At 31.0% G+C, this 230,686-nt stretch carries 223 protein-coding genes, 1 tRNA gene, 3 rRNA genes, 1 riboswitch and 1 other annotated feature (2 of these 229 only partly in view); of the genes, 147 read left to right on the top strand and 80 right to left on the bottom strand.

All coding sequences use genetic code 11. The features are described 5' to 3' along the window. The 3 genes in view from MOO46_RS05305 to MOO46_RS05295 are tightly spaced (at most 23 nt apart) and all read left to right on the top strand, a layout consistent with a single transcriptional unit that may run on beyond the window. Positions 1 to 387 carry the final stretch of an ABC transporter ATP-binding protein gene (locus MOO46_RS05305; RefSeq protein ID WP_249511710.1) on the top strand. It extends 510 nt beyond the left edge of the window, so the window shows 387 of its 897 coding nt (coding positions 511-897); its start codon lies beyond the left edge, outside the window; the stop codon is at positions 385 to 387. Further along, positions 380 to 1,621 carry an ABC transporter permease gene (locus MOO46_RS05300; RefSeq protein WP_249510651.1) on the top strand — a complete coding sequence of 414 codons (1,242 nt, stop codon included), beginning with the start codon at positions 380 to 382 and terminating at the stop codon, positions 1,619 to 1,621. Before MOO46_RS05305 ends, MOO46_RS05300 begins: the two co-directional genes overlap by 8 nt. 23 nt (positions 1,622 to 1,644) lie before the next feature. Beyond that, a complete protein-coding gene (locus tag MOO46_RS05295) occupies positions 1,645 to 2,202 on the top strand; it encodes a sugar O-acetyltransferase (RefSeq protein ID WP_249510650.1) in 558 nt (185 codons plus the stop codon). A 49-nt stretch (positions 2,203 to 2,251) separates the two neighbouring features. Here MOO46_RS05295 and MOO46_RS05290 read toward each other — a convergent pair whose 3' ends face one another. The 8 genes from MOO46_RS05290 to nrdD all read right to left on the bottom strand — a co-directional run bounded on the left by MOO46_RS05290 (position 2,252) and on the right by nrdD (position 10,789). Beyond that, positions 2,252 to 2,959 (bottom strand): hypothetical protein, encoded by a 708-nt coding sequence (locus MOO46_RS05290; RefSeq protein WP_249510649.1) that lies wholly within the window; start codon positions 2,957 to 2,959, stop codon positions 2,252 to 2,254. Positions 2,960 to 3,116: 157 nt separating this feature from the next. Continuing rightward, entirely contained in the window at positions 3,117 to 4,526 is a 1,410-nt protein-coding gene (gene sufB / locus MOO46_RS05285) for a Fe-S cluster assembly protein SufB (protein WP_249510648.1), read from the bottom strand. Then, the gene (gene sufU / locus MOO46_RS05280) at positions 4,510 to 4,935 is read right to left on the bottom strand and encodes a Fe-S cluster assembly sulfur transfer protein SufU (protein WP_249510647.1); all 426 of its coding nucleotides are present in this window, start codon (positions 4,933 to 4,935) and stop codon (positions 4,510 to 4,512) included. The genes sufB and sufU overlap by 17 nt, the downstream gene beginning before the upstream one ends. After that, the gene (locus MOO46_RS05275; RefSeq protein ID WP_249510646.1) at positions 4,925 to 6,136 is read right to left on the bottom strand and encodes an aminotransferase class V-fold PLP-dependent enzyme; all 1,212 of its coding nucleotides are present in this window, start codon (positions 6,134 to 6,136) and stop codon (positions 4,925 to 4,927) included. The genes sufU and MOO46_RS05275 overlap by 11 nt, the downstream gene beginning before the upstream one ends. Beyond that, a complete protein-coding gene (locus tag MOO46_RS05270; RefSeq protein WP_249510645.1) occupies positions 6,129 to 7,286 on the bottom strand; it encodes a SufD family Fe-S cluster assembly protein in 1,158 nt (385 codons plus the stop codon). The genes MOO46_RS05275 and MOO46_RS05270 overlap by 8 nt, the downstream gene beginning before the upstream one ends. Continuing rightward, the gene (gene sufC, locus MOO46_RS05265; protein WP_396121396.1) at positions 7,286 to 8,059 is read right to left on the bottom strand and encodes a Fe-S cluster assembly ATPase SufC; all 774 of its coding nucleotides are present in this window, start codon (positions 8,057 to 8,059) and stop codon (positions 7,286 to 7,288) included. The genes MOO46_RS05270 and sufC overlap by 1 nt, the downstream gene beginning before the upstream one ends. Positions 8,060 to 8,073: 14 nt before the next feature. Beyond that, a complete protein-coding gene (gene nrdG, locus MOO46_RS05260) occupies positions 8,074 to 8,655 on the bottom strand; it encodes an anaerobic ribonucleoside-triphosphate reductase activating protein (protein ID WP_249510643.1) in 582 nt (193 codons plus the stop codon). Beyond that, positions 8,615 to 10,789, bottom strand: a complete 2,175-nt coding sequence (nrdD, locus tag MOO46_RS05255; protein ID WP_249510642.1) for an anaerobic ribonucleoside-triphosphate reductase — start codon at positions 10,787 to 10,789, stop codon at positions 8,615 to 8,617. Before nrdD ends, nrdG begins: the two co-directional genes overlap by 41 nt. Before the next feature lie 375 nt (positions 10,790 to 11,164). Between nrdD and MOO46_RS05250 the strand changes: the two genes are divergently transcribed. Then, a complete protein-coding gene (locus MOO46_RS05250) occupies positions 11,165 to 11,704 on the top strand; it encodes a helix-turn-helix domain-containing protein (protein WP_249510641.1) in 540 nt (179 codons plus the stop codon). A 44-nt stretch (positions 11,705 to 11,748) separates the two neighbouring features. On the opposite strand, the gene MOO46_RS05245 is transcribed toward MOO46_RS05250, so the two are convergent. The 3 genes from MOO46_RS05245 to MOO46_RS05235 all read right to left on the bottom strand — a co-directional run bounded on the left by MOO46_RS05245 (position 11,749) and on the right by MOO46_RS05235 (position 13,264). After that, positions 11,749 to 12,153 (bottom strand): hypothetical protein, encoded by a 405-nt coding sequence (locus MOO46_RS05245; protein WP_249510640.1) that lies wholly within the window; start codon positions 12,151 to 12,153, stop codon positions 11,749 to 11,751. A 94-nt stretch (positions 12,154 to 12,247) separates the two neighbouring features. After that, complete coding sequence (locus MOO46_RS05240) at positions 12,248 to 12,802, bottom strand: hypothetical protein (protein ID WP_249510639.1); 555 nt, start codon at positions 12,800 to 12,802, stop codon at positions 12,248 to 12,250. 69 nt (positions 12,803 to 12,871) lie between these two features. After that, the gene (locus MOO46_RS05235) at positions 12,872 to 13,264 is read right to left on the bottom strand and encodes a hypothetical protein (RefSeq protein WP_249510638.1); all 393 of its coding nucleotides are present in this window, start codon (positions 13,262 to 13,264) and stop codon (positions 12,872 to 12,874) included. A 342-nt stretch (positions 13,265 to 13,606) separates the two neighbouring features. Between MOO46_RS05235 and MOO46_RS05230 the strand changes: the two genes are divergently transcribed. Together MOO46_RS05230 and MOO46_RS05225 are read left to right on the top strand one after the other, a co-directional pair. Continuing rightward, the gene (locus MOO46_RS05230) at positions 13,607 to 14,293 is read left to right on the top strand and encodes a C39 family peptidase (protein ID WP_249510637.1); all 687 of its coding nucleotides are present in this window, start codon (positions 13,607 to 13,609) and stop codon (positions 14,291 to 14,293) included. A gap of 150 nt (positions 14,294 to 14,443) precedes the next feature. Continuing rightward, entirely contained in the window at positions 14,444 to 15,124 is a 681-nt protein-coding gene (locus MOO46_RS05225; RefSeq protein ID WP_249510636.1) for a C39 family peptidase, read from the top strand. 99 nt (positions 15,125 to 15,223) lie between these two features. Here the strand turns inward: MOO46_RS05225 and MOO46_RS05220 are convergent, their stop codons facing one another. Continuing rightward, on the bottom strand, positions 15,224 to 15,580 hold the full coding sequence (locus MOO46_RS05220; protein ID WP_249510635.1) for a DUF1304 domain-containing protein: 357 nt from the start codon (positions 15,578 to 15,580) through the stop codon (positions 15,224 to 15,226). A gap of 107 nt (positions 15,581 to 15,687) precedes the next feature. Between MOO46_RS05220 and MOO46_RS05215 the strand changes: the two genes are divergently transcribed. The 4 genes from MOO46_RS05215 to MOO46_RS05200 all read left to right on the top strand — a co-directional run bounded on the left by MOO46_RS05215 (position 15,688) and on the right by MOO46_RS05200 (position 19,308). Further along, on the top strand, positions 15,688 to 16,980 hold the full coding sequence (locus MOO46_RS05215) for an MFS transporter (RefSeq protein ID WP_249510634.1): 1,293 nt from the start codon (positions 15,688 to 15,690) through the stop codon (positions 16,978 to 16,980). A gap of 118 nt (positions 16,981 to 17,098) precedes the next feature. After that, a complete protein-coding gene (locus MOO46_RS05210; RefSeq protein ID WP_249510633.1) occupies positions 17,099 to 17,581 on the top strand; it encodes a hypothetical protein in 483 nt (160 codons plus the stop codon). A 121-nt stretch (positions 17,582 to 17,702) separates the two neighbouring features. Next, positions 17,703 to 18,686: an ADP-ribosyltransferase gene (locus tag MOO46_RS05205; protein ID WP_249510632.1), complete on the top strand. Its 984-nt coding sequence runs from the start codon at positions 17,703 to 17,705 to the stop codon at positions 18,684 to 18,686. Positions 18,687 to 18,798: 112 nt separating this feature from the next. Further along, positions 18,799 to 19,308 (top strand): YbhB/YbcL family Raf kinase inhibitor-like protein, encoded by a 510-nt coding sequence (locus tag MOO46_RS05200; RefSeq protein WP_249510631.1) that lies wholly within the window; start codon positions 18,799 to 18,801, stop codon positions 19,306 to 19,308. Positions 19,309 to 19,389: 81 nt separating this feature from the next. Here the strand turns inward: MOO46_RS05200 and MOO46_RS05195 are convergent, their stop codons facing one another. Next, on the bottom strand, positions 19,390 to 20,196 hold the full coding sequence (locus MOO46_RS05195; RefSeq protein ID WP_249510630.1) for a manganese catalase family protein: 807 nt from the start codon (positions 20,194 to 20,196) through the stop codon (positions 19,390 to 19,392). A 258-nt stretch (positions 20,197 to 20,454) separates the two neighbouring features. After that, complete coding sequence (locus tag MOO46_RS05190) at positions 20,455 to 21,795, bottom strand: IS3 family transposase (RefSeq protein WP_249510559.1); 1,341 nt, start codon at positions 21,793 to 21,795, stop codon at positions 20,455 to 20,457. Positions 21,796 to 22,024: 229 nt separating this feature from the next. Here MOO46_RS05190 and MOO46_RS05185 point away from each other — a divergent pair, with 229 nt between their 5' ends. After that, positions 22,025 to 22,573: a hypothetical protein gene (locus MOO46_RS05185; RefSeq protein ID WP_249510629.1), complete on the top strand. Its 549-nt coding sequence runs from the start codon at positions 22,025 to 22,027 to the stop codon at positions 22,571 to 22,573. A 117-nt stretch (positions 22,574 to 22,690) separates the two neighbouring features. Here MOO46_RS05185 and MOO46_RS05180 read toward each other — a convergent pair whose 3' ends face one another. The 3 genes from MOO46_RS05180 to MOO46_RS05170 all read right to left on the bottom strand — a co-directional run bounded on the left by MOO46_RS05180 (position 22,691) and on the right by MOO46_RS05170 (position 25,139). Beyond that, complete coding sequence (locus MOO46_RS05180; protein ID WP_249510628.1) at positions 22,691 to 23,227, bottom strand: hypothetical protein; 537 nt, start codon at positions 23,225 to 23,227, stop codon at positions 22,691 to 22,693. Positions 23,228 to 23,843: 616 nt separating this feature from the next. Then, a complete protein-coding gene (locus tag MOO46_RS05175; protein WP_249510627.1) occupies positions 23,844 to 24,437 on the bottom strand; it encodes a hypothetical protein in 594 nt (197 codons plus the stop codon). An 87-nt stretch (positions 24,438 to 24,524) separates the two neighbouring features. Beyond that, the gene (locus MOO46_RS05170) at positions 24,525 to 25,139 is read right to left on the bottom strand and encodes a hypothetical protein (RefSeq protein ID WP_249510626.1); all 615 of its coding nucleotides are present in this window, start codon (positions 25,137 to 25,139) and stop codon (positions 24,525 to 24,527) included. A gap of 129 nt (positions 25,140 to 25,268) precedes the next feature. On the opposite strand from MOO46_RS05170, the gene MOO46_RS05165 reads away from it, so the two are divergent. The 4 genes from MOO46_RS05165 to MOO46_RS05150 all read left to right on the top strand — a co-directional run bounded on the left by MOO46_RS05165 (position 25,269) and on the right by MOO46_RS05150 (position 28,928). After that, complete coding sequence (locus MOO46_RS05165; protein ID WP_249510625.1) at positions 25,269 to 25,574, top strand: transposase; 306 nt, start codon at positions 25,269 to 25,271, stop codon at positions 25,572 to 25,574. Beyond that, positions 25,568 to 26,419, top strand: coding sequence for an IS3 family transposase (locus MOO46_RS05160; protein WP_249510624.1), 852 nt, complete (start codon positions 25,568 to 25,570; stop codon positions 26,417 to 26,419). Before MOO46_RS05165 ends, MOO46_RS05160 begins: the two co-directional genes overlap by 7 nt. A gap of 1,143 nt (positions 26,420 to 27,562) precedes the next feature. Continuing rightward, the gene (locus MOO46_RS05155) at positions 27,563 to 28,180 is read left to right on the top strand and encodes a nucleotidyltransferase family protein (protein WP_249510623.1); all 618 of its coding nucleotides are present in this window, start codon (positions 27,563 to 27,565) and stop codon (positions 28,178 to 28,180) included. Positions 28,181 to 28,229: 49 nt separating this feature from the next. Beyond that, a complete protein-coding gene (locus MOO46_RS05150) occupies positions 28,230 to 28,928 on the top strand; it encodes a Panacea domain-containing protein (protein ID WP_249510622.1) in 699 nt (232 codons plus the stop codon). 1,868 nt (positions 28,929 to 30,796) lie between these two features. Here MOO46_RS05150 and MOO46_RS05145 read toward each other — a convergent pair. Further along, positions 30,797 to 30,869, bottom strand: a tRNA-Lys gene (locus MOO46_RS05145). A gap of 260 nt (positions 30,870 to 31,129) precedes the next feature. On the opposite strand from MOO46_RS05145, the gene yycF reads away from it, so the two are divergent. The 10 genes from yycF (at position 31,130) to MOO46_RS05095 (ending at position 40,946) form a co-directional block, all read left to right on the top strand. Beyond that, entirely contained in the window at positions 31,130 to 31,837 is a 708-nt protein-coding gene (gene yycF, locus MOO46_RS05140) for a response regulator YycF (RefSeq protein WP_317619364.1), read from the top strand. Between the two features lie 32 nt (positions 31,838 to 31,869). Beyond that, positions 31,870 to 33,720, top strand: a complete 1,851-nt coding sequence (gene walK, locus MOO46_RS05135) for a cell wall metabolism sensor histidine kinase WalK (RefSeq protein WP_249510621.1) — start codon at positions 31,870 to 31,872, stop codon at positions 33,718 to 33,720. Then, the gene (gene yycH, locus MOO46_RS05130; protein WP_249510620.1) at positions 33,710 to 35,014 is read left to right on the top strand and encodes a two-component system activity regulator YycH; all 1,305 of its coding nucleotides are present in this window, start codon (positions 33,710 to 33,712) and stop codon (positions 35,012 to 35,014) included. Before walK ends, yycH begins: the two co-directional genes overlap by 11 nt. Before the next feature lie 19 nt (positions 35,015 to 35,033). Next, positions 35,034 to 35,870, top strand: a complete 837-nt coding sequence (locus tag MOO46_RS05125) for a two-component system regulatory protein YycI (protein WP_249510619.1) — start codon at positions 35,034 to 35,036, stop codon at positions 35,868 to 35,870. Between the two features lie 29 nt (positions 35,871 to 35,899). After that, a complete protein-coding gene (locus tag MOO46_RS05120) occupies positions 35,900 to 36,712 on the top strand; it encodes an MBL fold metallo-hydrolase (RefSeq protein ID WP_249510618.1) in 813 nt (270 codons plus the stop codon). Between the two features lie 75 nt (positions 36,713 to 36,787). Continuing rightward, positions 36,788 to 38,029: a S1C family serine protease gene (locus MOO46_RS05115; protein ID WP_249510617.1), complete on the top strand. Its 1,242-nt coding sequence runs from the start codon at positions 36,788 to 36,790 to the stop codon at positions 38,027 to 38,029. Between the two features lie 158 nt (positions 38,030 to 38,187). Continuing rightward, positions 38,188 to 38,994 (top strand): sulfite exporter TauE/SafE family protein, encoded by an 807-nt coding sequence (locus MOO46_RS05110; protein WP_249510616.1) that lies wholly within the window; start codon positions 38,188 to 38,190, stop codon positions 38,992 to 38,994. A 165-nt stretch (positions 38,995 to 39,159) separates the two neighbouring features. After that, positions 39,160 to 39,963 carry a sulfite exporter TauE/SafE family protein gene (locus tag MOO46_RS05105; protein WP_249510615.1) on the top strand — a complete coding sequence of 268 codons (804 nt, stop codon included), beginning with the start codon at positions 39,160 to 39,162 and terminating at the stop codon, positions 39,961 to 39,963. A gap of 85 nt (positions 39,964 to 40,048) precedes the next feature. Continuing rightward, positions 40,049 to 40,357, top strand: a complete 309-nt coding sequence (locus tag MOO46_RS05100) for an ArsR/SmtB family transcription factor (RefSeq protein ID WP_317619363.1) — start codon at positions 40,049 to 40,051, stop codon at positions 40,355 to 40,357. Beyond that, the gene (locus MOO46_RS05095) at positions 40,347 to 40,946 is read left to right on the top strand and encodes a cation transporter (RefSeq protein ID WP_249510613.1); all 600 of its coding nucleotides are present in this window, start codon (positions 40,347 to 40,349) and stop codon (positions 40,944 to 40,946) included. Before MOO46_RS05100 ends, MOO46_RS05095 begins: the two co-directional genes overlap by 11 nt. A gap of 31 nt (positions 40,947 to 40,977) precedes the next feature. Here MOO46_RS05095 and ade read toward each other — a convergent pair whose 3' ends face one another. Beyond that, positions 40,978 to 42,651, bottom strand: coding sequence for an adenine deaminase (ade, locus tag MOO46_RS05090; protein WP_249510612.1), 1,674 nt, complete (start codon positions 42,649 to 42,651; stop codon positions 40,978 to 40,980). A gap of 269 nt (positions 42,652 to 42,920) precedes the next feature. Here ade and MOO46_RS05085 point away from each other — a divergent pair, with 269 nt between their 5' ends. Together MOO46_RS05085 and MOO46_RS05080 are read left to right on the top strand one after the other, a co-directional pair. Beyond that, on the top strand, positions 42,921 to 44,480 hold the full coding sequence (locus MOO46_RS05085; RefSeq protein WP_249510611.1) for an Nramp family divalent metal transporter: 1,560 nt from the start codon (positions 42,921 to 42,923) through the stop codon (positions 44,478 to 44,480). A 45-nt stretch (positions 44,481 to 44,525) separates the two neighbouring features. Continuing rightward, complete coding sequence (locus tag MOO46_RS05080; protein WP_249511708.1) at positions 44,526 to 44,957, top strand: universal stress protein; 432 nt, start codon at positions 44,526 to 44,528, stop codon at positions 44,955 to 44,957. A 65-nt stretch (positions 44,958 to 45,022) separates the two neighbouring features. On the opposite strand, the gene MOO46_RS05075 is transcribed toward MOO46_RS05080, so the two are convergent. From MOO46_RS05075 to MOO46_RS05065, 3 genes are all read right to left on the bottom strand, one after another. Then, positions 45,023 to 45,685, bottom strand: coding sequence for a DUF975 family protein (locus MOO46_RS05075; RefSeq protein WP_249510610.1), 663 nt, complete (start codon positions 45,683 to 45,685; stop codon positions 45,023 to 45,025). Positions 45,686 to 45,774: 89 nt separating this feature from the next. Then, a complete protein-coding gene (locus tag MOO46_RS05070; RefSeq protein WP_249510609.1) occupies positions 45,775 to 47,115 on the bottom strand; it encodes a dihydrolipoyl dehydrogenase family protein in 1,341 nt (446 codons plus the stop codon). A gap of 144 nt (positions 47,116 to 47,259) precedes the next feature. Next, entirely contained in the window at positions 47,260 to 48,594 is a 1,335-nt protein-coding gene (locus MOO46_RS05065) for a dihydrolipoyl dehydrogenase family protein (protein WP_249510608.1), read from the bottom strand. A gap of 713 nt (positions 48,595 to 49,307) precedes the next feature. Between MOO46_RS05065 and MOO46_RS05060 the strand changes: the two genes are divergently transcribed. Both MOO46_RS05060 and MOO46_RS05055 read left to right on the top strand, forming a co-directional pair. Further along, the gene (locus MOO46_RS05060; RefSeq protein ID WP_249510607.1) at positions 49,308 to 50,282 is read left to right on the top strand and encodes an AEC family transporter; all 975 of its coding nucleotides are present in this window, start codon (positions 49,308 to 49,310) and stop codon (positions 50,280 to 50,282) included. Positions 50,283 to 50,553: 271 nt separating this feature from the next. Continuing rightward, the gene (locus MOO46_RS05055) at positions 50,554 to 51,108 is read left to right on the top strand and encodes a L,D-transpeptidase (protein WP_396121421.1); all 555 of its coding nucleotides are present in this window, start codon (positions 50,554 to 50,556) and stop codon (positions 51,106 to 51,108) included. A gap of 34 nt (positions 51,109 to 51,142) precedes the next feature. Here the strand turns inward: MOO46_RS05055 and MOO46_RS05050 are convergent, their stop codons facing one another. The 3 genes from MOO46_RS05050 to MOO46_RS05040 all read right to left on the bottom strand — a co-directional run bounded on the left by MOO46_RS05050 (position 51,143) and on the right by MOO46_RS05040 (position 53,208). Beyond that, complete coding sequence (locus MOO46_RS05050) at positions 51,143 to 51,334, bottom strand: hypothetical protein (RefSeq protein WP_249510605.1); 192 nt, start codon at positions 51,332 to 51,334, stop codon at positions 51,143 to 51,145. A 16-nt stretch (positions 51,335 to 51,350) separates the two neighbouring features. Next, positions 51,351 to 51,884 (bottom strand): GNAT family N-acetyltransferase, encoded by a 534-nt coding sequence (locus MOO46_RS05045; protein WP_249510604.1) that lies wholly within the window; start codon positions 51,882 to 51,884, stop codon positions 51,351 to 51,353. 145 nt (positions 51,885 to 52,029) lie between these two features. After that, complete coding sequence (locus MOO46_RS05040) at positions 52,030 to 53,208, bottom strand: thiolase family protein (RefSeq protein ID WP_249510603.1); 1,179 nt, start codon at positions 53,206 to 53,208, stop codon at positions 52,030 to 52,032. Positions 53,209 to 53,754: 546 nt separating this feature from the next. Between MOO46_RS05040 and MOO46_RS05035 the strand changes: the two genes are divergently transcribed. The 4 genes from MOO46_RS05035 (at position 53,755) to MOO46_RS05020 (ending at position 60,023) form a co-directional block, all read left to right on the top strand. After that, a 16S ribosomal RNA gene (locus tag MOO46_RS05035) occupies positions 53,755 to 55,327 on the top strand. A 227-nt stretch (positions 55,328 to 55,554) separates the two neighbouring features. Beyond that, positions 55,555 to 58,473 (top strand): 23S ribosomal RNA (locus tag MOO46_RS05030). Positions 58,474 to 58,542: 69 nt separating this feature from the next. Beyond that, positions 58,543 to 58,659, top strand: a 5S ribosomal RNA gene (rrf, locus tag MOO46_RS05025). Together the 16S, 23S and 5S rRNA genes form the textbook arrangement of a ribosomal RNA operon. Positions 58,660 to 58,760: 101 nt before the next feature. Then, positions 58,761 to 60,023 (top strand): cation:dicarboxylate symporter family transporter, encoded by a 1,263-nt coding sequence (locus MOO46_RS05020; RefSeq protein WP_249510602.1) that lies wholly within the window; start codon positions 58,761 to 58,763, stop codon positions 60,021 to 60,023. A gap of 568 nt (positions 60,024 to 60,591) precedes the next feature. On the opposite strand, the gene MOO46_RS05015 is transcribed toward MOO46_RS05020, so the two are convergent. The 3 genes from MOO46_RS05015 to zwf form a co-directional block, all read right to left on the bottom strand. Then, positions 60,592 to 62,130, bottom strand: coding sequence for a multicopper oxidase family protein (locus MOO46_RS05015; RefSeq protein ID WP_249510601.1), 1,539 nt, complete (start codon positions 62,128 to 62,130; stop codon positions 60,592 to 60,594). Between the two features lie 131 nt (positions 62,131 to 62,261). Next, a complete protein-coding gene (gene gndA / locus MOO46_RS05010; protein ID WP_249510600.1) occupies positions 62,262 to 63,701 on the bottom strand; it encodes an NADP-dependent phosphogluconate dehydrogenase in 1,440 nt (479 codons plus the stop codon). Between the two features lie 82 nt (positions 63,702 to 63,783). Beyond that, entirely contained in the window at positions 63,784 to 65,256 is a 1,473-nt protein-coding gene (gene zwf / locus MOO46_RS05005; RefSeq protein ID WP_249510599.1) for a glucose-6-phosphate dehydrogenase, read from the bottom strand. Between the two features lie 240 nt (positions 65,257 to 65,496). Here zwf and MOO46_RS05000 point away from each other — a divergent pair, with 240 nt between their 5' ends. Beyond that, the gene (locus MOO46_RS05000) at positions 65,497 to 66,663 is read left to right on the top strand and encodes an MFS transporter (protein WP_249510598.1); all 1,167 of its coding nucleotides are present in this window, start codon (positions 65,497 to 65,499) and stop codon (positions 66,661 to 66,663) included. Between the two features lie 30 nt (positions 66,664 to 66,693). Here the strand turns inward: MOO46_RS05000 and MOO46_RS04995 are convergent, their stop codons facing one another. The 3 genes from MOO46_RS04995 to MOO46_RS04985 all read right to left on the bottom strand — a co-directional run bounded on the left by MOO46_RS04995 (position 66,694) and on the right by MOO46_RS04985 (position 69,381). Further along, the gene (locus MOO46_RS04995) at positions 66,694 to 67,443 is read right to left on the bottom strand and encodes a nitroreductase family protein (protein ID WP_249510597.1); all 750 of its coding nucleotides are present in this window, start codon (positions 67,441 to 67,443) and stop codon (positions 66,694 to 66,696) included. A gap of 38 nt (positions 67,444 to 67,481) precedes the next feature. Beyond that, positions 67,482 to 67,949, bottom strand: a complete 468-nt coding sequence (nrdI, locus tag MOO46_RS04990) for a class Ib ribonucleoside-diphosphate reductase assembly flavoprotein NrdI (protein WP_249510596.1) — start codon at positions 67,947 to 67,949, stop codon at positions 67,482 to 67,484. 70 nt (positions 67,950 to 68,019) lie between these two features. Then, positions 68,020 to 69,381: a hemolysin family protein gene (locus MOO46_RS04985; RefSeq protein ID WP_249510595.1), complete on the bottom strand. Its 1,362-nt coding sequence runs from the start codon at positions 69,379 to 69,381 to the stop codon at positions 68,020 to 68,022. Between the two features lie 203 nt (positions 69,382 to 69,584). Between MOO46_RS04985 and MOO46_RS04980 the strand changes: the two genes are divergently transcribed. Beyond that, complete coding sequence (locus MOO46_RS04980; RefSeq protein WP_249510594.1) at positions 69,585 to 70,544, top strand: ketopantoate reductase family protein; 960 nt, start codon at positions 69,585 to 69,587, stop codon at positions 70,542 to 70,544. Positions 70,545 to 70,642: 98 nt separating this feature from the next. On the opposite strand, the gene MOO46_RS04975 is transcribed toward MOO46_RS04980, so the two are convergent. From MOO46_RS04975 to MOO46_RS04960, 4 genes are all read right to left on the bottom strand, one after another. Further along, positions 70,643 to 71,572, bottom strand: a complete 930-nt coding sequence (locus MOO46_RS04975; RefSeq protein ID WP_249510593.1) for a restriction endonuclease — start codon at positions 71,570 to 71,572, stop codon at positions 70,643 to 70,645. A gap of 116 nt (positions 71,573 to 71,688) precedes the next feature. Then, entirely contained in the window at positions 71,689 to 72,660 is a 972-nt protein-coding gene (locus tag MOO46_RS04970; protein ID WP_249510592.1) for a glycosyltransferase family 2 protein, read from the bottom strand. Between the two features lie 20 nt (positions 72,661 to 72,680). Beyond that, positions 72,681 to 74,747 carry a glycosyltransferase family 39 protein gene (locus MOO46_RS04965; protein WP_249510591.1) on the bottom strand — a complete coding sequence of 689 codons (2,067 nt, stop codon included), beginning with the start codon at positions 74,745 to 74,747 and terminating at the stop codon, positions 72,681 to 72,683. Next, a complete protein-coding gene (locus MOO46_RS04960; protein WP_249510590.1) occupies positions 74,747 to 75,139 on the bottom strand; it encodes a GtrA family protein in 393 nt (130 codons plus the stop codon). Before MOO46_RS04960 ends, MOO46_RS04965 begins: the two co-directional genes overlap by 1 nt. A gap of 102 nt (positions 75,140 to 75,241) precedes the next feature. On the opposite strand from MOO46_RS04960, the gene MOO46_RS04955 reads away from it, so the two are divergent. The 10 genes from MOO46_RS04955 to MOO46_RS04910 all read left to right on the top strand — a co-directional run bounded on the left by MOO46_RS04955 (position 75,242) and on the right by MOO46_RS04910 (position 83,053). Further along, on the top strand, positions 75,242 to 75,928 hold the full coding sequence (locus tag MOO46_RS04955) for a response regulator transcription factor (RefSeq protein ID WP_249510589.1): 687 nt from the start codon (positions 75,242 to 75,244) through the stop codon (positions 75,926 to 75,928). Next, positions 75,928 to 77,229: a sensor histidine kinase gene (locus MOO46_RS04950; protein WP_249510588.1), complete on the top strand. Its 1,302-nt coding sequence runs from the start codon at positions 75,928 to 75,930 to the stop codon at positions 77,227 to 77,229. Before MOO46_RS04955 ends, MOO46_RS04950 begins: the two co-directional genes overlap by 1 nt. 131 nt (positions 77,230 to 77,360) lie before the next feature. After that, on the top strand, positions 77,361 to 78,794 hold the full coding sequence (locus MOO46_RS04945) for a GH25 family lysozyme (RefSeq protein ID WP_249510587.1): 1,434 nt from the start codon (positions 77,361 to 77,363) through the stop codon (positions 78,792 to 78,794). A gap of 180 nt (positions 78,795 to 78,974) precedes the next feature. Beyond that, positions 78,975 to 79,382, top strand: a complete 408-nt coding sequence (locus MOO46_RS04940) for an Hsp20 family protein (RefSeq protein ID WP_249510586.1) — start codon at positions 78,975 to 78,977, stop codon at positions 79,380 to 79,382. A 41-nt stretch (positions 79,383 to 79,423) separates the two neighbouring features. Next, complete coding sequence (locus MOO46_RS04935) at positions 79,424 to 79,840, top strand: Hsp20/alpha crystallin family protein (RefSeq protein WP_249510585.1); 417 nt, start codon at positions 79,424 to 79,426, stop codon at positions 79,838 to 79,840. 79 nt (positions 79,841 to 79,919) lie between these two features. Then, on the top strand, positions 79,920 to 81,260 hold the full coding sequence (locus tag MOO46_RS04930) for an IS3 family transposase (RefSeq protein ID WP_249510559.1): 1,341 nt from the start codon (positions 79,920 to 79,922) through the stop codon (positions 81,258 to 81,260). Between the two features lie 234 nt (positions 81,261 to 81,494). After that, entirely contained in the window at positions 81,495 to 81,917 is a 423-nt protein-coding gene (locus MOO46_RS04925) for a hypothetical protein (protein WP_249510584.1), read from the top strand. After that, complete coding sequence (locus MOO46_RS04920; protein WP_249510583.1) at positions 81,868 to 82,674, top strand: hypothetical protein; 807 nt, start codon at positions 81,868 to 81,870, stop codon at positions 82,672 to 82,674. The genes MOO46_RS04925 and MOO46_RS04920 overlap by 50 nt, the downstream gene beginning before the upstream one ends. Next, positions 82,646 to 82,804: a hypothetical protein gene (locus MOO46_RS04915; protein WP_249510582.1), complete on the top strand. Its 159-nt coding sequence runs from the start codon at positions 82,646 to 82,648 to the stop codon at positions 82,802 to 82,804. The genes MOO46_RS04920 and MOO46_RS04915 overlap by 29 nt, the downstream gene beginning before the upstream one ends. Positions 82,805 to 82,876: 72 nt before the next feature. After that, positions 82,877 to 83,053: a hypothetical protein gene (locus MOO46_RS04910; RefSeq protein ID WP_249510581.1), complete on the top strand. Its 177-nt coding sequence runs from the start codon at positions 82,877 to 82,879 to the stop codon at positions 83,051 to 83,053. A 45-nt stretch (positions 83,054 to 83,098) separates the two neighbouring features. On the opposite strand, the gene MOO46_RS04905 is transcribed toward MOO46_RS04910, so the two are convergent. Further along, complete coding sequence (locus MOO46_RS04905; protein WP_249510580.1) at positions 83,099 to 83,419, bottom strand: hypothetical protein; 321 nt, start codon at positions 83,417 to 83,419, stop codon at positions 83,099 to 83,101. Between the two features lie 442 nt (positions 83,420 to 83,861). Between MOO46_RS04905 and MOO46_RS04900 the strand changes: the two genes are divergently transcribed. The 5 genes from MOO46_RS04900 (at position 83,862) to MOO46_RS04880 (ending at position 88,912) form a co-directional block, all read left to right on the top strand. Next, entirely contained in the window at positions 83,862 to 84,536 is a 675-nt protein-coding gene (locus MOO46_RS04900; RefSeq protein WP_249510579.1) for a response regulator transcription factor, read from the top strand. Then, positions 84,529 to 85,497, top strand: coding sequence for a sensor histidine kinase (locus MOO46_RS04895; protein ID WP_249510578.1), 969 nt, complete (start codon positions 84,529 to 84,531; stop codon positions 85,495 to 85,497). The genes MOO46_RS04900 and MOO46_RS04895 overlap by 8 nt, the downstream gene beginning before the upstream one ends. A 79-nt stretch (positions 85,498 to 85,576) precedes the next feature. Continuing rightward, positions 85,577 to 86,332, top strand: coding sequence for an ABC transporter ATP-binding protein (locus MOO46_RS04890; protein WP_249510577.1), 756 nt, complete (start codon positions 85,577 to 85,579; stop codon positions 86,330 to 86,332). 2 nt (positions 86,333 to 86,334) lie between these two features. Further along, positions 86,335 to 88,242 (top strand): FtsX-like permease family protein, encoded by a 1,908-nt coding sequence (locus MOO46_RS04885; RefSeq protein ID WP_249510576.1) that lies wholly within the window; start codon positions 86,335 to 86,337, stop codon positions 88,240 to 88,242. 472 nt (positions 88,243 to 88,714) lie between these two features. After that, a complete protein-coding gene (locus MOO46_RS04880; RefSeq protein ID WP_249510575.1) occupies positions 88,715 to 88,912 on the top strand; it encodes a hypothetical protein in 198 nt (65 codons plus the stop codon). Positions 88,913 to 89,183: 271 nt separating this feature from the next. Here the strand turns inward: MOO46_RS04880 and MOO46_RS04875 are convergent, their stop codons facing one another. Continuing rightward, positions 89,184 to 89,495 carry a MazG-like family protein gene (locus MOO46_RS04875; protein ID WP_249510574.1) on the bottom strand — a complete coding sequence of 104 codons (312 nt, stop codon included), beginning with the start codon at positions 89,493 to 89,495 and terminating at the stop codon, positions 89,184 to 89,186. Between the two features lie 38 nt (positions 89,496 to 89,533). Here MOO46_RS04875 and MOO46_RS04870 point away from each other — a divergent pair, with 38 nt between their 5' ends. After that, complete coding sequence (locus MOO46_RS04870; protein ID WP_249510573.1) at positions 89,534 to 91,276, top strand: DUF2075 domain-containing protein; 1,743 nt, start codon at positions 89,534 to 89,536, stop codon at positions 91,274 to 91,276. A gap of 43 nt (positions 91,277 to 91,319) precedes the next feature. On the opposite strand, the gene MOO46_RS04865 is transcribed toward MOO46_RS04870, so the two are convergent. Then, positions 91,320 to 92,447 carry a DUF805 domain-containing protein gene (locus MOO46_RS04865; RefSeq protein ID WP_249510572.1) on the bottom strand — a complete coding sequence of 376 codons (1,128 nt, stop codon included), beginning with the start codon at positions 92,445 to 92,447 and terminating at the stop codon, positions 91,320 to 91,322. A 243-nt stretch (positions 92,448 to 92,690) separates the two neighbouring features. Between MOO46_RS04865 and MOO46_RS04860 the strand changes: the two genes are divergently transcribed. Continuing rightward, positions 92,691 to 93,809, top strand: coding sequence for a YdcF family protein (locus tag MOO46_RS04860; RefSeq protein WP_249510571.1), 1,119 nt, complete (start codon positions 92,691 to 92,693; stop codon positions 93,807 to 93,809). Positions 93,810 to 93,824: 15 nt separating this feature from the next. On the opposite strand, the gene MOO46_RS04855 is transcribed toward MOO46_RS04860, so the two are convergent. Further along, positions 93,825 to 94,415 carry a helix-turn-helix domain-containing protein gene (locus MOO46_RS04855; protein ID WP_249510570.1) on the bottom strand — a complete coding sequence of 197 codons (591 nt, stop codon included), beginning with the start codon at positions 94,413 to 94,415 and terminating at the stop codon, positions 93,825 to 93,827. A gap of 116 nt (positions 94,416 to 94,531) precedes the next feature. On the opposite strand from MOO46_RS04855, the gene MOO46_RS04850 reads away from it, so the two are divergent. Continuing rightward, entirely contained in the window at positions 94,532 to 94,819 is a 288-nt protein-coding gene (locus MOO46_RS04850) for a hypothetical protein (RefSeq protein ID WP_249510569.1), read from the top strand. A 30-nt stretch (positions 94,820 to 94,849) separates the two neighbouring features. On the opposite strand, the gene MOO46_RS04845 is transcribed toward MOO46_RS04850, so the two are convergent. Next, positions 94,850 to 95,425: a helix-turn-helix domain-containing protein gene (locus tag MOO46_RS04845; RefSeq protein WP_249510568.1), complete on the bottom strand. Its 576-nt coding sequence runs from the start codon at positions 95,423 to 95,425 to the stop codon at positions 94,850 to 94,852. Between the two features lie 203 nt (positions 95,426 to 95,628). Here MOO46_RS04845 and MOO46_RS04840 point away from each other — a divergent pair, with 203 nt between their 5' ends. Next, a complete protein-coding gene (locus tag MOO46_RS04840) occupies positions 95,629 to 96,669 on the top strand; it encodes a zinc-binding dehydrogenase (protein WP_249510567.1) in 1,041 nt (346 codons plus the stop codon). A gap of 44 nt (positions 96,670 to 96,713) precedes the next feature. On the opposite strand, the gene MOO46_RS04835 is transcribed toward MOO46_RS04840, so the two are convergent. Beyond that, positions 96,714 to 97,358, bottom strand: coding sequence for a helix-turn-helix domain-containing protein (locus tag MOO46_RS04835; protein ID WP_249510566.1), 645 nt, complete (start codon positions 97,356 to 97,358; stop codon positions 96,714 to 96,716). A gap of 145 nt (positions 97,359 to 97,503) precedes the next feature. Between MOO46_RS04835 and MOO46_RS04830 the strand changes: the two genes are divergently transcribed. Beyond that, a complete protein-coding gene (locus MOO46_RS04830; protein ID WP_249510565.1) occupies positions 97,504 to 98,454 on the top strand; it encodes a biotin--[acetyl-CoA-carboxylase] ligase in 951 nt (316 codons plus the stop codon). Between the two features lie 100 nt (positions 98,455 to 98,554). After that, positions 98,555 to 99,097: a biotin transporter BioY gene (locus tag MOO46_RS04825; protein WP_249510564.1), complete on the top strand. Its 543-nt coding sequence runs from the start codon at positions 98,555 to 98,557 to the stop codon at positions 99,095 to 99,097. Between the two features lie 31 nt (positions 99,098 to 99,128). On the opposite strand, the gene MOO46_RS04820 is transcribed toward MOO46_RS04825, so the two are convergent. Beyond that, positions 99,129 to 99,485 (bottom strand): winged helix DNA-binding protein, encoded by a 357-nt coding sequence (locus tag MOO46_RS04820; protein WP_260525461.1) that lies wholly within the window; start codon positions 99,483 to 99,485, stop codon positions 99,129 to 99,131. Positions 99,486 to 99,655: 170 nt separating this feature from the next. Here MOO46_RS04820 and MOO46_RS04815 point away from each other — a divergent pair, with 170 nt between their 5' ends. Then, a complete protein-coding gene (locus MOO46_RS04815) occupies positions 99,656 to 101,314 on the top strand; it encodes an alpha-keto acid decarboxylase family protein (RefSeq protein WP_249510562.1) in 1,659 nt (552 codons plus the stop codon). 27 nt (positions 101,315 to 101,341) lie between these two features. On the opposite strand, the gene MOO46_RS04810 is transcribed toward MOO46_RS04815, so the two are convergent. Further along, a complete protein-coding gene (locus MOO46_RS04810; RefSeq protein WP_249510561.1) occupies positions 101,342 to 102,022 on the bottom strand; it encodes a type 1 glutamine amidotransferase domain-containing protein in 681 nt (226 codons plus the stop codon). An 85-nt stretch (positions 102,023 to 102,107) separates the two neighbouring features. Here MOO46_RS04810 and MOO46_RS04805 point away from each other — a divergent pair, with 85 nt between their 5' ends. Beyond that, on the top strand, positions 102,108 to 102,791 hold the full coding sequence (locus MOO46_RS04805) for a glycerophosphodiester phosphodiesterase family protein (RefSeq protein ID WP_249510560.1): 684 nt from the start codon (positions 102,108 to 102,110) through the stop codon (positions 102,789 to 102,791). A gap of 52 nt (positions 102,792 to 102,843) precedes the next feature. On the opposite strand, the gene MOO46_RS04800 is transcribed toward MOO46_RS04805, so the two are convergent. Then, the gene (locus MOO46_RS04800; RefSeq protein WP_249510559.1) at positions 102,844 to 104,184 is read right to left on the bottom strand and encodes an IS3 family transposase; all 1,341 of its coding nucleotides are present in this window, start codon (positions 104,182 to 104,184) and stop codon (positions 102,844 to 102,846) included. Between the two features lie 55 nt (positions 104,185 to 104,239). Beyond that, positions 104,240 to 104,800 (bottom strand): hypothetical protein, encoded by a 561-nt coding sequence (locus tag MOO46_RS04795; RefSeq protein WP_249510558.1) that lies wholly within the window; start codon positions 104,798 to 104,800, stop codon positions 104,240 to 104,242. 157 nt (positions 104,801 to 104,957) lie between these two features. On the opposite strand from MOO46_RS04795, the gene MOO46_RS04790 reads away from it, so the two are divergent. The 3 genes from MOO46_RS04790 to MOO46_RS04780 all read left to right on the top strand — a co-directional run bounded on the left by MOO46_RS04790 (position 104,958) and on the right by MOO46_RS04780 (position 105,847). Next, positions 104,958 to 105,122, top strand: a complete 165-nt coding sequence (locus MOO46_RS04790; RefSeq protein WP_249510557.1) for a hypothetical protein — start codon at positions 104,958 to 104,960, stop codon at positions 105,120 to 105,122. 79 nt (positions 105,123 to 105,201) lie between these two features. Then, positions 105,202 to 105,402 carry an SAP domain-containing protein gene (locus tag MOO46_RS04785; protein ID WP_249510556.1) on the top strand — a complete coding sequence of 67 codons (201 nt, stop codon included), beginning with the start codon at positions 105,202 to 105,204 and terminating at the stop codon, positions 105,400 to 105,402. Continuing rightward, entirely contained in the window at positions 105,359 to 105,847 is a 489-nt protein-coding gene (locus tag MOO46_RS04780) for a hypothetical protein (protein ID WP_249511729.1), read from the top strand. The genes MOO46_RS04785 and MOO46_RS04780 overlap by 44 nt, the downstream gene beginning before the upstream one ends. Here the strand turns inward: MOO46_RS04780 and MOO46_RS04775 are convergent, their stop codons facing one another. The 4 genes from MOO46_RS04775 to MOO46_RS04760 form a co-directional block, all read right to left on the bottom strand. Continuing rightward, positions 105,848 to 106,225, bottom strand: a complete 378-nt coding sequence (locus MOO46_RS04775; RefSeq protein WP_249510555.1) for a MerR family transcriptional regulator — start codon at positions 106,223 to 106,225, stop codon at positions 105,848 to 105,850. Then, positions 106,225 to 106,968, bottom strand: coding sequence for an SDR family oxidoreductase (locus tag MOO46_RS04770; RefSeq protein WP_249510554.1), 744 nt, complete (start codon positions 106,966 to 106,968; stop codon positions 106,225 to 106,227). The genes MOO46_RS04775 and MOO46_RS04770 overlap by 1 nt, the downstream gene beginning before the upstream one ends. A gap of 491 nt (positions 106,969 to 107,459) precedes the next feature. Then, a complete protein-coding gene (yjeM, locus tag MOO46_RS04765) occupies positions 107,460 to 108,959 on the bottom strand; it encodes a glutamate/gamma-aminobutyrate family transporter YjeM (RefSeq protein ID WP_317619362.1) in 1,500 nt (499 codons plus the stop codon). 166 nt (positions 108,960 to 109,125) lie between these two features. After that, positions 109,126 to 109,307: riboswitch (Lysine riboswitch) on the bottom strand. 57 nt (positions 109,308 to 109,364) lie between these two features. Further along, entirely contained in the window at positions 109,365 to 110,219 is an 855-nt protein-coding gene (locus MOO46_RS04760; RefSeq protein ID WP_249510553.1) for an aldo/keto reductase, read from the bottom strand. An 87-nt stretch (positions 110,220 to 110,306) separates the two neighbouring features. Here MOO46_RS04760 and MOO46_RS04755 point away from each other — a divergent pair, with 87 nt between their 5' ends. The 3 genes from MOO46_RS04755 to MOO46_RS04745 are packed head-to-tail and all read left to right on the top strand — an operon-like array spanning position 110,307 to position 113,880. Further along, on the top strand, positions 110,307 to 112,661 hold the full coding sequence (locus MOO46_RS04755; RefSeq protein WP_249510552.1) for an HAD-IC family P-type ATPase: 2,355 nt from the start codon (positions 110,307 to 110,309) through the stop codon (positions 112,659 to 112,661). A 53-nt stretch (positions 112,662 to 112,714) separates the two neighbouring features. Further along, the gene (locus tag MOO46_RS04750; RefSeq protein WP_249510551.1) at positions 112,715 to 113,215 is read left to right on the top strand and encodes a DUF1836 domain-containing protein; all 501 of its coding nucleotides are present in this window, start codon (positions 112,715 to 112,717) and stop codon (positions 113,213 to 113,215) included. Between the two features lie 41 nt (positions 113,216 to 113,256). After that, positions 113,257 to 113,880, top strand: a complete 624-nt coding sequence (locus MOO46_RS04745) for an HD domain-containing protein (RefSeq protein ID WP_249510550.1) — start codon at positions 113,257 to 113,259, stop codon at positions 113,878 to 113,880. A gap of 2 nt (positions 113,881 to 113,882) precedes the next feature. On the opposite strand, the gene ybaK is transcribed toward MOO46_RS04745, so the two are convergent. Then, positions 113,883 to 114,386 (bottom strand): Cys-tRNA(Pro) deacylase, encoded by a 504-nt coding sequence (ybaK, locus tag MOO46_RS04740; RefSeq protein ID WP_249510549.1) that lies wholly within the window; start codon positions 114,384 to 114,386, stop codon positions 113,883 to 113,885. Between the two features lie 98 nt (positions 114,387 to 114,484). Between ybaK and MOO46_RS04735 the strand changes: the two genes are divergently transcribed. Both MOO46_RS04735 and MOO46_RS04730 read left to right on the top strand, forming a co-directional pair. After that, positions 114,485 to 115,213 carry a GntR family transcriptional regulator gene (locus MOO46_RS04735; RefSeq protein WP_249510548.1) on the top strand — a complete coding sequence of 243 codons (729 nt, stop codon included), beginning with the start codon at positions 114,485 to 114,487 and terminating at the stop codon, positions 115,211 to 115,213. Positions 115,214 to 115,457: 244 nt separating this feature from the next. Then, positions 115,458 to 117,848: a phosphoketolase family protein gene (locus tag MOO46_RS04730; protein WP_249510547.1), complete on the top strand. Its 2,391-nt coding sequence runs from the start codon at positions 115,458 to 115,460 to the stop codon at positions 117,846 to 117,848. Positions 117,849 to 117,914: 66 nt separating this feature from the next. Here MOO46_RS04730 and MOO46_RS04725 read toward each other — a convergent pair whose 3' ends face one another. Next, positions 117,915 to 118,802, bottom strand: coding sequence for an RluA family pseudouridine synthase (locus MOO46_RS04725; RefSeq protein ID WP_249510546.1), 888 nt, complete (start codon positions 118,800 to 118,802; stop codon positions 117,915 to 117,917). 84 nt (positions 118,803 to 118,886) lie between these two features. Between MOO46_RS04725 and MOO46_RS04720 the strand changes: the two genes are divergently transcribed. Together MOO46_RS04720 and MOO46_RS04715 are read left to right on the top strand one after the other, a co-directional pair. After that, the gene (locus tag MOO46_RS04720) at positions 118,887 to 119,276 is read left to right on the top strand and encodes a hypothetical protein (RefSeq protein WP_249510545.1); all 390 of its coding nucleotides are present in this window, start codon (positions 118,887 to 118,889) and stop codon (positions 119,274 to 119,276) included. Positions 119,277 to 119,285: 9 nt separating this feature from the next. Beyond that, positions 119,286 to 119,804 carry a hypothetical protein gene (locus MOO46_RS04715; protein WP_249510544.1) on the top strand — a complete coding sequence of 173 codons (519 nt, stop codon included), beginning with the start codon at positions 119,286 to 119,288 and terminating at the stop codon, positions 119,802 to 119,804. Positions 119,805 to 120,025: 221 nt separating this feature from the next. On the opposite strand, the gene MOO46_RS04710 is transcribed toward MOO46_RS04715, so the two are convergent. After that, positions 120,026 to 120,865 carry an SAM-dependent methyltransferase gene (locus tag MOO46_RS04710; RefSeq protein WP_249510543.1) on the bottom strand — a complete coding sequence of 280 codons (840 nt, stop codon included), beginning with the start codon at positions 120,863 to 120,865 and terminating at the stop codon, positions 120,026 to 120,028. 125 nt (positions 120,866 to 120,990) lie between these two features. On the opposite strand from MOO46_RS04710, the gene MOO46_RS04705 reads away from it, so the two are divergent. Further along, positions 120,991 to 122,319 carry an ammonium transporter gene (locus MOO46_RS04705; protein WP_249510542.1) on the top strand — a complete coding sequence of 443 codons (1,329 nt, stop codon included), beginning with the start codon at positions 120,991 to 120,993 and terminating at the stop codon, positions 122,317 to 122,319. Between the two features lie 51 nt (positions 122,320 to 122,370). Here the strand turns inward: MOO46_RS04705 and MOO46_RS04700 are convergent, their stop codons facing one another. After that, positions 122,371 to 123,702, bottom strand: coding sequence for an IS3 family transposase (locus MOO46_RS04700; RefSeq protein ID WP_249510541.1), 1,332 nt, complete (start codon positions 123,700 to 123,702; stop codon positions 122,371 to 122,373). A gap of 79 nt (positions 123,703 to 123,781) precedes the next feature. Next, entirely contained in the window at positions 123,782 to 124,204 is a 423-nt protein-coding gene (locus MOO46_RS04695) for a helix-turn-helix domain-containing protein (RefSeq protein WP_249510540.1), read from the bottom strand. Between the two features lie 91 nt (positions 124,205 to 124,295). Between MOO46_RS04695 and MOO46_RS04690 the strand changes: the two genes are divergently transcribed. The 3 genes from MOO46_RS04690 (at position 124,296) to MOO46_RS04680 (ending at position 128,417) form a co-directional block, all read left to right on the top strand. Next, positions 124,296 to 125,264, top strand: coding sequence for an alpha/beta hydrolase (locus MOO46_RS04690; RefSeq protein ID WP_249510539.1), 969 nt, complete (start codon positions 124,296 to 124,298; stop codon positions 125,262 to 125,264). Positions 125,265 to 125,444: 180 nt separating this feature from the next. After that, positions 125,445 to 127,019, top strand: coding sequence for a ribonuclease Y (gene rny, locus MOO46_RS04685; protein ID WP_249510538.1), 1,575 nt, complete (start codon positions 125,445 to 125,447; stop codon positions 127,017 to 127,019). A gap of 57 nt (positions 127,020 to 127,076) precedes the next feature. Further along, positions 127,077 to 128,417, top strand: coding sequence for an IS3 family transposase (locus MOO46_RS04680; RefSeq protein ID WP_249510537.1), 1,341 nt, complete (start codon positions 127,077 to 127,079; stop codon positions 128,415 to 128,417). Between the two features lie 49 nt (positions 128,418 to 128,466). Here the strand turns inward: MOO46_RS04680 and MOO46_RS04675 are convergent, their stop codons facing one another. Next, positions 128,467 to 130,023, bottom strand: coding sequence for a bifunctional metallophosphatase/5'-nucleotidase (locus tag MOO46_RS04675; protein WP_249510536.1), 1,557 nt, complete (start codon positions 130,021 to 130,023; stop codon positions 128,467 to 128,469). 230 nt (positions 130,024 to 130,253) lie between these two features. On the opposite strand from MOO46_RS04675, the gene spx reads away from it, so the two are divergent. Both spx and MOO46_RS04665 read left to right on the top strand, forming a co-directional pair. Further along, on the top strand, positions 130,254 to 130,652 hold the full coding sequence (spx, locus tag MOO46_RS04670; RefSeq protein ID WP_249510535.1) for a transcriptional regulator Spx: 399 nt from the start codon (positions 130,254 to 130,256) through the stop codon (positions 130,650 to 130,652). An 85-nt stretch (positions 130,653 to 130,737) separates the two neighbouring features. Beyond that, on the top strand, positions 130,738 to 131,541 hold the full coding sequence (locus tag MOO46_RS04665) for a Cof-type HAD-IIB family hydrolase (protein WP_249510534.1): 804 nt from the start codon (positions 130,738 to 130,740) through the stop codon (positions 131,539 to 131,541). A gap of 36 nt (positions 131,542 to 131,577) precedes the next feature. Here MOO46_RS04665 and MOO46_RS04660 read toward each other — a convergent pair whose 3' ends face one another. Both MOO46_RS04660 and MOO46_RS04655 read right to left on the bottom strand, forming a co-directional pair. Further along, complete coding sequence (locus tag MOO46_RS04660) at positions 131,578 to 132,540, bottom strand: nucleoside hydrolase (protein WP_249510533.1); 963 nt, start codon at positions 132,538 to 132,540, stop codon at positions 131,578 to 131,580. Between the two features lie 191 nt (positions 132,541 to 132,731). Beyond that, the gene (locus tag MOO46_RS04655) at positions 132,732 to 133,523 is read right to left on the bottom strand and encodes an alpha/beta hydrolase (protein WP_249510532.1); all 792 of its coding nucleotides are present in this window, start codon (positions 133,521 to 133,523) and stop codon (positions 132,732 to 132,734) included. A gap of 81 nt (positions 133,524 to 133,604) precedes the next feature. Between MOO46_RS04655 and MOO46_RS04650 the strand changes: the two genes are divergently transcribed. Further along, the gene (locus tag MOO46_RS04650) at positions 133,605 to 134,597 is read left to right on the top strand and encodes an NAD(P)/FAD-dependent oxidoreductase (RefSeq protein WP_249510531.1); all 993 of its coding nucleotides are present in this window, start codon (positions 133,605 to 133,607) and stop codon (positions 134,595 to 134,597) included. Here MOO46_RS04650 and MOO46_RS04645 read toward each other — a convergent pair. Both MOO46_RS04645 and MOO46_RS04640 read right to left on the bottom strand, forming a co-directional pair. Next, on the bottom strand, positions 134,594 to 135,361 hold the full coding sequence (locus tag MOO46_RS04645; protein ID WP_249510530.1) for an ion channel: 768 nt from the start codon (positions 135,359 to 135,361) through the stop codon (positions 134,594 to 134,596). The two genes, MOO46_RS04650 and MOO46_RS04645, sit on opposite strands and share 4 nt — an antisense overlap. Before the next feature lie 109 nt (positions 135,362 to 135,470). Then, positions 135,471 to 137,591 carry an LTA synthase family protein gene (locus MOO46_RS04640; RefSeq protein ID WP_396121420.1) on the bottom strand — a complete coding sequence of 707 codons (2,121 nt, stop codon included), beginning with the start codon at positions 137,589 to 137,591 and terminating at the stop codon, positions 135,471 to 135,473. A gap of 206 nt (positions 137,592 to 137,797) precedes the next feature. On the opposite strand from MOO46_RS04640, the gene MOO46_RS04635 reads away from it, so the two are divergent. Further along, entirely contained in the window at positions 137,798 to 138,058 is a 261-nt protein-coding gene (locus MOO46_RS04635; RefSeq protein ID WP_249510528.1) for a hypothetical protein, read from the top strand. Between the two features lie 60 nt (positions 138,059 to 138,118). On the opposite strand, the gene MOO46_RS04630 is transcribed toward MOO46_RS04635, so the two are convergent. Next, positions 138,119 to 138,589, bottom strand: a complete 471-nt coding sequence (locus MOO46_RS04630) for a C40 family peptidase (RefSeq protein WP_396121395.1) — start codon at positions 138,587 to 138,589, stop codon at positions 138,119 to 138,121. 213 nt (positions 138,590 to 138,802) lie between these two features. Here MOO46_RS04630 and MOO46_RS04625 point away from each other — a divergent pair, with 213 nt between their 5' ends. The 13 genes from MOO46_RS04625 to MOO46_RS04565 all read left to right on the top strand — a co-directional run bounded on the left by MOO46_RS04625 (position 138,803) and on the right by MOO46_RS04565 (position 153,413). Then, positions 138,803 to 139,243: a MerR family transcriptional regulator gene (locus tag MOO46_RS04625; RefSeq protein WP_249510527.1), complete on the top strand. Its 441-nt coding sequence runs from the start codon at positions 138,803 to 138,805 to the stop codon at positions 139,241 to 139,243. A gap of 26 nt (positions 139,244 to 139,269) precedes the next feature. After that, entirely contained in the window at positions 139,270 to 139,935 is a 666-nt protein-coding gene (locus MOO46_RS04620) for a glycoside hydrolase family 73 protein (protein WP_249510526.1), read from the top strand. A gap of 126 nt (positions 139,936 to 140,061) precedes the next feature. Next, positions 140,062 to 140,739, top strand: a complete 678-nt coding sequence (locus tag MOO46_RS04615; RefSeq protein ID WP_249511705.1) for a TerC family protein — start codon at positions 140,062 to 140,064, stop codon at positions 140,737 to 140,739. Positions 140,740 to 140,755: 16 nt separating this feature from the next. Then, on the top strand, positions 140,756 to 141,076 hold the full coding sequence (gene trxA, locus MOO46_RS04610) for a thioredoxin (protein WP_249511704.1): 321 nt from the start codon (positions 140,756 to 140,758) through the stop codon (positions 141,074 to 141,076). A 402-nt stretch (positions 141,077 to 141,478) separates the two neighbouring features. After that, complete coding sequence (nhaC, locus tag MOO46_RS04605) at positions 141,479 to 142,858, top strand: Na+/H+ antiporter NhaC (RefSeq protein WP_249510525.1); 1,380 nt, start codon at positions 141,479 to 141,481, stop codon at positions 142,856 to 142,858. A gap of 299 nt (positions 142,859 to 143,157) precedes the next feature. Then, positions 143,158 to 143,781: an aggregation-promoting factor C-terminal-like domain-containing protein gene (locus MOO46_RS04600; protein ID WP_249510524.1), complete on the top strand. Its 624-nt coding sequence runs from the start codon at positions 143,158 to 143,160 to the stop codon at positions 143,779 to 143,781. Positions 143,782 to 144,049: 268 nt separating this feature from the next. Continuing rightward, positions 144,050 to 144,691, top strand: coding sequence for an aggregation-promoting factor (apf, locus tag MOO46_RS04595; protein WP_317619379.1), 642 nt, complete (start codon positions 144,050 to 144,052; stop codon positions 144,689 to 144,691). 364 nt (positions 144,692 to 145,055) lie between these two features. After that, entirely contained in the window at positions 145,056 to 145,637 is a 582-nt protein-coding gene (gene apf, locus MOO46_RS04590; RefSeq protein WP_249510523.1) for an aggregation-promoting factor, read from the top strand. 365 nt (positions 145,638 to 146,002) lie between these two features. After that, positions 146,003 to 146,941 carry an aspartate carbamoyltransferase catalytic subunit gene (locus MOO46_RS04585; protein WP_249510522.1) on the top strand — a complete coding sequence of 313 codons (939 nt, stop codon included), beginning with the start codon at positions 146,003 to 146,005 and terminating at the stop codon, positions 146,939 to 146,941. Then, on the top strand, positions 146,929 to 148,197 hold the full coding sequence (locus MOO46_RS04580; RefSeq protein WP_249510521.1) for a dihydroorotase: 1,269 nt from the start codon (positions 146,929 to 146,931) through the stop codon (positions 148,195 to 148,197). Before MOO46_RS04585 ends, MOO46_RS04580 begins: the two co-directional genes overlap by 13 nt. Continuing rightward, the gene (locus tag MOO46_RS04575) at positions 148,197 to 149,276 is read left to right on the top strand and encodes a carbamoyl phosphate synthase small subunit (protein WP_249510520.1); all 1,080 of its coding nucleotides are present in this window, start codon (positions 148,197 to 148,199) and stop codon (positions 149,274 to 149,276) included. Before MOO46_RS04580 ends, MOO46_RS04575 begins: the two co-directional genes overlap by 1 nt. After that, positions 149,276 to 152,452, top strand: coding sequence for a carbamoyl-phosphate synthase large subunit (gene carB / locus MOO46_RS04570; RefSeq protein WP_249510519.1), 3,177 nt, complete (start codon positions 149,276 to 149,278; stop codon positions 152,450 to 152,452). Before MOO46_RS04575 ends, carB begins: the two co-directional genes overlap by 1 nt. Positions 152,453 to 152,477: 25 nt before the next feature. Continuing rightward, positions 152,478 to 153,413 (top strand): dihydroorotate oxidase, encoded by a 936-nt coding sequence (locus MOO46_RS04565; protein WP_249511702.1) that lies wholly within the window; start codon positions 152,478 to 152,480, stop codon positions 153,411 to 153,413. A gap of 57 nt (positions 153,414 to 153,470) precedes the next feature. On the opposite strand, the gene MOO46_RS04560 is transcribed toward MOO46_RS04565, so the two are convergent. The 3 genes from MOO46_RS04560 to MOO46_RS04550 all read right to left on the bottom strand — a co-directional run bounded on the left by MOO46_RS04560 (position 153,471) and on the right by MOO46_RS04550 (position 156,128). Continuing rightward, complete coding sequence (locus MOO46_RS04560) at positions 153,471 to 153,662, bottom strand: hypothetical protein (protein ID WP_249510518.1); 192 nt, start codon at positions 153,660 to 153,662, stop codon at positions 153,471 to 153,473. Positions 153,663 to 153,849: 187 nt separating this feature from the next. Next, positions 153,850 to 154,812 (bottom strand): GMP reductase, encoded by a 963-nt coding sequence (locus MOO46_RS04555; protein WP_249510517.1) that lies wholly within the window; start codon positions 154,810 to 154,812, stop codon positions 153,850 to 153,852. A gap of 17 nt (positions 154,813 to 154,829) precedes the next feature. Then, positions 154,830 to 156,128, bottom strand: coding sequence for an adenylosuccinate synthase (locus MOO46_RS04550; RefSeq protein ID WP_249510516.1), 1,299 nt, complete (start codon positions 156,126 to 156,128; stop codon positions 154,830 to 154,832). A gap of 261 nt (positions 156,129 to 156,389) precedes the next feature. On the opposite strand from MOO46_RS04550, the gene purB reads away from it, so the two are divergent. Continuing rightward, a complete protein-coding gene (gene purB / locus MOO46_RS04545; protein WP_249510515.1) occupies positions 156,390 to 157,688 on the top strand; it encodes an adenylosuccinate lyase in 1,299 nt (432 codons plus the stop codon). A 38-nt stretch (positions 157,689 to 157,726) separates the two neighbouring features. Here purB and MOO46_RS04540 read toward each other — a convergent pair whose 3' ends face one another. Together MOO46_RS04540 and MOO46_RS04535 are read right to left on the bottom strand one after the other, a co-directional pair. Continuing rightward, a complete protein-coding gene (locus tag MOO46_RS04540) occupies positions 157,727 to 158,662 on the bottom strand; it encodes an alpha/beta hydrolase (RefSeq protein WP_249510514.1) in 936 nt (311 codons plus the stop codon). Positions 158,663 to 158,683: 21 nt separating this feature from the next. Next, positions 158,684 to 159,469 (bottom strand): tyrosine-protein phosphatase, encoded by a 786-nt coding sequence (locus tag MOO46_RS04535; protein ID WP_249510513.1) that lies wholly within the window; start codon positions 159,467 to 159,469, stop codon positions 158,684 to 158,686. 146 nt (positions 159,470 to 159,615) lie between these two features. Here MOO46_RS04535 and MOO46_RS04530 point away from each other — a divergent pair, with 146 nt between their 5' ends. Both MOO46_RS04530 and MOO46_RS04525 read left to right on the top strand, forming a co-directional pair. Then, positions 159,616 to 160,179, top strand: coding sequence for a hypothetical protein (locus MOO46_RS04530; RefSeq protein ID WP_249510512.1), 564 nt, complete (start codon positions 159,616 to 159,618; stop codon positions 160,177 to 160,179). A 96-nt stretch (positions 160,180 to 160,275) separates the two neighbouring features. Then, complete coding sequence (locus MOO46_RS04525; protein ID WP_249510511.1) at positions 160,276 to 161,244, top strand: NAD(P)-dependent oxidoreductase; 969 nt, start codon at positions 160,276 to 160,278, stop codon at positions 161,242 to 161,244. Positions 161,245 to 161,289: 45 nt separating this feature from the next. On the opposite strand, the gene brnQ is transcribed toward MOO46_RS04525, so the two are convergent. Further along, the gene (brnQ, locus tag MOO46_RS04520) at positions 161,290 to 162,672 is read right to left on the bottom strand and encodes a branched-chain amino acid transport system II carrier protein (RefSeq protein ID WP_249510510.1); all 1,383 of its coding nucleotides are present in this window, start codon (positions 162,670 to 162,672) and stop codon (positions 161,290 to 161,292) included. A gap of 153 nt (positions 162,673 to 162,825) precedes the next feature. Further along, positions 162,826 to 163,061, bottom strand: a binding site (T-box leader). 190 nt (positions 163,062 to 163,251) lie between these two features. On the opposite strand from brnQ, the gene MOO46_RS04515 reads away from it, so the two are divergent. The 7 genes from MOO46_RS04515 to MOO46_RS04485 all read left to right on the top strand — a co-directional run bounded on the left by MOO46_RS04515 (position 163,252) and on the right by MOO46_RS04485 (position 170,774). Further along, the gene (locus tag MOO46_RS04515; protein WP_249510509.1) at positions 163,252 to 163,566 is read left to right on the top strand and encodes an SWEET family sugar transporter; all 315 of its coding nucleotides are present in this window, start codon (positions 163,252 to 163,254) and stop codon (positions 163,564 to 163,566) included. Positions 163,567 to 163,678: 112 nt separating this feature from the next. After that, positions 163,679 to 165,061 (top strand): hypothetical protein, encoded by a 1,383-nt coding sequence (locus tag MOO46_RS04510; RefSeq protein ID WP_249510508.1) that lies wholly within the window; start codon positions 163,679 to 163,681, stop codon positions 165,059 to 165,061. A 123-nt stretch (positions 165,062 to 165,184) separates the two neighbouring features. Then, positions 165,185 to 166,408, top strand: coding sequence for an MFS transporter (locus tag MOO46_RS04505; RefSeq protein WP_249510507.1), 1,224 nt, complete (start codon positions 165,185 to 165,187; stop codon positions 166,406 to 166,408). Positions 166,409 to 166,423: 15 nt separating this feature from the next. Continuing rightward, complete coding sequence (locus tag MOO46_RS04500) at positions 166,424 to 166,813, top strand: hypothetical protein (protein WP_249510506.1); 390 nt, start codon at positions 166,424 to 166,426, stop codon at positions 166,811 to 166,813. 111 nt (positions 166,814 to 166,924) lie between these two features. Beyond that, a complete protein-coding gene (locus MOO46_RS04495; RefSeq protein WP_249510505.1) occupies positions 166,925 to 168,145 on the top strand; it encodes an MFS transporter in 1,221 nt (406 codons plus the stop codon). A gap of 232 nt (positions 168,146 to 168,377) precedes the next feature. Continuing rightward, positions 168,378 to 169,337 (top strand): Abi family protein, encoded by a 960-nt coding sequence (locus MOO46_RS04490; RefSeq protein ID WP_249510504.1) that lies wholly within the window; start codon positions 168,378 to 168,380, stop codon positions 169,335 to 169,337. 99 nt (positions 169,338 to 169,436) lie between these two features. After that, positions 169,437 to 170,774, top strand: a complete 1,338-nt coding sequence (locus MOO46_RS04485) for an FAD-dependent oxidoreductase (protein ID WP_249510503.1) — start codon at positions 169,437 to 169,439, stop codon at positions 170,772 to 170,774. Between the two features lie 50 nt (positions 170,775 to 170,824). On the opposite strand, the gene MOO46_RS04480 is transcribed toward MOO46_RS04485, so the two are convergent. From MOO46_RS04480 to MOO46_RS04450, 7 genes are all read right to left on the bottom strand, one after another. After that, positions 170,825 to 172,303, bottom strand: coding sequence for an APC family permease (locus tag MOO46_RS04480; RefSeq protein ID WP_249510502.1), 1,479 nt, complete (start codon positions 172,301 to 172,303; stop codon positions 170,825 to 170,827). A 173-nt stretch (positions 172,304 to 172,476) separates the two neighbouring features. Then, positions 172,477 to 173,799 (bottom strand): amino acid permease, encoded by a 1,323-nt coding sequence (locus MOO46_RS04475; RefSeq protein ID WP_249511701.1) that lies wholly within the window; start codon positions 173,797 to 173,799, stop codon positions 172,477 to 172,479. Positions 173,800 to 174,141: 342 nt separating this feature from the next. Further along, a complete protein-coding gene (locus tag MOO46_RS04470; protein WP_249510501.1) occupies positions 174,142 to 175,515 on the bottom strand; it encodes an amino acid permease in 1,374 nt (457 codons plus the stop codon). A 338-nt stretch (positions 175,516 to 175,853) separates the two neighbouring features. Beyond that, the gene (locus tag MOO46_RS04465) at positions 175,854 to 176,300 is read right to left on the bottom strand and encodes a MarR family winged helix-turn-helix transcriptional regulator (protein ID WP_249510500.1); all 447 of its coding nucleotides are present in this window, start codon (positions 176,298 to 176,300) and stop codon (positions 175,854 to 175,856) included. A gap of 149 nt (positions 176,301 to 176,449) precedes the next feature. Then, positions 176,450 to 177,244 carry a hypothetical protein gene (locus tag MOO46_RS04460; RefSeq protein WP_249510499.1) on the bottom strand — a complete coding sequence of 265 codons (795 nt, stop codon included), beginning with the start codon at positions 177,242 to 177,244 and terminating at the stop codon, positions 176,450 to 176,452. Positions 177,245 to 177,362: 118 nt separating this feature from the next. After that, positions 177,363 to 178,100, bottom strand: a complete 738-nt coding sequence (locus tag MOO46_RS04455) for an ABC transporter permease (RefSeq protein ID WP_249510498.1) — start codon at positions 178,098 to 178,100, stop codon at positions 177,363 to 177,365. After that, positions 178,100 to 179,011 carry an ABC transporter ATP-binding protein gene (locus MOO46_RS04450; RefSeq protein WP_249510497.1) on the bottom strand — a complete coding sequence of 304 codons (912 nt, stop codon included), beginning with the start codon at positions 179,009 to 179,011 and terminating at the stop codon, positions 178,100 to 178,102. Before MOO46_RS04450 ends, MOO46_RS04455 begins: the two co-directional genes overlap by 1 nt. Positions 179,012 to 179,255: 244 nt before the next feature. Between MOO46_RS04450 and MOO46_RS04445 the strand changes: the two genes are divergently transcribed. The 3 genes from MOO46_RS04445 (at position 179,256) to MOO46_RS04435 (ending at position 181,089) form a co-directional block, all read left to right on the top strand. Then, positions 179,256 to 179,621, top strand: a complete 366-nt coding sequence (locus MOO46_RS04445; protein ID WP_249510496.1) for an aggregation-promoting factor C-terminal-like domain-containing protein — start codon at positions 179,256 to 179,258, stop codon at positions 179,619 to 179,621. A gap of 115 nt (positions 179,622 to 179,736) precedes the next feature. After that, complete coding sequence (gene trhA, locus MOO46_RS04440; RefSeq protein WP_249510495.1) at positions 179,737 to 180,402, top strand: PAQR family membrane homeostasis protein TrhA; 666 nt, start codon at positions 179,737 to 179,739, stop codon at positions 180,400 to 180,402. An 84-nt stretch (positions 180,403 to 180,486) separates the two neighbouring features. Continuing rightward, positions 180,487 to 181,089 (top strand): nitroreductase family protein, encoded by a 603-nt coding sequence (locus tag MOO46_RS04435; RefSeq protein WP_249510494.1) that lies wholly within the window; start codon positions 180,487 to 180,489, stop codon positions 181,087 to 181,089. A gap of 56 nt (positions 181,090 to 181,145) precedes the next feature. On the opposite strand, the gene MOO46_RS04430 is transcribed toward MOO46_RS04435, so the two are convergent. Beyond that, complete coding sequence (locus tag MOO46_RS04430; RefSeq protein ID WP_249510493.1) at positions 181,146 to 182,453, bottom strand: DUF3290 family protein; 1,308 nt, start codon at positions 182,451 to 182,453, stop codon at positions 181,146 to 181,148. A gap of 206 nt (positions 182,454 to 182,659) precedes the next feature. Here MOO46_RS04430 and MOO46_RS04425 point away from each other — a divergent pair, with 206 nt between their 5' ends. From MOO46_RS04425 to MOO46_RS04385, 9 genes are all read left to right on the top strand, one after another. Continuing rightward, on the top strand, positions 182,660 to 183,142 hold the full coding sequence (locus MOO46_RS04425) for a C40 family peptidase (RefSeq protein ID WP_249510492.1): 483 nt from the start codon (positions 182,660 to 182,662) through the stop codon (positions 183,140 to 183,142). A gap of 112 nt (positions 183,143 to 183,254) precedes the next feature. After that, positions 183,255 to 183,740: an MGMT family protein gene (locus MOO46_RS04420; protein WP_249510491.1), complete on the top strand. Its 486-nt coding sequence runs from the start codon at positions 183,255 to 183,257 to the stop codon at positions 183,738 to 183,740. A gap of 2 nt (positions 183,741 to 183,742) precedes the next feature. Continuing rightward, the gene (locus tag MOO46_RS04415; protein WP_249510490.1) at positions 183,743 to 184,204 is read left to right on the top strand and encodes a PH domain-containing protein; all 462 of its coding nucleotides are present in this window, start codon (positions 183,743 to 183,745) and stop codon (positions 184,202 to 184,204) included. Next, complete coding sequence (locus MOO46_RS04410) at positions 184,194 to 185,621, top strand: PH domain-containing protein (protein ID WP_249510489.1); 1,428 nt, start codon at positions 184,194 to 184,196, stop codon at positions 185,619 to 185,621. Before MOO46_RS04415 ends, MOO46_RS04410 begins: the two co-directional genes overlap by 11 nt. A gap of 81 nt (positions 185,622 to 185,702) precedes the next feature. Then, complete coding sequence (locus tag MOO46_RS04405; protein ID WP_249510488.1) at positions 185,703 to 186,053, top strand: iron-sulfur cluster biosynthesis family protein; 351 nt, start codon at positions 185,703 to 185,705, stop codon at positions 186,051 to 186,053. Positions 186,054 to 186,207: 154 nt separating this feature from the next. Further along, the gene (locus MOO46_RS04400) at positions 186,208 to 186,858 is read left to right on the top strand and encodes an SDR family oxidoreductase (RefSeq protein WP_249510487.1); all 651 of its coding nucleotides are present in this window, start codon (positions 186,208 to 186,210) and stop codon (positions 186,856 to 186,858) included. Positions 186,859 to 186,994: 136 nt separating this feature from the next. Continuing rightward, positions 186,995 to 188,620 carry an ABC-F family ATP-binding cassette domain-containing protein gene (locus tag MOO46_RS04395; RefSeq protein WP_249510486.1) on the top strand — a complete coding sequence of 542 codons (1,626 nt, stop codon included), beginning with the start codon at positions 186,995 to 186,997 and terminating at the stop codon, positions 188,618 to 188,620. A 160-nt stretch (positions 188,621 to 188,780) separates the two neighbouring features. Further along, positions 188,781 to 189,782, top strand: coding sequence for a C39 family peptidase (locus tag MOO46_RS04390; protein WP_249510485.1), 1,002 nt, complete (start codon positions 188,781 to 188,783; stop codon positions 189,780 to 189,782). A 354-nt stretch (positions 189,783 to 190,136) separates the two neighbouring features. After that, positions 190,137 to 190,304: a hypothetical protein gene (locus MOO46_RS04385; protein ID WP_249510484.1), complete on the top strand. Its 168-nt coding sequence runs from the start codon at positions 190,137 to 190,139 to the stop codon at positions 190,302 to 190,304. Positions 190,305 to 190,325: 21 nt separating this feature from the next. Here MOO46_RS04385 and MOO46_RS04380 read toward each other — a convergent pair whose 3' ends face one another. The 3 genes from MOO46_RS04380 to MOO46_RS04370 all read right to left on the bottom strand — a co-directional run bounded on the left by MOO46_RS04380 (position 190,326) and on the right by MOO46_RS04370 (position 194,130). Continuing rightward, entirely contained in the window at positions 190,326 to 191,534 is a 1,209-nt protein-coding gene (locus MOO46_RS04380) for a DUF2075 domain-containing protein (RefSeq protein WP_249510483.1), read from the bottom strand. Further along, positions 191,534 to 192,328, bottom strand: a complete 795-nt coding sequence (locus tag MOO46_RS04375; RefSeq protein WP_249510482.1) for a methylenetetrahydrofolate reductase — start codon at positions 192,326 to 192,328, stop codon at positions 191,534 to 191,536. Before MOO46_RS04375 ends, MOO46_RS04380 begins: the two co-directional genes overlap by 1 nt. A 65-nt stretch (positions 192,329 to 192,393) precedes the next feature. Then, positions 192,394 to 194,130, bottom strand: a complete 1,737-nt coding sequence (locus MOO46_RS04370; RefSeq protein ID WP_249510481.1) for a phospho-sugar mutase — start codon at positions 194,128 to 194,130, stop codon at positions 192,394 to 192,396. 159 nt (positions 194,131 to 194,289) lie between these two features. Between MOO46_RS04370 and MOO46_RS04365 the strand changes: the two genes are divergently transcribed. The 25 genes from MOO46_RS04365 to MOO46_RS04245 all read left to right on the top strand — a co-directional run bounded on the left by MOO46_RS04365 (position 194,290) and on the right by MOO46_RS04245 (position 219,392). Continuing rightward, positions 194,290 to 194,946 carry an NAD(P)H-dependent oxidoreductase gene (locus MOO46_RS04365; RefSeq protein WP_249510480.1) on the top strand — a complete coding sequence of 219 codons (657 nt, stop codon included), beginning with the start codon at positions 194,290 to 194,292 and terminating at the stop codon, positions 194,944 to 194,946. Positions 194,947 to 195,038: 92 nt separating this feature from the next. Further along, the gene (locus tag MOO46_RS04360; protein WP_249510479.1) at positions 195,039 to 195,908 is read left to right on the top strand and encodes a GRP family sugar transporter; all 870 of its coding nucleotides are present in this window, start codon (positions 195,039 to 195,041) and stop codon (positions 195,906 to 195,908) included. Positions 195,909 to 196,136: 228 nt separating this feature from the next. Next, positions 196,137 to 197,108 (top strand): beta-ketoacyl-ACP synthase III, encoded by a 972-nt coding sequence (locus MOO46_RS04355; protein WP_249510478.1) that lies wholly within the window; start codon positions 196,137 to 196,139, stop codon positions 197,106 to 197,108. Positions 197,109 to 197,138: 30 nt separating this feature from the next. After that, a complete protein-coding gene (locus MOO46_RS04350; RefSeq protein ID WP_249510477.1) occupies positions 197,139 to 197,384 on the top strand; it encodes an acyl carrier protein in 246 nt (81 codons plus the stop codon). A 31-nt stretch (positions 197,385 to 197,415) separates the two neighbouring features. Beyond that, entirely contained in the window at positions 197,416 to 198,315 is a 900-nt protein-coding gene (fabD, locus tag MOO46_RS04345; RefSeq protein WP_249510476.1) for an ACP S-malonyltransferase, read from the top strand. A gap of 2 nt (positions 198,316 to 198,317) precedes the next feature. Then, on the top strand, positions 198,318 to 199,058 hold the full coding sequence (fabG, locus tag MOO46_RS04340; protein ID WP_249510475.1) for a 3-oxoacyl-ACP reductase FabG: 741 nt from the start codon (positions 198,318 to 198,320) through the stop codon (positions 199,056 to 199,058). A gap of 47 nt (positions 199,059 to 199,105) precedes the next feature. Beyond that, a complete protein-coding gene (locus MOO46_RS04335; RefSeq protein WP_249510474.1) occupies positions 199,106 to 199,546 on the top strand; it encodes an acetyl-CoA carboxylase biotin carboxyl carrier protein in 441 nt (146 codons plus the stop codon). Positions 199,547 to 199,596: 50 nt separating this feature from the next. After that, complete coding sequence (locus tag MOO46_RS04330) at positions 199,597 to 199,965, top strand: 3-hydroxyacyl-ACP dehydratase FabZ family protein (protein WP_396121419.1); 369 nt, start codon at positions 199,597 to 199,599, stop codon at positions 199,963 to 199,965. A 23-nt stretch (positions 199,966 to 199,988) separates the two neighbouring features. Beyond that, complete coding sequence (locus tag MOO46_RS04325) at positions 199,989 to 201,362, top strand: acetyl-CoA carboxylase biotin carboxylase subunit (RefSeq protein ID WP_249510472.1); 1,374 nt, start codon at positions 199,989 to 199,991, stop codon at positions 201,360 to 201,362. Beyond that, positions 201,349 to 202,155, top strand: coding sequence for an acetyl-CoA carboxylase carboxyltransferase subunit beta (locus MOO46_RS04320; RefSeq protein WP_249510471.1), 807 nt, complete (start codon positions 201,349 to 201,351; stop codon positions 202,153 to 202,155). The genes MOO46_RS04325 and MOO46_RS04320 overlap by 14 nt, the downstream gene beginning before the upstream one ends. A gap of 10 nt (positions 202,156 to 202,165) precedes the next feature. Continuing rightward, positions 202,166 to 202,933, top strand: coding sequence for a carboxyltransferase subunit alpha (gene accA, locus MOO46_RS04315; protein WP_249510470.1), 768 nt, complete (start codon positions 202,166 to 202,168; stop codon positions 202,931 to 202,933). Between the two features lie 46 nt (positions 202,934 to 202,979). Next, a complete protein-coding gene (fabI, locus tag MOO46_RS04310) occupies positions 202,980 to 203,741 on the top strand; it encodes an enoyl-ACP reductase FabI (RefSeq protein WP_249510469.1) in 762 nt (253 codons plus the stop codon). Next, positions 203,734 to 204,324: a 4'-phosphopantetheinyl transferase family protein gene (locus MOO46_RS04305; RefSeq protein ID WP_249510468.1), complete on the top strand. Its 591-nt coding sequence runs from the start codon at positions 203,734 to 203,736 to the stop codon at positions 204,322 to 204,324. The genes fabI and MOO46_RS04305 overlap by 8 nt, the downstream gene beginning before the upstream one ends. Before the next feature lie 205 nt (positions 204,325 to 204,529). Next, positions 204,530 to 204,973, top strand: coding sequence for a 3-hydroxyacyl-ACP dehydratase FabZ (gene fabZ, locus MOO46_RS04300; RefSeq protein WP_249510467.1), 444 nt, complete (start codon positions 204,530 to 204,532; stop codon positions 204,971 to 204,973). Positions 204,974 to 204,985: 12 nt separating this feature from the next. Then, entirely contained in the window at positions 204,986 to 206,224 is a 1,239-nt protein-coding gene (fabF, locus tag MOO46_RS04295) for a beta-ketoacyl-ACP synthase II (protein WP_249510466.1), read from the top strand. A 100-nt stretch (positions 206,225 to 206,324) separates the two neighbouring features. Continuing rightward, complete coding sequence (gene galE / locus MOO46_RS04290) at positions 206,325 to 207,314, top strand: UDP-glucose 4-epimerase GalE (RefSeq protein WP_249510465.1); 990 nt, start codon at positions 206,325 to 206,327, stop codon at positions 207,312 to 207,314. A gap of 90 nt (positions 207,315 to 207,404) precedes the next feature. Next, on the top strand, positions 207,405 to 208,316 hold the full coding sequence (locus MOO46_RS04285; RefSeq protein WP_249510464.1) for an aldo/keto reductase: 912 nt from the start codon (positions 207,405 to 207,407) through the stop codon (positions 208,314 to 208,316). 106 nt (positions 208,317 to 208,422) lie between these two features. After that, positions 208,423 to 209,328 carry a DMT family transporter gene (locus MOO46_RS04280; protein ID WP_249510463.1) on the top strand — a complete coding sequence of 302 codons (906 nt, stop codon included), beginning with the start codon at positions 208,423 to 208,425 and terminating at the stop codon, positions 209,326 to 209,328. 87 nt (positions 209,329 to 209,415) lie between these two features. Further along, entirely contained in the window at positions 209,416 to 210,036 is a 621-nt protein-coding gene (locus MOO46_RS04275) for a TetR/AcrR family transcriptional regulator (RefSeq protein ID WP_249510462.1), read from the top strand. Further along, positions 210,036 to 212,744, top strand: coding sequence for an MMPL family transporter (locus tag MOO46_RS04270; RefSeq protein ID WP_249510461.1), 2,709 nt, complete (start codon positions 210,036 to 210,038; stop codon positions 212,742 to 212,744). Before MOO46_RS04275 ends, MOO46_RS04270 begins: the two co-directional genes overlap by 1 nt. Positions 212,745 to 212,902: 158 nt before the next feature. Beyond that, the gene (locus tag MOO46_RS04265; RefSeq protein ID WP_249510460.1) at positions 212,903 to 213,832 is read left to right on the top strand and encodes a YczE/YyaS/YitT family protein; all 930 of its coding nucleotides are present in this window, start codon (positions 212,903 to 212,905) and stop codon (positions 213,830 to 213,832) included. A gap of 304 nt (positions 213,833 to 214,136) precedes the next feature. Next, positions 214,137 to 215,534: an APC family permease gene (locus MOO46_RS04260; RefSeq protein WP_249510459.1), complete on the top strand. Its 1,398-nt coding sequence runs from the start codon at positions 214,137 to 214,139 to the stop codon at positions 215,532 to 215,534. A gap of 34 nt (positions 215,535 to 215,568) precedes the next feature. Then, on the top strand, positions 215,569 to 216,507 hold the full coding sequence (locus MOO46_RS04255) for a DMT family transporter (RefSeq protein WP_249510458.1): 939 nt from the start codon (positions 215,569 to 215,571) through the stop codon (positions 216,505 to 216,507). Positions 216,508 to 216,636: 129 nt separating this feature from the next. Continuing rightward, positions 216,637 to 217,575 carry a DMT family transporter gene (locus MOO46_RS04250; protein WP_249510457.1) on the top strand — a complete coding sequence of 313 codons (939 nt, stop codon included), beginning with the start codon at positions 216,637 to 216,639 and terminating at the stop codon, positions 217,573 to 217,575. 98 nt (positions 217,576 to 217,673) lie between these two features. Beyond that, positions 217,674 to 219,392 (top strand): glycosyltransferase family protein, encoded by a 1,719-nt coding sequence (locus MOO46_RS04245; protein ID WP_249510456.1) that lies wholly within the window; start codon positions 217,674 to 217,676, stop codon positions 219,390 to 219,392. 16 nt (positions 219,393 to 219,408) lie between these two features. Here MOO46_RS04245 and MOO46_RS04240 read toward each other — a convergent pair whose 3' ends face one another. Continuing rightward, entirely contained in the window at positions 219,409 to 220,068 is a 660-nt protein-coding gene (locus MOO46_RS04240; protein ID WP_249510455.1) for a hypothetical protein, read from the bottom strand. Positions 220,069 to 220,183: 115 nt separating this feature from the next. Between MOO46_RS04240 and MOO46_RS04235 the strand changes: the two genes are divergently transcribed. Then, a complete protein-coding gene (locus MOO46_RS04235; RefSeq protein WP_249510454.1) occupies positions 220,184 to 220,498 on the top strand; it encodes a DUF7671 family protein in 315 nt (104 codons plus the stop codon). A 93-nt stretch (positions 220,499 to 220,591) separates the two neighbouring features. Here MOO46_RS04235 and MOO46_RS04230 read toward each other — a convergent pair whose 3' ends face one another. Then, complete coding sequence (locus tag MOO46_RS04230) at positions 220,592 to 220,825, bottom strand: P8 family protein (protein ID WP_249510453.1); 234 nt, start codon at positions 220,823 to 220,825, stop codon at positions 220,592 to 220,594. Positions 220,826 to 221,004: 179 nt separating this feature from the next. Here MOO46_RS04230 and MOO46_RS04225 point away from each other — a divergent pair, with 179 nt between their 5' ends. After that, positions 221,005 to 221,529, top strand: coding sequence for a TetR/AcrR family transcriptional regulator (locus MOO46_RS04225; RefSeq protein ID WP_249510452.1), 525 nt, complete (start codon positions 221,005 to 221,007; stop codon positions 221,527 to 221,529). Positions 221,530 to 221,592: 63 nt separating this feature from the next. On the opposite strand, the gene MOO46_RS04220 is transcribed toward MOO46_RS04225, so the two are convergent. Then, complete coding sequence (locus MOO46_RS04220; protein ID WP_249511700.1) at positions 221,593 to 221,796, bottom strand: cold-shock protein; 204 nt, start codon at positions 221,794 to 221,796, stop codon at positions 221,593 to 221,595. A 365-nt stretch (positions 221,797 to 222,161) separates the two neighbouring features. Here MOO46_RS04220 and MOO46_RS04215 point away from each other — a divergent pair, with 365 nt between their 5' ends. The 9 genes from MOO46_RS04215 to MOO46_RS04175 form a co-directional block, all read left to right on the top strand. Next, entirely contained in the window at positions 222,162 to 223,175 is a 1,014-nt protein-coding gene (locus tag MOO46_RS04215) for an ABC transporter ATP-binding protein (protein WP_249510451.1), read from the top strand. A gap of 2 nt (positions 223,176 to 223,177) precedes the next feature. Continuing rightward, entirely contained in the window at positions 223,178 to 224,161 is a 984-nt protein-coding gene (locus tag MOO46_RS04210; RefSeq protein WP_249510450.1) for an ATP-binding cassette domain-containing protein, read from the top strand. Beyond that, positions 224,142 to 225,101 carry an ABC transporter permease gene (locus MOO46_RS04205; protein WP_249510449.1) on the top strand — a complete coding sequence of 320 codons (960 nt, stop codon included), beginning with the start codon at positions 224,142 to 224,144 and terminating at the stop codon, positions 225,099 to 225,101. Before MOO46_RS04210 ends, MOO46_RS04205 begins: the two co-directional genes overlap by 20 nt. Positions 225,102 to 225,116: 15 nt before the next feature. Continuing rightward, positions 225,117 to 226,049 (top strand): ABC transporter permease, encoded by a 933-nt coding sequence (locus MOO46_RS04200; protein ID WP_317619357.1) that lies wholly within the window; start codon positions 225,117 to 225,119, stop codon positions 226,047 to 226,049. A gap of 81 nt (positions 226,050 to 226,130) precedes the next feature. Continuing rightward, a complete protein-coding gene (locus tag MOO46_RS04195) occupies positions 226,131 to 227,924 on the top strand; it encodes an ABC transporter substrate-binding protein (RefSeq protein WP_249510448.1) in 1,794 nt (597 codons plus the stop codon). Positions 227,925 to 228,079: 155 nt separating this feature from the next. After that, positions 228,080 to 228,784: an NAD(P)H-dependent oxidoreductase gene (locus MOO46_RS04190; RefSeq protein WP_249510447.1), complete on the top strand. Its 705-nt coding sequence runs from the start codon at positions 228,080 to 228,082 to the stop codon at positions 228,782 to 228,784. Beyond that, positions 228,784 to 228,960 (top strand): hypothetical protein, encoded by a 177-nt coding sequence (locus tag MOO46_RS04185; RefSeq protein ID WP_317619356.1) that lies wholly within the window; start codon positions 228,784 to 228,786, stop codon positions 228,958 to 228,960. Before MOO46_RS04190 ends, MOO46_RS04185 begins: the two co-directional genes overlap by 1 nt. A 114-nt stretch (positions 228,961 to 229,074) precedes the next feature. Further along, positions 229,075 to 229,719, top strand: coding sequence for a hypothetical protein (locus MOO46_RS04180; protein WP_249510446.1), 645 nt, complete (start codon positions 229,075 to 229,077; stop codon positions 229,717 to 229,719). Then, positions 229,720 to 230,686, top strand: the 5' portion of a protein-coding gene (locus tag MOO46_RS04175; protein WP_249510445.1) for an ABC transporter ATP-binding protein. It continues 809 nt past the right edge of the window; 967 of the gene's 1,776 nt are visible here — the first part of the coding sequence; its start codon is at positions 229,720 to 229,722; its stop codon lies off the right edge, out of view.

Below are 230,686 nucleotides of genomic sequence, written 5' to 3'. Positions count from 1 at the left end.
ATTTTGGAAGCTAAAGCTAAAGGTGCCACAATTATTTTTTCAAGTCATAACATGAATAATGTTGAAGAAATTTGTGATGATTTAGTAATGCTTAGAAATGGTAAAGTTGTTTTGAATGGTTCAGTACAAAATGTTAGAAACCAATTTGGTAAAAATGAACTATACGTTACCACACCGATGAAACAATCAGAACTGGAACAATTAGCTGAGGTTAAGTCGTTATATGTTCGTGGCGAAAACAAATATAAAATTATTTTAAATCATCCCGAAGATGGAGTTAAATTATTTAATTTAATTAGTAATGGAAAATATATTGAAGAATTTAGTCAACAACCACCATCATTAGATGAAATCTTTAGAGAAAAGGTTGGTGAAGACCATGCGTAAATTTATGACAATTGTTGAAGATACATATTTAAAACAAGTAAAAAGTAAAAGTTTTATTTTTTTGGTGTTATTACCAATCATTGGAATTTTATTTACTCTAGGAATTGGATATTTCGCAGCCAATAATGCATCCTCTTCTGACAATCAAGATAAAATTGCCTTATTGGGAAATTCTGATGTCAAAAAATCATTAATTAAATTGGATAATGATTCAATCAATCATTCCATTAATGATGAAAGTAAAGCTAAAAGTAGTGTAAAGTCAGGTGATATTTATGGATATGTAAAAATTACTAATAAAAATGGTAAACTAGTTGCTAACTACGTAGGAAATTCAGATATTGATGATGATGTTAAAACGGATCTAATACAGGTTTTAAAAAATAGTCAATCTAAAATGAATTTAAAAAACAGTCAATTATCAGCTGAACAAATTAAAAATTTGTCAGTTCAACCAGTATTTAGTAGTAAAGTTAAGGCTAATAAAGTTGCGGATGATAAAAATAATTCTAATACTGCTAAAGTGGGCTCCTTAACAACACTAATATATGTTATGTACTTCTTTTTACTTATGTATTCAGGGGTAACTGCCAGTGTAATTGCTCAAGAAAAAGGTTCCAAAATCATAGAAGTTATTTTTAGTAGTACAACTGCTTCGAAATATTTTGTTGGTAAAATTATTGGCATTATTCTAACGCTTTTAACCCAAGTTTTATGTTATGCAATTTTGTTAACAATTGGATATCAAGTTTTAGCTAATATGAATTCAATGAAATCAGTATTTAATGAAATTCAACCGGTATTACATGATGTTTTTACTAATTTTATGAATTTTAACTTAATATTCATTATTTTAGGATTAGCTTTAGGTATTATTTTATCAGCTGTTTCTGGAGCATTAGTATCTAGAAAAGAAGATGCTGGTAAAGCTGCTCAACCAATTGTTCTTTTAACGCTTATTATGTTTTTGGCCTCAAATGCATTACAGAATAACAGTAATGGGATTATTTCTAAAGTGTTATCATATTTCCCATTATCATCAATGTATTTTATGCCAATTAGAGCTATTAACGGTCAAGTAGGCATATTAGAACAACTAATTTCATTGATTATTTTAATCGCGTTCATTGTTGGATTAACTTATTGGATTTCGAAAGTCTATAAGGGATTAATGTTAAGAAGTGATGATTCTGGTTGGATTCGTAGTTTTATGAATGGAATTAAATATCGTTAGTCATTTAAAGGAGACGATTATTTATGTCTGAACTTGAAAAAATGAGAAAGGGCGAACTGTTTTTCCTTGGCGACAAAGTCTTCACTGAAAGAAAGAAGCATTATAAGGACTTATGTCTTGAATATGATGCAATTCCTAAATCAGATGAAGAATCCAGAAATAACAAGATGAAAGAAATGTTAGGTGGATATGGTGAACATGTTTCTGTGGAACCACCATTTAATTTTGATCATGGGCAAAACATTTATGTAGGATCTCGTTTTTTCGCTAACTATAATTTAACAATTTTGGACATCAATGATGTCGTTATCGGTAATAACGTTATGATTGGCCCGGATGTTGGCATCTATACGATTAATCATCCAATCAGTGCCAAACAGCGTAATCAAGGAATGGGTCAGGCATTACCAGTCCATATTGGTAGTGATGTTTGGATTGGTGGTCATGTAACCATCCTGCCAGGAGTCACAATTGGCAATAATGTTGTGATTGCTGCTGGTGCTGTTGTAACCAAAGATGTTCCTGATGATTCTATTTTTGGTGGCGTTCCTGCTAAATTAATTAAAAAAATTGAAGATTAATGCAAAAAAATAGGAAACTGAAATGATATTTTCAGTTTCCTATTTTTTATTACATCCGACCAACTAATAATGCTGGAAGATTTTTAATATCACTATTTTTAGCGAATACTTTAGCTTCTTTAATTGATTTATCAGCTAATTTTTTGTTGTTACCGGTTAATTTGTTAGCTTCTGTTTGTGCTTGTTTTAAATCATTATTAATTGAAGCTTTAGCTTTATTAATTTTATTTTCATGTATTTTCTTACCTTCATATTGGTAAAAGGTTACATCTTCTGCTTTATCGGCAATTCGATTTTCAATTTTAATAAGTGGTTTCAATGATTTATTAGCTTGTTCTTTATTATATAGACTATTGTATTGAATCCATCCACTAACCTTACCGGATTGTGAAACGACATTGGCTTCTAAACCATTTTTGTAGCTCCAAATATGATTTACACGAAAATTCATGTTACTATCAGCAAACTTTTCAACATCTTTTAAGCTATAGTTAGAAGGCTTTTTGCGGTTTAAATTACGAGTAAATTCACCACTAAAAGAATCCATTTGGTGTTTTTGAATTCTAAAAGTATAACCATGCTTATTTAAACGATCAGCCCAATTTTGATTTTTAGTAATGGTTTTAGCACTAGTTTCGGCTTTATCAAAATGATTATATTTTTTAGTATTAGCATTTGCGTTGATTGAGCCGATGGCTGTTGTAACAGTAAATGTAGCTATTAATGAGTATAAAATTGTTTTAATATTTTTGTTCATAATTATACCTTCTCTTCTTTACTGTAATCTCTATGTAATATATCCATAAACTTCCTGTAACATTTCTACAAGTACACTTTACCACTATACGTATAATTTTCAATAAATATGAGACAAAAAAATCATAATGTTTCACATGAAACATTATGATTTATAACTAACCCACTGAATCTTCCATTTGATAATCGATTAGTTTATTTAGTTCTACAGCGTATTCCATTGGTAATTGATTGGAGAAGGGTTCAATAAATCCCATAATTATCATTTTAGTAGCTTCAGTTTCTGACAATCCGCGGCTCATTAAATAATATAAGTCAGTTTCAGAAATCTTGGAAACTTTGGCTTCATGTTCAACTTCAGAATCGCCATTATTAATTTCATTATGCGGAATTGTGTCACTAGCAGATTCATCGTCCATAATAATCGTGTCACATTCAATATGTGATTTCGAATAATGGGCTTCTTTATTCATCCGAATGGTTCCGCGATAATTACAAATTCCACCAGATTTGCAAATTGATTTAGAAACCACATTAGAAGAAGTATGTGGAGCATGATGACGCATGATGCATCCAGTATCTTGATAAATTTCATTGTTAGCAAAAGCAATTGATAGCATGGTACCAGTTGCATTAGGACCATTTAAATCAATACTAGGATATTTCATGGTTACTTTTGATCCTAAATTTCCATCAACCCATTCCATCGTTGCATTTTCATCAGCAGATGCTCGTTTTGTTTCTAAACTATAAACATTATCCGACCAGTTTTGAATGGTTGTATAACGGCAAAAAGCATTCTTTTTGACAAAAACCTCGACATTGGCAGCATGTAAACTGTCTTCTGAGTAACTAGGCGCAGTGCATCCTTCAACATAATTCACACTGGCATCTTCATCCACAATAATTAAAGTTCTTTCAAATTGACCAGTCCGACCAGCATTAATTCTAAAGAAAGCTTGAATTGGAATCTTAGCGTGAACACCTTTAGGTACATATAAAAAGACGCCACCAGACCAAACAGCGGTATTTAAAGCTGCGAATTTATTCATTTGTGGGGTTACTAATTTACCAAAATAGGCTTTAACTAAATCAGGATGTTCTTTTAAAGCGGTATCGGTATCACTAAAAATAATGCCCATTTCTTTAAACTCTTTTTTAATATTTGCATAGACCGCTTCTGATTCATATTGGGCTTCGGCACCAGCTAAATATTTTCTTTCTGCTTCTGGAACGCCAATTTTTTCAAAAGTGTTTTTGATTTGGTCGGGAACATCATCCCAGTCTCTTGAAACATGATCAGCAGCTTTTTGAAAATACCTAATTTTACTTAAATCTAAATCAGATAAATCCGGTCCAAAATCAGGCATGGGTAATTTTTGATAAATTTTAAATGCCTTTAATCTAATATCCAATATCCACGTTGGTTCATTTTTGTGGGCAGAAATTGCTCGAATGATATCTTCGTTTAATCCATCGCCAGTTGAATAGAGTGGATTAAAATCATCCTTAAATCCATATTGATAATCATCATTTAAATGTTTAATTGAATCATCGATTACTATCATCTCCATTTACTAGTTGATAAATTGCTTTGAAGGGAAGCATTGCACATTTAATTCGCATGGGTAATTGGCTAACTGATTGTAAAACGAAGGCATCACCCAATATATTTTTGTCAGCATTTTGATTATTAGTCATAAATTCAGAAAAAGTTAAAACAATTTGTTCGATTTCTGATTTAGATTTATTCATGCAAAGTGATTTTATAAAGCTAGTTGCGGCCTTAAAAATAATACAGCCATCTGCTTTGATTTTCATATCAGTTAAAATATTATGCTCATATTCACCACTAATTAAAATATCATCACCACAAGTGGGGTTATGTAGATGAATAGAATCATTTTCGACTTGGTCATTAGGACAGTTTTTAGCATTTTCCCAAATTACCCGTTGATATAAATCTTTAATTTCCATTGAAAAATGACCTCATTTCAATAACCTGATTAACTAATTGATCGCATTCAGCTTGATTATTATAAAAATATATACTAGCACGTAACGTAGCATTCACCCCTAATTTTTTTGTTAGTGGTTCGGCACAATGTTGACCAGCACGCACTGCAATATTATTAAAATCTAGATAAGTTGCAGCATCATGAGGATGAATATTCTTTATATTGAAAGCGACAATTCCAGTTTGACGAATTTTTGGTCCATAGACATTTACATCAGTAATTTTGGATAGTTGATCATATAGATATTGACCTAAGCTTTTACAATAATTTTGGATATTCATCATACCAATATTATTTAGATAATCGACCGCCTTTGATAATCCAATGACACCTTCAACGTTGGGGGTACCAGCTTCTAAGCGATATGGAATCTCCTTAGTGGAAAAATTGTTTTTTTCGACATGCTCAATCATTTCACCACCTAATTGAGTCGGCTTCATTGTTTCTAACAAATTTTTCTTACCATACAATATACCAATCCCAGTAGGTGCTAGCATTTTATGACCAGAAAAGGCAAGCCATTCTACATCTATCTTTTGTACATTGATTGGAATTTCGGGTGCGGCTTGTGCAGCATCTATCAATACATCAGTATTATTTTGGTGTGCAATTTTAATTAATGTATTTAAGTTATTAATGTTGCCTAAAACATTAGATACTGCGGTAATTGCTATCAGTTTAGTTTTAGGTGTAATTATCTTTTTGGCAGATTCTAGATTTAAAGTTCCATCATTGTTGATATCAATATATTTTAATTTGGCATTTTTTTCTTTAGCAAGATTTTGCCAGGGTAATAAATTACTGTGGTGTTCAGCAATGGAGACAACAATTTCATCACCACGACTTAAATTATATTTATAATAACCATTTGCGACTTGATTAATTCCTTGGGTTGTTCCAGCAGTAAAAACAATTGATTGATTGGTTTTAGCATTGATAAATTTAGCTACTTTATTACGACATTCTTCAAACATTTGGGTGGTTTTTTCAGCCGCTGAATAAACACTGCGATGGACATTGAAATTATCATTTTCATAATAATCAGTCACTGCTTTAATTACTGAAAGTGGTTTTTGGGTTGTTGCAGCGTTATCAAAATATATAAATTTGGGATGTTTAACTAACATTGGAAAATCTGTTCTAATCTTTTGATTATCCATTGATTCGCTCCTCTAAATTAACAATCATTTTTTGTCGAATATCTTCATCAGGAAATTTGTTTATTAATGGAGTTAAAAATCCACGAGTTAGTAATAAACGAGCTTCTTTTGCTGGAATGCCACGAGTTTTTAAATAATATAATTGGTCAGCATTTACGCGTCCCACACTAGCAGCGTGTCCAGCAACAACATCATGATTATCAATTAGTAAAATTGGGTCAATTTTACCTTTACTAGTTGATGATAATGTTAATAAGCGACTGCTTTGATCAGAATAACTATTAGGAGCATTTTGTTTGATTTGCCCCGTTGTATCACAAATCGTTCTAGCATCATCGGCAACAATGCCGCGTTCAGTGATGATGCCACTAGTATGTTCACTTTGATTAGTAATTTTGGTTTTAATAAATTGTTTTTGTTGCTTATCAGCTAGACTAATTAAATTAATATTTGCTGAACTGCCAATCCCATCTAAATCAATATTACTATCATACCGACTATTAAAATGATTAAACAATCCAACATAAGTATTTAATTCAGCATTTTGTGCTAAATAAGCATTTAAAACTCGATGTGAATTTTTAGCTTTCGATAAAGCAGCATCATAAAAATTAACTTTAGCGTGGTCACCTAATAGTACTTCAATCATTATTCGATCATTATTAGAATTATTTGTTTCATCTTCAAAAATAAGGTTAGCTTTTGAACCAGCAGCTGCAATAATTAATAAATGTTTTTCTTGATCGTGATGTTTAACTAGTCTGCTGACGTTAATGGGTGTTTTAATGTCTTTATTATCAGGTATAAATACAAATCCACCAGATTGTAAATAAGCCAAATGGTTAGCGTTCAATTGGTTTTCACGCCATGGGATTGCTTTTTCCATTAAGTTTTCTTGGATTAATTCAGGATATTTGCTGGCAGCTACAAATAAATCCATAGCAATGACTCGATCATTTTTATGAATTAAATTGGCTTGGTTATTAGTGTTAAGTTCCGAGTAATTTAATTCTGGCTGATTAAAATTGAATGATCGTTGCTGGTTTTCAATGGAAAGAGTTGGAGCGATTTTAGCTGCTACCATTCTTTTAACTGATAACCATTGTGGTTCGTTATTTTGTTGTGTAAATTCTTGAATCGAAAGACTCATTAGTCATCCACCAACTTTGCATCAATTCCTAATTTATCACGTAATGTTGCATATCCCCCAGCTTCTAATTGCTCAGCTAAATGATAATTACCACTGGTAACAACCCGACCATCCATCATAACGTGAACTACGTCGGGTCGAACATATTTTAAAATCCGATCATAATGCGTGATAATTAATGAACTGAACTGATTATCACGCATTTTATTAATTCCCTTTGAAACGACTTTTAATGCATCGATATCTAAGCCTGAATCGATTTCATCAAGAATTGCTAAATTGGGTTGAATCATCATCATCTGAAGAATTTCATTGCGCTTTTTTTCACCACCAGAAAAGCCTTCATTTAAGTAACGATTGGTATAGTCTTCTGGAATATCTAAAAATTCCATTACCTGATCTAAACGTTGCATAAATTCTAAAACACTAACTTTTTCATCATCCGGTTTAATTGCATTCATAGCTGCATGAATAAAATCAACATTTTTAATTCCACTAATTTCAGTTGGATATTGCATTCCAATAAATAAACCTAATCGAGCGCGTTCATCAGTGGCCAATTCATTTAATTCGGTCCCATTAAAATAGATTTCACCACTGGTGATCCTATATTTGGGGGACCCCATGATTGTTTGTGAAAGGGTGGATTTACCAGTTCCATTAGGTCCCATAATCACATGGACTTCACCATCTGGAATTATTAGGTTCAATCCCTTGATAACTTCTTTACCATTTTCGTTAATTTTAACGTGCAAATTTTTAATTTCTAACAAAGTAGGGCCTCCTTCTAATGAACTAGTTTGTCCCAAATCACAACTTTATCTTGTTCTAATGATTTTGGTACATTAATAATTCGTTGGTTAGAACTACCGCGAAATTGCAAAGTTAAATCTTTTTTATCTTCCATAAAACGCCCATCAACTAAAATATCGATCATCGATAATAATTTTAATTTATCATAAGATTCCTTCATTAATTCTTCCCAGCGGTAACCTGACCATGACCAAATATCCTTGTTATTGCCAAATTCTTTCCGAACTCGTTTGCATAATTGTAAACAAACTTGGGTATTCAAGAAGGGTTCACCACCTAAAAGCGTTAATCCTTGAACATAATCGGCTTTCATATCTTCAATGATTTGATCTTCTAAGTCTTTTGAATATGGTTGTCCATAATGGAAGTTTTGCGATGCCACATTATAGCAACCAGGGCAATGAAAATTACAGCCACTAACATAAATACTACAACGAATACCTTCACCATCAACGAAGTTAAAGGGCTTGTAATCGGCAATATATTGTAAACTTAAATCATCAGCAAGCCATTCTTTAGGCTTTGGATTGTTTGGCTGTCTCTTCCTTTGCGACATCTTTAATCATTCCTTTCGACATATTCTTTTGACGTGATGAAATTTCAACGTGACGACCATGGACCATTGGTCGTGCTTGAGGATTACCTAGGTAACCACAAGTTCTTTTAACCACATCACAGTATTTAGGGTTATGGTTTCCACATTGTGGACATTCAAAGCCACGTGCAGTGGACTTGAAATCACCTTTAAAGCCACATTTGAAACATTTATCAATCGAAGTATTAGTACCTAAATAACCGACGTGATCATATGCCCAATCCCATACTGCTTCTAAAGCTTTCGGATTTTGTTTTAAGTTAGGATATTCACAGTAATGAATGAATCCAGCTGAGGCATAATGAGGATATGCTTCTTCGAAAGTTAATTTTTCAAATGGATTAGGGCGTTTTCTAACATCATAGTGAAAGCTGTTAGTGTAGTATTCTTTATCAGTAATATCAGTAATCTTGCCAAACTTTTCAATATCATCTTGAGCAAAGGTGTCAGTTAATGATTCAGCAGGAGTTGAATATAAACTATAGTGATAACCACTTTGTTTTGACCATTTCTTACATAAATTATTTAGTTCACGCACAATGCTAACCGTGAACTCATGTGCTTCATCATTGTTTTCCCAATCAGGTCCATAGATGGAAGTCGCAACTTCATAAAGTCCAATGTATCCTAATGAGACAGTTGCTCGTTCATTATTGAATAATTGGTCAACATCATCATCAGAATTCAAGCGTTTACCAAAGGCACCATATTTATAAAGTAATGGAGCATTGTCGGGCTTGGCTTGTTTAGTGCGTTCAATTCGATATGCCATGGCTTGATGGACAATGCGTAATTTTTCATCAAAAATCTTCCAGAATAGTTCTTTGTTTCCTTTAGCAAATAAAGCAATTCTTGGTAAATTAACAGTAACTACTCCTAAGTTCATACGACCAGCATTGACTTCCTTACCTTCAGGACTAACCCATTTGGGAACAAATGAACGACACCCCATGGGAGCCTTAAAGTTACCAGTGATTTCACAAAGTTTGTCATACATTAAAATATCTGGATACATCCGTTTTGTGGCACAATCAATTGCCCATTCTTTCACGTCATAATTAGGATCATTTGGTTTTAAGTTAAGACCTTTCTTCAAGGTATAAATTAACTTGGGGAAGATAGCAGTACGACGTTCTTTTCCTAAACCTTTAATTCTAATTTTTAAAATATCGATTTGAATTTCTTTTTCAATCCAATTAATTCCTAAGCCAAAACTAACGGTGGTAAATGGGGTTTGACCTTGGGATGAATACAAAGTGTTAATTTCATATTCTAGTGATTGCATGGCATCATAGATATCTTGCTTCGTACTATCTTTGGCATAAGCAGCTTGTTCATCTTTTGGCACCCATTTTTTAGCTACTTCTAAATGTTTTTTATAATTAATTTCAGCAAATGGTGCTAAAACTTCATCAGCACGATCAAACGATAGTCCACCATATTGTAGTGAAGCAACATTGGCAATGATTTGTGAAACTTGCGCAGTGGCAGTTTGAATCGAACGAGGTGATTTAACTTCAGCATTACCAATCTTAAAACCATTCGTTAGCATTTCTTTAAAGTCGACTAAACAACAATTCGTTTCAGGAGTTGCAGGTGAATAATCTAAATCATGCCAATGGATATCACCGCGTAAATGAGCTTTCGCTACTATTCCTGGCAGCATTTTTAGACCAATTGCTTTACTAGCAGCACCAGCTTCTAAGTCCCGTTGCGTATTGAAAACATTACTATCCTTATTGGCGTTTTCATGAACAACTCGATCTTCACGACCAAATAATTGATTAATTTTGTGTTCAACATCAGTGGCTTTTGCAAATTTTTCTTGATCCTTTTTTTGAAAATCTAAATATTGTTTTTTATTATCTAAAAGATTATTTTCTTCTAGAAATTGAATTATAAAATCATGAATATGTACTGCTGTGATTTCACTTGTATCTTTTGTCAATAAGTTTAATTTTTCAAAAAATTTAGTTCTAGTTTCATCAGAAAATTTAAACTGATCAAAAATATAATCAATTTTGTATTTATAAAATGGAGTTTTGTCTCCAGTGTTCTTGATAACATTTAAATGGTTGAATAGAGTGTCTAACATTTATACAGAACCTTTCAAAATAAAAAATACACTATAAATTGTGTCTGTTTCCAGATTAACACATAGATATAGTGTAATTACATTCTTGAAAAGTAATTCAAATAGTGTATAGCGAACCATTATAAACTTTTAATTTTCTCATAAAGCCGTAGAAATGGTAATTATTTGTTTAAAAAACTTAATGTTTTAAAAATTTATATAAGAATTGTTCAATCTTATTATTAACTAAGTAAAATTTATTATTATCTTAAATGATTTTATTTTTATATTGCTTTTTATATTTAAAATGCTGTTAAATCAATGTTGCAAGGAATCATTGCTAGTATTTCATTAAAATTTAAACTAATATTTTAAACAACAAGAGGTGATAAATATATGCAATTTGGAGAACGATTGAAAAAAGCTCGCCAAGACAAAATTTTAACTCAAGAAACAGTCGCAAAATATATGATTGTTTCAAGACAAACCATTTCTAGTTGGGAAAATGAAAAAACATATCCTGACATTACAAGCTTGATTAAGTTGAGTGAATATTATGATATATCACTAAACTTACTATTAAAGGAGGATAACGGAATGAAGGAATATTTAAAAAAGAAAGATGTTATAAGTGGAATGAAGCCAATTAGTCAATTATTGGTAACAACTAATATATTATTTTTAGTTATTTTAATTATCGATGCTTTAAATATTGTTAAATTAAATGATACAGCAGAGATGTTTATAATGGTTATATGTATTATTAATTTCGTTGCTGTTATGAAAATAGATAAATTGATGAAGAAATTTGGAATTAAAATTAAAAATAAATGGATTAATATTTTGATGATTGTTTTGTTTGTAGCCTTTTGTTTATCAATTCTACCCACAATTATTTCAGGATTTAATGCGGGAAATCATCCACATTTTAGATAAAAATAAAGTATCCTAAAAATTTAGGATACTTTTTAGCGTTTTGATTAATTTTTCATCCAACGGTTAATATCTTTAAAAATACTACCAATATTACTGAAACCAAGAAAAATATCTTCACCATGAATATATTTTGCTAGTTCTGAAGCACTTTTTGATGATTCATCTTTCATAATGATTTTAAAAGCATCATCAGCAATGTTTTGAGTAAATTCATTGATGATATTTTTTTCAATATTATTTTTATCACCTGATAGATTAATATTGATTGAATTATTTAAGTCATCCTGAAAATTTTGACTGTCATTGTGTAATTCAGTATGTAATGAAACATTTGCTTGTTGTTGTAGTTGTCGAATCTGTTGTAGCATATCCATTTTAATATAGTAATATCTTTTATATTGGTTCACAATTTCCAGAATTTGATCTTTGCTTGCATCATCTAAGTTCATTTTATTCACTGCTCCTTTTTAATTATTTAATAGGTGTTATTTTTTAAATAAAGCTATGTTAAATATATCGCTAATTAATATAAATTCAAATAAACTATCTAATATAAAATAATAATTGAACAATTGCTATTAAATCCATCATTATCCATATAATCAATTCAATGGCGCTATCATTAGTATTATCGTCCATCCTTTGGACTACTTTGATAAATCTTAGTAATAAAATGAAACATATAATCTCCCATATATTAAGTGTTTGTGTGTAAAATTCAATAATAAGAAGATTTATTTGTAACACTTTGACAATAAAGAATCTTTTTGTAATAGACATTTTCATTAATAAGCTATTAAGTTTACTGAAAAAATGAAAAGTAGCTTCAGTTAATGGATTATAACGTAAAAATTTATTAATACTTTTTTTAAAATTTCCAAAAGTATTAATTATATTTAAAACAACATCATCAAATGAATTACCTTTACCAAACATAACAAATAATTTTCTAATGAGCCAAATAATATTTAATAATATAACTGCAATAGCTGATACAATTAAAGATATTGTCGAAAGAAAAACTACTACGAATAATGCTATATTTATAATTAACCAGAAAGCAAATGATGAGTCTTTGAATCGCTTCTTTTTAGCCATGTTAATCCACTCTTTTTATGATAGTATATAATTCATAGAAAAAATGTATCTTAATTTTGATACATTTTTTTATTTTAGTTTATCTGATTGCTGTTTAAATAAGTCTAATACTAGATCGTTTTTGACATATTTATCATTAACTTTTGCTAGGGCAGGTTTATTATCAATCGCTATTTTTTTAAATTTAGCAGCACTTTCTGTATCATTTGAATTTTTAGCGTCTTCAAATAATTTTGAATATATAAAGAATTTGTGATAAGTTTTTATGAAATGATTTAGTTCAATAAAAGCGTTTATGTATTCATCAGTTGACTTATCTGCACTTAATGTATCACCATTATCATTAGATATATTTTTGTAATTTTCGTTATCCTTACCTTGTATTGCCATTTTTATTAATCTATCATCTGCTGGTAAAGCTAACATATTACCATTTATATTTATATCAAGAATATTGTACATAAGTTTACCTCCAAAATATTTTAATATAATTTTATTGTCAAAATTAAAAAGTTTATATAGTACGAAATTGTGTTGTAAGTAAATGAAAAGTGATATTTTAACCTAAAAGTCTTGCCCAGCTCAATTACACTATACCAGTCTTGGTTTTTAATATATAGTAATATAACTGCTTATTTTATTATATTAAGGTTATTTTAAGTAATTAAACATAAACTTATAGTCAATAAACATTTCATTAATGTTAATATTTGTTTTCAAATGAATTAATTATGAATTAATTCAAGATAATAGTATTAACATTAAGATGTTATGTCTAATTAACTATTCAAGGTGGTGTTGTCATTGCTTAATTATAAAAAAATAATATTATTCATTGGATTTTTAGCCTTGGCAATTTTTGGAGCAAGTTATACAACATTTGGTTCTATGAATGATGAAGATCCAATTTCTGGAACGTATTCAATTAGGCCGGCTGAAAAAAATGCTAACGCAGTTGAGTTAAATGCACCATATATTAGTCAAAAAGCAATTAAAGCTTGGGATGGCTGCGAAGCGGCTAGTTTACTAGAAGCTTTTCATTCTAAAGGTGTTTTATTAAATACCGACTTAAAAGAATTCTTAAAACAAATGCCCATCTCTAAGGATGGCAATCCTAACAACGGATTTGCTGGTTCTCCATATTCCAGTAGTGGAAAATATTTTGAATCTATTTTTCCTAAAGCACTGGATAAATGGGGTAACCAGTATCATAAAGTAAAAGATATGACTGGTTCATCAATTAATGATTTGAAAAAACAAATTGATGCTGGTAATCCAGTATTAACTTATATTGTAAGTGGTTATCAAAAACCTCAATATAAAAAATATTCTTTTGGGACTGAAATTGATAACAGTCATGTTGTATTATTAGATGGATATGAACGCGGATATTATCATGTTTCAGATCCTAACCATGGACAATACTGGGTTAAAGCTAGTTCATTTGAACAATCATATAACTATAAAAAATATGCAGTAGCAGTTCAATAATAAAAAATGTCTTACAAAAATTGTAGGGCATTTTTTTATCCAATAATTTAGATATTACGTTTTTCTTAAGGACTATCTTTTATCATATCTATTAACCATATGTTAAGCTAAAATGTATGTATTATTAAATAAAACGGGTGGTTTAGTAGTTTGTTAAAATATAAAAAGAAATTCATATTAACTGGTTGCTTATTCTTAGTCATTATATTCTCCATCAATTTATACATTAGCAATAACAAAATTCCAGGTACTTATATTAATCGGCCAATTGAAGCAAATGCACATGCTATTAATTTGGATGCACCATATATTAATCAAAAATCTTCAAAAGCTTGGAATGGATGTGAAGCGGCTAGCTTACTAGAAGGCTTTCATGAAAAAGGAATCCTTTCGAAAACTAATTTATCAACCTTTTTAAAACAAATGCCTTACAGTAAAAGTGATAATCCTAATAATGGTTATGCTGGTTCCCCATATATTAAGGATCAAGATAATAAATTTCAGTCAATATATCCGAAAGCATTGGTTAGTTGGGGCAATCTATATCATCATGTTAAAGATATGACTGGCTCAATTGTGAAAGATTTAAAACATCAAATTAAAATAGGTAACCCTGTAATTGTTTATATTGTTAGCCATTATAGTGAGACTCCAGAATATCAACATTATAAATGGGGAAATGGTATTGTTAATAGTCATGTTGTATTGATGGATGGTTATGAACGTGGTTATTATCATATTTCAGATCCTAATCGTGGTAAGTATTGGGTTAAATCTAAATTACTAGCAAAAGCTTATAACTACAAACGTTATGCTGTGGCAATACAATAATTGTAATTTTTAATGTTTATTTTTGCACCACTATTTGTTGCTTGGATTATATTCAGAAATTAAAAATAGTCGAATCACTTTTTGTGGTTCGACTATTATTTATATAATAACAATTAGAGTAATAATTGGTAACAATCCCTGTTTGATAATGATACTTTTTTGACTAGTAAAAGCACCATAAATCGCTACAATTATTGTATATATTAAGATTGGGATTACAATTTCTTTAGGATGGTTGGCGAAAAGAGTTCTATATAGTAATAAAATACCAATTAATCCGTTATAGATGCCTTGATTTTTCATTAAAGTTTTATTAAATTTATTTTTTAAAACATCTTTAGGAATGTTAAATACACGGCTTGTATTATCTGAAGTGGTTTGAAAAGTTTGAATAACCATGATAAATAAAAATTCAATGGCCACTAGGATAGTTAAAATATTGGATATAAAACTCATTACATATTATCCTCATTATTTTTTAATCTTATTTTAATCTATTGACATTATATATAACTAAACTATACTTTTCATTAACTAATAAAAGCTAGAGGGTGTTCAATGTTATGGACTCTAATGGTGGAACTATCGCCAAAACAAAGATAAATATTTCTAATCATGCTTCTAATTTACAAATTGTAAAAGATTTTGCTAGTAATATAATTGGATCTTTTAGTGGTGGGATGCTTTCTTTTGCAATGGGTTTAATGCTATTATCTGAAACTAAATCACCAATTAGTTCTGGTCTTGGAATGATTATTGGTCCCATTATGAGTTTATTGTTTTTGGTCCCAATCGGAAATATTGTAGATACATATCGACACAAAAATATCATTTTGACTAGTATGATGATTAGAATCATCACAATGACTATATTCTATTTTACCATTAACATGTTTAACGGTAACGGTAAGCTTATTCCAGTTATAATTTTTTTATCTATTAATTCCGTTTCAACTAATTTTAGTAGTACTGCATATGATGCTTCAGTTCATGAGTTGGTTAATGATGAAAAAATTGAAAAATTAAGTTCTTTAACGCAGATTGCTAGTTCAATTTCATCAATCTTTGCTCCGATGTTAGGAGTAGCTTTATATTCAATAATTGGTTTTGATTTATTTATTTTAATTGAGATCATTTCTAGCATTTTTTCATTATTAATTACCTCTTCAATGAAATTTTATAAAATTAAGCAAGTATCAAGTGAAAATTCTAAGCAGTCATCGCTCGATAAATTTAAAGAAGGCTTTAACTACATTAAAGGATTTAAATTTGTTAGATATATTATTATGATTGGTGCTGTTTTTAACTTTTGTTTTACATCGATAACCATCGGGGTTCCATACATTACTAAAATTCAAATGCACTTAGGAAATGGACCAGTTAGTGTTTATGAATCAGCAGCTTCTGTTGGTATGTTACTCGGCGGATTAACTATGAGCATTATGCCTAAAAAAGCTGGCTATATGATTAAATTTATTTTACCGACATTATTGGGAATCTTTATGTTAATTAGTATTAGTGGGATTGCATTTTTCCATACACCAATAACTGTTTCTATTTTTGTAGGTGTTATTATGATTGCCTTGATGTTTTTACTTGCTATTCTTAATATTACAACTCAAGTTCTTATTCAAAAAAACGTTGAAAATGACTTTTTAGGGCGAGTAATGTCTTTGATTATAGCTTTGAACATGTCTACGATGCCGCTTGGTGCTTTATTTTTCTCTATAATGTTTAAGATAGTGTCTAATACTTCGATGATTTTTGTTATTAGTGGTTTAATCCTACTTGTTTATTTCATGATACTATTACCATCATTATTGAGAATGTTTAAGTCGTCTAAGATAATAAGTTAGGTTGATTTACTTAATGTGATAATCTTTTAATTGACTAATAGATAACTATGAATTAATGTTAGTAACAGAACTATCAAATATATTAAACAATATATAATTGAAAGGAAGATTTTTAATTATGCCAGATGAACAACGTAAATTACCGGTAATTGAATTACCAGAAAGACAAATTACTTTCAGCAAATTAGATCCTAAATATGATCCAATGGTAAGAATGATCAATCGTTTTTCAAGAATTGCCTTAGATGGTCAATTCGATGAACGTTATACTTTTGTTGCTAACTTAAGAGAGCTACAAACTTATGCAAAACGTTTTAATCATTATTACAAGTTACAAAAATTAATTAAAGTTAAAATCGATGATTTAACTGAACAAAATGCATCAGAAGACAAAATTAGTTTACTTAAAGAATTTTTAGATGGCTACAACGAACATTTACAAGAAATTCAAGATGAACTAGATGAAAGTTTTTCTGCTCCAGAATTAGAAGGTATGGGCCATGCTATGGATAAGTTCATTTACAAGAACTTTGATAAATTGGAAGACCGTCCAGAGTTCGATGAATATTTGGAATACAGAATCAATAATAAAAATCTATAAAAAATAAAGCATTGGGATTTGAATTATCTCAATGCTTTATTTATTTTTGAGCAAAATAGTTTAATTTTTGATTATAAAAGATATAATCTATTTAATATGTATTTACTAATGGGGGAAAATTATGAAACGTGCAAGTTTAATTACACTTTTGTCGACTTTAGCAATTGGTTTTACAATTACATCTGGACAAGTTGCTAATGCCAAACAAAAAAATAATACAAATTATGTATCTACTGTGACTAATAAGGAATCAAATTTTAATACTTCTGATGCGCCGGTTACTCAAAGAGTAGCTAACCAAGATTTAACTGTTAATGAACAGAATAGTTCCAATCAAGTTACGATTAAAAAGGGAACTGTTATGACGATTAAAGATGGCAATAACAGATTAGTAACTATTCCTGGTAATTCTGCAACTTTAGAAGTTAATAATATTAATAGTGTTTCTTATCCAAATAAGAGCTATTATTATAGTAAGAAAGATTATGATAATTTATATGCTGAAGGAGCTAAGTGGTCAAAAGGATTAAGTAAGACCCAATATAAAGCTGTTGGTGACTACAGTCTTTCTGGATATAACAACGATAATACTTATCTACGTACAGGAAAATCTAAAAAAATTACCAAGACCAAAGCTGAAGTGAAAAATATTCAAGCTGCTTTAAAGAAGTTTAATTTGAAAAAACCAATGACTGTCTACCGTGGCTTAAACGGTGTTGGTTATTCTAAAGGATTAAACGGTCAAAAAAATCAAGTTGGATCGGTTTATTCTGATGCAGCATTTCAATCAACTAGTGTTGATCAAAGTGCAGCTGTGAAGTTTTTAAACAGTAGTGAAAAGAATGCAAATAATAACATCCTTATTAAATTAAATGTTCCAGCTGGATACCATGGAGCATACATCAACTCTATTTCTAAGAGTAAGAATGAAAAAGAATATTTATTAAACTCAGGCAAAAAAATGGTAATCACAAGAATCCAGACTGTGAATGCAAATGTTAAATATAACTCATATCAACAAAAGAATTCTGACAAGGTTAAGAATAGTAGTAAAACTAATGAAAAATTCAACTACAAATTAGTGACAATGAATTTAGTGGATTAATATTTAAAGTTCTCTATATCATATAGAGAACTTTTTATTTGTTAATCAATGTAATTGACCATCTTATTTGATTATTTTAAAATATTCTAAGTTGCGGAAGGGATGAATTGAATTGAAAATTAATGTACCAATAATTGATGGATATTTAGAAAATAAATACGACAAACATACAAGTAATGAATATAAAGAAAATGGCTTTCCATACGTCTCATTTCCAATTGATATTTCTGACATTCCAGAAGGGACTAAATCTTTATCATTATCACTGACGGATTTGGATTCTGTACCGGTAGCTGGATTTGAATGGATTCACTGGTTAGTTGCCAATATTGATCCTAAAAATAATGTTATTCCGGCTAATGCGGCTAAAGAAAATCCTTTTAAATGGACCCGTGGTAATAATTCTTTAGCTGGTAAATACCTAGGATTGAAGGAAGATCCAATGAGTCGTGGTTATGTTGGTCCAGCACCACCATCTGGCGTTCATAACTATACTTTAACCATTTATGCACTAGATGATAATTTATCTTTGAGTGATGGCTTTTGGTATAATGAAATGATATATGCAATGAAAGATCATATTTTAGATCAAACTACGATTAATATTCCAGTGAAAGCGTAAAAAAACTCCCCAATAGGCTAAAATCTATTGAGGAGTTTTTGTTATTAAAAATATATTGGATTTGCTTATTATTGTTTGTGTTTAACCTTGGTCGTTATGAAGGCGTTTGTCAGCAGGCTTAGTTTTTGGAATACCACCCATTGCTTCTGGATTTTCTTGGTAAGTGAACTTTTCACCATCTTTAGCTACTTGACCTTCAAATGCACGTGAACCTTCACCATCTGAGAAGTTCATTAGAACATGTGCAAATTCATCGTGTTCAATGTCCTTCATATCACCAGGAACAATTACACCATATTTTTCTTCTAATTCTTCTTGAGCCTTCATGAATTGTAGTTGATGTTGAGTTTCACGAGCTAGTAGGAACTTCAACATGTCACGAACTCCTTCATCTTCAGTCATGTAGTATAAGCGACTTACTTGTAAACGAGCTTCTGATTCACGTACAACATTAAAGCGCATATCAGCTACTAAGTTACCGCTTGATGTTGTGTAGCCAGCATTCCATGCTCCACCATTAGGATTATTAAGACTAGCAGTCATTCCATGAACGATTGAATGTTCTGGATCCATACCAGTGTATTTTGCAGCTAATGAAGGGTCTTTCTTTAGCTCTTCATCGCTAGGATTTAATGGAGCATCTTCTAAAAGATAAGCAATCATAGTAGAAATCATTTCAACGTGAGCGATTTCTTCAGTTCCTGTATCTAATAGTAGATCTTTATATTTTTCATCACCAGTTGATGACCAACCTTGTGATAAGTATGACATCATTCCTGTTACTTCACCCCATTGGCCACCTAGTGATTCTTGTAAACGGCGACCCATGACTGGATCTGGACGATCTGGTTTAGCATTGTATTGTAATTTACGAGTGTGTTTAAACATAAAAATCCTTCTTCCTTGAATGCTGAGAAAATGAGGGAATTAGATATGCTGAAATACAAAGACTATGTATGACTAGATATATAATTTTCATATCTGTTGTGATAGCAACTTAAAATGCAAGGACAACGTTGTTTTTATATACAAAATATCTTGCACGATTTAATATACTACGATGTAAAAATAAGTCTAATATAAAGACTCGGAAGTTTTGAAAAAATAAAAAAGCCTGTCTTGATGTGAACCCTTAAATCGAAACAACTATTTATTTTCTAGGAGGTAAAGTTTCCGATATTCTTTCGGAGCTTTACCTCCTAGTTTTGTTTTAATTCTATAATTATTATAATATTTAATCCATTTTTTCATCGCTTTAATTAATGAAGACTTTGTTTCATAATGATTACTCATAATTTCTATTTTCATGATATGAAAGAATGATTCCATTTGTGCATTATCTAGACATGTCCCTTTACGGGACATGGATTGAAAGATGTGATTATTCTTTAATAATTTTTGCCATTTATTATTTTGATACTGAAAGCCTTGATCACTATGGACGGTGGTTCTATAGCTTAATTTTGGTAATTTTTTAATCAATTCTTTCATTGGCTTAATAGTAAAGTCGACATTTGGATGTTCGCTAATGGAAAAATTTAATATTTCATCAGAAAATAGATCCATAATTGGTGATAAATAAACCCTGTGATTTATATCTTGATTACCATATCTAAATTCACTGACGTCAGTTGTTAATTTTTGATAAGGACGATCAGTTTTAAATTTTCTATGAATCCTATTTTTGGCTATATGTCCAACTTGTCCAATATAAGAATTATATTTTCTTCTTTTTTTGTTATATTGATTGGTCGTTAAATTTAATGTTTTCATTATCCTTAATACTTTTTTATGATTAACAACTACGTTGTTATTTCTTAAAGCTAAGGTTAAACGGCGATACCCATAATTAGGATTAAAATGCTTTATTTTAGTGATCATCTTTTTTAAGTTATCATCTTTATCATCTTCTTTGAAATGTCGATAATAATAACTTCTACTTATACCGATACTTTTTAAAATGAATGATATAGAAAATCTTTTAAAGAAAGTAATCAATTTCTTTATGTGATCCATAGTAGATCCACATTCTTGTTTTATTTGTTCATAACGATAATTGATTAGATAATAATTAACTTTTTCTCTTAATGACTTGTTAGGTGATTTAATTTTAGTTTTATTTGATTTCATTTTTTTAGGGCCACGATTAGTGTATAATCCAGTTAGGCCTTTAGTCTCCAATCTTCGCTCCCAAGCAAAGATGGTACTTGGGGCTGATATGTTGAAGAAAAGTGCTGTTTCTGGATACGAACTGTGGTTAGTGTGCATCCAATGCAGCACTTTTCGTTTATAATATCCAGAATATACTTTGATTGGGTGCCTGACAATTAATCCTTTAATGCCGAAGGCATTATACATATGAATCCAATTTAAAATAGTTGTTCTGCTTTTAATATTATATTTTTTAGCAAGACTAGTAGAACCAATTCCTGCTGAAAAATATTCTTTAACTATTTTTTTCTTTAACTCAAAACTAAATTTTGTCATACAAAAACCCCTAAAGTGTTGTTTCACTTTAGGGGTTCACTTCAGTCTTGCTAGGACAAGACAGGCTTTATATATTGATAACACTTGTTATTGTATTGAGAATACTCATCAACTTCTTGCAGTAAATTTGTTTACAGGTGTCGATTTAAGTACTCATTTTGAGTGCTTTTTGTGTATAGAGAGTATTAGTATTATTATGTACTTATATCAAAAGAAAGAAGTCTTTGTAGTGAATTTTAAGAAAGTATCAGTATACTTAGTTGCGTTATTATCTTTTATATTTGTTTTTTCGATATCATCTTTAAATGCCAGTGCATCAACATGGAATAAAGGAATACCTAGTACTATTAAAGGTAATTGGAGAAGTGGCTATGAAAGAAAAAATACATATTCTAAAGTCCAAAAAGTTCCTGTTAAATTTGTTGTATTAATAAATAAAAGTTATCTTGGATATACCGTGCTTGCAAGATTACAACATAAATATTCTTCCAAGGGTCCTATGGGCTTCATGTCTAAGTATAATTATCGTCAGGTTACTAACGATGCTAGAGGAGTTGCTACTGAACCTATATATCAAGTATTATCTCATAATAAATATCTTGTAAAAGGTTCAACTAAATTTACTAAGGATGCACCAAACAGATCAATTTATTCTATTAAGTATGTTGGTAAAAACTTATTGAAAATCTGGATAAAGGGTAATAAATATGAACCAGCTTTTCATAAATGGACTTATCTAGGAAAATTTAATAGAATACATGGTGAAATTTTGGAATGATGTATTATAAACATTGATCTTATAATTACTTGAGCAAATAAAGGCAGTAGCGATTTTCTACTGCCTTTACTTTTGCGAAACAAAGGTTTTATCCTTGTTTATATTAAAGTTGTTTAATTAATAATTATCATAGTAATTGAATCCTTTAAATCTTTTATTACTAAATTTTTTAGCCAAAGTTTTGCTCTTATAATATTGACCATCAACACTGATTCCTGCTCCACCAGCGCTCATTAATACCTTGTGCCCGTCAAAATTATGGATGTTGAAGAATGAACCATCACCTGCTCCTTGTTGCCATCCCATGAAATTAAACCATTTATGCCCCTTATAGTTAAATTCCATTGCGTATGACCATCTAGAAGTTTTATTAAGTTCATTTTCTTGTTTTTTTGTTAAATTTGCTCCTTCTATAACATCATGTTTACGATAAGGATGAAAATTGAATGTTTTCTTATTAACAACCATTTTTTCTATTTTTTTATGTTTACTTAACCCACTATCATTAGTATATGTATACCATGTTCCCTTTATTTCATTAGGAAATTTATTAAGATATTTTAAATGAGATGCATGTGCATTGAAACTCTGGAATGTAAAAAGCAACGTAATAAAACTTAAACTTAATAATAACAATCTATAATATTTTTTCATATATAACCATCTCCTAATTATATTTTAATTTAATATTTATTTTTTTCAATGTCATTTTGTAGCAGAAATGTAAAAAGTACTACAATCTTTATAATTATTGTTATATCAATCATAATTGCTATTAACGTAGCAGGCTTAATTATTATCTGCTACATCCATTATATATTGTTATATAAGCACTTAGCTTAATAATGTAGTACTTGTAGTACATAAAATTAACATCTAACGTGTAGAAACATTTTGATTATAATATGAGTATGTAATATATAGAAGAAGTTAAAAATACCTGCTACATCTACTACAAAATGTTATTGGTTGTTGTTATATCAATCTTTACATCTGTAGTACTTAATGATTATGACCTGCTACAATATAATTTGATCTATGCTAGTACTTATATTGTCGACGTGTAGCAGAAAAATAAAAAAGTGCTACAAAATAAAAAATAATACTTTTATCTTTTTCGTATTTAATTTATGAAGGGCAGTGGAAAATGCCTTTTAATCATATGATTTGATGTGAAAAATTACTTCTATAATTATTTGAATCATACCTTTTTATTTTAGTTATTTTTTAGTTTATAAATTAAATGTTTAACATTAATTTTGTTATAAGATTAATTATTTTTACTTATAAAACTAATTATTTCATCACACTGTTTTTCTATATATGAAATGTTGGATATGTAAGAAGTATTAAAGAATTGATTATTTTCATAATTATATATTATTGAATATAAACTTTTATCTATTACATGATTAATATCATTTATTTCATATAATTCGAAAATACATGATCTTATATTGTCATTTATTACAAATGGAAGATCTATATGTGTATATTTTAATTTATCATATGCAAACTGAATATGATTTATTGGTTTTATTGTATCATTGCTAATTTCATTAATATCTGAAATTATTTTTGGTAATTTTTTTGAAATAGATAACATCTCATCAATATTTTTATTTAATTTTTTATTATAGAAATAAATATTTCTATCTAAATTTAATAATTTATTTTTTAATTGAAACATTTCTTGTTTTGCTAATGATAAGTTAAAACAAATATCGTTAATATTCTCAATCCTATCTTCTCTAATTTTTTCTTGTCTGTCCTTTTCTACCCGTTTTGTCATTATGTAAAATGTTGAATATTGACTAATACATAGTGTTATTATTGTTATTATTATATTTATTATAATTGACATGTAATATATCTTACCTTTTATTTATATTTTAGTAGTATATCTATTAAAAGTACTAAATTCTTTATAAACGCTACTTAATTAGATTAATTACTTACTTGATTTTATATGACTATTTTTAATCTCTGATTTAATTTCATTTATTTTATCTATACACTTTGAATAATACCAATCTATGTCTTTTAAATCTACTTCTATACTTTCGAAATTTCTATCTAGATTATTATTTATAATTTCTTTGTCTTGCTGTTCTAGAATTTTATAACTTTTGTAAAATGACATTTTTAGACGTTTATTATCTTCTATTAAACCATTTATAAATGAAATTAATAGATTTTTATAATCTATATCTGATACTTCTAGTGTATCTTTTATTGTTGAAAATGTATCCATAGATTTTATTGTTATATTTTCTAATTCTTTCATTTGAATCTTTATAGTGTTACTTTGTTCGTCATATTGATTATGCCTGGCTATTAATTTTTCTCTTTCAGTAGTTTTTGATTCTGTATTAATAATATGCATTATTATTGGATTTAAAGTTCTTTCTAGATTAATCAATTTTTCTTTTATATTATATATATCCTTACGTGTGTATATTAAATCTTTGCTTATCTTTTTTAAATCATCATATTGGTAAATGTAAAAGCTCTGTGCAAAGCCAGCATTTATATTGTCTTTATGCTCTTTATTCTCTAATTCCATATTTTTTTTATTTTGTTTATCGAAAAAATAGGAACTGAAGTTATAATATTGAACAGATAAATAAAAGCACTTTCGATAAAAGTATTATTTTAATTTGGTAAAATAATATAATTCGGAGGTGTTTTTTGTATGACTAATAATAAATATTCATATGAAACTAAACTAGAAGCCGTTCGGCTTCTTAATGAAGGTATTCCTGGTAGAAAGATTTGTAAAATACTTGGTTTAAAGAGTGACGGCTTAATTTATACATGGCGGAAATATGTAAGAAATGGTGATTATTATCGTTTGAATCAAAAGCCTGGCAAACAATATAAATATAATAAAGGCAATTTAGAACTACCTAGTGACGTCAGAAAAGATATGGAAATTAAACAAATGAAGGAAGAACTTGAAGTTATAAAAAAATATTTAATCATGGAAGGGCTGTGGTAAATCAAGCTACTATTAAATTAATCGATACTTTCACATCCAAAATACCTTTAGTTAGAATTTGTCAGTATCTCAATATATCTAGAAGTACTTATTACTATCATAAAACACATGCAGATAATTTTACTTTAAGTCAGATTGAACAGGAGATTCAACAAATATGTATAAAAACGAAGTTTTTATATGGTTATCGTAAAATTCATGCTTTAGTTAATAAAAAATTAAAATGTAGTGTTAGTAAGGTTCAAAGAATTATGGCTAAGTATGGTTGGAGTTGTCGTATTAAACGTAAAAGATCTCATCGACCTGGCAATCCATTTAAACAATTCGAAAATATAATCAATCGTGATTGGGCAATTAATTTTCTTAAGCGTAAATTAACAACTGATATCACCTATATTCCTTGCGGAAATAGAATGTTGTATCTTTCTACAATTATGGATAGCTTTAATTCAGAAATTATTGCTCATAAAATTTCTAATCATCCAAATACCAAATTGACATTAGATACATTAAATCAATTAGGTTATTTAGATGGAGCTATTATTCATAGTGATCAAGGATCAACTTATACCTCACGTGAATTCTTTGAACTAGCACGCAAAAAAGGCGCCATCAGAAGTATGTCCCGTAAAGGAACGCCAGCTGATAACGCCATCATTGAATCATTTCACTCAAGCCTAAAGACTGAAATGATATACACACAAGCTAAACCAAAAGGTTTAGCAGATACCATTAGGTGTGTGAATAATTATATCAAATTTTGGAATAATACACGAATATTAACAAAATTAGGCAACCAATCACCTGTAGAGTACAGGAAATCAGTTGCCCAATTAAATAATTAGAAAGCTGCTTTTATTTATTTGTTCAAAATAATAGTTGCAGTTCCATAGCTTTTTGTTTTGTCTGATTTTTTTAATATTAAACATGTAAATTATAGTAAATATTATGTTTTCAGTAATAAATATAAATAGTAATGGTGCTTTGAATATAGGAAATAGAATTGATAATAAAGGGATGATTAAGTAACTAATAGATATGTATTTTGCTATTTTTCTTATACTTCTTATTTGCATAATAACTCCTTATAAATTTAATTCTTATATTTAGGTTATCATTCTTGATTTTATTATAAAAGTTACTTATAGATGTAACAGAAACATAGAAAAATGTAACAAAATATAAGGACAATTTTATATTTAAAATGCTAAGAAATGCTAAGGTTATATGAATCTAAAATGCTAGGAATTGCTAGAGTAAAATGTTAAGAATTGTTAAGGTATATGACTAATAATTACTAAGATAAAATACTAGGATAATTTGTTGAGAAATGTTGAGGTATGTCAAGGCTTAAAATAGGCTTGTGTGTTAGCTTTTGTTATTAATGAATGATCGAATTAAAGCATATTGTGGGACGTAACAGCGTTGCATTTGTTGCATATTTTAGGGTGCATAATAGGTGCAACCTTAGTGCATACTTTTTTATTTATGGGTGCACACAAAAAGCGTGAACAAATTGGAAACTTTTAGCGTACTGTTCACGGTACTTTTTCCACTATCGTTTCCATTGCTGATAGCTACTTTATAGGCTATAAATTGTTAGGAAATGTTAGGGTTAATCATTGCAATTATAAACATATTTTTATGGCAAATGATTGAAATTTTACTAGCATTTGCTCGCATAATTTACTCCGATATGCTCGGATATACTCAGGTTGATATTAAGAATTAATAAGTTTTGAATATATTGGATCATGAAGTGCCATTTGAAAAAGCAGTTTATTTTTATTAAGAACCTGTAAAAACCTGAACTTTTATTTAAATAAGTATACAAATAAAGCCTTGTATGTACTGATTTAATAGCGCTTATAAGACTTTTTATATTCAATTAGGTGCCGAAATGTTCAGGTTTTTGTTAAGCTTTTCTGTTATTTTATTATTTTATTCACTGTGATATAATTAAATTATTATACTAATGGAGCAATTATATGTTTACAGTACAAAATAAAACTGAATTAAAACAAATTATTAAACTAGTTAATGAAACATATAATGAGTTGACTTCAATTTATTATAAAAGCGGTACTCATAGCTCAATGAATTATAAAAAACTAGAATTAATTGAAGCTTCTAGTTCTACAAAGTTTCTATTAGAAGCTATTGAATATATGAAATTTATGTCTAATCACTCTCTGGATGATTGTATGATTCAATTAATTGAAAAACGTATTCGATCAAGAGTAAAAAGCTTAGGTTCTTTTCATGAAAAAATTTCTCAATATATATCTAATCCTAAAACACATGGAAAAGTTATAGTAAATAAGTCAATTAATGATCTTGTTGGAGTTAGATTTTTAGTATACGACTTAAATAATAATTTAGATGACTATATAAAGTTTTTAGAAGAACTAAAAAATACAATTTTTAGTAACATATACAGACCTTATATAAAAAATAAGTCTAATAGTAGTTATTGTGCAATTCATTTTTATTTAAAAGATGATAATAAGCACTTTCCTTGGGAAATACAATTATGGGATCCAAATTCAGTTGAAAATAATAAAAAAGAACATTCTAAACATGAAAAAAATAGAACTAAGTACTAAAAAAAATAAATTATTTATGTTAATCTATCTCTAGAAAGGTGGGGATTAAATGTTTCATTTAATAGAACTGGTTAAATTACGCAATAAAGAACCTTTTGCTTACCATTTTTCATCTTCAAATGTCGAGTTATTAAAAAAACACCATAATGATATATTTGAAAGATTTTCTAATTATGAAATAAGTACGCATGTTTTATCTACAGATTATGCAAGTTGGTCTTCTGTTATTGATATGGATCCTTATTTTTCTAATGTAAAATGTATTGAGAATATTGATGAATTTGGTGAATTTCTATCTAAAGAAACAAAAATCTCATCATCAGATATTTGTAGTTATCTTTTAGGTAAGATAGGATTTTCTTCAGACTTTAAAAAAATGGAAAAATTATTATACTTTGTTTATTCTGATTTTTTAGAAATGACTCACAAAAGTCTATTTCCACAAAAATTTGATGCATGGCAATATGGACCAGTTGAACCTAAATCTAGATATTGTCGCATTCGTTCTGATTTACCAAATATAAATGAATCAATTGACAAATTATTGTTTTCTGATAATTCCAATGATATTTTTTCTTCATTAGAAAAAATTATAAAGATATATGGTAATAAAAGTACCAAGGAATTAATAGATCTTACACATAAGAATGGGTCCCCATGGCAAAAAAATTATGTAAAAGGGCTAAATAAACGTATTTCAGATAGTGATATATTAAAGTATCATAATGTTGAGAAAATAGGTAACTAAAATTTTATATAAATATAAAAGGGTGTATTCAATTTTGAGTATGCCTTTTTGTTTATTAATTTAGAAAACGCAAAAGTGCGTTATCAGAATTTATATCGCTATTGGTTGCCAGTTGGTTGCCATAGGGTAGCTGAAAATTAAGCCAGCCTGTTTTTGTATAATTCAAAGTAGTTTAATTCACCGTTATTGGATAATCAAGAAACGGTCAGAATGCTATTAGATTAATGTTTATGTGGGTATGCGTAAAATTGAGCAGACCCATTTTATATCGTGGCGGACATTTTTGTCCTTTGTAGTTTTAGTCATAATCCTAAATGGGTTTCTGATAATTTGTTGTTGTCCGTTTTAGTAATTTTAATGGGGTACTAAATTGGTACTTCATTGCATACATAAAAATAGCGATAAACCTCGTTTGAATTTTAGGTGCAACTGTTTAATATATTGACCATGATTGCCTTTATATAGGTTTCTATTTGTGTATACATTAAATATATGAGTGCATACATGAATGCAACTTTTACTACGGATAATTACGGCTTGATTTTATGTAATTGTGTCGTGTTTTACGACTGTATTAAGGGGTCACCAAAATGGAGACCCCCTTTGTATTTTATTAGGGTGTATTTAAGTTACATACTCCTTACCAAGTTCCCCAAATGGGCAACTGGGAGAACGAATCGTTATTCTAGGTCGTACTTTGCTACCTAGTTCTATGGATCATTGTAATTATTAAAGGGGTGTCCGTTTTAGACACTCCTTAATTGGATTATTCCAAAATAGAACAAGCCCATAACTACGTACTTTTACAGGTTATCCTCAAAAATGTGGAATACGGTAGGTAGGAACGAATAGTTACTCCTCATATATTTTTATCTATGTGCCCAAAATAGGTACGCAGGGGGTCGATAATTAGCGGGGTGCCAAATCTCCACCCCCTTAATTTTAGCTGCGGAATTAAATTGGCTTGTTAGATACTAAAAAAAGCTACTGATAATTAAACCAGTAGCCAATGAATCGTAAACATATGAATTATGTTGGATAATCCCATAATACATTGTTATTTAGTTTATTGCTATTGTCTTGTTTAACAAATTAGTTAATTATGAATAGCCCGACGCAAAATTGCGTCCGTTAGCCCAAACCAAAAGTGGTTTCGCTTATCTATACCAATGAGAAGTAGACAACAACGTACTTTATAGCATGTATTTAAGACCTAGAGTACTGTTTTAGTACTTTTGATAGTATGAACCAACGATAAGGTCAATATTACCTAACGAGCTCAGTCTTGAGCTGTACAATAATCAGGGCTAAACATTGAGCTTTGAACGTTGTTTTAATGCGATAGCCCTAACATAGGGCACCTAAATAACTAATATCATGGGCTTTCTCTAAATTAGGGCAAGCGATTAATTTTGGTTGACCCTTAAATAGGGCAGACTGGTTATATTATTCTTTATTGATTTTGAGAGCTACGTTATTCACAAAAATGTGAAATACTGCAATTAAGGTATTTTGTGAGTCTTATATACATATTTTTATCTAAAAAGGTTGAAAAAAGTTGAACTTTTATTAAGTTATTAGATCATTATAATTACTTTAAACGTCTATATAATAGCAATAAAAGGTATTTTAAAAATAAGCTATTTGTAAAAATGTTCAACTTTTTACAAATATTTTCTATTTTTATACAAAATAAAAAAGCCACTCAATAGAGTAGCTTAGTCATCCCGCCCCACATGACAATATATTAATAAATTTGTGGTTACCATTTAAATTAGTTATATGTGTTTATATTATATTTATAACAAAGAAAAAAGCTATTACAACAGGATTTAATGTCCTTATTACAATAGCTTTTATATCAGTTATGGGCAGTCAGGGGCTCGAACCCTGGACCCACGGATTAAGAGTCCGTTGCTCTACCAACTGAGCTAACTGCCCAAATCTATGTAAGTCGTTATCAACTCAACAAATAATATAATATCATGTAGAAAATATTTTGACAAGCATTTTCATAAAAAATATTACAAAAAGTTTAAAATTATAACATATTGGTTTAATAACCCTACTTGGAAGAAATGAATTTGGGTTGCGTGTTATAATTAATATTAGCTAAATTAATACTTAGCTATATTGAAAATTAAAATATAAATTTACAAATTTAAAATAAAAAATTATTCCTGTAAAAGGAGAGTATTATTATGACAAAGATATTAGTAGTAGACGATGAAAAACCGATCACAGATATTGAAAAATTTAATTTGGAAAAAGAAGGTTATGAAGTTTCTGTAGCCTACGATGGTGAAGAAGCTATTCAAAAAGTTGAAGATGATGCCCCTGATTTAATCATTTTAGACTTAATGTTACCTAAAGTTGATGGTCTTGAAGTGGCTAGGGAAGTTAGAAAAAATCATGATATGCCTATCATTATGGTAACAGCCAAAGATTCCGAATTGGATAAGGTACTGGGACTAGAATTGGGTGCTGATGATTATGTTACAAAACCATTTTCTAACCGTGAATTAGTAGCGCGAGTAAAAGCTAATTTAAGAAGACAATCTAGCAATGAAAATGCTCAATCTAAAGATGATGAAAATAAAGATATTAAAATTGGTGATTTAGTTATTCATCCGGAAGCTTATACTGTAACTAAAAGTGGTGAAAATATTGAATTAACTCACCGTGAGTTTGAATTACTACACTATTTAGCACAGCACATTGGTCAAGTTATGACCCGTGAACATTTATTGCAAACTGTATGGGGTTACGATTACTTTGGTGATGTAAGAACTGTTGATGTCACTGTTCGTCGATTAAGAGAAAAAATTGAAGATAGTCCTAGTCATCCAATCTGGTTAATAACTAGACGTGGAGTGGGATACTACCTAAGAAATTCAGAAAATGAATAATCTTTTGATTATTCGATAAGGAGTATTTTACAGTGAATAATAAAATTAAGTATTTCCAATCAATTCATTTTAAGATTGCGCTGGTTTTAGCGTTAATTTTATTAGTAACTTTAGAAATTGTTGGAGCTGTATTTGTTAATCAATTAGAAAATAAAAATGTTGATTCATACAAAAAACAAGTTCAACTTCCAACATATGTAAATACAACCTTAATTAATGAACTGTCAAAAACCAACACAAGTAAAGCCAATTTAGGAATTAGCTCTTTACTATCAGATATTGATAATAAGAATTCAACTGAAGTTGAAGTAGTTGATGCTAAGAATACGGTTCGTGGAACTAACGAGAGTGGTAATCAAAGTCATGTTGGCCAAAAAAACTTTAATCCAGATATTAAAAATGCATTAGTTAGTCGTCAACCTTATAATGCAATTAAAGGTGACCTTAGCAATAATTCTCGATACTATACTGTTATTACACCTCTAATTAAAAGTAGTAATAATGAGTTAGTAGGGGTTGTTTATGTTCATGCTAATTTAGATTCGGTTTATAAAGAAATTAATCAAATTACTTTGATTTATGTGGCAGCTGCTTTAGTAGCTATTTTAGCAGGATTGTTAATTTCGATTGTCATTTCTAGAGCAATTACTAAGCCAATTGATGAAATGAAACAACAAACATTACAAATTGCAAAAGGTGACTACTCCGGTCAAGTTCATGTTTATGGTCGTGACGAATTGGGACAGTTAGCCAATGCTGTTAATAATTTATCAATCAAAGTTGAGGAGTCTCAGGAGTCTACTGAATCTGAACGACAACGATTAGATTCAGTATTAACAAACATGACTGATGGAGTTATTGCTACTGATCGTCGTGGAAAAGTCATTATCATGAATGATGAAGCTGCTGCTTCACTTGAAACTACTGAATCTGAAGCAATTGATAGATCTATTTTGGATGTTTTAGGTATTGCGGATGAATATAATTTGAGAGAAATTATTGAAAATCCAGATGAAACTATTATTGATCGTTCTGATAATCAACGCGATTTGATTTTGCATGCTCATTTTTCATTAATTCAACGAGAATCTGGTTTTGTTTCCGGATTAGTTTGTGTTTTGCATGATGTTACTGAACAACAAAAAATTGATAATGACCGAAAACAATTCGTTTCTAATGTTTCACACGAGTTAAGAACTCCACTAACTAGTGTTCATTCATACATTGAAGCACTACAAGACGGTGCTTGGAAAGATGAATTAATTGCGCCTAAATTTTTAAAAGTTACTCAAGATGAAACTGATCGAATGATTAGAATGATTAACGACTTGCTAACACTATCTCGTATGGATTCCAACACACAAAAAATTAATAAAGAACTAGTTAATATAAAAGAGTTATTTAACTATATCCTAGACCGCTTTGATATGATTATAAAAAATGATGATGATAAGCAAAATACAAAAAACTACAATATTATTCGCAAATTTACTAAGATTGATTTATGGGTCGAGGTTGATACTGATAGGTTCACCCAAGTTATTGATAATTTAATGAACAATGCAATTAAGTATTCTCCTGATGGTGGATCAATTATCTGTTCTTTATATGAAACTCATAATAATGTAATTTTAAGTGTTAAAGATCAAGGCTTAGGAATTCCACGTAGTTCAATTCCTCATATATTTGACCGTTTCTATCGTGTTGATAAAGCTCGTTCTAGAGCACAAGGTGGAACTGGGTTAGGTTTGGCAATTTCTAAAGAAGTTATTCAAGCATTGGGTGGCCGTATTTGGGTAGAAAGTACCGAAAATAAAGGATCAACTTTCTATATCGCTTTACCATACGAACCAATTGAGGAGGACTTATGGGATGAAAATTAAAAAATTAATTTTACCTGGACTACTAACGATTGCAGTGGTTATCAGTGTAGTATTGTCATCTTCAATTTGGATTAATCCAGCCCATTATGAGACTAAACAGTCTAATAAAGTTACTAACGGTCAGCCAGCAATAGATAATAAACAAATTTCGAATGTTTATTCACCAACTCAAGTGATTCAAACTGATGGCGATAGTAACCAATATATGTTGACTAATCACTCGGTCAATTTAATTTCTGAAATTGGAAATCAAATTAAGCATTATAAAAATACTTCTTATGAACAAACTTCACATAATAATAAGCTTAATTATATGAAAATGCTTCAGTATAAAGATTCAATTCTGTTAAATTATCCAGATAAGATCTCATTAAAAATATTTAGTGAGTTTTTAGGAACTTCTTTAAAGAGCTCCGATAATTATGATATTAATCGCATTATAATTCCTTTGGATGATAGTAATGATATTTATTTGTTGAGAGATAGTGATTATTCAATATATAAGTATCATTTCAAAGATACTAATGTTGATAGTATTAAAAATGCAATTAAAAATAACGTCGGTCAAATTCCAATTACAATTGGTTTGCGTAAAAATAGTCCTTTTATTAGTTTTGATCAATCATTTAAGATGCCACAGTATGGTTATTTAATTAATAAGATTCAACAAAGTTATTATGTTAACCGTTTATTATCTGACTCACAAAACTTTAGTACAAGGCGCCACCGTAATTCGATTGTTTATGGTAATCAGTCTTCCAAGCAATTAACTTTTAATAATAATGGGGATGCATCTTACTTTGATAGCCATTCCAATTCAATTTCAACTAATTTCACTCAATTTTTGACTGATGCCTATAAAAATGTTGCTAAAATGAATTCTGCAGATAATTTGAGTAACCTTAGATATTTTGCTTATGATAATAAATCATCATCTGTAACATATCGTAACTATGTTGAAGGTTTTCCAATATTTAATCAAAATAAATATGGTGCAATCCAAATGAAATTAGTCGATAATACATCTTTAAGATATAACTTCTCGACTAATAGTTTACAAATACCGGTTCCTACAGGTAGGGATGAAATTAAACTTCCATCTACTAAAGATGTGTTTAAAAATTTGAAAGATAGAGGCTTTGATACTGATAAAATTGGCTCAATTGAGCTAGGTTATCAATGGAACAATTCTAAATCTTCGAATATATTAGTAACTTTACAGCCAACATGGTTTGTTAGTTATTACGGACATTGGGAGAATTATAATCAAATGATTACCAAAGGCGGATATTAATGATTGGGGTGAGCTTTAAATGGATTTTAAAAAGATTCAGCTAATATTTTTGGTTATTTTTGTAATGATTGATATTTTTTTGTTTTCAATGTTTCATCAAAATGCTTCACTACAAAGTGAAAATATTAATCAGGGTAATGATAGTGATATTGTTAAACAGATGCAGAATGATCAAATTAATATCAAACCCAATTTATCAGAAAATAAATTAACTGGGTATTATTTATCCGCCACTTTAAACAATAGTTTAGAAAAAGATGCTAAGAACTTAGATAATCAAAAAACATCTTATAGTAATAATATTTTAAGAAGTAACTTTAAACGTCAAATTTATATATCTGACAATATTGATGATACGGTTGATAAATTAAATCAATTAATTAAGCAATCTAGCTTCGTTTCTCATGGAAATGATTATGAATATAGTAAGAGTTTGTCCAATAGTAATGCAATTGTTTATCTGCAAAAAGCTGAGGATAGGCATGTTTATTCAAGTACTCGTGGAAAAATTCAATTTGATATTAGTGACGATCATTTACTAACTGGTTATACTCAAAGTTACTTGGATGATATTAAGATTCTTCGTGAAAAATCCGATGTTATTTCTAAAACAAGATCATTAGTTTGGTTGTATCAGTATAATGAAATTCCTAATAATTCTAAAATTAATTGGATTCATTTGTATTACACTAGGTTATTATCAATTAAGGACAACCAGGTGTTAATTCCAACTTGGGTGATTTCTTTTAATACTGACAATTCTTCAAATGAAACCATTAAAAGAATTAATGCTTATACTGGAGCGATTTTGGACGGTAGTGGTAGTACCAAATCTGCTAGTGAGAGTGTTAATTGAGATTAGATTATAGAAATGAGGACTTGCGAATGAAAAATGATGCTGATTCTATGAAAATTAGTGTCCTATCCAGTGGAAGTGGTGGAAATGTTACCTATATTGAAACTAATCAGCATAAAGTTTTATTGGATGCTGGTTTAAGTGGCATTCGAATCAAAAAGTTAATGAATTCTATTAACCGCGATTTAGCTGATGTTGATATGCTATTGGTTAGTCATGAACACACCGATCATAGTAAGGGTGTTGGAATCTTGGCTAGAAAATATCCCCAAATAAATGTTTATGCTAATCAAGAAACGTGGGATGCGATGGCTTCAACAATTGGAAAAGTTTCCAGCTCACAAAAAAATATTTTTCCACCTAATATGACAATTTCATTTGGCGACTTAGATATTGAAAGCTTCGCCGTTTCACACGATGCTGCTAGAGCTCAATTCTATAATTTTCATCATAATAATAGTAGTTTTGTTGTAATTACTGATGTCGGATATGTATCTGATAAAATCTTAGGTGTAATTAAAGATGCTAATGCTTATGTTTTTGAATGTAACCATGACTTAGAAATGCTTAGAAGTGGTGAATACCCATGGTCATTAAAACAAAGAATTATGGGGGATGAAGGGCATTTATCTAATGAGTCTGGTGCCAATGCTTTGATGAATTGTATTGGTAATGATACTCAGCATATTTTTATTGGACATCGTAGCCATCATAATAATGTGAAGGAATTAGCTCATTTAACAGTAAGTTCAATGTTAGAAGAAAATGATTTTGGTGTTGGAAACGATTTTGATTTATTGGATACTGACGTCGAGAAAGCATCACCAATTTATAATTTATAAAAAGGCTTTTTTTAGCTAATTTTAAGTTTTAAAGTTATAATAAAAATATATAGTTAAAATGTGGGAGGATTATTTATGCAAAATAATAATCACTTGATTCCCAAAGTAGTGATTGCAGCATTAGTTGCAGGATTACTTGGTGGTGGAATTACTTATGGTGGAATTTCAATGTTCCAAAATTCAGGGATGGATACGTCTGTACCTACAGGTTCTAATGATGGAGGGACTACTGGTACATCTAACATCAAAGTGAATGTTCAAAATCAATCTGAAAAGGCATATAAAGCCGTTAAGGATTCAGTTGTATCAGTTATTAATTTAAAACACGCACAAACTAATGAGAATCCATTTGCATCCATGTTTGGAGATAGTGACAATAATAGTAGTAAAAATTCTGGTGAACTAGAAGCTAATAGTGAAGGTTCAGGAGTTATTTATAAAAAGAGCGGTGATGCCGCTTATATTGTTACTAATAATCACGTTGTTGCCGGTGCTTCAGCATTACAAATTCTATTAAGTAACGGTAAACAATTAGAAGCCAAACTTGTTGGTCGTGACTCAGTTACTGACTTAGCGGTACTGAAAATTAATGGTAGCCAAATTAAAGACATTGCTAGTTTTGGTAATTCAGATAATATCAATGTTGGTGAAACTTCATTAGCTATTGGTTCTCCGCTAGGATCAGCTTATGCTTCTTCATTAACTCAAGGTATTATTTCTGCCAAGAAACGTGAAGTGCAATTAACCGGTTCTAATGGTCAACAAACAGGTAATACGGCTTCAGTTATTCAAACTGATACTGCTATTAATCCTGGTAATTCTGGTGGACCACTAATTAACTTAGCTGGCCAAGTTATTGGGATTAACTCAATGAAATTATCATCAGATGGCCAAGGTACTAGTGTTGAAGGAATTGGTTTTGCAATTCCAAGTAATGAAGTTACTAAGATTATCAATGAATTAGTTAAGAATGGTAAGATTGAACGTCCTGCACTAGGAATTAGATATATTAATTTATCTAATATTTCTGTCAGTCAACAAAAATCTGTATTGAAACTACCATCATCAGTTGAAAATGGTGTTGTGGTCTTTGATGTTACCAAAAATGGTCCTGCTGCTAATTCGGGATTAAAGAAATACGATGTAATTACTGAATTAGCTGGTAAGAAGATTACTAGTCAGGATCAGATTAGAAGCATCCTTTATGACCAAAAGGTTGGTTCTAGTATTCAGGTTCAATATTATCGTGAAGGTCATTTAAATACAGGTAATATTAAGTTGAGTGAAAATACATCACAGTTGAAAGTGAATCAATAAACTTGAAAGTACTGATAATTATTATATTATCAGTACTTTTTTAGTTTGTGTTGGTTGATTTTTGTTTTGAAAGTAATAATATATATAAATGTTGTTAATTTATATATATTAAGGAGTTTTTTATTATTACTATTTTTGGTTTTAGTGTTTGGACACTATTGTTGTTCATTCCAGTCGGAATAGTTGCTGGAATTTTAAGTACAGTTACTGGTTTGGCATCATTAGCATCTTATCCAGCACTATTATATTTTACGGGTGGGGCTTTAAATCCTATTTCAGCAAATATAACTAACACATCAGCATTACTTTTTAATGTTGTTAGTTCAGGCCTATCATCTAAACAAGAACTAAAAGGCCATGGAAAAGAACTTATGAAGGTTATGACCATTATTTTCTTTGGTGGAATTGTAGGAGTTATCTTACTAACTTATTTACCTTCACAAGATTTTGAATATGCGGTTCCAGTATTTATTGCTGCTGCTGGAATTGGTATTTTATTACCTGAAAAGAAACATAATCAAGAAACTGATGTTCAAGAACCTAAAGTTCATTCTAAAAAAATGTTAAGTGATATTTTATTAATTGCAGGTTACTTTGTAATTGGTATTTACGGAAGTTATTTTGGTGCTGCTGCCGGAGTTATTTTATTAGCGGTATTATCAAGAACTAGTAAAGAGCCTTTCCCTGTTTATAATGCAATTCGTAATGTTGCAATGGGTTCCGCTAATGTAATTGGTACAATCTTGTACTCATTTAAATATGGACAACATGGTGATACCCATATTTACTGGGAGCTTGCAATTCCATTAGGGATTGGTTTTCTAATTGGTGGATATGTTGGACCTAAATTAGTACGTGTCCTACCCACTAAACTAATTAAGATTGTGACCGGTATTTTAGCCTTAGCTTTGGCTTATTCACAATTTGTTTCAGCTTATGATATTCATTTATTCTATTTCTTTTAAACTCTCAAAAGTATGCATCCAAGTGATGTATGCTTTTTATATTTTATATAATATTATCATTCAATTTGGGCTTTTGATATAAAATTGTTAAAATTGAATTTAGGATTATATTTAAATAAAAAAAGAAGGTCGATTCAAATTACTATTTTTGGTGTTAGTATATGGGTGATTTTATTATTTATTCCTGTTGGGATTGTTGCTGGAATTTTGGGAACTGTGACAGGCTTAGCATCACTCGCATCTTATCCGGCTTTATTATATTTTGCAGGATTACCTGCTGTATCAGCAAATGTTGTCAATAAGGCAGCGTTGATGTTTAATTCGATTGGATCAGCTGTTTCATCTACACAAGAATTACGTGGACATTGGAAAGAACTTTTTAAGACCATGTTAATTATATTTTTTGGTGGAATTACTGGAGCTATCTTATTAACCGCTTTACCATCATCTAGTTTTACACATATTGTTCCTGTTTTTATTGCTGCTGGAGGAATTATGATTTTAATTCCTTCTAAACAGGAGGCAAATCATGAAGGTGCTAATAACTTTGAACCAAAAAAAGGTCAGGTTAATCAACATTCATGGCTAAAAAATATTTTAATTGTCGTGTTAGTTTACTTGATTGGTGCTTACAGTGGTTATTTTGGTGCTGCTTCTGGAATTTTACTTTTGGTTTTGTTAACAAGAACTAGTTCTAATGAATATACAGTAAGTAATGCAATTAGAAATGTTGCAATGGGAGCTGCTAATATTGTTGCAACCGTTTATTATGCATTTATGGCACATATTGTTTGGATCTTGGTATTACCATTAGGAATTGGATTTTTTATCGGCGGTTACATAGGACCTAAGATTGTTAGAGTGTTACCGGTTAAATATATTAGAATTACGACTGGTGTGTTAGCTTTAATTCTTGCTTACACGCAATTTTCATCAGCATATAATGTTAAAATTTTTGGTATTTTTTAATTAGGATGAATAAATCATCCTTTTATTTTGAATTATATATGATAAAATATTCATATGTAAATATTTTCATATGGAAGTGAAAAAAGTGAATAATGATTATATTGACGAGGCCAGCCTTATTTTTAAATTATTAAGTAATCCTAATCGATTAAAAATGTTAGTTAATTTAGAAAATAAATCAATGAATGTGAATGAATTAAGTAATCAATTGAATATGGAACAATCAGCGGTTTCTCATCAATTGTCTGTATTAAAAAAGCATCAACTAGTTGATGCCAATAGAAATGGTAAATCAATTTATTATCAATTAAATGATCCACATATTTTAGATATTGTTAATGAAGCAGTTCAACATTCTAGTCACGTTATGGGGGGGAAACATCATGGAGAATGATTTAGTAAATAAAAGTATTAAAATTGAATATTTATCCACTGCTTGGATGGCAATTGAATTTGTAATTGCTTTATATTCAGGTATTATGGCTAAATCTATCTTACTAATTGCTTTTGGTTTAGATAGTTTTTTAGAAATTATTGCTGGATCAATGTTAATTTGGCGACTAAAAAAACAAATTAATGGTGCATCTAATGAATCAATTGAAAAGGCTGAAAGAATTACTTCTATTTTGGTAGGCATAATTTTAATCTTATTATCAATCTATGTAACGATTACTTCATTAATGAATTTATTTGGCCATGGTGTGGCTGATGATTCATTTTCAGGTATTATAATCGCAATTTTATCTTTGATAATAATGCCATTCTTTATTATTAAAAAGCGTCAATACGGTAAAGCATTGAATTCAAAAGCACTAATTGAAGATAGTTATTGTAATGTTACTTGTGCTTATATTGCTGGAACTGTCCTAGTAGGTGTTGTTTTGAATGCTTTATTTGGTCTATGGTGGGCAGATTCGGTCGCTGCGCTGATATTAGTTTACTTTATTTTTAGTGAAGGGCTAGAAGGTGTTAGAGGTGATTAAAAAAGTTCAGTGCATTATAGCACTGAACTTTTTATTTAGATTGAACATCAATAAATTGTTGTTGATTAAAGTCATATAAGCCTTGATCTGTTAATTTAATGGTTGGAATTACTGGTAAGGTTAAGAACGATAAAGTAATAAAAGGATTAAAATCAATGTCATCACTAATTTGTTTAAAAGCATCAGTAATACTATTCAAATCTTCACTAGCTGCTTGCCAAGACTTATCAGACATTAAGCCAGCAACTGGAAGTGGCATAACTGCTAATTCTTTATTATCATCCACAACGGCAATTCCACCGCCCACTTTGGTGATTGCTTGAATTGCATTATAAATAGCTTTGTCGGACGTCCCCACTGCTACAATATTATGTGAATCATGAGCAACGGTTGTTGCGACAGCACCATGTTTTATATTAAAACCATGGACTAGACCAATGCCAAAAGTTCCTAAATTATGGTGGCGTTCAACATCAACCATTTTTAGAACATCATTATCTAAGTCAGCTTTGAAATTACCATTATTAACAGGCACATCTAACATTAAATGATCTGTTTCAATGTGATTAGGTTGAATACCAATAACATGACACTTTTTATGTTCCTCTAGTGGTAAATTTAAATCTTCTAATTTTAAACTTTGATGTACGGTGTTTTTAGTAAAAATAATTGGCGTAGATTTAAAATTATCTTCATTCATAACTTGTCCATTTTTAATTACTTGCTTTACATCAACTTTTGCTGGATTAGATACCATTACAAGGTCGGCCTTATATCCAGGGCTAAGTGCTCCTAGGTCTTTAATTTTATGAGCTTTAGCTGCATTTAAACTGGCCATAACATAAGCATCTTCAGGTGAAATTCCATATTTGATTGCTAATTTAATATTAAAATTAATGCTACCTTCTTTGACGATTGTATTAATAAATTTATCGTCAGTACAAAAAGAGAACTTATCAATATTATCTTTATTAACTGCTTGAATGGTATTTTGTAAATCACGTTCAACGGTTCCTTCACGCAAAAATATATTCATTCCAACATCTAATCGGTCATACATTTCATTTATATTTGTTGATTCATGATCAGTTGAAATACCGACTTCTTTGTATTCACGTAGTTGCTCAGCTGATAAACCAGCACCATGACCATCAACTTGGTATCCGTTATTGATGGCATCATTTATTTTAGTCATCATATCTTTATCACGATTATGGACAGCTGGGTAATCCATGACTTCAGCTAAACCGATAACCGAAGTTTCTTTGTAAAGTGGACGTAATGATTTTGCATCTAAAGTAGCACCATTATGTTCAAATGAAGTTGCTGGAACACTTGATGGCAACATAACAAATACATCTAATGGTGATTGTTCAGCATCTTTTATCATATATTTAATTCCATTAGTTCCCTCAACGTTAGCTATTTCATGCGGATCAGTCACTACAGAAGTCACCCCCATTGGGACAATAACCTTTCCTAATTCAGAAGGGGTTACTAATGAACTTTCGATATGGACATGTGAATCGATGAAACCAGGGACTAAATATTGACCTTTAGCATCAATACTTTTGATAGCTTTGTAATTATTTTTAGGTTCATCAATAATTTTACCTTGATTTATAAATAAATTTTCTTTTTCAAATTTTTTGCTAAAAACATTTAACACTTTACCATTATTAATTACTAAATCGATTGTTTGCATTATGATAATTCCATCCTTTATTTTTTACGAGTAAAATTATCAAACATTATGAAACATTAACTATAATTTGTCAAATTTGATAATAGTTCGTATTTTGTAGTATACATAATTGAAAATAATCATTAAACTATCATTGATTAACATTTTAAGTTAAATTGTCAAAAAGATTAGCTTTGCCTAAAAAACCTTTTCAACTTATTGAAACGTATGCTATAATATTATCTGTCTTATGGAAGACTTCTTTTAATTTATGGAAAGGGTGAATTTTTGTGAGTGAAAATAATTCACACGACAAGAAGGGGTTTGTAAAGTACGCAAATGGTCCTTCTTTAGATGAAATAAACGGAAAAATTTCCGTTCCTAAGAATATGAGTTTTTGGAAAACTTTATTCGCATATTCTGGACCAGGAGCTTTAGTAGCTGTTGGCTACATGGATCCAGGTAACTGGGCGACTTCAATTACCGGAGGTCAAAACTTTGGTTATCTATTAATGTCTGTTATCTTAATTTCAAGTTTGATTGCGATGTTATTACAATACATGGCAGCTAAACTTGGAATCGTGAGTCAGATGGATTTGGCACAAGCAATCCGTGCCAGAACTAGTAAAACATTAGGTATTGTTTTATGGATTATGACAGAATTAGCTATTATGGCCACTGATATCGCCGAAGTTATTGGTGGAGCGATTGCGTTATATTTATTATTTAATATTCCGCTAACTGTTGCTGTTTTCTTAACCGTTTTTGATGTATTGATTTTGCTATTATTAACAAAAATTGGTTTTAGAAAAATCGAAGCAATTGTTGTATGCTTGATTATTGTTATTTTATTAGTTTTCGTATATCAAGTTGTATTATCTAATCCTGATTGGGTCGGTGCAATGAAGGGCTTACTCCCAGTTCCCGAGACTATTTCAACTGGTCATGAAGTTGCTGGTATGACACCATTATCTGGTGCTTTAGGTATTATTGGTGCAACAGTTATGCCACATAACTTATACTTACATTCAGCTATTTCACAAACTCGTAAGATTAATCGTAAAGATGAAGAAGATGTTGCAAGAACGATTCGTTTTACAACATGGGATTCCAATATTCAATTAACCTTTGCATTCTTTGTTAATGCTTTACTACTAATTATGGGGGTTGCGGTATTTAAATCAGGTGCCGTTCAAGATACTTCATTCTTTGGATTATTTGATGCTTTGAATAATACTAAGATGTTATCCAACCCTATTTTAATTAGTGTTGCTAAATCTGGTGTTTTATCAACATTATTCGCTGTTGCTTTACTTGCTTCTGGTCAAAATTCCACCATTACTGGTACTTTAACTGGACAAGTTATTATGGAAGGCTTTATTAACCTAAAGGTTCCACTATGGGCACGTCGTTTAATTACTCGTCTAATTTCAGTTATTCCTGTATTGATTTGTGTACTTATGACTTCTGGCGAATCTACTTTGAAACAACATGCTGCTATTAATGATTTAATCGAAAACTCACAAATTTTCTTAGCGTTTGCTTTACCATTCTCAATGCTTCCATTATTAATGATGACTAACAGTAAATGGGAAATGGGTAATCGTTTTAAAAATACTGTTTGGGTTAAAATTTGTGGCTGGGTTTCAGTCTTAACATTAACTTTCTTGAACTTATATAATATGAAGGATTCAATTGCTGGTTTTTACGGCGATAATCCTACTGCTGCACAAGAAAGTCAAGCTGGAATTCTTGCTTGGATTATTAATATTTTAATAGTTCTATTATTAATCTGGACGCTTACTGAACTACATCGTGGCAACAAGCGTTTTATTAATTCTCGTTCATAATAAAATAATTAAAGAATAGAAGGCATAAATATGAAAAACATGGATATGGATATCGATTTCAAAAATATTCTTGTTGCTGTAGATGACTCAGACGATGCAATTTTAGCCTTTAAGTATGCGATTGCGCGTGCTAAGCAAGAAGATGCTAAATTAACAATCGTTTCAGTCCTTGAAGATGAGGATATTAATATTTACCAAGCTTTATCTGGTAAATATGTTCACGGTAAATATGAAGATTTAGAAAAGCATATTAATAAATATAAAGAAACCGCTGAATCTGCTGGCGTAAAAAACGTTGAAGTTATCGCATCACAAGGTGAAGCAGGAGAAACAATTGTTAAAGATGTTATCCCTAAGGTAAATCCAGATCTATTAATTGTTGGATCAGAATCCAAAAAGGGATTATCTAGACATTTTGGTAGTCAAGCTGCATATATGGCTAAATACTCACCAGTATCAGTTATGGTTATCAGATAATTTGTAATAATAAATTATTAGTACAAAAAACACCACTAAGAGTAATTTCTTAGTGGTGCTTTTGTCTACTTATTCAGTAATTTTATATAATAATTGGACATTGTTAGATAGTAGTAAGGGGTTACATAGATAGCAGCAAGTCCTAATGTGATAAATGATAGTAACCACCAACCAATAAAACTTAGTTGTAGAACGAAGTAATCAACTTTATAACCATCCATTAATTTACGACTCTTAGTGATGGCATCCATAATCCCGATTGGCTTACCATTCTTAGCAGCATCACGATAAATATAAATTGCTTGAGAATATGAAAATGATTTAATGATGCCAGGAATAAATAATAAACATGACCAAAGAAATACTAAGATAAATGTTACAATCATAATTCCAATTGAACCCCAAAATACTCTTTGACTGTTCAATATATTAAATGATTTACCAAAGCCATTTTCAAAATCACTTTGATTACGCCATACATCTAGTAGATTAAAGAATGCACTTAAAGTAAATAATACTGCAATAAAAATAAAAATATACGATGCAGTTAGTGCGTGATAATCATAACTAAATGGGTAATTATAATTTGGTTCTAAAATAACACTTCTACTACTGGTAAATGATGCAATCCATCTTAAAATAAAATATGGAATAAATAGCATAAAGAAGAATCCAAAATGTTGACTTAGGATTTGATGTGATTCTCCCTTTAATTGTTGACGATTCACGAAAATCCCTCCTGATATAATAATTGTTTACATTATACTATATATAAAAAGACTCTTTAACCTTTCTAGCTAAAGAGTCTTTTACCGTATTATAGATTTTTCCAAGTGTCATGACCAATTGAAGGGAAGAGGTGAACATTACGTTCAATTTCTTCTTCATTCATATGCATGTTTACAGCTGGAACAATTGTATCGATTGCATTATCAGCTTGATCAGAAATCTCAGTAAATCCAACTAATCGATGTTCTTGATCAAAGATGTATGCATTTTCAGCAATCTTTTCTTTAGTTGCTTGTCTAAACCAACTTCTAGCCATTTCATGTTTTTCAATCGTATATTGATCACTAGCTGCTGCTTCATCAACTGAAACACCCATTTGGCTAATTCTTGGTGAAGTAAATACTACTGACGGAATTGCTGGAAAATCAATGGGTTGATCAGTTTCGCCAGCAAATAAATGCTTTAAGTAACCGGATTCAAAGGTAGCTGTAGGGGTCAATTTAGGTTGACCGGTAGCGGCAACATCCCCAGAAGCATAAATATTATCGACTGAAGTTTGTAAGTATTCGTTGACTATAACACCTTTTTTGTCATCGTATTTAACGCCAATATCTTCTAGTCCCATATTATGAACCATTGGAACACGACCAGAAGCATCTAAAATCCATTCAACATTTAATTCTTTTTTATCGCCATAATTTACTGTATATCCGTTATCAGATTGACTAAAAGCGTGAATGTCAGCATTCTTAATGAATTTAATGCCATCATTTTCCATTTCTTTAACAATTTGTTTAACATATGGTTGGTAAAAGCCACGTAATGCTTTGTCACCATGCATTAACATTGTTACATCAGCACCAGATTCATTAGCTAAAGTAGCAAATTCCATTGCGATATAGCCAGTTCCAACAATTGCCATTGATTTAGGCATTTCGTCTAGATTTAAGAAATCTTTAGAGTCATGTGATAGTTCGGTTCCTTGAACATCAACTTTATTTGGAGTTAAGCCAGTGGCGATTACTAATTTATCTGAAGTGTAGTGTTCACCAGCAACTTCGATTGTATGATTATTGGTAAATTTAGCAAATCCATGAATTACATCCATGCCTAAATCTTTCATGGTAGCTTCACGATTTACTTTGATGCTATCGATACCTGCGTGTTTATTTTTCATGTTAGCATTCCAATTAATCTTAGTATCACCTTCAACAATGTCACTCATTCGGTGTTGTTTTTTAGCTAAAGTAATTGGTAAATCTAAAGTTATTTTGGCATTACAGCCCCAATTAGGACATGTTCCACCAACAGCAACTACTTCAACGAAAGCAATTTTAAAGCCTTTTTTACATAATTTTTTAGCGCCATCAAAAGCAGCGTGACCTGATCCAATATATATAACGTCATAGTCATATTTGTTATTTTGCATGTCAATTCCTCCATTTATCATATGTATATATTTTAAAAATACAATAATGTAACCAGATAAACAAATACATACACTTGAAGAAACAAAAAATACGCCACTTGATGGCGTATTTTTATATACTTTTTTTCGTTAAAAATTAAATTATTAGATATGTTGCCATGCATCGCTACCAATTGATGGGAATAAGTGAACGATACGACTTACTTGTTCTTTATCTAGTTTTAGAGCAATGGCAGGTAGAATGGAATCAATGACTGAATCAGCTTGATCAGAGATTTCGGTAGCACCAACTAAGTGGTGTTCTTTATCAAAGACATATGCACGTTTAGCGATTTGTTCTTTGGTAATTGCACGATACCAATCTGATGTCATATCGTGTTCTTCAACCGTATATTCATCACTATTCTTCGCTTCATCAACTGAAACACCAACTTGAGCAATTCGAGGAGTTGTGAATACAACTGAAGGAATGGCAGGGAAGTCAATTGCATCAGTTGTTTCTCCAGAAAATAGACTAGTTAAATATTGAGATTCAAAGATAGCAGTAGGGGTTAACTTAGGTTCACCAGTATCAGCAACATCACCGGAAGCATAAATGTTATCAACGTTAGTTGCCAAGTGATCATTTACTTTAATTCCACGATGGTCATATTTAACCCCAACTTCATCCAAACCGATGTTTTCAATATTTGGAATGCGACCAGTTGCATCTAAAATATAGTCGGTACGAACATCTTCATTATCTAATTGAACGGCAGTTACACAGTCATCCTTTTGAGCAAAACCTTTAATTTTAGCATTATTAATAAAACGAACACCTTTATCTTCTAAGTCCTTAACTACTGCTTGAACATATTCTTGGTTAAATTGACGAAGGGCTTTATCACCATGCATCAAAACAGTAACTTGTGCACCAGCAGCGTTAGCAATGGTTGCAAATTCCATTGCGATATAACCGGCACCAATAATGCTTACATGTTTAGGCATTTCATCTAGGTTCAAGAAGTCTTTAGAATCATGAGCCAATTCTTTACCTTCAACATCTAAACGGTTAGGACGTAATCCAGTTGCTATAACAATTTTATCAGCTGTATATTCTTTATTATCAACAACTACTGTATGGTTATCTTGTAATTTAGCGAAACCATGAATCAAATTAATGCCTGTTGATTCGATAAAACCACCAATTGCACCAGGAAGTCCATCAATTACAGCGTGTTTGTTTTTCATGTTTTCTTTCCAATCAATAGAAGTTTCTCCATTGATAATGTTCTTTAATCTCTTTTGTGTTTCAGTTAGTTGAACTGGAATGTCTAAAGCGATTTTGGCATTACAGCCCCAATTAGGACATGTTCCACCAACTTTATCAGCTTCAACGACTGCGATTTTGTATCCTTTAGCTGCTAAAGGCATTGCACCATCAAAAGTACCATGACCTGCACCAATATATAATACATCGTAATCATATTTTTCAGTCATAAATAATCATTCCTAACATTTAAAATTTTTCATTTCTTAAATACAATATAAACAGTTGATCATATTTTTTCAAACATTTGGCCTTAGATTAATTAGAGTACAACATAATATTAAAAGTGACTACTAAAAGAAAAAATGCACACAAAATTAATTGCGTGCATTTTTTTATGTGAGATATAATAAAAACAATATTAATAAAAAAGTACTCCAAAAATCAAATCTTCAAAGTACTTTGGTTAGTGAGCTGTGATGCTTTGAACACCATCTTCTCAGCAAAGGACTGAGTGCTTTTACCTTAAGCTAACAGCTCATAATATTGAATTAATTTAATTACCAATCAACAATTTATATTAAACCATAATCTGAAATTAAATGCAAGATATATTAATAAAATTTTCATTTTATGTTTTTTAATATATAATTTGTAAAAGAATTTATTTAAGGAGCGTTATATTTATGACTTTTCTAGGAATTATTTACATTATTGCATTTGTAGTTATTTTATTTTTAGTATCAACTTTAACAACTATGTTTATTATTAATCGTAAAAATAAACGTAATAAATAGTGCTGTATAGATGTTCTTAAATCACATATAAAATTTATTTATAACAAACTTATCTTTTGACTATAACTTTATGGATGTTTTATAGTCTTCAATGATTATTAATGAAAGCAATTATTAAATGAAAATTTTCATTGGAGGGGTTATATATGGGTGTATTTTTCACATCGATTCAAAGTGTCCTAGTAGTTGTGCTAATCATGATTTTAGGATATGTCCTAAGAAAGACTGGTTGGTTTGCTGACACATTTAGTAAAAATATTTCTAAATTAATTAAGAACATTGCTTTACCAGCTTCTATTTTTGTTGCAGTTTTAAATAAATTAACTCGTGATAAATTAGTTGGCTTTAGTAGTTATCTAATTTGGGGAATTATATCAGTAGTAATTGGTTATATTATAGCTTTTGCTCTTGTAAAAATTATGAAAATTAGGGTTGGTCGTCGTGGTGTATTTATTAACGCGATTGTAAATGCCAACACTATTTTTATTGGATTGCCTTTAAACTTAGCATTGTTCGGTAATGATTCAATGACTTACTTCTTGGTTTACTACATTATTAACACTGTTTCTACTTGGGCATTTGGTGTGTTCTTGATTAGTAATGATGATCCAACTAAAAAGGATCAACCAAAAGGACACAATAAGATTAATTTGAAGCAAGTACTTCCAATGCCACTAGTTGGTTTTATTGTTGCTTTAATTTTCCTACTATTAAACATTCCAGTATTACAAGTTCCATTTATTTCACAAACTTTATCATATGTAGGTAGTTTAGTTACTCCATTATCACTAATCTACATTGGAATTGTTTTAGCTGATGCTGGATTAAAGAGCATCTCATTTGATCGTGATACAGTTGTTGCTTTAATTGGTCGTTTTATTATAGCACCCGCTGTAATGGTTGGAATCTTAGTATTGGCTATGCACGGTGGCGTTTCACTACCATCAATGTTTAATCAAACTATGATTGTACAATCTGCTACTCCAATGTTAGCTGTTTTACCAATTTTAGCAGCTGAAGCTCATGGTGACGTTAAGTACGCAACTAACATTGTTACAACATCAACTATTTTATTTATTGTTGTTATCCCTATCTTAATGGCAATTGTTCAATTTATATAGATCGAAAAGGGCTGTTGATTAAATCAACAGCTTTTTTTGTTTAATTGACAATGTTTATTTGTTGGAATAAAATTTTAAATAATTAACGTCGCATACAAAGAAGGAATTTATATGTTTGAAAAGTTATGTTATATATTGATTGCGATTGCAATTATCATTGCGATTGCAGTTTACGTGATTTGTTATTAAAAGTAATTTTAAGGGATGAATATAATTGAAGATTAGTAAAAATAAACTAATTAATTTAGTATTATCATTTTTAGCGATTACGATGTTTTTAACTGCATGTGGTAACAATGATAAAAAAGCAAGTTCTGTATCAAGTAGCAATTCTACTAGCTCTCAAAATATTAATCATCAAATTAAAAACGCTCCAAAAATTGATTGGAGAAAATCATCAGAGAATAAGCCATATCCTGATATGAATATTAAAAATAACAATTGGCTTTTAGTATCAATCAAAAAACAACGAGTTTACGTAATGAGCTCTAAAAATAAGGTATTGTACACTATGTATTGCTCAACTGGTAGTGATAATGGTGATAACATGACTCCTCGTGGAACTTACAGTATTCAAGCTGAACGTGGTAGTCATTTTTACAATGCCGCTTCTGGTGAAGGAGCTAACTATTGGACTTCGTGGAAAGATCATGGAATCTACTTGTTCCATAGTGTTCCGGTTAATAAAGCTGGCAAGTATTTAATGAAAGATGCACATCAATTAGGCAAGAAAGCTAACTCACATGGTTGTATTCGTTTATCGGTTCCCGATGCAAAATGGATAAATCAACATGTTCCTTTTGGAACTAAAGTTGAGATCAAATAATAAAAGCGTTGATACATTTCGTATCAACGCTTTTTTAAGGTAAAGTAATTACAATGACTAAAATTGCAATCATTATGATTGAAACTATTAGCAATGGTGTTGTGTTTTTAGTAAATAGGGTTCTTTGTTTATAATAAATAATGCCTAATAATGCTAACATTGCAATAACACCAATTGCATACATAATAATTAACTTAATTTGGACTGAAAAGTCACTAGCCATCATATTTTAGCCACCTTTTTTATTTAGTTAATAATTGGTAAGCGTATCTAGCAGTCCAAGGATGACCATTTTCACGCATATGAATAGTTCCACGTTTTTCAAAACCATTTGAGGTGATAACGTGTTGCATAGCCTTGTTTTCCGGATGAGTATCAATTCTAATATCTTTAAATCCTAGAACAGTTGAAACTGTGATTAAACCACTTACTAATTTCTGTGAAAGATGTTGACCACGGAATTTGTTTGAAATAGCAACACGATGAATAGCTGCATAATGGGCTTCTGAACCATTTACCCATTCGCCATCTTCAATTTTTAAATAGTTAGGATCAATTCCTTGATGAATAGTTGCGGTTCCAGCAATATTGCCATCAGTTACTAATACATAGTTGATTCCATCTTCAATGTCTTTTTTTAAGTCTTCATCAGCAGGATAACCATGTTGCCATTGATCAATTCCTTGTTCACCTAAATATGAAATAGCGGAATGGATAATATCTAAAATTTCTGGTAAATCCTTTTCTTCTGACTTTCTTAAGTATGTTGCAGGCATTTTAACACTTCCTTTAAGATTAATTATTAATTTATAAAAACCATAACTTAAGAGTATATATAAATTTATTCTTAAATGCAACGAATAAATTAGACTCCTAATATATAGGATACAACAAATTATAACTTAGTAAACTGAACGACTTTTATAATAAAGTTATTTTCATTGCCATCCCCATACCACCGCCGATACAAATGGTAGCTAAACCGTTTTTTAACTTTTTGCGTTTTAAGTTATAGATAAGGGTTCCAATAATTCTAGCACCTGAATCACCTAAGGGATGCCCCATAGCAATAGCACCACCAGATATATTCAATTTATCTTCGTTTATATGATAATTTTTTGCTACTGCTAGTACTTGTGCAGCAAATGCTTCATTTAACTCAACTAAATCAATATCTTCCATTTTAATACTTAGTTTACTGAACAATTTTTTAGTTGCATCATATGGAGCATATCCCATATAGTCTGGATCACAACCGGCTTCTGCATAATCATCAATCACAGCCAATGGCTTTATATTTAATCTTTTAGCTTCAGATTCACTCATCAATATTAATGCAGATGCACCATCATTTAAACTGGCTGCATTCCCTGCTGTGACAGTACCATTTTCTTTGAAAGCAGGCTTTAATTTTCCTAAAGCTTCTATATTAGTATCTTCTCTTATGTTTTCATCTTTATTAAATATGAATGAACTTTTTCTATTCTTAACTTCAACTGGAACAACTTCGTTTGCTAAGTAACCATTTTCATTTGCTTTTATAGCTCGCATGTGTGATTTATATGCCCATTTGTCTTGCTCTTCACGACTAATTTCATATTTTTTAGCAACGTTTTCTGCAGTAACGCCCATTGGCTGTTTGCTAAATGCATCCATTAATGCGTCATTGTAAATAGAATCGATTAACGATACATTGCCAAATTTATGCCCCTTTCGCATATTGGTATTTAAAAATGGTGCGTTAGACATACTTTCTACTCCACCAGCAACAACTATTTTGGCATCACCCATTGCAATTGCTGCTTGTGCATTTCTTACGGCTTTTAAACCAGATCCACAAACTTGATTTACTGTATTTGCTGTACTTGAATAGGGGATTCCAGAATTAATTTCAATTTGTCTAGATATGTTTTGACCAGCACCAGCTTGTAATACGTTTCCAAATATAACTTGATCAATATTTTCAGGTCTTATTTTTGCCTGCTTGATAACTTCTTTTGTAACGATAGTTCCTAGATCAACTGATGATAAGTTCTTTAATGAACCATTAATTTTACCAATTGGAGTTCTTTTTGATGCAACAATAACTACTTTTTCCAATATTATGGGCTCCTTTTTTATTAATAAATTTTATTATAAATGTTATGAAAAAATATTTGTTGTAATTTATTTAATTTTTTATAAATTTATTATTGACCTTTCAATTTATTATTGATATTATTACTTCTGTTGTCATTTAGGCGACACATCAAATAAAATAACTTGTTGACTTTTATTATTTAACTTGTTATTATATTGTTTGTCGTCAAAAATAACAAGTTAGTTATTAAAAAAATAATTATAAAAAGTTGTTGACTTTTGCTTGTGAGGATGGCATAATGTTTATTGTTGCGTTGCTGATAAAGCAAACGGCGATAAAAAATAATTATAAAAAGTTGTTGACATTAAGTTTTTAACATGATATAATTAAAAAGCTGCTTCAAGTAAGCGGATAACTAATGAGTAGATCTTTGAAAACTGAACAAGATTGATAATCGATGATGTGTAAGGATTCTTATAATTTAGATTATAGGAAATTAAAACACAGCGAAGTCAATTCGCTTTTAAAAACAATTAATTTGATGAGCTAGAAAAGCTTTTCATCTATAAGATGAGAGTTTGATCCTGGCTCAGGACGAACGCTGGCGGCGTGCCTAATACATGCAAGTCGAACGAGTCCTCCCAATTTGATTTTATGCTTGCATAAAAGATTTTTGGATTCGGGACGAGTGGCGAACTGGTGAGTAACACGTGGGTAACCTGCCCTAAAGCAGGGGATAACATTTGGAAACAAGTGCTAATACCGTATAATTAGTTGGAACCACATGGTTCCAACTTGAAAGATGGCTCTGCTATCACTTTAGGATGGACCCGCGGCGTATTAGCTAGTTGGTGAGATAAAAGCCCACCAAGGCGATGATACGTAGCCGACCTGAGAGGGTAATCGGCCACATTGGGACTGAGACACGGCCCAGACTCCTACGGGAGGCAGCAGTAGGGAATCTTCCACAATGGACGCAAGTCTGATGGAGCAACGCCGCGTGAGTGAAGAAGGGTTTCGGCTCGTAAAACTCTGTTGTTAAAGAAGAACAAGTGTAAGAGTAACTGTTTACGCTTTGACGGTATTTAACCAGAAAGCCACGGCTAACTACGTGCCAGCAGCCGCGGTAATACGTAGGTGGCAAGCGTTGTCCGGATTTATTGGGCGTAAAGCGAGCGCAGGTGGTTTTTTAAGTCTGTTGTGAAAGCCCTCAGCTCAACTGAGGAAGTGCAGCGGAAACTAAAGAACTTGAGTATAGAAGAGGACAGTGGAACTCCATGTGTAGCGGTGAAATGCGTAGATATATGGAAGAACACCAGTGGCGAAGGCGGCTGTCTGGTCTATTACTGACACTGAGGCTCGAAAGCATGGGTAGCGAACAGGATTAGATACCCTGGTAGTCCATGCCGTAAACGATGAATGCTAGGTGTTGGAGGGTTTCCGCCCTTCAGTGCCGCAGCTAACGCATTAAGCATTCCGCCTGGGGAGTACGACCGCAAGGTTGAAACTCAAAGGAATTGACGGGGGCCCGCACAAGTGGTGGAGCATGTGGTTTAATTCGATGCTACGCGAAGAACCTTACCAGGTCTTGACATCTTCTGCCAACCTAAGAGATTAGGTGTTCCCTTCGGGGACAGAATGACAGGTGGTGCATGGTTGTCGTCAGCTCGTGTCGTGAGATGTTGGGTTAAGTCCCGCAACGAGCGCAACCCTTATTATTAGTTGCCAGCATTAAGTTGGGCACTCTAGTGAGACTGCCGGTGATAAACCGGAGGAAGGTGGGGATGACGTCAAATCATCATGCCCCTTATGACCTGGGCTACACACGTGCTACAATGGATGGTACAACGAGTCGCGAAACCGCGAGGTCAAGCTAATCTCTTAAAGCCATTCTCAGTTCGGATTGCAGGCTGCAACTCGCCTGCATGAAGTTGGAATCACTAGTAATCGTGGATCAGCATGCCACGGTGAATACGTTCCCGGGCCTTGTACACACCGCCCGTCACACCATGAGAGTTTGTAACACCCAAAGACGATGGAGTAACCTTCGGGAGCTAGTTGTCTAAGGTGGGACAGATGATTAGGGTGAAGTCGTAACAAGGTAGCCGTAGGAGAACCTGCGGCTGGATCACCTCCTTTCTAAGGATATTACGGAAACTTACATTAGGTTAATCAATCTTATTCAGTTTTGAGAGGTCTACTCTTAAACTTGGTTCTTTGAAAACTAGATATTATTAATTTCTAAAATTAACATTAAAATTTGTATTAAATACAATTTTAACCGAGAACACCGCGTTATTTTGAGTTTTTTAAAAAGTTTTATTCGTATTATACTCAATTAACCAAACATCACGAAGTGATGAACAGGTTAAGTTATGAAGGGCGCATGGTGGATGCCTTGGCACTAGGAGCTGATGAAGGACGGGACTAACACCGATATGCTTCGGGGAGCTGTACGTAAGCTTTGATCCGGAGATTTCCGAATGAGGAAACTCGATAACCTTAATCGGTTATCACCAATTAGTGAATTAATTAGCTAATTTGGCGGCAGACGTGGGGAACTGAAACATCTAAGTACCCACAGGAAGAGAAAGAAATTTCGATTCCCTAAGTAGCGGCGAGCGAACGGGGAACAGCTCAAACCAAAGAGCTTGCTCTTTGGGGTTGTAGGACTGAACATTTGAGTTACCAAGTTAGACAATAGTCGAACTAGCTGGGAAGCTAGGCGATACAGGGTGATAGCCCCGTAGACGAAATTGTTTAACCTCAGTTCAGGATCCTGAGTACAGCGACACACGTGGAACGTCGTTGGAATCCGGGAGGACCATCTCCCAAAGCTAAATACTCCCTAGTGACCGATAGTGAACCAGTACCGTGAGGGAAAGGTGAAAAGCACCCCGGAAGGGGAGTGAAATAGTTCCTGAAACCATGTGCTTACAAACAGTTAGAGCCCGTTAATGGGTGATAGCGTGCCTCTTGTAGAATGAACCGGCGAGTTATGTTAACATGCAAGGTTAAGGTGGATAAGACCGGAGCCGTAGCGAAAGCGAGTCTGAATAGGGCGTTTGAGTATGTTGAGATAGACCCGAAACCAGGTGATCTACCCATGTTCAGGCTGAAAGTGCGGTAAAACGCACCGGAGGGCCGAACTCGTGTACGTTGAAAAGTGCTGAGATGAAATGTGGGTAGCGGTGAAATTCCAAACGAACTTGGAGATAGCTGGTTCTCTCCGAAATAGCTTTAGGGCTAGCCTCGGATTTAGAATCATGGAGGTAGAGCCACTGTTTGGATGAGGGGCCCGTCATGGGTTACTAAATTCAGATAAACTCCGAATACCATTGATTTATATGTCCGGGAGTCAGACGATGAGTGATAAGATCCACCGTCGAAAGGGGAACAGCCCAGACCACCAATTAAGGTCCCTAAATATATGCTGAGTGGAAAAGGATGTGGAGTTGCACAGACAACTAGGATGTTGGCTCAGAAGCAGCCACCATTTAAAGAGTGCGTAATAGCTCACTAGTCGAGTGATTCTGCGCCGAAAATTTACCGGGGCTAAGCATATTACCGAGATTGTGGACATGACGTAGTCATGTGATAGGAGAGCGTTCTAAGGGCAACGAAGTTAGACCGTAAGGACTGATGGAGCGCTTAGAAGTGAGAATGCCGGTATGAGTAGCGAAAGATTAGTGAGAATCTAATCCACCGAATGACTAAGGTTTCCTGGGGAAGGCTCGTCCTCCCAGGGTAAGTCGGGACCTAAGCCGAGGCCTAGAGGCGTAGGCGATGGATAACAGGTTGATATTCCTGTACTAGTTAATTATGTTTGAACGATGGAAGGACGTAGGAGGCTAACTTGTGCGCACTATTGGATGTGCGTTCAAGCAGCAAGTCAGTTGAAGAGTGAAATGCTTTTCAGCGGGTTGACAAGCTGTTATGAGGACCGAATTTAAGTAGGGAAGTAAGCCACGTCACACTACCGAGAAAAGTTTCTAGTGAGTAATTAACTACCCGTACCGCAAACCGACACAGGTAGTCGAGGAGAGTATCCTAAGGTGAGCGAGTGAACTCTCGTTAAGGAACTCGGCAAAATGACCCCGTAACTTCGGGAGAAGGGGTGCTGCACTACGTGCAGCCGCAGTGAAAAGGCTTAGACGACTGTTTATCAAAAACACAGGTTTCTGCAAAATCGTAAGATGAAGTATAGGGGCTGACGCCTGCCCGGTGCTGGAAGGTTAAGTGGATGAGTTAGCTTCGGCGAAGCTCAGAAACGAAGCCCCAGTAAACGGCGGCCGTAACTATAACGGTCCTAAGGTAGCGAAATTCCTTGTCGGGTAAGTTCCGACCCGCACGAAAGGCGTAACGATCTAAGCACTGTCTCAACGAGAGACTCGGTGAAATTGAGATACCTGTGAAGAAGCAGGTTACCCGCGACAGGACGGAAAGACCCCATGGAGCTTTACTGTAATTTGATATTGGGTGTTGACATAGCTTGTACAGGATAGGTAGGAGCCGTAGAAACCGGAACGCTAGTTTCGGTGGAGGCATTGTTGGGATACTACCCTCGCTGTGCTAACACTCTAACCCGCACCACTTATCGTGGTGGGAGACAGTGTCTGATTGGCAGTTTGACTGGGGCGGTCGCCTCCCAAATAGTAACGGAGGCGCCCAAAGGTTCCCTCAGAATGGTTGGAAATCATTCGCAGAGTGTAAAGGCACAAGGGAGCTTGACTGCGAGACAGACAGGTCGAGCAGGGACGAAAGTCGGGCTTAGTGATCCGGTGGTACCATATGGAAGGGCCATCGCTCAACGGATAAAAGCTACCCTGGGGATAACAGGCTTATCTCCCCCAAGAGTTCACATCGACGGGGAGGTTTGGCACCTCGATGTCGGCTCATCGCATCCTGGGGCTGTAGTTGGTCCCAAGGGTTGGGCTGTTCGCCCATTAAAGCGGTACGCGAGCTGGGTTCAGAACGTCGTGAGACAGTTCGGTCCCTATCCGTCGCGGGCGTAGGAAATTTGAGGGGAGCTATCTCTAGTACGAGAGGACCGAGATGGACATACCGCTGGTGTACCAGTTGTCCCGCCAGGGGCACAGCTGGGTAGCTATGTATGGTTGAGATAAACGCTGAAAGCATCTAAGTGTGAAACCCACCTCAAGATGAAATTTCCCATTCCTTTATGGAAGTAAGATCCCTAAGAGATGATTAGGTAGATAGGCTAGAAGTGGAAGTGCAGCGATGTATGGAGCGGACTAGTACTAATTGGTCGAGGACTTAACCAAGTAAGGTTGTTCTCATTTAGAAATGATAATATCTAGTTTTGAAAGAACGAAGTTCTTTTAGAAAAATAGTGTGGTGGCGATAGCTAGAAGGATACACCTGTTCCCATGCCGAACACAGTAGTTAAGCTTCTAAACGCCGAGAGTAGTTAGAGGATCGCCTCTTGCAAGGGTAGGAAGTTGCCGCGCAATTTTAGAGTTTTCGATATTTATCGAAAACTCTTTTTTTATATAAAATGAAGTTTTTATGATAAAATAAATATTAACGTACATAATAAGGGGTTATATATATGAAAAAATTTAAACTCTCTTTAGGCTGGCAAATTTTTATAGGTCTAATTTTAGGAATTGTTTTGGGAATCATATTTTATAAAAATGCAACTGCTATAACTGCGATGCAAAGTATTGGAACAATGTTTATTCGTTTAATTCAAATGATTGTTATTCCTATTGTAATTTCATGTTTAACAGTCGGAATTGCAAGTATTGGAGATATCCATAAACTTGGTAGAATTGGTGGAAAGACCATTTTATATTTTGAATTAATGACTACTATTGCAATTGTTTTGGGATTAGTTGTTGGAAATATTTTCCATCCTGGTGATTTTATTAATGTTCATTCTCTACATGGAAGTGATATTACTCAATATTTAGCAACCGCTAAAAGTGCTAATCATAGTGGAATATGGGGAACTTTAATTAATTTAATACCAGTAAATGTTTTTAGTTCTATTAGTACTGGCGATATGATGCCAATTATTGTATTTTCTGTATTCTTTGGATTAGGAACTTCTGCAGTTGGTGATAAGGGTAAGATTATTGTTGACTTCATGGAATCAGTCTCACAAGTAATGTTTAAAATTACTGGTTGGATCATGAAACTATCACCTATTGGTGTATGTGCATTGATTGGAGTTACTTTAGCTGAATTAGGATTATCCGCATTAGCTCCACTAAGCTATTTTGTACTTCTAACTTATGCAACTATGGCTATTTTTGTTATTGTAGTAATGGGAATTGCTGCCAGGATATTTGGTTTTAGAATTTTTGATTTATTAAGAGTTGTTAAAGAAGAAGCTATTTTAGCTTTTTCAACAGCTAGTTCTGAAGCTGCATTACCTAGAAATATTGATAAAATGACAAAGTTTGGAGTTAGTCCATCAATAGTTTCATTTGTTATTCCTACAGGATATACATTTAACTTAGATGGATCCGCTATTTACCAATCATTAGCTGCTTTGTTTTTAGCACAAGCTTATGGGATTCATTTATCAATTGGGCAACAAATAACTTTGTTGATTACTCTAATGATTACTTCTAAAGGTATGGCAGGTGTGCCAGGAGCATCATTTGTTGTATTATTAGCAACTTTATCTACAGTAAATATTCCATTATCTGGAATGACTTTTATTGCTGGTATCGATCGTTTTATTGATATGGCAAGAACAGCTGTTAACGTTATTGGAAATTCTTTAGCAACAGTTATTATTGGTAAATCAGAAAATGAATTTGATAGTAATAAAGAAAAAGAATATATGGCTAAGTTAAAATAATTACTATAAATAAAAAGGTCTCAGGATATTTCCTGAGACCTTTTTATTATTAAATGAAGATAAACAGCAATTACTTTGGCGTAAGCCATGTTCCCATAACTCAACGAAGATTTCTGTGTAATCTCATAATTACTCATTTTATCTAATTATTTTTAAAGTTTGGTATAAACTGTTGTTCATACCTCCCCAATTAGTTCCCTAAAAGGTGAAGCATCAATTTATAAATATTTAATTTCCATTTACTGTTATTAATTGCTAACAAGTCACTGTTATTAATGCAATTAATGGATACTGAGATAACCAACAACAGTTAATTTTTCCAGATTAAACAATCTATAGCTAAAAATAAATCATATAAGTTCGGGAAAATTAACTGTCAGTGGTTGTCTCAACTCTTGATTTTTAAAGAATTGAAACAACGTTTGACAATAATTCTCCCATGATAGAGTGATCTTTGGACGCTCCAGGATCAAAAGTTAAATCTGCCATGTGTTGTTTCCTCCTTTTTAATTAATCTTTTCCTTTACTATTTAATTATAGTATAAAAAAGAATACATAATCAAGTATATTACATTTTCATATTCATTTTATCGTAACATTCCATACCGCCTAAGTTAAGTTCAGAAGGTTTTACGCCACGTTCTTTGGCAAATGCATTCATTAAAGTATCCATATCCATTAAATTAAACTTTTGTGGATTCTTTGGATCTTGAACTTCAATTTGGGCCATCATACCACCATCTTCGTGTTCAATGATATGGCAATGATACATAAATACACCAGGATGATCAAACCAAACTTTTAGTTTGACTGTTTCATTAGGGTCAACAGCAATGGTATCTTTTAATCCAGTTTCGTTAGGATAAGGTTCTTTACCATCTCTAGATAACACTTGGAATAAACAACCGTGCATATGGTATGGATGAATCATTCCTCCATCACAGTCATTAGAGTTAGTTACTTCCCAAATTTCACAACTACCTAATGTTTGTTTAGTATCAATTCTTTGCATATTGAATTTTTTATCGTTGATGGCGACTTCTTCATCCATACCAGACATCACAATTTTATGAGTAGGGGTATCTGGAGTAACTTCAGGTGCATTCATTTTAAACAAATCATTTGGAATTTTAGAATCATCTTTTGCAAATTCATGTATTCTAAAATGAACAATTGGAACATCATCAGAATATAAGATTACTTCATCACCAGGTTTATAATTACTAAAATCAACAACGATTTCAGCTCTTTCAGCACAAGTTAACATTAAATGGGTGAATTTAACAGGATGTGTTAATAAGCTACCATCGCCAGTAATTTGAGTGAATTCTAGGTCATCTGAAAAGTGCAATCTCCATTCACGACGGTTAGCACCATCTAAAATTCTAAAACGAACTTTTTGAGTAGTTACATCAAAATATGGATTAACAGTTCCATTGATCATCGCAGTAGGTCCTTGAACACCATCAGGATCATAATCTTTATGATAATCCCATTGATTATCTTCATGAAATCTACGATCTTGTAAAATCAAAGGAATATCATCAACACCATAATTTCTTGGTAGGGGTAGTGATGCTTCATGTTCATCCTTGACGACAACAGCAGTAGCTAGACCGTGCCAAACTTGTTCAGCTGTTGATGGGCATGGATGAGCATGCAACCATAATGTAGCGGCAGGTTGATCACATTTAAAGTTTAATACTTTAGACTCACCTGGATACACAGGGGTATGGCAACCACCATCAATATCACCAGAAACGTTTAATCCATGCCAATGATAAGTAGTTAATTCGGGTAATTCATTTTTAACGGTGACGTGAATATTTTTGCTACGTTTAAAAATGATTGTTTTACCTAGTAGTGGTTGGTTGTAACCCCAAGTTTTTGTCTTTATACCAGGCATAATTTGTGATTCACCAGCTTCAGAAATGACTGTGTAATACATATCGGTATCCGTTTCTTTATCAGGCTTCAAAGGTTCAGGGATTTTTAATTTTTGTTGAGGAATATTTGGTTCTTCTAGAGGTACATATCCTCCATCATGAGTATTAAATGCAGGTTCATAGTAAAAATAATCCTTATAAACTTTATCTTCTTCGGACATATTTTTCATCCTTCCTTATTAATATATCTATATAATATGATTATTTATAATTGTTTGCAAATAATAATAATTATAAATAAAAAAGAGAGATGAAATTAATCATCTCTCTTAAAATATTATTAATTAATTTTTTATTGTTCAGTATACCATGGGTAATGGAAGTTACCTTCACGATCAGTACGTTCGTATGTGTGAGCACCGAAGTAATCACGTTGTGCTTGTAGTAAGTTAGCAGGTAATACTTCAGCACGGTATGAATCAAAGTAAGTTACAGCAGCTGAAAGTGATGGAACTGGAATACCAGCCTTAGTTGCCAAAGCAACAACATCACGTGCATCACTTTGATACTTGTTAGCAATGTCTGAGAAGTAAGGGTCTAATAATAAGTTAGTTAACTTAGGATCTTTTTCAAAGGCATCAGTAATGTTTTGTAGGAATTGTGCACGAATGATACAACCTTCACGCCAGATTTGAGCTAATTCACCGAACTTCAAGTCCCAGTCATAGTCTTCTGAAGCGAAACGTAGTTGTTCAAAACCTTGTGCATAACTCATAATCTTACCGAAGTATAGTGCTTTACGTACTTTTTCGATAAGGTCTTTCTTGTCATCTTCACCAATAACGTCAGTTGCTTTTGGTCCATTAAGAACTTTAGCAGCATTTAGACGTTCGTCTTTTAGCATTGAGATGAAACGAGCATAAACTGATTCAGTAATAACTGATTGGTCAGTACCAATTTCCATAGCGTCTATTGATGACCATTTACCAGTACCTTTGTTAGCACCACGGTCTAAGATCATGTCAACGATAGGCTTGTTCTTGTCTGAACCTAAATCATCTTTTCTAGTTAAGATATCACCAGTGATTTCGATTAAGTAACTGTCCAGTTCACCTTTGTTCCAGTCCTTAAAGATGTCAGCAAGATCATCAACTGAAATACCAGCACCATTACGTAGAATGTTGTAGCTTTCGTCGATTAATTCTTCATCACCGTATTCGATACCGTTATGAACCATTTTTACATAGTGGCCGGCACCATTTGGTCCGATGTATGAAACACATGGTTTGCCATCTTTAGCTTTAGCAGCGATTTGAGTTAAAATAGGTTCAACTAAATCATATGCTTCTTTTTGACCACCAGGCATTAATGATGGACCTCTTAATGCACCTAGTTCACCACCAGATACACCCATACCGATGAAGTTAACACCAGATTTATCTAATTCAGCATTTCTCTTCATAGTATCGTGGAAGTTTGTGTTACCACCATCAATTAAAACATCACCTTTGTCTAATAAAGGTAATAGTTCGTTGATAACAGCATCAGTTGCTTTACCAGCTTTAACCATCATCATAATACGACGTGGAGTTTCTAGAGATTTAACAAATTCTTCAACAGAGTAACTTGGAACCAAGTTCTTTTCTGCATGATCCTTCATTACTTCTTCTGTTTTTGAAGATGAACGATTGTAAATACCTACAGTGAAGCCACGGCTTTCAATGTTAAGGGCTAAGTTTTTACCCATAACAGCCATTCCAACAACACCAATGTTTGCTTTTGATTCAGCCATTATAAACCTTCCTTTTTTAAAGAAAATTGTGTATAAATATACACTTAAATTTTAACATTTTACATATGAAATGTCATATAAATTATTTTTTAATCCATTCGTTACCATCACGAGCTAATAAATCATCAGCTGCTTTTGGACCCATTGATCCAGGAGTGTAATTAGGGAAGTCAGGTTTATCGGTATCCCAGACATTTCTAATTACATCAGCGAACTTCCATGCACGACTTACTTCATCCCAACTAGCAAAGTTAGTTGCATCACCTAAGATGGCATCATGAATAAGTCTTTCATATGGTTCTGGAGTAGCAGCTTTTTCTTCATCTGATTGAGTATGAGTCAAATCAAGTGGTTGCATTTCCATTCCTTGACCGGCTTTCTTACCATTTAGATGTAAGATTACTTTATTAACAGGGTCTACAAATAATGTTAGCACGTTATTTTGTAAGTCACCTGATTGTTTACCAGCAGCGGCAAAAATGTCAATAATTGGTTTCTTAAAGACAATGTCAATACGAGTAAATTTATCAGCTAGCATTTTACCAGTTCTAACATAGAATGGCACGTTTGCCCAACGTTGGTTATCAAACATAACTTTACCAGCAACATATGTTTCTGTATTTGAGTCTTCAGGAACATTGTCTTCATGACGATAATCAGCTTGATCACCATTTTTACCATATTGGCCACGCACAAAGTTTTCGCGAGCTTCATCAGGAGTATAAATACGCATACTACGTAGTGCACGAATCTTTTCACTGCGAACATCAATATCCTTGAATGAAACTGGTTCTTCCATTGTAAGAATACTTAGCATTTGCATGGTATGGTTTTGGGTCATATCACGAAGGGCACCAGCACCATCATAGTATCCAGCACGTTCTTCAACTCCTAATTTTTCTGAGAGCGTTACTTGAACGTTTTTAATGTATTTATTATTCCACATACCTTCAATAAGAGGGTTACCAAAACGTAATGCAATAATGTTTTGGACCATTTCCTTACCTAAGTAGTGGTCGATTCTATAAACTTGATTTTCGTTAAATGATTTACCTAACGCATTATTCAATTCTTCGGCAGATTCATAATCACGACCAAATGGCTTTTCAATAATCAAACGGTTGAAACCACCATTATTTGATAAGCAATTATGTGCTTTTAAATTCTTAGCGACAGTACCAAAGAAGTTAGGAGCCATTGAGATGTAGAAAATACGATTGCCTTGAGCATCATATTCTGCATCTAATTTGTTAGCATATTCACTTAGTGCATCATAATGTTCAGGATTAGTTACATCATGTGACATGTAGTAAAAATGACTAGCGAAATCTTTAGCTTGATCTTCACTTTCAGCATTATCTTTTACTGATTCGAAAACGACATCATGAAATTTATCATTACTCCATTCACGACGACCAGTTCCAATTAATGCGAAATGTTTATTATCAATATATCCTTTTTTATATAAATTAAAAATTGAAGGGTATAGTTTACGTTTAGCTAGGTCACCTGTTGCACCAAAAAGCATGAACAAGGCACGAGTTGCTGTTGCCAATACCGTCACTCCTCACATAAAATTTTAACGAAGTAAGATTGAAATAAATCTTACTTTATATACACAATTATTATATAACACAAATTAAAATTAAAAAAGTGTTTTTAACTCTGCTCATTAAAGAAATGAAAACGCTTTATCATTAATATTAATGATATTGTGAGCTAATTATTTAGAAGAGAGGAGACTAAAAGCATTATAATGAAACTAATGTGAAATTACATAATAGGGGGAGTGATTATGAAAAAAAGAAACAGTCTAGGGATGAAACTTATATTTATGTACTCATTATTACTTAATTCAGGAGCTTCATTTATGTGGCCTCTTGTTACTATGTATATTAATGATTACTTACATAAATCTTTGCTGGTTTCTGGAATTTCACTATTATTAATGTCTAGTTTTATGATTCTTGGTAATTATGTGGGTGGCTTTTTATTCGATCATTGGTCAGCTTACAAGGCATCGATGTTAGGAATTAGTATTTCATCAATCGCCATTTTATTATTAATCTTTTTCAATGGTTGGCCAACGTTTGCCGTTTTATTAATCTTTTTAGGATTTGGTGATGGAATTAATCTGACATTGTTAAATTCATATGCAACAACCGTAAAAGATCGGGATGTTCGTTCAGTTTTTAATCTTCTATATATTGGTCTTAATTTAGGAGTTGTAATTGGAACTGCGATGGTTGGATATCTTTTAAAATACGGAATTGCAATTGTTTTCATCGCAGCAAGTATTTTCTATGTTGCATTGTGGTTAATGACGTTCTTTTATTTCAATGTTGATTTTAATGAGCAACAATATGTTGCATCCGATCATAAGGAAGTTGAGTCAGTTAAAAATTCAGTTACTAAACTGATTTATCCAATTTGTATTATGATTTTTGGTGTATATCTAAGTTATACCTTATGGGAAAGTGTTATGTCTGTTCATATGGTCAACATGGGAATTTCATTCGAAAGTTATTCTAGCCTTTGGACTGTTAATGGTCTAATGATCGTGATTGGACAACCATTGATTAATTATTTAAGCAAAAAAATTAATGCAAAGATATCTACCCAAGTGTTTATTGGAATTATTATTTTTGCGATTTCATTTTATGGACTAATTTTTGCTAAAAATTATGCTGGTTTCTTAACAATAATGATTTTCTTAACATTTGGTGAAATGATTGGATTACCAGATGTTCCGGCTTGGATTGATCAATTATCTAGCAAATCCGAAAAAGGAAAATATCAAGGAGTATTCAATGCTCTAATGTCAGCGGGTCGAGCAGTTAGTCCATTATATGGAGGCTTCTTTGTTGAATATTTAGGGTATAATGCATTATTTATCTTTACCGCTTCAATTATTGTTTTAACTTTAATCATTGTAATTTTTAAAAATAAAAAAATAGCGTAAAAAAAGTCGGACTATTATAAGTCCGACTTTTTAATTAATTAGAAAGCCTTGTTCTTTAATTGTTGGAAGTAAATCTTTTCGATAATCGCCCTTAGATATATCGCTCCAAATATTTTTGAAGAAGTTAGTATCGCGTTGATTCTTATTACGGCTTTTGTAGTATTGATTAATTTTTTTATCAAATTTTTTAACCAAGTCCATATCAGGTTCTTTATAGGTGTTTTCAGAATGCATTAATTCAGTATTAATACGTGGTTTTAAATCTGGCTTTTCATCTGGATGACCAATTGCTAAACCTAAAACTGGAAAAGTTAATTTAGGTAAGTTAAACATTTTAATGATTTCTTTAGGATTATTGTAAATGCTACCCATAATCGTACCACCAAGGCCCATACTTTCAGCGGCAAGTAATGTGGATTGGACACTTAAATCAACATCATGCACTGATGCTAAGAACTTATCAGCAGAATGTAATGCTTCTAAGTTTGCATCGGGATTATGATGCTTGATGATTTCTGCATTTCGGTGTTGATCAGCAATAAACAGTAAAAAGTGTCCGGCATTATCTGGTAAATGATGAAGTGTAATTTCCCCCAATTTAGCTAATTTTTTAGGATCAGTTACACTAATAATTGAATATTGTTGTTCACTCATACTATTTGAGGTTCTACTAGCAGCTTGAATTAATTTTTCAATCTCATCGCTAGTTAGTTTTTGTTTAGTAAATTTTCTGATACTACGATGGCTATTAATCGTATTTAACACTTCATTATTTTCCATATTAATTACTCCTTACTTTAATAAAAAAATGTTAGCATTTAATTTTTATCGTTTAAAGTAATTTGCTTTAGTAGTTCATAAATTCTAGATACATCACTATCATTGCCACGTAGTTCAAAATCACCAACAAATGGACAATCAAATGATTCTGCATATCTTTTAGCCGATAAACAATATTGCTCGTTGAAATTTTTATTACCTGAACCAACTACGCCAATACAGTAATTTTGATTGTCATCGTAGGCAATATATTCACCTAGAGCATTTGTCATCATTTCTTTAACACCATTATCAATGCCATTACCACCATCTAAATAGGTGGGGACAAATGCAAAAAAGTTACTATTTTCATGATCAAAATCAGTTTGATCTGAAATTTCAGTAGCTTCAATTAATGGACTGTTTTCATCATCTTCATTTACTTTTTTAGAAAATTCAATTAGATTGTTTACAAAATTACGAGTGTTACCAGCAATTGAAATATAAAGAATGCGTATGGTTTTCAAGTTTGAAACTTCCTTTCTAAATAAAAAAATCTGTTAGAAATTAATTCTAACAGATTTTTATTAACAATTATTATTTATTGTCATGATCTTCTTTTTTTACTTCATCATCATTAATGTTAACCTCAAATAAATCAATAAATGAATTTTCAAAGTGAAGTACTTTAAATTTAAAGTTATCAATATGGAATTCAGTACCTTTATCAATCTTCATTTCAGGATTATTATCTATGAAGTAACCAGAAAGGGTGACACTATCAGATCGACTAAAATCTTTAATTTCAGTTTTGAAATAACGTTCAAAATCATAAGTAGTCATTTTACCACTTACTTGATAAGTTCCCTTAGGTTGTTTGAAAACATATTCATTAGTTGCAGGATCAATTTCATCCCTTACTGTACCGAATAGTTCTTCATAAATATCTTTATCAGTAATGATGCCTGAAGTTCCACCATATTCATCAACAACAACAACGATTGGAGTTCTCATTGTAATCATTTTTTGGAGAACTTCAGTAATTTTCATGTTTTCTGGAACCGTTGTAATGTCTCTTAATAGACGTTTTACTTTAATATCATTATTAACTCTTGATTGGCGAATCATATCGTAACAGTAAACATAACCTAAAATATTATCCTTGTTATTATTTTCAACGATTGGAATTCTGCTATATTTAGTTTGTAGGTATGTACCAATAGCGTTTTTAACACTGGTATTAATATCCATAACAGTCAATTGAGTTCGGTCAATCATGATATCTTTAGCAACTTTATCATTAAAATCAAATGCTCGTTGCATGTACAAGTAATCATATTTTTCAAGCGCACCATTTTTAACTGCATCTTTAGAAATGTTTAGGATTTCTGCTTGTGACATTGATTCATCACTTTCATCAGTCATTTTAAGCCCCATCAATTTTACTACTCCGGCAGCAGTAATATTAATTGCCCAAACGCCAGGATAAAATACCTTATGGAAGTAATGTAATGGGGTAACGATTAATCCTAAAATTCTTCTAGGCATTGCAATACTAATGTTTTTAGGAACTACTTCAGTAAAGACAACTTCTAGATAAGTTAAAATTAAAACACCAACAATACTACCAATAGCATGAGCAGTACCAGGATTAATGAAATTTGGATCGATTTCTAATAAGCTAAATAATCCATCAACAAATAATGCTTCACCAATCCAACCCATAATAATCCCACTAAGTGAAACTCCCACTTGAGTTGTAGATAAATAATCATTTAAATTAGTTATCATGAACATTTCACGAGATAACTTTTTGGATTTTCCTTTAGTTTCTTCTTCTTCTTCCAACATACTATAACGTGTTTGTACTAATGCGAATTCACACGCAACAAAGAATGCAGCGAAGAAGAATGCGATTAAAACAATGATGATTTGAAATGCTAATGCACCACTATCCAACAGAACATTCCCCGTTTCTTAATATAAAATATATGTAAATTTTATTACACTATCTATATTATACCTGTTATTAAGGCATTTTTTAAGTGATTTGATAATCAAAGGACTTTAGAAATATTAAAATTGGATTAAAATAAGATTGACTTATTCTAATTGTAGTAATAAATTTAATTATAATAACAATGAAACAAGGAGTGATACATATGAAATATGGAGTAATTGGTGCTGGAGCAATGGGGTATCGATACGGGATTTTGCTTAAAGAAAATGCTAATGTAGAAGTTGATTTTATTGATACTTGGAAACCCAATGTTGAAAAGGTAAAGAGTCAAGGTGGAGTTTATGTATCTAGAGATCATCAAAATAAAAAATTAATTCCGATTAATATGTATTATCCTGAGGAATATTCGGGACATCCTGATGTTTGGATTATATTTAAGAAACAAATGCAATTATCAGAAGAATTAGAAAGAGATTCGAAGGCAGGTCTTTTTCATAAAGATCAATATGTTTTTTCTGCAATGAATGGAATGGGGCATTTTGAAAAAATAGATCAATATTTTGATGAAAATCATATCGTTACAGGAACTGCAATGATTGCAACAGTTTTAAATGGTCCTGGGGATGTTGATTTTATGGGGCCTAAAAATAGTGAAGCAATGCATATGGCTCCTTATAAGAATTATTCTCTAAACGATACTACTAAAAGTATTTTTAATGATTTTGATAGAGCAACTTTAGGACCAGTCATGGCTGATGAATGGTTGGGAATGTGTATGACTAAGGTTATTTTTAATGCTGTTGTAAATACATTATGTACGATGTTTGAAATTAGAATGGGTGAATTGATTCAATATGAAGGAGTTCCGGATATGGCTCGTCAACTATTCAATGAGTCATTTGATGCTTGTGAAAGGGCTAATATTCCATTGTTAGGAACTCGACAATCAAATGTTCAATTAGTTATTGATAGTTGTCATGCACTAAAATATCATTATCCATCAATGTATCAAGATTTTTCAAAAGGGCGTAATACTGAAGTTGATTATATTAATGGATATATTGCAAAAATTGGTCGATCCAATGATTATATCTGTAAAACGCATGAATTCGTGGTTCATGAAGTCCATTTAGCAGAAAAAATGCGTCAGTTTAAAAAATAAAATGACTAAAATGGTTTAAATAATTGTCAAAATCACATAAAATAGATTAAGTAACTCATTAAGCAGTAAAAGAGTAGCCCTTGGGCTGCTCTTTTTCTTTACTCATTTATTTCTTTTAGTAATTCTAATAACTTATCACGATTCCATAAATCTACTTCTAATGCTTTACCAGCAGTGATTGCGTTTGGCGTGAAATAACTGTTAGTTATTACAACTGCTTTTTTACACTTATAATATTCAATTCCAGCACTAACTTCTTGAATTGCCTTGATACCAATTGGGGAAGAATATAATTTACATTGAAAGCCATAACTGGTTTCTCCATTTTTCGCTAAAATGTCAATTCCGTAGTCGTTACTGCCTTTAGTTATTTTAATTTGTTGAAAACCTAATTTATTAAGTAAGTTATAAGTATATTTTTCGAATTGATAACCGTCTAGTTCATCAATGTTTTTTAATTCATTTTTTGCTTTATATTCTATAAATTCATGATATTCAGTACTTTTTTGAATGTTTATTTTTTGTTCTTTTAGTTTACTTATTTCATCAATATTTTGTTTTTTTTGCTCTTGTAAAATATGTAGTTCTTGATAGACACTATTAATTTTAGTGACTTCCTGATTTAACTTATTTTTATAAGCATTCATTGATTCAATATTTTCTTCCAATTTTTGTTTAGTATTTATCAATTCTGAAATTTTTTGATTATATTGGTTCGATTTTTCAAAAAAAACATTTCTTTTTAATCTTGATGTATTGTTATCATCATATTTTAAGTTGGTTGATTGATTATATTTAACTTTAAAAGTGAAATTTTTACGTCCAGTTATATTAAAAATAATTGTTTTTAAAAATTTGCGTTCATTGCTAGGCAAGATTACATATATTAAACAAACACTAGTAAAAATCGATAGAAGTTGGGTTATCCATAAATTAAATGGGCTAACTTTAAATTCAATGATCCCAGTTAGCATGCTTATAAAGATTAAAATACATAAACATCTTCTGATTATATTTAAAATTTTCACAAAGATTACTCTTTCTAGTTAATTATTATTTTCTAGTTTATCAAAAAAAGCTTGCTATTCCTAGTATAGCAAGCTTTACCAATTATAAAAGGGATGCTTAAAAGCATCCCTTTAATTTAGCCATTATTTTGTTTTAGAGTTTTTAAATATTTTTTATTTTTCTCATAATCAAAGCCATAGCGATTAGCAATTATATATTGGGGGCGCTGTTTAGATGCATCGAAAGTTCTAAACAGATAATTACCAACAGTGCCTAAGCCAAACATAATAATCCCACTTAGAATAAACATTGAACATGTAGCAAAATCAACTGAACTAAAGTGATTAAATATTTTTACTAATCCATAAATAAAACCAATTAAAATACTAAAAATACTAGCATAATTCATTATTTTTAATGGGACGGCTGAAAATGATGTAATTCCATCACTGGCTAGTCGTATCATCTTAGATAATGGGTATTTAGATTCACCAGCAGTCCTTTCTTGACGTTCATACTGAACCGAAGTTTGTTTGAAGCCCACCCAACTGACTAAGCCTCTTACAAAAGGTTCAGGTTCTTTTAACTTATTCAGTTCTTTGACTACTTTAGCATCCATCAACCTAAAGTCACCGGTATCTAATGGTATTTCAATATTTGAAATACTTTTCATTAGTCGATAAAACATTTTGGCAGTGAATTTTTTAAAAATACTTTCACCTTCACGAACCAGCCTTTTTCCATAAACAACATCATATCCATCATGCCATTTTTTAATCATATTAGGAATGACTGAAGGGGGATCCTGTAAGTCAGCATCCATTACAATAACTGCATTACCTTTAGCATACTTAATTCCAGCAGTAATAGCGAGCTGATGACCAAAATTTCTTGAAAATTCAATTAACTTAATAGTTGGGTATTTTTCCTTTTGTTTTTTTATAATATCAGCGCTTTTATCTTTTGAACCATCATCAACAAAAATTAATTCATATTTTTCGGGTTGATATGCAATAAATCTTTGTAAAATTTCAATTGTATTTTGAATACCAGACTCTTCGTTAAATACCGGAAGAACAATGGAAATTAGTTCTTGATTAGTCTCCATTTTAGCCACCTCCAATCAAATTATTTATAAATATTTGATAGGTCGTATAAAGTGTTACCACTGTTTTGAGGACCACCCATCATATTAGAACGTTTATTATTAGGTAGATTACCTGATTTCATATTGCCAGGCATCTTTTGAGCATTTGAATTTTGATTTCCACCATATTTATTGGCATTAACCTTTTTAGCATGTTTTTTAATCCAGTTCACAATTGTGTTGTTACCAGATCCTGATTTACCTGCGTCTAGATAATATTTAATTTGACCAGATTTAACTAGTTTTTTAAATTTACTTAATGACATCGCAGGATCAGTCCCATTAAAACCACCCATTGCCATAACGGATTGCTTGGTTTTGATAATATAAGGAGCTGCGGTGCCAGAATCAGCGGTAGCAAATAGATACTTAGCGTTTCCTTGGTTCTTTTGTAAATAACTTAATAGTTGGTTATTTACAGAGCCACTGCCAATACCACCACCGTTGTTGCCACCACTTAATAAATCAGGTCCAGCAGTCGGAATAGCCGCCGATTCTTTAGCTAAAGTAGGGGTTAATGACCAGAAACTAGGTGCTACTGCAATTGATATTAGGCCAGCAATAATTAGTGATTTAATTGCTTTTTTAGATCTAATAAATATGATGCCTATGCTAGTGGTAATCCCAACAATTAAAATTAAAACACTTAACCAAATGTAGTAACTTGATACATACCATGCCTGGAGACCAGCGGTGGTAATAATTGCTGTGGGTAACAAATAGAATCTTAAGTCTTTATTATTGAATAATTTTAATGCTTTTAGCATTGCAACAAGACCAATTCCACTTAAAGCAGCGATTGCTGGAGCTAACATAATGGTGTAGTAGGGATGGAAGAAGCTAGCAACTGAGAAGAAACCAGCAACTGGTATTAGCCAACCAGTCCATAAAACCACCTGTTTTTGCTTTTTAGTGAATTGATACCATTTTCTTCTAGGGTCTGCATAAACGATAAATGCAGCAATCATCCCAATAATTGCAAATGGTAGTAGCCAACTAATTTGTGGACCTAATGATGATTGGAATAATCTTAGTGGACCGGCAGTCCCAATATTGAAGGCACCACCGCCGCCATTCATCCCACCATGACCTTGTTTCATATTACCAGGACGTTTGCCATTAGTAGGCATTTTCATTCTATTGTTTTTACCAATATTAGGCGGCATTTGTTTATTTCTCGATTTGTTTTGGCTGGGTTGACTAGTTTTACCATTTTTGGAATTTTTATTACCCATTCCACCAAAAGCACCACCAGTTCCAGTTGTTTGACCGAGAAGTCTTTGCGTTCCGTTATATCCAAAAGCTAATTCCATAACGGAATTGTGTTGAGAACCACCTTCATATGGACGATTATTGGCTGATGTCATGTCGACTGATAATGGCCATGAAAGTGTTAATACAATTAATGAAATCATGGCGAGGGATGTATGAAAAATTTTTTTCTTCCATGTTTGTTGACTTGATAACCAGTAAAAAAGTAGCATTGCTGGGACAATCATGAATGCTTGGAGCATTTTAATGTTGAAAGAAAAACCAATCGTCGCAAAACTGCCCATTAACCAAAATAGATTCTTTTTATCAACAGCTTTTTGCAACATCCAAATTGATAATAATAGGAAGTAAACCAAAGTAGTATCCATATTATTAGTTCTTGAATCAGCAACAAAAATGGGAGTGATTGTAATTACCAAAGCTGCAATTCGTCCGGCAGTGACACCAAACTTGGGCTTGATTAGTCGATACATTAAATATACCGAACCGACACCGAATAAAACTGATGGTAAAACGACACTAAAATTAGAAACACCCAATATTTTTGCTGAAATTGCCATAAACCATAATGCAACCGGTGGCTTATCAACCGTTATATATCCTGCTGGATCAAAACTGGCATACCAGAAATTTTTAAAACTTTGCGTCATACTTGTAATGGCAGATGTGTAAAAATCATTGGCGGAGCCAGTTTTCCAAGTACCATAGCCATATAAAACTAAAGCAACGACTAAAATGACTGTTAATATCCAATCGATTTTAAATTTCTTTTTCATTACGACGCCTCCTTAAATTTAGATTTAGAAAAGACCCAATATTTGCTTAAGACAAAATTTGTCGGTATTGTAATAATTAAAGCTATAATTGGAATTAATTGCTTGTTTAGATTGGAATAACTACTAATTAAGTTAGTGCTAGTGATACTTAATAACCAAGTGAACAAATAAGTGGCATAGTATTTAGCTGCAATATGACTTAAATTATTGGTAGATTTAAATACCCATATTTTATTTATGGTTAAACCAATGAGGGATGTTAATCCATATCCAATTGCCATTGCGATTGTTGGTGAAGTTGGTTTCCATAATATTGTATAAATTAGATAAGTTAATAATGTATTTATGATACCAATGATTCCAAACTTAAAAAATTGTTTAATCGATTTCATCTTAATGGGCTTTCCTTTCTTTTAGAATGCTTTAAGTCTAGTTTAAGAAACCTAAACTAAACTTAAATTAATCATAAATTAAACTTAAAATGAGGTGTTTACATGGAAGATTTAAATATTCTAATTGTTGAAGATGATGAAGCACTTGCTAATAGTGTTGAAAAATTTTTACAACCATTAGGAAAAACTAAAGTTGTTAATGATGGTTTTGATGGACAAATGCTAGGCCAAGAAGGTATTTATGATGTCGCCATATTAGATTTAATGTTACCTGAAATTGGTGGATATGATATTTTGAAACATTGGCGAACAGTTGATGAAATTGATATGCCAGTGTTGGTTTTGACGGCTAAAGACACTTTAGCTGACAAGGTTCATGGTTTTGAACTAGGGGCAGATGACTACTTAACAAAGCCATTTCATCGAGAAGAATTAATCATGCGAGTTAAAGCTTTATTGAAAAGAACGGGTCGAATTGGTAATAATAATCAATTAAAATATGCTGATTTTGTGATTGAATTAAGTCGACATGAAGTTGAGTACCAAGGCCAAAAATTAATGCTTAATGGGAAAGAATACGATTTATTAGTTTACTTTTTACAAAATCCTTCAACCATAATTACTAAGGATCAAATTTTTGATCGATTATGGGGATTTGATTCTGAAACATCATTAACAGTCGTTGAAGTTTATATGAGCAACTTAAGGAAAAAGATTAAACAAATTTCTGGAGAGAATCCAATTAAAACTTTGCGTAATGTTGGTTACATGCTAGAGGGTGAAGAATAGTGAAAGAAAGATTACTTGAACATAAACAACAACTTAAATTATTTATTAAAGAATTAATTGGTTTTGCAATTTTATTTTCTCTTTTAGGTTTTATTGTTTATTTTTTCTTTCAAAATTCTATTTATTCAAATATTGATGCTGGTTTATATAGTCAAAAAAAACATATTGAACGTAATGTTCATCAGGGCCCGTTATCAATTCAGCCACAGAATAACCCAACACCAATAACACCTGATAAGAATGCAGCTTTTCAAACTAACATTATTGTTTTTGATAAAAGTGGCAAAATTCTAAATAAAAATATGTTGGGACAACGTTCTTATGGTTTATTAAGTCGACTAACTTTAGATCGTTTTAAGATAAATAAAGCACAGGATTTAACTTTGATATCTAATGATTTTACAACGCATTTTCGTTCATTACTTATTAAAGTCGACCAAGATAACGAAAATCCAGCATATGCAGGAAAGTATGTATTAATTTTACAAAATACTGATTCAGATTTGCTAGCTTTGCATAGTTTTGTTGAGTCGTTAATTATTACATTATTGTTCTTTTGGATTATTGCAATATTAATTGCTTACTACTTATCTAAATCTAGTATGAAGCCAATTATTAAATCATGGCATAAGCAAAAAGAGTTTAGTGCAAATGCAGCTCATGAATTAAGAACACCATTAACAGTTATTCAAAATCAAATGGAGTATTTGTTAACTAAACCTAACGATAAAGTAATTGAACAAATTGAACCAATCTCAACAACTTTGGATGAATCTAAACATTTGAAGACTTTAACGCAACGTTTGCTGACTTTAGCTAGATCCGATTCAAATATTATTCAGTCGAAGAAACAAAAGATTACCTTAAAGCCATTTTTTAATAATATGATTAAGCCCTTTTTTGAAATTACGGATAGTCAAAAGAAGGTTCTATTAACTGATATTCAAGTCGATGGAATTGGTAATATTGATACTGATTTATTTAGACAACTATTTGTAATTTTGATGGATAATGCTATTAAGTATACTCCACAGGGTGGTAGTGTCAGCGTTAAAATCAGCAACACGCATAATAATTTAAAAATGCTAATTTCAGACACTGGTAACGGTATTTCAGATGATGATAAAAAACGTATTTTTGATCGTTTTTATCGAACCGATAAATCCAGAAATTCTAAAACAGGTGGAAATGGATTAGGATTATCGATTGCTAAATGGATTGTTGATCAGCATCACGGCAAGATTTTAGTGCGTGATAATCATCCTACGGGGACGGTATTTGTCGTTAATATAAATATCTAATATTTGTAATGAAAACTTAAACTGAATCCCCCTATCTTTTTGCGTCCTCTTTGTTACAATTAAGATTAAAATATAGGAGGGAGGTGTTAAAGATATAGAGTTTTATTTTATATAAGACTCGCTATCAAGGTATGAAAATTAAAAATTTTGTTTTAACTTTTATAGCATTTACATTATTAATGGTTACATTTAGTTCAACTAGAAATAATGTTCATGCTGCATCAGTTAATGATGCTAACACAAATAACACTATTTATGATTTATCTGAATGGCAACACAATTTTACTGATGCTCAGGTGCAACAATTAAAAGGAGAAGTTCCTTTTGTTATTTTGCGAGTTCAATATGGTAGTCAATATGCAGATAAAACATTTCAACATAATCGTGATTTGTTAAATCAATATGGGATTCCATATGGAGTATATTCATTTAGTCAATATGATAGTCCTTCAGATGCTGCCGATGAAGCTCGAACTTTATATAAAAGAGCTCCCAATGCTCGCTTTTATGTAAATGATTATGAAGCACAGACGGTTACTTCGGGAGGAACTAATAATGCAACTAAAGCTTGGGTTAATGCTTTACGTCCATTAGTCGGACAACGTAAGATTTTGCTTTATTCTAATGCTTACTTTATGCAATCCCATGCTGCCGATGCAGTTAGTTCATATGATGGATTCTGGCTGGCAGCTTATCAAAATAATGAACCCAGTCGTGAACATGTCTTATGGCAATTTGCTAGTGATTTTTACTCTAATGCATTAGGTCAAAATATTGATGCTAACTTGTTAAACTCTAAGGATGCTAGCTGGTTTATTGGTGATACAGCTGATGTCAATACACAGCCCTCTTCAGTACCCAGTACCAGTGATGACAGTTCAAACACTCAAAATAATACTTCATCACAATCCGTTGACCAAAATCAAGCTAATGCGCAAAGTGGTGCTGACAAGGATGTAAGTTCTGATAATAATTCAGATCAAAGTAACACAAGTAGTCAAGACACATCCGATCAAACTTCTTCAGATCAAGGTCAAAACAATAATTCTAATCAGTCACAAACAAAACCTAAAAATACACAATATGTACAACAAAGTAAAACAATGACAATTAAGTCTGGCTATGATTATCAAATTTATAATCATGTTCCAGGCGATAATAAATTCGAAGGCCAAACTTATTCTAACGGTAGCGTTAGTGATTATACTCGTAAACGTGTCTATATTAATTCGATTGCAACTGTTAATGGTAGAACGTACTATCGGATGTATTCTAACGGACATGCTTTAGGATGGGTTAACACTAAGGCACTGGTTCCAAATGTAAAGTATTCCAACGTTTACACTACTAAAGTTATGAAAAGTAACCCTAAAGTAGCTTTTCATAATCATGTAAATAACAGTGGATTTGCTAATACTAAAACTACTGCTCATGGATATACTTATGCTAATAAGCGGATGACGATTAATCGTCGTGCGATAAAAGATGGCTGGAATAGTTATTATTACCAAGCTTATTATCACGGTAAATTAGTCGGTTGGATTTACCAAAGTGCATTTAAATAATACTTACAAAATGGTAAATTGTTGATTCAATTTACTATTTTTTTATGCTATATTTAGCACTCTTCATAATTGATTGCTAAATACTTGAATATCTGATCAATACTGACTATTATGTATTTGTTGATAAGGAAAAGGAGTTATCAACAAGTTGAATATTTATTTTTGAAAGGGGTTTTGATTATGGCTTATGAATTAAGAAATAATCCATTTGATTTATTTAATGACTTTGGTAATGTTTTGTTTAATTCAGTTGCTTCTAATCAAGTGAAAACTGATGTTACTGAAAGTAAAGATAATTATGTAGTAACTTCAGAATTACCTGGTTTCAAGAAAAATAACATTAATATTGATTACAACAATGATAATTTAAATATTCGTGCTACTCATGATCTTAAAAATGAAAATAAAGATATGAATGGTCGTATTTTAAGAAAAGAACGTGCCACTGATGACGTAAGTCGTTCGTTATACCTACCCAATATTAATACTGAAAATATTTCAGCTAGTTATGATGGGGGTATTTTGAAGATTAAGTTACCAAAACAACAAATAAATAATTCAGGTGAACATAAAATTAAGATTGCTTAATGTTTTACTAAAATTTAAATTATGTACTGGAGGTATATATTATGGCTAATGAATTAAGAAATGATGTTTTTGACTTTATGAATCCTATGGATGGTTTCTTTGGCAATATGAATAGAAACTTTTCTAACACTTCTAAGATGAAGACAGATGTTGTTGAAAATGATAACAATTTTGAAGTAAATGCTGAATTACCTGGATTCAAGAAGAATAATATTGACTTAGATTATCGTAATGATACTTTGAGTATCCATGCTGTTCATGATTTGAATAAGGATCAAAAAGATAAGGAAGGACAATTAATTAGAAGTGAACGTTCATCCAGCAATGTTAGTCGTGCATTCTATCTACCTAACGTTGAAAATGATAAAATTTCAGCATCATATGATGGCGGGATTTTGAAGATTACATTGCCAAAAGAAGCAAAAGATAAAACAAAACATGAAATTAACATTGATTAATTTTGAATAATAAAAAAACTTGGGACGTTGGTCTCTGAAGTGAACCCCTAAAGTGAAACAACACTTTAGGGGTTTTTGTATGACAAAATTTAGTTTTGAGTTAAAGAAAAAAATAGTTAAAGAATATTTTTCAGCAGGAATTGGTTCTACTAGTCTTGCTAAAAAATATAATATTAAAAGCAGAACAACTATTTTAAATTGGATTCATATGTATAATGCCTTCGGCATTAAAGGATTAATTGTCAGGCACCCAATCAAAGTATATTCTGGATATTATAAACGAAAAGTGCTGCATTGGATGCACACTAACCACAGTTCGTATCCAGAAACAGCACTTTTCTTCAACATATCAGCCCCAAGTACCATCTTTGCTTGGGAGCGAAGATTGGAGACTAAAGGCCTAACTGGATTATACACTAATCGTGGCCCTAAAAAAATGAAATCAAATAAAACTAAAATTAAATCACCTAACAAGTCATTAAGAGAAAAAGTTAATTATTATCTAATCAATTATCGTTATGAACAAATAAAACAAGAATGTGGATCTACTATGGATCACATAAAGAAATTGATTACTTTCTTTAAAAGATTTTCTATATCATTCATTTTAAAAAGTATCGGTATAAGTAGAAGTTATTATTATCGACATTTCAAAGAAGATGATAAAGATGATAACTTAAAAAAGATGATCACTAAAATAAAGCATTTTAATCCTAATTATGGGTATCGCCGTTTAACCTTAGCTTTAAGAAATAACAACGTAGTTGTTAATCATAAAAAAGTATTAAGGATAATGAAAACATTAAATTTAACGACCAATCAATATAACAAAAAAAGAAGAAAATATAATTCTTATATTGGACAAGTTGGACATATAGCCAAAAATAGGATTCATAGAAAATTTAAAACTGATCGTCCTTATCAAAAATTAACAACTGACGTCAGTGAATTTAGATATGGTAATCAAGATATAAATCACAGGGTTTATTTATCACCAATTATGGATCTATTTTCTGATGAAATATTAAATTTTTCCATTAGCGAACATCCAAATGTCGACTTTACTATTAAGCCAATGAAAGAATTGATTAAAAAATTACCAAAATTAAGCTATAGAACCACCGTCCATAGTGATCAAGGCTTTCAGTATCAAAATAATAAATGGCAAAAATTATTAAAGAATAATCACATCTTTCAATCCATGTCCCGTAAAGGGACATGTCTAGATAATGCACAAATGGAATCATTCTTTCATATCATGAAAATAGAAATTATGAGTAATCATTATGAAACAAAGTCTTCATTAATTAAAGCGATGAAAAAATGGATTAAATATTATAATAATTATAGAATTAAAACAAAACTAGGAGGTAAAGCTCCGAAAGAATATCGGAAACTTTACCTCCTAGAAAATAAATAGTTGTTTCGATTTAAGGGTTCACATCACTCAAGCTTTTTTTATTACAATTATTATATATATTATTGTTAATTAGGAAGTATATTAGATGAAACTAAAACGGCTAAGTATCAAATTCAAATACATACTTTTTGTAACTTTTTTTATGTTTAATCTATATTCTTCTTATAAATATTAAATCAGATATTAATAATAACACTGCTACGTATGATTTAAATCAAGGTATTCCAAATAAATATGATCAAACTAATTCATGGTTCTATGAATAATGGTCTTAGCTATTATTATATTAGTGATAATGGGGTTAACATGGATAAAAATAATTTAAGGAACAATCGATTCGCTGAAAAACCTTATAATATAATTTATAAATATTCAAATTATAAATCAAATCCTCTTAACTCAGACAACATTAAATTATCTAATCTTAATTTAAATGGTAATTTTTTTAATTACGATTTAGGGTCTAACAAATATAAAAATGGTGAAGATAGATATCTCGAGTCAAGAATTAAAACTACTGGAGGATTTACTGATTTAATAAAATCAGTAAACTTATTATCTCCGAATAATTATATTAGCAATCCAAATTACAGCCGAAATTTAATATATGAGAATAATTTTTCAATTGCACATGGTAATATTTGGAAAAGTCGATAAACTAAATGAAAATAATTTCAAAAATAACGTCTATATTAATAATATATATCTTGGTAATCAAGATAATAGTTATGATGGACATATATCTTTATCATTAAATAAAGACCTAAATTTTATTGATAATAATTCTAAATTATATACTTATATAATTGCTAATTCTTTAATAAATAGTAAACGATTTCCACTCTATGTGCACAAAGATGATAATCCTGTTTTTGAAACTTTACGTATATTTACTGGTAGGGATTACAATGAAACCCTATTAAATTATAAACATAAAGAAACTATAGATGATTTAAGACAAAGGTATGGTGAAGAGTATGATAAAATTATTGCTAATAATTTATATTATGCTGTTATTAAAGCCAAATGTATTTTGAAATTGAAAAATATACTTAATGAATCGTCTCGAGAAATTGATACAACTTTTAAAGACGCTTCTGATAATATTAGTAAAGTTACTAATAATAAATTTAAGACTTTTAATAGTGATTTTGAGGATCAGAATATATTAAAGATTATTAGTGTTCCTGATTTAAACTTTGGAACCCACTCTTTTTCACAAACCAAGTCTAATATAATTGGATTAGAAAATAATCCTGATTTTATAATCCAAAGTATAAATAATAGTAGTTGGAAATTACAAGTATCGTTATCACCATTTCATTTAAGTAGTGATCAATCAATAATTATTAATCCTAAATATTTAATTAATGGTAATGTTTATAATGTTAATCAATTCATTCCCTATTTATAGTAGCAATAATAATGGAATGAATATTGAAGGACAAAATAATAATTTAAAATTACAATTGCCAAAAGAAATTGAAACATCTGGGAGGTATGAAGGGACTGCTACTTGGAACTTAATTAATGGTCCTAAATAGCTAATGTATACTTGTTATTACTTTATAATTGTTATAAAGTATATTTAGATAGAAAAAATAGGAGCATAAATTATGTGCAATTCAAAAATTATTTCAATTATATTTATTATATTTTACTTAGTTTTACTATACTTTGCTTTTAGTTCTGATATGATGTCACAAATGTTAGCAATGAAAATGATGGCTGTAGGAATGTTAGCAGAAGCAGTACTTAGTTTTATTACTAGCTTTAATCATAAAAAACATTAAAAAATCCCTCAAAGTATTGATTATACTTTGAGGGATTTTTTTGAATTAACCTTTAGGTTTTGAAATAAATAGCAAAATTGCTGAAATAATAAGCACAATCCATGCAAATAGTCCCAATCCAGGAACAATTAGAAGAATTCCACCAATCAAACCAAAAATAGGACCGGCAGTTGAAAACCCATGTCTACTACATTTAATCATAGCTATAATATTAATAATAATTGCAATTATACCCAGTGCTAGGACTATCATTGTAGCATCCATAGCCGGGATCTTTTTTTCTATCCCCATTAAGTTAACTACAAATTGAGCTATTAGTGCAAAAATATTGTATATACCAGCGTTAATAGTTAATTTTCTACTCATACTTTATTCACCTCTTCATATAAAATGTACCATAATGTTAATGAATATATGAAGCAAAAAGCCTTGTTAAATCAATGATTATAAAATAGATGCAGTCAAACTCATTAATACGCCTAGAGTGAACAAAATACTAAAAAGAGCTTTATATTTAGGATGAAATTTTTCTGGAAATTGATAGGTAGTCCATATGAATAGACCAATCAATAAAATACTAAATATTATTTTTACAGCTAATGAAAAGTCATGAATAAATAATATGTAAATAAAAGTTAATATGGAAATTGGAGTATTGACTGTAACTGATTTTACTTTTGAATTGATAGTATCATCTTCTTTTTATATAATTTAATTATAATTGTAATACTAATGTAGTTTTGCATTCAAATAAAATATTTTACAATGATATACTGATATTAGTTTATTTCATCTTTTTGGAGGTCTTATGAATAAAAAAGTTTTTATAGTTGAAGACGATGAAAATATATTGAATTTAATGATTAATAATTTAAACTCATGGGACTATTTAACATATAGTGTTAATGATTGGAATAATATTTCTAAAGAAGTAAAATATCAAAATCCTGATATCGTTCTTTGTGATATTCAATTACCATTTAAAGATGGATTTTATTGGATTAAAAAGATAAGAGAATATTCTAAAGTGCCAATAATTGTTATTTCTGTATCCAATATTGATAATAATGTAATGCATGCTGTTTCTTTGGGCGCTGATGATTACATAATGAAGCCATTTTCCATGAATCTATTAGTCGCTAAAATTCAAGCTCTTTTAAAACGTGTATCTAATTCTGAAAATGTTATATTTTGGGCTGACAATAAATATAATAAGTTAACTAATGAAATTCAAAACGTTAATGGAAGTGTTATTTTAACACCAACTGAGAGTTCAATGATTCAAATATTATTACAAAATATTAATGAATTTGTACCTAATAATGAGTTATTAGATTTATTATGGCAAGGTGGAAATTATTTAAATGATAATACATTAAATGTAAATATTAGTAGACTCAGATCAAAATTGAATCAGATTAAAATTAAAGATTCACTACAAAATAAAAGAGGAGTTGGATATAAGATGGTGGACCATGAATAAAAAAACATTTTTTGTATTATACATAAAATCACAATTACCAGTACTTTTTTTATATGTTTTTACTTTATTACTATTGATGATAATGAATTATTCTTATAGTTTACCTGATGGTCTTATTATTGATGTATTTAGATATTCAATATTATTATTATTAATTTGGCTTTTTGCTAAACTTATTATTGATATTTTTAAAATTAAAAAGTTTAATAATGATGATTTAGATAATTACAAATTTTCAACACCTTTGGAATTTTTGATGAACGAAAAAATAATTCATCAAAAAAGTGATTATGTCGATGAGATTAATAAAATTAATTTTACCCAAAAAGATAGAATGAACCAAATGGATTTATCAGCCCATGAAATTAAAAATGATTTAACGACATTGAGAATATGTATTGAAAATAATGATTATAATTATGATAAAATGTTTAATTCTATAAATGGTGCCGATTATCATTTAAATATATTATTGAACTATGAAAGACTATTCACCGATTCAAATGACTTTGATTTTGAATGGATATATTTAGATAACTTAGTTAAGAATATTTTGCAAAGTATGTCGATGCAATTTATAAATAAACAATTAGTACCTAATTTAAAAAATTTACATGTTGAAATTTTAGGCGATAAAAAATGGTTATACTTTTGTATTGAACAGATAATATCTAATGCAATCAAGTATTCTGATAAAAATACAAAAATTATAATTTCTTTCAAACATGATAGTCTATTTATTAAAGATACAGGTGAAACCATTAGTAAATCCGATTTACCAAGGATATTCGACAAGGGTTTTACTGGCCAAAATGGTCATAACCAAAAAAGTTCAACAGGAATAGGCTTATTTTTGGTTAAAAGCGTATGTCATAAACTTAATATTAAAGTTAATTCCATTTCTGAGGAAAAAAATACTTCTTTTATTTTAACCTTTAAAAAATCGATGATCAGATTATAACCTTACAAAACTGTAAGTAGTAATAATAATTACCTCCTACTATACTTTAATTAATAAGTATTTATGGAGGAAATATAATATGAAAATATTAACTTTAAATGATTTAAAGAAAACTTATGATTCTAATAGTAAAAATGCGGTACAAGCATTAAAGAGTATTACTTTCGATATTAATAGTGGTGAATATGTATCAATAATGGGAGAGTCAGGAGCAGGTAAAAGTACATTGCTAGATATTATTGCTACTTTAGATAAACCTACTTCTGGACAAGCTATTTTAAATAATCAAAATTTGAGTAATTTAAATAAAAATGATGCCGCTAAGTATAGAAGAAAACATTTAGGATTTGTTTTTCAAAACTTTAATTTATTAGATAGTTTAAGCAATCGTGACAATATTTATTTACCTTTAGTTTTAAATAAATCATCAGTTCACATGATGGAAGAAAGAATTGAACCACTTATTGATCAATTGAATATATCAAAAATTATTGATCGATATCCTAATGACATTTCCGGTGGTCAACAACAAAGGGTGGCAATTGCTAGAGCTTTGATTACACATCCTGATTTATTATTAGCAGATGAGCCAACAGGTTCATTAGACTCAAATACTAGCAATCAGATATTAAAACTATTTAGTAATGAAAATGCCAAGGGGCAAACTATTATTATGGTTACGCATAGTTCAGCTACTGCTAGTCATTCCAAAAGAACTTTATTTATTAAGGATGGTAAGATTTACCATGAAATTTATCGAGGAGATTTATCTTTAGAGGAATATCAAAATAAAATTAATGACACAATGATCACTTTAACAAGAGGTGATAATTAGTCATGATATTCAATAAACTTATATTATCTAGTTTTAAAAGACATGCTAAAATCTATATTCCTTATTTAATATCAAATATTATTTTAGTTGCGATGGACTATATTCTTCTATCTCTCCAAAATAGCAATGAAATCAGTAAACTATCCAGTGGAATCACATTAATTGCACTTTTAAAAATGGGTTCTGTATTTGTAATGATGATCAGTTTTGTTTTCATGCTTTATATAAACAACTTTTTGCGTTTACAAAAGACTCGTGAAATGGGACTTTATAGCATGTTGGGGATGACTACTAATAATCTAAGAAAAATGTCATTTTTAGAAAAAAGTTTATTATTCTTTATTAGTACTATTTTTGGACTAGTTTTCGGATTTGTTTTCGAAAAATTGTCATTAATGACAACTTTAAAATTAATTAATGTTTCGGTTTCTTATAATCCAACAATTAGTATGTCAGCCCTTTCAAGTACAATAATTTTATTCTTCATCATCTATTTATGTATGTTGTTTTTTGATTTCTTCAAACTGCATAAGTTAAATCCAACAGAATTATGGAAGGAACAATCTAAGGGGGAGTCATCTACTAATAAGCATTATAAATTAGGTGGAATAATCGGTATTTTGTCATTAGTTGGTGCTTACTATTTAACTTTAAGTACTAAACCAACAATTTCAGCATATTCTCATTTTATGTTAGCAGTTGTATTAGTTGTTGTTGGGACTTATTTGTTATTTATCTCAGGAAGTATTTTGATTTTAAATCTATTAAAATCATCCAAAAGATTTTATTATAAACCTAATCACTTTATCGCAGTTTCTGGGATGTTACAAAGAATGAAACAAAATGGTGCTGGATTAGCTACAATTTGTTTGCTATGTAGTTCTGTTTTGGTAATTATGTTTTCTTCTATTTCAATTTATTCAGGTATTGGTAGAATTTTAAACGTATGGACACCCAGTGATGTTGCTATTATAAATGGTAAAGGATTAACAGTTCCACAAAATAATAAAATTAATGCTGTATCTAAAAAATATAACGCTAAAATTAGTCATCGTATAAGTTTTAGTACAACATCACCTCAATATGGATATTTGAAAAATGATAGTTATGTTTTACAAGGAGATATAAATAATATTTCTAGTAAAACGACTAGCTCATTAATGTTCATGGGAGAAAAAGATTATAATAAAATCTATCATAAAAATATTAATCTAGATGATAGTCATGCTCTAATGTATGCTCCCTTTAACGTTAATAAAAATAATATCAAAGTTTTGGGTAAAAATTATAGTACTAAACAAATGGGAACATTTAGATATTCTTTTAATCCTAGTCATTCAATTTATAGTTCAGTGTTTATGATTGTTAAAAAAGTTCCTAAATCTTTGCCAACTATGCATTTTAATGGTTTTGATTATCAAACTTCTAATAACGTTAAATTTGAAAATGCTATGCAACGTAATTTAAAAATACCCAATGGTCAATTCACAGGTAAAAGTGTAACTTATCAAATGTTAACTCAATTATTTGGTGGCTTAGTAATGATAGGGATTTTGGTTAGCTTAACATTATTACTTACTACTGTGATGGTTATTTACTTTAAACAAATATCAGAAGGTTATTCTGATCGAAAACGTTTTATTACCATGCAACAGGTCGGACTTAGTCATAAAGAAACTACAAAGAGTATCCATAGTCAAGTTATCATGGTATTTATGCTTCCAATTGCTGGATCAATAATTAATTTAATTTTTGCTGTACCAGCTATTAAACAAGTTATTACAGAATTTGGTCTATATGACAGTAAACTATTAATAGTGGTTGGAATAATAGTTTCGATAGCATTAATCGCTTTGTATTTAATTGTTTATGTTATTACGACCAGAATGTATCATCATATTGTTGATTAAAAAAAGATCGAAAGTCTATTCTTTCGATCTTTTTATAAACTTGCAACGAATGTTAAAATTATTCCAGTTGTATATGTAAACTCAATGAATAATTTCCATTTTTTGCTTATTTCCACATTTGATTTTATTAAGGTGAAAATAAATATTGCAATTAAAAGTATTGGAAAAATTATTTTAGTTGGTAACGATACATTATTAACCAATGAAGGATAAAAAAACACTGTTAGTAAAGCAAATAATGAATATAATGTAACTAAAATGTTTGAACGATTATTAATTTTAATCATCTCTCTTTTTATACTCGAATATATCAATATATTATAAATCAGTCAAAAATAACTCATGTTTGAAACAAGATTTAACTAAATGAACTGATAATATAAAGTATTATCAGTTGTTCTTTTAATCTATTTTATATTTTTATTAAAAGATAATGATATAAATATTTTGGCTCTAGTGGGAATACTGTATTATGAATAATGAATTACGAAGAAGTCAGTACAAACAAGAATCAACTAATGAATATAATGCCATAGGAATTGCTGGATTTGTATTATCTATTATTTCAATAGTTTTATCATTTATATCTTTTATTAGTATTGTTATTTGGATATTAGGAACCATTTTTTCAATCATCGGGTTATTTAAAAATCCTAAAGGATGGCTATAGCTGGAACAATTATTTCAGCCACAAGTGGTTTAATTTTTATATTATTAGTTATTTTTGCGTTTGCAGTTTTCCATGCAATTAATTAATATTTAATTATTATCAACATAATGTACATTTATATATATGTTACAATAAATACATTATACATATATGACATAAAAATTAACCAAACAAAAGTACCTCGACCAGTAATTGGTTAAGGTACTTTTTTAGATTTGTGAAAGGAATGAAATTTATAATAGCAAATTGCTATCAATCGATATTATATATATTAATTTTTATCCAATTTCCAATGTCTATTCTTATTAATATTTATTTTTTGTTCTACTATATCATTTGGATTAACATTTAGTTTATTACACATGTAATATGTGTATATTAGTACATCCGCAAGTTCCATTTTTAATTGATAAATATTTTCTTCAGACAAATCTTTATCATTATTTTTCCATAAAAAAATTTTTTCTACTTCTGATGATTCTATTCCTAAAGCTCGGGACAGTGATATTAAAGAATGATATTTATCCCATCCACGATTTTGATCAAAATTATGTAATTCGTTTATTATATCTTTATATGCCATTTAAGTTCTCCTTTGATTTTAATAGAGAGGTTTTTATTATGAATAACAAAATAAGTGAAAAGTATACACCAATAATTAAACATTATAATTATAATGTTAATACTAAAAATGAAATTATTAAATCTAATAATAAATTTATTGTTAGATATCCAACTGTTTATATAATTATTGATAAGGCAAAAAAAGATAAATTTAAGGCTTATGTAGGTGAAACTAATAATATTATTCGTAGAACTGAGGAACATCTAAAAAATGAGTCATCTGACAGAACAGATTGGACAAAATTAAATAAATCTAAAAATGCTGAGATTATTGTTATTGCTCACAAAGAGTTTAATAAGTCTTTAACACTCGATATAGAAAATAAGTTAATGCAATATCTTTTAAGCGATGATTCAATAAATCACTTAAACAATCGACGTTCAAATGACCAAGATTTATATTATACTAGTCAAGATTGTCAAAAAATATTTAGTAGTTTATGGAACAAATTGTCTGAAGATAATAATGAACTTTTTCCAGATGTTCAAGATATAAGGAACTCTTCGATTTTTAAAGCATCACCATTTCACAAACTTACTGAAGAACAAATAGATGCCAAAGACAAAATTATTTCTAAAATTAGAGACAAAGTTAATCAAAAATATACCGAAAATAATTTAGTTATTATCGAAGGATCTGCCGGTACTGGAAAAACAGTTCTTCTTAGTTCTTTATTTGCTGAAATTAATGAAAATATTGATTTACCTGAAAGCTATTTACTAGTTAATCATAATGAACAGGTAGAAGTTTATAAAAACATTGCTGATAAATTGGAAATAAAATCTAAGCAAGGTGATGATATAGTAAATAAACCTACTAAGTTTTTAAATAAGCATTCTAAATCCGATTCTAAGGTAGGTATCGTAATGATTGATGAAGCACATTTATTATTAACTCAAGGTAAACAAGCTTATAGAGGCAAAAATCAGCTTAGTGATATTATTAACAGAGCAAAAGTTGTAGTTGCAGTTATTGATCCTAGACAAGTTTTAACTTCTGAAGAATATATAGAGTCTGATCAATATAAAAAATTAATTTCTGATGCTAAGGAAAATAATAATTTAGTTGAATTAAAACAACAAAATAGAATACAAGCAAATATTCATACTATTAATTGGATAGAAACTTTAATCAGTAAAGGTAAGATTGATGATATCCCTTATGATAATAAATACGAAATTAAGGTCTTTAATAATCCCTTTAAATTATATAAAAAAATTAAAGACCATGATCGTCAAGATGAAAACATTTTTAAAGGACTTTCTAGAGTAGTAGCTACTTTTGATTGGGAATACAAAAATAAAAGTCCTGAAAATAATGATTATTGGCGTGTTAACATTGGAGACAACTTTTCTCTTCCGTGGAATTTAGAGCTACCAATAAATAAAAATTATAAGCATCTACCATGGGCTGAACAGCCACAAACTATAGATGAAGTAGGATCTACTTATACTATTCAGGGATTTGATTTGAATTATTGTGGCTTAATTATTGGACCTTCGGTAAAATTTAGAGATGGAAAAATAATTTACGATCCGAAGGAAAGTCACAATAACAATGCTAAGAAGAATAGGACATTATCAAATGGAAATAAAGTTGATGTTTCACAAAATTTATTAAACAATGAATTAAATGTATTGATGAAACGTGGTGTTCATGGACTTTATATATATGCTGTTGATAAACAATTAAGAGATGAACTTATAAAAAGAGCGGGAAAAAATAATTTATTGTTATAAAAATATAAAGCACATCCATGTAGGATGTGCTTTATTAGTTTATTTATTCATTGCTAGAACTGGCTGAACTAGCATTATCTGATTGATCAGATGATGAGCTTTGTGCTGGCTGCATTTCTTTAGCGGTATTAGGTTTTTCTTGAGTTTCATTTTGATTGTTTTGTTGCTTACTATCATTAGAATTGTTTTGCTCTGATTGTTTGTTGTTATCAGAACTGCTTTGATCTGATTGTTTATTTACATCATTTGATTGTTTGTCATTAGTTTGTTGCTGATTATTTTTATTTTGCTCATCATTGGAACTTTGTTGGCTAGATGAACTACTGTTACTAGCATCATTATTATCATCAGAGCTATTTGAGCTATCATCAGAATTATCATCTGACTTTTGTTCATCTTCGCTTTTTTCAGGATGTTCTAATGGATTATTTGAATTATCATCTTGCTTATCATCAGATTGGTCTTCATCAGGTTGCTTAGGTTCTTCTGAACTACTGCTTTCTTCTGATGAACTGGAACTTTCTTCACTACTAGATGAAGAAGAACTAGGTTCACTTGAACTAGGTGATTCTTCTGATGAACTAGAACTACTACTTTCATCATCATTTGCTAAGTCGTCATTATCTTTAGAAGATTTCTTATCTTCATCATTATCATTAGTGGTAGTTTTTTCCACTTGATTAGTATTATTAGCAGCGTTTGCAACTAACTTAGTAACTGCGAATAGTGATAATGCCGCTACAATAATAATGACCCAATTTAGCGGATTAGCACCCCAGTTATCATCAGCGGGTTTAGTTGATGGGGCATGTCGATTGTCATTTGACTTAGGCATTGCTAGTAAAAAGAGGACAATAATATTTCCCAATACTGGGATAAATGACAACCATAAAAAATGTCCGGTCATGTTAGCATCATGCAATCGACGAATTGCAGAAGTAACAAACATGATTAAGTTAAAGGCACTTAAAATGGAAAATAAAATTATTGACCATAAACTATTGTTAGTACCTAGCATGATAATGAATAAAATTAAACTGATGATTAATACATCAATAAAACCTAGCCAAAAATCAACTCGTTTCATTTTACCTTCAATATAGAACATATTGGACCACATGTTTTTAAATGCAGATATAATATTGTGACTTTCTTGTGTTTCATTATTCATAAATTTAATAACTCCAATTTTATAATTTATTTATATTATAAGATTATATTCTTAATTTTAAATTAAAATCATTACTTACTCTATTGTAAATGGAACTTTTTAACATTACCAATTAAAATATGATTAATCTTTTTCACTTTAAATCATTCAAAATACTTACAATTTTATCAAAAAAGACTTATAATCATCTCTACATGAGAGTGATAAGCTGTTAATTATGTTTAAAGTTGAGGTGACCTAATAATGAAACTTTTGAAGTCTAATTCATTACCCAAAGCGGTAAATAAAATTTCCAGTTTTTCAATTAACAATAAACACATTCAACAATATGATAATAACTATTCATATAGTGCTGTGCAAGATTATTTGAAGCATATTATTAGTGATGCTGAAAAGCTGAACTTTTTAGAGGCTGTGATTCGTTATAATTATTGGTACAAGCCAGTCATATTATCATATAATCATGAGAATATGAACAAATCATACAATAATGACACCTTAATTAAATTATATAAAGATGCGTTAAACATTTCACCCAACAAGGAAAATTATCTTTTGGGATTAGCATCTATGTACCGTTTAAGTAAAGATTTTGTCACTGCGACGAAGCTTTGGCAAAAAGTTTTGCGGATAAATCCTAGCAATTATCAGGCTTTATTGAGTTTAGCTATTTATAACCAATTCAATAAAAATAAAAAGGCTTTTCATAAGTCATTAGTTCAACTGGATCAAATTGATAGTCAAAGAACTAAAAAAGTTTGTGGTTGGTTAAGATATCTAGATGAATTGCACACAATTCGTTTAACCACTAATTTGAATCGAGTTTATGATGATAATTCAAGTAAACATTTTATTGTTATCCTAGGTGCAGCTTTAACGGCTGAAGGTAAAATGAAACTAAAACTGAAAAAACGTTTACGTGCCGGCCTGAAATTAGCTAAAAGAATGCCTAATACGACGATCTTAGTTAGTGGGGGCAAATTACCACGTGAACCGGATTTTGAAGCTTCAGCAATGAAATCATGGTTGATTGCCCATGGAATTAAAGCTAAACGAATTATTACTGAAACTCATTCCAGGGATACTGTTCAAAACACGATTAATTCAACTGATATTTTGCATGATAAGGGTGCTAAGACGGTCACTGTTATTTCGAATGCTTCACATATGAAGCGTTCTTATACTTTATTTAAGACAGCACGCTTAATTACTGGTGGTAAATATTTGTTGGATCAATATGTGGTTTTTGAATCAAAAGATGAATTTAAAGCATTAGAGAATAATGCACATGATATTCCAAAAATTATTAATGATGTTTTAAGGGTTGCCGGTTTTTGGCTGCTTCCTGGCATTCAGCGCTAAAAAAGATTACGGATTTTACCGTAATCTTTTTTTATTTGTAAAGTATGCGATTGTTAATATAATTACTAAGAATACTAGTAAGCTTGAGCAGATGATGGGCTCTGCCATAATTGATTTAATCCAGTAAATCAATATTGTAATTGCGGATATGATGAAAAATAAATAGGTGATGATTTTTGTAACGGTTTTATTGGTATGTTTTTCGATAAAAAATAATATAGGATTATGGATGTTTAGTCGACTAGTGATTTTATTTATTTTGACCATCATTCCCATAAGTTGAATTGTGAACATAGTTAAGAAAATATCACTACTGTTGAAGTTATTTCCATATAAAATATTTACTAGGTAGAATAAAATGATTAAGATTCCGCCAATTGTATACCAAAGTAATTGTGATTGAAGTTTCTGTTTAGGGATGAGATTCTCTAGTGGGACATCATAGGCTCTACTAAATTGATCCAATTTAACTGTGTCTGGCAGAATATATCCAGATTCGATTTGTTCAATTTCTTTGACAGTTAAGTCAGTTAGATCCGCTACTTCAGAAATTTTTAAGTCTTTGGAATAGCGAATGATTCTTAATTTTTGACCGATTAATTGCATATAATCATCTCCGATATAAATGATTTAAGTTTTAATAAATTACCTATACAAATCATTACTTATATATAGTAAAATTAAATATAAATAATACGAATCATATCCAGGAGGGTATCTAAATGTTTAACGATAAAATTGTTTTTAATTACATGTACAATTTATGGATTGCCGTGTATTCTGATTTGAAAGATGCTGAAGTTGAAGAGATTGGTCAAGCACTTCAAGTAAAATATCTTGAAGAATACAACAAGCAAAATGATACCAAATTATCTGAAGATGAATTTATTGATATGATTTCTAACTACTCAGAATCAATTCGTGAACAAGCAGTTAGTGATGCAGAAACAGATATGAAAAATCATAAGGCACCTAAATTTATTAAGAACGGTTCCACTTGGAACGTATAGAAAAAATCATCCATTAATTTGGATGATTTTTTATTTATTGGCATCCCAACGCATTGCAGTACCTAGGACTGCAAAGAAACCAGCTAATCCTAATAATATTCCCCAACCAAAATCGACAGTGAAGAAGAGTGCAATTCCAGCGAACAGCATTAAAAAGGATATCGTGTAAGCAATGCCACGATGAATATATTTTTGAATGAACAGTGTGATTGGATTTTGCCATGCTAATTTTTTAATAATTTCATTCATTGCACCTAAATGGGTAATATAAGCAGATAAACTGACACAAACTACCATAATAATTATTGATGCTAAGAAATTATCGTATCTATTCAGCATGAATGTACAAAGCAATGGCATTATGACTAGCAGATTAATCCAAAATCTAATTGTAATTTCATGATTCACTTCTGTTTTATTAACTATCTCTTTTAAAGGTAAATTATAGCAGGTTGCCAATTTATCTAACTGGAAAATATTAGGCTGATTGCTATTAATTTCAAAATTATAAATTTTGTTTTCTGAAATTCGACTTTTATATGCTACATCTTTAATTGAAAGGTCACGATCATCTCTGATATCTTTTAATCTTTCACCTAAGTTCATTTAAATGCCACCTTATGTATTTATTAATATTAATTATAGAAAAGATGCCATTCTTTTACAAATGTTAATTTTACATTTGATTTCTAGTTAACTTTAAGTTGTATGTTATTTAATAACAAATAATTAATAGAACAAATTATTTGTAATTTATATTGTAATATTGCAAAATTGAACTGACTTAAAATAAGTAAGGAGATTTCAAAATGAAAAATACTTTATTTGTTGAACCCGGAAAAGTAAAGATTGAAAATGTTGATAAGCCTGAAATCCAAGCTGATGATGACGTTATTTTACGTGTTGTCCGTACTTGTGTTTGTGGATCTGATTTATGGGCATATCGTGGATTATCTGATAAGGAAAAGAATTCACAAAATGGTGGTCATGAAGCTATTGGTGTTGTAGAATCAGCTGGTAAAGCTGTTACTACTTTAAAACCTGGTGACTTTGTGATTGCTCCATTTACTCACGGTTGTGGTAAGTGTGCTGCTTGTCGTGCTGGCTATGATGGTAATTGTTTGAACCATAAAGATAACACTACTTCAGGTGCTCAAGCTGAATTTTTGCGTTACCAACATGCTGAATGGTCACTAGTTAAGGTTCCTGGTAACCCTGATGATTACAGTGATGCAATGTTAGATTCATTACTAGCATTATCAGATGTTATGGCTACTGGATACCATGCTGCTCATGAAGCACGTGTTGGTAAGGGTGACACAGTTGTCGTTGTTGGTGACGGTGCTGTTGGTCTATGTGGAGTTATTTCTGCTCAAATGATGGGCGCTAAGAAGATTATTATCATGAGTCGTCATGAAGATCGTCAAAACTTAGCCTTTGAATTTGGTGCTACTGATGCTGTTGCTGAACGTGGTGACGAAGCAGTTGCTAAAGTTATGGAATTAACTAATAACCAAGGTGCTGATGCTGTGCTTGAATGTGTCGGAACTGAATTATCCACTGAAACTGCACTTAAAGTTGCTCGTCCAGGTGCAAGCGTTGGTCGTGTTGGGTTACCACACGTTGAACATCCAGATGTTGTTACTCCATTTATGAAGAACGTATCCTTAGGTGGTGGAATTGCTTCAGTAACCACTTATGATAAAGAAGTTCTATTAAAGGCAGTTCTAGATGGTGAAATTCATCCAGGTAAAGTCTTTACTAAGAGTTTTGACCTAGATAATATCGATGACGCATACCAAGCTATGACTAATCGTGAAGTTATCAAGGCTGCAATTACAATCGACTAATTATAATATTAAGTTTAATAAAGCGACTACTTTTGGTAGTCGCTTTATTTTTTATTCTTTTTAACAATTTTAATATCGTAAAATATTATAATAATAGCAATTGCTAAGACTAGTAAAAATTGAATTATTGGAGTTGTGTCATAGGATGAAAAAATATAAATTAAAATATTAATCGTTAAAATAAAACCAATAACTATTTCTGTAACGATTGTGTATTTAATATTGGTAAATATTTGTTCAAACCAAGTAGTTTTATATAATCCCAAATGTTTTTCTAATTTTATAAAACTACTTTGAACTCCTATAAAAGATCCAACAAGAAGGCCAGAAAACATTATTAGTAACATATGACCAAACAAGTTTAATTTTATATTCTGTGAAATAATTAAAATGTATGCTGTAAAAATAATTATTCCTAAAAATATAATACAATTTTGTAATGGCTTTAATCCTTTTTTGACATCATTTTTATCTAAAAATTCTTTCATTCCCACATCTTCTTTTAAGAGGGTATCTAAAGAAATATGGTAGAAGTTACTGATCTTAATTAAGCTATTAATATCGGGATAACTATTTTCATTTTCCCAACTAGAAATGGTCTTTCTTGAAACTTTAAAAACAATTGCGGCGTTATCTTGAGTTAATGATTTTTTGTTTCTGGCAGCTTTTAATCTTTCGCCAAAACGCATATGAAAGCTCCTTTCTGTAATTATTTAGATTTATTGTATAAATAATTCAACTAAATGACTAGCTAAGTTTCTTGGCATTGTTGATATATCAATGTTTTAAAATTATGATATGATTTATAATACATAAAATAACAGGAGATCTAACATGAAAAAAGATCAATTACTAAAGCTATTTATTGAGCATAAAAATGAATGGCTGTCAGGAAATGAACTAGCAAATAAATTATCAATCAGTCGTACAATGATATGGAAATTAATCCGGACTTTAAAATCATCTGGTCATCAGATTGAAAGTAAGAAAAATGCAGGTTATCGCTATTTAGGTTCAAATAATTTTGATAGCGTTTTAATTAAAGAACATTTAAAGGCTCCATTTGACATCAAAACATTCAATGAAATTGATTCAACCAATGATTACGCTAAAAAAATAATTAGTCAAAACCAAATTGATCAACCATTGGCTATTGTAGCTGATGAACAAACTAATGGACATGGTCGTCGTGGACGTGAATTTTATTCACCCAAGGATACAGGGATTTATATGAGTTTAGTTTTACCAATTAGTGATAATGATATTTTTGATGGTGGCTTATTAACAACGATGACGGCAGTCGCAGTTGTTCATGGACTACGAAAATCTTATCCTAATGTTGATTTTAAACTGAAATGGGTTAATGACGTTTATGTAAATCAAAATAAGGTTGCTGGAATTTTAACTGAATCAGTTATGGATGTTGAATTAATGCATCCCTCAGCCATTATTATTGGAATTGGTATTAATTTGAATACGCAGGATTTTCCATCGATGAATCGTTCAGTGGGTGCAATCAGTGAAGACCATGTAGATAAAAATAAAGTCGTTGCTGATATTATTAATGAATTTTATAAATTGTATCCAGATTATGCAAAAGGAACATTTATGGATGATTATCGCCAACTATCCATGTTGATTGGTCATCAAGTAGAAATTGAAACTTATAATAATTCTATTCAAGGTAAAGTGGTTGATTTTGATCATCATGGTCGATTGATTTTAGATGATGGAAACGAGCAAAAAGCGATTATGACTGGAGAAGTAGTTAAAGTTAATTTTTAATTGTTAACCTATATTGACTTTTTAGTTAACTGAATATATCATTATTTATTGTTAACTTTATTTTATATTTTAGTTAACTAATACATAATTGGAGTATTTTATGAAAACTAAAGATTTAACGCAGATTGCTTTGATAACCGCTTTAACGATTGTACTAGGAATGATTCCAGGAATTCCGATATTTATTATTCCGGTACCGATTGTTTTGCAAAACTTTGCAATTATGCTAGCTGGTTTACTATTAGGTGGTAAAAAGGGAACTATTTCAGTTTTATTATTTTTAATCTTAGTAGCAGTAGGACTACCATTTCTATCTGGATTTAGAGGTGGGATGGCAGTTTTTGTTGGACCAACAGCGGGATATTTATTTGCTTGGTTATTTACGCCGATGATAATTTCTTTTATTAATGGATTAATCGGTCGCTATACTAATTGGAACAATAATTTTGGCTCTTTATTAATTGCGACATTGATTACTTCGGTTTTATTTACCTATACCATTGCAGTTTTGTGGTTAAGTTGGCAAAGTCATATTTCTATTATGAATGCATTGTATGCTAACATTTTATTCATTCCGGGAGATATACTGAAATCAATTATTGCAGTATTTTTAGCTCAAAGACTAATTAAATTGATAAAATAAAAACAGCAAGCTCTTTTTGAGCCTGCTGTTTTTATTTGTTTAATCCATTTTTATATTCATTTGATAATTCAATCATGACTTTTTCCCAACTACCGTCAGCTTGCTTAAATAAAGCATCGATTTTATTTTTTTGTTCTTCATTTATCTCATTATTTAGTTTATTACCCTTAGTAGTTAATTTTAATATTTTAATTCGTTTGTCTTTTTCATCGCGAACTTCTGTTATGAGGTCATTTTTCATTAATTCTCTAATATTAACATTTAGCGCCTGCTTAGAAATATTTAATAAATTTAAAATCTTTTTCATACTAACAATATTCAGTTCTGAAACTGAATAAATGATTTGATGTTGAGTTTTATTTATAGAATATTTTTTCAGATCAATCATCGACGAGAATTGTTGATATGCAAAGAATATAGTCGAAAGCTTTTCGTTATTATTGATATAATCCTCTCCTTATTAGGTCAAGAATGTTGACATTTTATTTTTAACAGCATATACTTTGGAAATGACATATAGGTAAACTATATGGACGTATTTTGAAAGGAAGAATTAAATTGTCAAATGAATATAAATTATCAGATTATTTACTGGATGTAGTCAAATATATGGGGGCCAATGATATTTTTGGGGTTCCAGGTGATTATAACTTACAATTCTTAGATCATATTACCCATCGTTCAGATATGAAGTGGATTGGTAATGCCAATGAATTAAATGCTTCATACATGGCTGATGGCTACGCACGAGAAAAGGGTTTTTCGACATTCGTTACTACTTTTGGTGTAGGTGAATTAAGTGCAATTAATGGACTTTCTGGTAGTATAGCTGAAAATGTTCCAGTCTTGGAAATTGTCGGTGCCCCTACTGATAGCGTTCAAAGAAATGGATCGTTAGTCCATCATACTTTTGGTGACCATGATTTCGACAGATTTGAAAAAGCTCATCGTCAGCTAGGAATCAAAGTTGAAAGATTGAATCGTGAAAATGCTATTAATCAAATTAATGATATTGCTCAATATATCTATCAAACTAAAAAACCGGCATATCTTATTCTACCAACTAACTTAGTAGAAATGAAAGTTAATATTTCACTTAAGAATGATATTCCAAATATTTTTAATAAAACTGCTCACAAATCTGAAAATTCATTTGAAGACATTGCTTCAGCAATCGATAATTCTGAAAGACCAGTTATTGTTATGGGACATGAAGTTGATCGATTCAATATCTTTGATGCAATTAAGCAATTTTCTTTAAATAATAATATACCATTATTAGATTTAGGTCTTGGTAAGGGTAATATCGATGAAAGTTTCAAGAATTTTGTTGGAACTTATAATGGTGAAATTTCAGATGAAAAGATCAATCGATATGTCGAAAATGCAGATACGGTTATTTTAATTGGAGCAAAATTAACTGATTCTGTTACAGGTGGATTTACACAACAATTTGCTGAAAAAGATACTATTATGCTTAGTTATCAAAATGCTTCTATTTATGGAAAAAATGTAAGTGCAGATTATGATTTCATTAATGTAATTAATGAACTAGCCAATACTAAACTGCATTTATCATTACCCGATGTGAAAGTACAAATTGATTCCGATGTTACACCTTCAGACAATATGCTTAAACAAGATTTTTACGATAAAGCAATGCGCCAATTTATTTCAGGAAATAATACTCTAGTAGCCGAACAAGGAACTTCATTCTTTGGTCTAGCTAGTCAAAAGTTAACCAAAGGTGCTAAATTCTTTGGCCAACCACTTTGGGGATCAATTGGTTATGCATTTCCAGCAGCATTAGGAAATCAAATTGCTAATAAAGATCGTAGAGTTGTTTTATCAACGGGTGAAGGATCCTTACAATTAACTATTCAAGATTTTGGACTTGCTTTTCGTGAACATCTAAAACCAATTGTTTTTGTAATTAATAATAATGGTTACACTGTTGAAAGAGTAATTCATGGAATGAATGAACCTTATAATGATGTGCCACAATTGGATTATGAATTGATACCAAAGGCATTTGGTGCCAAAGATTCAGATTATGATTTTATTAATGTTTCAACCGAAAATCAATTGTTTGAAGCGATGAATAAAGCCAATCATGAAGAAGATAAATTGGTTGTGATTCAAGTTAATATGGGAATGAAAGATACTCCTGAACAATTAACGAAGACAGCTAAAGCATTTGCTGAACAAAATAAATAATAAAAAAGAGCCTTTTATGGCTCTTTTTTACTTTCTTAAATTACTAATTAACATTTCAGCGACGGCTTTAGCTGAAAAAGGATTCTGTCCAGTTATAATTTGTCGATCTTGCACGACAAATTCTTTATAAGCACGATGCTTTTTAAAAATAGCACCACGTTTTTCAGCAATTTCTTGGTTTAAAAATGGAACAATTTTTAATTTTCCAGCTAACATTTCTTCAGATCTAGTAAACCCAGTAACATTATGACCATCAATAATATATTTACCATTATTGTCTTTTATATTGAAAATTCCAGCAATACCATGACAAACTGACGTGATAAAACCATTGTTGTTATAAATTTTTTGAGCAATATTTTGTAATTCATAGTTATTAGGGAAATCCCACATAACACCATGTCCACCAGTATAATAAATAGCGATGTAATCATCAGGATTAATTTGTTGTGGACAAAGTGAATTACATAAAGCTCTTTTTTGAAAGTCACCAGTTTCATAACTTTCCATAATATTTTTATTTACGTATTTCATACTACGCGGATCAATTGGTACAAATCCACCTTTTGGGCTAACATAATCGACTTGATAACCAGCTTGATGAATGATATCAACAAACTCTGTTGCTTCACCTAACCATAAACCAGTAGCACCATTTGTACCTTTATATCTAGTCGTATTTGTTAAAACTACTAGGATTTTTTTCATGGCTTAATCTCCCATATAAACTAATTTGTTTTATTATAGAGCACTTTTGGTCTAGAATAAAGTATATAGTAGGGGGAGAGTATATATGACAATGATTTTTGCACATCGTGGAATTCCAGTAAAATTTCCGGAAAATTCACTAGCAGGTTTTAAATATTGTGTTGATAATAATGCTGATGCCATTGAGTTTGATGTTCATTTAACTAAAGATGGTATTCCAGTTATTATGCATGATGAAAAAATTGATCGTACTACCAATGGTGAAGGATTAATTAATGATTATAGTTTTGAAGATCTACGTAAGTTTAAATTGGATAATGATCAGCCAATACCAAGTTTAGAAGAACTTCTTAATTTAGTTGAAGGTAAAGATATTAGACTTAATTTAGAATTTAAAACTAATAAAATTCATTACCAAGATATTGAAGAAAAAGTTCTAAAAATGGTTAAAGATACTGATTTAATGTATCCAGTTATTTATTCTTCATTTAATATTGATAGCATTAAAGTTGCCCAAAGAATTGATCCTAGCCAAGATTATAACTTCTTGTTTGGTAAAAGAATGAATGTTGATCCTAAAGCATTTATGGAAAATGAACATATAAATAGCCTTCATCCAGGTACATACATTCCCGGAATTGAAGATCATGAAAGAATCTGGACAGTTGATGATGATATGGAAATTCATCAGTTGTGCAAGATTGGCATTCAAGGTATCTTCACTAACGATTTTGAAAATGCACAAAAGATTCGTGATGAATTAAAATAAACAAAAAACTATTCGAATTAATCGAATGATGTGAACCCTTAAATCGAAACAACTATTTATTTTCTAGGAGGTAAAGTTTCCGATATTCTTTCGGAGCTTTACCTCCTAGTTTTGTTTTAATTCTATAATTATTATAATATTTAATCCATTTTTTCATCGCTTTAATTAATGAAGACTTTGTTTCATAATGATTACTCATAATTTCTATTTTCATGATATGAAAGAATGATTCCATTTGTGCATTATCTAGACATGTCCCTTTACGGGACATGGATTGAAAGATGTGATTATTCTTTAATAATTTTTGCCATTTATTATTTTGATACTGAAAGCCTTGATCACTATGGACGGTGGTTCTATAGCTTAATTTTGGTAATTTTTTAATCAATTCTTTCATTGGCTTAATAGTAAAGTCGACATTTGGATGTTCGCTAATGGAAAAATTTAATATTTCATCAGAAAATAGATCCATAATTGGTGATAAATAAACCCTGTGATTTATATCTTGATTACCATATCTAAATTCACTGACGTCAGTTGTTAATTTTTGATAAGGACGATCAGTTTTAAATTTTCTATGAATCCTATTTTTGGCTATATGTCCAACTTGTCCAATATAAGAATTATATTTTCTTCTTTTTTTGTTATATTGATTGGTCGTTAAATTTAATGTTTTCATTATCCTTAATACTTTTTTATGATTAACAACTACGTTGTTATTTCTTAAAGCTAAGGTTAAACGGCGATACCCATAATTAGGATTAAAATGCTTTATTTTAGTGATCATCTTTTTTAAGTTATCATCTTTATCATCTTCTTTGAAATGTCGATAATAATAACTTCTACTTATACCGATACTTTTTAAAATGAATGATATAGAAAATCTTTTAAAGAAAGTAATCAATTTCTTTATGTGATCCATAGTAGATCCACATTCTTGTTTTATTTGTTCATAACGATAATTGATTAGATAATAATTAACTTTTTCTCTTAATGACTTGTTAGGTGATTTAATTTTAGTTTTATTTGATTTCATTTTTTTAGGGCCACGATTAGTGTATAATCCAGTTAGGCCTTTAGTCTCCAATCTTCGCTCCCAAGCAAAGATGGTACTTGGGGCTGATATGTTGAAGAAAAGTGCTGTTTCTGGATACGAACTGTGGTTAGTGTGCATCCAATGCAGCACTTTTCGTTTATAATATCCAGAATATACTTTGATTGGGTGCCTGACAATTAATCCTTTAATGCCGAAGGCATTATACATATGAATCCAATTTAAAATAGTTGTTCTGCTTTTAATATTATATTTTTTAGCAAGACTAGTAGAACCAATTCCTGCTGAAAAATATTCTTTAACTATTTTTTTCTTTAACTCAAAACTAAATTTTGTCATACAAAAACCCCTAAAGTGTTGTTTCACTTTAGGGGTTCACTTCAGAATAGTTTTTTTATATTTCATTAGCATTTGATATTGTTGGTGAAAGGGTCCAATTAAGTTCACCGACATATTGACCGGGATCTACTTTATCACTTGCTTCTAAAATAACGTTTTTAATTTTACTATTTTGTGAAATGTTTTTACTATTTTCATTTGTAGATATTTTTAAACCATCTAGTTTTAGTTTGAAGTCATTATTTTTATTTTCAATATTCCCATTATTGTCGAATTGACTAAATTTGCCTAATGATACGCTAACGTTGTATCCACTCTTATTAGATAATTGTCTATTATCTGATATGTTTATATTATTATCGTAATTAGCACTGTCTTCATTTATACTGAATTGTTCTAATGTTCTATCTTCGGATGTTACGTTATCAAAGCTTAATTTTGGAATTTTATTAAACTTTAAATATCCACCATCTTGCGTGTAATTTTTATTGCCTATATTAATATAGGCATATGAAGCCTTACTTTCTGCTTTAGCTTCATCTTTTTTTAAACCATCAACGCCAAATAAATCCATTATACATATAAACAAAATAAACATTACTTTTAAATTAATCATATAAAAACCTTTCGAATGATAACGATATCAATAGAATATGTTTATTATGCTATCATATCAAAATTATATTTACGATTATGTTTTAATTAGAGTATAAGTTTAATCCTTTGAAATTATTAAAATACAATGTTAAAACATAGTTGAAGGAGATGATATTATGGATTTTGATGATATCAAAAATAAAGCTAGCGAAACAGCTAGTGACTTAAAAGGTAAGGCTTCAGAAGCAGCTGGTAAAGCAAAGGGCAAAGCTTCTGAAATGACTGGCAAAGCAAAAGGTAAAATGTCTGAAATGTCAGGTAAATCTGACGAAGATAAGTAATATTAACAATAATAAAAAAGGTGCTTGTTTTTATAAAAATAAGCACCTTTTTTGATATAATTAGTATAATCTAATCGAGGTGATTAATATTCAAATTATTTATAATGGAAAAATAATAAATAATTTTAAGAAACGTTATTTTTATAAAACTGACTTACAATCTATTTGCAGAAAATATCAATTACCAACCTCAGGAACTAAAGCAGAATTAAATACATATATTATTCGATTAATTAATGGTGAGTCTGCAAAAAAACATTCAGCCATTGAGAAAGAATAATAATCATAAATCATTGAAAAATTATGAGATTAATTTGAATACTAGGTTGTATAATTCTGGATTTAAATTAAATAATGAAGCAAGAAAATTTTTTGCTGATTATTTTAAAGTAGATAAATTTCATTTTAATAAAGCAATGGCTGTAAAAATGCGTGAAGTCCAATCTAAAAAAGATAAAAATTCTACTATTAATGATTTAATTTCAGTTATGAACGACAATAAAATTATTGATAGAACAAATGAAGAAAGTACATATCAATGGAATAATTTTATAAAAGATTTTTATCAAGATTCTTCATACCATAATTTTATTAGTCCAATAAAAGTTGCTGCAATTTTATGGAAAAAGGTTCGTGATTCTGATCAACCGAAGCTATATAATCATAATTTAATTTATAAACATTTCTCATTAATAAAAAAATACCAAAAACAAACAGGATGCTAATTATTTAGCATCCTGTTTGTTTAATCTATTATTAAGTTCATCATAATGAGCTAACTTATACTCCAACATCTGTTGAGCATTTTTGTACCTTAAAACTTGATATTTAATCTCAGTTAGTTGATCAGAAATTAACTGTTTTCTTTGTTTATAAGTTTTTTCACCAGATTTATACAAAAACATATATTTTTGCAATTTTTCAATTGTCATACCAGCATTACGCATGCACGTGATGAATTCTAATTGTTCTAAATTATTTTTTGTATAGTTACGATACCCATTACGATCTTTTTTGATTTTTTCTAATAAACCAATGCGTTCCCAGTAATACAAAGTTTGTTTTGAAACATGATACTCTTTAGTAACTTGAGAAATTTTCATTAAATACTTTGACCAGTAGGGCGAACTAGAATTTCATTCATGTTAACATTAGCAGGTTGTTCCATCATAAAGATTGCTGAGTTAGCAACATCTTCAGCTGATAGTGCCATGTTTTTATCTTCTGACATTTTAACAATGGCATCTTTAATTTGTTGATTACCAATTGTTGAAACTAAGTTAGTATCAACTGCACCTGGAGATACAATTCCAGTCTTAATACCATTTCCATGTTCTTCTTGTCTTAAGCCTTCCATAATTGCACGAACCGCAAACTTAGTACTGTTGTATACAGCAGATCCAGGATAAACAACATGTCCAGCGACAGAATCAGTTGCCATAATTAATCCATAACCTTGTTGCTTCATGATAGGGGTAGTTGCTTTAATTCCGTTTAAGACACCAATTACGTTAGTATCAAACATTGCCTTCCATGATTCAGGTTCACTATCAACTAATTTATCTTGTGGCATAATTCCGGCATTGTTATAAATAATATCGATTTTACCGAACTTATCAACAGCAGTTTTAACCAAAGCTTTTACATCATCCAAGCTAGTAACATCTGTTTTTTGATAAATAACATTGTCAGGTTTTTCAGTGCTTTCAGCAATAGCTTTAAGCTTATCTTCATTTCTAGCACCGATTACTACCTTGGCACCCTTATCAATAGCTTTTTTAGTGGTTGCAGCTCCCATTCCAGAACTAGCACCAGTTATAACAATTACTTTATCCTTTAAAGTCATTATAAAACACTCCTTTAATTTATTAAGTTTGTTTATAATAAACCTTATACCTAACTATAGGTCAAATGATTAGTCTTCATTTCTTTGAATTAATTATTTTATCTATATAAAAAGTAATTGTGGATCCTAATATTGGAATGAAAAATAATATTAAGTAAACATTGCATACAGTTGTCAGAGCTATAGTAGCTGTAAAAATATTTATTAATTTCCAGGATATCTTTTTAAATAACAAAATGTCCTGTGCTATTAATAAAATTGTTACCAATAACATTCCCAAAATTAAAACGGTTGATGCTAGATTTTGTGTAAAACCTTCTGAAAATAAATATAAGCAGTTTACAAATACATTTAATATTAGGATGGGTAACACGATTGAACTTAGAACGATACTTATTATTTTAAATAATATTTTCATATATAATTCCTTTACTAAAAAAGTTTTATGTATTAAAAAAGGTCGACTAATAAGTCGATCTCTTTTAATTTAATTATTGATTTAATTTTTTAGCACCATGTGAGTAGAATAACCATGCCACAATGATGAAGAAGACTGGTCCAAATAAGGTCCAGAATGCCGTTTGAACATCATGATCCATTAATGGTTGAATCGTTGTAAACACAATAGCAAAAGCTAAAGTTATAATTGTAATTACTGTTGTAGCATTCGTGAATGTCTTATTTTGATAAAAAATAAAGTTATTTTTATTTTGTGTAATCTTCTTTTTAAATAATGGAAATGCAATGACTAAGAATAAATATGGGACTGCAGTAGTCATATTATTCATATCAGTTAAAATTGTATAGAAAGTTTGAGCTGATGATCCACCGAATGAAACCCCAGCGATGATAATGCAAATAACTAAGCATTGTACCCATAATGCATGGGCAGGGACATTAAAATTATTTAATTTAGTCATTGTCTTAGGCCATAATTTTTTTGGAGAACCTTCAATAAATGACTTAATAGGTGCGTAGGTTAAGAAGATGAACTCACCCAAGTAACTAATAAAACCAGTTAAACTAGTAAATCTTGCGACCCATTGTCCCATCATTAATGATTGACTAGTATTTAGATGCAAGAAGTTGTGACCAAATTCGACCCCTAAATTAGTTAAGAGGGCGAAACGAACATTTCCTAAGTTAATATCACTATGACCTAAATCACGAAGCCAGTTAGCACTGATACCACACATTAGAATCCCTAATAAATAACCAACAGTCATAACAACGGTAGCAATAATTACCGCACGTGGGAAAGTTTTTTTAGGATTTTTAGTATTATCAGTAATACTACCTAATGTTTCCATCCCGGCATATGCAAAAACTGCGTAAACTAAGAAGGAGAACATTGATACTGGTGATTGAAATGCAGGATTAGGTGAAGTTACCATATTGTGCATATTAATAGGTTCGGCAAATTGACCATGATTAGCCATTAAGACTAAAATTGATAAACCAACGAATATTACTAAATCAACAATTCCGATAATTCCACTTACATATGATAATCCCGCGATTGATTTCATTCCGCGAGATGCCAACCAAGTTACAAACATAATAACTAAAATTCCTAGCACACCAATTGTAGCGGTTGAATCTAAACCAAATAAGTGCCAACTACCAGTGGTATCTTTACCAGAAATCGTAACTGCTAATGGGATCCACATGTTAGTAACTAATGAAACTAACGTGATCACCCAACCAGCTAACCAGGTGAAACTACCGATAAATGCCCAACGTTTACCGATAGTTTGTTCCAACCAAGAATAGATACCACCATGGGCATCCTTAAAGGTAGAACCATATTCAGCAAACATTAAACTAGTGGGGATGAAAAATAAAACTGCCCCCAATATGTACCAAATAATACTTGAATAGCCCATTTGATAAAAGGCTGTTTGTGAATTGGAGATTCCGAAAATGGTTGAAAAGATAATTAATACTAATCCCATTGTGGAAATCTTCTTTTGACTTTGCATGTTTTCCATAAAAACAACTACTCCCTTCAATGAGGAAGATACTTTTAATTGATAAAATAAATAAATCTATTTATAATTCACAGGTATAAATGATTCTATGTAATAAATAAAGGGGACTATTCAAATGGAATAGCCCCCTTAAAGTTATTATTAACGTCTTATTTTATCGTTAGATTACCTTAAAAGCACCCCGTAAGCTTATATACTTACGACAGTTCTTAGCCTGTTCAACCAAGACCCAACAAGTTAATCATTTAAGTGATTAATCGTTTCGGCAATCATCCCGTTCCACTTACATCGACATACCTTAAAGTATTCCATAAGCTTACTATTGATAATTGCGCCTCTTCCTTAGATATATTTAGTTTATATTTATAATGCTACTATTTTTCTATGATAATGCAAGTAATTATCTTACTTTGTTGGATATTGATGTTCAATTTCATATACAAGTTCTGGATCGTCACCAGTTCTTTGTTCCTGATTTAAGCTGCTAATTTGTTTCATTTCATCGTCAGATAAATTAAAATCATAGATATTAGCATTTTGTTTAATTCGTTCAGGATTACTTGATTTAGGAATAATTGAAATTCCACGTTGAAGGTGCCATCTTAAAATTGTTTGTGCAGTTGATTTTCCATGCTTTTCAGCAATTGATTTAATTGTTGGATCCTGCAAAGTTGCACCGCGTCCCATTGGACTCCAAGCTTGGGTTAAAATATTGCGTTGCTTATTAGCTGCAACCATTGGTTCTTGTGTGAGATAGGGATGGTCTTCAATTTGGTTAACAACGGGCATTTCATCAGCAGCAGTTGATAGTAAGTCTAGATGAGTTTGATGATAATTACTTACCCCAATTGATTTGACTTTACCATCTGCCTTAGCCTTTTCAAAAGCACGCCATGTTGCAAAAAATTGTGAATGGATTGGCCAGTGAACTAATATTAAGTCGATATAATCAGTTTGTAATCTTGATAAAGATTCATCAATTGCATCTAAAGTTGATTGATATCCTTGTTTAGGTTCCGGAATTTTATCGGTAATAAATATTTCTTTTCGATTAATTTCTAGCTTTTTGATTGAATTACCTAGTAGTTCTTCATTATTATAGAACTGTGCAGTATCGAATAAACGATAACCACATTCAAAAGCAGTTTTAACTGCTTGGTCCATGGTTTCTTGATTGTCTAATTTGTAGGTACCAAAACCTTCCATTGGCATTTCATTACCATCGGCTAATTTAATAGTATCTTTAATTGAATTAATCATATAAATCCTCCTTGGATTTTAAGAATAATTTAATCATAAAACAGTAATATAAATTAAATCAAATAAAAAGATAAATGAGGTGAGCATTTGGCAGAACAAGTTAATAGTCAACAAGGATTAACAGAATCTAAGGCTAATGAATTATATCAAAAGGGTTTACATAATAGTAAGCGCAAAGATTTTACTTTAAGTGTTCCCCAAATTTTAAAAAATAATACTTTTACATTGTTTAATATTATTAACATCGTTTTGGCCCTAATGGTCTTATATACAGGCGATTATAAAAATTTGTTATTTTTAGTTGTGGCGATTGCCAATACAGTTATTGGAAGTATTCAAGAAATTCGTTCTAAACATCAATTGGATAAAATGGCAATTTTGTCTGAAAGTAAGGTTAGGGTCATTCGTGATGGTTCTATCAAAGAACTTGACGCTGATCAAATCGTGTTGGGAGATGTCATTTTATTAAGTCATGGTAATCAGGTGCCGATTGATGGCCAGGTTATGACCGCAACTGGTTTGCAAGTTGATGAATCGCAAATTACCGGTGAGACTAAGTCAATTGCTAAACAGGAAGGCGATGAGATCACTTCAGGTAGTTTTATTTTAAGTGGTAGTGCACGCATTCTAGCTACTAAAGTTGGTGACGATACTTTTGTCAATCGAATGGAATCTGAGGTTAATCAAACTGATAAACATTCTGATAGTAAGATGTTGCATACTATCAATAAAATTATCCAAATTCTTACCTTTATTATTGTTCCACTTGGGATTACTTTGTTAACTACGAAGCTCTTATCTGGTGATGATATGAATAAAGCTATTCTTGGAATGGTTGCTTCAATGATTGGGATGATTCCAGAAGGCCTAGTTCTATTATCTTCAGTTACTTTAGCTGTTTCTGCTATGAAATTGGCTAAGAAAAAAGTTTTAGTCAGAGATTTATCGGCTATCGAAACTTTAGCTCGTGTTGATACCATTTGTTTGGATAAAACTGGAACAATTACAACTGGTAAATTAAAATTTGAAGATGTTTTACCTATGAATGATGCAAGTGAAGATGAAATGAAAGCTGCCTTAGGTGGCATTGTCTATGCTAGTGATGATGATAATGAAACATCTTCGGCCATTAAAAAAGCAATTGATAATCCAAATTGGCCTTTAATTAAGGGAATTCCATTTTCTTCTGATAAAAAATGGAGTGGAGCACAATTTGAAAATGGTAATTATGTAATGGGGGCTCCTCAATTTGTACTTTCTAACATGGATGATGCAGTTCAACAAAAAATTGATAGTTACACTTCAAAGGGATATCGTGTTTTATCTTTAGTTAAAGTAAATGGTGAAGTTCAATCACCACTTGAGAATATAGTATTACTAGGTTTGATTTTAATTAGTGATGAAATTCGTAGTGATGCAGCTGATACTTTAGCTTATTTTAGAAGCCAAGATACTGATTTGAATATTATTTCAGGGGATGACCCTAAAACAGTAAGTAATATTGGTAGCCGAGTGGGGCTAGTTAATAGTGATAAATTATTAGATATGTCAAAAGTTTCTGATGACAGTGATTATCGTACATTGGTTAAAAAATATACCATTTTTGGTCGAGTTACACCTAAGCAAAAGAAACGCTTGATTCAAGCTTATCAATCCAATGGTCATACAGTAGCGATGACTGGTGATGGAGTCAACGATATGTTGGCGATGAAGCAAGCTAATTGTGGGGTTGCCATGGCTTCCGGAAGTGAAAGTACTAAAGGAATTGCTGACTTTGTATTGATTAACTCTAATTTTTCAGCAATGGTTAATGTCCTTGGAGAAGGTCGCCGTGTAATTAATAACATTAGTAGTGTTGCTTCTCTATATTTGATTAAGACAATGTTTTCCTTAGCTTTAACGGTGCTATTCTTATTCATTACTAGTTATAGTTATCCATTTCAGCCAATCCAGTTAACGCCAATTAATACCGTTATGGTAGGCTTACCTTCGTTCTTATTAGCGTTATCACCTAATTATCAACGAGTAACCAATCAGTTCTATCGCAAAATATATGATGTTGCATTACCAGCAGCGATTACAATTGTTGGTTATGTATTAGCAATCATGGTAATTGGTAGTTACTTTGACTTTAACTATATGCAACGAGCAACGCTAAGTATTCTTGTTACTGGAGTAATTTATTGGTTAGCGTTATTTATGGTTTCCAAACCATTCAATAAAATTAAGTTAACTATTATTATTCCAACAATTGTAATTTTTGCGATGATTTTTGTTTTCTTTAATCGGATTTTCTCATTAGTTTCAATTTTTGATTATCCTATTAATATGCATGCAATTATTATTGTTGCCACAGCCTTACCTGTCTTTTTCTTGGTTACTTCAATTGTAAAAAGAATTGTAAAAAAGGTCAGTCAAATGAGAAAGAAAAGACTAGGTTAAGTAGCTTTAAAAACTATCTATTATGGTATAATCATTAAAAAAGAGGTGGTTATATGAATAAGCAATATAATAGATGGCAAACTCAAATGAAGAGTATCAGTTTACCTAAATGGGCAGACTTACCTAAATTTGATTTATATATGGATCAATTAATCGCGGTCGTGAATGAAGCAATTGGTCCTTTGGGTATGGACACAGTTACTAAATCAATGGTTAATAACTATGTAAAACAAAAGGCAACTTTTGCCCCAGTAAAGAAAAAGTATCAAAATGTCCATGTTGCTGATATTATTATTATTAGTTTATTAAAACCAGTATTCTCTATTAAGGATATTCGACAAGGAATTGATGAAATTACTAAGACACAATTCCCAAAACAAGCATATGATGAATTTATTGAAATGTTAGTTCAAAAACTACACCATATAGCAGATTTAGGGCAAAAGCCCATTAGTGAAAGTGACAGTGATCATTTATTAAATGCGATTGCTGATACAATCATTAATCGTTTAATTGCAAATGAAATTTATTCAGATATGATGCATGCAAAGTGATGTGACTTATACACATCACTTTTTTATTAGGGAGGGTTATTATGCAAAAAATTGCTAATTTTGTTAAGAATGAATTAAAAGATGATCATACTGGGCATGACTTGGCCCATATTAATCGAGTGGTAGCTTTAACCAAAACGTTAATTTCAGAAAATCCCAAAGCCAATTCTAAAATAGCTATTACCGCAGCTTATTTACATGATGTGATTGATGATAAATTAGTTACGGATCCGAATGCTAAAACTAACCAAGTAATTGATAAGCTAGCTGAATTAAATTTTTCCAAAATAGAAATTCATAAAATTATTAATATTATTACGCATATGTCTTATAGCAAGAATCTATCAAATCATTATGAATTAGATATTAATGGCCAAATTGTTCAAGATGCTGATCGCCTAGATGCAATTGGAGCAATTGGCATTGCTCGTGCATTTTATTTTGGTGGCCATTTTGGGGATGTTATGTATGATGAATCACAACAGCCAAGAATTAATATGAATAAAGTAGAATATCGAAAACATACAACTGTAATTAACCATTTTTATGAAAAGTTATTTAAGTTGCCAGATTTAATGAATACAAAAACCGCAAGAAAACTTGCGGTTCAAAGAAAATTATATATGGAAAACTTTGTGAATGAATTTAAAAAAGAATGGCATTAATATTATTCTTGGCGAATATCAGCAAACTGGCCATGAACTAAGCTAATCATTTCTTCAGCATTTACTTCGACTGAACGACCCACTTTTCCAGATGAAACTAAGATATTTGCTTGTTTTTTAGCTTCTTGATCGATATAGACCGGATAATGAAATTTTTCATAAATACCAATTGGTGTATTTGCACCGTGAACATAGCCGGTAGTTTTAAGTAAATCCTTCAATGGAACCATATTTACTTTTTTATTTCCAGAAGCTTTAGCAAGCTTCTTTTCGTCTAAACGTTCATCCATTGGAACGACACCAACAACTGGCCCGGTACTTTTACCGTTTAACACTAAAGTTTTATAAACTAGATGTTTATCAACACCTTCTTCAATGTCCATTTGCTGAACATCACCAGCTTCATGAGTAGCGAATGTATATTGTTTATATGGAATTTTATTTTTATCTAGGATTTGTTCAACTAATGTCTTATGAATGCGATTCTTTTTATTCTTCTTGGACATTCAAATCACCTCTCAGGACATTTTAGCATATAGTAATATTAAATTGATAAATCTGTTATACTTATTTTAATAAATTTTGTTCGAGTTAGGAGTAAGAGATGGCTGATTTAGTTTATCGTAAAGTAATGCACGATTTAAAACAAAAAATTGTGAATAACAAATTTCCCAATAAACGTTTACCAGATGAACGTAGCCTAAGTGAAGATTATAGCGTAAGTCGTAGTTCAATTAAACGAGCATTAAAACTTTTAGCTGATGATGGAATTATTTTTAAAAAACGAGGTTCCGGTACTTTTATTAATCCATTATATATGAAGAATCAAACTATTTTTCATTATGAAGGTTCTAATTTAGGAATTACTGATAGTTTAAAAAGCAAAGGGCAGACACCTAAAATTAAATTGTTAGATTTTAAAGTTATCCCAGCTAATAAAGAAATTCAGCAGGATTTATTTTTATCGGAAGGTGACTTTGTATATAAAATTGAACGTTTACGTTTGTTTGAGGACAAACCATTTATGATTGAAACTGGTTATATTCCGATTAAAATTGCCCCTGAATTAACCAAAGAGATTGTTTCTGGTTCGATTTTTAATTATGTAGAAGATACAATTAACAAGCGTGTTACTAAATCTTTCTTATCAATTTTGGCCAGCCCTTCTGATGAAAAGGATCAAAAATTACTTAATTTAAAAGCTAATGAACCAGTTGGACTAATGGAAGGAATCTTTTTCTTAGATGATGGAACCCCATTTGAAGTTTCTAATATGCGTCTTCATTATCAATATTTAAGATATAATACGTTTGTAATGTTGAATGATAATTAATTATTAAAAAGTATGAGAATGATTGGACTATTATGAATAAATCGTTCATAATAATTACGATATTAATAGTGATTTATTACAATTATATTAATTGGACCGTATCAATTTATAAAAAGGTTGACTTTTTATAAAAAGCAGTTATTATATTCATTGTAATGAAATTTGTTGACGATTTTGTTGGCAGATTTCTATAGTAAACCATTATTAATTTCAATAGTTTTTTATTAAAAAGGAGTGTTAATTAATGGCACAAGATTTCGATTCCAAACAATATTTGGAAGAATTAGATAAATACTGGCGTACTGCTAATTACCTATCAGTAGGTCAACTATATCTAAAACATAACCCATTATTAAAGAATGAACTAACATCTGACGATGTAAAAGTTAAACCAATTGGACACTGGGGTACTATCGTATCTCAAAACTTCATTTATGCACATTTAAACCGTGCAATTAACAAGTATGACCTAAACATGTTCTACATTGAAGGTTCAGGTCATGGTGGCCAAGTTATGGTATCTAACTCATACATTGATGGTAGTTACTCAGACATTTACCCAAACATCTCACAAGATGAAAAAGGTATGGCTAAATTATTCAAACAATTCTCATTCCCTGGTGGAGTTGCATCACATGCTGCCCCTGAAACTCCAGGTTCAATTCACGAAGGTGGAGAATTAGGTTACTCACTATCACACGGTGTTGGTGCTATCCTAGATAACCCTGACGTAATTGCCGCTGTTGAAATTGGTGATGGTGAAGCCGAAACTGGTCCACTAGCTGCTAGTTGGTTCTCAGACAAATTCATCAACCCTGTTAAAGATGGTGCTGTATTGCCTATCATCAACATGAATGGTTTTAAAATTTCAAATCCAACTATCATGTCACGTATGTCAGATGAAGAATTAACTGACTACTTCAAGGGTATGGGTTGGAAACCTTACTTCGTTGAAAACGAAGAAGACTTTGATGATCACATGGCTTACCATGAAAAAATGGCTAAAGTTATGGATGAAGTTATTCCAGAAATTAAAGACATTCAAAAGAATGCTCGTGAAAACCAAACTGCTGAAACTGCCACTCTACCAGAATGGCCAATGATTGTTGTTAGAACACCAAAAGGTTGGACTGGTCCTAAGAAGGATCTTAATGGTGAACCAATTGAAAACTCATTCCGTGCTCACCAAATTCCACTACCTGTTTCATCTGACAACATGGAACATGCTGATTTACTTGTAAATTGGTTAAAATCATACAAGCCAGAAGAATTATTTAACGATGATGGTACTATTAAGGATGACATTAAGGCATTAGCACCTAAGGGTGACCGTCGTATGTCAGTAAATCCTATTACTAATGGTGGTATTGATCCTAAGCCTCTACGTCTACCAGACTACAAGAAGTTTGCTGTTGACGTTAAGACTCCAGGTGAAACAATTGCTGAAGATATGAGTGTATGGTCAAACTGGTTAGGTGCTGTTATGGATGAAAACCCTGACAACTTCCGTGCCTTTGGTCCTGATGAATCAATGTCAAACCGTCTATATGGTGTGTTCAATGAAACAAACCGTCAATGGATGGAAGACATTATGGAACCAAATGATCAATACGTTGCTCATTCTGGTCGTTTAATTGATTCACAATTATCAGAACATCAAACTGAAGGTTGGTTAGAAGGTTACGTTCTAACTGGTCGTCATGGTTTCTTTGCAACATACGAATCATTCGGTCGTGTAGTTGACTCAATGTTAACTCAACACTTCAAGTGGTTACGTAAAGCAGCTGATCAACCATGGAGAAAACATTACCCATCATTGAACTTTGTTGATACTTCAACTGTATTCCAACAAGATCACAATGGTTACACTCACCAAGATCCAGGTATGTTAACTCACTTATCAGAAAAGAAACCAGAATTCATTCGTGAATACTTACCAGCTGATGCTAACTCATTATTAGCTGTTGGTAACGTTGCATTCGCAAGTGAAGAAAAAATTAACTTAATCGTTACTTCAAAACACCCACGTCCACAATGGTTCTCAATTGAAGAAGCAACTAACCTTGTAAACAATGGTTTAGGTTACGTTGACTGGGCTTCAACTGACCAAGGTCAAGAACCAGACGTTGTTATCGCTTCAGCTGGTACCGAACCAACTTGGGAAAGTCTTGCTGCAATTTCATTATTACACGATGAATTCCCAGAAATGAAGATCAGATACATTAACGTTGTTGACTTCTTGAAGTTACGTTCACCTAAGGTTGACCCTCGTGGTTTAACTGATGAAGAATTTGATCGTCTATTTACTACTGACAAACCAGTTGTATTCGCATTCCACGGTTTCGAAGGTCTAGTTAAAGATGTATTCTTCGATCGTCACAACCATAACTTACATGTTCATGGTTACCGCGAAAACGGTGATATCACTACACCATTTGACATGCGTGTATTGAACCAATTAGATCGTTTCGACTTAGCTAAAGAAGTTGTAAATGATATTCCAGAATACTCTGTTAAGGGTGCTTCATTCGTACAACGTATGAATGACATGGTTGACAAGCACAATGCTTACATCCGTGAAGTTGGTACTGACTTACCAGAAGTAAATGCATGGCAATGGAAACCATTAAAGTAATTAATTCGCTTTAATTAACTTTTAAAACCTAAAAAGAGCCACATCTTAATTGATGTGGCTCTTTTGTTACATATTTTTAAAATAATCATTAACTGGTGATTCTAAAACCTTAGTAATCATATAGTAAGGGAATATTAATTTTAATTTCCATGAATGTAATAACATTTTTGGTGATATTGATTCCGGATTATATAATGGATCGCCTATGATAGGGTGGTTCATAGCTTTCATATGAACTCTAATTTGATGAGTGCGGCCAGTTTGTAATTGTACTTCGACTAGTGAACAATTATTACGTTCTTTTAATACTTCGTATCGGGTTAATGCTTTTTGTGAACTTGTGCCGTTAATTTTTCTTTTCCTTTTATCGTTTTGATCAAAACCAATTGGAAGATTGATATTATCACTTTTATTTTGAAAGATTCCTTCGACCCAAGTCAGGTAAGTTCGATGGATAATTTTATCTTTTATTAACCTTACTAAAATAGGAACTACTGCTGGATTTTTTCCAACAATAATTGCACCGGAAGTTTCTTGATCTAAACGATGAATCATGTATGCATGTTTATTTTCTTTATTAAGGTAGTTTTCACAAAAGTTTAATAAAGTACCACTTTCATTTGGTTGATTAGGATGAGTTTTAATTCCAGCCATTTTATTGACTACTAAGATGTCTTCATTTTCGAATAAAATATTAATAATTTTATGATTATCTGGTAATATATTTTGAACTGGTAAATGAAAATCACTTTCAATGAATACGATTCTTAATTGGTCGCCATCTTTTACTGTAAAGTTCATTGGAATGTATTTGTTATTTACTGTAACTCGATGATCTTTTCTTAATGAAAAAATTAAATGCTTGGGAATTAATAAATGTTTACTTAAATACTCTCTAAGGCTTAAATTTTTAATGTTCGTAGAGACTTTTAAATCATAACCCCATTTTTTCATGGATAGCCTTCTTTCTGAAAATGTTTTAGTAAAATTGAAAAAGTTGTGATAAGGTGTAAATAGTAAAATATACTGGAGGAAGATATGAGTAAAAGTAAAATTGCGCTAGTAAGTTTATGCTCATTAATTATATTTATTATATGTGATATTTTTATGAGTGGAAACAGTTCGGATTTAATTAAGACAATTATAATTGCGATCATCTTATATTTTGGATTTAACGTTTTAGGTTACCTAAATTGGAAGTTTGCCTATCACTTTTTAGGCTTTGTTATTGGTGTTTATACACTTAGCTTATTTGTTATTATTAATACCATGATTAAAGCTTCTGGAGTTCCAAGTTTGAACCGTTCAATCGCAATTATAATCGCAATTATCGGTGTAATTATTAATTTACTTTGGTATAGAGTAGCTTGGAAGCAAATAAAAATTGACTATGTAAGAATTGTAAAACGAAATATAAAGAAAAAATAGGTGTTAAAAATGAAAATGGATGTACAAGAGTTCATTGACCGTATTAATGATGAAAAATTTGAGGTTAATTCTCAAGAAATTAGTGCTGCTGAATTAGCGAAAAATCCAGAGACAGCATTTAAACCATTATTACAATTTATGGAAGAACAGATTAACTTAGGCCATTTAGCTTCTGCAATGTTACAAGTTAAAGGTGAAGAAACCAGCTTTTTCTTGCAGAATTGTATTGTAAATCTGCCATATCGTTATTCTAAGAATATTAGTAAAATGATGTCTGGTGATGGGAAATGTGAATTGAACATTTATATGTTTGTTGAATCAAAAGATGTTAACCGTTCAAGCTTGAGAATTGATGAACTTGCATCACAAGATGAATTTACTATCAATGATGTAATTGAACAAAAATTAAGTAAATGGACCAAAGAACAACTTAATTCAATTGATGAAAATAAAAAAGCTAGATTGGAAGCTGAAAAAGAGATCACTAAAGAATCTAAACCTAAAAAGAAAAAGACGACTAAAAAATAATTTTATGTTATAATTGTTGCTGCGATGAGTCGAGAAGGTCACGCAACTTGTTTTGTATTTACTCTTTAGTAATTAAGTGACGTTTTTGATGTGGGACACATTATGCTACCGTATTGTAGCGTGTTTGATAATCTTAGTGATGTGAACACTATCTATCCATTTATTTTATAAATGCCACAAAAAATAACCCTAACATTATTGTTAGGGTTATTTTTTTATGCTTATTTAACAAAATATAATTTATCATTAATTAAATCGAAACTCTTATGGTGCTGATTAATTTTATTTGCTACTTCTTTATTAACGAATTTAGCATTTTGCCAAAATTTCTTGGAGTTAGTGGCACCATCTTTTTCACCAATAACAATTAATTCGATATTTTCTTTACTTTCACGAATTCTGTGTAATAATTGCCAATCAATGTCTAGTCCATCAGGGGACCAACACATAATAATATATTTAATATCGTGATGATATTTGTCAAAAGCTGCATTGGCGTCTAATTTCTCAACATCAGTTACTAGGTGTTTGCCAGTTTCATTTTCCTTTTGCCAACTGAGACTATCTGTGCAAATTACATCAATGCCAGCTTCACGTAAATTTTTAGATATATATCCATTACCGGCCATCACTTCTAATACTTTACCGTGTAAATTTTTAGCGATTTCATTTACAAAGGGGGCTGAAATATATGCCCACATCCCATATTTATCTTCTAGATAGTCTCTAAATGAACGTAAGTCTTCATCTAGCTTTGGTAAATTATCGACGTATTTATTCCATAATTTATCACCTTCAGGGTCTCCGATTGGGTATTTATTGTTTATTGAATTAAAAATTTCATCTTGAATGTCATCAGGTAAAATTAATTCTGGTAAGTCTTGCGGTAACTGGTTAAGTTGTAATAGTCGATCTGCTTCTAAAATATTATTAATTAATAATTTAATGTCAGTAAAACTTTGGAAAATGTCATAATAATTTTTCATTCTTTCAATGTAACCTGTTTGTTTAGTAATTTTTTTATTTTTGCGAAGTTTTTTAATTAATTTCTTTTTGTTCATATAAACCACCTTTTAAAATTAATGTTATTAAATCTAACATAAAATGCTAAATAATAATATTTTTTCTGTACATATTTATATCTAATGTTATAATTTATTACATAAAGATTAAGGAAGCGATGTTAATGGGTTTATCTAGTACAGCCTTTGTATTTTTATCAAGTATTTTAGTGTTATTTATGACTCCTGGATTAGCATTTTTCTATGGAGGCTTAGTGTCTAAGAAAAACGTAGTTAATACTATGTTATCAGTATTTATTATTACAGGTCTAGCAATTTTATTATGGATAATATTTGGTTATAGTTTATCATTTTCTGGCAATATTGGTGGATTTGTTGGTGATTTATCAAATCCATTTATGCATGGAATTGATTTAACATCTTTAATGCCAAGCAAGATTCCTACTAGTATTTATGCAATCTTTGAAATGATGTTTGCAGTTATCACACCAGCTTTATTTGTCGGTTCAGTAGTAGGTAGAATTCGCTTTAAATTTTTATTAGTATTTATAGTTTTATGGTCAATTGTTTTATACTACCCAATGGTACATATGGTCTGGTCAGCTAATGGTATTTTAGCAAAATTAGGGACTTTAGATTTTGCTGGTGGAACGGTTGTACATATTAACGCTGGAGTTACGGCGTTTGTATTATCAATATTTTTAGGTAAACGTTTAAAAGAAAATCGTAATGCTAATCATTATAATTTACCATGGGTATTACTAGGAACAACCATTTTATGGATTGGTTGGTATGGATTTAATGCAGGTTCAGCATTAGCTGTTAATAATGTTGCAATGCAAGCAACTATGACAACGACTGTTGCAACAGCTACTTCAATGATTGTTTGGATGTTACTAGATATGCATTTTATAGGGAAACCCCAATTATCGGGTGTATGTACTGGTACGCTTTGTGGATTAGTTGGAATTACACCTGCTGCAGGTTTTGTTACAATTACTGGTGCATTCGTTATTGGAATTCTTGCTACTTTGGCAAGTTATTTCTTTGTTAACTATCTAAAGTCTAAAATTGGCGTTGATGATGTTTTAGATGCATTTGGTTGCCATGGTGTTAGCGGAATTGTTGGTAGTATTCTAACTGGATTTTTAGCTACTAAATCAGTTAACTCAGCTGTAACTACTAATGGTTTGTTCTATGGCGGTGGCTTTCATATGGTTGGTGTTCAATTGATTGCAACTATTGGAACCATTATTTTTGTTGTTATCGCTTGCTCAGTTATTATTTCTTTATTGAAATTAATAATGCCAATGCGGGTTACTAAACAAGAAGAAATGCGTGGATTAGATGAATCCGAACACGGTGAAAATGCTGATTACACCGTTTCATTGAATGATGAAACATTTAATAAAAAGAAAGATATTCAAGTTAATGCGAAAGAATTTAAAGGGCAATTTGCTCGCTTAAAGAATCCTAACTTACCAAAGGATTAATAAAATAAAAAGATGATTTTGATGTGAACCCCAAAAGTTGGACAACTTTTACTAGGATATTAATCCCAAATATTTATTTGGTGACTGGTATCCTAGTTTTTCTTTTATTCTATTATTATTGTAATCCTTAATCCATACTTTCATGGCATGGATTAAGGATTCTTTTGTATTATAATGAACATTCATCATTTCACTTTTCATAATATGAAAAAATGATTCCATCTGTGCATTATCTAAGCATGTCCCTTTACGGGACATAGACTGAATCGCATTATATTTTTTCAATGTATTAACCCAACTATGATGTTGATATTGAAAACCTTGATCACTATGTACAATAGTTCTATAAGGTAATGATTTTAGATTAAGCATTGCTTCATTTAGTGCTTTTAAAGTAAAACTTACATTTGGATGTCTACTAATATTAAAAGATAATATTTTGTCTGAATATAAATCCATTACTGGTGATAAATAAACCCGATGGTTTATATCTTCATTGCCATATCTAAATTCACTAACATCAGTAGTAATTTTTTGACCAAATTTATTGGCTGTAAAATCACCATTTAATATATTATTAGCAATTCTGCCTACTTGACCTTTATATGAATTATACTTACGTTTGCGTCGACTAAACAATTTACATTGCCAATTATTACGTTTCATTATATTTTGTACACGTTTATGATTAATTTTCAGGCCTGATTGTCTTAATACTGCAGTTATTCTGCGATATCCGTAAGCAGCGTGCTTAATAATAATATTTTTGATTTTATTTTCAATGTAAGAATTATCATAAGAAAGCTTCGCTTTCTTCAAGTTATAGTAATAAACACTGCGAGAATATTGAATTACCTGTAAAATATAACTTTTAGATAAAGATTTTAATTGATTAATCAGCTTATGTACAACCTCAAATTTACTACTCTTAGGATGTTTCATTTGAATTTTTGTATACACATACTTAATCATGTATTCATTAGCTAAATTTTTTTGACATGAGGTTACTTTTAATTCAGTTTTCTGCATTTTAGGACGGCCACGTTTGTTGTATAATGAACGTATACCTTTAGTCTCCATTCTTCTCTGCCAAGTGAAGATGGTACTACTGGCAGATATATTGAAATGAAGTGCTGTTTCTGGATATGACTTTTGTTGAGTGTGCATCCAATTCAGCACTTTTATTTTATACTCACCAGAATACACTTTACCGTAATTTCTTACAATTAAACCCTTTAAGCCGTAGGCTTTATACATATTAATCCATAGTAAAACAGTACTAGGATTCACAATATTATATTTTTTACAAAGATAAGTGGAACCATATCCTTGTAGATATTCTAAAACAACATTTAATTTAAATTCATAACTAAATTTAACCAAAAAATGACCCCCAAAATATTGAACAATTTCTTGTCCAACTTTTGGGGGTCACTTCATTTCTAATAATGAAATCATCTTTTTATTTAAATTTAATATTTAATGTTTCCTGGTAATCATTCATATTATTTTGATTTATATCATTATTATTTTCTTGCTTACTATGTAAATAACCCTTAATTAATTGAAAAATTTCATAACGATCATTTTTACTTAAATTCTTATCATTAAATTTAATTTGATTGTCGCTCATCAATATAGAATCTAACTCTAAATGTTGAATGGAGTTGCGACCACTTAAGTAGTCCATGCTTACATTAAAATATGTTGCTAATTTTTTGATTTCAAAATAAGACGGTGATCGAACGCCTCGTTCCCAGTTACCAATTTGAGCGGCAGTATTATTATGTCGACTATTTGGAAACATTTGGTTTAAATTATTGGCTAGTTGTTTAAAATTTAAATTTTTATCGTTACGTAAAGCTTTTAATCTGTTAGGAAACATTTTGAACACCTCTGAACTTGTTATAACTTAAATCGTCTATTAGTTGAGTTTTCTTATTTTGAAACATATAATCATAATAGTATTAAATTGAATGGAGCGATTTCATTTGGGCAAAAAAATTAAACTTTTATTAACAACAATTGGAATATTTTTCTTTCTAATATGTTTTGGATTTTTAGGCGCTGGCCTATATTTTTATCATGTTGCAGTAGTGCCGGGTAAAAAGAATTTTTTAAGTAAGCAAAAAATATCTAAAAGTTCGCCACTTTATCCGGGGACTGAGTGGTATAAAAATGCTAAAAAATATCGTTGGACACAAATGTCAACAACTGACCATTTAAAGTTAGTTGCTAATTATCTTCCTGCTGATAAAAAGACTAACAAAACAGTGATTGTTGCACATGGTTATATGGGTAATAAAGAACAGATGGCACCATATGCTTATATTTTTCATAAAATGGGTTATAACGTTTTAACACCAGATACTCGTGGCCATGGACAAAGTCAAGGAAACTATGTTGGTTATGGTTGGCCAGATCGAATGGATTATATCAAATGGATGCGTCGAGTTATTGAAGAAAATGGTAAGGATTCCGAAATGGTTATGTTTGGTGTAAGTATGGGTGGAGCTACGACAATGATGGTTTCTGGTGAAAAATCAGTTCCTAAACAGCTTAAAGCTTATATTGAAGATTGTGGATACACCAGTGTAGCCGATGAAATTAATTATGAAGCCAAACAGCTATACCATTTATCAGATTTTCCTAGGTGGCCATTGGTCCCAATTGTGAGTGGAATTACTCATTTAAGAGCTGGTTATAGTATGTATAAAGCATCTGCTTTAAACCAAGTTAAGAAAAATCATAAACCAATTTTATTTATTCATGGTGATAATGATAACTTTGTACCAACTAGAATGGTACATCCTTTATATGAAGCTAGTCGTGGACCTAAGCAACTCTTATTAGTTAAGAAAGCTGCTCATGCATCATCTTATAAAACTGATCCACAATTATATGTTAAAACAATTAAAGAATTTTTGTCTAAGTACTTTAACTAAATATTTTACTAATAGGTTATAATTAATTTATAGCCTATTTTTTAAAATTATGATGATTATTATAAAAAATGCTTTTTAAAATGTTATCATTATAAGAGTGTACTAACACTACAAAAAATAACGATTTAAATCGTATAATAAAAAATATTGTAAGCAATATTGCAGAGAGGAGGAAAAAGATTGATTAGCTTTTTGATAATTTTGTTTTTGATTTTAGGAATTATTTTGGGAGTATCATTTGATGTTTTTAGAATTAAAAATTTATTGAAAAATGCCCAAATGAAAGCGAATTATTATATTGAGTCTAGTGATCGAGATGTTAATGAAAAGTATCATGATATTATTAATGATGATAAATCAGAAATTGATCAATATCATGATAATGCTGATGATGAAATTGACACTCAACAATACGAAAATGAAACTCGCAAACAACGTTTAGACCAACATGAGAATTTTTTAAATCAAACTAAACAGCATTTGATTACAACTGCTAATGAATTAAAAGAACGTCAAACTAAACAAAATGAATATAGCAGTAAAATTGATAATGTACTTGACAATGCTCACGACCTTTTAAATAAGCGACAAGAATTATTGGAAAAAATTAGTAAAACCAATTTTGCAGAAGCTAAGCAACAAGTTTTAGATGAAACTAACTTAAAATTAAAACGTGAATCAGATATTGAAGTTAAATATCAATTAGCTGAGAACAAAGTTTCTGCTAACAAAAAAGCTAATTCATTGCTAATTGAGGCCATTCAGCGTGGTGCAAGGGATGAGCCTAAGACACATATTGAAAGAAATGTTGTATTACCCAGTAGTGATATGAAAGCCAAGTTGATTGGTAAAGAAGAACAACATATTCGATTAATACAATCATTGACGGGAACGGATTTAATTTTTGATGATGATAACTCGCTATTATTACACATTGTTACCCATGATGCATTTCGTCGTGAGATTGTTAGGATGACAATTGATAACTTGATGATTTCACGTAAATTTACTAATAATAATATTGAATACCAAGTCAATGTTGCTACTCAACGCGTTCATGCTGGATTACGTGAGACTGGTGAAAATGTTGTTAAATCATTAAAAATTGGTCTAATGCATCCGGACTTAATGAAGATTATTGGTAAATTAAAGTTTAGAACTAGTTATGGTCAAAATGTTTTATATCATTCAATTGAAGTTGCTCAAATTACCGGAGTTTTAGCTGCCGAATTAGGGCTAAATGTTAAGTTAGCTAAGCGTTCTGGTCTTTTACATGATATTGGTAAGGCAATTGACCACGAAGTTGATGGAACCCATGTTGAATTAGGTGTTAAGTTAACTAAGGCGTTCAATGAAGATGACATTGTAATTAACTCAATTGCCTCCCATCATGGAGATGTTGATCCGATTGATCCAATTTCTATTCTAGTTGCAACCGCTGATTCAATGTCTGGCGCACGACCTGGTGCTAGAAGTGAATCGATTGAAGAATATGTTACTAGGTTAAGAAACCTTGAAAATATTGCTAATCAGCATGCTGGAGTAAAGGATAGTTATGCTATCCAGGCTGGTCGTGAAATTAGAATTATTGTTAATCCTGAGATGCTAAATGATGATAAAAGTAAATCTTTGACTAGACATGTTAGAGATCAAATTCAAGATGAATTAACCTATCCTGGTAATATTAAGGTGACAACGATTCGTTCATTGAAAGCTGTCCAATATGTTGGAAAGCGTAAAAAACAATTTAAATAAAAATAGCCTTTAGTGAAGTGAACCCCTAAAGTGAAACAACGCTTTAGGGGTTTTTGTATGACAAAATTTAGTTTTGAATTAAAGAAAAAGATAATTAAAGAATATTTTTCAACAGGAATGGGTTCCACTAGTCTTGCTAAAAAATATAATATTAAGAGTAGAACATCTGTGTTAAATTGGATTCATATGTATAATGCCTTCGGCATTAAAGGATTAGTTGTCAGGCAACCAAGCAAAGTATATTCTGGAGATTATAAACGAAAAGTGCTGCATTGGATGCACACTAACCACAGTTCGTATCCAGAAACAGCACTTTTCTTCAACATATCTGCCCCGAGCACAATCCTTGCTTGGGAGCGAAGATTGGAGACTAAAGGCCTAATTGGATTATACACTAATCGTGGCCCTAAAAAAATGAAATCAAATAATATTGAACTTAAATTACTTAATAAATCTTTAAAGGACAAACTTGATTATTATCTAATTAATTATCGTTATGAACAAATAAAACAAGATCATGGATCTATTATTAATCATATAAAGAAATTAATTAATTTGTTTAAAAGATTTTCTATATCATTCATTTTAAAGAGTATTGGTATAAGTAGAAGCTACTATTATCGTCATTTAAAAGAAAATGATAAAGATATTAAATTAAAAAAGATGATTACTCAAATCAAACATTTTAATCCAAACTATGGTTATAGACGTGTAACCTTGGCTTTGATTAATAACAACGTAGTTGTTAACCATAAAAAAGTTTTAAGATTAATGAAAACGTTAAACTTAACAACTAATAGCTATAATAGAAAAAGAAGAAAATATAATTCTTATATTGGCAAAGTTGGACATATAGCTAAAAATAGAATTCACAGAAAATTTAAGACTGATCGTCCATATCAAAAATTAACAACTGATGTCAGTGAATTTAGGTATGGTAATCAAGATATAAATCATAGAGTTTATTTATCACCCATTATGGATTTATTTTCAGATGAAATATTAAAATTTTCTATTAGCGAACATCCAACTGTTGACTTTACTATTAAGCCAATAAAAGCCTTGATTAAGGCATTACCCAATTTGAAATATAGAACTACCATTCATAGCGACCAAGGTTTTCAGTATCAAAATAATAAGTGGCAAAAGCTTTTAAAGGATAATCATATATTTCAATCTATGTCCCGTAAAGGGACATGTCTAGATAATGCACAAATGGAATCATTCTTTCATATCATGAAAATAGAAATTATGAGTAATCATTATGAAACAAAGTCTTCATTAATTAAAGCGATGAAAAAATGGATTAAATATTATAATAATTGTAGAATTAAAACAAAACTAGGAGGTAAAGCTCCGAAAGAATATCGGAAACTTTACCTCCTAGAAAATAAATAGTTGTTTCGATTTAAGGGTTCACATCATAGCTTTAGCTAAAGGTTATTTTTTATGGTTTATAAATTACTTTAAAGTTATGGTTGTTGTGAGCTTTAATATTTTTGTGAAAACGTAAATAATCAGCAATTAACTGACTCATCATGCGGTTATCTTTTTTGATTATTTTACTAGCATTAAACATTGTAAAATTACCGCCACCAACTGCTCGATAAATATTTAATGCGATTTTTAATTCTTGATTATCAGTTACTGGTTGACCATGATACATTAATTTTGTAACACGTTGTCCAACGGGTTTAGCAACATTGATAATGTATTCAATCCCTTCATACATATCATAATTATAATGTTTTGCTTTAGGAAATATGTAATCATGATTAATTGTTATATTTTCATTTTCAGAAGTGAAATATTTAGCGCTGGTTTCGATGGCGGCTTTTAAATCAGCACCGGTAATTTTTAAAACAGTTAATGTATTAGGGTAAACGTAATTAGTTATGATGTTACGCATTGTAATTGGATTTTCAAATCCATGAGCTTCATTATTGAATAAAGCAGTGGCCGAAATATCAACACCCATAGTCTTCATTTGAATTTCTTGAATGAATTGGATAAAACTATTCTTCTTTAAACGAACCTCAAAAGAATTATCAAATTCCATGTTACCCTCGATTTTTGCCATTGGTTCATCGAGCCAATGATTGATTTGATTTTGTAATGGTAATAATTTTTTTTCAATTTCTTTATTGATTGGATAATCTTTAGTGGAGATGATTTTAGCATCACTATTTTTTACATAGTATTTATTATTCTTTTGTTCAATGTCTAAACTAATATGTCCAACATATTCACCACGATGACCCACTTGAATAATGGGAACATTAAATAAATGTCCAGCGATTTTGCGATGCTGATGACCAGTTACAATAGCATCAATGCCACTAATTTTTGATAGAATTTCGTATGTCTCGTTTTCTCCATTAATTTCTTCGGTCGGATTACCAAACTCATCTTTTTCGATTCCACCATGATATACAATAATGTTTAAATCGGTTTTTTTACTCATCTCAGGGATATACTTTGTAGCTGCCTTAGCCGCTGAAACAAATTTTAATCCCTTTAAATGTTCTGGATTTTCCCATTTAGTGGTTCCTTGAGTAGTTAATCCTAAAAAACCAATTTTAACACCATTAATATTTTTAATTGCATATGGATTACCCAATGGATGATTATCATTTTTATCCACAATATTTGCACATAAAATTTGTCGATTAGCATTTTTAATTGCATTATGAAGATAATCTAACCCATAATTAAATTCATGATTTCCAAGTACACCAAAATCATAATTCATCATATTAAAAGTATTAGTAATTTGATCAGGAGCATTTTGCTTTTTTACTTTTGCGATAAAGTAAGCTAATGGAGATCCTTCTAAAAAGTCACCATCATCAATGGTTATTAAATTATCTAATTGTTGTCGCTTTTCTTTAAAAAGAGATGCACATCTTAATAGGCCAAAAGGTTTATTATCTTTTAAGTTTACATAGTTAGTTGGAAATAAAAATCCATGGGTATCACTAGTCGCTAAAATATTAATTTGCATTAAAATTTACCCCCCAAAAAACAAAATAATATATTAATAAAAATTATAATCTTATTTTAGCTATGTGTAAATTTTTTGTGTACGATTTTATTTTTTATAAGCAATTGATTTATTAAGTTAGTGTGTTAGTATTAAAAGTGGGTTATAAATAATTACTATTAGTAAGTATTTATAAACTGTATATATATACTTGTTTTTTCGTTAATTAAGCGATTTTAGAGGTGATAGATATGTTGAATCTTTATGTTGCACCAAGTAGTGCTTCAAGTCGTAAAGCTAGAGCTTGGTTAAAAGCTCATAATATCCCATTTAAGGAAAGAAATATTAATTCCAATCCATTAGATGCTGACGAAGTAAAACAAATTCTTCGTTTAACTGAAAATGGTAGTGAAGATATTATTTCAACTCGTTCTAAAATATTTAAGAAACTAAACATTGATTTTGATAGTTTATCACTATCAAGATTAGTTGATTTAGTTGTTGAATATCCTGATTTGATCAAACGCCCAATCGTGTTTGATAATAAGCGTCTAGAAGTTGGCTATAACGAGGAAGAAATTCGTCGCTTTTTACCACGTTCCATTCGTGAAACTGAATTGAAGGAATTAGAATCACAACTCGAAGCTTAAGCTTGATTTAGAGTATATGGCATTAATTCATTTTGAATTAATGCTTTTTTTGTTTAAAATGGAATTATTCAAGGGGGCACAATTTATGATTAAAATGATTGCTTTAGATTTAGATAATACATTGCTAAATTCAAAGAAAAAAATTAGTTTACAAAATGAAAAAACTTTAAAGGAATTACATAAAAAAGGAATCAAAGTTGTTTTATGTACCGGTCGTCCAATTAACGCAGTTTGGCCATATGTTAAACAGTTAGGGTCGGTTACTGAAGATGATTATACAATTACATTTAATGGTGCAATGGTAATTAGAAATTATGATAAAGATATTTTATTCAAAGATGGTTTGAAACTAAAAGACTTTAATTTAGTTCATGAATTTGCTGAACAGAATAATTTACCATTAGATATATTAGATTTTACACAAGTTTATGAATTAACTGATTTAGTAAAATCAACTTATAAAGAAGTATTAAATGCTAATTTACAGTTTGAAGATATTAGTTTTAATGATTTACCTAATCAAGAATATAGTAAAGCTATTATGTCAGAACAAGCCAATAAATTAGATTGGGCAATTCATAATATGCCAGACCAAGTTAAAAATAACTATCATATTGTACGTTCTCAACCTAAAATTATGGAATTTATTAAAAAGGGCATGGATAAATCAGTGGGCTTAGAACATTTGCTAAATCACTTTGATTTGAACTTTTCTAATTTAATGGCTTTTGGTGATGCTGAAAATGATATTGGAATGTTAAAAAATGCTCATTTGGGAGTAGTAATGGATAATGCTAAAGATGACATCAAATCAATTGGCAATGATGTTACATTAGATCATGATGAAGATGGAGTGGCAGTATATTTAAGAAAGTATTTTGATTTGTAAAAAAAGTCGTGCTAATTTAGCACGACTTTTTATTCTCTATTTATTGTTTTTAAATAAGTTAGTTAAATATTCCATGAAAGTTTTTAAGTAACGTTCATCGTCAACTTGGATAGCTGCTTTATCAGATGGTTTAGGATCATCTAGATGAGCTGTATCACCAGTCGTACGTCCATAATTGTCTTCACCATGATGAACAATCATATCAAGACTCAATGTTTGAACAAAAGTAGGATCACAAGCAACTCCAACTGCTAATGGATCGTGAAGTGAACAACCACCTAGTTCAGGATACATTTCATCGTAGATTCCAATATAGTAATCTACGATATCAGCGAATTTTTCACCAGCAGTAGTACCTAAGTCACGCCATTGTTGAGTTTCTTTTTTAGTTAATAGGGTACGTAAAGTAACATCTAAACCAACCATTGTAACTGGAACTTTATTAGTGAATACTTCATTTGCAGCTTCTGCATCTTGATTGATATTAGCTTCAGCAGCATCTGAGACATTACCAGGAACGGTTAAAGCACCACCCATTAAAGTAACATTACCAATTAGATCGCTAATTTCAGGATCTTTGCGTAATGCTTTAGCTAAATTTGTTAATGGACCAGTTGGAATAATTGTTAAATCCTTACCATATTCATGAGCAGCATCAATCATAAAATCAACACCTGATTCTTTTTCGATTGAGCGATCACTTTCTGGTAATACAACCTCACCAATTCCATTTTTACCATGAATATGAGCAGAAACTGGCATTACATCAAAATGATCACTAGTTTGTGAATGACTTTCTCCTTCGTAAACAGGCACATCACTAGCGCCTAGTAAATCTAAAATTTGTAGTGAGTTTTTAGCTGCTTGTTCAACCACTACGTTACCGTATGAGTTAACAATACCAACTAAATCAGCATTGGGTGCAGAAACTGCATATGCAATTGCCATTGCATCATCAACACCAGTATCTAAATCAAGAATTAATTTTTTCTTTGCCATAATGAAAAACCCTCCCAAGTTTTTTTACCCCTCATGAAAATAGTTATTTTCATGAACATTTTTCATTTATATAATCATTATATTGCTTAAATCTTAAAAAATAAACCATTTCAGTTGAATTTATTTAATAATAGACTAAAAATCCGAACAATTAAAAAATCCTAAAGCATTTCTGCTTTAGGATTCATGAATTATAATTTTGAATGTTTATTAAATAAAAATTCGGCAATTATTTTGTCTAAACTAGGATTTTCATGTAACATCGAGTGTTCCGCTGAAAGTGGACCAGCTTGATATAGATAGAACTGGTAACTCTTTACATACGGTTTAACCAATTTGCCCATTGGTTTAACAATGTTCACAGCTTCTTCACCATCGGTACCAACGTTATAGATTTCTCCGGCAATGTTTAACACATGGAGGGTACGTGGTAAATTCTTTACTCGTTTGTCGTGAGGATTATAATCATTGGCGATACTTACAAACTTATTGGCTTCGGGGGCATTTTTTTGATGTGGATGCTTAACCATATACTCATACGCAATAGTTCCACCAGATGAATGACCAAGGAAGTTAACCGATTTAATATCGTATTTATTCTTTAAGTATGACATAACGTTAACCATTTGATCCGCTTGTTTTTCAGGATGAGTATTATCTTGGAAAATTAATTGGACTAATGGATTATTGCGCTTAATTTTCTTTACATATTGTTTCATAGTTGAAACTTTGCCATCTTTAGAGATGTAAATACGTAGAGCTCGCTTAGCGATTCCATGATCATTAAATTGATTAATAAAATCATCAGTTGAAACGGCATTACCACCGAATCCAGGGATGAATATAGTTGCTGTTCTGCTTTTTTCAACCTTTACGTCGTTTAAAACACGCCCTCTAAAGACCCAAAGTGTTGATGTTACGAACGCAATTGCTTCCAAAAACAAAACAATTCCGATGATAATTTTTCTTTTTTTGCTGTGCATAATTGCTCTTCCTTTGCTAAAGTATGACTATATGGTACATAATATATTAAATAACACCAAAATAAAAGGAGTTAATATAAAATGACAGATTCAATTTATGATATCACAATCATCGGTGGTGGTCCGGTTGGAATGTTTGCTGGATTATATGCTGGATTAAGAGATGCCAACTTTCAAATTATTGAAAGTTTATCCGAATTAGGTGGACAAGTAAATGCCTTATATCCAGAAAAGACATTGCTAGATATTCCTGGCCAAGCAGCAATCAAAGGTCGTAATTTAGTTGATAATTTACAACAACAATTAGACACCATGAATGGTGATATTAATCTCAATGAAACGGTTACTAATATTGTTAAGTCTGATAATGTTTTTAACATTACTACTAATAAGGGTACTAGTAAATCAAAAGCAATTATTATTGCAGTTGGGAATGGTGCTTTTAATCCACGTAAGTTAATGTCAGATGGTGCTGATCAATTTGAAGGAAACCAACTGGTTTATACTGCTAAAAATCTAGATCAATTTAAAGATAAAACTGTTTTAGTCGCCGGTGGTGGTGATTCAGCAATCGATCAAGCACTAATGTTGGAAAAAACTGCTAAAAAAGTTTATTTGCTACATCGTCGTAATGAATTTCGTGGTTTAGAACATATGGTTGATCTATTGAAGAAGTCTTCAGTAGAATTAATTACACCATATTTAATTAAAGAACTAAAAGCAGCTGAACATGATCAAGTGACAGTTGTTGCTAAAAAGATGAAAACCGATGATGATTTTAAGGAAATTAATGTTGATAAAATTTTAGTTAACTATGGATTTATTTCTAACAATAAGGATATGGATAACTGGAACATTGATTTAGAAGAAGATCATCATGCTACCAAAGTTAACCCACTTTTAGAATCTAACATCCACAATGTTTATGCTGTTGGTGATCAAGCCAAATATGATGGTAAGCAAACAATTATTGCAACTGGTTTTGGTGAAGTGCCAATTACGGTAAATGCAATTATGAATGATTTGTATCCAGATAATCATACACCTATTCACAGTACTCAATTATCAAATTAATGATGTTTTTTAATACTCCTCTTTTGAGGAGTATTTTTTTTATTTAAATTTTTTTGTAAATTATCAACTTGATTAGTTAGTTGTTGAATTTGTTGACTTAATTGATCAATTTTATCATCGGTAGCATTGCTACTATCATGAGTAAAAAAATCAGTAATGGTTGATGTTAATAAACCAATAAAGCCAACCCCACCAAACATTAGAAAGACGGCAATACATCTTCCGCCAGCAGTTTGAGGTGCAATATCTCCATAACCAACAGTGGTAGCAGTTGTTATTGCCCACCAAAGGGATGTTGATAAATTATAATGCTCAAAATATGAAAAAATTAATGCACTTAAAATTAAAATAACAATACTGACGGAAAATAAATATATAAATCCAGTGTCATATATAAATCTGTGTAATCCGCTAGTTATTTTACCATCCCAGCCAAATTTCCAGAAAATATTATAGTGACGAATTATCCTAATAACTCTATATAATCGAAAAATTACAAAGACAGGATGAGCAGGAATTAATGAAACTAAATCTAGGGCAGTTTCTAGTAAGAATTGCTTTTTATTTTTTGCCATAAAAAATCCACTGATATAGTCTAGAATATAAAATACCCAAATTCCATAATAAATTTTGAATAAAATCCCATGATAAATGTTTATAAAGTGAAAGTAATCTAGAAATACTAAAGCCACTGATAATAGTGCTACTAAAATAATAAAAATACTGTATATTAATTCAATCTTTTTGTTTTGAAATCTTTTCATAATTTAAACGCTCACTTATTAATATAAATTGTTTCTCTTATTTTAGAATAAAAATAATAATTTTAAAAATAAAAGGCGAACAATTTTATAAATGCTCGCCTTTTACAATTTAATTATCTAAATTTTGTTTTGATTTGTTTAATTTAGAAGAACCAGTATTTTGATGCATTAGTTCAGGTGCATCGGTTTTATATAGATTTTCTGTTGAGGTTCCTTTGTTTTTACTCCAAAGACTATTTGACTTATTACCTAATTCAGTTTCTTTTCCTTTTTCTTTTTGTAAGCCATTAGTATAACTATAATCTTTGGGATTAACAGGTGTAAAACCACTTGGATTATAGAAACGAAGTAAGTTTTGTTCATTTAATTCGTCTGAAAAGGACAGTTCAGTATTAACTCGTGCTTGCATTTTATTAAATACGCGACGTTTGCTAGGGCTAGGGTTAATAACTTTACCATTTTTATTGTTGTAGATAGTTCCACCGATTGAAGTGTATTTGGTACTTACCCAATCGCGATTTCTAAATGCAACAACAGTATCATGGTCGTTTGAAAATAGGTCGGTTCCAAACTGAACATATTGATTAGTATTAATTCCTAATAAATGTAGTAAAGTAGGTAGAACATCGATTTCACCACCATAAGTATGATCGATATAGCCACCTTTATTACCAGGAATGTTAAACATTAATGGAACTCTTTGTAGTTGAGCGTTATCAAAATCATTCCAATTGTCTGGATTTTTGCCGATTGCTTTTGCTAAGTTAGGGTTTTCAGAATTAGAAATTCCATAATGATCACCGTATAACATGATTATTGATTTTTTAAGTAGACCAGTTTTATTCAAATAATTATAAAACTCTTTAACTGATTGATCTAAATAATGGGCGGTCTTGAAATAATTATCTACATTACTATCACCAGTATTAGTGGTTTTAAAGTTAGAGTCTTCAGCATCTAAAGTATAAGGAAAATGATTAGTTACAGTGATATATTTTGCATAAAAAGGCTGTTGCAATCTTTGCAAATACTTAATTGAATCTTTAAATAATAGTTTATCTTTTAAGCCATATCCTAAAGACTTATCACCAGAAGTATCATAATAACTAGAATCAAAGAAATATTGATATCCCATATTTTTATAAACACTATTACGATTCCAGAAACTGGCAACGTTACCATGAAAAACAGCGCTATTATAGTTTCCCTGTTGTTTTAGAATAGCAGGGGCTGCTTGGAAGACATTATCACTACCAAATTGGGTAAATAATGACCCCTGTGGTAGTCCAAATGTACTAGTTTCTAGCATATTCTCTGCATCTGAAGTCTTACCTTGTCCAACTTGATGGAAAAAGTTGTCAAATGAATATGTTGATTTATTCTTATAAAGACTGTTTAAAAATGGTGTAACCTCTTTACCATTTACTTTTTTATTAATCAGAAATTGTTGGAAACTCTCCAAATGAATAACAATCACATTACGATGTTTAGCGATACCAAACATTTTTTTATTTGGTTCTGCATAATGTTTACGAGTATATTTTAATACGTCATTCATTTCTGACTTAGTAGCCATTGCTCTTAAATCGTTATTGTGTTGTTGCTTAATTGCATCATACATAGTGAAAGAATCAATTCCTAAGTATTTTACTATGTAAGTTCGATCAAAAGTTCTAGTTAGTAACTGTGGTCGATCCATTTCACCTAATGATAAATTAATAGTGAATAATAAAACTGCTATTGAAGTTATTGTAAAAGACTTTTTAAATCCAAAATTATTTTTATCTATTCTAATAAATCTAAATAATAATAATAATAAAACAATTACAATATCAGTCCAAAAGAAAATATCGTGGGGCATTGTTAAAGCTAGTGATGAACCACTGAGTCCTTGATTAACTTTTGAATAACCAGTCATGGTACTTATGGTCATAAAATCAGTGAATTCACGAAAGTAGATAACGTTTAAATACAATAATACAGTATTTAATATATCTAAAATTAATATTATAGGGTAGAATAATCGGCTGGGTTTAATGTACATTGCAATTCCGAACATAAATAATGTTGTTGCAACCGGATTTATTAAAGCTACAATATATTCAAATGGGCTATTTATTCCTAATTGAAAATCATAAAAATATGCGTATATAGTTTTTAGCCAAAAGAGAAATACTAGTAGACTAAAAAATCCTATTCGAGTACTCAATTTTGTGCGAAGGTATTTAATCGCTCTCAACTTTATAACTCCTTTTATATAATTCATAATAATTCTAATATTAACAGACAAATCATAAAATAACATGCTTTTATTTATTTAAAGAATTTTATTACACAACATATAGGCTTTTTTAAATTAAAGCACTATATGTAGTTGGAAAAGATTGCTTTTTATTGTAAAATATATGTGTACATATTTGGGGAGGTTATTTATTGATGCAAACTAAGATGGCTTTAGATATTAAATTGAATAGTGGTAAAATAATCACGTTTCTTCCGAATATGTTACATGATGATTTGTTGTCATTAACAGATAATCAAGAAATTGTTTATCGAACTGAACGGTTAATTTTAGTTCAATTATCATCATATAAAATAATTAAGATACATGAACTAAGAATGATAATTTATCGTACCTTAGATCAATTAAGATATCATAAAATAGCGTCTAAATATTATAATAAAAAGTTAAGTTAATAAAAAAGTGCTCCCTAATTTTTTGATTAGAGAGCACTTTTTTTGACATTTTTAGAGATTTTAATCGTTTGTATCAACGTGACCGTAACCAACGACATTCCACCAAGGAGCATTGATGTTTTCGCTAACTACACCACGGTTTTGAGCATCAATCATTTTTCCATTACCAACGTACATTCCAACGTGATAGATGCTTGCTGTAGAACCACCAATAAATACTAAATCACCTTTTTGTAAGTTATTACGTGACACTTTATTGGAAGCATTATATTGAGCTTGCGCAGTTCTTGGTAATTTAATACCTAAAGAATTTTTATAAACGTAACTTGTGAAGCCTGAACAATCAAATGCATTTGATCCAGTAGCTCCGTATATGTATGGACTACCTAATTTTGATTTTGCTACTGAATAAACTTGTTGAAAGTCATTATTAGAATCAGCATGGGCATTATTGTTCATTGCTGATCCCATAAATAATAGTGAAGTAAATGCAACTAATGTAAACGCTAGTTTTGTAAAATATTTTTTCATCTCTAAAAATGTCCTCCTACGATTTAATTTATACTTCATATGATAGTAGAAGAATGTTGCAAAAGTATGACAAAGCGGTTTCATTCCGATTAAATCGTTGTTTTTTGTTCAATTTACAATTTTATTTGGTTAAATTAATGAAAGAAAATAAAAACTATGCTAAATTAATATTTAGTTTTATAATTATTTGTAGATGAATGAAAGGAAAATACAATGAATAATGGAGCAAAAATGATTTTTCCTAAGGCCTTAAACTTAGATAATCTTATTTTTAGAATTGGTGAAGTTAGTAAAATGCTAAATGTATCAACTAGACAATTAAGATATTGGGAACAAAAAGGCTACATTCAATCTATGCGAAATAAATGTGGTGAATCACGTGTCTTTGATATGAAAAACTTTATGTGTATTAATTTAATGAAATATTATTTAAATCAAGGATTCACGCTTGCTAAATCACATGAATTTGCAAAACAAAATTTAAAAAATATGAAATTACTGAGAAACTTTATGACTAATTCTTTTCAAGGAATAGAAAATGTAAATGATAGACCAGCCATTAATTTAGGATATTTTGATAAAGAACAGACTTCAATCTTATATGGTTTTATAGATAATGAGGATTCAGTTAGTTATAAAGTTATTAAAAAATAAGCAACCCCTAGGGAGAATTTATAAAAATGAAGAAGTTTAAATGGATGATTGGAATCATCATAATTTTAGTGATTGGTTTTTTGGGATTTAAATTAGCTAAATCTGTGCATATTAATATGGAGCAAAATCAACAGTTGCAAAATAATCAGAACCAAATTGCTGAGACGCAAAAGAAAGAAGCAGAAGCTAAACACAAATTTGCTGTTAGTATTGCTGAACCATCAATCAAAGTTTATAAAAAGAACCATCAAGTACTTCCAAGTATTGTTGTAGCTCAAGCAATTCAAGAATCTAATTGGGGAACTTCTGCACTTTATAAGAAAGCTAATAATATTTTTGGGATTAAAGGCCATTATAAAGGGCAATCAATTCGTTATTATACTGATGAATATGTAAGTAATGACACTCAAACGCCAAAGGGCGCTAAAATTGTCCGTGAAGGTGATCAGAAAAAAGTTTCTGTTCCGGCTACTTTTAGAAAGTATCCAAGTATTTTGGAAGCAATTGAAAATCATGATCGAGTAATTGCTTTAAACTTTATTAAGAAAAAGAATGTTTCAAGTTACGTTGAACAAGCTAAGATGTTACAGGAAAATGGTTATGCAACTGATCCTAACTATTCTAAGTCCTTAATTAATCTGATTCGTCAATATAACTTAGAAAAATACGACGATAAAGCAGTAAATGGTTAATATTATTTATCCTTTTTGTTGATTTTAATATATAATGTGTAGTACAAAAATAAATTTAAAAGGAGACCTTAGTTGTTATCTATATTAAATAAATTATATGGTCCATTTTTCGATGGAAATAATTGGATGAATGTTATAACTTCTGAAGATGCTTGGATTGTTATCCTATCTTTGGTATTGATTGAATGTTTATTATCTGTTGATAATGCTGTTGTTTTAGCGGCGCAAACACAAGTACTACCAAACAAAAAAGAACAAGAAGAATCTTTATTCTATGGTATTTGGGGTTCTTATGTGTTTAGATTTCTAATAATTGGGCTAGGAACGTTCCTTATTCATCTGTGGGAAATTAAAATCATTGGTGGATTGTATCTGTTTTATTTAGCATATAAACACTTCTTTGGTCGCGAAAAGCCTAAGAAAAATTTGGCTAATAAAGCTAAGCCTGGTAGTAGAAAACAATTTTGGATGACAGTGGCACAAATTGAATTTATGGATATTGTTTTCTCTGTCGATTCCGTTTTAGCTGCTCTTGCTATTTCATCTAATCCAGTAGTTGTTTTAATTGGTGGATTAATTGGAATTTTATGTATGCGTGGAATTGCTGAAGTTATCATGTTAGTTATGAAGAAAATTCCAGAATTGAAATCAATGGCTTATTTCTTAATTGCAGTAATCGCATTGAAATTAGTATTGTCAATTCCAGCAATTGATATTGAAATACCACCATTACAATTTGGATTAATTGTTTTAGCTACATTTGCTATAACAATTATTATTCACTTTGTACGTCGAAAAAAGTAATTAGGGAGGAACTATTATTTCAGTTAAGATTACTAGAAATAATTTATCAGCCGAAACTGATAATAAAATAACGGTTATCGATTTTTGGGCACCTTGGTGTAACCCATGTAAAATGATGGAACCAGTTATGAACAAAATGGAAGAGCAATTTTCAGAAGATATTCATTTTGGTCAAATAAATGTTGATGGAAATGAAGATATTGCTGAAAGTTACAAAGTAATGGGACTACCAAGTATTGTCTTATTTAAAAATGGGAAGGCTGTTGAAAAAGTAACCGGATTATATTCTAGCGAAAAAATGGCCCACTACTTAAATCGCAAATTGGACGAAGTTTAATTTAATTGACTTTTCAAAATTAAAGTGATAATCTTATTTTAACCTAATACAAGAAAAACGAATATTCCAAAACTAAGTAACAAATTAACTGTGAGTCAGGAAGTCGACGGTTGCTGCGAGTCGATCAGGTTAATTTTGATGAAATACATTGGATAGTGTCTACCCAGAACGGAACTAGAACCGTTATTTTCTAGCTAGAGTGAAGAATCTTTTTTAAGATTCTTAATTTGGGTGGTACCACGGTAAAATAAAAATTAATTCGTCCCTGTTGTTTTAAACAACAGGGACTTTTTTTATGGAAAGAAGCGATTTTATGACAAAAAATAATTGTGGGGGTAAGCCTCGATATCTAAACGTTAATTAATTACATATGCTATTAAAAAATTAGGGAGCGTTTATATTATGGAAAATAAAAAACCAAAAGTAAGTTTATTAGAAGGAATTATAGTCTTATTAATAATGATTTGTATGATGTCATTTGGTGTAATTGGATTAGGCATTTCACCTGAAGTACCAATTTTAGTTGGTATCTTATTGCTAGTCTTTTGGGCTAAATTTAGAGGATTTCAATGGGATGATATTGATGAAGGCTTTATAGTTGGGGTTAAAAATGGAATTGTACCTTTATTTATATTTATATTAATTGGTAGTTTAATTGCTGTGTGGATTGCATCAGGAGTTATTCCCAGTTTAATGGTATTTGGTTTTCATTTGATTAATGTTAATTGGTTCTTACCATCAATATTTTTGGTTTGTGCATTGGTAGGAACTGCGATTGGGAGTGCTTTTACTGTTATTTCAACTTTAGGAATTGCTTTTATGGGAATTGGAATTACAATGGGGATTAATCCAGCAATGATTGCTGGTGCAGTTATTTCAGGAGCTGTTTTTGGCGATAAATCTTCGCCATTATCAGCAACGGTTAATTTAGCATCTGCAGTAGCTGGTGCTGACTTAATAGCTCATATCAAAAACCTAATGTGGTCAACAATTCCAGCAATGGTTGGATCATTTATAATCTTTGTATTTTTAAATCATAGTAGTGGTTCTGCTAGTTTAGGTAATGTTAGCAAGACTGTCGCAACATTGAATTCTAATTTTAATATTACTATCTGGGCAGTTGTACCAGTTGCACTTCTGCTAATTTGTGCTTGGAGTCACATCCCAACGATTCCGACTTTATTCATTAATATTATTGCATCATCAATTTTATTATTTATTGAGCACCCACATTTTGGCATTATTAAGTTAAATGATTTAATTTTAAATGGTTTTGTTTCTAAAACTGGTAATAAATCCGTTGATGTTTTATTATCACGTGGTGGTATCAGTTCAATGATGGGAACTATTTCATTGATTATGATTGCGCTAGCTTTTGGTGGATTATTAATGCATTTAGGTATTATTGATGCTGTTATTAATCCGTTAGCTAAACGATTAAATTCCGATGCTAAATTAATTGTCACAGTTATCTTTACTGCAATCGGAGTTAATATTTTTGTTGGTGAACAATTTTTATCTGAAATTTTACCAGCTAATGCTTTCAAAAACGTTTTCAAAAAAGCAGGATTGGCTCCAGTTGCATTGAGTAGAGCGCTAGAAGATGGTGGAACTGTAATTAACTACTTAGTTCCTTGGGGTGTTGCTGGAGCATTTATCTCAGCAACGTTAAATGTACCGGCAAGTCATTTTGCACCATTTGTATTTCTAAGTATTCTTTCGCCAATTTTTTCTATATTAAGTGCAGTGACAGGAATTGGGATTAAACATTTGAAAAAATAATATATTTTAAAAATTAAGGATGCTTTTAGCATCCTTTTTTGTTTCATTTTTGCCTATATGCAACATCATAAATGTATTAAAAGAAACTAATTATAATTAATATAAAAATTTTATAGAATATCAAATTTTGGGACATTTACAAAACATTGCCATGTTAGTATTTTGAATATATATAATCACTAATTATTACGAAAGTATTACAAATGTTTCTTATAACGTTTAGTTTGTAATTAAATCGATATTTATATGTAATGTTATCCAGATAGAATATTGTCTCGTTGCTTAATTTTAAGTAATAATTGCTATTATATATTTTTTATAGGAGTGTTCTTATCGGTAAGTCTAATTATTATTTTATTTTCTCTTTTATCGTGATTCTTTTATTAGGATCAATTTCTATTTTTCGTAATTCTATAGATACTAAAGCTAATGACAATTCTATAGTTACTGTGAAGTCTGGCGATACTCTGGAAAACCTGTCAGATAGATATAATGTTTTTATTTCTATGTTAGAAAAGACCAATAATAAATATGATGACAATCAATTATTGGCAGGGGATCATTTATTATTACCACTTGCTTCTGGTGATAAAAATGATTCCAAACCTAAAGCAAAAAATAACGATGTTAAGGTTAAAAAAGAATCTACTCAAAAGCAGCAAACTGTTGCTAAAGAATCTGAGGAACAAATTTGGAATCAAGCTAATGCTGATGCTAAAGCTTGGATTTCTTTTCATGAGTCGACTGATTCTTATACTGCACAAAATGGTCAATATTATGGCCGTTATCAGTTAGATCGCAATTATCTTGCTGGTGATTATTCACCTGACAACCAGGAAAGAGTTGCTAATCAATATGTGTCAGATCGATATGGATCATGGGTAAATGCCAAAGCACATTGGGAAGCTAATAACTGGTATTAAAATTAGTAAACTCCTACAAACTTTAAAAGTTTGTAGGAGTTTTTTTATCTTTGTAACTTTATAAATCCTATTTTAATAACTTTGAAGTCAAAATATCTTTCATAAAGTTACATTAATAAAACATTATTACAAAATAATCTTATTTTTTAACATTAGTGATATATTTATGTAAAAAAAAGATTGTACGATGATGGCAGTTGATTGATAGAGATTAAGAAAACGACAATTGAAAACAAAATATATTTCAGATTTCTTATAGGAGGATTTTATTATTAAACCAAAAAATATCAAATCAATTTTATTTGCAACTGCTGCCGCTGCCGGATTATTTATTGCCGGTGGAACTGCTGCTAATGCGGACCAAAATTCAAATTCTAATGTACAACAAACACAAGTAGCTTCAACAAATACAATTACTGTTCAATCTGGGGACTCATTGTGGAGTTTAGCTCAAAAACACAATGTTTCATTAGATTCTTTAGAACAAGCAAACAATAACGTTTCAAATAACACTATTTATGTTGGTGAAAAATTAGTATTACCTACTGATTCACAACAAGTAGTTTTAGGTGATAATGTGCAATCACAACCCCAAAATCAAACACAATCTGCACAAACCAATAATCAAACACAATCTGCACAAACCAATAATCAAAATCAATCAACTAATAATTATACTACTTCTAGCAGTGATAATTCTGCTAAAGAATGGATTGCATCTCATGAATCTACAGGTTCATACGAAGCTTCAAACGGCCAATATTATGGTAGATATCAAATATCTAAAGCTTCTTTAAATGGTGACTACTCTCAAGCAAATCAAGAAAAAGTAGCTGATCAATATGTGAACTCACGTTATGGATCATGGGAAAATGCTAAGTCATTCTGGCAACAAAATGGTTGGTACTAATTTCTATATTAGTTCTAACAACGAAAATGTGCATTGAGATATTCTCAATGCACATTTTTTGTATATCAAGTTTTTTTATAACTTTTTTCATACATAATTCATAATATTTATCCAATCCAGTAAAATACAAAATGCTTCTATATCGATGTTTGTAAAACAATGAATTTCTTTATATTACATTAGTAAGACAATATTACGAAAATGCCAATTATTTTAATTTTCATGATAAGTCTGTGTAATGGTTACCATGTACTATATGAAACAGTTAATCAATAACGATTAACACTTTGGAAAATTATCGAATACAAGATATAGAATTTTATAGGAGTGAATTATTATTATTAAGTTAAGAAATGTAAAGTCAATGTTATTTGCAACAGCTGCTGTTGCTGGTTTATTTATCGCTGGTGCAAGTTCTGCTAACGCTGATCAAACTACTTCAAGTTCAAATGGACAACAAGTTACTGTTCAATCTGGTGATACTTTATGGAGCTTAGCTCAAAAACACAACGTATCTCTATCTTCATTAGAACAAGCAAATAACAAAACATCTGATTTTATGATCTATGTTGGTGAACAATTACAATTACCAACTAATGCTTCAGATACAAGTGCTCAACAACAAACAACTCAGGCACAACCTGTCCAACAAGAAACACAAGCACAAAGTCAACCTCAACAACAAACCACACAAACAGCTGATACTAGTTCAACTGCATCAACTGATACTAACTCAGCTAAAGAATGGATTGCTAACAAAGAGTCAAGTGGTTCATATAATGCTTCAAATGGCCAATACTATGGTCGTTACCAATTAGACAAGAGCTACCTAAATGGTGACTACTCTGAAGCCAACCAAGAAAGAGTTGCTAATCAATATGTAACTTCACGTTATGGATCATGGGCTAATGCACAATCATTCTGGCAACAAAATGGTTGGTATTAAAATTAAATTTTAATATTAACTATTTTATAAAAATCATCTGATTTAAGGTTTATGAAGATTTATCTTCATGAACCTTTTTTTATTAACTTGTAAATATTATTTGTTGTGTTATTATTGTTTATAATAAATACGAAAGACCTTTTAATTGTTGACCAGAGAGTCTACCAAGGGTTGTTAATAATTCTGCTAGTGTAAACTGTAGAAACCTTGGGACTTTCTGAATTTTCAGGAAGTCTTTTTTTTAACCTTTTTCAATTAATTTGCTCCAGAGAGGGTAACATTGGATTTTACATACGGACAAAGTCCATCCAAAGTACCTTACTCTATGGAGTGGGGTACTTTTTTTATATCTGGGAGGACTTATAATGACTATTAAAAATAATTTTTTAAATATTAATTCACTATCGAATGATGAAATTAAAAATTTAATTTTGCTAGCTCACGAGTTTAGAAATGGTAAGCAAGTTAAATTAAATCAGCCCATTTACTCAGCTAATTTATTTTTCGAGAATAGCACCAGAACACATACATCTTTTGAAATGGCACAACGTAAGTTAGGATTACAAAGCTTTGATATTAATCCACAAACTAGCTCAATGCAAAAAGGTGAATCTTTATCAGATACGGTTAAAACTCTTCAAGCAATTGGGATGAATTGTTTAATAATTCGCCATAAGGCCACTGGTTGGTATAAAGAATTACTAGCAGATCCTAATATTAAGCTCTCATTAATTAATGCGGGTGATGGTAGTGGTCAGCATCCTTCGCAAAGCCTATTAGACCTAGTAACCATTGACGATGAATTTAAAAAATTTTCTGGACTAAAAATTGGTATTATTGGTGACTTATCACATTCTAGAGTTGCAAGATCTGATGCGGAAATATTAAAACATTTAGGTGCTCAAATTTACTTTTCTGGTCCGAAAGAATGGTATCCAAAGGATTTTAACAATTTTGGTGAATATGTAAATTTTGATGAAATTATTGAAAAATTAGATGTTGTCATGATGTTAAGAGTGCAACTAGAACGTCTTAATCAAGAACTAGTATCATCATTCACGCCAAATAATTACTTTAAACATTATGGATTAACTGAATCAAGAGCAGCCGAAATGAAAAAAGATGCAATTATAATGCATCCTGCACCAGTTAATCGTGATGTTGAAATTGCTTCAAGTTTAGTTGAATCACCGCATTCAAGAATCTTTAGGCAAATGCAAAATGGTGTATTTGCTCGAATGGCGATTTTAGCAACTATTTTAAAAAATCAAGGTTTGTTGGAGGAATATAAATGCAAAAGTTAATTAAGAATGTAATTTTAAACAAACGAAAAGTAGACATTTTAGTTAAAGATGGTGTTATTACCAAAATCGCTCCAGAAATTATAGAAGATAATGTAGAAATTTTTGACGGTCAAAATAATGAAGTTTTGCCAGGGTTAGTCGATGTACATGTGCATTTTAGAGATCCAGGTCTTACTTATAAAGAAACAACTGAAACTGGAACCATGGCAGCTGCTCATGGAGGGTTTACTAGCGTCTTCGCGATGCCAAATGTACAACCGGTTGTAGATAGTCCTGAAATCCTAAAGAAACAAATTGAAAATAATGACGATAAAAGTTTAGTTCATACTTACCAATTTGCTGCAATTTCCAGTAATTTAATTGCTTATAAAACGACTGAAATTGAAAAGATGGCCAATTTAGGTGCAATTGGATTTACTAACGATGGTCATGGCGTTCAAGACAGTGAAACTATGTATCAAGCAATGTTAGATGCTAAAAGATCTAATAAACCGATTTCAGCGCATGTTGAAGATGAAAGTCTTATTAAAGGTGGAGTTATGAATGCAGGTTCCGCTGCTAATAAGTTAGGCTTATCAGGAATGAGCCCATTATCCGAATCCAGTCAATTAGCTCGTGATTTAGTGTTAGCTAAGGCAACTGGTGTTCATTACCATGTTGCCCATATTTCAACAAAAGCATCAGTTGAACTTATAAGAATTGCTAAAAAAGAAGGCGTTAATGTAACAGCTGAAGTTTCACCACACCATTTATTATTAGACGATGAAATGATTGAAATGGACAATCCAATGATGAAAATGAATCCACCACTTAGAACCCCTACGGATCGAAAAGCATTAATTGGCGGCTTGTTAGATGGCACTATTGATATGATTGCTACCGACCATGCTCCACATAGTGAAAGTGAAAAGACTGGTTCAATGTTAGATGCTTCGTTTGGAATAGTTGGGTTAGAAACTGCGTTTAGTTTAATTTATACTCATTTCGTAAAAAGTGGGTTGGTTGATATGGACACTTTGATCAATTGGATGAGTTTGAATCCAGCTAAACAATTTAATATTAATGCAGGTGAAATTAAAGTGGGCATGCCTGCTGATCTAACAATCATGAACTTAAACGATTCATATAAAATCAATTCTAATGACTTTTTATCCAAAGGTAAGAATTCACCATTCATTGGCCAAAAGGTCTATGGAAAAACGATGGCAACATTTGTTGATGGAAAGCTAGTTTATAAAGATAGGAGTAAAAATTAATGAAAAGATATTTAGTTTTGAAAAACGGTTCTATTTATAAAGGCTATGCTTTTGGTTCGAATAAAATAGTTCATGGTGAGTTAGTTTTTTCAACTGGAATGACTGGGTATCAAGAAAGTATGACTGACGCTAGTTATGATGGTCAAATGTTAGTTTTTACATATCCATTAATTGGTAATTACGGAATTAATCGTGACGATATGGAAAGCTTACATCCCACCATTGATGCAATTATTGTTAAAGAAGTTGCCAGATTAGTTGGCAATTGGCGTAGCAAAATGACACTAAAAAATTACGCCGAAGTTGAAGATTTACCAGGAATTTCGGGTGTTGATACTCGAGCCTTAACTAAAGAGTTAAGAAATGAAGGTTCAATGGAAGCTGTTATTGTTGAAAGTCTAGATGAACAAACCATTAAAACTGCTTTTGCTAGTCCTTTAAAAAGCACATCTGCTAAAAAAGCTTCAACTGAAAGTATTTATCAAGCTCCTAATAGTGGACTTAGAGTTGCAATGATGGACTTTGGTTTAAAAGATTCTATTTTAAGAGCTTTAGCTAAGCGTAATGTTAACGTGATGGTTTTTCCTTCCGAAACTAGCGCTGAAGAAATTATGAAGAGTGGACCTGATGGTCTACTACTATCGAATGGCCCCGGTAACCCAGAAGATGTGGCTTATGCTTTACCAACAATTAAGCAGTTGGAAGAACAATTACCAGTTTTAGGAATTTGTATGGGACATCAATTATTTGCCCTTGCTAATGGAGCAAAAACCTACAAAATGAAATTTGGTCATCGTGGATTTAACCATGCGGTTCAGGATAAAAACCAATTAAGAACTAATTTTACTTCACAAAATCATGGCTATGCAGTTGACGAATCATCACTACAAAATACTAATTTAGAAGTAACCCAACGTGAAATTAATGATGGAACTGTCGAAGGACTAAAGTTAAAAAATCATGCTGCCTTTTCAGTTCAATATCATCCAGATGCTTCACCTGGTCCACACGATGCCGAATATGTATTTGATGAATTTATTGATGCTATGAAAAATGTTAAGAAAGCGGGTAATAAATAATGCCAAAGCGTACAGATATTAAAAAAATCTTAGTGATTGGTTCAGGTCCAATCATTATTGGACAAGCTGCTGAATTTGATTATTCTGGTTCACAAGCATGTTTATCATTAAAAGAAGAAGGATATGAAGTTATTTTAATTAACTCTAATCCTGCAACCATTATGACTGATACAGAAATTGCCGATAAGGTATTTATTGAACCCATTACGGTGGATTTCGTTAGCAAAATTATTCGTCAAGAATTACCAGATGCCATTTTACCAACATTAGGTGGGCAAACTGGACTAAATATGGCTAAAGAATTAGCTGATTCAGGTATTTTAAATGAATTTAATGTCGAGCTATTAGGAACCAAATTAGATGCGATTGAAGAGGCCGAAGATCGTGAACGTTTCAAAGAATTAATGGTCCAAATTGGCGAACCGGTTCCTGAATCAAAAACTGTTAATAGTATAGAAGAAGCAGTAAACTTTGCTAACCAAATTGGTTTTCCACTGGTGATTCGTCCAGCTTATACTTTAGGCGGAACCGGTGGTGGCTTTGCTTATAATATGGAAGAGTTTAAAGAGATTATGCATAATGGGTTGCGATTGTCACCAATTAGCCAAGTTTTGGTAGAAAAATCCATCATGGGTTATAAAGAAATTGAAATGGAAGTTATGCGTGATCATAAAGACAATGCCATGATTGTTTGTTCAATGGAAAATATTGATCCAGTTGGAATTCATACTGGTGACTCTATCGTTACATCACCAGTACAAACATTATCCGATCGTGAATATGAAATGATGCGGGATGCTGCCTTAAAAATAATTCGTAGTTTGCATATTGAAGGTGGCTGTAACGTTCAAATGGCATTAAGTGAAGATAGTATGCAATATTACATTATTGAAGTTAACCCACGAGTTTCGCGATCTTCTGCATTAGCATCTAAAGCCACTGGTTATCCAATCGCTAAATTAGCAGCAAAAATTGCAGTTGGCTTAAACTTAGATGAAATAAAAAATCCAATTACTCAAACCACTTTAGCTCAATTTGAACCAGCATTAGACTATGTAGTTACTAAGATTCCACGTTGGCCTTTTGACAAATTCGTTAGTGCTGATAACCACTTAGGAACACAAATGAAAGCCACTGGTGAAGTTATGGCAATTGGTCGAACCTTTGAAGAGTCGATTTTAAAAGCGATTCGCTCACTAGAAATTGGTAAAAATTACTTTGATCGTGAAGATTATCAAAATATAGAAACTAAAGATTTAATAAATAATTTAATGCCAGCGACTGATAATCGAATTTTTGAAATTGCTGAGTTAATTCGTCGTGGAGTAACAATTGAAGATTTATCAGATAAAACTAAGATTAATGTTTTCTTTCTAGATAAAGTCAAACATATTATTGAAATAGAAGAACAATTGAAACATGATCAATCGATTGAAATTTTAGAACAAGCTAAACAATATGGATTTAACGATGAAACTATTGCTAAAATATGGCATCAAAATCCAGATGAAATTAGAATAACTAGAAAGAAAAATAATATTATTCCAGTTTATAAAATGGTTGATACCTCTGCTGGAGAATTTGAATCGCATACTCCTTATTACTATTCCACTTACGAAAAAGAAAATGAATCAGTTAAAACAAATAAGCCTTCAGTTTTAGTTTTAGGATCGGGACCAATCAGAATTGGTCAGGGGGTGGAATTTGATTACGCAACTGTTCATGGTGTTCAAACAATTCAAAGAATGGGTTATGAAGCAATTATTATGAATTCCAATCCAGAAACAGTTTCGACTGACTTTTCAATATCAGATAAGCTTTACTTTGAACCATTAACATTAGAAGATGTGTTAAATGTAGTGGATTTGGAAAAACCGGAAGGGGTTATTGTTCAATTTGGTGGTCAAACAGCAATTAATTTAGCGGAAGATTTGCACACTAGAGGTGTGAATGTTTTAGGAACAACAGTAGAAGATATTAATCGGGCTGAAGATCGGCATCAATTTGATGCAATTATTAAACAGCTAAAATTACCTCAGCCGCAAGGTGATACCGCTACTAACACTGAAGAAGCTTTAAAAATTACGGGAACAATTGGTTATCCAGTTATGATTCGTCCATCTTATGTATTAGGCGGAAAAGCAATGGAAATTGTTAATAACGATGATGAACTTAAAAATTATATGCACAATGCTGTTAAGGCTTCTAATGATCATCCAGTTTTAATTGATTCATATCTATTAGGCTCAGAAGCTGAAGTTGATGTAATTTCTGATGGTGAAACCGTAGTTATCCCTGGTATTTTGGAACATGTAGAAAGAGCTGGAATTCACTCGGGGGATTCGATGGGGGTTTGCCCACCCCAACAAATGAATATAAGTGTTCAAAAACAAATTGAAGATGATGCAATTAAATTAGCCCAAGCGCTAAATACAAAGGGATTAATGAATGTACAATTTGTCATTAAAGATGAAAAAGCTTATGTAATTGAAGTTAATCCAAGGGCATCTCGGACGGTACCTTTTATGTCCAAAGTTACTAACGTACCAATGACACAATTAGCAACTAAAGTTATGCTAAAAGAAAAACTGTCGGATCTGGGATATTACACCGGATTGGTTGAAAAATCAAAACGTATCAGCGTTAAAGCCCCAGTCTTTAGCTTTTCTAAATTACCAATGGTTGATAATACTTTAGGGCCTGAAATGAAATCGACGGGTGAAGCGATGGGATCAGATGAAACATTTTCTAAAGCTTTATATAAAGCTTTTATTGCATCAGGGATTCAAGTTCCAAATACTGGGGCCGTTTTATTTACTGTCTGTGATGAAGATAAACCCGAAGCTTTAGGCTTAGCTAAACGTTTTCGCCATTTAGGTTTCCAAATTGAAGCGACTGAAAATACCGAAAAATACTTTGAAGAAAATAATCTTGATACTAAACATGTTGGCAAAGTTGCGAACGAAGATAGTATTAACCCAGTTACTGAATTATATAGACATCATGTTCAATTAGTGGTTAATACTATTGATAATTCAAATACAACTTTTGATGATGAAGCTAAAATTAGAGGAGCAGCAATTGAAAGCTCAGTTCCTTTATTTACAGCATTAGATACGGTAGCTTCATTGATAAATGTTTTAGAAGCCCAATCATTTGATGTAACTGCATTATAAATAGGGGGAGTTAATTCTTATGAAGATTGATTTATCATCCAAAATTCAAAATGTTAAATTTGAAAATTTATTTTTAAATGCTTCAGGAATTCATTGTCAAACTAAAGAAGAGTTAGACGATTTAATGAATAATTCATATTCTGGGGGGATGGTTACTAAAAGTGCAACTTCCAATCATCGCTTTGGTAATCCGTTACCCCGTTACCATTCATTGCCATCCGGATCAATTAATTCAATGGGGTTACCAAATGAAGGTTTTGATTTTTACTTAGACTATGTAACTAGAACTGAACAAAAGAAACCAATTATTTTATCGGTAGCAGGTATGTCAAAAGAAGAAGATTTAGAATTGTTACATCAGATTCAAGATTCTGATTATCAAGGCTTAACGGAATTAAACTTATCTTGTCCTAATGTAATTGGAAAACCACAAATGGCGTATGATTTTCAAGGATCAGATATAATGCTAAATGAAATCTTTAAATTTTTTAAAAAGCCATTAGGAATTAAGTTACCACCATATTTTGATTTAGTTCATTTTGATAAAATTGCTAGTATCTTAAATCAATACCCCTTAAGCCATGTTAATACCATTAACTCAATTGGTAACGGTATGTGGGTTGATATTGAAAGTGAAAAAGTAGTTTTGAAACCTAAAGGGGGCTTTGGTGGTATTGGGGGAGCAATGGCCTTACCAACTGCTTTAGCGAATGTTAGAGCGCTTCGCCAACGTTTGAATTCTTCAATTGATATTATTGGAACTGGTGGAGTTACTACTGGTCGTGATGCTTTTGCACATATTCTTTGTGGTGCCAATATGGTCTCGATTGGGACGCAAGTTTACGAAGAAGGATTAGGTGCTTTTGAAAGAATCACTAGTGAGTTAAAGGAAATTATGAATTCTAAAGGTTATCATTCATTAGATGATTTTAGAGGTAAGTTAAAAACAATTGAAGATTAAACTAAATATAGTCCACAAAAGGTATCTTAAGTCTTTTGTGGACTATATTTTAATTGCTTATGCATTTTTAAAAGAGTCAAAAACACTTTTTTCACCAGTACTTGCATTATCTCGGTAAAAATCTATTAAAATCTTAATTGCAGAATGATCATATTTCACGCAATTTATGTGTTTTACTATTTCCAGTTCTTCATAAATATCTCTGGGAATCGATAAATCTTTTTTTACTCTTAAATTATTACTCATCATTGAAACATTCCTTCTAATCAAATTTAAATATAATTTTAAGCAAACCTAAACGAGTATATCATATTGAATTTATACTTACTAATAATTAGATTCGTTATTTTTAAATAAAATGTCTAATCTTTTATAAAAATATAAATACCTTATGTAAAAAAGCTCTTACGATATTTAATGTAAGAGCTTTTTGTGATTATTCATCGATACTATCAACTAGCATATAATTTACTTTTCTTAATGCCATTAAATCTTTACCACCAGCATATGAGATAGCTGATTGTAAATCTTCTTTCATTTCAGTTAAAGTGTCAGATACTTTTCCACGGTAAGGAATTAGTAATTGACGACCTTCAACATTATGACGAGCGCCTTTTTGCTTAGCGGATGCTGAGCCCCAATATTGCTTAAATTTTTTACCATCTTTTTCAACGATTTCACCAGGTGATTCTAAATGTCCAGCAAACATAGAACCGACCATAATCATTGAAGCACCAAATTTAATGGATTTAGCCAAATCACCATTGGTTCTAATTCCACCATCAGCAATCATTGGTTTAGTAGCAACTTTTGAGCACCATTTAAGGGCTGATAATTGCCAACCACCAGTACCAAAACCAGTTTTATATTTAGTAATACATGCTTTACCAGGACCAATGCCAATTTTAGTTGCATCGGCACCAGCACGTTCAATTTCACGTACTGCATCGGGAGTACCTAAGTTACCAACAATTAGGAAAGTTTTAGGTAAATTTTCTTTAATATAATGAATCATTTTAATGACGAAATCTGAATGACCATGAGCTACATCAATTGTGATGTATTCAGGGTTTTCATTAGCTTCTTTTAATTCATCAACGAATTTATATTCAGCATCCTTTATTCCCACACTAATTGATGCAAATAATTGTTTCTGATGCATATTTTTTACAAAATCTAAACGTTCTTCCGGATAAAAACGGTGCATAACGTAAAAGTAATCATTACTAGCCAACCAAGTAGCTAAATTTTCATCGATAACAGTTTCCATGTTTGCTGGTACGACTGGTAATTTAAAGGTATGAGGGCCAAATTTAATTGAAGGATCTGCTTCAGAACGACTTTTAATAATACATTTTTCTGGTAATAGTTGAACGTTATTATAATCAAAAGTTTGCATAATATATTTACCTCACTTTATTTAACATCATTTTCTTGCCAAACATTTTTTAAGATATTTGTAGATTCACGATCAGGTCCTACAGCAAAAGTACATAGACTAACGCCAATAAGATCAGCAACTCGTTTTAGATAATGCTTTGCATTTTCAGGTAGTTCATCAACGGTTTTGCACTTAGTTATATCTTCATCCCAACCAGGCATATTTTCATATACTGGCTCACATTTATCTAAGACATCTAAATTAGCAGGATAATAATTTAAAATTTTACCTTCATATTTATAAGCGGTACATACTGGAACTGTCTTAAAACCAGATAGGACGTCTAAACAATTTAATGAAAGATGTGTAAATCCAGAAATACGAGCAGCATGTTTAAGGACAACAGTATCTAACCAACCAATTCTTCTAGGGCGCTTGGTTACAACCCCATATTCATGGGCTACATCTCTAATATGGTCACCTTTTTCATCGAATAATTCGGTAGGAAATGGTCCTTCACCAACTCGTGAAGTATAGGCTTTACAGACACCAACCACTGAATCAATTCGATTTGGGCCGATTCCAGTTCCAACGGATGCATTTCCTGCAATGGGATTAGATGATGTAACAAATGGATAAGTTCCTTGATCAATATCTAACATTGATCCTTGGGCACCTTCGAATAATACTTTTTTGTTTTGATCTAAATATTCGTTAATTAATAATGAAGTATCACAAACATATTTTTTAATTTGTTGGCCCATTTCATAATATTCCTTAAAAATATCATCAAAATTAAACGGTTCCAGATCGTACATCTTATCTAAAATATTATTTTTAATATCTAATGCTTGATGCAACTTTTTAGCGAAAGTATCTTTATCGATTAAATCTGCAATTCTAATTCCAATTCGTTCTAATTTATCCATGTAGGCAGGACCAATTCCCTTATGGGTAGTTCCTAGTTTAACCTTTTTAGATTGTTCTTGTAATTTATCAAATAAAATATGATAAGGCATAATTACTTGAGCTCTTGAAGATATTCTTAGGCCTTCATAACTAATGCCATTTTCTTTTAAATAACGCATCTCTTGAAGTAACGTTTTTGGATTAACAACTACGCCATTCCCAATCACACTTAGTTTGTCAGAATAGAAGATTCCAGATGGAATTAAACGACAATGAAACTTTTTACCATCAATAACAATGGTATGACCAGCATTATCACCGCCAGAATATCTGACAATCATATTAGCTTCCTGACTCAAAAAGTCTGTTATTTTTCCCTTTCCTTCGTCTCCCCATTGACTACCGACAATCACGATTGATGACATAAAGTCCACCCCAAATTTATAAGTATTGTTAGTTTTATAGTTTATAATTTAACTAGAATGATTAATTATCACTCCAAGAAAATATTTTAACAGTTTATAAAAATAAATCAAGAACTATATTGTATATTATTATTGAAATTATTCGTGTTTTAGCCAAAAAAAGTATTTTTAAAAATTTTTGTTTGATTATTTAAATGAAAAAACGAATGGTGTGTGCTAAAATATTGTTATATTAATGATATAAATGAGGAGTTGGCATTGATGATTGATCGTTACACAAGAGAAGAAATGGGTACAGTATGGTCAAAACATAATCAATATGCATCATGGCTAGAAGTTGAAATCGCGGTTGATGAAGCATGGGCTAAGCTAGGTGAAATACCTGAATCAGATGTGGAAAAAATTAGTAAGAATGCTACATTTGATGAACATGAAATTGCTAAAATTGAAAAAATTACTCATCATGACGTTGTTGCATTTACTCGTGATGTTTCAAAATCACTTGGTGATGAGAAAAAGTGGATTCACTTTGGGATGACAAGTACTGATGTTGTTGATACTGCTCAAGGATATCGCTTGAAACAAGCCAATCAAATTTTAAAAAAAGATCTTGAAGAATTAACTAAAACAATCGCTAAAAAAGCTTTAACATATAAAGATACTGTTATGATGGGACGTACTCATGGTGTTCAGGCTGAGCCAACTACTTTTGGATTAAAAGTAGCGCGTTGGTATTCAGAAATGAAAAGGAATATTAAACGTTTTGAACTTGCTTCAAAAGAGGTTGAAGCTGGTAAAATTTCTGGAGCTGTTGGGACTTTCGCTAACGTTGATCCATTTGTAGAAAAATATGTATGCGAAAAATTAGGCTTACGTCCTCAAGAAATTACTAGTCAGATTTTACCTCGTGATTTACATGCTGATTACATTGCTTGTTTAGGGTTAATTGCAACTAGTTTAGAAGAATTTGCAACTGAAATTAGAAGTTTACAACGCTCTGAGATTCACGAAGTGGAAGAACATTTTGCTAAGGGACAAAAAGGTTCATCTGCAATGCCACATAAAAGAAATCCAATTGGTTCTGAAAATATTTGTGGACTAGCTCGTGTCGTTCGTGGACATGTTACGACAGCATATGAAGATATTCCTTTATGGCATGAAAGGGATATTTCACATTCATCAGCGGAACGAATTATTTTACCAGACACTACTATCTTACTAGATTATATGTTGCATCGTTTTAACAAGATTGTGGCTGATTTAGATGTATTTCCAGAAAGAATGAAGAAAAATCTTAATATTACTAATGGTTTAATTTATTCACAACGTGTAATGCTTAAATTGATTGATGCAGGGATGTCAAGGGAATCAGCGTATGACTTAGTGCAACCGCTAACTGCCATTTCATGGGATCAAGATAAGCAGTTCAAACCGTTAGTTGAAAATAATGAAGAAATTAAAAATCATTTGTCTAAAGATAAAATTGAAGATGCTTTTGATTACCATTATCATATTCGTCATGTGGATGATATTTTTAAAAGAATTGGCTTATTAAAATAAAAATAAAAAGCTTAGAATTTTTAATTCTAAGCTTTTTTCTATACATAAGTGTGTATAAATTCTTTAACTTTTTGTTTATAAGCAACTGGGTTAATCCAGAAACTTTCTTCATGGTCTGCCTTAGGAACAATCCATAACTGCTTAGGACCTTTTGATGCATTATAGTTGATGCATGACATATATGATGGAACATAAATATCACTACCACCATGAATAAATAAAATAGGTAAATTATTTTTCTTCAGTGCATTCGTACAAGAAGCATTGTGTAAGCGATAACCAACGCGATGCCAATTAATTGCACTAACTAGCGGTTCAAAAGGGTATGCTGGCAAGTGAAATCTTTCTTTTAGTAAGTAATTAAATTCATCACCAACGTTTGAGTAACCACAATCGGCAATAATACCGTTAACTTGATCCGGTAATTCTTCACCACTTAACATTGTTACAATGCCGGCTCCCATACTAATACCAAATAGCAATATTTCTGAGTCTAAACCAACCTTGTAAATGACCATGTTAATCCAACGTTTATAATCAATTCGATCAGTCCAACCATAACTAACATATTTTCCATCGCTATCACCATGTGCTCGATCATCTGGAGCTAAAACATTAAATCCTAATTCATGATATAGTTTGATGAAGTTGGCCATGGTTTCTCGATTGCACCCAACACCATGTGCCATTACAACCGTTTTATTAGTTTTGGTAGCGGCTGGTACATATGAAGCAACCATTTTTTCACCAGTCTCTTGTTCATGCAAAATCCATTCATCTTTAGGAATGGCACGAAACCAATCTACATAGCGATAATATTGATATGCAAATTTCAACTGTTTAGTTTGAGGGACTGGTTCGGCATCTTTCCGACTCATACCTAATTTAAAAAGATATTCACTAAATGTAAATACACCAATTCCTACAGATGCTGAAACAATTCCAAAAGTAGTTGCTACTTTTTTTATGCTCATAACAATCCCTCCTAACTTTTATTATTTATCTAAATAAATTGTTCTTAACTTGTTAATTTCATCATCAGTTAACTCAATGAATTCGTGTAAAAAGTTATTCATATTACCATATTCTTTTTTAATTGTGTCCATTGCTGCATCAAAATATTTTTCATCGACACTGTATAAGTTTTCTAGATTTTTTTTCAAAATGTTATTCATACCATAATTTGAGTATTGATTAATCTTTAATTGGACATATGGTTTCATTTGTTCTTTTGACATTAAGTAATCTTTTTTGATAGTTTCTTCATCAACCCCTAACGCAAATAAAACAAAGGCAGCTGACAAACCAGTTCGATCCTTACCTTGTGCACAATGAAAAAGAACTGAACTATTATCTGAATCATTCTTAAGTAGGGTATCGAATAAATTTCTAAATGCATTTTTGGCGCTATCTTCGGTCACCATACTTTGATAGGATAAAATCATATTATCTTCACCTAAGGTAGGGTTAATACTGTATTGCTTAGCATATTCTTTATCTGTTTTATCATGACCAGTATTGAATACAGGGTTAGGAATGAAGTCAACATCAGGAATTAGCTTATCACTAGCATTTTTACGTTCTAAATCTGAACGTAAATCAACATCATACTTAACGCCATATTTAGCTAAATAGGTTATATCATCTTTTGATAAATCAGATAGTTCTCCTGAGCGAACTAATTTATTCCATTTAATTTTTCGACCATCTTTGGTACGATATCCGCCTAGGTCTCTGAAGTTATAGCCATTTTTAACATCTAAAAGTCTTTTATTTTCCATTTTATCCCTCATTATTAATGTTGATTATTTATACTTCATTGTAAAAGAAAATATTAATGATTGAAAGTATATACACATTTTATAAGATTAATAATTTGTGTTACCTTATATATATGAGATTATTTAACTATAAGGAGTGAATATATATGAAAAAGAAATTATCATCTGTATTAATCATGACAGCTTCATTAGTATGTTTAGGTTTAGCTAGTAATGTTTCTGTATCTGCTAATAATGAAGGTCATAATAAAAAAGTACATAAAGTAGTCAAGAAAAAACAAAATAAAAAACAGCCAAAACATACTTTTAAGCCAGTTATTAATAAATGGTATAACGGTACTCCAAAGGGAATTCGTGGGACTTGGTATCACAATGATTCTAATCCTAGATATAATGCTTATATAACTTATAATGAAAACCAAAGTGCTGGTAATTATTTTGAAAATAACGCTGATGATACTTTTACTCCTGAATATGCCAAAGGATTGATAAATATTCGCTATAGTTATTTGGGTAATAATAAGTATAAAATTCGCGGTGTAGAATATTTACGTACTGATAGCAACAATAGACCAGTTAGTGAACACGAATACTATGAATATAAGGTTAACGTGTATCCAAATAGACTCCATTTTGAATTAGGTCACAATGTAAAAGATTATGTTAAAAAGCCTAATTTTAAAATTAAACAATCAGAAGACAACCAATAGCAAAGAAGTCATCCTTAAAAGGGGTGGCTTTTTTGCTAAGCTAAATTATTGTACTTATGAAAAAATTCTTATATCTTATATAAGGAAGGTGATAAAATGAATATTTTAGTTGCTGCACCAAGCAATAGCTTTGATATTAATAAGATTAAAGAGAATTTTGCAGAAAATGGTAATTTCGATAATGATAATATTTATTATGAAGATGAGTCACTATCATCAGATATTTTAAACAGAATTGATATTTTTGTTGGATATAATAAACAACTATTAGATGAAATATTAAGTAGTGACCAATCACAATTAAAATGGATTCAAGCTCTATCAGCAGGTGTCGATTATTATCCATTAGATCAATTAAAGGATAAAAAGATTGCCTTAACAACAGTTAGTGGAATTCATGCGGAACCAATTGCTGAATCAGTAATTGGGATGATTTTAGGTAGTTATCGTGCAATCAATGAATCAGCACGAAAGAGAAATTGGTATAAACCAACTAGTATGCTTAAAATGATTAATGGCAAACATGCGGTGGTATTTGGCACTGGTCATATTGGTGGCAGAATTGCTGAATTATTAGATGCATTTGGTGCCAAAACAGTTGGTGTGAACCATAGCGGTCATCCAGCAAAGAATTTTGCTGAAACTGTAAGTATGGATAATGTTACTAATGAAACCAAAGTTTTGGATGCTGATATTATTATTAATGCTTTACCATTAAGTGATAGTACTTATCACTATTATAATGATAAATTTTTCAATTTATTAAATAAACAACCAATGTTTATCAGTATTGGTCGTGGACCAAGTACAGTTACTCAAGATTTGATTGATGCTTTAAATAATCATCAATTAGGATCTGCTGCACTAGATGTTACTGATCCAGAACCATTACCTGAAGATAGTCCACTATGGAAGATGGACAATGTTTTAATTACTCCTCATATTTCAGGAATTCATGCTGAATATATGGATGAATCTTTAGCCATTCTAGATGAAAATATGCAATCATTTAATAATGATGGTAAACCAAGTAAAAATTTAGTTAACCTTGATGAAGGTTATTAAACAAAAATAAGCCGCTAATAGTAGCGACTTATTTTTTATTATTCATTAATCTTCAACTGTTTGACGACTGCTTTGTTTATTACTTTTAACGAAATGAACAGTTAAACCGACTAATAAACCAACCATTGCTGGAACAACCCAGTCCATACCAATTGATGCTAATGGAAGGTAACTTTGTTGGAAGTTTGTAACTGCTGTTCCAAAAGCACTTTGTGAAACTACCGGTGGAAATGATGATACCATATCCATTAATGCTGGTACGGTCGTGAATAATACTACGAATAAATAAACAACGGAGTCACGCTTAAATAGTGGTGAGAACACTGATAATAAGATTAATACCATTGCAAATGGGTATAAGAACATCAACATTGGTGTTGACCATTGGATAATTGTATCCAAACCAAAGTTAGCAGTCATGAATGATGCTAAACACATTAATCCTAACCATTGACGGTAACTTAAAAATGAAAAATGTTTATGAAAGTCTTGTGCAAATGCAGCAACTAAGCCCATTGCAGTGGTTAAACAAGTTAATGTTAATAAAGTAGCTAATAAAGCATGACCAACATTGCCCATATAGTAGCCCATTAATTGATTAAATGCAGTTCCACCATCAGCTGATCCTTTAAATTGATTTAAAGTGGTTGCACCTAACCATACTAAGACTACATAGATAACTGCAACTAAACCTTCAGCTAACAATCCGGCTTTAGCTGTTACTTTAGCATTGCTTAATGGGTTGGTTTTACCAAGTTGATTAACAGCAGTCACGACGGTGACTCCAAAGGCTAATCCAGCTAAAGCATCCATTGTGTTATATCCTTGTAGGAACCCATTGAAAAATGATCCATTTTGATAGGCAGAAGTAGCAACTTGATTTGCAGCACTACCCATTGGATGAAGGAAGCCTAGTAGGAAGATTGAGAATAATAATAATAAAAACACAGGATTTAATAATTTACCGATGCTTTTCATAATGCTAGATTCTTTATATGAAAGTAAAAATGCAGCTAAGAAGAATAAGAATGAGAAAATTAATAAGCCTAAATGACTGTATTTTTCAGGCAGTAAGGGTTGAACTCCCACACTAAAAGGCACTGTCGCAGTTCGTGGAGTCCCAAATAAAGGTCCGATGGTTGCATGGATTAATACCATAAAGACTAATGCAAATGCACCACCTAGTGGTTTTCCAATATCATAGACACCTTTTGAATGAGTAACACTAATTGCTAAAACTGAAAGTAGTGGTAATACTACGGCTGTACAGAAAAAGCCAAGCATTGCTAACCACCAGTTAGAACCAGCTAATTGTCCTAAGTGAAGTGGAAAAATTAAATTTCCAGCACCAAAGAATAGTGCAAATAATAGTGAACTAACAACTAAGTATTGTTTTAAAGATAATGGTTTTTTGTTTAAATCTTCCATGAATAAAATCCTCCGATATATTGAAAAATATGTTTTTTATGAATTGAATCGCTACTTGTATAATAATCTGAATCGGACTATCCAAAACCATCATCTCCTTTTTTAATTATGTATTAACTGAGTAAACAAAAAACGCCCTTAATCCATTACTGGACTAAGGGCGTCATAGTGACACGGTACCACCTTACATTTGTAGACTAAATAAAAGCCTACCTTTCCACGTACAATCATACGCTGACACTATAAGGGGTGTACCCCATGTACTTTAATCCACTCGTTTAAGTACATTGCTCGAAAGGGATTTTCACAATTAGTCTAATGCTTCCTTTCACCTAACGAAGCTCGCTTGAAAAGACATCCTTGTTACTCAACTTTCTCGTCGCAATTAATTTATTTATAGAATATCATAATGCTAAAGATTTAAATTGTCAATCTAATAAGTGAAAAAATATATAACGATAGTTTTTATTTAAAATAACATGATATGTCATGGTATAATATAAATATAAATTTAACGATAAAAAAGTTAATTATACATTTGATCAAGTTTCGGCTCTTGGCCAAAAGGAGAAAGAATTTATGAAAATTGATAATTATGTACCAAAAGATAAACGTAAAGATGTTACTGACAAGCGGATTAAAAATTTAAAATTAATGAGTAAGGTTGCTATTTTCACTTCTTCATTAATGTATATTGCATATATTCCAGAAATTATTCAAAACTTTTCTGGTGATCCGGTCAGTCCTATTCAACCATTTGTGGCAACGATTAATGCCACCTTGTGGACATTATATGGTTGGTTTAAAACTTATCGTGATTGGCCATTAGTTATTTCCAATGTTCCGGGAGTTATTTTTGGCTTTATTACATTGGCAACAGTTTTTATTCACTAAAATATAATACATGTTTTTGGCAGACTTGTGTCTGCCTTTTTTATTTTAGCTATCTAAAAATTGGTAAAATATTGTTATAATACATATTAATAATGTATTGGGAGGATTTTAAATGTCTAAAAAGGGTAAAATTACGATGTTGTTATTTTTTATATCAATTATTTACGTAATTATATTTATGCATCCTACCTTATGGCGTGATGAAAGTTTTACGATGGCGTTAGTTAAACATAACTATCTAGATATTATTCATTTAGATTCAATGGATGTACATCCACCGTTTTATTATATTTTATTAAAAGCATACTTAAGTATTACAACTTTTTGGACGAGCTCATTATTTATAAAAGTTATTTTTGCTAGGTTATTTTCATACATAGTAACTATTTTAGCCTTTATTACCTTAGGCCGAACGGTACGAGCTTTTGGTGTGACGGGTGGGAATGCCCTTCAATGGGCAGGTGTCTTTTTAGCACCTAGCGTAATGAGATATGCAACCCAAATTAGAATGTACGCATTGGCGGGACTACTGTTAGCGTTGTTATTAAATCAACTGCAACATTATGATAATTCGCATAAACCGGGGCACATTATTTTAGCGGTATTATTTGCTTCACTAGCTTCATATACTCATTACTTTGCGGCAGTTTCTGCTGGATTTTTATTATTACTTTATTTTGTTAAATTTGTTATTCAAAAATATAATACTCAATCTTTGGTATATTCAATTGTACTTTTCTTAGGTATGTTTTTTCCTTGGGGGATTGTCGCATATTTTCAAGTTCAGAATGTTGCTAATAATTATTGGATCCCATCGATGGATGCAGAAAGCGTCTTAGATGATTTAGTTAATTTATTTACTGATATTCATACATTAACGATCTATGATAATTGGTTTGCAATTTTGATGATGCTCTTATGTATTTATCCAATTATTTGGAGTTATCGAGAAATGAACAAAAGATTTAATTTATTGTTTTCTTTTGTGATGATTGATTTCATGCTTACTGCATTAACTGGTTTACTAGTATCTATAATGATGAGACCAATTTACTTGGCTAGATATGCTTACCCAATTTATTTAATTTTTATTTTCTTTATTGCTGTAATTATTAGTCAGATGTTAGCAAAATCATGGCAAAAACGTGGTTTTAAAATTTTAAATTACTTATATTTAGCTTTAACCGGTTTATTAATGGCTTCAAATGTTGTCTTTATGGGACAAAGTCAAGTCATCAATTATGATCTGCGAAGTTTTGATTTAATGAGTTCGGTTGAAGGATATAAGGATATACCTCGTGACACTATTAATGTAAATCCTAATCAAGGCGTGAATAATATTGCGCAAAAAATAGTGTATATTGATTCAATCGGCAAAAGGGTTCGTTTAAAGGACTTTGACATTAATCACTTATTAGGAAATGAAAACCGAAAACTGTTTCATGGTGTTTATGACAATGTTGATATGGATAGTGTGAAAGATGTAAAAGATTGATAACTTATAATGTTATCAATCTTTTTTATTTATCTCTTATTTGGATAGATGTATTATGATATAATTATGCAGTTATTAAATTAAATACATATATTTATTTGAGAAAAGAGGTTTTTTCACTCTATGAGTGATTCAGGTCAGCCGATTTGGCGAAGAAATTTATTTGTTTTATGGTTCGCAACATTTATTGCGGGAACGGGTTTTAGTGAAGTAATTCCATTCTTGTCGCTTTATGTTAGTGAATTAGGTAAGTTCTCCCATGGGATGTTATCCATGGTTAGTGGTTTAGTTTATGCTGCAACTTTTATTGTAGTTGCAGTTACCGCACCAATGTGGGGACGCTTTGCTGATCGGCATGGTCGTAAAAGACTGTTGTTACAAACTACCATTGGTTCTGCAGTAGCAATTACTTTGATGGGATTGGTTACCAATGCTTGGCAATTAGTAGCGCTTAGAGCAGCACAAGGCTTTTTTGCCGGCGTTATTCCTAATGCAACGGCATTGGTAGCTGCAGAAACGCCTAAGAAAAAAGAGGGGTACGCTTTAGGAATTATTACCACTGGTTATGTTGGCGGTAACTTATTAGGTCCTATTTTAGGGGGCTTTTTAGCTGGTATTTTTTCAATCCGAGTTACTTTTTTCATAACTGGTGGACTATTATTTTTATCATTCTTACTTAGTTTATTTATGGTTAAAGAAACCTTTAAACCTGATCCTAGCAAAATAAAAAAGCAACCTTCATTGTTCGATATTCACTTTTTAAAAGAATTTCCCAATCCAAAGCTAACGGCATGGCTATTAGTTTCTACTATTATTGTACAAGCTGGACTTTATTCGATTTATCCCGTAATTAGTTTATTTGTTAAAGAATTAATGAATAATCATGGCCCCGTTACAGTAGTGGCTGGGATTATTTCATCTTTACCTGGAATCGCGATGTTTATTTCTTCACCATTCTGGGGTCGTTTAGGAGATCGAATTGGTTCGAACAAAATTTTGATTTATGGTTTTATTTTCTCAATCATTTTTTATTTCCCACAGGGATTCTTTACTAGTGTCATTGTTTTAGGAATTTTAAGGTTCTTGGTTGGTTTATCAAATGCGGCGATTTATCCAGTTATCCAGACGGTCTTAGCTAAAAAAACGCCAGCTGGTTCCACCGGGATGGTATTTAGTTTAAATCAAGCAGCTCAAGCGATTGGAGCGGTTGTTGGTTCGATGATGGGTGGATTTATCTCAAATATTTTTGATTATAGTGGCGTGTTCATATTCACCGCGTTATTATTATTAGTGAACCTAATTTTATTGCTATGGCAGGTTCCATCAATAAGAAAAGATTCTTTTTAATAAGAGGGGATTTGAATGCGTAAACATAATCAACATATTAACGAATTATCAGATAGTAACTTATCTAAAAAAGATTTAAATAAAAAAGCAATTGAATATGATATTGAAGATTTAAAACGAATGATTCATGAAACCCAAGGTAAACATCAGGAATTGTATGTAGCCAGGCTTGATGATGAAAACATTAATAATTTAATTTCATATGATGATTATCTAATAGAATTTGTAAATGATTATGCAAAATCTTTTGACCAGATAAGAACTGGCGCCAAAAATCATTTTCACCAAGAAATGACAGCTGGTTATTTTATTGATGAATGTATTGCATTATTACATCGTAAATTCGAAAATCATCAAGATAAAAATTCAATGGTGACAGTAGATAAAGATGGAAAAGTAATTTAAATAAAAAAGTAACAAAATCTTAATATAGATTTTGTTACTTTTTTATTGCTTTTAGATTTAATAGCAAGTATCTTAAGAATTAAGACATAATATTTTAAGGAGGTATTATTTTTGGACAATAATTCATATTGGCGTAAGAATCTATGGATATTGTTATTTGGAACATTTTTAACTGGAATTGCCTTTAGTGAGATTATTCCTTTTCAGCCATTATATATTGCTCAATTAGGTGATTTTAGCAAAAATGAACTAGCCATTTGGAGTGGAATTATTTATGCAGCCCCATTTGTGGTTGTTATTTTTACTTCTGCGATGTGGGGGCGTTTTGCTGATCGCCATGGACGAAAGCGATTAGTTTTACAAACTTCCTTTGGTTCAGCTATTACAATCTTTTTAATGGCGTTTTGTACCAATATTTGGGAACTATTAATTTTAAAGGCGTTACAAGGCTTTTTTGATGGCGTGATTCCGAATTCGATTGCATTAGTCGCAACAGGGACTCCTCGCCATAAGACCGGCTATGCATTAAGTATTTTATCAACCGGTTATACTAGTGGTTTCTTAGTTGGTCCCATCTTCGGTGGAGTTTTAGTTAAATTATTAAGTATTCGAGTTTCTTTTATGGTAACCGGAGCCTTATTATTCGCATTCTTTTTATTAACGTTCTTCTTTGTTGAAGAATACTTTAAGCCAGATCCAGCTAAGTTAAAAGAGAAAAAGCAATCATTCTTTAAGATTATTAAGAGTTTTTCCAATCCGCATTTTGTAATCTGGATTTTAATTATCTCGATTTCATTACAAATTATGAATAACTCAATTAATCCTTTAATTACACTTTATGTTAAAGAATTAATGGGTGGTTCTGGTGATGTATCAGTAGTATCTGGTTTAGTTGCGGCAATGCCTGGAATTGGAATGGTAATTGCATCGACATTATTTGGTCGATTTGGTGATAAGCATGGAACTAATAAAGTTCTAACCATTGGTTTTATCTTAGCTATTTTATTCTTATTCCCTCAAGGTTTTGCCCCAAGTGTGTTGTTCTTTGGGTTCTTTAGATTCTTAACGGGAATTTCGAATGCGGCATTATTCCCATCTGTTCAGACTTTATTAGCAAAGGGAACACCAGCTAATTCAACTGGAATGGCCTTTAGTTTGAATCAAGGTGCGCAAGCGGTTGGAATTTGTATTGGTTCAATTTTAGGGAGTGTTGTTTCATCAATCTTTGACTATGACGCTGTCTTTTATGTTAGTGCACTAGTCGTACTAATTACTTTCATTTTAGTTAAATGGAAAGTCCCTGAATTAAGAAATAACCATGAATTTGAATAAAAATAATTATTACGATTTATACCTCATATAGTATTTTTTATCATAATTAGTCCCTATTCATATGTTTTTTACTATATATAGTGTTTTGACAAATTGTTATATTACACTATATAATAATACGTAGATCAAGTTTGGAGGGCCCGAGGAGTAGGTGCCAAACTAACTAAGCCTTAGTATGAAATGTACTAAGGCTTTTTGTTTATGTATGTTTGTATGTTTAAGAAGAATACTTATGACTAATGAAAAACCCTTTAAAACAATTGATGAACAAATTGATATACTAAATAAAAGAGGATTATCTACCAATGAAAATTCTAAAATTAGTTTAAAACAATTTGGTTATTATTCTATTGTTAATGGATATAAATGGTTATTTTTAAGTAGAAATACTAATGGGAAAATTGTTAAACCTGAACAATTTATAAAAAATAGTACTTTTGATGATATTAGAAAATTATATGACTTCGATAAAGAACTTAGATCAATTTTATATAAGGCTTTATTAGAATATGAATCCAACTTAAGAGCTAAAATATCCTATACTTTTTGCGAATATCATCCAGAAGAAAGTGCGTATTTAAATTCTTCTAATTATAATGAAAAAATTAATGTAGATTCTAGCATAAAAAAACTAAAAAAAGTTATTAAAAAGTATAATAACAAAAGTGAAGACAATGCTATAAAGCATTATACAAATCATTATGGGCAGGTACCCTTATGGGTTTTAGTCAACTTCTTAACTTTTGGTGATATTAACTATTTTTATAATAATATTGAGGAACAAGTTAGAATAGATATATCAAAGAAATTTTCTGAGAAGTATAAAATTAACTATAATAAAAGTGTTAAAATTCAAAGTATTTCAATTGATGCTATTAATCATATGGTAAATGATTTTAGAAATGCTGTTGCTCATGGGGATGTTACATATTATATGCATCTTATTAAGGGGCCTTCTTTTAAAAGTATAAAGAAAGATTTGTCTTTAAATGACCTAAAAGTATCAAGTCAAAGAGGTATTTTTGAACTTGTTATAGCTTTAAAATTAGTCCTTAATAGTGAATGCTTTTATGAATTAAAATCTAACTTGTATAATTTATTTGATGATTATGAAAATAAATTTTATTCTGTATCTTTTGACACCATACTTCATGATATGAATTTCCCCCAAAATTATAAATGTTTTATTTAATATTTTTCACAAGTCAAAATGTTTGTGTTTATATTCACAATCTATATAATAATGGGCATAGATGTAATTAATAATAAATTTAGTTATGGGGTAATATTGATGAAAGTTATAGTAATTGGATGTACACATGCCGGAACTTATGCTGTTAAACAAATTTTAAAGGAACATCCTAAGGCAGAAGTTACAATTTATGAACGCAATGATAATATTTCATTCCTATCGTGTGGAATTGCATTATACCTAGATGGTAAAGTTGCTGATCCTAAAGGGCTATTTTATTCTAATCCCAAAGAATTAACTGATTTAGGTGCTAATGTTAAGATGTTGCATGATGTTAAGGATATTGATACTGAAAACAAACAAGTTAAAGTTGAAGATATGAATAGTCATGAAATCTTTGAAGATAATTACGATAAATTAGTTATGACCACTGGTTCTCGTCCCGTAATGCCACCAATTGAAGGCAGAGATAATAAAAATGTCTATTTCTGTAAAAATTGGCACGATGCACAAACATTATTTGAAAAAGCTAAAACCAATCAACGCATTACTATTGTCGGTAGTGGATACATTGGAGCTGAGTTAGCTGAAGCTTTCTCTAACCATGGTCATGACACGACTTTAATTGACACCAATGAACGTGTAATGTCAAAATATTTCGATCAACCATTCACTGATAAGATTGAAGCAGCTTATCAAAAACACAATGTTAATTTGGAACTAGGACAATTAGTAAAGAGTTTCTCTGGCGAAGATGAATTAACTATTACTACTGATCAAAAAGAAATTAAAACTGATATGGCAATCCTCTGTGTTGGTTTTAAACCAAATACAGAATTACTAAAAGACAAAGTTGAGATGATGCCTAATGGTGCGTTAATTACTAATGAATATATGCAAACATCTAATCCAGATATTTTCGGTGCTGGTGATAGTGTCGCGGTTCATTACAATCCAACTGGCAAAAATGCTTATATTCCATTAGCAACTAATGCGGTTCGTCAAGGAATTCTAGTTGGAAATAATATTGAAAAACCTACTACTAAGTATATGGGAACTCAATCTTCATCAGGATTACAATTATATGAATATTCCATTGTTTCAACTGGAATGACTGCTGAATTGGCTAAAAAGGAAGGGTTTAATGCTCATTCAGTATTGCTTGAAGACAATTACCGTCCAGAATTTATGCCAACAACTGAACCAGTATTAATGTCGTTAGTTTATGATGCTGATAGTCGTCGTATTTTAGGTGGTTCTTTAATGAGTAAGTATGATATTTCACAATCTGCTGGAACTTTATCAATGTGTATTCAAAATAAAAACACAATTGATGATTTAGCTATGGTGGATATGTTATTCCAACCTAATTTTGACCGTCCATTTAACTATTTAAATCTTTTAGGTCAAGCTGCACAAGCAAAAGAAGCAAAATAATATACAAAAAAGATTCAACTAACATTTTTTGTTAATTGAATCTTTTTTTATTATTCAATTTTATTATCAAAATCGTTATTTTTATCTCTCAACTCAGCTGCTTGAGTTTTGGCACGATTATGCATTCCGTAAACAAAGTACACAATCATTCCAATGATAAACCAAATTAGGGCATATAATTTAGCATCAGCATCCAATCCCCAGAAAACTGCAAGTGAAGCTAAAAAGCCAAGTGCGGGTAGGACAGGGAAGAATGGCATTTTAAATCCAGGCATATTAATATCTTTACCTTCACGTTTACGGAGTGGGTAGATTCCAATGGATACGAACATGAATGCAATTAATGTTCCAGCTGAAATTAATTGTGACAAGAAATTAAATGTTAAGAAAGCACCAATCAATACTGAAATAACAGTAATAGTTAAGATAGCATTAACCGGAAGATGATGTTTTTTATCAACTTTACCTAAGAATTTAGGTAACATACCATCACGACCGAATGAGTATAGTAGGCGTGATCCAGCCATCATCATTCCAATTAAGGCAGTAAACATTCCAACAACCGCTACAATTTGAACACCTGAAGCAACATAAGGATGACCACTTTGACGAAGGGCCCAACCAACTGGTTCAGCGTTATTAGCGTAGTTAGTGTATTTAAACATTCCAACTAATACTAATGATACTGCCACGAATAGTGTTACAGCGATTACTAGTGAACCAATAATTCCACGAGGCATGGTTTTTTGTGGATCTTTAGCTTCAGCCGAGTTAGCGGCAATTGAATCAAAACCAATGTATGATAGAAAAATAACTGATACCCCAGCGTAAATACCACCAAAACCACCAAAGGCAGTTCCATCTGGGTTAGTATGTGGTGCTGGCACAAAAGGAATATAGTTTTGAATATGAATAGCTGATAATCCAACAAAGATAAATACTAAAACAGCTAAAACTTTAAGTATTACTAGTACATTTTCAATTTTAGTAGTCTTACTATCACCACGAGTGATTAGAAAGGCAACGATAAGTATAATTACAACGGTGGTAATATCAATAAAGCCACCAGGCGAGCTAATGGGCGTTGATAAAGCAGTCGGAAAATTGATTCCCAGAGGTGCAATTAATCCTCTGAAATTAGCTGACAATCCGGCGGCAACGAAAGCGACCGCAATAAAATATTCTGCTAAGAGGGCCCATCCGGCAACCCATCCCCAAAATTCACCAAAAATAACGTTAATCCAAGAATATGCAGAACCAGCAAATGGCATTGCAGAAGCCATTTCAGCGTAGCCCAATGCAACTAAACCAGCAACGATAGCTGCTAATAGAAATGAAATAGTAACCGCTGGACCGGCATTATTAGCGGCAACAATTCCAGGTAAAGTAAAGATGGCGGTTGAAACAATGGTTCCAACTCCAAGTGCAAGGAAGTCTTTAGTGGTCATTGATCGGACCATTTTAGCATCCTTATTTTCATAAACTTTAGGATCTTCTTTTCTGTTCATTCGCTTAAAAAGATTCCCCATAAAAATTACCTCTTTCTTTTGTTGAACTATTATTAAATTTTTATTAGAAATTAATTAAAATATTAATTCATTATAAATATAATGTCAAACAAATTTTAACTGTAAATACTATTGTATCATGAAAATAGCCACCCTTAAATTAGATAATTAAGGGTGGCTATTTGAATTATTTATTAGTTTTTTTTCTTATTAAATTTAGCAAAGTATAGAATTGTCATTAAACCTAGGAAAACAATTCCGACAATTAATGGAATTCTAGTATCATTGTTAAAGAACATAAATACTAGTGTCAATGCCAACATTGCTAATGTTAGATAGTTTGAGAAAGGTGCCAATGGCATCTTAAATGGATGATTCTTAATTCTTTCTGGATGTAATTTACGATATTTTAATTCAGACATAATAATTACGAACCAAGGAACCATTCCAGGTAGTACTGATGAACTATATACATAAACGAAAATTTGACTAGCTCCTTTGTAGAAGAGTGGCAAAATAACGTTTAATAATACTCCAATCAAGATACCTAATGCGATTGAAATAACTGAAATATATGGAACACCATGTTTGTTTACTTTATTGTAACGTTTTGGTAGTTGACCATTTTGTGCCAACAAGTATGACATTCTACTTGAACTATAGATAGCTGAGTTAGAACCAGATAGGGCAGCGGTTAGAACGACAAAGTTAATAATTGATGCCGCAAATGAAATTCCTACTCGTGCAAAGGTTTCAACGAATGGAGAACCAATATTTACAATCTTATCCCATGGGTAGATTGCCAACATTACAAAAATAGAACCAATATAGAAAATTAAAATTCTACCAATTGTATCTTGGATTGCTTTTACTAAAGTGTGTTTAGGATCTTCAGCTTCACCAGCTGTAACTCCAATCAATTCAATTCCTTGATATGAAGCAAAGACAATTGATAATGCGAAGAAGAAACCTTTAACACCACCAGTAAAGAAACCATGTGACCATAAATTAGAAATACCAGTAGGGCCAACGCCATTGAAACCTAGAACAATAACAACCGCACCAACAACAATCATAGCAATAATTGTAACAACTTTGATTAGCGCAAACCAATACTCTAATTCACCAAAAGCACTAACTGAAATTAAGTTAGCAATACATAAGAAAACGACTGCAATAATTCCGGGGACCCAAGAAGGAATTCCTGGCCACCAGAATTGCATATAAGTTCCGATAGCGATCATTTCAGAAATACCAACGACAATCCACTGGAATATATTACTCCAAGCGGTTAAATAACCGAAAACCGGATGCATATATTCCGTTGCAAAATGTGAAAATGAACCACTAATTGGATTATCATAAAGCATTTCTCCAAGGGCTCTCATAATTAAATATAGAAATAAACCAGCGATTCCATAAGCTAATAACACTGAAGGACCAGTCCAAGCAATTGTTGACTTGGCACCCATAAATAGTCCAACCCCAATGGTTCCACCAAGGGCGATCATTTGCATATGTCTAGAACTAAGTTTTCTTTCTAATTCTTCCTTTTTTTGTTTTTCTGCCAATATTTTCACCATCCTATAAATGTATTATGTAGAAAAAATCCCTAGTACACTATCTATTGTACTAGGGATTGAGCAATAATGTTACTAATAGATATCCTAAAGTTAAAATTTATTAGTCTCAACCTTTATAAATATCTTCAAATACAAATTTTTGTGGAAATTGGCCACCTAAAACCACCCTTTGTATCTTGCTGATAGGTATTGATATTGCTCCCCAGTAAGATTGGTTTTTACTGTTACATAATTTTAGTATCTTAGAAATATATTATATATTTCTTAATCTGTCAATTATTGTATTCCTTTCTTATTATATTTAGCAAAATAGATAATTGCCATAATAACTAAGAAAATAACGCCAATAATCAATGGAATTCTAGTTGAATCATTGATAAACATAAATACTAATGTAACTAATAGGAAAATCAAAGTTACATAGTTTGTATATGGTGATAATGGCATTTTAAAGGGATGATTTTTTAGTTCTTCAGGATGTTGTTCTCTAAATCTAATTTGTGAAATCAAAATTACGAACCAAGGAACCATTCCGGGAAGAACTGATGAGCTATATACATACACAAAAATTTGATTTGCAGATGGAGCAATCATTGGTAAGACAACATTTAAAATTAATCCTAATAGAATTCCAACTGAAATACTAATAACGGAAACGAATGGAACTCCATGTTTGTTTAATTTTTTAAATGGTTTAGGTAATTCATGTTTTTGAGCAAGTAGGTAAGACATTCGACTGGCACTATATATTCCTGAGTTAGAACCAGATAGGGCAGCTGTAATTACAACAAAATTAATGATTGCAGCGGCAGCAGTAATTCCAACTTGTGAGAAAGTTTCAACAAATGGTGATCCAATTGAATTGATCTTATTCCATGGATAGATACTTAGAATGACAAAAATAGCGCCAATATAGAAAATTAAAATTCTACCGATGGTATCTTGAATTGCTTTTACTAGAGTCTGTTTAGGATTTTCAGCTTCACCAGCAGTTACTCCGATTAATTCAATTCCTTGATAAGAAGCAATTACAATTGCTAAAGCAAAGAAAAATCCTTTAAAACCATGAGCGAAAAAGCCAAACTTCCATATATTAGAAATACCAGTAGGTCCAATGCCATTTAAGCCAAAGACAATTAAGACAAGTCCGACAATAATCATGGCAACAATTGTTACTACTTTGATTAATGCAAACCAATATTCTAATTCACCAAAGGCACTGACTGAAATTAGATTGGCAATACATAAAAAGACGATTGCAACAATTCCAGGTAACCAACTGGGTAAGTTAGGCCACCAAAATTGCATATATGTACCAATGGCAATTACTTCTGACATCCCAACTACTAAGTATTGGAAGACATTACTCCAAGCGGTTAAGTATCCAAAAACCGGATGCATATATTCACCAGCAAACTGTGAAAATGATCCAGTGATGGGATGAACATATAACATTTCACCCAAAGCACGCATGATTAAATATAAAAATAAACCAGCGACTCCATAAGCAAGTAACACTGAAGGTCCAGTCCAATCGATGGTTGATTTAGCCCCCATAAATAGTCCTACACCAATGGTTCCACCTAATGCAATCATTTTCATATGACGCGCACTAAGCTTTCTTTCTAAATTATCGTTTTTTTCTGCCATAACTATTCACCTTCTTTAAAATATTTGAGTATTAGTGAAAACAAAAAAATCCCTAGTACAAATTAATGTACTAGGGACGTATTTTTACGTGGTTCCACCCATATTTATATAGTATAAAAATACTATATACTCATATTAGTCGTTAACAGAACAAACTGAATGGCATTATCCGCCAAAAAATATTGGAAAGTGGTAACTATCAGTTAATATTAATTCAAATTGCAGTATACATTGAATCTCTCTGAAATATTATGAAGATAGCCGTATCTTTCTTAATTAATATTTACAATTGTATACTGTGTATATACATCTGTCAACTTATATAAAACAAATATGGGTTAATCTTCTTTATTTGCTGATTTTTCTAATCGATCTTGAACGTCTAAGATAGTATTCATTGTTTGTTGGAATGTTTTATCATCATAGTTTAGCCGGTTCAAACATCCTTGAACTGAACTGGTAATTGTTTTTTCTTGTTTTTTACCATGCTCAGTTAATTTCACTAGCACACGTCTTTCATCTTTTTTATCACGTTTTCTAGTAATCCAATCGGCTTTTTCTAATCTTTTTAATAATGGAGTTAATGTTCCATTAGATAAGCCCAGTTTTTGACTTAAATAATTTACGGTAACCCCATCTTTTTCCCATAAAGATAATAGGGTGACATACTGAACGTAAGTTAAATTAAATTTGCTTAGTGGTTCCTGATAAAACTTATTAAAAAGTTGATGTGCTCTAGAAATTTGAAAACAAATTTGGTTATCCAATGTTATTTTATTAGTCATATATATAACTCCCTTCTCAATAAATATGTACATTCTTAGTGTATCAATGTATTGTATACAATATAAAATATATCACTAAAATTAAAATGGTCAAGTATAAAAATAAAGCAGTAGGGATAAATTCCTTACTGCTTTATTTAAGTTATTTATTATGCCATTTTTGTTTTTGTATTTTGTTTTTTAATATCTTTATCAGTTTGAAATTTACGCACATAAACAAATAAAATGTAAGAAATAATAAAAAATACCAGTGCATAAATTAATGATCCATTAATAATTTGTGGTAATGATAATCTAGTCATCATATGCTTCATTCCATCTTGAATTTGTTTTTCAACAAAGAAAAAGTTAAATGGATTGTAAATTAACTTACGATGAGTGTAGATAAATATCATAAAAATACCAGCGATTATTTCAGTGATCCATGTACAAGCAACACCAAATGCGATTGCTCCATACCATGTTTTACAAAATCCAATTACCATCATTACGAAAGATTGAAAAATGAAGAAGTAAGCAATGTTTCCAAGAACCGCCCAGCTAAGTTCTTCAGCTAATGTTCCTGCTAAGGGCTTATGTGGAAATACTAAATACTTCATTAAAATCACAGCAATAATTGCCACTAATAGTAATAATAAATAAGATACTAAAATAGTAATAACTTTAGAAAAGAAAATTGAAGTTTTACTATGTGACTTCATATTTTCTTTTACTTGATCATTACTTTCTTCTCCAGCAAATCTGGTTGCCACAATTATAGTTGTTAATAGTTCAATAATACCAGTTACAGCACCAAATTGATTCATCCATTTCCAACCATCTAAAGTTTTAGTTTCCATTCCTACAATTGCCATAATTATAGTTACAATGAATAATCCTAAAGCCATAAATCCAAAAATTTTACGGTTATGACTACTCATTTCTTGTTTTAACAAATCACCCATTTTTTGACCTCCTAGGTCTTTAACGAAAGTTAATCATGTCATGAGTTTATCACGTTGAGAAAAGTAGTCAATAGAAAAACACCCAATTTATTAATGTAAAAAGGGTGCTCATTATTAATTAAACGTTTCTGTGATTATAAATAGTATATGCAATTGCTGTAAAGATTAAAGCATAAACAACAGTTCCAATTTCCATTTGAGTTAATGAAAGGTGGGTGATAGTTGATACGGAATGATCAGCAAATTGTTCATTTGTACTTAAAAAGTTTAATGGATTCCACTTAATTATTTCAACCTTATCAATCAAGTATGTTAAATAACTACCAATAATTGATGCTGCGAAGTAGAAAACAATTCCAAATGCAATTGCAACACCATTATTTTTAGCGATGTTACTAACTAAAATAACCATTGGAATTAATAATAGTAGAAACCACATATTTCCAAACATAGAATTAATAATTGGTTTAAATTTAATTGCTGAATCACTTAAAAAGATTAGTTTAGAAATATAAGTTACTACAAAATTAACTACATTTAAGTAAATGAACATAATCAACATAACAACTATCTTAGACATAAAAATACTCAATCTTGAAAACTGACGAGCAAATAGATATTTTACAGTGTTATTAGCAAAATCACCGGTTATAATCGTACTAGCAAAAGCAATCATGGCAAATATCATTAAAGCAATTCCCATAGAATAAACTTCTAAAGGTTTGTCTGGAACATGTTTTGTTAACGACATTAAGTAACCACCAATTAATGAAATTACAAGCATTGTAATACTCCAGCCAATATAGAACTTGCCGTGAATTTGTTTATACATTTCTTGTCTTATTAGAGTTAACATTATTTATCTTCCTCCTTTTTGTTATCTTCTGTTAGTAGTTTTAATAATGATTCTTCCAAGTCGACTTTATCTTTTGAGACGTCTTGAATTTCAAGGCCAGCATTATTTAATGCTGCAAGGGCCTTATTCATTGAATCGCCTTTGTCTTTAATTTCAACGGTTTTATCCATGATTTCAGCTTCAAATCCAGCTTGTAATAATGCATTGTATGCTTTTTGATTATCATTAGTAGTGAGTTTGATGTTTTTACTACCACTTGATAAGAATGATTCTGCATCTGATTCTTTAACAACTTTTCCATGATTGATAACAACATAGTAATCAGCAATTCTTGCCAATTCATCAAGTAAATGACTTGAAATTAGTACACTGATACCACGTTTTGATAATCTTAATAGTAGGTCACGTAAATCATGAGTTGATTGAGGATCAAGACCATTCATAGGTTCATCCAAAATTAATAACTTAGGATGATTTAATAATGAAATGGCAATTCCTAAACGTTGTTTCATACCTAATGAATATTTTTTAGCTTTGTGATTACAGAAAGAATCAATTTGAGTGTCTTTCATAATTTCTTGGATTTCACCATCGGTAGTAGAACCATCATTGAATAATTTTAGATTTTGGTAACCAGTAAGACTTAGGTAAGGAGCAGGTGATTCAATCATTGAACCCACATTTTGCAAACTCTTACGATTATTTTTAGTTAAGCTGTCACCATTAATTTTAATTGAACCAGAGTTGTAACTAGTTAAACCAACAATACTTTTCATAATTGTTGATTTACCAGCACCATTAGGCCCAATTAACCCCAAAATTGTACCAGGTTCAATATCAAAAGAAACATTGAATAAGGCTTGTTTTTGACCAAATTTTTTATTTAGGTCGTTTATTTCAAGTACCTTCATATAAAAATCTCCCTTATTAATTAGTTATTTACTTATGTAACTAACTATATTAATTCTTTATTATAAAGTCAAGTAAAATTAATAAATTATGTAAAAATTTTAATAATCTAATGGTATATATGAGTATATTTCTTATATTTCATCTTTGCAAACAAATGTAAATAAAATGTAACAATTTGATAATCTCTCCGTAAGAAACTTAATGTAAGCTGCGTACTGTAAATATAAGGAGGGAAAAACATATATGCATTCGAATAAAGCATTTATGGCACTATTAAGTGTTGTTACATTATTCGCTGCGATTTTGTTTTTATTACCACAAACTAATGCTAGTGCTAGAGCAACTAGTTATAGACAAAATATCGTACATACACACAGACTTTCTTCTGCTAATGCAGCAGCTAAACATTTTATTGCCATGCGTGAATCTGGTGGTTCATATGGAGCAAGTAATGGTACCTGCTATGGTAAATATCAATTATCAATTGGATATTATCATGGTAATTATTCAGCAAGTAATCAAGAACGTACTGCTGATCGTTATGCTAATAGTCGCTATGGCTCATGGGTTGGTGCCAAAAGTTTTTGGTTATCACATGGTTGGTACTAAATCTGAAAGGAATCTCTTTCATTAGAGATTCCTTTTTTTGTAGTCTCTATTATCTAGTATTGAAAACTAGATAACATAGTTATATAATTATCAAAAAGATGTGAGGAATGATTTAATGACAACTCAAAACAAAGAAAAAATTACCTGGGTTGGTAGTAAAAAATATTTTCTATTAAGTGAAATTTTTAGTGCCATTACCCATGGCTTAGGAGTTTTACTTGCAATTGCAGGGGCTGCCTGTTTAATTGTACAAGGCGTTTCTGAAGGTGGTGCAATGCGTATCACTACATTTGCCATTTATAGTGGAATTCTAATCGTTTTTTATTTAGCATCTACAATGTTTCATAGTCTATATTTCACTAGAGCAGAAAAGCTTTTTCAAATTTTTGATCATTCTGCCATTTATTTATTAATCGCAGGTACATACACGCCTTATTGTTTGGTTGCAATTCAAGGATGGCTCGGATGGCTTATTTTTGGAATTATCTGGTTAATGACAATTATGGGCATTATTTATAAGTCAATTTGGATGGGAAAATACAAAACTTTGTCCACTGTAATTTATGTAGTTATGGGTTGGATGTGTCTTTTGGGAATTTTTAGACTATATCATTACTTAGGGCTTACTGGATTTTTATTATTATTATTTGGTGGGATTGCTTTTACTGTTGGAGCGGTTATTTATAGCTTTAAACAAATTCCATTTGGCCACGTCATTTGGCATCTATTTGTTCTTTTAGGAACAATTATGATGTATTTTTCAATCTACTTTTATGTATAGATATAAAACATATCAAAATCATTTACTTATAAAAAGTAAGTGTTATAATATTCTATGATATTTGAATATGAAAAGAGGATTACTATGGAAAATAATTTTTTAAACTTACAAAAAAATCGTCGTACAATCTATGCATTAGGTAAAAATGTTAAACAAGATTCTGATGAAATTGCTGATTTAATCAAAGAAACAATTAAACAAGCTCCTACACCATTTAATAGCCAATCTACTCGAGCAGTAATTTTATTTAATAATGCTCATAAAAAGTTATGGGACATTGTTTTAAATAATTTAAAACCACATTTAAAGACAGAAGATGCTGTTAAAGCTACTACTGAAAAAATTAATGGCTTTAGTAATTCATTTGGAACAGTTCTTTACTTCACTGACATGGATGTTGTTCATGGTCTTGAAGAAAAATTCCCAGCATATGCTGATAACTTTTATGATTGGTCAGAACAATCACAAGGAAATGCCCAATATGCTGTTTGGACTTCATTAGCTGAAAATGGCATTGGTGCCAATTTACAACATTACAATCCACTAATCGATGAAGATGTTGCTAAAGAATTTGATATTCCAGCTAGTTGGAAATTACGTGGTGAAATGGACTTTGGTTCAATTGAAGCACCTGCTGGCGATAAAGATTATATGGATGATGAAAAACGTTTCAAGATTTTTAAATAATTAGTTAAAAAATAAGCTCCCACAAATTTGGGAGCTTATTTTTCTTTCATATAATTTTATTTACGGTTACGATGACTGGGAGTTTCTTTTCTATTTTGAGAATCATCATTATTATTTTTATCATGATGTCTTCTTTGCGAAAATTCTTTTAATTTACGCATTGATTTAGATTTTTTAACTCTTTCAGGCGTCATATTATGGTTAGAACCGAAACTAGCCATTTGTTCAGTAATTTCATAATACCATGGGCGTTTAGCTCGATTAGGGTATGAAATAATGATTAAATGATCATCTACATATTGACCTAAGAAAATTTGAGATATTTCTTTATTACTATCTTCAACTTTTTGGTTAATCCACTCAATATTTTTACCCATTCTTTGAAGAACATCTTCATTAACAGTTCCATCTGTAATTACAGGATAGCTCATTGCTTCATCACCGAAAGTATTAACTGTTAATTGACCATTTTGTTCAAGCACTGCAGATTGAACATCTCTAAAATTATGGACGCCTTGGGTTCTTAATTTAAAGGTTAAATCAGAAGCTGACATTCCATTTTGTAGGGTTGTATCAACATTAATAATTCCGTTAGTAATAATATTTTTAGGTTCTCCTGCCAATAATTTCCTAAATACTTGGAATTGCCTAATTAAGATCCTACTTGTAAAGATTATTAATGACCAAATTAATAATACAATAAAGAATTGTAATGTCGTAACGGTATCACTATAAATCATACCACCAATAATACCACCAAGAACATAGTTTTGAAGCTGATCAACGGCATTTGATGGCGCTAAATTACCTTTACCAGAAAGGTTTATTTGTACAACTAACATTATGAAACCAATTAGTAGTTTTAAGAATATCGTTATATATTGTTTATTAACTGGGCTAATTGTAAATTTAGAATCATTATGAATGTTTACTGAGTCCTTACTGTCGATTAACCTAATCTTACTTAACTGGTAACTATTAAAAGTTGAGTTAAAACTTGCTTGATAGTAAGTTTTATTAACCAATACGGTCATACCGTTAACTAATTGGGTGCTACTAGTATATATTTTTGATTTTGAAACTTTCATGTTTTTGCTAATGTCCTGAACCATTTTAACGGTTTGAGAATTTTGACTATTAGAATTATTTTGTTGCAAGATATTGCTAAAAACCAATCCAATAGCTAAACATGCTGTCAGAATTAAAGTAATAAATATATCACGATATTTTAAGTTGGTCCGATCACGCATATATTTAAAACCATTGAATATGATTAACCCACCGAATAAGATGGCTAATACTAGTAATATGTAATAAATGAAAGTATTAGGGTGAGTTAAATAATGATATGAGTATAAATCCAAAGTAATCACCTTATTAATTAAAAATTTGTTTACACTTATAGTATAAAGCCTTTTATCACTTTAGGCCATCAAGTAACATTCGGTAACATTATTTTAATCATTTTGATATTTGTATGTATTCAAACGGTATTATTTCTAAACTATACTTACTATCAGATATTTCAGAGAGCGGAAAAAACTTTTAATAGAAAGAGAAGGTTAAGTAAATGAAATCAATACCGATGGTTAAAATATTGTTATTTGTATCATTAATAGTAGGGTTCTTTACTTTTAGTGCAGTTAGCTCACAATCAGCATCCGCAAGTTCTAATAAAACACATGATCAAGAAAAATTTGAAAAAGTATATAAAGTAGCTCAAAAACAATTAGGTAAAAAATATGTATATGGTTCAACCGGTCCAAAATCATTTGATTGTTCTGGATTTGTAAAATATGTTTATAAACATGGAATGGGAAAAAATTTACCCAGAACTGCGCAAAGCCAATATAAGAGTAGTAAAAAAGTTTCTAAGCATCATTTAAAAAAAGGTGATTTAGTATTCTTTGGTGGTAGTAAGCGAAGCATTTATCATGTTGGAATGTATATTGGTAATGGTAAAATGATTGATTCACAAAATCGTGGTGTTGTAAGAGAAAATGTTAAAGCGCCTTGGTGGCATGCAGTGGGATATTCTAGAATCATAAAATAGTTAATGGACAGTTGAATTTTAGCTGTCTTTTTTTGTTTCGATGTTTATATATCAATACTATGATAATATATTAAATATATGTATTAATATTAGATAGGAATGAGCATTATTTATGGAAAAACTACTATGGGATGAAATTGAATACAATAATGTCAAATTAATCTTTACGACTGATCAAGATGGTATCAATTTCATTTCAAATCCTAACTTTGGTATTTCTAATATATATGATTTTTATCCTAAATTAGAAGCTGAATTTAAATATGGATGTAATCAAACTGATGAATACAAAATTCAAATTCGTGAATATTTAGATGGAAATCGAAAATATTTTGATTTACAAATGAATTTAATTGGTACTACAATCCAAAAAAAAGTATGGTCTGAAATTACCAACATAAAGTATGGTAAAACCATTAGCTTTGCTGATTTTTGTAATTTATTTGAATTTGATAACGAACAAGTATTAAACGCTATTTTATCTAATCCTTTAATCATTTTAATTCCTAGTCATCGAATTATTGATATTAAAAATGAAAATGGACTAAGAAATAATTCTGCATTTAATGATTACTTGTTAAATGTTGAAAAGGAGTAGTTATGAAAAATTTACCATCAAGCGTAAAAAAAATATGGATGCAATCATCACTAATCACTTTTGTATGTTGGATGATTGCATTTTTCTGTGCCATTTTATTTTTACCAATGTTCCATTGGCCAGTATGGGTTGCTTACATTATTTTAGGAATTGCTTCAATTGAATTAGCTAGTTCGCTAGCTTTAATTCCTTATCGCTATGCATTCAATCAATATAAAATATCAGAAGAATATGTTGAAATTCAAAAAGGCTTTTTCTTCCGAAAATTATCTTCAATTCCAATTGCAAGAGTTCAAAATGTTAACTTAAGTCAAGGTCCACTTTTAAGATTCCAAAAACTTAACAGTGTTCATATTGATACTGCAGGTGATAATCATAAAATCGAGGCAGTCACACATCAAGAGGCTGAAGCGATTAGAAAACAGGTAATGGATTTTGCAATGGAGGCTAGAAATGAAAAATAAACTTTTAAATCCATTAGCGTTAGTATTTGAACTAAAGGATTATATTTCTAGTATTTTCTTCGTATTTGCAATGAGTATTTGGATTCATATTGTATGGATAGTTCCATTTTTTGCAATATTTTTATTAATTTATAAAATCATATTTTACTTTACATACCGTTACTCCATTCTTGAAGATCAACTGCTAATTAAGCATGGCTTATTTTTTAAGAAAGAGTTACATATGCCGTATGAAAGGATTCAAAATATTCATCGTAAACAGTGGTTCTTCTTAAAACCATTTCATTTGGAATCCGTTAGCATCGATAACGCTAGTCATTCAGATTCTAAATCAAATATTGATTTAGCAGCAATTAATGAATTAGTTGCGGAAACTTTAGAACATAAACGGAAATCAGCTAATAATTCAAATAGTAATAATGAAAAAGAACAAAAAACTAAAGAATTGAATGATTTAGATGCACAATACAGCATTTCTAATCATTCAATGAATTTGTTTGCTCTAACTAGTTTTAGAGCATTTTTTGGCATCTTTATTATCTGGCAACTATATAGCAGATATTCATATCTAATATCAGATCGTTATAAAAATCATATCTTAAGTTTTATTAATAATGAAGGAATATTAATTATTTTGATTGAGTTTGCCTTATTTTTAATATTTGCGTTTCTATTTAGTTACATTTCCATTTGGATTCAGTATTATCAATTTAATTTATCAAAAAAGAATAATGATCTAACTTTTTCTCGTGGTTTATTTAAAAAAGAAACGGTGAAAATTAAGACCAATCGGATTCAAAGTATTGATTTTAATCAAAATATTATACGTCGATGGTTAAACTTAACAACTGTTAAAATAACGATTATATCTGACAAATTAGAAGACTCTAAAACTAAGGATCCTATTATTTTTCCTATTTTAAATGCCCAACAATTATATTCGATTACTAACCAATTTCTTGATACTTTACCTGAAACAGAGCCAAGAGTACTTGGTAAAAAGCGTTATTCTATCTGGCTATTTAGCAGAAATAGTCTATGGTGCCTTTTATTACCTTTTCCAATATTATCAGGCGGCATAAATTTTATAATTCCTTTTCTAATAACTGAGATATTAGTTATAATTTTATGTATTTTTAATGGTTTTTATCGGCATGCTCATAATGGTGTTAACTTAACTTCTAATAATGATGTGTTAGTAATAGAAAGGTGCAGATTTTTTAATCGCCACTTACATTTTATTAACTGGCATAAAATTCAATCGATAACTTTAAGAGAGAGTATCTGGATGCAAAATAAAAATTTGGCACATCTGAAAGTATCTGAACGTAGAGGAAACTCTGCTGACGAGATCGTTGCCAAATATATTGATGTACATCGTGCGAAAGATATTTATAATTGGTATCAAGAGAAATAAAAATTGTACACAAAATATTGACATACAAAATATATCATGTACAATATAAATTGTAATTATAGATATTAGGGGGAAATTAATATGAAGTTAACAATTACAGATGCAGCAAAAACTAAGATTCAAAATATTGTTCCCGGTAATGCAAAGTACTTTTTAAGTTTAGATGATGGTGTCGGTAACTATTCTGATGCTGGTTCTTGTGCAATTGATACATCTTTTGATTTCATTGCAGTGGACCCTGACTTAGAAGATAAGGACTTTAATGAAAGTATGGATTCAGACTTAGGACCTATTTATATCAAAGGATATAGTAAATCTTATATGGATCAAAACTTAAAATTAGATGTAAAAATGAATATTTTACAACTATCCGGTGATGCTGGAATTATCGATGAAAATGTTCCAGTTACAGATCAAAGAAATAAAAAATAAAAATACTCGACTTAATTAAACGAAAAAACAATTTGATAAAAACGTCTCTTAAATTTATGGGGGACGTTTTTATTATCTTATAAACAAAGTATTTTAAATTTGATAAAAAAGCTGGTAATATTTTATTACTTACTTTAAGAAAGGATGTTAAATTATGAAAAAAGTATTTGTTGTAGGAGCTCATGGTCACGTTGGTAAACAAATGGTAGAAAAATTGGGCAACCAAGGACACACTGTTTTAGCTGGTGTAAGAAGTGAGAACCAATTTGATGAATATAAAGATATGAAGAATGTTGAACCAACTTTATTTGATTTAACATCAACCCCTGAAGATATGGCAAAAGCATTTGCACAAAGTGATGTTGATTCAATTGTATTTTCTGCTGGTTCTGGTGGATCAACTGGTGATGACATGACTTTGAGTATTGATCTTGATGGTGCAATTAAAACAATGATTGCTGCTAAAGAGGCTGATATTAAACGTTATGTAATGGTTAGTGCAGTGGGTGCTGATGATCGTTCATTCTGGCCTAACTCAGGACTACCAGGTTATTATGTTGCTAAACATTATGCTGATGCATACTTAAAGGATAGTGGACTAGAATACACTATCTTGCGTCCAACTGCTTTAACTGATAATCCAGAAACTGGTAAGATTGTTCTAACTAGTGAAGATAATGCAACTATGAATATTCCAAGAGCTGACGTTGCTAACGCTGTTGTTGAAACCTTAGATGATGACGATACTATTAATAAGGTTTACGAATTTACTACTGGTGACAAGAACATCTCAGATGTCCTATAATAATAAACTTGTGTTGTTTATTAGCATGTGATAAGGTTATCAGAGTTATAAATTGAATCAATAAAATATTAACGTCCTTGATTCTATATTTAGAACTGAGGACGTTTTTTATTATTTAATTAGATGGAGGTATGAAATGATAACTGTATCAAATATGGGATTACATTTCTCAGGAAAAAAATTATATGAAAATGTAAATCTTAAGTTCACGCCTGGTAACTGTTATGGGGTTATTGGGGCCAACGGTGCCGGTAAGTCAACCTTTTTAAAAATGCTAGAAGGTAAAATTGAGCCCACTAGTGGTAATATCTCAATCGGTGCAAACGAACGATTATCAAGTTTAAGTCAAGACCATTATGGCTTTGAAGATTATGAAGTATTAGATACTGTCATTCAAGGATATGAAAAGTTATATAAGATTATGAAAGAAAAAGATGCTTTGTATGCAAAACCTGATTTTTCTGATGAGGATGGTGTTAAAGCCGCAGAATTAGAAGGTGAATTTGCAGAAATGGATGGTTGGAATGCTGATTCTGATGCATCACAATTATTGCAAAGTGTTGGTATTCCTGAAGAATTGCATACACAAAAGATGAGTGAATTAACAGAAGGCCAAAAAGTTAAAGTGTTACTTGCACAAGCTTTATTTGGTAATCCTGATATTTTACTACTTGATGAACCAACCAATGGGTTAGATAATCATACTATTGAATGGTTACAAGATTTCTTGGCTGATTATGAAAATATTGCAATTGTTGTATCTCATGATAGATACTTCCTAAATCAAGTATGTACAATGATGTGTGATGTTGATTATCAAAAAATTCAGTTATATGTTGGTAACTATGATTTTTGGTTAAAATCTAGTCAACTAGCTGCCCAAATGCAACAAAATAATAATGCTAAAAAAGAAGATCAAATTAAAGAACTAAAAGAATTTATTGCTCGTTTCTCGGCTAATGCTTCTAAATCTAAGCAAGCTACTTCACGTAAAAAACAATTAGATAAAATTACTTTAGATGATATCAAACCATCTTCACGTAAATATCCATTTATTAAGTTCCAAAAAGAACGTGATTTAGGAAATGATTTATTAAGTGTTAAAAATGTTTCTAAAACAATTGATGGTAAGAAAATTTTAGATAATATTACTTTTACGCTTCGTCCTGATGAAAAGACTGCAATAACTAGTCGTAATGATTTAGCAACTACTACCTTAATGCAAATTATTGCTGGTAAGATGGAACCAGATACAGGAGAAGTTATTTGGGGACAAACCACTCGTCGCTCATACATGCCTAAGAACATCAATTCTGATTTCGAAGATGATTCATTAACTATCATTGATTGGTTAAGACAATTCGCTTCAAAAGAAGAAAGTGATGATCCATTTTTACGCAGCTTCTTAGGACGCATGCTTTTCTCAGGTGATAACATTAGTAAGCAAATTAAAGTATTATCTGGTGGGGAAAAAGTTCGTTGCATGCTTTCAAAAATGATGCTACAAAAGGGTAATGTTTTAATTATGGATGATCCAACCAATCATTTGGATATGGAATCAATTACTGCATTAAATGAAAGTTTAATTCCATTTGATGGTTCAATTGTATTCACTTCTCATGACCGTGAATTTATTCAAACCATTGCTGATCATATTATTGAAGTTTCTGATAAAGGAATGCTTCAAAGAGCAGATACAACTTATAATGATTTCATGGAAAATGATGATATTCAAAAACAAGTGGAAGAATTATATAAATAAAAATATTAGACACAGTAATATTATTTTACTGTGTCTTTTTTATTGTTTAAATAATGTTACTACAATATTAAAATTTTTTTACATCAGTGTTTATTATTATTATTATGCATAACTTTGTATTATATTATAAGTAGTACATTAATGGATGGAGTTGAATTAAATGAAAAAATTATTATCATCATCTGCGTTGGTAATATTTTTGGCTACTGCAGGTGTCATTAGTGGACAATCAGTAGTTGCAAATGCTGACAGTAGTAGTGATGTTTCTACTTCTCAGTCTTCTAATAATGAAAATAGTAGTGATGCTGATAAACAAAAAGACCAAGAACAACAATCAACGGACAAACAAAATTCTGAACAAAATAAGTTTGTAGACTATGTTAAATTTACTTATTCTTCAGGTGCTAGTTATAATGCAATGAAAGTTAATACTAGTAATATTAAATCTTTTGTTGGACCATATAATCGTGGTACCAAAATCAAACAAAAATTAAATTTGAATGGTGAATTAGTTCAAATTACTAAGGTTGCTAAGGCGCCTCAAAGAACCTATTATCAAATAAGCTATCGTGGACAAGACCAGGGCTGGATAAATGCTGATTATGTATCATCCACTAGCGTATATGAAATTCCATTTACATATACTAGTCAACATTTCCCATTTGATGCACCAAATGGTTGTGAAGCTACAGCACTAAAAATGGCTTTATCAACTAAGGGTGTTGGTGAAAATACTGATTTAAATGGATTTCTTAAAAAGATGCCAAGATCTAGCAATAATCAAAATGAAGGATTTGTTGGTAATCCATATGCTGTAAATCATACTAGCCAAAATTGGACAATTTATCCTAAGGCACTTGCTAAATTTGGTCGTGAATTTTACAGTGGAGTTTATAACATTACTGGTGCTTCTAAAATAAAAATTATTAATGAAGTGCAAAAGGGTAATCCGGTAATAGCAGCTACTGGCTATCGTATGCGTGAAGCTACAGGTCACACTTTGGTAGTAATTGGCTACAAACGTGGATACTTTAAGATGGCAGATCCATCATCTTGGAAAGAAACTTATAAGACCACTAATAAACCAGTCTTTTGGGTATCTACCAGTCAATTTATGAAATTATATAATCAAGAAGGTCGTATGGCTGCTTTGGTTAAATAACTTATAAAAATATTTTTTTAGACGCTTTACAAAAGTTAGATATTAAAACTAATTTTTGTAAGGCGCTTTTTTGTTATAATGTTATTTGAAAATATTTAACAATTAAAGAATTCCATTAAAAAAATGACTTCGATTGAATATCGAAATCATTCCTTAAAGGGTTATTTGTACATATGTTTTCTATCTTTTAATTTATATTCGAAATCATATTATTTTTTTTATTCGTAACATTACTTCTATAAATAATATTTTGATAGAATAATAATACATAAATTATTATTCTATGATTTTTCAATATTGTATTTTTAGTTTATAAGTAACATTTTTGCATTATTTTAAGCAAGGAGTGTTTAGATGCTCACTATAATTACCGTTATTATTCTACTAGTTTTATTAGTATTAATGTTTTTACTTAAAAAATTTAGGTATAGATTAACTAAGAAAACTTATGTTTTAGTAATCATTGTTATTTTGTTAATTGCGATACTATCGATGGTTGCACTACATGTTAATCGAGTTTAAAGAGCAGATTTTATGCTTTTTTTATTTTTGTGCTAGTTTTAACAATGCCTTCCTCAATTCTTCATCATGAGCAAAAATGTACAGTCCCTTTACACCGCGTTTCATTAAAACATTAACGGAATTTAACACTAATTGTGCTTTTATTTCATTAAACTCTTTTACGTCAGTTATATCTTTACGCTTTTTTAGTGATTCTACGTCAGTGAAGTTATTAAGGTCTACTTTAATTGATTTTCCATCTAAATAAATGGGAGGGCCTAGAATAACTCCAACATAATTTAAATCAAAGCCTTGGCAAGTAAACATTGAACCGACTTCATTAATTGTTCCTGGAATTTCTGCCCATGGTGTTTGCGTATAATTATATTGATCCCATGGCATTTTAAAATCAGGTTCTAATACATAATGTTTGCCACCATCAAGCGTTGAAGGATAACCAGATGTTGAAACAATTCTTGATAAACCAGTTTCGTTATTTTTTTGTACAATTGCTTTTCGCATTTTTTCTGCATTATCAAAAATGCGAAAGTCATAATTGTTATTAGCATTTTTAGGGATTTTAGTTAATTGGCCATCGGTAAAATTATTAATCCACTGAACTAATTCATCACTAGCAGTCATTCTAAATTGATGGCTTAAGTGATATTCATCATTAGGATATTGGTCAATGATTTTATGTAATCTATTTAAATTCCAGAAAGATTTAGTTCTTAATACCTGGCGGTGATCAAAAACAATTATTGTGATTTTGGAACGTTTAATTACTTCTTCCAATTGGTTATCTTGATAAAAGTTATTGTAATGATCACCTCTTGAGAGTAGTAAGTGGGCTTCATCGATAACTGTAATATCTACAGACTTTTTTGCTTTATCTAATTGATTAATAAATGAAGTAGGGCGGTTGAAATTCTTTTTTAATACGTTTTTTTCATCACCAGCCATATTTTTATAGACTTTTAATATTTCGGGATGGTTAACTAAGAAATGATTGTCAGTTTTGTACAGCTGACTATTTTTATCTTTAGCCATTTGTTGTAGATCATAAAATAACTTGCTTAAAATAACGGATTTTCCTGTTCCAGCATCACCATAAATCGTGAAGATAGCGTGATTTTGATCATTAATATGATTTTTCGTAAAATTTTCTATTTTATTAATTAGTTTTGTTTGTTCTTCGGTTAAATTGTGGTTAGGCGATAACTTTTCGTTAGCCGCATTAATTTTATTCATTATAATTCACTTTTCCTTATCTTTTTTATGATTTGGTTAGTTGTTGACCAATTATTCATTGTATATAAATGAATACCTGAGACTTTCTTTGTATATAATTCATTAATTTGTTTAACCGCAAAATTAATACCATCTTGGCAGATATCATTTGTATTTTCTACAAAATTAGGCATCACAATATTGTTACTTTTAAGCCAATTGACCATTACCATATTAGTTAGTGGCATAATACCCGCTAAGATTGGCTGATTAATAGACTGTTTATGCACTTCATCTATGAAAGTATCATAATGGGTATTATCAAAAAACATTTGGCTGATGAAACGTTGGCATCCAGCTTCTGCCTTTAGTTTTAAATGTTTAACATCATCCCCTAAAGATTTGGCTTCAGGATGTACCTCAGGATAACAAGCCCCCAAAATTTTGAATTTATTGGTCTTTTCTTTGACATATTTGATTAAATCGCTAGCATGTTTAAAATCATTTTGGATATTAATATTTTTGTAGTGGTTTCCTTGTAATAATAATAATCCACTAATATTCTTTTTTGCAGCTACTGTCAGTAGTTTATTGATATCAGTTTGACTGTGACTTAATCCAGTCATATGAAGTACCACAGGTATATTTAATGTATTTTGAACATAATTAGCGCATGTAATAATATTATCAAATGAAAAGCGGCTTAAACTACTGATTGAAACAAAATCTGGTTGCCATTTTTTAAGATAATCATGCATTAATGTTAACTGTGATAAATCTGGGGCGATTTCTAATGATAATGTTTGCTTATTCATTATTTTAATTCCTTTTTTGAAAATAAAAAAGTAGTCCAAAATTTTAGACTACCAATTATAATTTATTATTTTGTTAATTTATTGATTAATTTATTAACAGCATTAACATATGAATCTAGACGTTGGTTAGCTTCATCTTGAGTACTATCTTCAGTACCAATGTAAAATTTCACTTTTGGTTCAGTACCTGAAGGACGAATAGCAATCCAAGTACCATCTTCAAGCCAATATTTTAAAACATTTGATTTAGGTAAATCGATTTTCTTGGTTGAACCATCTTGATTAGTTTGAATAGAAGTATCAAAATCTTCCAATGCAGTGACTTTTTCATCATTAAATGAATTCATTGGATTATCTCTTAATTCATTCATAATGTTAGCCATTTTTTCTTTTCCATCAATGCCTTCAAACATTTTCGAAATTGTCTTTTCTTCGAAGTATCCGTATTTTTGATACATTAATTGAAGACCATCATATAAAGTTTTACCTTGCTTTTTGTAGTAAGCAGCTACTTCGGCTAATAGCATAGTTGATTGAATGGCATCTTTATCACGAACAAATGGTTTAATTAAATAACCAAAACTTTCTTCAAATCCAAATAGAAAAGTGTGATCCTTATTTTGTTCAAAGTTATGAATTTGTTCTGCGATAAATTTAAAACCAGTTAAAACATTCTTCATTTCAATGTTGTAATTGGCAGCAATTTTAGTTGCCAACTCAGTTGAAACAATTGATTTAACAACAGTTCCATTTTTTGGTAACTCATTATTGTCTTTTTTAGCTTTTAAAATGTAGTCTAGTAGGACTGATGCAATCTGATTACCAGTCATCAATTTATATGAGTTGTCTGGTTGTCTAACAGCAGCGCCAAGGCGGTCAGCATCAGGATCAGTAGCAATTAAAACATCGGCTCCAATTTTTTGCCCTAACTTAATTGATAGATTAAAAGCTTCTGGAAATTCTGGATTTGGAAAATCAACGGTTGGAAATTCTGGATCGGCAATTGTTTGTTCAGGAACAATTGAATAGTTTTTAAATCCAGCATTTTCTAAAGCACGACGGCATAATACTTTTCCAGTTCCATGAAGTGGGGTATAAACGAATTTTAAATTTTTGCCAACTTCTTTAATTAATTCATGATTAACATTTACACTGTGAGCATTTTCTAAGTAGGCTTCATCGACGTCTTCACCAATTACAGTTACCATATGTGTTTTTCTTAAATCACGAATGTTAGCAACTTTAATTGAAAAGACATCAGTAGTTTTTCTAACGTAATCGGTGATCATATCAGAAGCTTTAGGTGGCATTTGTCCACCATCTTCACCATAAATTTTATACCCATTATATTGCATAGGATTATGACTAGCAGTAATCATTACCCCAGCAAAGGTATTAAGATGACGAATAGTGAATGAAAGTTCCGGTGTAGGACGAATATCATCAAAAACAAAGGCTTTGATGTCATGTGCACCTAATACACGAGCGGTTTCATAAGCGAATTCTTTAGAATGGTATCTGGAATCAAAACTGATGGCAACACCACGTTGTTTTACTTTATCATCTAAAGTATCCATATATGATGCTAATCCTTCAGTGGCTTGTCTAACCGTATAAATATTCATCCGATTCATACCAGCACCCATTAATCCACGCATACCAGCAGTTCCAAATGACATTTGGGTACCAAATGCATCTTCAATTTCTTCATTATTATCTTTCATATTTTTTAAATCTAATTGTACTGATTCAGCTAAATCTTTTTGTGCTGACCAGTTTTCATAATCTTTTTTATAATTCATATCAGAAGTCTCCAATGAACTGAATTGTGTTACTAAAATTAGTATAGTTAATGCCGTTATTTTAGTCAATTTATAATTAAAAGCATATTTTTTGCGCTTTTATTTTTTAGATGCTATTCTACTTACAAATAGTAATTAAAAGAAGGGTGCATTTAATTCATGGATAAGAATGAAGAATTAATTAACGTCGCAAATAGAAGATATGCTACTAAGAAATATAATCCTGATAAAAAGATTTCAGATAAAGATTGGCAAACTATTATGGAAGTAGCTCGTTTGTCACCAAGTTCAATGGGCCTTTCACCTTGGAAGTTTTTATTAATTGAAAATGATGATTTGAAAAAGGATCTTTATAACGAAGCATGGGGAGCACAAAGGAGTTTAGATGGTGCTGATAAATTTGTTATTATTTTAGCTAAAAAGAATTTAACTCCAACTTCTAAACATGTTCAACACATTAGTGAAGATGTCCAAAATCATTCATTTGATCCTAACTCTGCATTTGTTGCTAAATTACAGGACTTTCAAAAGAATGACTTTAAGCTAAATGATGAACGTACATTATTCGATTGGGCATCAAAACAAACTTATATTCCATTAGCTAATATGATGGATGCAGCTGCTTATCTTGATATTGATAGTTGTCCAATTGAAGGGTTCAATCGCGAAAATGTTGAAAAAACATTAGAAAAATATAACGCGGTTGATTTAAAAGAATGGGGTGTTTCTGTCATGGTTAGTTTTGGTTACCGTGATCAAGAAATTACACCAAAGAAACGTCAACCAATGGATGAAATTTATAAAGTAATTAAATAATATTATTTATAACTCGTAGCATTATTCGCTACGAGTTATTTTTATTTGATATGGTTTAATTATCGTATAAGTATATTTGGGAGTGTTTAAAATTGAATATTTTAATTGGATTAATTCCAGCTTTGCTTTGGGGAATTCAACCGATTATTTTGTTAAAAGCTAGAGGCTCAACGATTAACCAACTATGTGGAACCGTTTATGGTGCTTTTTTAGTTCCTTTGATTGTTTATTTAATTTATCGTCCCGAGATGTCATTAAAACCTTTTGTTTTGTGTCTAATATCTGGAATGTGTTGGACTTTTGGACAAATGACCCAATATCAAGCATTTAAATCCATGGGGATTGCATTGGGCACACCTTTATCTACTGCAATGCAATTAATTGGTAATCCAATTACAGCGGTCATTTTCTTTCAAGAATGGCCAACTGCAATGGACAAGTATAAAGGCTTTTTTGCATTATTAGTGATCATTTTGGGAATTGTTTTGATTACTAAAAATGGTAAACAAGATGAACCAGGAGCCAAGCATCAGTATAAATACGGATTTTGGATTTTGTTTATTGGGACATTTGGATACATTGGTTATTCAGCATTTCCAAGACTAGCCAATGTAGGTGGTTCGGATGCAATTTTTCCACAAGCGATTGGCATGGTAATTGCTGCAATTATTTTTTCTTTATTCATTAAAGAATACCGAATTCAAAAACCGATCTTTAATAAATTTAGTTTTGAAAATATGATTTTAGGATTTGTTTTTGGGATTGCAGCATTTGCCTATTTAGTTTCCATCAAACTGAATGGAGTTGCGACTGGTTTTACTTTAACTCAAATGGATGTAGTGGTAGCAACAATTGGTGGCATGGTATTATTTCACGAAGTTAAAGGGAAGCAAAAAGTAATCTTAACATTACTCGGTTTATTAATTATTATCATTGGTGGAATCTTAATTCAGACAATCTAAGGTTTTCTATAAAAAAATACGTTACAAATTAAAAAAATAGTAACTTATTAAAAATTAGGAAAACTATATGATATAATCATTGTTGTATCAACAATAATGATGGTTTTTTATTTTTTATTAATAATCTCTGATAAATATCAGTTGAAAAAAGTTTCAAATTATTTAAAACTTAACTAGTGATATTAAAAAATAAATTATCAAATACTGATTTAGTTTAAAGGAGATATCATGAGCAGTTTTTCAATTAAAGCAACTGCCAAAGCTGTTCCTGAAAAGGTAGTTACTAATGATGACTTGACGAAAATTATGGATACTTCTGATGAATGGATTAGCAGAAGAACTGGAATTAAGGAACGTCGAGTAGCTGTTAGTGAAACTACCACTTCTTTATGTGCTGAGGTTGCTTCACAATTAATAGATAAGGCTAATGTTGATGTTGATGACATTGATTTTATTATTGTAGGAACAATGTCTTCTGACTATCAAACTCCATCCACAGCTGCAGCCGTTCAAGGCTTAATTGGTGCTAATAATGCCATTGCTTTTGATATTAATGCTGCATGTTCAGGATTTGTGTATGGTGCTTATACAATGCAATCATTACTTAATAGTAAGCCTAATGCTTTAGGAATTGTTATTGGTGGTGAACAATTAAGTAAATTAATTAATTGGCATGATCGTACAACTGCTGTGTTATTCGGTGATGGTGCTGGTGGAATGTTAGTTTCTAATCAAGGTGATGGTCAAATTTTGGCTTCTAACTTGAAAACTTATGGTGATCAAGGTAAAGCTTTATTAGCTGGTCATATGATTGGTGATGAACATTTTGGAAAGATAGCTGATCAAACTGATCAATACTTTCATATGGATGGTCGTGAAGTTTTTAATTTTGCCACCAAAAATGTACCACTTTCTATTGATCAAGCATTATCCGATGCTAATTTAAGTGCTGATGATGTAAAATATTTTGTTTTGCATCAAGCCAACGCTAGAATCGTAAAGAATGTTGCACGTAAGATGAAAGTTGATGCGGAAAAGTTTCCCATCAACATCGACCGTTATGGGAATACAGCGGCTGCTAGTGAACCAATATTGTTGTCAGAAATGATGGAAAATGGTTTAATAGCTAAAGGGGATATTATTGTCCTATCAGGTTTTGGTGGTGGATTAACCACCGGAACAATTATTTTAAGATACTAAATTTTATTTTATATATGGAGTGTATTTATTATGGCAGACAAGAACGCAATTTTTGACAAGGTAAAAGAAATCGTTGTAGACCAATCAGATGTTAAGGCTGAAGATATTAAAATGGAAACTAAATTCCAAGACGAATTAGACTTAGATAGTTTAGACCTATTCGAAATCATCGATGCACTAGAAGATGAATACGATATCGAAATTGATACTGATAACGATATTGCAACTGTTCAACAACTAGTTGATTACGTTGCAAAACAAGTTGACGAAAAGTAATATTTTTAAATTAATTTAGGAGTGTTTAGGTTTGAATATTTGTTATTTATTTAGTGGCCAAGGCAGTCAATTTAAATCAATGGGACAGGATTTATATAAAAGTAATTCTATTTACAAAGATACAATTGATGAGGCTTCTAAGACATTAGATTTAAACTTAGCAGATCCAGACATTTTTGATAATCCTAATAATACTCAAATTTCTATTTTAACGATGAGTGTAGCAATTCATCGTATTTTAGCCGACAAGTTGGATCAACCTGTTGCGATGATGGGATTGAGTTTAGGTGAGTATAGTGCTTTAGTTGCTGCTAAAGCACTATCTTTTCAATCAGGACTAAAGCTAGTACATGATCGCTCACATTACATGGATGAAGCTGGAAAGCAAAATCCAGGTTCTATGGCAGCTGTATTGGGCGTTAGTCCTGATTTTGTTAAAGATGTTTGTGATCAAATTGATGACGTTTATCCTGCTAATTATAATACTAAGAAACAAACTGTAATTGGTGGAACTAAAGAAGGCGTTGAAAAAGCAATGGCTGAGTTAAAAGAAAAAGGCGCTAAAAGAGTTATTCCATTGAAGGTAGCGGTTGCTTCACATACACCTTTAATGCAGCCAGCTTCTGATCAATTAGCAAAACGTTTAGCATCGGTTGAATTCAATGAACCAGAAGTTGATGTAATTAGTAATACTACTGTAAAACCATTTAATACAGAAACTATTAAAGACACATTAACTAATCAATTAATTAATCCAACTCACTTTATGCAAGACGTTGCATCTATTGAAGACAAAGATATTGATGCATTTATCGAAATTGGTCCTGGTAATACTTTAAGCAAGCTTGCCAAAAAGACATTGAAAGCAGACACTTATAATGTTGAAAGTGTTGAAACTTTAAATGACTTGTTAGATAAGTTAGGAGAATAATCATGGAAAAAACTGAAAAGAGAGTTATTTTAATCACTGGTGCAACTAAGGGGTTAGGATTAGCTGATGCAATTCGTTTATCCAAAGATGATAATAATATCGTAATCGTCAATTCTCACCGTGAATTAAGTGATGATGAAAACAAAGAGTTACAAGCTAACTTTGATAATGAAATTGAAGTTTTAACTGGTGATGTTGCGTCTGAAGATGATGCTAAAGCGATGATTGATAGTATCGTTGATAAATATGGAAAAATCGATGTCTTGGTTAATAACGCTGGAATTACTCAAGATACTTTATTAACTAGAATGAAAGCTGATTCTTTTAAACAAGTACTTAATACTAACTTGTTTGGTGCTTTTAATATGACTAAATTTGCAATGAAAAAAATGCAAAGAGCTCGTAAGGGTAGCATTATTAATATGTCTAGTATTGCCGGCCTTCATGGTAATTTAGGTCAAGCTAATTATTCATCAACTAAAGCAGGATTAGTTGGATTAACTAAGACGACTGCACAAGAAGGTTCACTTCGTGGAATTCGTTGTAACGCAGTTGCTCCTGGAATGATTAAGACTGCAATGACTGATAAGTTAAGTGATAAAAATATTAAATCTTGGGAAGAAAAAATTCCATCTGGTCGCTTCGGTAATCCAGATGAAGTTGCTCAAGTAGTTGAATTTTTAATTGATAATGAATACATGAATGGTCAAGTAATCACCGTCGATGGTGGATTGACAATGTAATGTTCAGTTAAGTGAGAATATTCTTAATTAACAGGAGAAGTTTAATAATGGATGAAAGAGATATTGAGAATTTAATGGACAAGTTCGATAAGTCCAGCATGAAAGAATTTAAAATCACTGGTGATGATGGAACTGATATTTATTTCAGTAAGCTAGAACATGCACCGGTACAAAATTTTGCTTCAAATACATCTAATGATGTAAATAATAATGAAACAGCTACTAAACCTGCAACTCCTAAAAGTAGTGCTTCTAAAATTAAAGCACCGCTAGTAGGAATTGTATATTTTTCACCAAGCCCTGAAAAACCAGTATATAAAAATGTTGGAGATCATGTTAAAAAAGGTGAAACTGTTTGTGTAATCGAAGCTATGAAGGTTATTAATGAAGTGAAAAGTCCAACCTCTGGAACGATTACTAAACAAGTAGCTGATAACGGAGATATGGTTGAATATGATCAACCAATTTTCGAAGTTGAGGAGGATTAGTCTTGGATTATAATGTACATGATTTTATTCCTCAACGTTTTCCTTTCCAAATGATTGATAAGATTATTGATGTACAGCCAGGTAAAAGTGCTAAAGCATTAAAACTATTGAATATTAATGAATGGTTTTTTCAAAATCAACCATCCGATAATCTATGGATGCCTAGACCAATTGCGATGGAAATGTTAGCACAAACTGGAGTTTGCGCATTATTATCAATGCCAGAATATAAGGGTAAAAATGTTTTCTTTGGTGGAATTAAAGAAGCATCATATCAAGATAGTTTTCGCCCCGGAGATAAATTAGAATTAAATGTTGAAATGACTAAGCTTAAACGTAATATTGGTGAAGGTCATGGAACAATTACTAGAGATGGCGAAGTTATTTGTGAAGGTACTTTAATTTTTGCAATGGAATAGAAATTTCCTAAAGGATGATCGAAATGTTTAAAAAAGTTTTAATTGCTAACCGTGGTGAAATTGCGGTGCAAATTATAAGATCACTTCATGAAATGAATATTAAGGCTGTTGCTGTTTATTCAACCGCTGATAAGGATAGTATGTTTGTTAAACTAGCTGACGAATCAGTATGTATTGGTGGACCACAACCTGGTGAATCATATTTAAGCATGCCAGCGATTATTGATGCTGCAATCTTAACCCAAAGTGATGCTATTCATCCTGGTTATGGCTTTTTATCTGAAAATGCCGAATTCGCTGAATTGTGTGAAAAGTGCTCAATTAAATTTATTGGTCCTACATCGAAAGTCATTGATTTAATGGGAAATAAAGCCCATGCCAAAGATGCAATGAAAAATAGTGGGGTTCCCACTATTCCTGGTAGCGATGGTTCAATTGATACAATTGATGAGGCTTTGAAGTTAGCAGATGAAATTGGTTATCCAGTTATGTTGAAAGCAGCTGCCGGTGGTGGTGGAAAAGGTATTCGTGAATGTGATAATCCAGATCAATTAAAGGATATTTTTACCACTACTAAACGTGAAGCTAGAATTTCATATAATGATGATTCATTGTATATGGAAAAAGATTTAAGCGATGCTAAACATATTGAAATGCAAGTGATTGCTGACCAATTTGGTAACGTTGTTTATTTTCCTGAACGTGATTGTTCTTTACAAAGAGAACATCAAAAAATAATTGAAGAAACTCCATGTATGGAAGTTTCTCAATCCCAACGTGATTATTTGGGCAGCTTAGTTGCTAAAGCTACTAAAGAAATTGGTTATGAAAACACCGGTACCTTTGAGTTCCTACTTGATGAAAAAACAAACAAATTTTATTTCATGGAAATGAATACTCGTTTGCAAGTTGAACATACTGTCACTGAAGAAGTATCTGGAGTTCAATTAATCAAAGACCAAATTTTGGTTGCAGCAGGTGAAAAGTTACCATTTACTCAAACTGATATTAATGTTGATAGTTATGCAATTGAATGTCGAATTAATGCAGAAAATCCTGCAAATGGATTTATTCCATCACCAGGAAAGCTAAAACGAGTTAATTTTCCATTTGGGACTAAAGGTGTTCGGATTGACTCAGGAGTTGAATCTGGAGATACAATTTCACCTTTCTATGATTCAATGATTGCCAAGATCATTGTACATATGCCTAATAAAGAAGAAGCAGTCGTAAAGATGAGACGAGTAATTAATGAATTTTCAATTGATGGAGTTAACACTAATCGTCAATTTTTAAATGATTTATTACAAGATAAACATTTCAATGATTCAGATTTTAATAATTTGTATATTGAAAAATCATTCTTGAAAGAGTGGTTGAAGAATGTCAAAAAATAAAGAAGACTTACAAGATTTGATGGATAAGATTCCAGATCATTTATTTGTTAAATGTCCAATTTGTAAGGATAATTTTTATAATAAAAAGCTAGGTACTTATAAAGTATGTCCTAATTGTGGATTTGGTTTTAGACTTGGTGCAGATGAACGTATTAAGTTAACTTGTGATGAATTTACTCCAATTAATGAAGACGTTGTGGCACCTAAGAGATTTTTAAGTGATGAAAAATACTCCGGAAAACTAGAAAAATCCAAAAAAATTACTGATTTAAACGAAAGTATTCAAACTGGAATTGCTAAAATTGGTAATCAAGAATTTGGATTAGGTGTTATGGACTGGCGCTTTATCATGGGTAGTTTAGGAACCGCAACTGGTGAAAAATTGGCACGTTTATTTGAAAAATGTACTAAAGAGGGTTTACCAGTGGTTGTTTTCTCTTGTTCAGGTGGAGCTAGAATGCAAGAAGGTATTCATTCATTAATGCAAATGGCTAAGGTATCTCAAGCAGTTTCTGATCATGCAGAAAAAGATTTATTATACATTTCAGTACTAACTGATCCCACTACTGGTGGTGTAACTGCAAGTTATGCTATGGAAGGTGATATTAATCTTTCTGAACCACATACATTAATTGGATTTGCTGGACGTCGTGTAATTGAAAAAACAATTCAGCAACGCCCACCCAAAGATTTTCAACGAGCAGAAACCTTACTTAAAAATGGCTTTTTGGATGCCATTGTAAATCGTTCTGACATGAAATCAGTATTAGCCAAATTATTGGCCTGGAATTAAGGAGGATATTATGACAAAAGCATACGATCGAGTTCTTGCGGCTAGAAGTGCTGATAAAGTTAGTATCCAAAAATTAGTTGCTGGGATTACTGAAGATTTTATGGAATTACATGGAGATCGTGCTTATGGTGATGATCCGGCTGTTTATGCAGGGATAGGAACTATGGGTGGCGAACCAGTCACTATTACTAGTATTCAAAAGGGTGATACTACTGATGAAAATATTGATCGACATTTTGGATCAGCGGAACCTGATGGATACCGTAAAGCGCTTCGCTTGATGAAACAAGCGGAAAAATTCAATCGTCCAATTATTAATTTAATTAATACACCAGGTGCTTATCCAGGTGTGGACGCTGAGTATAAGGGGCAAGGATATATGATTGCCCAATCAATAATGCAAGGGCTTAAATTATCGGTTCCTTATGTTAGTGTAATTGTTGGTGAAGGTGGAAGTGGTGGTGCCTTAGCACTTGCTGTTGGAGATACTGTTTGGGCATTTGAAGATAGTGTTTATTCCATTCTATCACCAGAAGGTTATGCTACTATTTTATGGAAAGATTCTAGTAAAGCAGCTGATGCTGCTGAACAAATGCAATTAACTCCAAAGGACTTATTATCAAATGAAATAATTGATAAAATTATCCCTGAAGTCAATGATGATGAATCAATGCAAAACTTTAAGAATGCATTAATTGATAAGATAAATGAACTAAAGAAATTACCTAAAGAAGAATTATTGGCAAATCGTCATGCACGTTACCGTAAATTCAACTAATGTAATTTTTAAAAAATTGATTTGAATATTTAGGAGGATAAATCTAATGTCAAAATTATTAGATGGAAAAAGAATTGTTATAATGGGGGTTGCTAACAAGCGTAGTATCGCTTGGGGGTGTGCTCAATCTTTAATGGATAATGGTGCAGAAGTTATCTTAACTTATCAAAATGATCGTTTGAAACGTCAATTAGATCGAATTGTCCCTGAAGGAACTACCATGATTCAATGTGATGTTTCAGAAGATGAAAATGTTGAAAAAACATTTAATGAAATTCATGAAAAATTTGGTAATATTGATGGAGTTATTCATGCAATTGCATATGCTGACAAGAAAACACTTGAAGGCGGCGTAATTGATGTTGAAAAAGATGGCTATAATTTAGCACAAGATGTTAGTGCATACTCATTTATTTCAGTATCACGTTATGCAAGTCGTATTATGAATCCATCAGGTAGTATTGCTACACTAACTTACATGGGATCAACTCGTGCTATTCCTTCATACAATATGATGGGGGTTGCTAAAGCAGCCTTAGAAGCTAATGTTAGATACATTGCTACTGATTTAGGACCAAAGAAGATCCGTGTAAACGCTATTTCTGCAGGTGCTATTAAAACACTTGCTGTTACTGGTATTAAGAATCATGGTGATTTATTAAGAGAATCAGAAGCTAGAACTGTTGATGGCGAATCAGTTGATACGGTTCAAGTTGGAAATGTTGCTACATTCTTAATGAGTGATTTATCAACTGGTGTTACTGGTGATTTAATTTACGCTGATAAGGGTGTTCATTTACTTGCCTAATAATATTCAAATTTTTACTGATACAATAAATAATCCTAAATATCAGGATATATTTAAAAAAGTTAATGTTAATTTTGATAAATATAATCAAAGACAATCAATTGTTGGTAATTGTTTGTTAGCTGATTATATGAACATTAGTGTTGAAGAGCTACTCGATAGTAACTTATTTAATTATGGTAAACATGGAAAACCTTATTTAAAATCACAAGAATTTTATTTCAATATTTCCAACTCTTATGATTTAGTAATCTTGGTTATTAGTGATCAAGATGTTGGAGTCGATATTGAAAAGATAAGGCCATCTTCTTATAAAAGAATTTCTCGTGCTTTCAATGACCAAGAATTATCATATTTAGGTTCATTGCCTGAAAAAATTGAAGGTAATGAAACCCTGAAATTGTGGACGATTAAGGAAGCCACCTTAAAACTATTGGGGACTGGTCTTTCTGGTAAGGCTAAAAGTGTTAATATAGATATTGTTTCTAAAAACTCAGCTAGTCGATTAGGCGTTAATTTTAAATTAATTGATATTGATCTTGGATCAGAGTATTTAGGAACTTTAGCTACTTTTGCATCATAATTGAGATATTTATTTAATTTTGTCACATCAATACTGATAGCCGTAAAATGATTGTTTTGATGGGATTAAATGACAACTTATTAATAAAATATTGGCTAATTCTTTTTCAAAAGTTTTATTGATTGTTAATATGGTTACTGTTATTAAAAATATAAATTAATTATTTTGTGCGATATAAAAATATTTAAACTAAGGAGAACTTATTGTGAGTGTTTTAAATACAACTGAAATTATGGATTTAATTCCAAATAGATTCCCAATCTTATATATTGACAGGGTTGATGAATTAGTTCCCGGTGAAAGCATTGTTGCTACTAAAAACGTAACAATTAATGAAAATTATTTCCAAGGACATTTTCCAGGTAATCCAGTTATGCCAGGGGTTTTAATTATTGAATCAATGGCACAAGTGGCATCTATCTTAATTTTAAAGAGTGAAAAATATAAGGATAAGACTGCTTACTTAGGAGAAATTAAAAAAGCTAAATTTAGAAAAATTGTTCGTCCAGGTGACGTTATTCGTTTCGAAGTTACTATGGGTAAACAAAAGAGTAATATGGGAATGGTTGACTGTACTGCTTATGTTGGCGACAAAAAAGCCTGCCAAGCAGAACTAACTTTTATTGTTCCTAATGAAAAGCGTAAATAGGAGGAATTTCTTATGCAACATCGTGTAGTTATTACTGGTATTGGTGCTGTAAGTCCAATGGGTAACGACGCAAAAACTTTCTTAGATAGTGTTTTTGCATCTAAAACTGGAATTGCACCAATCACACATTTTGATTCATCAAACACTGGTGTAACTTTAGCTGCTGAAGTTAAAGATTTTGATCCATTAAAACGTTTAGATAAAAAAGTTTCCAAACGTATGGATGACTTTTCACGTTACGCTGTATATTCAGCAATGGAAGCAATGGAACAAGCTGGTTTGAAAAAGGGTGAATATGATCCTAAAGAACTGGGAGTTATCTATGGTTCTGGAATTGGTGGTTTAACCACTATTCAACAACAAGCTATTAAGATGAGTAAAAAGGGACCAGGTCGTGTTTCACCATTCTTTGTTCCTAATTCAATCATTAATATGGCTGCTGGTAACATTTCTATTAATTTAGATGCTAGAAACACTAGTCAAGCTATTGTTACTGCTTGTGCTTCTGGTACTAATGCTATCGGTGATGCATTTGAACGTATCCAATATGGTAAGGCTAAAATGATGATTACTGGTGGTTCTGAAGCATCAGTTAACGAACTTGGTATTTCAGGTTTCGCAGCCTTATCAGCTTTATCAACAGCTGAAAATGTTGAAGATGGTTCAATGCCATTTGATAAAGATAGAAATGGTTTTGTAATGGGTGAAGGTGCTGGTACTTTAGTATTAGAAGATTTAGAACATGCTAAAGCTCGTGGCGCTAACATTTTAGGTGAAGTTGTAGGATATGGTACTAACAGTGATGCATATCATTTAACCGCCCCACGTCCTGATGGATCTGGTGCTATGGATGCTATGAAATTAGCACTTGAAGATGCTGGAATTTCAACTAAAGATGTTGACTATGTTAATGCTCATGGAACAAGTACTCACGCCAATGATTCTGCCGAATCAAAGGCTATTCAATCAGTATTTGCCGATAATGATCATATTAAAGTAAGTAGTACTAAGGGTATGACTGGTCATGCCTTGGGGGCTGCTGGTTCTCTTGAAGCTGTCATTATGGTTGGTGCATTACAACGTCAACAAATGCCTGTTAATGTTGGATTAAAGAACAAAGATCCTGAAGTTGAAGTTGACTTAGTAAATGAAGACAACAATAAAGCTCCAGTTAATTACGAAATCAGTAATTCATTTGGTTTCGGTGGTCATAATGCAGTTCTTGCATTTAAGAAATATGAAGATGACTAAATAAAAAATCTCTCTAATTTTAGAGAGATTTTTTATTTTATTTTAAGTTTTTCCTTTATAATGAGAGGTAACAATATTATTTAATTTTAGGAGAATAATTATGGCTATTTTAGTACCTGGTGGAGCTGGATATATTGGCTCACATACTGTTGATCGATTAATTGACAATGACTTTGATGTAGTAGTTGCTGATAATTTGGCAACAGGTCATAAAGAAAGTATTAATTCGAAGGCTCGTTTCTATAAGGGAGATATTCGTGATTCTGAATTTTTGAATAATATTTTCGAAAAAGAGCATATTGACGGAGTAATTCATTTTGCAGCTAATTCAATTGTTCCAGAATCAATGGAAAAACCCATGAAATATTTTGATAATAATGTTTATGGGATGATTAGTTTATTAGAAGCAATGAATAAGTATGATGTTAAATACATTGTCTTTTCATCTACTGCTGCTGTTTATGGAGAACCTAAACAAATCCCCATTAAAGAAAGTGATTCAACAATCCCAACCAATCCTTATGGGGAAAGTAAATTAATGATGGAAAAAATGATGCATTGGGCTGATGTTGCTCATGACATCAAATTTACAGCATTACGTTATTTTAACGTTGGTGGTGCTAAGATGGATGGTTCAATTGGCGAAGACCATCATCCAGAAACCCATTTGATTCCAATTATTTTACAAGTTGCACAGGGATTACGTGATAAACTGCAAATTTTTGGTACTGATTATCCCACCGAAGATGGGACTAATGTTCGCGATTATGTCCATGTCTTGGACTTAGCAGATGCACATATTTTATCGATGAAACGATTATTAAGTGGTGATAATTCACAAATCTTTAATTTGGGTTCATCCACTGGTTTTTCTAATCGACAAATGTTAGAAACGGCTCGTAAAGTTACCGAAAAAACAATTCCTGCAGAAGATGCCCCCAGAAGAGCTGGCGATCCTAGTACCTTAATTGCTGATTCAACTAAGGCTCGAGAAGTTCTAGGTTGGCGACCACAACATGATAATGTAGCTGATATTATTGCTAGTGCTTGGAAATGGGAGCAAATGCATCCTAATGGTTATGAAAATTAAGATTTAATGATAATAAATTCAATATCATTGCAATCATTAATATTTACCTTTATCATATTATTTGATAATTAATAGGGAGGTTGAATTTTTATGAACAGATTAGAAGGACTTGAAGAAACAACAACCCTGAATAATGGTGTAAAAATGCCACGTTTAGGACTTGGTGTTTGGAAAACAGATAATACAAGTGCTAAAGAATCAGTTAAAGAAGGTATTATTAAGGGTTACCACTTAATTGATACTGCAAAACAATACGGTAATGAATCAGGTGTTGGTGAAGGAATTAAAGAAGGTTTAGCTGCAACAGGTATGAACCGTAAAGATTTATTTATCACTACTAAATTATTCAATGGTGATCAAGGTTACCAAAGTACTTTAGACGCAGTTAATGGTACATTAGAACGTTTAGACTTAACTTACCTTGATTTATATTTAATCCATTGGCCAGTAGACGGTAAGTACATTGATACTTGGCGTGCAATGGAAAAGTTATACCATGATGGCAAGGTTAGAGCAATTGGTATTTCTAACTTTAATAATGAAAGATTACAAGACTTGTTAGACAACACTGATATTGTTCCTGCTGTAAACCAAATGGAATTTAACCCAATTAATCAAGAAAAAGGTATTCTTGAATTTAATAATCACGCTGGTATCCAAATGGAAGCTTGGTCTCCACTTGGTGGTGGTGAAGCATTATCTAATCCTGAAATTAAGCGCATTGCTGAAAAATACAGTAAATCAGTCGCTCAAGTAATTATCCGTTGGGATTGGCAAAAGGGAATTGTTACAATTCCTAAGTCATCACACGAAGAAAGAATTATTCAAAACTCAGATATCTTTGATTTTAAATTATCTGATGATGATGTTAAGACGATTGATGCTATTGACAAAGCAAAACGTAGTCTATGGTATGATGACTTTGGCTGGCATAATGCTGATGGTCAAGTTGTGGATGCTGTTGATCAATGGGATGATTCTCCTAAAAATTATAAAGATTAATAATAAAAAAATATTTAATAAGAGTGTTGTAATTTATGTTACAACACTCTTATTTTTGCATTATAATAATATATATATTGTATTTTATAGTTAGGAGCATTACATATTGAATGATAAAACTAAAAATCACCTTTTAGGATCAATTTTAGCAATTATAGGTGCTTTGCTATGGGGGATTCAAGGACCAGTATCTCAATTTCTTTTTCAAGATAATAATCTATCTCCAGAATGGTTAATGGGAATTAAGATGAGTATTTCTGGAATATTTATTTTAATTTTTTCAAAATTTTATCGTAAAGAAAATTTGCTGGAATTATGGAAAAAGCCACAGAACGTTTTCGTATTTATTATGTATGCTATTTTTGGATTAGCTGCAGTTCAATATTTATATTTAGTAACTGTAAATTTAAGTAATGCGGGAACTGCTACTATTTTACAAAGCTTGGGGACAGTTTTAATTGTGATTTTTACAGCAATTTTTTATCATAAATTACCCAATAAGTTTGAGCTAGCGGCGATTATAGTAGCTTTGATTGGAACTTGGTTACTAGTTACTAAGGGTCATTTAACACAATTATCCATTTCTACACCAGCTTTGACGACTGGACTATTGTTGGCATTAGCAGGTGCAATTCAGACAATGTTGCCAGTGAATTTATTGAAGAAATTTAGTTCTTTAATGGTTGTCGGATGGGCGATGTTAGTCGGCGGAATCTTATTTACTATTATTCATCCTTTTTGGACAGATATACCTAAATTCACTGTAGGGACTATTTTAGGCGTAGGATTTATTGTTTTCTTTGGAACAATGGCTTCGTTTCTATGCTTTATCAATAGTTTGAAATTCATTTCACCAACAATTGCTGGAATGCTAGATACTTTTGAACCTTTATCTGCCACTTTAGGAGCAATTATTTTTCTAAACACTGCTTTTAATGGATATGAAGTTATCGGGGGATTATTAGTTTTAAGTACTGTTTTCATTTTGGCATTAGGTGCCAAAAAAAGATAATAGACACCGTGTTGACTTATTTAAATTATCTATTATAATTATATTTGTAATCTACAGTAGAAAACTTAAATTAGGAGGTGTAATTATTTGAAACAAGACAAAAGGAGTTCACAAACGGAAACTTCACTTATTAATGCACTTGTTAAATTAATTGATGGTAAAAGTTTGAATAACATTAATGTGACAGACTTAACTCGAGAAGCCGGTGTTGGTCGTGGAACTTTCTATATTCATTATTTGGATAAAGATGATCTTGTTAAAAAAGTTGAGGATCAGTTACTTAATGATATTAAGTATGTATTAAATAATTTAGTTCCAGAAGAACTTAAAAGTTTTACCAAGAATGATTTAGCTACTCCGTCAGATATTGTCATTAAAACACTTAATTATTTTTATGAAAATTCTGACTTATTATCAGCTTTGTTGAGTGAAAATGGTGATCCATATTTTATTGGACGAATTAAAAATATTTTTAATGAGGTAACAGATATCTCATTGAATGAATTTAACGGAACATTTAAATTTACATCGAAAATACCTAAAGATTACGTTAGGGAAATCATGCTAGACCATTTAATGAATATTGTAGTTTACTGGATTAGTAAAAATCATCCGGAGGAGCCTCAAAAAATTGCTCAAATAATTATTGCTTCACAATGTATTGCACCTAATGATTTAATAAATATAAACAAACAGGAGGGAATTTAATGTCAAACTTTGTTAAAAGATATACTGGTAGTTTGGTTGCATGGGTTGTAATCGTAGTATTAAGTATTATTTTTCTACCTAATATGTCTTCCTTAGTGGCTCAAAAGGGCCAAACCAAAATTCCATCTACTTCACAAAGCCAAGTTGCCCAAAAAATTCAAGATAAATGGGGACATGGAATTGGGAATACGATGGACACTGTTGTTGTATTCAGCAATGGTAATAAGAAAATCTCAGCATCTGATCAACAAAAAATTAATTACACAATTAATAAATTAAAAGATAACAAATCTAGTTATGGAATCAAGGGACTTACTACTCCTAATGATAATGATGCAACTAGATCTCAATTAATTTCTAAAGATAAAACAACTGAATTAGTTCAGTTAAATGTCACTAAGGATCGATCAATTCAAAGTGTAAATAATCAATTGCAAGATGTAGTTAAAACCAATGGTATTAATACATATGTGACTGGTGGAGATATTCTAAATGATGATTTTAGAGTATCAACTGAACAAGGAATTCAAAAAACTGAAGTTATTGCTGCAATCTTTATTTTGATTGTTCTGATCATTGTTTTCAGATCACCTATTGTGCCTTTAGTTTCATTGTTAACGGTTGGAGTATCATTTATTGTTTCTTTGAGTATTGTAATGAACTTAGTAAAAGCATATGGATTCCCATTATCTAACTTTACTAGAGTTTTCATGGTGGTTGTGTTATTTGGTATCGGAACCGATTACAATATTCTTCTTTATAATCAGTTTAAAGAGGAATTAAGTCGAGGCAAAGATAAAGTTGCCGCTGCAATATCAGCTCGAAAAGTTGCTGGTAAAACAATTTTATATTCTGGTAGCTCTGTGTTAATTGGATTTGCAGTTTTAGCATTAGCTAAATTCTCAATTTATCAATCAGCAGTTGGAGTTGCAGTCGGAGTTGCTGTACTACTACTTGTATTATTGACATTGAATCCATTCTTTATGGCTACAATGGGTAAAGGAATGTTTTGGCCTTCAAAGAACTTTAATGGTGAAGGTGAAAACAAGTTTTGGAGATTCTTATCCAAGAATTCAGTTAGATGGTCAATCCCAGCAATCATTTTAGTATTAATTGCTACTGTTCCCTTTATTGCTTCATATCATAATAAATTGAACTATGATAGTGCAGTTGAGCTACATAATAATGTTCCTGCTAAAAAGGGACTATTAGTAGTGCAAGATCATTTTTCAAAAGGTACAGCTGAACCATCAACTATTTATATTCAATCTAACAAGCGTTTAGATAATGAAAAATCATTAAATGAACTAGATCGATTAACGACTCAATTGAGTAATCAAGAAGGAATTAAGACAATTGCTTCAGTTACTCAACCAAGTGGAATGCCAATCGAACAATTGTATGTGAATGACCAATTAGATAATTTAACTGGTAAAATGAAAACCGCTAAATCTGGTTTAGCAACTATTCAAAAGAGTACTTCTGAATCTAAATTTGATACAACACCATTACAAGATATTGGAACTTCTACTCAGAGCATTGCCTCATCATTAAATGCGATTAAGTCTGCTTCCAGCCAAAATTCTAGTATGTCTGGACAACAAATGTTAAGTCAATTGCAACGTCAAATGACTGCTGCTAAGCAACCATTAAGTTCTCAACAACTACAAATTGTTGGTGCTGCCTTGCAAAATGTTAACTCCAAACAACAAAGTACAATGTCTAGTCTTCAAACACAATTGCAAGGAATTGCTGATAGTACTAGAAGTATCGGTTCTAATACTAAACAAGTTGCTGAACAATTAAAGGCAACCCAAAAGAAACTTGCTAAAGCAGCAGAAGGTATGAAACAAATTAATAAAGGAATGGGTAATGCTAATGATTACTTGAAGACTTTATCTGAATCAAAAGCATCAAATACCTTTAACATTCCTGAAAGTGTATTAAAGAGTGATACATTTAAAAACTCTATGAAATCATATCTATCAGAAGATAAGAAAACTGCTAAAATTACTGTGGTTTTAGATAAGGATCCAAGTTCTGAATCAGCAATGAACCAAATTGATAACCTACAAACCAAAGTTCAAAATACTCTAAGCGGTACTGATTTAGCACATACTAAGGTTGCTATTGGTGGACAAACAGCATCGACTTCAGATACTAGACATATTGCTAGCTCTGACTTTATAAGAACAGCTGTTATTATGGTTATTGGAATCATGCTTGCTTTAATGTTCATTACTAGATCTATTCTTCAACCATTCTACATTTTAGGAACTTTACTAATTGCTTATGTAACATCATTAAGTATTACTAAAATGATTAGTGCATCATTATTAGGATCAAAGATGTTAACTTGGAACACTCCATTCTTTACATTTGTAATGTTAATTGCTCTTGGAGTTGATTATAGTATCTTCTTAATGATGAAATATAGAGAATTTGGTAATCTTGATTCAACACCTTCAAAACAAATTACGCATGCTTCTGCCGTAATTGGTACAGTTGTTATCTCAGCTGCTATTATTTTAGGTGGAACATTTGCAGCCTTGATGCCATCAGGTGTATTAACACTTATTCAAGTTGCAATTGCTGTAATTATTGGATTAATTATCTTAGCAATTATTATTCCAATTTTGATTCCAAGTTTAATTAAATTAACTTATGATAATAAAAAACAAGCAGAAGGCAAACATTCTAAAAATTAATTAAAATGAAAAAGATTGATTCTTAAATTTCAAGAATCAATCTTTTTATGTTTTAGCTCTAATTAATAAGTTAATGCGTCTAAATGTTAATCGTTTTAATTGCTTTATTAATGATTTATAATATATGTAATACTTATTTAAGATGAGAGTGATGTTTAATGGAAAACGTGCCTTATGATGACTCAAAGAATACTAATAAAAAACCTTTAGATATATTTTTAAGATCAATAGTATCTTTAGCAGGAATTACTATCTTATCAATGGGAGCAGCTTTTTTATTAAAAGGAAATGTTGGACTAGATCCTTTTACTGCTATGAATACTGGAATTGCGGCTAAGCTTGGGATGTCTTTAGGAGTATTACAATTAATTGTTAACTTTTTATTATTTTTATTAGTTTTTATTTTTGATCGTAAGCAAATTGGTATTGGAACAATTTTTAATATGGTTTTAGTTGGTTACGAAATCGATTTTTTTGCTAAAATATATTCCAATATTTTTCCAAATACAGTAAATATTCCGATGATGATAGTTGATGCTATCGTTGGAATTGCTTTATTTACTTTGGGAACATCATTATATATGAACACTAAGTTAGGGGTTTCACCATATGATGCGATAGCACCAATTATATCTGATAGAACTCATACTAAATATCAAACAGTAAGAAGTTTACAAGATATCATAGTTATGATTCTTGCACTAGTATTTTCTGGACCTTTTGGTGTTGTGACTTTGTTTACTGCATTTTTGGCTGGATCGTTAATTAACTTTTGGAATAATACCGTTAGTCGTAGTTTGATGGTTCATGTTGATCATTTCAGTAGGCATCCAACAATGAAAAATGCTTCGAATGGATTTTTGGAGTTGGGTAAGAATGGATACAATATCGTTTTAGCTGCATATCAAAATACTTACACAATGCAAAAAAATATGTCGGGATATTCTAATGCTAAACTTGAAGAATTAATTAATCGAAGTCAGGATAATATTAGAAAAAATGAACAAGTTAATGTTATTTTAAATCAACGTTTAGATTCGCTCAAAGAAGAACTTAGAGAACGTAATGCTAAAAATATTAATAAATAATTCTTGCATTTTTTTAATTAGTTAGTTATGATTGTTATAAATAAATGAACGAATAAAATTTGGAGGTTAAAATCATGACTATTGTTTATAGAATAGAGACTATAAAACGAGATAATAATAATTTCTTCTTTAACATTACTAGCTGTTAAGTATAGTACGCAGAAGAAATTATTTAGTTATGATTAAAACTTCGAGCACTAGAAAAATGGCTGGTATCAGTTATTCTTTCTAGTGCTTTTTTCTCGCACTAGTTGGAATTCTAACTAGTGCGATTTTTATTTGTTCATAAGTTAGGGGGAATTTTATGAGCCTATTGTCTAAAGCGAATCGTAAGACATCTTTATCTAGGTTCATTAATCGAGATGAAAATTTAAAGAGAACCATTGATACAAAAGATTTAATTATGATGGGAGTCGGTGCAGTTATTGGTGCAGGAATATTTATTACTCCTGGAACCGTTGCTGCTACCGTTGCTGGACCCGGAGTTATGATATCTTTCGTGTTGGCAACAATTGTATGTACGCTTTGTGCAATGTGTTACGCTGAATTTTCTTCTGCAATCCCCATTACCGGAAGTGCTTATACATTCGGTAATATTGTGTTTGGTGAGATTACAGGTTGGATTATTGGTTGGGGATTAATATTAGAGTATATGTTGTCAGTGGCGGCAGTATCTGCTAGCTGGTCTTCATACTTTCAATCGTTTCTTCGAGGAATTGGTATTACTATTCCAAAAGCAATTTCGGCTAATTATAATCCTGGAAAAGGGACTTACGTTGATTTAATTGCAGTTGTTATTGTTTTATTCATTTCTTGGATATTAATGCGTGGTGTGAAAACCTCAGCTAAGCTAAATGATATTATGGTTATTGTTAAAATTGCGATTATTTTAATTTTCATAGTTGTAGGTTTCTTCTTTATTAAGCCAGGAAATTGGCAACCATTTTTACCTTTTGGAGTTCATGGTGTCTTTCAAGGGGCCTCATTGGTATTTTTTGCTTACTTAGGTTTTGATGTTATTGCTTCATCTGCCGGAGAAGTTAAAAATCCAAAGAAAACAATGCCAAGAGGAATTGTTGGAACTTTATTTATATGTACGATTCTATATATATTAGTATCAGTAGTCTTAACTGGAATTGTTCCATATAAAGATTTAAATGTTTCTGATCCAGTTGCATATGCAATTCATTATATTAATTTAGATAAATTAGGCATCTTAATCTCTATTGGTGCTCTAGCTGGAATGTTTACGATGATGGTTAATATGGTCTTTAGTAGTTCAAGATTAATCTATTCAATCGGTAGAGATGGATTATTTCCTAAAAAATTGAGTAAAATTGACCATAAAACTAATGTTCCTAAACGTAGTATTGTTTTTGTAACAATTATCATTGCTTTTATGGGTGGATTTGTTTCATTAGATAAGCTGGTAAGTTTAGTTAATATTGGTACTTTGGTTGCATTCACATTTATGTCAATTGGAATTATTCCACTAAGAAAACGAAAAGATATTAAGAATAATGATGGTTTTAAAGTTCCTTGGTATCCAGTTTTGCCAGTTATATCAGCAGCACTTTGTATCTATTTGTTAACTCAATTATCACTAGAAACTTGGCTTACAGCAATTGTTTGGTTCGTGATTGGATTAATTATTTATTTTGGTTATGGAATTAAACATAGCCTTAGCAATAACAAAACATAATATAAATTATTATGATATTTAGGGAGTTTTGAAAATGGATAAACAACATAACACGTCAGAAAATGTTATGAAAGGAATTTTTTGGTCTTCAATGGCTTCAACCCTTTGGGGTATTTCTGGAGTCATTATGCAATTCGTAGCGCAAAATGAAGCTGTTCCAACAACTTGGTTTATTTCAGTTAGAACTTTATTTGCTGGAATCTTATTATTAATTATTGGTGCAGCTAGTGTTGGTAAACATATTTTTGATGTATTTAAATCAAAAGAATCTATTATCAGATTGTTTATTTATGCAATTTTTGGTTTGGCAGTTAACATGTCAACCTTCTATGTAAGTATTCAAGAGGGTAATGCTTCAACAGCAACTATTTTACAATATCTAGCACCTGTATTTATTGTTTTATATGGTTTAGTCTTTTTACACAAAAAGCCATTAAAAGCTGATATTATTTCATTCTTATTTGCTTTGGTTGGTGTATTTTTGATTATTACTAAAGGTAACTTTAGTGAGTTATCAGTTCCATTGGTTGCGATAGTTTTTGGTTTATTCTCTGCTGTATCAGCAGCTATCTACTATTCTGTTCCTAAGCCACTTACTCAAAATAACTCTCCATTTGTTGTTCTGGGTTGGGGAACATTAATTGCAGGAATTGGATTTAACTTATATCATCCATTCTGGACTGATGCACCAAAGATTACATCAGGAATTGTTTTTGGTATCGGTGGTGTAATTTTAATTGGAACTATCTTTGCATTTTCATCAGTATTATACAGTTTGAAATTTGCACCTTCAGAAGTTTCAAGTATTGTCGATGCGGTTGAACCAGTTGTTACAATTATTTTAAGTATTATTGTCTTCAAACAAATCCCAAGTTTCTTTGAAGCATTGGGTGCTGTAATTATCATTGTATCAATTTACTTCTTACAAAGATCACACCAAAAACGTGCTAAAAAAGCACCAGATCTTAGATAGTCGTAAAAATTATTTTAAAGCCATTTTGATGGCTTTTTTTTATGGTTTATTTTAACTAAATATGATAATGTAATTACTGGATTAAATTTAATGTAAGAAAAATGTACATACATTTATTGGGGTGTAATTATGGAAAATGAAAAGGGCGTCTTAGAAACAAATGTCCTAAAAGGAATTTTTTGGGCATTTATTGCTTCGGCACTTTGGGGTGTTTCTGGTACAGTATTGCAATTTGTATCACAACATGAAAAGTTAGAAGCCAACTGGTTTCTATCAACCAGAACAATGATCGCTGGAATTATATTATTAATTATCGCTGCGATTGTTTATAAGGGACATATTTTTAATGTTTTTAAATCATGGAAATCCTTCCTATGTATTCTATCGTACGGTGTTTTTGGAATTGGAGCGAACCTTTATACTTTTTATATGAGTGTGCAGACTGGTAATGCTGATGCATCAACAATATTGCAATATTTATCACCACTTTTTATTTTGCTAGGTTCAATGATTTTTCAGAAACGTAAACCACTGCCAATAGATATTATTGTATTTGTGATTGCATTATCGGGAATTATTTTATCGCTAACACAGGGTGATTTTAGCAAGCTTTCAATTTCAAATGAATCTTTAATTTGGGGGATTCTCTCTGGAGTAACGGCTGCATTGTATGTAGTCTTGCCTCGACCAGTCGTTGCAACTAGTTCTCCAATGGTAATTTTAGGATGGGGGACATTAATTGCAGGAATTATTTTTAATATTCGTCAACCATTATGGATTAATGCACCTCATTTAACTTCTGGAATCGTATTAGGAGTTGGTGCAATTATTATATTAGGGACAATTTTGCCTTTTATTATCTTACTTCATTCATTAAACTTTGCACCATCAGAAGTTGTGAGCTTAGTTGATGCTACTCAACCAGTAGTTACTTTTATTCTAAGTATTATCTTCTTTAATACTGGAATTAATTTAATTAAAATTATTGGTGCTTTACTTGTAATACTAGCGATTTTTGTTTTACAAAAGTCGCATCGAAAACTAACAATTGATAAAAATAATCAATAGTGCAGGGTTGCTTTCGATTTTTTTCGAAGGCAACCTTTTTTGTGTTATATTAATAATATGACTTTAAGCAAATTTTAATATATTAAGGAAGTTGTTTAATGAAAAGATTAATAAAAATCTGGCCTTATTTATTGATTGCACTAGTTGCAATTTTGATTTTACTTCCACAGATTGTAACAGGTTCTTACATATTAGGTGTTGATTCAATTTTTCATATGAATCGATTTTATGAAGCTGCAATGCAAATTAAAACCGGCCATTTTAGCTATTTCTTATCTATATATGGATATCAACAGTCGGGAAGAATAATTAATGCTCTTTATGGTCCGTTAGCTGCTTATTTTAATGGTTTATTATTAATAATTGCCGGAAATTGGGTCCGCTTTCAAATTATATCTTCTTTAATGGTTTTAATTACAAGTGGATCTTTAATGTACCACTTAGCAATAAGAACTAAAATTAAACCAATCTTTTCTTTAGTTGTGGCAATCTCATACATGCTGTCATATCTTGTTATGGGATGGATTGTTGGAAGTCAATTTACTGGTTGGGCAGCTGCATTGCTACCATGGCTTTTAAATGCTGGCTTTGATATGGTTGATTACAAAAAAATAAAAATTTTGCGATTGGCGTTACCAATGTCTGTTATGTTGCAAGTGCATATTATGACAAGCCTTATTGGGGCACTTGCATTAATTCCTTTTTTTGTTGTGGGATATTTAGAAACTGATAATCGCAGAAAAATGTTATTAAATGCTATTTATGCAGTCATTATCACACTATGTTTAACAGCTAATGTTTGGTATGGGATGATTCAAATTGATTTTACTAATCATGCTTTACCAGTGGCACCACAATTGGATATGCATTCTGATTCAATTGCTTTTTTTGGCAATCATGTTTTTGTGTTGCCATACTTGTATTCTGTAATGTTAATTTTAGCAGTTATTTATTTTATTTATAATTGGAAAAAAACATCGACTTATCGTAAAATTATTTTTTGCACTGGAATCTTGTTCTTATGGATTTCTTCTACATTCTTTCCATGGCAATTTTTAGATAATCATTTTCCAAGTATTTCATACTTTATTCAAATGCCGCGTCGATTTACAGTTATATCTTTTGTTTTGTTAATTATATGCTTTGGAATTATGATTAATGATCATTTTAAAAATAAATGGCTAAATTATATAAAATATTTATTTCTTTTTGGATTATTAATACTGATAAGTACAAATGCTGCAACTTCTGTGCAAAAAGGTATTAAAGCCTATTTTTCTCCAGCTGTAGTTCAAAATAATTATAATTTACATTATCAGTCTTATGATACTAATGCGATTAGAGATAGTTTATCTGACAAAGATCTTGGTGAGACCTTAAAATTTCTTACTAAAAGTACTCCTGATTATTTACCAGTCCAATATCATGTGACACCATTCAATTATTTTGATTTTCATCCATATGGTAGTTATACTGAACAAATTATTGATTATTCAGAAAATGTCAAAAAACACATAAATAAATCTGGCCACTTAGTCTTAAATTGGCATAGCAATACAAAAAAGACTATCCAATTACCAGTTGTAAAATATAAAGATACTAATTTAATTTTAAATGGCAAACATTTAAATCAAGTTAAGTTAACCAATATTGGTAGTCCAATTGTGAATGCTAAGCAGGGAAATAATAGACTTGAGTTGTATTATCATGGATCTAAATTACTAATTGCAATGTTGTGGTTAACAATTATTAGTTGGATAATTTTAATTGGATATACTGTTTTTATTTATCTATATAAACTAAAAAAGGCGCTATAAAAGCGTCTTTTTATAATTATTTTTTTGATTCCATAATTTCTTGATTAATATTTTTATTATGTTTAAGTTTAGGTAGAATCCATTTATCAGCAGTTTGAATTAGAACGCCATTAAATGCAATAGAAAAAATAGTTCCAATTCCTACTGAATCAATGTGACCTAATTTAATTCCACAAAGAATGATAATAATAATTGGTGGTGTCATATCTAATAGTTGTGATTTGATGGCACTACCTTTTAAAAATTTAAAACGCAGGATATTTGTAGTATCGTCATTGGGGTGCATGAATATGTTAGCTCTTTGGTATAATGAAATTGCTGTGCAAAAACATATAACTCCTATCAAGGTCATTGGAACTCTAACCCAGATTGAAAAATCTGCCCAGCCCCAGCTTCTAAAAATACTTGTAAAGATATTTATGAAATAACTAAAACATGAAATAAATATAATTTCTTCTATAAAACGTAAAATATCAATCCGCCAAATTAAAAGTTGATTGGTAATTGCATTTATAACACCTAAAATAAATATGATAGTTCCAACTTCAATTCCAAAAATTTCATTCATGTTCACAGCTGATGCGGTCCAAATTCCTGAACCACATGCTGATATAATTGTTAAAGAATTTCCAAATGCATTCAGTACTAAACCGAATAACAAAGCAAAAATTCTCATTTTTAGTGTATTAACGGAATTAATAATAACATCTCCTAATATTATTTAACTAATTTCTATAATATCACACGAAAATAAGAGAATTAATAAAAATAAATTATGTTAGGAGATTTTTATGAAAGGTAAGTATAAAGTAACTAGATATAAAGGGGTTCCAGTTGAAAATGATTCTTCTGGTAATTATGTAATTAGAAAAGATGATAAAAATACTTATAAATTACATGATTGGCGAACAGGAAAACATACTAGGGGTAAATATAAAGAATTAGGTCAAATATTTTTGACAGAAAATAATATGATGGTTGCAGTTGTTGCAACTTATCCAGTTAAGTTTAAAGATCGGCATGATTTTACACCATTACAACGTTTTACTAGTGATTTTGTTGATGCTGATATTTTAGTTGATGCTAAAAAAAGACTTGATGAATAATCATCAAGTCTTTTTTGGCGTTTTATTGCCAAGTTGAGCTTAAATAAGTTGAGCTTTGTTGAAAGCGTCGAAAAAATTAATCACCTAAAGAAACTAGTTCTTTAATAGCTTTTCGGCATTTGCAGCGACTTCGTCGTTTGACATGTCTAAGTATGGGTGCATTTTAGCTTCAGTCTTCATTGTATCTTTGCCATCAGCTTCCATGTAGTGATCCCAAAGAGCATCTCTAACTGGTGTTTTATCATCAGACCAGTCAAATTCTTTATCCATAGGTGTATCTAATACACGTTCTCTATCTTCTACTTTTTCTTCTGCAGTTTCTGCCATAATTAATTTCCTCCTTATTATTTAACTCAATTTCTATTATAGGTCTATTTTCTCTTTATGTTAATATTTATGCTTAAATTTATTTAATTAAATTTATATTAAAATAACAATAAAGTGATAGCTTGCATTTAAGAGTAATTTCGTATATATTTTTAGATATAATAAAGTGAGGCATAGTTATGAGAGATAAGTTTGCAACTAAAAATAAAATTGTTAATGGAATGTTTGAATTACTTAAAACGACACCATTCGATGAAATTAATGTGAAAGACATTTGTTCTCAAGCTAATGTTTCACGAATGACATATTATCGTAATTTTCATAGTAAAAAAGATATTATTATCTATCGATTCGATAGTTCTTTTACAACTTTTGTTCAAAGATTAGCATCTAGTCATTCCCATAATTTATCTGATATTGCTACTATCTTTTTTGAGATAGTAAAAGAAGATCAAGATATGATGGAAATGATTATCAAGAATAATCTTTCGATGATTTTATTAGAAAGATTAAAATATTATATATCTGACTTAATTGATGAAGAAGTTTTAGAAACTAGGGAAGAATCTTCTAAAATGTTAGTTTCCTTGATAGCAGGGGGACTTACTGAAATTATAATTACTTGGACTGAAGATGGAATGTCTGAACCAGTTCAATCTTTGGTTATTTTTGTTTCTAAATATATGCACTTTAAGATTAATTAGGGCACAAAAAAAGAGTTATTAGATTTAATCTAATAACTCTTTTTTAATAACTTTAACTAAACATTAACCTTCAACAGGAGTAACGTTAGCAGCTTGTGGTCCACGGTCGCCATCTTCAACGTCCAAAGTAACCTTTTCGCCTTCGTCTAAAGTCTTGAAACCTTCTTTGTTGATAGCTGAGAAGTGAACAAATACGTCACCGTCGTCAGTAGTGATGAAGCCGTAACCTTTATCTGCGTTGAACCATTTTACTGTACCTTGTTTCATAATATGAAACCTCCATAAATGCACATAACGTGCTTAAATTCTAATGTATCATAAAGCCTGAATCAAGGAAGTTATTTCATAAAACTATAAAACAAGTAACCTTAGAATCTCGAACCTCTGTAACACATTAGTTAATAATATACCCTATACACATATGATTGTCAAACATATTGTTAAAAATAATAAAATTTATAAATTATTATAAAAATGAACTAATTCTAATAATTTATATATGGGGTTAAACTCTTTTAATAAAGGGATTACTTACTGTTATTATTTATAAAATTAAAAAAATGTTGACAAATTATTAGAAAAGGATGAGAATGTAAAACAATCAATCAAAGAAAAGTTTGGGGGTTTTCTTATTGAGTGTTTTGAAACAAAGCTTATTATCGATTGAAGATGTAAATACGGCTTTTAAAATTGATGGCAAATTTTATCCAGCTATTAAAAATATTGATCTTGATGTCAATAGGGATGAAATTTTAGCCATTGTTGGAGAATCTGGATGTGGTAAATCAACGCTTGCAGATACAATTATGGGATTACTTGATCCTAATGAGTCAAGAACTTCTGGAAAAGTTATATTTGATAAGAAAAATTTGTTAGATATGAATGAAAAAATTTTAAATACATATCGTGGAGTTAAAATCGGCATGATTTTTCAAGATCCATTGTCAGCTTTGGATCCTTTGAAACGTATCGGTGATCAGGTGGCAGAATCGCTTGTCTATCATACCAATGATTCTGCATCAAAACGATACGATCGTGTAATTTACTTATTAAACAAAGTGGGAATTGATCATCCCAAATTAGTTGAACATGAATTTCCTCACCAATTATCTGGTGGAATGAGACAAAGAGTTGTCATTGCAATGGCAATTGCTTGTGAACCAGATTTAATTATTGCTGATGAACCTACAACTGCTTTGGATGTAACTATTCAAGCACAAATTTTGGATTTATTAAAATCAATTCAAGCCGATAACCATTGTGGAATTATTTTAATTACTCATGATTTAGGAGTAGTTGCTGAAACGGCCGATCGAGTTGCAGTTATGTATGCAGGTCAAATCGTTGAATTAGGTAATGTTGAACAAATTTTTAATACTCCTAAACATCCATACACAAGATCACTTCTAAGATCGATGCCACAAAATAGTGATCATGGTGATGACTTGTATGTAATTCAAGGTAGTGTTCCTTCATTAAAGAAGATGCCTACTGATGGGGATTTGTTTGCACCTAGAATTCCTTGGGTATCATCTGATCAACACGAAAAACATCCTAAGATGCATGAAATTGATTCAGGACATTGGGTTCGTTGTACTTGTTATCAACATTTTCAATTTCCTGACGAAGAAAGGGGTTCAATGTAGTTATGAAAAAGACTCCAGTTTTGTTACAAGTAAAAAATCTTAAGGTTCATTTTCCAGTTCGTGGTGGTTTTTGGAATCGTGTTATTGATCAAGTTAAAGCTGTTGATGGCGTTTCTTTAACTATTAGAAGAGGAGACACTTATGGTTTGATTGGTGAATCTGGTTCTGGTAAATCAACGACCGGGAAAGTAATTGTTGGTCTGCAAGATGCAACTAAAGGTTCAGTATCTTTTCAAGGCTTAGATGTTACCAAACGTTCCGCTAGAAAAAAAGTTAATTATAATCGTGAAATTCAAATGATTTTTCAAGATCCAGAATTAAGTCTAAATCCTGAAAAACGTATTTACGACATTATTGCAGAACCGCTTAATAACTTCGATCATTTAAGCAAAGAAGAGACTAAGATGAAAGTAATTAAGTTACTAGAAATTGTTGGATTGGGTCCTGATTCATTATACAAATATCCACATCAGTTTTCTGGTGGACAACGTCAAAGAATTGGAGTTGCTAGAGCAGTTGCTACTAATCCTAAATTAGTGGTTGCTGATGAACCGGTATCTGCATTAGATTTATCAGTTCAAGCACAGGTCTTAAATTTTATGAAAAAAATTCAAAAAGAATTTGATATTTCATACCTATTTATTTCACATGATTTAGGTGTTGTTAAGCACATGTGTAATCATATTGCGATTATGAATAGGGGCAGAATTGTTGAAGTTGGAACTAAAGATGATATTTACAATCATCCACTGCACATCTATACAAAACGATTATTAGCTTCAATTCCAGAAACTGATGTTAATAAACGTGATGAACATCGTGCTAAGCGGTTAGAAGTAGAAAAATATTATAAAGATAATGAAAGTAAGTTTTATGATAAAGATGGAAATGCACTACCATTAATTCAAATTACCGATAGCCATTTAGCAGCAATTCCAGAAGAAATGAAGAAAGGAGGAGAGGATAATGTGGAAAACAATTCTTAGAAGATTATTAATTATGATTCCAGAAATAATTATTTTGAGTATTTTAGTATTTATTCTTTCGAAGCAACTCCCTGGTGACCCGTTTACTGGATCGATTAATCCAAAGGCTTCTATGGGGCAAATTCATCATTTAATGAAAATTAATGGATTATATGATCCATGGTACCAACAATATTGGAACTGGGTTGTTCATTTATTCCATGGAGATTTAGGTAATAGTTATGAATATCAAGAACCTGTAACTGCAATTATTGGCTCAAGAGCTGTTAATACTTTCTGGTTAGCATTACTTACGATGATTATGACTTATGCTATTGGATTGCCAATGGGACTATATGCTGGTCGTCATGAAGGTAAATTACAAGATGCATTAGTTAGAATTTATTCATATGCAACTATGTCAATTCCTTTCTTCGTTGTTTTAGTTATCGGTGGTTGGATTTTTGGTTATGATTTAAATCTTTTCCCTACTAGTGGTTCAGTTTCACCCAATGCAACTGGATTTTTACCAGTCTTGTTATCTAAGTTTTACCATATGATATTGCCGGCTACTTTAGGAGCATTATTTGCTACTTCAAGTATTACCCAATATCTAAGATCAGGGGTCATTGATGCTAAAAATTCTAATTATGTTAAAACCGCACAAGCTAAGGGTGTTTCAATGAAAAACATTTACAAACATCACATTATGAGAAATGCAATGTTACCAATTGCAGCATTTGCCGGCTACTCGATTACTGGATTGCTTGGTGGTTCATTGTTCACTGAACAAATTTTCTCATACCCTGGGATGGGATTATTATTCTTAAATGCTGTTAACTTTAGAGATTATACAGTAATGACCGCTTTAGTATTGTTATATGGATTCCTTAGTTTACTTGGAACATTATTATCAGATGTAGCATTAAGTGTTATTGATCCAAGAATTAGAGTTGAATAGAAAGGAGAGATTTGAATGCAAAATGTCAAAGCTGATGATAAAGATTTAAAAAAGTTAGAAGCTGAAGCTAGAGCTAATTCAACACCATCTTCTTTTAAACTAATGTTTAATGAATTTAAATCAGATAAAATGGCCATGATTTCATTAATTCTAGTAGTTGCTTTTATATTATATGTAATGATTGCATCTTTCTTTATTAATCAATCAAGTATGATGTCGACAAATATTATGAATTATTTTGCTAAACCATTTACCCCAGACTTTTGGTTAGGTGCTGATGCTGGTGGTAGATCCATTGCAAAACAGATGGTAGTTGGTTCTAGAAATTCTATTTTAATCGCAATTGGTTTAACAGTTATTTCTTCAGCATTTGGAATCGCTTATGGTTTAATTTCGGGATATTTTGGAGGCATTACTGATTTAGCAATGCAAAGAGTTTATGATTTTATGATGATTATTCCAGCTTTTATGATCATTATTGAAATTGTAAATATTATTCCTCATTATAATGTAATTAGTTTGACACTGCTTTTATCAATGTTTTATTGGATGGGAACTTCTAGATTAATTAGAGCACAGACTTTATCTGAGTCGAATAAAGACTATGTTCAAGCATCTAAAGCTTCAGGAACTAGTACATTGAAAATTATTTTTAAACAAATTATGCCAAATGTTTCTTCATTAATTATTGTTGATACGACCATTTCATTTGCTGAAAATATTGGTGTTGAAACTGGACTTTCCTACTTAGGTTTTGGATTACCAGTGGGAACCCCATCATTAGGAACTTTAATTGCGAATGCTAATGATGCTGATAATATCACAACTTATTGGTGGACATGGTTACCAGCTACAATTGAAATTATCTTACTATGTTTAGCAATTAGTTATATTGGTGCTGTATTAAGAAGATCAACTAATGCTACTCAAAGAAGAAGCACTAAGTAATTAAATTATTAAATTTTAAGAAGGTGATGCGCTATCAAATTTTGATTTTAGTTGTTTATAAGTTATTGGAGGGTATTTACTATGAAAAAATATAAGAAATGGGTCGCTGCAGGACTCACAATGGCATCTGCATTAGCACTTGCTGCATGTTCAAACAGCGATAATTCAGAAGTTAAATCAGGATATAAACCATCGGTTAAGATGGATTCAGCTTACAATAATACTGCTAAGAGCTCCTCTACATATAATAATGGAACCCTAAAAGTAGCCGAATATAATTCATCACCATTTGCTGGAATTTCATCACCTGCATTAATGACTAATGGTGAAGATCAAGATGTCTATTCACCAGGTTTATCTTCATTATTTAAAACTGATGCTGATAATAAAATTGTTGATGGTGGAATGGCTAATCTTAAGTTAGATAAATCAGCTAAAACTGCTACAATTACATTAAGAAAAAATGCTAAGTGGTCTAATGGAATGCCAGTGACTGCAAAAGATGTAGAATATGCATATGAAGTAATTGCATCTCCTGATACAACATCTCAACAATATTCTGATGATTGGAAAGCAATTGATGGGATGGAAGCATTCCATTCTGGAAAAGCTAAGACAATTTCAGGAATTACCATGCCAGATGGCGAAAAGGGTAACGTTGTTAAGATTCAATACAATAAATTTGCCCCAGCATTGAAATTTGGTGGTAACTCATTTATGTGGTCATCACCAGAACCATACGAGTATGAAAAGAATGTTCCAATTGCTAAATTGGGTTCTTCATCACAAGTTAGAAAAGATCCTATCTTTGCTGGTCCATACAAGTTGAGTAAACAAGTAACTGGTGAATCAACATCATGGGTTCCTAATAAATTTTACTATGGTAAAAAGGCACAAATTAAAAATATTACAATCCAAGTTGTAAATGAAAATAACTTCTATAGTTCACTTAAAGATAAACAATTTGATTTTTCAATTAGCGGTGGAATTAGTACTGAATATCCTAAGGTAAAACAATTAAGTGATTACACAACTGTAGGAACGGTTGGAACATCTTTTGGTTACATTGGTTTTAACTTAGGTCACATGGATACTAAGACTCAAACTAATGTTATGGATAAAAATTCTAAAATGTCTAATCTTAAGTTAAGACAAGCTATGATGTATGCATTAGATATTGGCGCTTTAAGAAAGAAATTTAATAATGGACTAGCATGGCAACCAAATTCTTTAATTTCTCCATATTACAAGAATTACTACAATTCTAAGTCACCACGTTACACTTTGAATGTTGACAAAGCTAATAAATTGTTAGACGAAGCTGGTTACAAGAAACAAGGTAAATGGCGTGTTCAACCTAATGGTAAACCACTTACCATTAATTATGGTACTATGACTGGTACTCCAGCTAGTGAAGCTCAAGATAATTACTACTTACAACAATGGCGTAAAGTTGGCTTAAATGTTAACTATGCAAGTGGTCGTCCAATGGATATGAACAAACTATATGCAATCTTACAAAAACCTAAACAAAATGAAGTTGATGTATTCTCTGGAGGATTTTCAACTAATTCTGAACCAACTCCTACTGGTTTATTTGGTGCTGGTGCAGCATTTAATATGGGTCACTTTGCAACTGATAAGAATACTGAATTATTGAATAACATGAACAATGCTAAATCATGGGATGATTCTTACCGTGCACAACAATTCAAAGATTGGCAAACATATATGCAGAATCAAGCTGCATATGTTCCGGTTACAATGTCATTATCATGGACCCCTGTTAACAAGCGTGTAAAGGGCTATGATGCAAGACCAACAGACACTGAATTCTGGAGTAACTTATCACTTACCAACTCTGATCCAGAATAGTTAATAACATAGGTTAGTTTATGAATCCCCCAATTTATATATCTATTCCTATAAAAATAAAAAAATAACACTACCAAGTTAATTCTTGGTAGTGTTATTTTTTTAATAAATCATTTAGAATTATTGTTATAAGTAATATTTAGGGAGCGAATAACATGAAAACATTAGTAATTGTTTCACATCCAGAATATGATAATTCAATGACTGAATCTTTCTTAAATCAATGCCAAAATGATATTGACTCAGTTGACTTTTTAGTCCTTGATCATTTAACCGATAATTATCAATTTAATGTTGAGCAAGAACAACAAAGGTTAATTAAGTATGATCGAATCTTATTTCAATTTCCGATGTATTGGTATAGTTCACCGGCATTATTAAAGAAATATGAGGATGATGTTTTTACAAGACGTTTTACTTATGCGAATGAAGATGGAAAATTAAAGGGTAAAGAATTAGGAATTATCACTACCATTGGAGAACCACTAAGAAACTATACGGTCGGTGGAAGCGAAGGCTTTAGCATTAATGAACTATTAAAGCCATATCAAGCTTTGGCATTTAAAGCCGGGATGAACTTCATCAAACCATTTACAGTCGATCAATTTGCTTACATGACAAATGCTCAAAAAAGTAAGTTATTAGTTGATTATCGTAATTATTTAACCAATGATGACATCAATAGCTTTAGCAGTAAGCAAAGATGGTACTTTGAACAATTAGAAGAATTAAAAGAACAATTAAGTCCAGAAAAGCAAACTAAATTAGCAGTTATCATTGATTATTTAAAGAACAATTATGATCAGTTAGATGAAATAAAGTGGGAACTAGATTTAATTAAGAAAGAAGAGGATGAATAATGGAAACTAATAATTGGTTAAGTCAACAAATTGATGACCTAAAAAAAGATGAAACTAGTTTTAAGCTTTTATCATTATTAGAAGAAACTAAATCATTAGCTGCTGAACAATCCAAGCGGTTACAACAATCACAAGATGAACTAGATGGTAGAATGTGGAGTCCAGATAAATGGTAATTAGATTAAAATGATATTAAAAAAAGATTAAAATATGCTTGCTTTTTTTTCATTTGGATTTATAATTATATCAATTAACATTAGTTAATTAATACGATTTAGGAGTGGTTTATTATGAAAAGTACGCTATTTGATTCACATGAATATCAATTAAATTCACAAAGTGATTTACCTAAAACTTGTAATTTTGTTTTAACTTATGCTTCTTCTGGAAGCGTTATTTCTATTGATCCTGATGGTAATGCTGAATATATTAATCCAGGAACTATTCTTGGATTGAATTATGAAATTAGAACTGATAATAACTCTAGAATCGAAATTAGATCAAGTACTGGATCAATATATAGATTAGGTTGTAATTCTTCATTTTCTATTCAGAATACATTTGAGGGAGAAGTTCCTATATATTATGGTAATGTTTATATAAATACGTTAAGATCTAAAAGAATAACTGATGGCGGTAAATATAGAACAAGTTGCTATATGCCTAGCAGGCCTATAAATGCATTAATTGTTAAGGTAAATGATCATGAAGATTGCTATTATTCTTTGGAAGATTCTATAGAAGTCATGGAATATGATGAAAAAGGACTAAGCTTTGAAATATGTAAAGTTCCATCATTTAATAAACTGTTACTTTCATTTAACGATGATTTAAACATGAGGGAAAGGTACAATATAAGTTTAAAAAAATCTTTGAATAATCAAGAAATAAATTATATATATAAAGAATGGGTTTCACCTGTAAATTGGAAGTAGATGATATTTATCAGTAAGTTAATTAATTATGTAAAAATATTTTGGCAAAGCTTTAAGCTGTTTTGGCAGGCTGCCAAAGTCACTAGTTCTATTTTATTAATTTTAATTCCAATTCAAGCTTTGATTCCTTCAATTTTAATTAAAATTTCTCAAGTTATGATGGATGGATTGCTTCATCATAATTTTTCAAATGAATTGATTGTATTTTGGGGAATTGCATTTTTTGTATCGGTTGCTACAATTCCGATTAATACATCACTTCAGGGTATTTTAACTGATAAGTTAATCGCTTTTGTTAATATTAAATTAATGAAAAAATCTGCAGATATTAAGGGCCTGAATCTATTTGAAAATGCAGATTTTTACGATAATTTACAATTAGTTAGCTCTGAAGCTTCGTGGCGCCCAGTTAATTTAATTGTATTTGGTATTAGCATGGTTAGAGAGATTATTACGATTTTATCAATGATGATTCTTTTATCAAATTATAGTATTTTTATTGCATTTATTTTATTGTTATCAATTATTCCTCAAAGTATTATTAGTTATCATATTCAACAAAATTCTTTTGAAACTATGGTAACAAGAAGTCCTGATGCACGAAAAATTCAATACTATAGTGAAACTCTGTTAACCCAAAAGGATGCAAAAGAGGTTAGATTATTTGGACTCTTTAACTTTTTCATTGATTCATATCATAATGTTTATCAAAAAATGCATAGTAAAATGAAAAAGGTTCGCTTAACTCAAATGTGGAATTCATTAATTTTTTTATTAATTAGTGCATTCTTAAGTGTTTTTAGCCTAGTTTGGATCATTCAAAAAATAAGAAATAATGAAATTTCTGCAGGAAGCTTTCTAGTCTTTGTTTCAACTTTAACAGCAACTACTGCTAGTGTTTATGCTTTAATTGAAAATTCTAGCCTTTTGTATGATACGTTACTATACATGAAAAAATACTTTAATT

Origin of the sequence: Apilactobacillus apisilvae (genome assembly GCF_023380225.1) — a bacterium.
In the GTDB taxonomy this organism is placed as follows: domain Bacteria; phylum Bacillota; class Bacilli; order Lactobacillales; family Lactobacillaceae; genus Apilactobacillus; species Apilactobacillus apisilvae.
The sequence above is the reverse complement of the archived record's forward strand: the minus strand, read 5'-3'. Positions and strand labels throughout refer to the sequence as shown.

Bases quoted from the DNA above. Each gene is read 5' to 3' on its own strand.
- MOO46_RS04375 (WP_249510482.1), bottom strand. From the start codon at position 192,328: ATGAATAAGCAAACATTATCATTAGAAATCGCCCCAGATTTATCACAG.
- yjeM (WP_317619362.1), bottom strand. From the start codon at position 108,959: ATGGAAAACATGCAAAGTCAAAAGAAGATTTCCACAATGGGATTAGTA.
- MOO46_RS05290 (WP_249510649.1), bottom strand. From the start codon at position 2,959: ATGAACAAAAATATTAAAACAATTTTATACTCATTAATAGCTACATTT.
- MOO46_RS04870 (WP_249510573.1), top strand. From the start codon at position 89,534: ATGAATAACAAAATAAGTGAAAAGTATACACCAATAATTAAACATTAT.
- nrdG (WP_249510643.1), bottom strand. From the start codon at position 8,655: ATGTCGCAAAGGAAGAGACAGCCAAACAATCCAAAGCCTAAAGAATGG.
- MOO46_RS04265 (WP_249510460.1), top strand. From the start codon at position 212,903: ATGGAAAACGTGCCTTATGATGACTCAAAGAATACTAATAAAAAACCT.
- MOO46_RS05060 (WP_249510607.1), top strand. From the start codon at position 49,308: ATGGGTGTATTTTTCACATCGATTCAAAGTGTCCTAGTAGTTGTGCTA.
- MOO46_RS04285 (WP_249510464.1), top strand. From the start codon at position 207,405: ATGAACAGATTAGAAGGACTTGAAGAAACAACAACCCTGAATAATGGT.
- MOO46_RS04635 (WP_249510528.1), top strand. From the start codon at position 137,798: ATGCAAACTAAGATGGCTTTAGATATTAAATTGAATAGTGGTAAAATA.
- MOO46_RS04665 (WP_249510534.1), top strand. From the start codon at position 130,738: ATGATTAAAATGATTGCTTTAGATTTAGATAATACATTGCTAAATTCA.
- MOO46_RS04505 (WP_249510507.1), top strand. From the start codon at position 165,185: ATGAGTGATTCAGGTCAGCCGATTTGGCGAAGAAATTTATTTGTTTTA.
- MOO46_RS04555 (WP_249510517.1), bottom strand. From the start codon at position 154,812: ATGCAAACTTTTGATTATAATAACGTTCAACTATTACCAGAAAAATGT.
- MOO46_RS04850 (WP_249510569.1), top strand. From the start codon at position 94,532: ATGTTTAACGATAAAATTGTTTTTAATTACATGTACAATTTATGGATT.
- MOO46_RS04900 (WP_249510579.1), top strand. From the start codon at position 83,862: ATGAATAAAAAAGTTTTTATAGTTGAAGACGATGAAAATATATTGAAT.
- MOO46_RS05065 (WP_249510608.1), bottom strand. From the start codon at position 48,594: ATGACTGAAAAATATGATTACGATGTATTATATATTGGTGCAGGTCAT.
- MOO46_RS05050 (WP_249510605.1), bottom strand. From the start codon at position 51,334: ATGATGGCTAGTGACTTTTCAGTCCAAATTAAGTTAATTATTATGTAT.
- MOO46_RS05155 (WP_249510623.1), top strand. From the start codon at position 27,563: ATGTTTACAGTACAAAATAAAACTGAATTAAAACAAATTATTAAACTA.
- MOO46_RS04680 (WP_249510537.1), top strand. From the start codon at position 127,077: ATGACAAAATTTAGTTTTGAATTAAAGAAAAAGATAATTAAAGAATAT.
- carB (WP_249510519.1), top strand. From the start codon at position 149,276: ATGCCAAAGCGTACAGATATTAAAAAAATCTTAGTGATTGGTTCAGGT.
- MOO46_RS05125 (WP_249510619.1), top strand. From the start codon at position 35,034: ATGGATTTTAAAAAGATTCAGCTAATATTTTTGGTTATTTTTGTAATG.
- MOO46_RS04620 (WP_249510526.1), top strand. From the start codon at position 139,270: ATGAAGAAGTTTAAATGGATGATTGGAATCATCATAATTTTAGTGATT.
- MOO46_RS04385 (WP_249510484.1), top strand. From the start codon at position 190,137: ATGCTCACTATAATTACCGTTATTATTCTACTAGTTTTATTAGTATTA.
- MOO46_RS05120 (WP_249510618.1), top strand. From the start codon at position 35,900: ATGAAAAATGATGCTGATTCTATGAAAATTAGTGTCCTATCCAGTGGA.
- MOO46_RS04250 (WP_249510457.1), top strand. From the start codon at position 216,637: ATGGAAAATGAAAAGGGCGTCTTAGAAACAAATGTCCTAAAAGGAATT.
- MOO46_RS04910 (WP_249510581.1), top strand. From the start codon at position 82,877: ATGTGCAATTCAAAAATTATTTCAATTATATTTATTATATTTTACTTA.
- MOO46_RS04825 (WP_249510564.1), top strand. From the start codon at position 98,555: ATGAAAACTAAAGATTTAACGCAGATTGCTTTGATAACCGCTTTAACG.
- MOO46_RS04800 (WP_249510559.1), bottom strand. From the start codon at position 104,184: ATGACAAAATTTAGTTTTGAGTTAAAGAAAAAAATAGTTAAAGAATAT.
- MOO46_RS04575 (WP_249510520.1), top strand. From the start codon at position 148,197: ATGAAAAGATATTTAGTTTTGAAAAACGGTTCTATTTATAAAGGCTAT.
- MOO46_RS05055 (WP_396121421.1), top strand. From the start codon at position 50,554: ATGTTTTTAACTGCATGTGGTAACAATGATAAAAAAGCAAGTTCTGTA.
- MOO46_RS04885 (WP_249510576.1), top strand. From the start codon at position 86,335: ATGATATTCAATAAACTTATATTATCTAGTTTTAAAAGACATGCTAAA.
- galE (WP_249510465.1), top strand. From the start codon at position 206,325: ATGGCTATTTTAGTACCTGGTGGAGCTGGATATATTGGCTCACATACT.
- MOO46_RS04420 (WP_249510491.1), top strand. From the start codon at position 183,255: ATGGAAAAACTACTATGGGATGAAATTGAATACAATAATGTCAAATTA.
- MOO46_RS04560 (WP_249510518.1), bottom strand. From the start codon at position 153,662: ATGATGAGTAATAATTTAAGAGTAAAAAAAGATTTATCGATTCCCAGA.
- MOO46_RS04390 (WP_249510485.1), top strand. From the start codon at position 188,781: ATGAAAAAATTATTATCATCATCTGCGTTGGTAATATTTTTGGCTACT.
- MOO46_RS04400 (WP_249510487.1), top strand. From the start codon at position 186,208: ATGAAAAAAGTATTTGTTGTAGGAGCTCATGGTCACGTTGGTAAACAA.
- gndA (WP_249510600.1), bottom strand. From the start codon at position 63,701: ATGGCTGAATCAAAAGCAAACATTGGTGTTGTTGGAATGGCTGTTATG.
- MOO46_RS04525 (WP_249510511.1), top strand. From the start codon at position 160,276: ATGAATATTTTAGTTGCTGCACCAAGCAATAGCTTTGATATTAATAAG.
- MOO46_RS04705 (WP_249510542.1), top strand. From the start codon at position 120,991: ATGGGTTTATCTAGTACAGCCTTTGTATTTTTATCAAGTATTTTAGTG.
- MOO46_RS05180 (WP_249510628.1), bottom strand. From the start codon at position 23,227: ATGAAAAAATATTATAGATTGTTATTATTAAGTTTAAGTTTTATTACG.
- MOO46_RS04490 (WP_249510504.1), top strand. From the start codon at position 168,378: ATGACTAATGAAAAACCCTTTAAAACAATTGATGAACAAATTGATATA.
- MOO46_RS04940 (WP_249510586.1), top strand. From the start codon at position 78,975: ATGGCTTATGAATTAAGAAATAATCCATTTGATTTATTTAATGACTTT.
- sufB (WP_249510648.1), bottom strand. From the start codon at position 4,526: ATGATAGTAATCGATGATTCAATTAAACATTTAAATGATGATTATCAA.
- MOO46_RS04725 (WP_249510546.1), bottom strand. From the start codon at position 118,802: ATGAAAAAATGGGGTTATGATTTAAAAGTCTCTACGAACATTAAAAAT.
- MOO46_RS05220 (WP_249510635.1), bottom strand. From the start codon at position 15,580: ATGAGTTTTATATCCAATATTTTAACTATCCTAGTGGCCATTGAATTT.
- MOO46_RS04875 (WP_249510574.1), bottom strand. From the start codon at position 89,495: ATGGCATATAAAGATATAATAAACGAATTACATAATTTTGATCAAAAT.
- MOO46_RS05300 (WP_249510651.1), top strand. From the start codon at position 380: ATGCGTAAATTTATGACAATTGTTGAAGATACATATTTAAAACAAGTA.
- MOO46_RS05275 (WP_249510646.1), bottom strand. From the start codon at position 6,136: ATGGATAATCAAAAGATTAGAACAGATTTTCCAATGTTAGTTAAACAT.
- MOO46_RS04500 (WP_249510506.1), top strand. From the start codon at position 166,424: ATGCGTAAACATAATCAACATATTAACGAATTATCAGATAGTAACTTA.
- MOO46_RS04615 (WP_249511705.1), top strand. From the start codon at position 140,062: ATGAATGTTATAACTTCTGAAGATGCTTGGATTGTTATCCTATCTTTG.
- MOO46_RS04840 (WP_249510567.1), top strand. From the start codon at position 95,629: ATGAAAAATACTTTATTTGTTGAACCCGGAAAAGTAAAGATTGAAAAT.
- MOO46_RS04550 (WP_249510516.1), bottom strand. From the start codon at position 156,128: ATGTCATCAATCGTGATTGTCGGTAGTCAATGGGGAGACGAAGGAAAG.
- MOO46_RS04405 (WP_249510488.1), top strand. From the start codon at position 185,703: ATGAAGTTAACAATTACAGATGCAGCAAAAACTAAGATTCAAAATATT.
- MOO46_RS04970 (WP_249510592.1), bottom strand. From the start codon at position 72,660: ATGGAGACTAATCAAGAACTAATTTCCATTGTTCTTCCGGTATTTAAC.
- MOO46_RS04775 (WP_249510555.1), bottom strand. From the start codon at position 106,225: ATGAAAATTTCTCAAGTTACTAAAGAGTATCATGTTTCAAAACAAACT.
- MOO46_RS04735 (WP_249510548.1), top strand. From the start codon at position 114,485: ATGGCTGATTTAGTTTATCGTAAAGTAATGCACGATTTAAAACAAAAA.
- MOO46_RS04415 (WP_249510490.1), top strand. From the start codon at position 183,743: ATGAAAAATTTACCATCAAGCGTAAAAAAAATATGGATGCAATCATCA.
- MOO46_RS05240 (WP_249510639.1), bottom strand. From the start codon at position 12,802: ATGGCTAAAAAGAAGCGATTCAAAGACTCATCATTTGCTTTCTGGTTA.
- MOO46_RS04480 (WP_249510502.1), bottom strand. From the start codon at position 172,303: ATGGGGAATCTTTTTAAGCGAATGAACAGAAAAGAAGATCCTAAAGTT.
- accA (WP_249510470.1), top strand. From the start codon at position 202,166: ATGACAAAAGCATACGATCGAGTTCTTGCGGCTAGAAGTGCTGATAAA.
- fabG (WP_249510475.1), top strand. From the start codon at position 198,318: ATGGAAAAAACTGAAAAGAGAGTTATTTTAATCACTGGTGCAACTAAG.
- MOO46_RS04510 (WP_249510508.1), top strand. From the start codon at position 163,679: ATGTCTAAAAAGGGTAAAATTACGATGTTGTTATTTTTTATATCAATT.
- fabI (WP_249510469.1), top strand. From the start codon at position 202,980: ATGTCAAAATTATTAGATGGAAAAAGAATTGTTATAATGGGGGTTGCT.
- MOO46_RS04650 (WP_249510531.1), top strand. From the start codon at position 133,605: ATGACAGATTCAATTTATGATATCACAATCATCGGTGGTGGTCCGGTT.
- MOO46_RS04210 (WP_249510450.1), top strand. From the start codon at position 223,178: ATGAAAAAGACTCCAGTTTTGTTACAAGTAAAAAATCTTAAGGTTCAT.
- MOO46_RS04410 (WP_249510489.1), top strand. From the start codon at position 184,194: ATGAAAAATAAACTTTTAAATCCATTAGCGTTAGTATTTGAACTAAAG.
- MOO46_RS04730 (WP_249510547.1), top strand. From the start codon at position 115,458: ATGGCACAAGATTTCGATTCCAAACAATATTTGGAAGAATTAGATAAA.
- MOO46_RS04180 (WP_249510446.1), top strand. From the start codon at position 229,075: ATGAAAAGTACGCTATTTGATTCACATGAATATCAATTAAATTCACAA.
- MOO46_RS04790 (WP_249510557.1), top strand. From the start codon at position 104,958: ATGGATTTTGATGATATCAAAAATAAAGCTAGCGAAACAGCTAGTGAC.
- MOO46_RS04865 (WP_249510572.1), bottom strand. From the start codon at position 92,447: ATGAATAATGAAACACAAGAAAGTCACAATATTATATCTGCATTTAAA.
- MOO46_RS04450 (WP_249510497.1), bottom strand. From the start codon at position 179,011: ATGAAGGTACTTGAAATAAACGACCTAAATAAAAAATTTGGTCAAAAA.
- MOO46_RS05250 (WP_249510641.1), top strand. From the start codon at position 11,165: ATGCAATTTGGAGAACGATTGAAAAAAGCTCGCCAAGACAAAATTTTA.
- MOO46_RS04645 (WP_249510530.1), bottom strand. From the start codon at position 135,361: ATGAAAAGATTTCAAAACAAAAAGATTGAATTAATATACAGTATTTTT.
- purB (WP_249510515.1), top strand. From the start codon at position 156,390: ATGATTGATCGTTACACAAGAGAAGAAATGGGTACAGTATGGTCAAAA.
- MOO46_RS05205 (WP_249510632.1), top strand. From the start codon at position 17,703: ATGAAACGTGCAAGTTTAATTACACTTTTGTCGACTTTAGCAATTGGT.
- MOO46_RS04715 (WP_249510544.1), top strand. From the start codon at position 119,286: ATGAAAATGGATGTACAAGAGTTCATTGACCGTATTAATGATGAAAAA.
- MOO46_RS04350 (WP_249510477.1), top strand. From the start codon at position 197,139: ATGGCAGACAAGAACGCAATTTTTGACAAGGTAAAAGAAATCGTTGTA.
- MOO46_RS04535 (WP_249510513.1), bottom strand. From the start codon at position 159,469: ATGGAAAATAAAAGACTTTTAGATGTTAAAAATGGCTATAACTTCAGA.
- MOO46_RS04235 (WP_249510454.1), top strand. From the start codon at position 220,184: ATGAAAGGTAAGTATAAAGTAACTAGATATAAAGGGGTTCCAGTTGAA.
- MOO46_RS04915 (WP_249510582.1), top strand. From the start codon at position 82,646: ATGTTAATCAATTCATTCCCTATTTATAGTAGCAATAATAATGGAATG.
- brnQ (WP_249510510.1), bottom strand. From the start codon at position 162,672: ATGGAAGATTTAAACAAAAAACCATTATCTTTAAAACAATACTTAGTT.
- MOO46_RS05210 (WP_249510633.1), top strand. From the start codon at position 17,099: ATGCCAGATGAACAACGTAAATTACCGGTAATTGAATTACCAGAAAGA.
- MOO46_RS04630 (WP_396121395.1), bottom strand. From the start codon at position 138,589: ATGAAAAAATATTTTACAAAACTAGCGTTTACATTAGTTGCATTTACT.
- MOO46_RS05070 (WP_249510609.1), bottom strand. From the start codon at position 47,115: ATGCAAAATAACAAATATGACTATGACGTTATATATATTGGATCAGGT.
- MOO46_RS05270 (WP_249510645.1), bottom strand. From the start codon at position 7,286: ATGAGTCTTTCGATTCAAGAATTTACACAACAAAATAACGAACCACAA.
- MOO46_RS04660 (WP_249510533.1), bottom strand. From the start codon at position 132,540: ATGGCAAAGAAAAAATTAATTCTTGATTTAGATACTGGTGTTGATGAT.
- MOO46_RS05015 (WP_249510601.1), bottom strand. From the start codon at position 62,130: ATGTCCGAAGAAGATAAAGTTTATAAGGATTATTTTTACTATGAACCT.
- MOO46_RS04470 (WP_249510501.1), bottom strand. From the start codon at position 175,515: ATGGCAGAAAAAAACGATAATTTAGAAAGAAAGCTTAGTGCGCGTCAT.
- MOO46_RS05175 (WP_249510627.1), bottom strand. From the start codon at position 24,437: ATGTCAATTATAATAAATATAATAATAACAATAATAACACTATGTATT.
- MOO46_RS04540 (WP_249510514.1), bottom strand. From the start codon at position 158,662: ATGAGCATAAAAAAAGTAGCAACTACTTTTGGAATTGTTTCAGCATCT.
- MOO46_RS04330 (WP_396121419.1), top strand. From the start codon at position 199,597: ATGATTGATAAGATTATTGATGTACAGCCAGGTAAAAGTGCTAAAGCA.
- MOO46_RS04880 (WP_249510575.1), top strand. From the start codon at position 88,715: ATGAATAATGAATTACGAAGAAGTCAGTACAAACAAGAATCAACTAAT.
- MOO46_RS04965 (WP_249510591.1), bottom strand. From the start codon at position 74,747: ATGAAAAAGAAATTTAAAATCGATTGGATATTAACAGTCATTTTAGTC.
- MOO46_RS04260 (WP_249510459.1), top strand. From the start codon at position 214,137: ATGAGCCTATTGTCTAAAGCGAATCGTAAGACATCTTTATCTAGGTTC.
- MOO46_RS04225 (WP_249510452.1), top strand. From the start codon at position 221,005: ATGAGAGATAAGTTTGCAACTAAAAATAAAATTGTTAATGGAATGTTT.
- MOO46_RS04780 (WP_249511729.1), top strand. From the start codon at position 105,359: ATGGTGAGTCTGCAAAAAAACATTCAGCCATTGAGAAAGAATAATAAT.
- MOO46_RS04370 (WP_249510481.1), bottom strand. From the start codon at position 194,130: ATGAATTATAAAAAAGATTATGAAAACTGGTCAGCACAAAAAGATTTA.
- MOO46_RS05190 (WP_249510559.1), bottom strand. From the start codon at position 21,795: ATGACAAAATTTAGTTTTGAGTTAAAGAAAAAAATAGTTAAAGAATAT.
- MOO46_RS04475 (WP_249511701.1), bottom strand. From the start codon at position 173,799: ATGCAAATGATCGCCCTTGGTGGAACCATTGGGGTTGGACTATTTATG.
- MOO46_RS04655 (WP_249510532.1), bottom strand. From the start codon at position 133,523: ATGCACAGCAAAAAAAGAAAAATTATCATCGGAATTGTTTTGTTTTTG.
- MOO46_RS04995 (WP_249510597.1), bottom strand. From the start codon at position 67,443: ATGGAAAATAATGAAGTGTTAAATACGATTAATAGCCATCGTAGTATC.
- MOO46_RS04185 (WP_317619356.1), top strand. From the start codon at position 228,784: ATGGAAACTAATAATTGGTTAAGTCAACAAATTGATGACCTAAAAAAA.
- ade (WP_249510612.1), bottom strand. From the start codon at position 42,651: ATGCAAACAATCGATTTAGTAATTAATAATGGTAAAGTGTTAAATGTT.
- MOO46_RS04395 (WP_249510486.1), top strand. From the start codon at position 186,995: ATGATAACTGTATCAAATATGGGATTACATTTCTCAGGAAAAAAATTA.
- MOO46_RS04925 (WP_249510584.1), top strand. From the start codon at position 81,495: ATGATCAAACTAATTCATGGTTCTATGAATAATGGTCTTAGCTATTAT.
- MOO46_RS04270 (WP_249510461.1), top strand. From the start codon at position 210,036: ATGTCAAACTTTGTTAAAAGATATACTGGTAGTTTGGTTGCATGGGTT.
- MOO46_RS04515 (WP_249510509.1), top strand. From the start codon at position 163,252: ATGAAAATTGATAATTATGTACCAAAAGATAAACGTAAAGATGTTACT.
- fabF (WP_249510466.1), top strand. From the start codon at position 204,986: ATGCAACATCGTGTAGTTATTACTGGTATTGGTGCTGTAAGTCCAATG.
- MOO46_RS04895 (WP_249510578.1), top strand. From the start codon at position 84,529: ATGAATAAAAAAACATTTTTTGTATTATACATAAAATCACAATTACCA.
- MOO46_RS04920 (WP_249510583.1), top strand. From the start codon at position 81,868: ATGAGAATAATTTTTCAATTGCACATGGTAATATTTGGAAAAGTCGAT.
- MOO46_RS04200 (WP_317619357.1), top strand. From the start codon at position 225,117: ATGCAAAATGTCAAAGCTGATGATAAAGATTTAAAAAAGTTAGAAGCT.
- MOO46_RS04190 (WP_249510447.1), top strand. From the start codon at position 228,080: ATGAAAACATTAGTAATTGTTTCACATCCAGAATATGATAATTCAATG.
- MOO46_RS04710 (WP_249510543.1), bottom strand. From the start codon at position 120,865: ATGAACAAAAAGAAATTAATTAAAAAACTTCGCAAAAATAAAAAAATT.
- MOO46_RS05245 (WP_249510640.1), bottom strand. From the start codon at position 12,153: ATGAACTTAGATGATGCAAGCAAAGATCAAATTCTGGAAATTGTGAAC.
- spx (WP_249510535.1), top strand. From the start codon at position 130,254: ATGTTGAATCTTTATGTTGCACCAAGTAGTGCTTCAAGTCGTAAAGCT.
- MOO46_RS04220 (WP_249511700.1), bottom strand. From the start codon at position 221,796: ATGAAACAAGGTACAGTAAAATGGTTCAACGCAGATAAAGGTTACGGC.
- MOO46_RS04335 (WP_249510474.1), top strand. From the start codon at position 199,106: ATGGATGAAAGAGATATTGAGAATTTAATGGACAAGTTCGATAAGTCC.
- MOO46_RS04435 (WP_249510494.1), top strand. From the start codon at position 180,487: ATGGAAAATAATTTTTTAAACTTACAAAAAAATCGTCGTACAATCTAT.
- MOO46_RS04980 (WP_249510594.1), top strand. From the start codon at position 69,585: ATGAAATATGGAGTAATTGGTGCTGGAGCAATGGGGTATCGATACGGG.
- MOO46_RS04720 (WP_249510545.1), top strand. From the start codon at position 118,887: ATGAGTAAAAGTAAAATTGCGCTAGTAAGTTTATGCTCATTAATTATA.
- yycF (WP_317619364.1), top strand. From the start codon at position 31,130: ATGACAAAGATATTAGTAGTAGACGATGAAAAACCGATCACAGATATT.
- MOO46_RS04230 (WP_249510453.1), bottom strand. From the start codon at position 220,825: ATGGCAGAAACTGCAGAAGAAAAAGTAGAAGATAGAGAACGTGTATTA.
- MOO46_RS04795 (WP_249510558.1), bottom strand. From the start codon at position 104,800: ATGATTAATTTAAAAGTAATGTTTATTTTGTTTATATGTATAATGGAT.
- MOO46_RS04760 (WP_249510553.1), bottom strand. From the start codon at position 110,219: ATGATTAATTCAATTAAAGATACTATTAAATTAGCCGATGGTAATGAA.
- MOO46_RS05080 (WP_249511708.1), top strand. From the start codon at position 44,526: ATGGATATCGATTTCAAAAATATTCTTGTTGCTGTAGATGACTCAGAC.
- MOO46_RS04380 (WP_249510483.1), bottom strand. From the start codon at position 191,534: ATGAATAAAATTAATGCGGCTAACGAAAAGTTATCGCCTAACCACAAT.
- MOO46_RS05000 (WP_249510598.1), top strand. From the start codon at position 65,497: ATGAAAAAAAGAAACAGTCTAGGGATGAAACTTATATTTATGTACTCA.
- MOO46_RS04625 (WP_249510527.1), top strand. From the start codon at position 138,803: ATGAATAATGGAGCAAAAATGATTTTTCCTAAGGCCTTAAACTTAGAT.
- MOO46_RS04860 (WP_249510571.1), top strand. From the start codon at position 92,691: ATGAAACTTTTGAAGTCTAATTCATTACCCAAAGCGGTAAATAAAATT.
- MOO46_RS04935 (WP_249510585.1), top strand. From the start codon at position 79,424: ATGGCTAATGAATTAAGAAATGATGTTTTTGACTTTATGAATCCTATG.
- MOO46_RS04365 (WP_249510480.1), top strand. From the start codon at position 194,290: ATGGATAAGAATGAAGAATTAATTAACGTCGCAAATAGAAGATATGCT.
- MOO46_RS04205 (WP_249510449.1), top strand. From the start codon at position 224,142: ATGTGGAAAACAATTCTTAGAAGATTATTAATTATGATTCCAGAAATA.
- MOO46_RS04905 (WP_249510580.1), bottom strand. From the start codon at position 83,419: ATGAGTAGAAAATTAACTATTAACGCTGGTATATACAATATTTTTGCA.
- MOO46_RS05115 (WP_249510617.1), top strand. From the start codon at position 36,788: ATGCAAAATAATAATCACTTGATTCCCAAAGTAGTGATTGCAGCATTA.
- ybaK (WP_249510549.1), bottom strand. From the start codon at position 114,386: ATGTCCAAGAAGAATAAAAAGAATCGCATTCATAAGACATTAGTTGAA.
- MOO46_RS04580 (WP_249510521.1), top strand. From the start codon at position 146,929: ATGCAAAAGTTAATTAAGAATGTAATTTTAAACAAACGAAAAGTAGAC.
- MOO46_RS04530 (WP_249510512.1), top strand. From the start codon at position 159,616: ATGAAAAAGAAATTATCATCTGTATTAATCATGACAGCTTCATTAGTA.
- MOO46_RS04585 (WP_249510522.1), top strand. From the start codon at position 146,003: ATGACTATTAAAAATAATTTTTTAAATATTAATTCACTATCGAATGAT.
- MOO46_RS04930 (WP_249510559.1), top strand. From the start codon at position 79,920: ATGACAAAATTTAGTTTTGAGTTAAAGAAAAAAATAGTTAAAGAATAT.
- MOO46_RS04835 (WP_249510566.1), bottom strand. From the start codon at position 97,358: ATGCGTTTTGGCGAAAGATTAAAAGCTGCCAGAAACAAAAAATCATTA.
- MOO46_RS04485 (WP_249510503.1), top strand. From the start codon at position 169,437: ATGAAAGTTATAGTAATTGGATGTACACATGCCGGAACTTATGCTGTT.
- nrdD (WP_249510642.1), bottom strand. From the start codon at position 10,789: ATGTTAGACACTCTATTCAACCATTTAAATGTTATCAAGAACACTGGA.
- MOO46_RS04820 (WP_260525461.1), bottom strand. From the start codon at position 99,485: ATGATTGATCTGAAAAAATATTCTATAAATAAAACTCAACATCAAATC.
- MOO46_RS05165 (WP_249510625.1), top strand. From the start codon at position 25,269: ATGACTAATAATAAATATTCATATGAAACTAAACTAGAAGCCGTTCGG.
- MOO46_RS05195 (WP_249510630.1), bottom strand. From the start codon at position 20,196: ATGTTTAAACACACTCGTAAATTACAATACAATGCTAAACCAGATCGT.
- MOO46_RS04960 (WP_249510590.1), bottom strand. From the start codon at position 75,139: ATGAAATCGATTAAACAATTTTTTAAGTTTGGAATCATTGGTATCATA.
- MOO46_RS04830 (WP_249510565.1), top strand. From the start codon at position 97,504: ATGAAAAAAGATCAATTACTAAAGCTATTTATTGAGCATAAAAATGAA.
- MOO46_RS04425 (WP_249510492.1), top strand. From the start codon at position 182,660: ATGAAATCAATACCGATGGTTAAAATATTGTTATTTGTATCATTAATA.
- MOO46_RS05150 (WP_249510622.1), top strand. From the start codon at position 28,230: ATGTTTCATTTAATAGAACTGGTTAAATTACGCAATAAAGAACCTTTT.
- MOO46_RS04810 (WP_249510561.1), bottom strand. From the start codon at position 102,022: ATGAAAAAAATCCTAGTAGTTTTAACAAATACGACTAGATATAAAGGT.
- MOO46_RS04355 (WP_249510478.1), top strand. From the start codon at position 196,137: ATGAGCAGTTTTTCAATTAAAGCAACTGCCAAAGCTGTTCCTGAAAAG.
- MOO46_RS04255 (WP_249510458.1), top strand. From the start codon at position 215,569: ATGGATAAACAACATAACACGTCAGAAAATGTTATGAAAGGAATTTTT.
- MOO46_RS04745 (WP_249510550.1), top strand. From the start codon at position 113,257: ATGCAAAAAATTGCTAATTTTGTTAAGAATGAATTAAAAGATGATCAT.
- MOO46_RS04195 (WP_249510448.1), top strand. From the start codon at position 226,131: ATGAAAAAATATAAGAAATGGGTCGCTGCAGGACTCACAATGGCATCT.
- MOO46_RS05170 (WP_249510626.1), bottom strand. From the start codon at position 25,139: ATGGAATTAGAGAATAAAGAGCATAAAGACAATATAAATGCTGGCTTT.
- MOO46_RS04455 (WP_249510498.1), bottom strand. From the start codon at position 178,100: ATGTTAACTCTAATAAGACAAGAAATGTATAAACAAATTCACGGCAAG.
- MOO46_RS04245 (WP_249510456.1), top strand. From the start codon at position 217,674: ATGAAAAGATTAATAAAAATCTGGCCTTATTTATTGATTGCACTAGTT.
- MOO46_RS04805 (WP_249510560.1), top strand. From the start codon at position 102,108: ATGACAATGATTTTTGCACATCGTGGAATTCCAGTAAAATTTCCGGAA.
- MOO46_RS04750 (WP_249510551.1), top strand. From the start codon at position 112,715: ATGAATAAGCAATATAATAGATGGCAAACTCAAATGAAGAGTATCAGT.
- MOO46_RS05295 (WP_249510650.1), top strand. From the start codon at position 1,645: ATGTCTGAACTTGAAAAAATGAGAAAGGGCGAACTGTTTTTCCTTGGC.
- MOO46_RS04690 (WP_249510539.1), top strand. From the start codon at position 124,296: ATGGAGCGATTTCATTTGGGCAAAAAAATTAAACTTTTATTAACAACA.
- MOO46_RS05095 (WP_249510613.1), top strand. From the start codon at position 40,347: ATGGAGAATGATTTAGTAAATAAAAGTATTAAAATTGAATATTTATCC.
- sufU (WP_249510647.1), bottom strand. From the start codon at position 4,935: ATGGAAATTAAAGATTTATATCAACGGGTAATTTGGGAAAATGCTAAA.
- MOO46_RS05020 (WP_249510602.1), top strand. From the start codon at position 58,761: ATGAAAAAATTTAAACTCTCTTTAGGCTGGCAAATTTTTATAGGTCTA.
- MOO46_RS04445 (WP_249510496.1), top strand. From the start codon at position 179,256: ATGCATTCGAATAAAGCATTTATGGCACTATTAAGTGTTGTTACATTA.
- MOO46_RS04945 (WP_249510587.1), top strand. From the start codon at position 77,361: ATGAAAATTAAAAATTTTGTTTTAACTTTTATAGCATTTACATTATTA.
- MOO46_RS04675 (WP_249510536.1), bottom strand. From the start codon at position 130,023: ATGCAAATTAATATTTTAGCGACTAGTGATACCCATGGATTTTTATTT.
- MOO46_RS04955 (WP_249510589.1), top strand. From the start codon at position 75,242: ATGGAAGATTTAAATATTCTAATTGTTGAAGATGATGAAGCACTTGCT.
- MOO46_RS04695 (WP_249510540.1), bottom strand. From the start codon at position 124,204: ATGTTTCCTAACAGATTAAAAGCTTTACGTAACGATAAAAATTTAAAT.
- MOO46_RS05045 (WP_249510604.1), bottom strand. From the start codon at position 51,884: ATGCCTGCAACATACTTAAGAAAGTCAGAAGAAAAGGATTTACCAGAA.
- MOO46_RS04240 (WP_249510455.1), bottom strand. From the start codon at position 220,068: ATGAGAATTTTTGCTTTGTTATTCGGTTTAGTACTGAATGCATTTGGA.
- MOO46_RS04890 (WP_249510577.1), top strand. From the start codon at position 85,577: ATGAAAATATTAACTTTAAATGATTTAAAGAAAACTTATGATTCTAAT.
- apf (WP_249510523.1), top strand. From the start codon at position 145,056: ATGTTATTTGCAACAGCTGCTGTTGCTGGTTTATTTATCGCTGGTGCA.
- MOO46_RS04460 (WP_249510499.1), bottom strand. From the start codon at position 177,244: ATGGGTGATTTGTTAAAACAAGAAATGAGTAGTCATAACCGTAAAATT.
- MOO46_RS04465 (WP_249510500.1), bottom strand. From the start codon at position 176,300: ATGACTAATAAAATAACATTGGATAACCAAATTTGTTTTCAAATTTCT.
- MOO46_RS04845 (WP_249510568.1), bottom strand. From the start codon at position 95,425: ATGAACTTAGGTGAAAGATTAAAAGATATCAGAGATGATCGTGACCTT.
- MOO46_RS04320 (WP_249510471.1), top strand. From the start codon at position 201,349: ATGTCAAAAAATAAAGAAGACTTACAAGATTTGATGGATAAGATTCCA.
- trhA (WP_249510495.1), top strand. From the start codon at position 179,737: ATGACAACTCAAAACAAAGAAAAAATTACCTGGGTTGGTAGTAAAAAA.
- MOO46_RS04770 (WP_249510554.1), bottom strand. From the start codon at position 106,968: ATGACTTTAAAGGATAAAGTAATTGTTATAACTGGTGCTAGTTCTGGA.
- MOO46_RS05215 (WP_249510634.1), top strand. From the start codon at position 15,688: ATGGACTCTAATGGTGGAACTATCGCCAAAACAAAGATAAATATTTCT.
- yycH (WP_249510620.1), top strand. From the start codon at position 33,710: ATGAAAATTAAAAAATTAATTTTACCTGGACTACTAACGATTGCAGTG.
- MOO46_RS04325 (WP_249510472.1), top strand. From the start codon at position 199,989: ATGTTTAAAAAAGTTTTAATTGCTAACCGTGGTGAAATTGCGGTGCAA.
- MOO46_RS04855 (WP_249510570.1), bottom strand. From the start codon at position 94,415: ATGCAATTAATCGGTCAAAAATTAAGAATCATTCGCTATTCCAAAGAC.
- nhaC (WP_249510525.1), top strand. From the start codon at position 141,479: ATGGAAAATAAAAAACCAAAAGTAAGTTTATTAGAAGGAATTATAGTC.
- MOO46_RS05235 (WP_249510638.1), bottom strand. From the start codon at position 13,264: ATGTACAATATTCTTGATATAAATATAAATGGTAATATGTTAGCTTTA.